Origin of the sequence: Paenibacillus sp. SAFN-054, from assembly GCF_051966755.1 — a bacterium.
In the GTDB taxonomy this organism is placed as follows: Bacteria; Bacillota; Bacilli; order Paenibacillales; family Paenibacillaceae; genus Paenibacillus_AQ.
On record NZ_JBQCKS010000001.1, the window covers coordinates 919,968 to 1,150,653 of the forward strand.

Below are 230,686 nucleotides of genomic sequence, written 5' to 3' on the forward strand. Positions count from 1 at the left end.
AGGAAACAGCACAGCTGTAGCGAAAGCTATACCAAGGTTTAACGTAAAGCAATATATCAATCGGAGAAGAAGGTGTAAATATATTGTCGGAGCACTTAAAGCTATGGTATGACAAGCCGGCTGCGTTGGAAAGCGAAGTTACGGAATCCACCTCGTGGAACCGCGCTCTTCCTGTTGGAAACGGAAGGCTGGGCGGTATGGTCTTCGGGAATTGGCCGGAGGATAGAATTCAGATGAATGAGGAGTCCATTTGGGCGGGCCCCCCTTTACCGGATCACATGCCTGGTGCGAAGGAAGCGATCAGACAAGCAAGGACGATGTTATTCGAGGGTAAGCACGAGGAAGCCGAGCATCTGATTCAGAACAAGGTGCTTTCTCCTCATACGGGACCGCGAAGCTATCAACCATTCGGCGATCTGTGGCTGCAATCCTTGACTTCGCCTGAAGGCGCCGGAAAACCGACAGAGTATCGGCGTGAGTTGGATCTGGATACGGCTATCACTTCGGTAACCTACCGTGAGCTGGGCATTCGCCATACACGCGAAATCTTTGCCAGTGCGGTCGATGATGTCTTGGTTATTCGCTGGAGCGCCGAAGCAGGCAATCCAATCCGTGCCGTCATCCGGCTGACGCGTGATACAGATGCCGTTACTTCCGTTATCGATAACGAAACTCTGCTCCTTGAGGGTCAGGCTGCGCATGGATCGGAGCATCTGGGGGTCAAATTTGTGGGGATGCTCAAAGCAGTTGCAGAGGGAGGAGTCTTGAAGCAAGTCGGGAATACGCTGGAAGCAACGGGAGCCGATTCACTTACACTGTATCTTGCTATCCGTACGGATTATCATTTCAAGAACCCCATGGAGCCGCTGAAGCATGACTTGACGAAATTATGCAAACAAGACCTCCTCGCTGCGATGGCCAAGCCATATGAATCATGCAAAGCGGATCACGTGGCTGAACATCAGCGTTTGTTCCGCCGGGTTGAGCTGGAACTTGGAGCAAATGACGAGGAGCCGGGCGTTCAAGAATCGTTACCGACGGACCAAAGGCTGTCCGCATTTCAAGAAGGGCGAAAAGATGCGGGGCTGGCTGCCCTATATTTTCAATACGGAAGGTATTTGCTGATTTCCTCCAGCCGTGCCGGTTGTATGCCAGCCAATTTGCAAGGGATATGGAATCCTCTTATGGAGGCTCCTTGGGACAGCGACTATCACCTGAACATTAATCTCCAAATGAACTATTGGCCTGCGCAGGTGAGCAATTTGGCTGAATGCCATCTTCCTTATTTCGATCTTTTGGAGGGACTGGTGGAACCGGGAAGAAAGACGGCCGACGAAGTGTATGGCTGCCGCGGTTTTGTCGCGCACTATACGACAGATGCATGGTTGTTTACAGCTCCGCTGGGGAGAATCAGCTATGGCATGTGGCCGATGGGAGCAGGCTGGTGCGTCCGCGATTTTATGGAATATTACCGTTTCACCGGTGATACCGCTTTTCTGACTGATCGTGCTTATCCGATCATGAAAGAGGCTGCTTTATTTTTCCTGGATTGGTTGACCCGGCATCCTGCGACCGGACAGTGGGTTTCAGGGCCTTCGTCTTCGCCGGAGAACATGTACTACACGCCTGAAGGGGCACAAATCGGACTGTGCATGGCACCTGCGATGGATCAGCAAATTATCCATGAGGTGTTTAACCATGTCATAGAAGCCGCATCCGTTCTGCAAATCGACGAAGACTTTGCTAAGGATGTCTCCGGCGTGCTGAAGAAGTTGGCACTTCCAGGCATTGGAATCGATGGAAGGCTGCTAGAGTGGTGTGATGAAGTCGAAGAGGTGGAGCCCGGACATCGCCACATCTCCCATTTATACGGACTGTATCCCGGATCGCAGTATACGCAAATGTCGGCACCGGACTACATGGCTGCCGCACAAAAGACGCTTGAATACCGTCTCTCACATGGCGGTGGGCATACAGGCTGGAGCCGGGCGTGGATCATCAACTTCTGGAGCCGGTTAAAAAATGCAGAGGAGGCACATAGCAATCTTGAAAGCTTACTGAAGCATTCAACGCTTCCCAATCTGTTCGACAACCACCCGCCATTTCAAATCGACGGAAATTTCGGGGGGACGGCAGGGATCGCCGAAATGCTGCTGCAAAGCCATACCGGCGTTCTGGAGCTGCTGCCTGCGCTTCCGTCAGCGTGGAGAAACGGACGGGTGAAGGGTCTGAGAGCACGCGGAGGTTTTGAGGTGGATCTGGAATGGAAGGATGGAGAACTGACAGGCTGCCGTATCCTGTCGCTTCTGGGCCATCCGTGCAGACTCGTGTACAGCGGTCATTCGACAGAATTCAATACGGCATCAGGAGAAGTGTACGAACCCTTCGCACGCGGAAAGTGCGTGATCTAAAACGGTATGCTGGAATCTGTTTCTGTGAAACAGGTTCCTTTTTGTCTTGGTCATGTTAAAGCCTATTTTGTTTACGAAATCTCAACGATAAAAGTGACTATGACAAAATCGATCCAGGTGATACAATAAGTGAGTCTTTTTTTCATAAAGCATTATGCGCAACCGGGGAGGAAATCAGCATCAATGAAACATGCGCCATTCATTGCCGTGGAAGGTCCGATCGGAGCCGGCAAAACAACGCTGTCTTCGATGCTTGCGGAGGAACTGGAGCTTCCGATCGTGAAAGAGATCGTGGAAGAGAATCCATTTATCGATAAGTTTTATCATAACATGGATGATTGGAGCTTTCAGCTTGAGATGTTTTTTCTCTGCAATCGTTACAAGCAGCTTAAAGAAACGGTAAGCGAGTATACGGAGAAAGGGAAGCCGGTCATCTCGGATTACCATATTTATAAAAATTTGATTTTCAGCGAACGCACGCTTAAAGGAACGGAGCGGGACAAATATCGCCAAATCTATCATGTCCTGACCGATGACCTGCCCAAGCCGAACATTATTCTATATATTCAGGCAGACCTCGATACTTTACTCAAAAGAATCGCCAAGCGGGGCCGTTCTTTTGAAGAAGGGATGGATCCGGGCTACCTGCAGCAGCTGATAGATGACTATGAAGATGCGATGTCTTCCCTTGAAGCACGCGAACCGGAGACTCGGATTGTGAGGATCGATGGCAATGCGGTCGATTTTGTCGAGAACAGAGAACATTATGAAGAGATTTCCTCTCGAATAAAGGAGCTTATGGAATGAATCAATATCATATTCCGGATGAGGCTGTCATTACCGTGGCAGGTACCGTCGGAGTGGGCAAATCCACGCTAACCGCCGCTTTGGCGCAGCAACTCGGTTTTAAAACTTCTTTGGAGCAGGTGGATCATAACCCGTATCTCGAGAAATTCTACCATGACTTTGAACGCTGGAGCTTTCATCTGCAAATCTATTTCCTGGCCGAGCGTTTCAAAGAGCAGAAGAAAATATTCGAACTCGGCGGGGGCTTTGTACAGGATCGTTCGATCTATGAGGATACGGGAATATTCGCGAAAATGCATGCGGACCAAGGCACGATGTCCAAAACCGACTTCGAGACGTATACGAGTCTGTTTGAGGCGATGGTCATGACGCCTTATTTTCCGCATCCGGATGTCCTGATCTACATCGAAGGCAGTCTGCCTTCCATTCTGAACCGGATTCAGATCAGGGGCCGGGAGATGGAGATCCAGACAGACGTGTCCTACTGGGAGCATATGCATGAACGGTATTCCGCATGGATTAACGAGTTCAATGCATGTCCGGTACTACGGTTGAATATCGATGAATACGATGTGCATGATCCGGCCTCCATGGACGACATTTTGAAGCGCGTTGGACAGATCATCACCCCTTCCACAGCAAAACTATAGCAACTTAGCGGGATACACGCCCTTGTGTATCCCGCTTTTTATGTGCGGAAAAATCGCATATTCCCTCCGGACGATTTCACTGACAGCATTCCGGGCCGGATGGTAACCCGGTTTCGAGGACAGCATAACAGGCGAAACTTTTGTACAGAGGAGCGGACTAAGATGCCATGAACAACATCAAATCCCACCCATTTGCAATCGGATTCCTCCTTATTGCAATCATGATCTGCATCATCGTACTCATGGTACACCTCGACAGCCGTCATCATGAAACGACAAATAAAGCTTCAAAGCCCATGAAGGTGAGCAGTGCAATGGAAACTAGGGACATGATCCGGGCAAGAAACGAACTGGACAACGTATTTCCATTTCATGAAAAGCCTTTGAAACAAAGAGCTTATTTCGGCAAAGGGAAAGGTTCTCATCTGATCGTCGTTCAGCTGGAATCATTTCAGAATTTCCTGATCAACGCTTCACTTCAAGGACAACCGGTCACACCGGTCATGAATCAATTATCGAAAGAGAGTTTATATTTTCCGCGAATATTCCAGCAGATCGGCATCGGAAATACGTCAGACGCCGAATTCCTAGTCAATACTTCCATATATCCGGTTGGTTCGAAGCCCATGTCCACCACATTCAGCAGCCGGATGGTCGCAAGTTTAGCCATGCGGATGCAGCAGGAAGGCTACAAGACCCGTACCTTTCATGTGAATGACGTCAGTTATTGGAATCGCGATGAAATGTATCCGGCTCTGGGCTTTCAAAAGTATTACGATCGTCCCTACTATCGCAACGAAACGTTCAGCCGCTTCGGCGCATCGGATGAGGAGCTGTTTCGGGTTGGGATGAACAAAATGAAGGCGATGGATGAGAGCGGAGAGCTCTTTTACAGCCAGTTTGTGACCGTATCCAGTCATTCGCCCTTCACCATTCCGGAACACAGCCGCACGCTCAAGCTTCCTTCGTCGCTCCGTGACCGAAGGCTTGGCCATTATTTGTCCTCTGTTCATTATGCGGATTACGCGCTCGGAACCTTGATCAGCAGTCTCAAAACATCCGGCTTGTGGGATCGCAGCGTATTCGTCGTATATGGTGATCACTTTGGTCTCCATCGAAAATATCATCAGCCGGAAGAGATCAGCCGGATTTTGAATGTACCCTATGATCCACAGATCAGCACGTTCAATGTACCTTTGATGATCCATCTTCCGCATCAGCATGAAGGCAGAATCATGGACCGGACCGGAGGACAGGTCGACCTGATGCCAACGATCATGAATATTATGGGTATTCGAAATCAGGCGGAAAGCACCATGTTCGGACATGATCTTCTCAACATTGAGCATAACATCATTGGAATACGCTACTACTCGCAGCCGGGCACCTTTGTCAACGACGAAGTGCTTTTTGTTCCGGGTGTAAAAGGTTTTGCGGATGGCATGGCCACATCTATCCGCACGCTGCAGCGCGTGGAGGATATCCGCAAGTATAAATTCGAATACGACTATATACTGCAGTGGATGAAACTGTCGGATCAATATGTTAAGAAGCTGCCTTCACGGAAGCCCGAAACATGAATAACTTTTTCGGGATAATCAATACTAAATGCCAAGGAATGTCTTTCCACCTGAGCAAAGGAGGTACATAAGATTGAATCCCATTGAACAAAATTTGCTTGTCGGGGCATTGGGCGGCGTGAATGAAATTGGTAAGAACATGTATTTCATACAATACGCCGATGATATCGTCGTCATCGACTGCGGTTCCAAATTTCCGGATGAAAGCTTGCCGGGCATTGATTTGATCGTTCCCGATATTGCCTATTTGCTCGAAAACAAGGATAAAGTCAGAGGGCTTATCGTGACGCACGGACATGAGGACCATATAGGAGGCATCCCATATTTCCTTAAGCAGCTGAACGTTCCGGTGTACGGATCAAAGCTTACCATCGGATTGATCAAGCTGAAGCTGAAGGAGCACGGACTGCTTCGGGATGCGAAGCTTCATTTGATTGATGCGGATTCCAGAATATCGGCCGGCGTGATCGAGGCTTCCTTCTTCACGACCATCCACAGCATTCCCGATTGCCTGGGCATTTGTTTTCAAACGCCGGAAGGCAGTGTGGTTCATACGGGGGATTTTAAATTCGATATGTCACCGGTCAAAGGACCCTTCCCGGACTTGCACCGCATGGCAGAGATCGGAATGCAGGGGGTCAAGGTGCTTATATCAGAGAGCACCAATGCGGAAAGACCAGGCTTCACACCGTCGGAGCGAGTCGTGGGGGAGCATATTTTTGACGCCTTTGCCGGTGCCAGGCAGCAGGTATTCATATCGACGTTCGCCTCCAATGTGAATCGTGTCCAGCAGATCATCGATGCGGCCATGGCGACGGGACGCAAGCTGGTCCTGCTCGGCCGAAGCATGGTCAATGTCGTGACGATGGCCAAGGAGCTCGGTTATTTGAATTTTCCGGATGATCTCTTGCTTGCTCCGGATGATACGGAGCGGTTTCCAGCTGAGAAAATCGCCGTACTATGTACTGGTAGCCAAGGTGAACCGATGGCTGCACTTTCGCGCTTGGCGAACTCCAAGCACCCCCACATTGAAATTCTGCCCGGGGATACGGTCATTATCGCCGCAGGCGCGATCCCCGGTAATGAACGCAATTTAGCGCAGGTCATCGATAATTTGTATGTGCTTGGGGCTCGGGTAATCTACGGTACAGGAGCTGCCACGGGTATGCATGTGTCCGGGCACGGGAGTCAGGAGGAGTTGAAGCTGATGCTGACGCTTATGAAGCCGGAATTCCTGATCCCCGTTCACGGAGAGTTTCGCATGCTGTATCAGCATCGCCAGCTTGCGGAATCGGTGGGGGTGCGCCCGGAAAATGTGTTTATCATTCAGAATGGCGATACGATCCGAATCGAAGAGGGCAGAGCTTCCCTCGGCCCGAAAGTGCCATCAGGAAATAGTCTGGTCGACGGTCTGATGATTGGGGATGTGGGCAATATCGTCCTGCGGGATCGCAGACAGCTGTCTTCAGACGGAATGCTCATAATCGTAACGACGCTCAGCAAGACGGAGAGGCACATGGTCGCATCCCCAGAAGTCATCTCCAGAGGCTTTGTGTTCGTCAAGAATTCCGATGAGCTGATGACTGAAATCCTCGATATCATTACCAAGACGATGAACGACTTGACCGAAGCCGAGACGACTCAATGGAGCCTGATCAAGCAGACGCTTAAGGATCACGTCGGGCAATTCGTGTACAGGCAAACCAAGAGAAGACCGATGATCCTTCCGATTATCATTGAGGTATAGTGCAGAACCAACCCAAAGAAACATAAACGGCTCGAATGCCGTTTATGTTTCTTTGGGTTATAAACTGAAATGCATATCTGAACGATCCGGCCTCATAACACGTCAGCCGTCAGGTCGAGCCATTCCATTTCGTGCTTCGTCAGCTTGATCAACGAGCCTTCGTCGCAGGAGCGAAGCTCTTCGGCGGATTGAGCTCCGATGAGTGCGCACGTTGGAAACGGTTGATTCAGAACATAGGCCAAGGCAATTTGGATGGCTGTTGCGCCTTTGGCTGCAGCCAGTTGTTTGGCCCGGTTCAGTCTTTCCCAGTTATCGTCATTATAGAAGACTCTCATCAGATCAGCGTTGTCACGGACTTCAGGAGTGAACCTGCCCGTAAAGAATCCTCTGGCTTGCGAGGACCAAGAGAACAAGGGGAATTGTTCCTGCTCATGCCAGTCGCAGGTTTCCGCATCCGCGGTTACGCAGCCAGCCCAGAAAGGTTCGTTCGGTTTGGCAAGGCTGAGGTTCGGGCTGCTGAACGCGAATCCGGTCAAGCCATGAGAGGCGGCATAGGCATTCGCTTCCTGAATCCGCTGCCAAGTCCAATTGGAAACACCGATCGCTCCGACCGTCCCTGACTTCACATATTCGTTCAGCGCTTCGATGACTTCACCGGCTGGCACGTTCGGATCATCGCGGTGCAGAGCGTAGAGATCGATGAAATCCGTCTGCAGCCTTTCCAGGCTTTGCATGAGGTCTTCACGGATGTGCCGCTCACTTACCCGGGGGCCATTCTGGTCATGATGCGCGCCTTTGGTCAGGATGACGAGCTGATCCCGGTTGTTTCTTTCCTTCATATAGCGGCCGATCACTTCCTCGCTCTGGCCTCCGCAGTAAATATGCGCCGAGTCGATGGAATTGCCGCCTATAGCCATAAAGGCATCCAAGTTGGCGGCAGCTTTATCATAAGAATCATGGTAAAAATAGTCAGAGCCCTTCATTAATCTGGACACAGGCTTCGTGAGCCCCGGAACCGTTATATACTCCATAAATCTATCCTCCTGACGGAATGTAATTAAAGGTTCACCCGTGCATGTTCCCGGGCGGATAACAGACAAGCATCAAGGACTTTCATATTCCGTATGGCATCCTCGGGAGAGAATCGAAGAGGAGCCTCGCCGCGGATGGCCTGAGCGAGTTGATCCGCTTGTTCGGTGTATGCGTTTACATCCCGCGCATGAATTTCTTTACGTTCGCCATTCGTGGTGATATAGAAATTGCCGCTGCCGGGCGATGGCGTGACGAAGGCGGATGGAACCTCAATGATACCCTCCGTGCCGAGTACTTCCAGCGGATTGCGGGAAGCAGCCCACATGCCGCAGTCAAACGAGAGGGATACGTCCCCAAACTCTACCAAACCCGAAGCCATCATGTCGACATCACCATGCTCCGGAGAGAAGAACGCATTGACCGTCACCGCTTGGGGTTCCCGGCCTAGAAGCAGTCTTGCCGCATTGATCGGATAACAGCCCACGTCATAGAGAGAGCCGCCGCCCCAATCCTTACGAAAACGCACATTGCCCGTGCTGCCGGAGCTGTTGAAGGTAAAGGCGCTGCGAATGCCTCGAATCTCGCCGATGGCGCCCGAATCGATCAAGTCCTTGATCGCGTCGTACCGCGGATGATATCGGTACATGAAAGCTTCCAGCAGATATACCCCGGCATGCTTTGCGGCTGCGGCCATTTCTTCCGCTTCTTCAGCCGTGAGCGCAAGCGGCTTTTCGCAGAGGATATGCTTGCCGGCCTCGGCCGCACGAATCGTCCATTCCTTGTGAAGATGATTCGGAAGCGGGATATAGACCACATCGATCGACGGATCTGCAAGCAGTGCCTCATAACTTCCATAAGCGTTTTCGATATTCAGTTCATCAGCTGTTTGTTTTGCTTTATCCCAATCCCTGCTCGCGATCGCCACAACCTCATTCCATTCGGACAGCTGGACTCCGGGAATGACGGATCTCTTGGCGATACTGGCGCAGCCGAGAACGCCCCATCTCAATTTACGGTTCATGCTCTTTACCAACTCCTCAGGTTCATTTATGATGATATTGCGATTATAAAAGATTAGTTTTGAAATTAAAATAATATTATTTTGCCACTCATTATAACAATATTGTCATTCAAGGAGTGCCCATGAAACGTCAAATCCATCTGCTCACACTGCCGCAAATGCCGTTTTTCTGTTTTCCCGAATCCGTCGGCATCTACCAGAACGACCCTGAACACAGCGTATCCCGCAAAGCAGGGGCCATGAACAATTTCAATATTCATTATGTTGCCGCAGGCAAGGGCTATGTGGAGACTGATCATGCTGTCCACGAGCTGCGCGCCGGAGAAGCCGTGCTTTATTTTCCCATGCAGCAGCAGAGGTATTACAGCAGCGAGGACGATCCGTGGGATGTGCGCTGGGTACACTTTTACGGAAGCGGGCTGCAGCATTATCTGGTGGAAAGAGGGCTGAATGCCAGCCTCCTGTGGACGATCCGGCAGAAGGAGATGTATGAAAAGGCTCATGAGGCGCTGCTGTCGGAAGCCGAAGCGAGCCGGATGCTGCATCCGATCCATCTGTCCACACTGACGTATGCATTATTAAGCGTGTTCGTCGAACAGGCAACGGCCTTGACGAATAATAAGCCGAGCTCTTCGAACAGCCGGATTTTGGAGCTACTCCCGATGATGCAGCAGGAAGCCGTCAAGCCTTTCAGCCTCGAGGAATGGTCCGATAGACTGGGTGTGAGCAGTTATTATTTCTGCAAGCTGTTTCGCAGCGTCACGGAAATGACCCCCATGGAGTTCATCACTCGCTGCCGGCTGCAGGCTGCCAAACAATGGCTTTTGGAACGCAAAGATACCAGCATCGGACAAATCGCCGAAGAAGCCGGATATCCCAGCGTCAGCTACTTTAACAAGCGTTTTATGGAGCATGAAGGGATGACGCCTACCGCCTACCGGCAGCTTTATGGCGTACACAGACATTGATCTGACCTTTACATAACAAAAAACGGCAGCAGCTGCCGTTTTCTAGTTTATTGCTCTGTATCTATATCTTAAGCTGCATGTGATACAGGTTCGCATACATCCCGCCGTGCTCCAGCAATTTGTCATGCGTTCCTTGTTCTAGGATGCCATTCTCCGTTAACACGATGATGCGATCTGCGTTTCTAACCGTGGATAATCGGTGGGCGATGACAATGGTAGTGCGGTTGTTTCTTAGCGCCTCAAGCGAATCCTGAACGGCTTTTTCGCTTTCGTTATCGAGTGAGCTGGTCGCTTCATCTAAAATGATAATGGGCGGATTTTTCAGGAAAACGCGCGCAATGCTCAGTCTTTGCTTCTGTCCGCCGGACAATTTAACGCCTCGTTGACCGATGTCCGTATCATATCCATCCGGCAGCCCCATGATGAAGTCGTGGGCATTGGCCATTTTGGCGGCTTCAATCATTTCTTCCCTCGTTGCATCGATTCTGCCATACCTGATATTATCCAGAACGCTGCCAGCGAACAAATATATCTCCTGCTGAACGATCCCGATCTGTTGCCTGAGCGAGCGTTGGCTTATATCCCGGATATCCGTTTCATCCAGCAGAATAGCTCCGTCCGTGACTTCATAAAATCGGGGAATAAGCGAGCATAAGGTGGTTTTACCCACGCCGGAAGGTCCGACCAGCGCTACATACTCTCCTTCCTGGATTTCGAGCGAGACGTTTCGCAGTACTTCGTCGCCACGTTCTTTATATTTAAAAGAAACATGTTTGAATTTGATATGTCCTTTGGCATGCATGAGCTCGATCGCATTTTTAGAGTCTTGTATATGGGGCTCGATTTCCAAAATCTCCATAAACCGATCAAAACCGGTGATTCCCTCCTGATAAAGCCTCGCAAAGTTCACCAGACGCTGAATGGGCTCAATCAGAATGCCGACACACAGGACAAAGGTGAGAAGATCCGCCAGTGCAAGGGAAGCATTCACAATGGCTGTTCCTCCAAAGACAATTACTGCGATCGTAATCAAATTCGTAAAGGCAGACATGCCCTCGGCAAAAAGGGTTTCGCTCTTATAGCCTTCCTTGCGGCTTTTCACGAACCGTTTGTTCGCTAACGCAAATTTATGAGCCTCGATTTGCTCGTTGTTAAATGATTTTACGACCCGGATTCCCGAAAGGGTATCCTCGACCTGGGCGTTGATGTCGCCAATCCGGTCCTTGCTTGTTCTTAATGCCGCATTCATTTTCCTATTGAAATAAAAGGCATGCAGCGCCATGAAAGGCAAGAAGAGAAACACGATGATCGCAAGCTTTACATTCATGCTGATCAAGATGACAAATGTGCCGGAGAATTTCAGTAATGCGATGACGATATCCTCCGGTCCATGATGATACAATTCGGTAAGCGACAGAATATCGTTCGTCGTCCGGGTCATTAACTGTCCGGTCTTCTGTTCGTCGTAGAACCCGAAGGGTAGCTTCATCAAATGATCGAACAACTCGCTTCTCATGTCGCTCTCCATCTTGGCTCCCATCACATGGCCCTTATAACCGATAAACATGTCACATAGAGTATGAACGATGACCAAGCCGAGCATAAATGCGCCTAACAGGTAAATTTGATTAAGAGCCTCCTCCGGGGGGCCGTCCAGCACGCGTAACGTGAGATAACGGACGCAAAGCGGAAGAATGAGGGTAATGGCCGAAACGATTACGGCACATGCCAAGTCCGTTATTAACAAGCCTAGATAAGGCTTATAATAGGACCAGAATTTTCGGGTTCGGGATTTCAAATCGTTGACCTCCATAAGGCTGGAGGGTTAGTGAATAAAGTCCCTCCGGCAAATTGTGATTTGGGCCGACTTTTTCGTTTTTCTCATCGCAAATCCTCCGTTTCCTAAGTAATCGTTACATAACCTTATATTACTGCATCTTCTAAACGATGATATATTTCTTATCGACACAAACGGGCTCCTTTTGATTTGCTTTTTTTCACCAAGGGTAATGAAAATAGGGGAGAGTTGTCCCACGAAACCCGAATAATTTGGGATGAATTGCAAACAAAGGAGCGGATACAGCATGAATAACAACATGAATAAGCTGCAAAACAAAGTCGCAGTCATCACGGGAGCCGGTTCAGGTATCGGTGAAGCCACCGCCATTCGAATGGCTGCCGAGGGCGCAAAGTGCTGCCTTATCGATAAGAACGAACAGACCGTAGCCAGCACTGGAGAGCACATTAAACAGGCCGGTGGCGAAGCCATTTGTTTCACCGCCGATATATCTAATGCGGAAGAACTCGCTACAGCCATAAAGGCTACAGTAGAGAAGTGGGGAAGCATCGACATCTTGTTCGCCAATGCAGGTATCCTGGGTACCATATCTCCGATCGAGTACTTCCCATCGGATGAATGGGCTGGAACCATTACCAACAACCTGGTGGGGACGTTCGAAACGGTCAAACAGGTTATTCCCCATATGAAAGAAAAAGGCGGTTCCATCGTGGTTACCAGCTCGGTCAGCGGCAATCGGCAAATTGCCCAGGCAGGGTTCACCGCATACAGCACGTCGAAAGCCGGCATCGCCGTGTTCGCGGAGATGGCTGCTCTCGAGCTTGCCCAATACAACATTCGCGTAAACGCCGTTTGCCCGGGTTTAATAGACACGAATATTTTCGATTCACAGAAGGAATCCGAGCATGTGAAGGAGATTAAATTCCCGTTCGAAATTCCTCAGAACGGCATTCCGCTGACGCATGGCGCAGGTAAGCCCGAACAGGTGGCAAACCTCGTGCTTTTCCTTGCCTCTGATGAAGCGAGCCATATCACAGGCACGAAGGTATTCATTGATGGGGCGGAAACGCTGATCAAGGGATAGCAGCAGATGAACAGACAAAGGACCGTCTCCGTGGGAGACGGTCCTTTGCTTGCATAAACTGCGATTAAGGACTGGAAATGCTTAATTGGGCAGCTTTCGGATCATAAGCAGCCGAGAATCCCATGTACTTCAATAAGGTTACAGGAATCATCGTGGCTCCGCTGACCCCGTATATCGGACTGAATAACATCTTTTTCTCACCATTGACTGTGACTTCAAATGGTTTTGAATCAAACGAAGCGACGGTATCTTTGTATCGGATGCTATATTTCTGGTGCCCGTCCAAGGAGACTGTAACTTCGAGCGATGCCCCAAGTTCCTTAACCATACTCTTCAGCGGCACGCTGACCAGGTTATCCTTTATTACTGCAGGGAAGGACGCAGGCATCAGCTTGCCATTCACGACCACCGTAACGGGAGTTTGAATCCGCTGCGGGACATATTCCATTCCATCGTCCGTATGACGGGGAACTCCAACCTGATTCCACGTATTGGCTCCCCAGCCCCAGACTTGACCGCTTGCATCGATTGCCAGACTGTGCGTATCACCTGCCGATATCGAGACTGCTTGCCGTATTCCTTTCACAATGCCTTCCTTGCCAGCCGGATTCTTCCCATATGTCCACACCTCCCCTTGTTCTGTCAGGAGAAGGGCGTAGCCATTCGCAGCTTTCACATTTTGGATCCGCAGCTTGGGGTAGATTTTAGCTGGTTTTCCGACTAGCTTAATAGACGGCGAGGACGGATCTATGGACCCTTTCCATGCAGTACCGGTTTGATCTATTCCATAGATCTTATACTGCGCGTCGGCGGAAATCTGCTTCATTGCTGGCAGGTTCCTGATCTGTGAGGGAACGGATACATTGAGTCCGTTGTCCGTCTGGCCAGCTGTGAATGCCCAGACGGCGCCGGATGTATCCAAGGCATAAACGATGCTTTCCGCAGTAACCAGATCAGTGATTTTGTGAAGCCCATTGATCTGTTGCGCTTTGCCGGATTCACCTGTTTCCGCATTTCGCATCCATGTCCACACCGTACCATCGGGCTTCAATGCGAAGCTGACATAATGGAGAGTATACACCCGTGAAATGCCGGATAGGGAGGTCAACTGACGCGGCGGCTGCGTTTGGGTGGAATTTCCGAAACTCTCGCCCCATTCCCATACGGTCCCGTCTTTCTTTAAGGCCAGCTGGTATCCGTAGCCGCTTGTCGCAATTGAAGTAATGCCTGACATTGAACTCAGCCGAACGGGAGCATTCATGCTGGATACCGAAGTTGTGTCCGGAATTCCCAGTTCGCCGAGCAGATTGCGTCCCCAAGTCCATACGGACCCGTCAGCTCGCAAGCCGACAGAATAATATGCACCGGCCAGTACTTGAGTAAAGGCAGTGTCTGCGATTTTGAAGCCGTTAGGAAGCACATTCGAAGCAGCAGAAGCAACATGTGGCGGCTGCGGCTGTCCCGCATTGGCGGTCTGAATCGATGCAGCATGCGTAAGGCTGATGAGCGCCGCCAGCGCAGTTACTGAGATGCTTTTTATGAATTTTGCAGATTGAAGACGATTTAACATGACATCCTCTCCTTAACTTCTAACCTATCTGAAACTTTTAACCTATAAGGGTCATAACGCCTCAAAGTAAAGAAAAGTTGCAAGAAAGATACCCCGGGGGAATTCTTTTGAGAATATAGTTAACATAATTAATATTATGTATCTCGAATTCTCTATTTTCAGATCCAGGAGATTACGGTTTTGTTTTTTTTCTTTTTTGTGAACACGTCACCGCTTGTCATATGGTACAATTTTCATGTTAAGGAAGCTTTACTGTCAGGATGAGATGCAAGAGCAAGAGGGTATGTTGACAGGTCTCATCGTTACTAAACGGCTTTAACAGGAGGGGAACGACACGACATTCAAAATGGAATTGATGGAGAGAGCGCAATGATTTGTAACGAATGCTGGAACTTATGTACAGATAGATCGTAAGAATATTTCAAAAAAGGAGTTACCTATACGAGTTTGATCTGCTGCTAACCGGCGGCTGCCGAGAATATAGAAGTCATATAAGCAAGCAAAGGGACTATGCAGAGGGGGCGCACCTTATTGAAATTGACGAAATACATAAAGTTTATCGGACTTATCGCAGCTGTGCTGATTGTGAACATCCTCGTACTCTCGCCCGGATTTATCGGTGTCAAGATCGGCGGTGGTCCATTACAGGCGGCTATCGGTATCACTTTGCTGGCTGCCAGCGCTTTGTCCCTCCTCTACGGAAGCTATGTCTGGCTGTTTAAGCCGCCCGTAGTGCGGCCCGTGAGAGAGATCAAAACGCATGAGGATTACGTGGAGGCGCTTCAGCGCTTCAAACACATGAGAACGCTTGAAGAAGACATCACCCTGGCGTTGGAACAGCTCGAACGACTGCGCAAGAAGAAAGCGACCTTGCTGGGTGTATTGAATCAGCGATTTGATCCCTCGGAGCTCAGCTTCAAGAAGTTCGATTCGGTCACCTATGAAGTGGAGAAGCTGTTTTACCTGAATGTCAGAAGCATTCTGAACAGACTCGGCGTCTTCGACGAATCGGAGTATAGAAACGTCATGAATCAGAAATCAAACAAATTCTCCAGTAAGCTTCAGCAGGAAAAATTCAACCTGTATAACGAGTACATATCTTTCATGAAAAGCTCTCTGGGAACCAACGAAGAAATATTGCTCAAGCTCGACAAGCTGCTGCTTGAAATATCCCGTTTGGATAGCTTCGAGCCGGGTGACATCGATCAAATGCCTTGCATGCAGGAAATCGATACGCTGATTAAGCAAACCAAATTATATAAACAGTGAGAGGTGCAATGAATGGCGAAAAAGAGCAGGTTTTTCATCATATCCGGACTGATTTTGGTTATCGTATTCGTTCTTGTTTATGTCGGAGTCAACCTGACTTCCAATCTCGGAAAGACCAAACCGCAGGTGACTGCGCAGGATGCCGCCAAGCGGCTGAATAAACTCTATTCGAACATTTCGGTTAGAACCGATACACCTGTAAAAGGCCAAATCGACCTGAATCCGGTGGATGTTGCCGAATCCCTTCCGGAAATCACCAAATTTCCGATCACCGTAGATAACACCACGGATAATTTCGTGGAAATATTCTCGTCTCCGGAGAAAGGCGGCACCGGAATCGACGGATGGCTGTCTGAGGTTGCCGGAGATTTTAACAAAGCCAACATCAGCGTGAACGGAAAACCGGCCTCAGTCAAAATCCGCAACATCGCTTCCGGAACAGGCGTGGACTACATTAAATCAGGCAAATACGTTCCCGACGCCATCACCCCTTCGAATGAGTTATGGGGAGAAATGATCAAAGCGGGAGGCGTCAAAACCACGCTCATATCGAAACGGCTCGTAGGAAACGTTCCGGGCATTGTTTTATCCAAGTCCAAATATGATGCTTTAGTGGAGAAATATGGTTCAGTCAACGTCAAAACGGTTACCGAAGCCATTGCGAACAATGAGTTTTCCATGGGATATACCGATCCGTTTGCCAGCTCGACAGGCCTCAATTTCCTTGTAACAGCACTAAACACCTTTGATAGCTCCAACATACTCGGTGAGAAAGCGGTTCAGGGCTTTGAGAAGTTCCAGGCTAACGTGCCTTTTACGGCATCGACCACCATTCAAATGCGCGATGCTGCCAAATCGGGAATGCTGGACGGGTTCGTATTGGAGTATCAAACCTACGCGAACGCGGCGGATCTGAAGGGCGGCTACGTGTTCACCCCGTTCGGCGCACGGCATGACAGCCCGTTATACGCATTAGGGAATCTGCCTGCGAACAAACAGGAAATTCTGAAGAAGTTCGCTGACTTCGTCGCTCAGGATAAGTACCAAAAAACTGCGCAGAACAATGGCTTCAACAGTCTGGAGGATTATAAATCGGAGCTTGCGAACGTCGACGGCAACACGCTGATCGCCGCACAAAAGCTGTGGAAAGAGAAGAAAAACGGCAATAAACCGATTGTCGCGGTGTTCGTAACGGACGTGTCCGGCAGCATGGCGGGCGAACCGCTGAACCGCCTGAAGGAGTCCTTGCTTAAAGGGCAGAAATATCTGGGCAAAGACAACAGTATCGGCCTCGTATCGTATTCAAGCGATGTCACTATTAATCTGCCGATAGCCAAGTATGACACGAATCAGCAATCCATGTTCGTCGGTGCGGTGAATAGTCTGCAGGCGACGGGCGGCACGGCGACATTCGACGGCATCGTTGTTGCGCTCAAAATGCTTCAGGAGGAGCTAGCGGCGAATCCGGCCAGCAAACCTATTATCTTTGTCCTCAGTGACGGCGAAACGAATGAAGGAAATACGCTCAAGGATATCAAGGGCTTGATCGAAGCCTATAAGGTTCCGATTTATACGATCGGTTACAATGCGAATATCAAGGCGCTCCAGAGCATCTCGAGCATCAATGAAGCGGCAAGCATTAACGCGGATACGGATGATGTTGTCTACAAAATCGGGAATTTGTTTAACGTTCAAATGTAATCCATGAATCACCCATAGCCATTTGATAATCATTCGAGGGGGAAGAATATGTCATTTTCCATGGAAGTCGCAAGCCCGGAAGAAATCAAAGCCGCAATCGAAGAGGAGGTTAAACCGGTACCCGAAGAGGTCGCCAAGCTTCAGGAGCTCGCAAATTCCAATGTTGCGGCGATTATGGATCTCGATATCGAGTCGCTGGAGAAGAGAAAAGAAATTCTTCAATCTATTGATGCTTTTGGATTAAATACAATGAAAATGTCCTCTGACAAAAACACGCTGCTTCAAGTATCTGTCGGCAAGCTTTCCAAGACGGGAGATGAGGGAGGGGATGTCGCCAAAGGATTGGCAGAACTGCATACGCAGCTTCGGGATCTGGATCCGAGTGTCGTCGATTTTGCCAAAACGGGCCTTCTCGGGAAGCTGTTTAATCCGCTGCGAGCGTATTTCCTCCGCTATGAAAAAGCGGACGGCGTGATCGCCGATATCGTGGTCTCGCTGGATAAAGGCAAACAAACACTGAAGAACGACAATACGACGCTCGAAATCGAGCAGCAGACGCTTCGCGATTTGACGAAAAAGCTGCAGAAAGAGATCGAACTCGGCACACTGATGGATCAATCGATTGAGACACAGATCGAAGCAGCCAAAGCACGCAGCGAAGATCCCGATAAAATCCGTTTCATCACCGAAGAAGTCCTGTTCCCGCTTCGGCAGCGCGTCATGGATCTGCAGCAGATGATGGTAGTCAACCAGCAGGGAATCATGGCCATTGAAGTGGTCATCAGAAACAATAAGGAACTGATCCGCGGGGTCGATCGGGCGAAGAACGTCACGGTTTCCGCGCTGAAAATCGCCGTTACGGTGGCCAGTGCCCTATACAATCAAAAGATTGTCTTGAAAAAAATTGAGCTTCTCAACCAAACGACGAATGAACTGATTGCCAGCACTTCAAGAATGCTGAAGAATCAAGGAGCTGAAATTCAGAAGCAGGCTCTAGAGGCAAGCGTTTCGGTCGATACGATGAAGCAGGCGTTCACAGACGTCCTGTCTGCACTGGACTCGATCAGCACTTACAAGCAGGAAGCGCTGCCCAAAATGCGGGATACCATCCATCAGTTCAGGGAAATGGCTGACAGCGGCGAGAAACAGATTCTGCGGCTGGAAAAGGGTCATAAATTGGGCTTGTGAGCTGGAATGGCTCGGATACAAAAAGCAAAGCCTCCACAGTTCCTTCGGGATGTGGAGGCTTTTGACTGTTTAACTGTCATTAAACTGATTTGACGTTCTGGATCAGAATGTGGCTGTGAGGTAAAGACGGCATGTCGCTAAAACTGAAGCTCAAATCCTGCTGCGGAACGTCATAACTCATTCGATTCGCCAGGTAATCAAGGCTTTCCTTCATGATCTCAATAGTGATCCATTCGCCAGCGCATCGATGCCCCGTCGAATGATCGCCCCCGCCTTGAGGGATAAAACCAAACGGAGTTCCTTTCCAGTCCTTGAATCGGTCCGGATTGAAAAGCTCAGGATTGTCCCAGAGCTCAGGGTGATGATTCGTACCGTAGAGATCCAGAATGGTTAGTGTTCCTTTTTCGAACGCGTAGCCGTTCCATACAAAATCCTTAACCGGACGAGCCGGCAAAATGGGGAAGAAGGGATAGAATCGGCGGACCTCCTGCACGAAATGTCCCAGTTGTTCTTCGCTTGCATCGGCCAGCTTCCTGCGTTCTTCCGGCTGCTGGATGACAGCTAACGCGGTGAACGCAATGTAAATGGCGACGGCAACGATCGGACGAATAATATTAATGATTTCTACCGCGGCGACTTCGGCATCCAAAAGCTCGCCTTGAAGGTTCTTGTGCCATGAGAATGAATAGAGGGCCGTATTTTCCGGTGGATTGATCTGTCCATTCCGGACGCTCTCGACGAGATCACCAATCCATTTTTCCGCTTTGTTCCGGGCGTTTTTGCCTTTCACGTAGGTGATTCCGAAGGAAGCGACCGATTCGACCATCGTCCCCAGCCATTTGGTCTTTTCATCGACTTCGTCCAGCGGCAGCGGAACGCCGGCCCATTCGCAGCCCACTCGGCATAAAATTTCCTTGGCCTCTTCATAAATTTCAATTTCTTTCTTTGTTTCGAAGCGGCCCACGGCAAGAGCCCACTGTTTGCGCGTAATTTCCCGCATGCGCTTCATTTCAGCCTCTGTCATGAGCGACATGAACATCGCTTTGCGGTGCCGATGCTCCTCGCCATCCAAAGTTTGCACGCCGGTTTCACCGAACAATGTTTTTAGTACATGTTTGGGGGCTGCTCCCTGTCTTATGAATTTATCCTCGTCGTAAAACAATTTGGCGGCCGCTTCTCCACGCATGCAAATCGCTCGCTCACCCAGCAGGCGTGTTTCGAATATATCCGATTGAAAGCCGATAGTTCGATTTGTAATATACAAGTAACCTTCTTTTAACATGTTCAGGCTATGATCCAAGCCTTCTTCCTTAGGAATAGGTATTGTCCCTTCCATATCCGCAAGCCTCCTTAAGATCGGTAAATCGTCATAGGAAATACATACCCATTCACCTGAAGGATGAACAAGGCCAAGGGTTTTCAGCAGGCAGATAAAGCAGCACCTATGGCTGCGTCAGGAATGGTATAAGACAGGAGGCTCCGGGTGGAACCGCCTGTCTTAGGAGTGCTTGATGCCTTATCCGGTAAATTCCTGCACCCATTCATTGTTATAGAAAGCAATGCCGATATGGGTGTAGCTCTTATTGAGAATGTTGGCTTTATGTCCCGGACTGTTCATCCAATCTTTCATGACTTGACTCGGTGAAGTTTGTCCTTTGGCGATATTTTCTCCGGCGGATTGATAGGTAATTCCAAATTCTTTCATCATGTCAAACGGAGATCCGTGGGTTGGCGAATTATGATCGAAATAATTGTTGTCATACATATCCTTCGCTTTGGCCATAGCCATTTTGGAAAGCTCGCCGTCCATGCTCAGCGCATTTAGGCCTGCTTTGGATCGTTCCTGATTGACGAGGTCCAGAACCTGCTGCGCGTACGCGGATGAATCCTTGGAAGCGTTCTGGCCGGTTTGCTCGTTCTGCTCCGTCTGAGCATTTCCACCGCCCATGTTCTGACCGGCACCTGTACCCTGGCCGGCTTGGCCCGTTTGACCACCATTCGCTGTTCCCCCAGCAGGTGCATTTCCTTCCGTGCCCCCTGCCGGCGATTGACCTGCCCGGTTGCCAACGGCTCCTTGGATCAAATCCAGCAGTTCGGATGGTAGGCCATCCTGCGTCCCTTTAGCGGTAAGCTTGCCCGTATTCCATGAAGACGAGGTGGAGGATGCCTGCGTGACAATTCTTGCCTGAGCAGGGGACTGCGAATGGGCTTGCGAATGCGATGAACCGGTTGGATGCATATGGGATGGGGAGGTCGTCCTTGTATTCGTGGAAATTCTGGCAGGTACATCGTTCGCTTGTTTGGTTGTAACGTTGTCGTTTGATGTGCAACCTGCAGCTAAAATCAGGGAAGCCAGCGCGAAATACTTCATGTTCATCATATATTGTTTTCTCCTCGGTCTATTCAAATTAGTGAAGCCACCAAGGTTTAATTTTTCCTCTGACCGGCCTCCTTATTCGAAAAACCGAAAGAAGGCATAAAAGGGAATGCCTAGGAGCATTTTGAACATTATTCTATTTCTTTAAGGTGTATATAAGTCATCATTTCTGATATGCCATTCATTTGCTTTCTCAACTGATCATCCAGCTTCTCAAGAGCCACTTTAAACGAGTGTTCAATCCTTGATATATCCTGAGTCTCTAGCGCTTCAAGCAACTGCTTCATGCTCTCGATGAAAAAGACGGTCTTTCGCAAACTGCTCAATACGATAATTTTTTTTAACTCCCGAGACGTAAAGACTCTATATCCATTATCAGGATTGCGCTTCGCGTGGATAAGTCCCTCTTTTTCCCAATGTCGAATAGCGGATGGGTTTACGCCAGCGATCACTGCAACATCCCCAATGCTCATGTCATCGTTGACCTGAATATTTCTGTACATGGAGAAATCCGTTTGGTGAATGAGACTCATGATCTCCTCGACTCGTTGCTTCTCGATTTGAAGGTTGTACTGCTGCAAATTAATTGTCCAAAGTGCTTGTTGAACATCACCTTTTTTCAATAAGTTCATGACATCGTAGGCAATAGGCAGTTCGAATCCTTGTATCAACGAACGTAAAGCCAAGAAAGCTTGAACATGGAGCTTCGTATAATATCTTCTATTACTGGTTGTCCGTGGAACTTCAGGCACCAAATTCAGGCTTTCATATCTTCGCAGGGTTGTGGTGCTGATATGAAGTCTATTAGCCATCTGTTTCGGCGTGTAGGTGTTATCCACCTTCAATACCTCCTTAAAGTCAAACTCTTAAGTACGGCAACAACATTATAAGAGACAATAGCAGCCCCCACAAGGAATTCCGGTTCATCAAACGAAATCTTGCATGAATGTTATATGATCGAATCAGGAATGAAAAAGGAGGAGGAACTTCATGCAAACGGATCTGGCTCTAACATACCGCAATCTAAAGGCCGGCGAATTCATTGAGTTTGGCATGTATCCAAATTCAGCAGACGGTCATAAAAAGGCGATACGATGGCGCGTTCTTCAAAATTCAGGTAGTGAGCTGTTTGTTTTGAGTGAATATATTGTGGACTGCAGGAGGTATCACGGCAAGCTCGCGGATTTGAAGTGGCGTGATTGCGTTGAAATCACATGGCTTGAATGCGATTTGCGCGAGTGGCTGAATGATGAATTCTATAACTCCGCATTCAACGAGATCGAAAAGCTGCTTATAAAGACGACCTGTTGTACAGATAACGGAGTGGACTGCCCGGATACGGAGGATAAGGTTTTTCTGCTTAGCGCTGCCGAGATCAAAAAGATATCTGAGTTTCACGGTTGGGATTGGAGGCGTGCTGTTGGAACCGATTTTGCTAAAAAGAAAAAGCCCGATGGATGCAGCCTATATGTATACGATAAAGCGAATAAAGATAACTACATTATCAGCGGCGGATACGAGCTCGGCTGTTCCTGGTGGTGGCTGCGAACCCAAGGCAACCTGCCTTCACGTGCTTCCTTTGTAGGTACCGGTTGCAGTATTCGCAGCTATGCGAACAACAGTATAGGCAGTTATGGGGTGCGTCCTGCTTTAAATATCCAGCTTTCATAACCAAGGTCTAAATTGTATCTGCCCCTTCGACAATAAAGGTTAAAGGTGAAGGATTTTGTTCAGTGTACAAGGAGGTAAGCCATGGATCATATGAACATGTATGAAGCTGCATTCAATCAGCGGCGATGGCCGCAAAGCACCCTAGCGGCGGGTCGTCGTCATACGGTTGGCCTTCAAGCGGATGGTACGGTGGTTGCGGTAGGTGACAATCCATGTGGTGAATGTGATGTAAGCGGCTGGCGCGATATCATTGCGGTTGCTGCCGGTAATGTGCATATGGCGACGAATACCGGTAAAGCTCATACCGTCGGCCTTAAGGCGGACGGTACGGTAGCGGCGGTGGGTTGGAATAAGCATGGGCAATGCAGCGTAAGCGGCTGGCGCGATATGGTTGCGGTAGCGGCCGGCTGGCGTCGTACCATAGGACTCAAATCCGATGGCACGGTGGTGGCTGCGGGTCGTCCTAACGAAGGCCAATGTAATGTAAGCGACTGGCAAAATATAAGAGCGATCGCGGCGGGAGACTGGCACACCCTAGGTGTTAAAACGGACGGCACGATGACCGCGGTCGGTAACAACAGGTACGGCCAATGCAATATGGACGATTGGCGGGACATCGTTGATGCCGCCGCGGGTTACCTCCATACCGTTGGCCTAAGAGCAAACGGCACGGTAGCGGCGGTGGGTTTGAACAAACGGGGTCAATGCGAAGTAAATAGCTGGCGCGATATGGTGGCAATCGTGGCAGGGAGTTATCATACCATCGGCCTCAAATCAGATGGCTCGGTAGCCGCCGCGGGGTGGAACGAGTATGGCCAGTGCAATATACACGATTGGCGGAATATAGTAGCGATCGCCGCAGGTTGTGTGCATACCATCGGATTAAAATCAGACGGCACGATAGTCGCGGTAGGTAATAATGAATATGGCCAATGCAACGTTAACGGCTGGCGCGGCATCCAATCCAACAGACTTTAAGTGACCTGCCGGCTCAGTAGGTTTAACCAAGTCAATCCTGGCTTAGCCTTTTTCTCCTGACTTTCAGCAGCTGCAGGACCAGAATCAGTAGAATGGGGAGGGAGAATGCAAGAGCAACCTCAATAAACAGCATCCGTCGCAACCATAGCTCGGCTTGGATAAAGTTTCTGGGAAGGAAACCGCCTGCAAACACGAGAAGAACGATGCTAAAGGCCAAATGGTTGAATGGAATGCGCGGGAACGTTTGCTTCAAAGTGGTTAGTGACGCAAAACAGAACATGGCAGTCGTTGTTAGCGTTGCAAACAGGTAAAAGACGAACACCAGGCTCGCGATCCGGTTGATGAATGACATTTCAATAAAATCCAGCAAATCGATCAACGGGTACAGCAGGGATTGGATTTGGTCAAAACTGAAAAATCCGAAAGCTGTAACAATGACGATGAGCTGTACGGTGCTGATCAGACCATGGCCGATGAGGACCCCTTTGAACAGCTTGCTTTCTTTTTGAACAAAAGGAAACAGAAACAAGCACAGCTCATATCCCACAAAGGTGATATAGACTTCCATCCAATTGTGAAAAGAATGGCCTTGTGCCGCATCCCGGAACCAATAAGTAGTAAAACGGACGCTCTCCCAATCCCGGAAATGATAAACGGTTAGAAACAGCGTCCAAATCGACATAAAGAAAAATATGGTGTTCGCTTTGCTGATGCTGTAAATATTTTTGATCAGGAGAAAAAATACCATAAAGCAAAACAACAGGAAGATATACATGATGTTTATGGTCTGAAAAGATATCAGCTGGAACACCAGAAAAAAATTTTTCCCGATAAACGCAGCCGTTGTGATCCAAAAAAGGGAGAGGATCAGATATAACGGGTTCAATATCCCCTTCGGAAATGCGGTTTCGAGGATTTGGAAGATAGAAGCTCCGTTGCCTTTCTGATATACAACCCGATACAGCAGAATATTAAACGCGGCAATCAGTGACAAAAAAATATAGCCGAGCCAGCCGTTCGTGCCGATGTTTTCGGCAACAAGCCGGGGCAGACTCAGCAAATTCACGGTGGTTTCGGTCATATAAATGAGCAGAGCAATATGAAAAGTGTTCAGTTTTTCTTTCATGATATACCCCGCTTAACTGGTTGGTTTCGAAAGTACAAGCAGAGGATATTGTTCCCAGTATGAATAGGAATATACGGAAACGATTCGGTGTGATAACATCGGATTAAGAGTCTGCCGGCCACCTTGCCGTCAAACCACAACTTTGATTGGGAGCAGATGATGGGAACACCTAACTCCGCTATTTTAACGCTTATCGTCACGGCAGGAGTGATTAACGTCCTCATGGGACTGTATTCGCTGTCCGGAAAATCCAAAGTGTCAATGGTAAAAGCCTTCTTCGTTTTCAGCATGCTGGCTGCGATCTACACGTTCGGTTCCGCTCTGGAGCATGCCAGCGATTCGCTGCAGCAAATTCGATTCTGGATCAAAATCGAGTATTTGGGCATGCCCTTCCTTCCGCCTTTAAACCTGCTGATTATTATGTCGTATCTCGGCATGGATCGCTATTTGAAGCGCGGCGTGCGCATCGCCCTGTTCTTTATCCCTGTTGTGACCCTCATACTTGTAATGTCCAACGAATGGCATCATCTGTACTACCGAGACATGATCGCCCGGCCCGGCGCTTCCACTTTGAAAGTGGATTTGGTTGCAGGACCTTGGTACATCATTCAGGGGGCATTTACATCGGCATGTATGTTTGGCGGCATTGTACTGCTGTTAATGCACTGGCGTAAAATGCCTTCCTACCGTTTTCAACTGGGTACGATGCTGATGGGGCTTATCTTGCCTTTGGCAGGGGATTTTCTTTACCTTGGCGGGCTGACTCCAGGCGGCATCGATCCGATTCCGATCATCATGACGGTCACCTCGGCGTTGTATCTGTGGGCAATTGCCTCCAAAGGCCTCTTTCATGTGGCGCCAATCGCGAGGGATAATCTCTTCGTAAGCATGCGTGACGGTGTGCTTGTGTTGGACCGTGATAACCGTTTGGTCGATTATAATCCTGCGGCGTCACATATGATTCCTGAACTCAGCACAAGCTCGATCGGTCAGCCGCTTCACCGCCTATGGCAGCTTCATACGGACGAGCCTATGATAGAATTGAGCCATCCGATGAGTCTGGATGAGCGCTTAGCCGATATTCAGGAAATACACTGGCGTGTAGGTAATAACAAATTGAATTACCAAATCCGTTCCTCCGTGATCCGCAAGCAGGGAGGACAAGAAGCCGGTAGGTTAATCGTACTGATTGATGTCACCGAACGGACGAGACTTCAGGAGGAGCTGCGTCAAATGGCTTACTTCGATGGTATGACGCGGATCTATAACCGTACGCATTTCATGAAGCTGAGCAGTCTGCTACTAGCCGAAGCAGCCGGGCGGCGGGTTCCAATGGCCATATTGCTGTTTGACATCGATCATTTCAAGCGGATCAATGACGTTTATGGTCATGATATTGGCGATCGAGCCTTGCTGCATATCGTAGGGATCTGTCAGCAAGCCCTGCGTCCGGCAGATTTATTCGCCCGATATGGCGGAGAGGAATTCGTCATTGCTTTGCCGGGAATGACGATGCAACAAGCAGTGGAAGTCGCGCAGCAGATCCGTGCCAAGCTATCGGAGCAGCCGATGGAGACGCCCCAGGGTTCACTTACGGTAACGGCAAGCTTCGGAGCGGCCGTGAGCGAGATAGTTACGCAAGACGTTATTGTAGAGTTTCCTGTTGAAGAGGCCATGCTGACAGCCCAAGAAACAGCAGCGGCCACAGATACGGATAGCTGGAACGGGGAGCTTCAGCGTCTGCTGAAGCTGGCAGATGATGCATTGTACGAAGCCAAGCGCGGGGGACGGGATACGGTCCGGACAGCTCAATAAAATCTCCAAAGCCTGATTGAACTCAGGCTTTTTGCATTTTTACATAGTAGCAAATTGCATTTGGATGAAATAAATCAATCGTTTTTACGGACATCCACGTCTTACTTATACATGGAATGATCTGAACAAACAACTTGGATGGGCTTCTTCCACAGGAACAGAGCCGGAAGAAGGAACGGTGAATGGTGATGATGGAAAACGTAATGAGCGAGATCAAAACAGCGCGTTCCGAGAGGGTGGACGAAGAAGCATTCATGAAACGTCTGTCGGATGAGCAGCGCAAGTGTTATTCAATTGCATACGGCTATTTGCGAAATGAAACCGATGCTTTGGAAGCCGTGCAGGAAGCGAGCTGCCGGGCCTGGTTGAAACGCAAAAAGCTGAAAGACGAGCGAGCTTTCACGCCTTGGCTGATCCGGATTACGATCAATTGCTGCATGGACGAGCTAAGGCGAAGGAAGCGGATGTTTCCGTCCGAGGAGCTGAAGGAAGAAGCGGCGCAGGAGATGAAGAGCAGTGAACGGATCGACTTGGAGCGGGCGATGGACCGTATGAAGCCGAAATATCGCCATGCCATCATGCTGAAATATTACCAGGACATGACGACCGTCGAAATCGCCAAAGTATTGAACAAGCCGGAAGGCACAATCAAAACGTGGCTGCGCGAAGGATTGAAGCAGCTCCGGAAATATCTTTGAGGATCGTGAGGCGAAAAGGTGGATGCTTGAAAAAGAAGAGCGCGTGATGATGCAGGATGCCGATGAAATAAAAAGAAATGCCGAATCGATACCTGAAATGAAATTGGCAGCAGCTGTACGGAGCGGAGTAACGATGGGGAGGAGACGCGAAATGAGGCGTGTCTATAAATATGGTGCAGTTGCAGCAGCGGCCGCTGCTGCAGCGGTTATCATCCTGTTCTCGACCGTGGGCTTACCCCTAAGGGATATCGAGGAGAAGACCATTCAAACCTCGAGCGAGAACAGCGTGACCGATTTCGAATCATACCGTCCGATTGGACAGAGAGATTCAGGATTTGCCGCGGCCATGGAGCAAGGGTTACTGAAGCCGATCAAGCAGGGCGTTGAGAAGAACGGCTACCGCGTGGACGTTGCTGGCGCCGTTTCGGACGGGCGGAAGGCTTTTATCATGTTCAGCGTGCAGAACCATACGAAGCATGTGTCCAGTCCCGTCGTGGACTCTTTGTATTTGGGTGACGTCGAAGCACCTTCTGCGAAAGCAGCGGCCATAAATGTGAGAAACAGTTCCGGCATCATGCCCGGAGAAACGGCTTACTATGTTTATGCCACGAACCTTTTGCCATCGGTTAAATATGGTAAGGATGCGAAGTTGAGCGTTAAAGTGTGGGACACCAAGTCGCAAGTGTATCAAAAGGGCTTGGACATTTCATTTCCGCTGGATACCGACGCATTGAAAGAAACGGAAAGGATCTATCATCCGGAGGAAGCCTTAACGGTGGACGGTCAGAAGATCAACGTGCGGCAAGTGCAATTTACGGCGCTTAATACGTATGTTGACCTGGAATATGATCAAGCCAACGACAAACAGATTTTCAAAGTGATCAGCCCCGTAATGATCGGGAAAAGCGGGGAACGCATCGAGAAGCTGTACTATCCGCAGAGCGTGTTGGATGATAACACGAGGGTCACACTGGTATATAAGAAAAGCCGCCTCGATCAGATGGATCAGACATCACTGAAAATATTCGGTATTGCTGCGGTGAACAAGGAACAACTAAAGGTTGTCGTTGATTTGAAGGAGAGAAAGATCGTGTCCGCACCGGATGCCAAGCTTCAAATTCTTCCGGAGAAGGAGGATCAGAATGAACTTTACTTTTATCGCTTGTACGAAAAGGCCCAAGCCGGGGAAGGCTTTGGCATGTGGCTGGCTCCGACCTACACGGATGCAAACGGGGAAAAGCATGACAGGAAGTCTCCGCAAAACGTCAGTCATGGAGGGACGACATATTCATCCCGTGACCATACCATGGAGGATGAAACAACCTATAATTTCGGTGACGGTGCCAGTCAATTGCCACAGCCGCTAACGATTGAGGTTAAACAATATTGGATGCCGATCATGGAAACGCAAAGCGTGGAATTGGCCTCAAAATCATGATTTGTGTCCCTTTACTCAGGGATAAATCTGGACTCAGCCTGATACAATCCTTGCTGTTGTCATACCCATACCAAACCGGATTCTCTTGGGGAATCCGGTTTAGTATGTTCACCCTCGAATTCAAGATAAATTTATTTATATTCCTTTACAGGAATATTCACTTTGTGGTATATTGGATTCAAGACAAGAAATGGAAGGAAGCCGGTTCACGAATGAATGCGAGCATATTTAGCGCCCTGGCTGAACCCAACCGATTCCACATCGTCGAGCTCCTGCGATTTAGTCCGTTAACCGTCGGTGAAATCAGCGACAAGATGGAGATCCGTCAGCCCCAAGCCTCCAAGCACTTGCGTGTGCTGCTGGATGCCGGGATCGTCGAAGTTCATGCAGAGGCGAATCGGCGGATTTATAGCCTGCGCCAAGAGCCTTTTCAGGAAATGGAAGATTGGCTGAAATCCGTAAGCCGCGCTTGGGAAGAAAGACTGGATCAACTGGATCAGTATTTGCAGGTACTTCAAGAGAAGCAGAAGAATGGCGACTCATCTAAATAATGGAGGTTCCCTAAATGGCTGAAGTACGTACACAGGATCGGGAAATTACTTTGAATCGGTTGTTGAAAGCTCCACGCGAGCTGGTCTGGGAGGCTTGGACGAAGCCCGAGCATTTGGTCCATTGGTGGGGGCCAAGAGGATTTACCATTACGCTGCAGCAATTTGATTTCCGGCCTGGAGGCCACTGGAATTTTACGATGCACGGTCCGGACGGAATGAATTTTCCGAACTTGATCACTTTTATCGAGATCAGCAAGCCTGAACGTCTCGTATACACGACCGGAGATGGTGAAGAAGACAGCCCGGGACAATTCCAGACAACGGTTACGTTTGAAGCTGACGGTGACTGCACGTCTCTGACGATGCGGATGCTGTTCGCAACCGCCGAAGAACGTGATTTCGTTGTGAAGGAATATGGGGCGATCGAAGGCGGGAATCAAACGCTCGACCAGCTGGAAGAAATGTTGGCTAAGTTGTAAGGCCGTCTCCATCCGATTGAAGAAGAAGCAGCTCTCCAGTGTGTTGCTCCCGTCAGCTAGAGGGATGCAGCCGCAGGTTGGCTGCTTTTTTGTGCCTTCTTGCCGGTATGGATGAAGAGCTTGTCCGTGCTCTACTAGGCTCGGTTCATTGCAAAATGTGTAGGAATGCCGTTTCCGCGTAATTTCATTTGAAATATATTAAAATATAAAAATGAGACCAGGATCTTTCCCAAACATGAAAAAAAGAGTATAATAGCCCATTGTGTCTGCATGGTTATGACATTATAGGCATATGGAAAGGATAGGCTTTTTACATGCTTATTCCTTGAAAAACGGAGATTTCCATGCGATGGACCCAGAATTGGGTGGCTTGGTATGTTTAGAGCCGTGCCTAAAATATTAAATAGTGATGGAGGGCATATACAAAATCTTCTAATTTACTGTAAAAATATAATTCGAGAGGGTAGGAGGAAGAAGCACGCATGAACAAACGATTTAGCATGAAAAATGGACCCATATTCTTGTTTAGCTTTATCCTGCTCCTGAAAGGCGCCGTAGCTTGGTTCGTCGTATTCAACGACGGCCCGAATTGGAGCATGGTATTTACGGAAATACCATTTTTCATCATCGTATTCAGTTTAATCGAATGGTTTGCTACGAAACGAAAAATATTGTATTACATGATCGCCAATCTGTGCATTACCGCAATCTATTTTTCCGTCCTGATGTATTACAAATATTACGGGGTAATCGCCACTTATCATGCCCTTCAGCAAGTCGATAAAGTCACCAAGGTCGGGGAAAGCACGTATTCGCTGATCACACCGTATTATTTGTTTATTTTCATAGACATCTTCTTTTTCCTGTTCTTCATGTTCCGTCCCAAATACATCGCCAAATGGAAGGAAAGAGGAGCGAGACGGATGAACCGGACGGCGCTGATCGTTATCACTGCCGTTTCGTTTGGACTATGCATCTTTAACATCTGGCCCAACCACGCAAGCATGAACGAGATCAAGAAGGCGGAAAGCATGGGAATTCTCAACTACGAAGTGTACACGCTGTTTGCGGATACCCGCGAGAAAGAGGAACTCATCGATTCCAAGGAAATTACGCAAGAAGCTGTTGATGAGCTAAAAGGCAATAAGGCACCGGTGACGCCGCAGTACTGGGCTGCTGACAAAGGCAAAAACCTCATCGTGGTGCAAATGGAGTCCTTCCAGAATTTCTTGATCGGTTTAACCCTGAACGGCCAGGAAATCACACCGAATTTGAATAAGCTGGTACAAGAAAACACGTACTTCAACAATTTTTATTCGAATGCAGGCCAAGGTACGACCTCAGATGCCGAATTTGTGGTCAACACATCTTTCTATGTGCCTAAAAACGAGCCCGCCACTTCATCCGATTATATGAAAAAAGCGCTGCCGAGCCTGCCGAGATTACTCAGTGCGAATGGTTACGACACGGCGACCTTTCACACCAACAGCGTGGATTTCTGGAACCGTAAGGATCTATATAAATCCATTGGCTTTGATAAGTATTATGACCAATCTTTCTATGGCGACAATGACCATATCGCTTTCGGTTCTTCGGATGAAGTGCTGTTTGCGAAGACGGTGCCGGAGCTATCCAGGATGGACGCAAAGGATAAGCCCTTTTATGCCATGGTTATTTCAATGAGCGCACACCATCCGTTCCGGATTCCTGAGGAAAAGTACAAAATGAAGCTCCCGGAAAGCTATGAGGGTACGCTGCTGGGTGACTATATACGGGCTCAAAATTATGCGGACTACGCGATGGGACAATTTTTGGAGGATCTAAAAACAAGCGGACTTTGGGATGACTCCCTCATCGTGTTCTACGGCGACCATCAGGGCGTTCCGATGTACACGCTTGGAAACAAGGAAAAGGATCTGATGGAAAAACTGATCGGCCATGAGTATGGCTACACCGACATGTTCAACATTCCATTCATTGTCCACTCTCCAAGCGGTAAGCTGCCTGGACGCATCGAACAGACCGGAGGTCATGTTGATATTCTGCCGACCGTTGCCAATCTGCTTGGCGTGTCGATGAACCATCAGCTTCATTTCGGGGAAGATTTGCTGAACCAGCATACGAATCTGATCCCGCTGCGACACTTCCTACCTACCGGTTCTTATCTGAATGACCATACGATGTATGTCACCGGGAAAGGCTATGAGGATGGAACCAATTACAGTATCAGCGACAACACGGTGACGCCGGACGGATCGACAGAGGCGCAGTTCATGGCTGCGCAGCGCCTGTTGAACCTGTCCAACAGTTATATCATGCAGCTGCCGGATCAGAAATAATAGAAGGATCACTCCGCCATCATCCTTGCGGGGTGATCCTTTTTTATACACGTGAAATTGAGCCGGGAAAGCAGCTTACAAAACTGTAAGGTTCGTGTAAGCCTGACAAATAGGAGATGAAGCCGATTCTTTATATACTGTGAGTATACTTTCAATTTGACAATCTGCAGGAAACCCATGAAATAAAGGGAGCGATTTTTTATGGAAAAGAAACAAAACATGCTTTTAAACATCATCCTCATTTTGTTCATCGTCTATTTTTCTTACCTGGCCTTTGGCAGACTGATCGGACATATAACAGGGGTAGGAGTACAGTTATTTGATTTTGCTTTCCGAGTACTCTCACATATCATGAGCTTTTTTGCTTTCTGACAAGATTGCTAAGCCTTATTCTGCATAACCATTCGTTCGTAACAAATCCCAGCCTGACCATAATATAATCATACAGTTGAAGCGTACGGCTCCGTTATTATAAGGGATGTAAGCGCTTTTCCAAACATGAACGCTGGGAGTGTGAGCATCCGTGAATAAAAGGTTCGTTGATTCGAAGATCGATTATGCCAAGCTGGTCTCTCAGGGAGATTTGCACTATGAGCACACGGTCAAACGAAGCGAAGGCGGCCTGCCGCTGGGAAACGGCAGAATGGGTAGCCTGCTGTGGACTTCGCCCTCCGCCTTGAAATTTCAGATCAATCGGGTGGATGTCTATGCAAACGGCAGAGATACGAACAGCTTCAATCAAAGGCATCTGGATTATGGCTATGCATGCGGGTTTGTCGATATCGATTTTGTCGACTTTGGTGATGATGTTTTCCTCGATGGCAGCATCCGGCAGCATTTAAGCCTTTTTGACGCAATAGCGGAAGTTTCAGGTTCCGGCATCTGTACACAAGCATTTGCCTCTGCTAACGAGGACGTATTCGCCATTAGGGTGCGGGACGAAAGGAAAGATCCCCAAACGGTTAATGTCAAATTGAAGATGATGAGACCCGCGGAGGTCGTAACGAAGAATCATTTGGCTATCTCCAGCCTGTTAAGTTATGACGGTATCATCGTTTTGAAGCAGGAGTTCCGGGAGGGGAACTATTACTGCGGATCGGCCGTTGCCATCGGGATATCCGGGCGCGAGTCTATGGCAAGGATGAACGATGAATTTGGGGGCAGACAACCCGTCGGGGAGTATAGAAAAACCCGGGTCATCGGCCAGCCGACCGAAACAGAGCTGCGTTTATGCGTGAAGCCGGGTCAGGGAGAATTCGACGTTTTCATTGGGAGCGCCTCCAGTTTTAATGAACAGGAAGATGTTGTGGAGGCAGCTATCCGCCAGGTTCAGCAAGCGGCCAAGACCGGTTTCGAAAAGGTGCTTCAGAATCACAAGTCATGGTGGAATGCATTCTGGGAGAAATCCTATATCAGATTAAGCAGTGAAGATAAGAGCGCCGAATTTGTGGAACGTCACTACACATATTACTTATATTTGATGGCGTCAAATTCAAGAGGAGGGGCATTCCCGCCGAACTTTGGCGGCATGCTGCTTAGTCCGCGCGGAGATCTTAGGCACTGGGGAGCCATGCATTGGTGGAACAACATGAGCTTGTATTATAACGCAGTCCTGCCAACCGGACATGTTGAATTGCTGCATCCTTATTTCGACATGTACTCATCCATGTACGATTCCTGCGCATTGGCAGCCCGTCAGCAGTGGGGAAGCCAAGGCATTTATATCCCCGAGGTCGTGTCTTTCGATGGCATGGATGCACTTCCAGGCGATATCGCTTCGGAAATGAGAGAGCTGTATCTAGCGCGTAAGCCGTGGGACCAGATGTCCGATCGGTTTCGGAATTTTGCGCAGTCGAAACGACCGCATGAGAGCCGCTGGAACTGGAAGTATACCGAGCGCTACGAGGATGGGCAATTGACGTATGTCGAACGGGGCTACGGTCCTTTTGGTTTCACCACGCACATGTTCGCTTCCCAGGTCGGCATCGCTTATCATTTCTGGTTGTACTACGAATATACGAAGGACGAGGCATGGCTGCGCGAACGGGCATACCCGATCCTGAAAGGCGTAGCCGAGTTTTTTCGCCACTTTCCTAACGTCCGACAAGATGAGGACGGAATGGTTCATATCTATCATACAACGAGCGATGAGAAGTATTACGACGGTATAGATACCATGGATTCCATGGCCGGTATGCATACGATCTTTCCAATTGCGCTGAAGGCATCGGCTATTTTGGGTGTAGACGAAGATTTACGATCGGCGTGGCAGGAGCTGTATGATCACCTCGCACCGCTCCCACGCAGCGATCACCCTGGCGCAGTGTTGAAGACCCGAGAGAACGAACCTCCCGTGTGGGTGGGCGCGCTGGGCCCCGTATTGGACGGCAGGAGCGGCATCAGCTTAAAGCCAGGTGCATTCGGCAGCTTGAGCACAATGGAGACGGCATACGGCGATAGGGATTTGTACGAAACGACGTTAGCTACGATCCGCTACCAGGAGAAGCTGCTTGACGGGGACTGGAGTAAGGCAGCCTCCGAAATGTCGAGTGCCGCCCGCGTCCTTGCCCATATGGGATTGGCCGAGCCTTTCAAGCAGGTAGTACTTGCGCAGCTGGAGTGTGTAAACGCAGAACGGGAATACTGCTATTTCGATGATACCGGGCGCGTTCCCTTTTTTGAGAATAGGCTTACCGTCCGGGAAGGAATCAACTGTATCAGCATCCAGCGGTTGGGCAATGCAGCTTCGGCGCTTCAGGCAGCACTCTGCCAAAGTCAGCCACCTGGCCCTGGAAAGACGCCGGTAATTACGGTTTTTGGTGCTTGTCCGGAGGATTGGGACGCGGAAATATCCTTATGGTGCCAAGGAGGTTTTGTTGTCACGTCTGCCATTCAGTCCGGTACGATTCCCTTCGTTCATATCCGTTCTGTCCTCGGAGGGATATGCAGCATCCGAAATCCTTGGGGAGAAAATGCAGTGATCCGGAAGCTGGCGGATGGCCGGGAAATCATCATGCAAGGTTCACTGCTGGAGTTCGAGCTGCAGAAAAATGAGGAAACGGAGCTTTACAGATCCCGCTAATACCAGAAGGGCGAAACCTTCGTTCGGTCTGTGTCCCGTTAACTCAATGCCGCCATCTTAAGCCGGAGCACGGGTCCTCAAAAAAAGGGTTTACCTCCGAATGTTTTTTATATATTATAAACGTAATAATCAAATGCGATGACGAGAAGAGTAGATAAATGAATTCTTTCACAGAGAGCTCCGGCAGCTGAAAAGGAGCAAAGAGCCGTTTATTGAATAAAGCCTCAGAGCAGCACATCGGAACCTCGGAAACAGAGGGATGTTGTGCCAGGAGCTCCTGTTACAGAGCTAGAGTATATGCATGATGATGCCGTACTCGAAGAGGCTGATATGGCGACATATCGGCGAATCCTGGGGTGGTACCACGAGTAGACAAATCTCGTCCCTGAGACTGCGGTCTTGGGGATGGGATTTTTTTGTTGTTTTCATGGAAATAACAAACACTCATGATAATGGTACACCGAACCGGATGATTGAAGTATGATATTAAAAAGAGGGTTTGCATAAGCCTGATCCGTGCAGCGGATGACAGCAAATGCAGGAAACATGATGCCACGATCGAAAGGAAATGAATGTCTAATGTCAGAAAAACTTAAAGTTGGTATTGTCGGAGGAACAGGAATGGTCGGTCAGCGCTTTGTTCAATTGCTGGATGAGCATCCCTGGTTTGAAGTGACAGCTATCGCGGCGAGCAGCAGTTCTGCAGGCAAAACGTATGAGGAATCCGTTCAGGGAAGATGGAAGATGTCTGGTCCCATTCCCGAACAAGTAAAGCATATCGTCGTTCAGGACGCCTCCAAAGTTGAAGAGGTTGCCGGTGATGTCGATTTTATTTTTTGCGCAGTCGATATGAAGAAGAATGAAATTCAGGCCTTGGAAGAGGCTTATGCTAAAACCGGTACGCCCGTTATCTCCAACAATTCAGCGCATCGCTGGACGCCTGACGTGCCGATGGTTATTCCGGAAATCAATCCGGGGCACATCGATGTCATTGCAGCGCAAAGAAAGCGGCTCGGTACCTCAACCGGCTTCATCGCGGTCAAGCCGAACTGCTCGATTCAGAGCTACGTACCGGCTTTGCATGCGCTGCTTGATTTCAAACCTACCCAAGTGGTCGCCTCGACGTACCAGGCGATCTCCGGCGCAGGCAAAAACTTCACGGATTGGCCGGATATGCTCGACAACGTGATTCCGTATATCGGAGGCGAGGAAGAGAAGAGCGAGCAGGAACCGCTTCGCATTTGGGGCAGCGTGGAGAACGGCGAGATTGTCAAAGCAAGCTCTCCCGTAATTACGACGCAGTGCATCCGGGTTCCGGTAACGGATGGACATTTGGCCACCGTCTTTGCTTCCTTCGAGAAGACACCTTCGAAAGAAGAAATTCTGGATCGCTGGCTGAAGTTCCAAGGACGTCCGCAGGAGCTGAACCTGCCAAGCGCGCCGAAGCAGTTTATTACGTACTTTGAAGAAGACAACAGACCGCAGACCAAGCTGGATCGCGACATTGAGCGCGGCATGGGCGTTTCCGTCGGAAGACTTCGTCAGGATTCCATATACGATTTTAAATTCGTCGGATTGTCTCATAACACGCTGCGCGGCGCGGCAGGCGGTGCCGTGCTGATCGCCGAGCTGCTGAAAGCTGAAGGCTATATCCAAGCCAAATAATCATATGATTCACGTCATGCGAGAGCTATTGAATTCGTTCATTGGCTCTCGTTTTGTATAAACGGGGAACGACAGAATGTCGCAATTTGGCAGGATAACTCGGATGCACATCGAATGATTTAGGGAGATGGTCTAAAATAAACCGGATGAGGAGAATGCAGAATGACCCGAATTGATTTGGAAATTCGTAACTCGGATAGGACGGTGCTGGCAGCAAGCTCGGATAAGGGACAGGCCCTTCTCGTTTATCGGCAAGCCTACTTGCCGGGAGACGAAATCGTTTTGAGAAGCGAGGATGCCGGCGTATTTATGGTGATTCAGCTTGATGATGCCATGGGGCCGGCCTTTGTTTATTTGAACGGCCACGAATACCGTTTCGTCATTCCTTTTGACGAGAAGAAGAAATCCTACTCGCCTAAATCCTTCAGCGGTGAATTGCATGCGCTTACAGCCCGATTGGCTGCCCAACATGAAACCGAAGGATATAAGAACGTGGCCCTGAATGTGTACGATCAGCATGAGAACAAAACTTGTTTTCCCCATGCCTTCGCGAACGTTGAAACCCGCGGTGAATCCGTATTTGCCGCTCGAAATGCGATCAATGGGAACAGCATCAATTTCTCCCATGGCAAATGGCCATTCGAATCCTGGGGGATTAATCAGAAGGAAGATGCTGAAATGACGGTCAACTTTGGAAGAGTTGTGGAGATTGACAAGATTGCGCTGACAATCCGGGCTGACTTTCCCCATGATAATTATTGGGAACGGGCAACGCTCGTCTTTTCTGATGGAACTACATACACCGCCGAACTGACGAAAACTCATCTGCAGCAAGTCATCGATTTGGAACCGCGCAAGGTGGAGTGGGTTACGCTGAAAGAGCTCATAAAATCGGATGATCCGTCCCCATTTCCCGCATTGGCCCAAATTGAAGTCTTTGGACGCGAAGCCTGAGATTAAGTGGGGCTATGATCGGAGACCGGCTAAGAACGTATATATTCAATTTACAGTCAGTGCGGGTAGTTCCGTACTGGCTTTCTTTTTCTAGCATGAATGTCCGTGAAATTGAAAATGCTTTATATGTAAGCCGGGCTTGTTTGTAATATATTTCTAATAGTAATCGATCTAATTGTATGATATAAATTTTCGGTATAGCAAAAATTTTGATTCATGCCATTACAGCCCAAACAGGCAGCAGCTGTTTAAGAAAGATTGTTAAATGGGTAACTTTCTTAAGACGTTGTTTAACAAGAGGAGGACCCTATGAAAACCGTACGAGCATTATTACTCACCCTATCTTTTCTGCTTCTCATAACGGGGATTCCCTATGTGACGGAGCCTGCTGGAGCAGCGCCATCCACGGGAAAAACGTATCAAATCGGAACGGATATTACGTTTGCTCCCTTTGAATTCCAGGATGTGGACGGCAAATTTGTAGGTATCGACATGGATATACTCGCAGCGATTGCGAAAGACCAAAACTTTAAGTATGAAATCAAGCCTCTCGGCTTCAACGCTGCCGTTCAGGCGTTAGAATCGCGTCAGGTGGACGGCGTTATTGCCGGCATGAGTATCACGGATGAGCGCAAGCAAAAATTCGATTTCTCGGATCCGTATTTTGATTCCGGCGTACTCATGGCTGTTAAGGCAGATAATACCGACATCCAAGGCTACGAGGACTTAAAAGGGAAAAAGGTAGCCGTAAAAACAGGTACCGAGGGTTATAGCTTTGCGGAGTCGATGGCATCCAAATACGGTTTTACCATCGTTCCCTTCGATGATTCTTCACAGATGTACGAAGACGTGAAGGCAGGAAATTCCGCCGCATGCTTTGACGATTACCCCGTGCTCGGCTATGTCATGAAGCAGGATAAGGGATTGAAACAGGTGACCGAGCCGACGAAAGGAGCTTCCTACGGATTCGCTGTGAACAAAGGGCAGAATCAGGAACTGCTTCAAAAATTCAATGCTGGCTTGGCCAACCTGAAAGCGAATGGCGAACTGCAAAAGATTAAGGATAATTACATTTCAAATGAAAATTCGAAACCTTTAAGCCGTGCCGAGCTAATCAAGCAGTCATTTCCGCCGCTCCTTAAAGGTCTGGGCAAAACGCTGGTTTATACAATCGTGTCCTTGTTTTTCGCTTTTATCCTAGGACTGATCTTTGGTTTTATGAAAGTGGGACGCAATAAGTGGCTGCGCGCCATCGCAACCGTATTCGTGGACCTGTTCCGCGGCATTCCGCTGATTGTACTCGCGTTCTTTATCTATTTTGGCATTCCGCAGGCGTTTGGCTTCAAAATGCCGCTGTTCGTCGCAGCGGTGCTGACGCTGAGTCTGAACGCTGGAGCTTACGTCACTGAGATCATCCGCGGGGGGATTGAATCGATTGACCGCGGTCAGATGGAGGCTGCAAGATCTCTCGGATTGCCTTACCGGAAATCGATGCTGAAGATTATCATACCGCAGGCAATTCGCATCATGATTCCGTCTTTCATCAATCAGCTTGTCATTACGCTGAAGGATACATCCATCCTGTCGGCCATCGGTTTGGTCGAGCTGACGCAATCGGGGAAAATCATTATCGCGAGAACATTCTCCTCGTTTGATATCTGGCTCATGGTTGCCATCATGTATCTGATCGTCATCACCATTCTGACTAAAATATCGAATCGCCTTGAAAGGAAGGTGCGTCATGGGTAAAATCTGGGTTGAAGGACTTAAAAAAAGCTTCGGTTCCAATGAGGTACTGAAGGGTATCGATATGCAAGTGAAGGAAGGCGAGGTTGTATGCGTCATCGGCCCGTCCGGCTCCGGCAAAAGCACATTTCTGCGCTGTCTGAATCGTCTGGAGGAAATTACAGCCGGCCATGTGGTGGTCGATGACCAGGACATCAACAATCCGAAAACGAACATTAACAAGGTACGCGAAAACATCGGCATGGTATTTCAGCACTTTAACCTTTTTCCTCATTTCAATGTACTGAAAAATATTATGTTCGCTCCGATGGAACTCGGCAAGCAGACCGAAGCACAGGCCCGCGAAACGGCGCTGCGTTTGCTGGAGCAGGTTGGGTTGTCGGATAAAGCCCAAGCCTTTCCAAGCCAGCTGTCGGGCGGGCAAAAGCAGCGCGTAGCCATCGCCCGGGCTCTGGCCATGAATCCGGACATCATGCTGTTCGATGAGCCTACTTCGGCGCTGGATCCGGAGATGGTCGGCGAAGTGCTCGGCGTTATGAACGACTTGGCGCGCGAGGGGATGACGATGGTTATCGTCACGCATGAAATGGGTTTTGCCCGGGAAGTAGCTGACCGTGTTATCTTCATGGATGGCGGTTACATCGTCGAAGAAGGCAGGCCGGAGGATGTGTTCGGCAGTCCGAAGCACGAGCGTACGATCAGCTTCCTGGAAAAGGTATTATAGATCCACGCCGCAATAACTTGGAAAGGTGCGCTTATGCGCACCTTTTTTTATATCAAGCGGTTGATGCTGCACGGAAAGTCATAAATGTATAAACCAATGAGTCAGATTTCTGCATTTCTATTCGATGGATTTTTTTGTACATTGAGGTTAACCGAGGTCTGTTGCACTTCGGTAATGAAAGGCTTGTAAGCGCTTCATCTCGCAGGACTCCTAACAAGAAGAGAGGTGGACTCATGCATGGGCACCGGTGACCCAAAAGCGAAAAAAACGAACGAAAAATACGAATAAGGGAGGATCATATATGCGCACAAAAACAAGATGGTTCATGGCATTCCTGATGCTTATCTTCGCCTTGCCTCTGACACCTGCCGCATCGGCAGATCCCGCTTCGCTCCGCAGGCCGGTATCCGATTCTAACCCCATGTTCATGCTCACGGTTGCAAATAACCAGCCTCAATCCACCGTTCAAAACATTTACAATTCTGTTCCCGATGATTTGAAACCATATGTCGTGTTAAGCCTCTACTATGAACCAATTACCGACAGCAACGCACGTGCCTGGATTAATGAGCAGCTTACTCTTTGCGACCAGCTGGGCGTGAAGGCGAATGCGCAGATCGGGAACGGTTGGACAGGGTCTTCGATCGATAAGGCCTTTGTGGAAAGCCTTTACCAGAACCATGCCTCATTCATCGGGCCTTTGTTTGCGGAGTTATACGGCACCAAATATGCCACGGTTGCGGACATGGTTAACCTTTCCGCTCAGTATGGAGGTTACGTCTTCAACGTGGAGTATACTAATGGCGGAAACGGCATGCTGTCTGCGCACTCCTCACCCGCCATGCTCTCTGCCATGAGGGCGCATCCCGACAATTACATTCCGATCGCCAAGCAAACGACGAACTCGAGATTCCACGAAACGGAAGCGATCGCAAACGGGCTATGGACCAGCGGCTTGTCAGGCAATTGGGGGGTCAATCCGGACACCTGGACCTGGTGGGAGACCGGAAGAGGGAAGCTGTTTGCGCCTGAGCCCGGACCCCGGGGAGCGAACGGTTACAAGGCTCTGACAACCTACCCTGAGGCTCAATTATCCGAAGTTATGCTGCAGTCCGCTCTCGCTGGTGCTACGGTATTCGCCAATTTCGAACATTACACGTACACGAGCTTCCATGACGGCGAGACGACGCCCAGCTTCGAAAAAGAAATCGTTCCAACCATGCGCGAAATCATCCATCAGCACCTGATCCCGACTCGCGAGGAGGTCAGGTCTAAAATCAAGGTGGCGTGGGTCAGCGATAACAATCAAATCAACGATAACTACTATTCCAATCTGTATGCCGACGGGACCAACAGGGATTGGCTCCGGACTTCCGGGAGATATTATATCGTTCCTTTATTGGTCGGAGGCACGAACGCAGCGGAAAGAAGCCATTTTCCGAATGTACTGAACACAAGCCAGTATAAGGCGCTGTTTCCAACAGAGGCTCATAAGCTGACTTACTTTAACGCCCTGTATCCGATGAATTCTCAAGGGGAAGCAACCGCCCAAAATTTTATGAACAGCAAATGGTTGGTCCAGAACAACCTCGAAAACACCAATCGGGTTCAGGACGTCGTTGTTTATCCCAAGGTAAACACCGTCAATGCAGTGAAAATGACGATGCCGCCCAATACTTATGCGGTTGTCAGCGAACAAGAAAACTCATTAAGCTTTCATGTCGGGAATTATAACGTGAAGAAAGATGCAATATGGTCACAGGGGAATTGGAGCAACGCCGACTTTCAAAATTGGGTTAAAACGGTCTATCAGGTCGCACCGGACGAGACTGACGTGAGAACGACCGTCATCGAGGTCGCCGGACATAACGGAGGCAGCAAACCTTCGATTGCCATCGAAGGCTACAACGGATACACCGCCTACACCTATACGGAAAACTGGAATGCTTCCACGCAAACCTATACGTTATCGATTATGCATAACGGCATTGTGAACGTTACCATTAACGCGGCGGGCAGCAACACGGATCATGGGGTGCCGAACGAGAACATTGCTTTGAACAAGCCTTCAACTGCCCAGTTTACGGCTACCGGTTACTCTGCTTCCGCAGCCAATGATGCGAATCCAACGAGCTTCTGGGACGGTGGAGACTACCCTAGTTGGTGGCAGGTTGACCTTCAAGCCGTGTATGACATTCACAATATACAATTACGGAATTATGACGACGGATCCAGATACTACCATTACAATCTTCAAGCAAGCGTTGACGGAACACACTGGGTTGAAGTCGCCTCCAAGATGAATAATAATGTGGCTTCCGCCGCTGGAGATTCTTATAGCGTTGGCATTTCAGCCCGGTATTTAAGGGTCAACATGCTGTATAATTCAGCGAATCACGGGGTTCACATTCGGGACTTTAAGGTGTTCGGATCGCTGAATAAGGGGCCTGTCAACAAAGCTGCGGGCAAACAACCGAGCACTTCGGCTTCTTTCACGAACGGCTCCCGGCTTACGGACGGAAACATTCAAACCGGCAGTTATATGGACAGCACGCCAAATGGCGGAACGCAATGGGTGCAGTTGGATTTGGGCGCCATGTATGGTCTAAGCAGCATCAAGCTATGGCATTATTACGGTGATTCCAGAGCTTATCATGACGTCATTGTACAGGTCTCGAATGATCCTCTGTTTACTTCGGGTGTGACAACTGTGTTCAACAACGACCAGAATAACAGCACCGGAAGGGGTGCCGGAACGGACAGCGAGTATGCAGAGACATCCGAAGGGAAGAGCATCGCGTTCGATCCGGTCTATGCAAGGTATGTCAGATTCTATAGCAGCGGAAACACGGTCAATGATAAAAACCATTATGTCGAAGCGGAAGTGTACGGCTACTGACACTTAACCCCAAGGTATCGTTACGTTTCACAACAGGCTTAAGCTGATTGAAGCTTAAGCCTGTTATTCATGAGATCAGCAAAAACAATGGTGAATAAAGTCGGCTTTCGAACGGAAATTCTTGAAAGAAGTGGGAATCATGACGATGGATAAGAACATGCTGATAAGCATTAAACAGTTTAAATTAACCGAACGGGAAACGGAAATCATGCAATACTGGATCAAAGATTATAGCTGCTATGAGATCGGAAGGAAGCTCGGCATCAGCCCGAATACTGTTAAATCACATCTGTCCAGAATCAACATGAAGATTCAGGTGAACTCAAAGGCGTCCCTTATTCTTAAAATGATGGAGGTCTCGTCAGCGCTTGATATGCCTTTTCCGCGAAAAGATGCCGATACCGGGTTGTCATGATCGATCCGGGTAGCTTCAATGATGCGAACCCACATTTTTGCATTGCGGCAAGCTTAGACCATTCATCACATATGTCTCACTTGAAGGAGCCACGCGGCAGCGTGGCTTTTTTGCTGTATTCGTGAACAGACATGGCTACGGTAATATGCCGTATGAAGCCAAGGGAGTCAGGAGATACTATCGCTGCACACTCTCATTAGGGAAGGAGGGAATATTTCCCGTGAAACCACATCCTCTTGCACCTCATGAATCGCTGGAATTACACGAAGCGCTGAACTTCAAGACGCTTTGTTTGGCCAAGTCCAAGCTGATGCAGGGAATCGTCTTTGATCAGGAATTGAAAGCTTTAATGCAAAAAGACGTTGAACAGAACACGCAGGCTATCGCAGACCTGCAGGCTATTTATGGCCGTGCGCCTTTTCATGCTCCCGTTCCTCCAAACAAGCCTACGCCAATCCTAAACTAATTGAAGGTGAACAACGATGAATCATGATTATTTGGATCCGATTAACTCGCTTAATATGCCAGAGATGGCGGACATGACTTTTGCAATGGATTTTTTGATTCGTGCCAAGGAGGGCGTACGGAATACGGCGATCGCGCTCACCGAAACGGTTTCCCATGATGCGCGGGTGCTGCTGCGGGCACAGCTGAAGCAAGGGATTGCCTTGCACCAGGAAATTACGGAGCTGATGATACGCAAAAAGTGGTTTCATCCGTATGAGCTGGATGAGCAATATCAGCTGGATCAATTATCTGCTAAAAACACGGCTATGATTGCTAACCTGAACTTATTTCCTGATGATACTTCCCGGAAGGGAATGTTCGACCGGACGCCAGATGAACATATTGGGGGACATCAAGCATGATGAAGGCCGTAACATACCAAGGGATCAAGAATATCGTCGTCAAGGATGTACCGGACCCCAAAATCGAAAAACCGGACGACATGATCATCCGCTTGACGAGTACCGCCATTTGCGGCTCCGATCTGCACTTGCTGCATGGAATGATACCCAACCTGCAGGAAGATTATGTTATCGGTCATGAACCGATGGGGATCGTCGAGGAAGTAGGCCCGGAAGTCACGAAGCTGAAGAAAGGCGATCGGGTCATCATCCCTTTCAACATCGCCTGCGGCGAATGCTTTTACTGTAAGAATCAATTGGAAAGCCAATGCGACAATTCGAATCAGAACGGCGATATGGGAGCCTTTTTCGGTTATTCAGGCACGACGGGTGGATATGCGGGCGGACAAGCGGAGTATCTGCGTGTACCCTTTGCGAACTTCACGCACTTCAAGATTCCCGAGAATAACGAGAACACGGACGAAAGTCTGTGCCTGATAGCGGATGCCATGACGACCGCGTTCTGGAGCGTCGATAATGCAGGTGTTAAAAAAGGGGACACAGTGATCGTTTTGGGATGTGGCCCGGTGGGACTGCTCGCACAAAAGTTTTGCTGGCTCAAGGGGGCAAGCCGGGTCATTGCTGTCGATTATGTCGATTATCGTCTTCAGCATGCCAAGCGTACCAACCATGTTGAAACCGTTAATTTCGAGCAGGAACCTAACGTGGGCAATCTTCTTAAAGAGATGACGAAGGGCGGAGCCGATGTAGTCATCGATGCGGTCGGAATGGACGGCAAAATGAGCGATCTGGAATTCCTCGCCAGCGGAATGAAGCTTCAAGGAGGAACGCTGAGCGCTCTCGTGATTGCATCCCAGGCGGTGCGTAAGGGAGGCACGATCCAGATTACGGGTGTATACGGCGGCCGGTATAACGGATTTCCTCTTGGAGACATCATGCAGCGCAATGTCAACATCCGATCCGGGCAAGCACCCGTCATCCACTACATGCCATACATGTATGAGCTGATTACAACAGGGAAGGTCGACCCGGGAGATATCATCACGCATGTGATTCCGCTTTCTGACGCGAAACGGGGATATGAGGTTTTCGATACGAAAACGGACCATTGCATTAAAGTCATTTTGAAGCCATAAGAGGCTTGTTCATAGGGGGTACAAGACATGAATCCGACTTCGTTTGCTTTACATGAAATACTAGAGGTACACGAGATCGCCGCCTTCAAAACGGTAGGCATGACCAAATCCAAAACGATGCAGTTGCTGGTCTCGGATCCAGAATTGAAGCAGATTCTGCAGCAGGATGCTGCATCGTCGGCCGCCCAGCTGCGGGAGCTTGGGACCATACTCTCCAAAAGAAAGGAGACGACGCAATGAATCCGATCATCGAAAGCCTTACCGGGATGAATGTATTGACGGATGAAATCATCGCCATGGATTTTCTGAACACAGCCAAGAGTGGCGTTCGCAATTACGCGATGGCGGTGACAGAGTGCGTCACGCCGGAAGTGAAGGCCGTGCTGGCCAATCAGTTGGAGCAAGCGATTGATACCCATGAGAGAATCGTCGATTATCTGATCGGAAAAGGCTTGTACCAGCCGCACAACCTGACTGCACAGATTCAGCTTGACTTGAAGAACATGGAAACTGCGCTGAACCTTCCATCCTAGCCTCCCTTCTGAAATCGCGAAACCAATGTGAGATGCAGGAAGCACCGTTCGGAGGAACGGTGTTTTTTTCATATCGAAATCGATTATAATAGAGAAGCATTTTGAACGAAATGGAGGAATCTAGATGTATCCAACCCAGCAGCAGCTAACAAATTACGCGGAGCTAGCCGTCAAAGTAGGCGTGAACGTCCAACCCGGACAGACTGTCGTGGTAATGGCACCGATTGCGGCCGCGGACCTTGTACGTCTCATTAGTCTGAAAGCATACGAAGCCGGTGCTCACAATGTCTATGTGGAATATAACGATGAGCAGCTGTCGAAAATCAAGTACCTGCATGCTCCGGAAGAAGTCATTTCCGAGTATCCGCAGTGGCGGGCAACCGCCATGGAGCAGTATGCTGAGAGCGGAGCGGCATTTATTCAGATTTATTCACCCGATCCGGATCTGCTCAATGATGTAGAGCCTTCCCGTGTTGCGACAGCCGCGAAAACGGCCGCCACCGCTTTGAACAAATACCGCAGCTATCTGATGGCCCACAAAAATGCCTGGACGTTGTTATCCTACGCCACGCCTGAATGGGCAAGCAAGGTATTTCCCGGTGAAGAGGGTGATGCCGCGCTGCAAAAACTGTGGGAGCGCATCATTGACGCTACACGGATCGATCATGACAACCCGGTATCGGCATGGGGAGTACATAATGCGAAACTCGGTGAGATGGTTCAATTTTTGAACGAGAAAAGCTACAAGCAGCTCCATTATGAAGCGACAGGGACGTCGCTGACGATAGATTTGCCGGATGGGCATATTTGGCTTGGAGGAGCCAAATATAATGCGAGCGGTGTCTTGTTTAACCCGAATATCCCGACGGAGGAAGTATATACGCTTCCGAGCAGGGACGGCGTTAACGGAACCGTCCGCAGCACGAAGCCATTGAATTATAATGGTGTGGTCATCAACCATTTTTCTTTGACCTTCAAAGACGGTAAAGTCATCGATTTCTCCGCCGAAGAAGGGGCCGAAGCGCTGCAGAAGCTGTTGGATACGGATGAAGGCGCGCGAAGATTAGGCGAGGTGGCGCTTGTTCCACACGATTCTCCGATTTCGAATTCGAACGTGACCTTTTACAATACGTTGTTCGATGAAAATGCCTCCTGCCATCTTGCACTAGGTCAAGCCTATCCGGTCAACCTTCAGGGAGGCAAAGATATGAAGGCGGAAGAACTGCTGGGCAAAGGCGCGAATCAGAGTTTGGTGCACGTCGATTTCATGATCGGTGCAGCCGATTTATCCATCGATGGCATTACACAGGACGGCCGCAAGGAAGCTATTTTCCGTAACGGAAACTGGGCGTTCTAGGATGTAAATATGATTTTCGCTCGCTTCGGCTTCAATTCAAGAAATCGCTCTTCAGCTGAAGAGCGATTTCTTGGCGTTTAACCGTGTTTATGAATTTGAGGAGATTTTTTTCGCCTAAGCTTATGTGTTGTATATAGAATGAACTGTAATTTTTGGCTCAATCTCAAAATCAGTGCTTGACTGTTAGCTTAACATCTGATGGCGGTTGCATTCAATGAGAATGCCTGCTTTATAGCGACTGCGATTTCGTTTGAAATAATGACGGCGCTGAAAAGCTTTAATGCGATTATAGCGACCTTCTACTATCGCGTTAGTCCAGCGGCACTGATGATAGTTCACGATCTCCTCTTTCCAATTACGCATCGTCTTGAGGGTGCTTCGAACGGCGGCGTGGTCAATTTGATCGCCTTGTTCACACCAACGCTCAAATCCCAGTTTGGCAACGCTAAAATTGGGCGAGCAGTCATACCAAGTAGTAAACGCTTCTTTCCATTCCCACACGCTTCGAAGAAGCGGAGAGTAGTTCAGCAGCACTTCCAAGCGCTTTCTACTTTCCTCACCAAGTGATTCTACTGACGGATTCAGCAAGCGATGACCGGCTTTCAGATAAGCCTTTGCCCGCGGCGACAGCGTACGCTGGACGCTTTTACGAACTTCCTGTACACTTTCGATCACATAACCGTGAACATGAAATCGATCTGCAATGCGAATCGCATTCGGAAAGCATTTATGCCTTCCCAGATGTCCGAAGATAACGGGTTATTTCGATTTGAGTTTTCTTTCTTCAAACACTTTTGCTGCAACGGTAAGTATCGTGTTTAATCCTGCCGGAAATCCCGCGTAGATGATCATTTGCATCATGCATTCGACGATCTCCACTTCGGTCCACCCTACATTTAACGCGCCGTTGATGTAAAATTTCAGCTGTTGCGTATTTCCCATGGCTGTAAGACCGGCCACGGTGGCAAGAAGGCGTGATTTCAAATCCAGACCGGGGCGGGAAAAAATTTGCCCATAGTTAAATTCTACGGCCAATCTTCCCAGATCCGGTGCTACGGAATCCTGAAAGCTGTCCACGATGGCCTTATAATTTTCACCATCGATTTTAGACAAAACTTCCATTCCTTTTTTGTAGTTTTCATCAACAAATGTCATGCTAAATCCATTCCTTTCTTCATGAACTTATCGTTTGCGGCTGTTCCCACCGTTTTTTGTTTCCCAGAGCAGCGCTCATCCCGGCCGCAATCATGACCATGCCGCAAATGCAAACCCCCGTCCAGTGCCACTGGGTCCATGCCCATACCCCTAAATAGGATCCCAATGCTCCCCCCAGGAAGGTGCAAACCATATACAGCCCGTTCAATCGGCTTCGCGCGGAAGCCGAGAGGCTGAAAATGTTGGCTTGACAGGCCACCTGATTCGCCTGTGTTCCGACCGTCAACAAAAAAGCGGCCAAGATCAAAGCCGGTAGCCAGTGTCCCGCTGTCACGGCGATCAGGAAGGAGATCATAGCCGCAAGCATACACATTTTGTTGGCGAAAGAAGCACCCTTTCTATCGATGACCCTTCCGATTATAGGTGTAGCGATCGCGCCACCGATTCCTACCAGACCGACCAGACCGACGACAGCGCTGCTATAAGAGTAAGGGGGCGCTTGCAACAGGAATCCTATTGTCGTAAAAAATACGCTAAAGGATCCAAAAATCATCCCTTGACTTAAACAAGAACGCCGAAGCACGTCTTCTTTCATAAATAGAGGCCCCAGGGAAAGAAGAAGTCTGCGATAAGGTAATGAGGCCGTTCCTTTGCTTACGGGAAAGCGGAGCCGAATCAGTAGGGCAAGCAGAAGCATGCATCCGAACGAAATCCAGTACATGCTTCTCCATCCCCACAAGCTATCCACCAAGCCGCTGACAAGTCTGGCTCCCAGTATGCCGCAGACCAGTCCGATGGCTACCGTCCCCAGCACTTTTCCGCGATTGCGTTCATCCGCCATCCCCGCGGCCAAAGGAACGATAATTTGCGGAATTACCGTGGTTAAGCCAAGACAGAAATTACTGACGATCAACCATGTAATCGAATCGGAGAGAGCCGCTGATACCAGTGACAGGCTTGCCACGCCCAGCAAGGTAAGAATCAGTCGGCGTCTTTCGAAAATGTCTCCCAGCGGTACGATCATAAGGTTCCCTAGGGCATAACCAACCTGGGTGAGTGTCGTCACGATCCCCGCCTCGGCTTCAGCCGCCCCGAATGTTCCGGCTATATCGACCAAAATGGTCTGGTTCAAATAGACGTTCGCTACGGCAAATCCGCAGGCTGCCGCCATAAGCGCAATCAGACCTTGCGTAAGCCCGGGTCTGACGTTACTTTGCAATACAATCACTCCTTTGTCTTCAAATTGGAGTTGCTACAGTTGTAAGATTAATGCAGATACAATACTATGAATAGAATCGTATTTATCATAGTATTAAAAGTAATGGTTTTAACGAAAGGAAGTTGATCATGAGCGATCAGGAAGAAAAACGCAGGGAGTTAGGAAAGTTTTTAAAATCGAGACGTTCCAGACTTACTCCTGAACAATTCGGATTGCCCGTAGGGCCGCGACGGAAAGTCCAAGGCCTGCGCAGAGAAGAGTTAGCGCAGATTGCAGGCATCGGTCTTACCTGGTATACATGGCTGGAGCAAGGAAAAAATATACAAGTTTCTACCCAGGTACTTGAATGTCTCGTAACGGTCATGCAGCTTAATGCTGAGGAGAGGAATCATCTGTACAAGCTAGCTCTCGGGCAGCTACCAGTAGAACAAACGGCTTCGATCGAGGAAAGCCTTATTCCGATCGTACAAAACTTCATGAATGAATATGAGAGATGTCCGGCTTATGTGACAGATCAGCGGTGGGATATATTACTTTGGAATAAAGCGGGCGAGCAGGTCTTTGGGAATTTTGAAAAGATGGATAAAAAAGAGAGAAACGCGATTTGGCGATGCTTTGCTTCGCCCGCTTACCGGAATCTAATTGAGGATTGGGAAAACCACGCAAAACGACTATTGGCTCAATTCCGGTCAACAAGCACTCCATTTGTAGGGGAAAACTGGTTTAAGGATCTGGTCGCGGAGTTAATGGTGATCAGTCCCGAATTCAGGCAATGGTGGCCGAGTTATGATATTTCGGGTACACCAATCGGCAAGAAAATGATCAATCATCCGCGTGTTGGAACAATGGTTATGGAACATATCACCTTTCGAGTTTACGACGCGCCCGAACTGAAGCTAACTGTTTATCGCCCTCTTGAAGAGAATGATACTGTGCAGAAAATGATCCGTTTACTGAAAGAATAGGAGGCTGCCGGCATTGGCCGGAGCCTCAACGTTTTTAAGCACTCAGGTTCAGCAAACTTGAGTGATTGTTCAACCGATTGTATCGGAAGAGCCTTCTGTAGCGTGTTGGGGTCTGACAAATTCGTAAACCTATACTAACGCAACATCACAGCGTTTTTTCGTCAAGCACTGATTTTGGCATTGAGCCTAATTTTTCTTGCTATTTCTTGATGTACGGGTGGTTTACTTAATTTAAAAATGATCTTTCTTTAGTTCAATCTATGTAGTTAACTTTTCATCAGCGGTTTGCGTTTTTATAGGTATAGCAACAAAAAGGGAAGGAAGTGTATTGGTTGAAGAAACGCGTTCTGATTCTGTTGTCCGCATGCATTGCATTATGCGTATCAAGCTTTGGTTCTACTGCAACAGCCGCATCGAAACGGACGGAATCCTATCACAAAAGAACGATTGATGCGAGCATCGTGGTTCCCCGGAGTGATGGTGCATTTCATGATGGCCTGCTTTTGGCAATGAAATCCGATGGGCAGCGTGTTTATTATCACGTCAATGGGCAAATTGCTTTTCAGCTTCCGGCCGAAGTGACGCCTGTTAGCGATTTCTCAGCACAAAGAGCGATCGTGAAAAACAACATCACGAACTTGATGGGATTCGTGAATACCAAGGGGGATTTGGTCACGCCACTTCAATACGAGGAAGCGGATTCCTTTTCCGAGGGTGTGGCGTATGTGAAATGCAATGGTGAGAAGTATCTTATCGATCGATTTGGAAGAAGCGTTCAACGCCTTCACCTGGATGTGCATTCGACCTATCAATTCAAAGACGGGTTGGCCACAGCCTATGATGCAACAACCGGGGAAGTAGGCTACATCAATAAAGCGGAACAGGTGATCATTCCTTTGAAGTACAGAGCAGGACGGGATTTCTCGGAAGGACTCGCTCTAATCGGCAGGGCAACATCGGTTATGTGAATGCTTCCGGAAAAATGGCAGTGCCACTGCAATACAAGTCCGGGGGCGATTTTAACGAGGGTTTGGCTCCGGTTCAGCATCATAACGGTCTATGGGGCTATATCAATACATCAGGGAAAGTCGTGATTCCGTTTCGGTACGCATCTGCTGATTCCTTCAGCGAAGGCTTGGCAGCAGTAGCCAATCGGGAGGGACACATAGGTTATATCAATTCCAAAGGAAAATGGATCATCCCCTATACGAGTTATAACCGGGGAACAGGCTTTAAGCATGGGTTCGCAGTTGTAGGTAAGGGGGATAACGCAACAGGCACATTCGGATACATCAATCGAGTGGGGCGGCTCGTGACCAAGCTGGAATACAGATCGGAATCCGTTCCCTTCAATGGCATGGATATAGCCGTTGCGTATAAAGTCGCCGGAATCGCCCATATCCTGACCCCCTAAAAAGACGGGAAGAAGGACAGCTAACTGACCACCTGGCACATAGGTTGGCTCAATATCGGCATAATATGAAAAGTGTGGAGATTAGCCATGCATTTGCAGGGTAATTATTTACCTACTATAATAAAGAAGGTATATAATCGTATGTACTTAACCAATCGGTTTTTGATATCGTTCGCAGGTTAAGCCTAACGTTACCATACATCAAGAATCTGACATCATAGGAGGTAAAGGTATGATTGGAATGACAGTAAACAGATCGGTTGAAGGTAATCCGCTAGAGGCACAAGAGGTAGACTTGCCGGTCCCTGCAGCAGGCGAACTGCTGATCCAGGTACATGCTGCCGCGGTCAACCGTACGGACATCGTCACGCGGCAAGGCCAGGTGAGTTATATGACGAATCCGGTGCTGGGCGTTGAAGTTGCGGGCACTGTCGTTGAAACGAAGGGTTCGTCATCCGGCTTTGCTGTCGGGGATCGTGTCATGGGGCTCGTGAACGGGGGCGGTTATGCGGAATATGCCGTTATGCCGGCTGACCGGGCCATGAAAGTGCCAGAATCGTTCAGCTTTGAAGAAGCAGCGGCGATTCCAGAGGTGTTCTTAACAGCATATCAAACGTTATTTTGGATCGGGAAGCTGCAAGAGAACGAAGCGGTGTTAATTCATGCGGGAGCAAGCGGCGTTGGAACGGCGGCCATTCAGCTGGCCAAAAAACTGCGGAATGCCAAAGTTATCGTAACCGCTGGAAGTCAGGCCAAGCTAGAGTTTTGTCAAAAACTCGGCGCGGACGTTCTCATCAATTACAAACAGCAAAATTTTGATGAAGAAGTTCTGAAAGCCACGGACGGCCGAGGGGCCGATGTCATTCTGGATTTCGTCGGCGCAGACTACTGGCATCAAAATCTGAATAGTATCGCCCAGTCCGGTCGTTGGGTTCTCATCGGTACTCTGGGAGGCAGCGTGATTGAGAAGGTGGACATGCTGCCGCTCATGCTCAAGATGGTTGAATTGACCGGCACGCTGCTGACGCCAAGAAAGGATGAATACAAAGCCCGTCTTACCGAGGATTTCTCTAGAGACGTCATGCCGTTTATGGAGAAGAGAGATATCCTGCCTATCGTCGATACCGTGTTTCCGCTCCTTCAAGTAGAGGAAGCGCACGCGCATATGATGAACAACCGCAATATCGGAAAAATCATTTTGCAGGTGCAGACCTAAAAGAAAACTGATCGACACAACTAGCTCTATGCAGCCGCTTGGATAAGCGGCTTTTTTTGCGTCTTTGCCTAGAGGAAATCTATCCATGTATTAGCACGTTCTGATACAGTTAAGGGGAATACACAGGGAGAGAGGAACTCAAATGACGAATGAGAGGTTGCTGCAGCTCGCAAGCGAATTTGGAATCAGTCAACCGAAGATCACTTTTTTGAGGCAAAACGAGAACATGACCTACAGAGTTGATGACGCTGACGGAGCATCTTATCTGATGCGCATTCATCAACCCGTCACAGATCATATGGCGGGCTTGCAGCACACCTACGAAGGCCTGCTGGGTGAACTGCATATGCTGGATGCGCTGGCTCGGGAAAACCAGCTTCGCGCCCAGCGGCCTGTGCGAAATCTGAACGGAGAATTCATTACGGTCACCCTGCTTGAAGGAAAGCAGCTGAATTGTTCCATGCTGACCTGGATAGAAGGAAGGGACCTTCAGCCCGAGGATTTAACGAATTCTGAGTTTGCCAAGTTTGGTGCTCAGTTGGCCGAACTTCACGATTTTTTGCGAAATTATCGGCATGAGAGTCTGGACAAGCGTCCCCAACAAGGGATCGAGTATAATGATGGAATGGTTAGCTCCATCAAGGATGGATACAGGCAAGGATTGTTCACTTCCTCGGATGTCACCGTCATCGAGAATACGATCCGCCGGATTAACTCCCGTCTGAATGACCTGGGGCAAACGAAGAAAACCTGGGGACCGATCCATGGCGATGTGGGGAAGGGGAATATCATTTTAACACCGGAACGTGAATTGTGCTTCATCGACTTCGGATTCTTCGGGCGGGGCTATTACCTGCTGGATATCGCGATGGGAGCTTGCATGCTTCCAAAGGAACATAGGGATGCTTTTTTAAAAGGGTATTACGGACATGCCGAACTGTCTGAGAGTGAAATGGCCTTGCTCGAAGGTTTCCTGTTGGTCGGAATCATTGGTTACTACGCTTTTCAAATGGGGAATGAATCGGTACATGACTGGATGCGGAACCGTATGCCGAAACTTTGCGCCGATTACTGCCTTCCGTATTTATCGGGCGAGCGGATATGGGACAAGGTTTGACGAACAAAAGGCACATTAGATCGCATTCTAATGTGCCTTTGGTTATGAATATGTCATGATTAAGGTTAATCAGGTCATATGTACCTCTCTTTTCAACCGAAGGAAGTCAGGACGCTTTGTTGTATCAAATCCCGAACCTCTTCTTTGTATGCGGCATGCTGCTGTGCCGTTATGTTTCCGCTTCGGAGGCGGTCATCCAGCTGCTTGATCAGTTGGGTTGTCTGCAGGTCGATAATTCCTGCCGTTTCCACGCCCTGTTCGACTGCGATCTCATGAAGGGATTTGCCTTCATATAAAGATTCATATAACTCTTCCTCGGATGCCTGGTTCAGGGCATCGAGCAGGGGGTCCTTTTCCTGTGCGTCGGTTGTAGACCACTTTGCCGCTGGGCTGGCTTTTATCAGGGAACCGCCAATCGCGGAGCTTCCGAAAGACATCACGACGACAATGGTGCCGACGATCATAATTCTTTTGATTCTCATCTTCATAAACCTCTTTTCTTCTATGGTGAGTACGTTTCCTGTATGATCGGGTGCGGAGTATGAGAGTTTAAGCCCACTCACATTGTATAGCTGAAATCTGAAAGATACCTTAAGCAGGCTTTAAGTTCTTATAAAACTCGGGCAGCCGGAAACGCAGCTTATTCGGAGGGCGTACTCATGTATATGTACGAAAGAACACATGGTTTGGTTCCAAAAACGAAATGGGCAAGCCTAATGGTACCGGCTTTTTCGGGGTTCTGTGCAGTAAAAGCCAGAGAATCTGTGATAAAATGGGTTTTATTAACCAAACATTGGTCAATTATTCCTATGAAAGAGGTGCTTGGCGTATGTCGAAAATTTTGAAGCGTGCAGAAGTGGATATCGAAACAACATGGAATTTGAAGGATATTTTTGAGACTACGGAGGCATGGGAAAAGGAATTAAATGCCGTTCAGCAGGATATCTCGTCTGTGACCCAATATGAAGGGAGACTCGGGGAAGGGTCGGATATGCTGCTTGCCTGCCTCCTTGCACAGGAAGAGCTGCAAGCCAGAATGAACCGGGTAGGCGCTTATGCGCATCTTCAACAATCCGGCGACAGCATCAGTCCGGAAAATCAGATGAACGCGTCGAAAGCCCGCGATCTTGCTTCTCGGGTCAGTTCCGCACTTTCATTTATTAAATCCGAAATCATGGAACTTGAAGATGGAATCATTGCAAAGTACATAAAGGAGCAGCCGGAGCTTCAGGCGTTCGAGCGCAGTCTGGAACTGCTTGCGCAAACCAAGCCGCACAGGCTGTCGGCAGAAACCGAAAAGGTTCTAGCATCCTTAGGCGAAGTACTGGATGCCCCATATCGTATCTACGAGCGCAGCAAGCTGGCAGACATGACATTCCCGCCAACCACGAACGGTCTAGGGGAAGAGGTGCCGGTATCGTTTGCGCTCTATGAGAACAAATACGTGGAATCTCCGGACACGCTCCTACGCCGCAATGCCTTTAAAGCCTTTAGTGGGACGCTGCATCAATATCGCAACACATTCGCAGAGACTTACGGAACGGAAGTGAAGCGCCAGGTCATCGAATCGCGGCTGCGCGGTTATGATTCCGTGACAGACATGTTATTGAAGCCGCAGCAGGTTACAAAGGAAATGTACCACAATGTTCTGGACATTCTCCAGGAAGAGCTTGCGCCTCATATACGCAAATATGCTGCGCTGAAGAAGCGGGTGCTCGGTCTGGACCGGATGACCTTTGCGGATCTCAAGGCTCCGCTTGATCCGGATTTCAGCCCGAGCATATCCTTTCAGGAAGCGGGGGACCTGATTAAGGAAGCCCTTACGGTTCTTGGACCGGAGTACGGAGAGATTGTGGATCGAGCATTCAAGGAACGCTGGGTGGATTATGCGGATAATGCGGGTAAACGGACCGGGGCATTCTGTATGGCGATTCCAGGCGTTCACTCGTATATCCTGATCAGCTGGGCTGATAGCATGCGCGGCGCTTTCACGCTAGCTCATGAAGTAGGGCATGCCGGGCATCTCATGCTGGCAAGCAAATACCAACGGCTAACGAATTACAGACCTTCATTATATTTTATCGAAGCGCCTTCCACGATGAACGAGCTGCTTCTTGCCGATCATTTGCTGGCTAAGTCAAGCGATCCTAGAATGCGGCGCTGGGTCATTTCCCAACTGCTTGGCACGTACTTTCACAACTACGTGACGCATCTGCTGGAAGGGGAACTTCAGCGGCAGGTTTATGATCTCGCCATGCAAAATGTGCCGATGACGGCAGTGAAATTGTGTGAGCTTAAAGGGAATATTCTATCCTCGTTCTGGGGGGAGGATGTCGATATTGATGAGGATGCGAAGCTGACCTGGATGCGCCAACCTCACTATTATATGAGTTTATATCCTTACTCGTATGCCGCTGGCCTTACCGCCTCGACGGCCGTTGCCAAGCTGATCCGTGACGAAGGGCAGTCCGCCGTGGACCGCTGGCTCGACGTATTGAAAGCCGGGGGATCCATGAGTCCGCTCGAGCTCATGAAGCTGGCGGGCGTTGACATGTCGCGGCCTGAACCGATCCGAAGCGCGGCCGCCTATGTAGGCGAGTTGATTGACGAGCTGGAAAGCTTGTATTAGGGTAGGTTTGCAAGCCGTAAATTGTATTCTACGAACGAGTCCTATGCTCCATGGACTCGTTTTTTTATATCTGTAGGTATTCTGAAGGAGTAACTTAATCCATCGTTTCGTGCTGCATAGGATAATACTTGAGGCTATGTCTGACGACACGGCAGCTAGAGGATAAAAATGAATAGGACAAGAGCATCTAAAATGTTGATTTGCGAAGAGGGCTAGTATTATTAGGGACCTATTCCTTACTCTAGTTCCTTGTATTCATGTAGAAACATGTAAAATTATGTTACTGTTTGAACAGAAATTGAAAACAACCGCATAGGCAAACCTGGGGAAACCCAGGGACGCAAAGCTATAGGGACTAAGGCTTCACAGCTAGGTTAGCCAGATGCCAAAAGGCGCAATTCGCTTTTTGAGGAATACGGGTGCATCGTTTTTGGGACCTTGTTTTGTCATGTGCCATGCGAGTGATTGTAGATGCTGCCTGTGGCAGATTTTCGATCCATGTTTTCGTTCGCACATCCCCATGGAAGAGAGGAAATAGAATGAAAAAAGCGGTTGTCATTGCAACATCGGCTGCATTGCTGGCGGGTATTCATGGAGGAATAGGCACCAGGCAGGCTGCGGCAGCAGAAATGCCGAAGGTACAGGCGCAAGCCCTGACGCAGGACGTCAGAAATGTACTCGCAGATCCGGTTCAAGCCGGTTCCCAGGCGCAAACGTCGGTGTTCGATCTATTCGGTAGTCCGAAACTTGAACCTTATAATCTCCAATTCAAAATGAATCCTTCGAACATCCAGACGATCACGAACAATGGTGGAAAGTACGCAAGCTCGGTCATTGGCAACGCCATTGACGGGGATATGAATACCCATTGGGAAACAGGAAAGCCCAACTCGGCGACCTTTACGAATGAGGTTGTTGTCCAGCTGAAGGAAACGGCCACCCTGGAACGGATCGTTTATGCCGCAAGACAGACAGGAGCGAAGGGGAAAGGTTTTGCCAAATCCTTCGAGATATACGGCTCAGCCTCGGATGACGGGAATGATTTCAACTTGGTCACAACGGGAGAATATCTCGGTTCAACAGGTGATGTTGTGGAGATAAAGTTCACCCCAACTGCCTTCAAACGTATCAAGTTCGTGTTCAAGAAAGCCAATGAGGACTGGGCTAGCGCTGCCGAATTTGGCTTCTACAAGGCCGATCCCGTCCGGGAAGCCATGAACAGCCTGTTCACGGACGGAACGATGAGCGAGGTGGCGCCGGCTTATCGCAGCGCCGAGCGACTGGAGGAGTTGGAGAAATCGGCCCAATCCCATCCGCTTTATGAGAGTGAATACAGTGCCTCCTTGCAGCTCGCTGAGTCCATCGTAAGTGGCCAAGCGAATTTGCAAGATTACATCGTGACGGCAGAACAGCGCGGTGATATGAAAAAGCATGCAAGCGAAAATTTGCGCATGGGCTTCGGGACCAACAATCAGCCGACTGGCTTTGCAGCCCTGCCGGGACAGACGGTGAACGTGTATGTCGATACTCAGGCCAAGGGCAAGATGCCTTCGCTGGTTTTCTCCCAGCAGGAAGGGTCCTGGAACAGTTGGGCAAGGGGTGTAGCGTTGCATCCGGGGAAGAACACGATCGTCGTTCCCGAAGCGCAAGCGAACAGCTCATATGCTCATACCGTGACGAAGGGCGGTCCCGTTTATATCGTCAATCCTTATACGCCCGCAGAACAAGGTCAGGCTCCGCGGATCCGATTCGAGGGGCTTCAGAGGATTCCGCTCATGACAAAGGATACCGATCCGGCTGCCTTCAAAGCTTTTGTCGCGGAATACAAGCAGAAGCTTGACGCAGACAAGGCAGCTCATCCGAACGTACAGGACCGGCAATTGATCGATGTGGCGGAAATGGTGAGCGATCATGTCATTTTTACGGGTACAGCGACGATTGCCTACAACCAGTACGTGACTCATGAAATCGATCCTCAAAGTACGCTGTCGGGGTATGATCTGTGGATGAGCCGCAACTTTACCTTTTACGGGATGGACGGACGCAGTCTCCGCCATGATCCGAAGCAGATCCGCGAGAACATCCGTCTGATGCAGCCTTACGGCTACATGTACGCAGCCGGCGATCATACCGGCATTCAGATGGATGCGGTGCCGCTTATGATGAGCGACTTCAAAAAGACCTATCCGGGCTGGGGACTGACGCATGAAATCGGGCACCGCATGGCGGTCGGGGAACGGGAATACGGCGAAATCACGAACAATATGCTGTCCATGCTGATGTCGGTTTCTTATCATTCCTTGGACAACCGCATTCCGTTTGAAAGCATGTATTCCTACGTCATTCAAGAAAATAAAGCGGTGATGGATCAGCGGTCGCTTTCCGAAAGACTCGGTACCTACTGGCAGCTTGAGCTCGCTCATCCGGGCTACTGGGCTGAGCTGAACAGCTTATACCGGGAACGCAGAGTTTCACTGGCAAACGGCGATAACTCGAAGCAGCAGTATTTGATCCAATTTTCGTCCGAAGTGCTCGGAATGGATTTGAGCAGCTTTTTCGCGCGGCACGGGTTCACCGTAAACCCGGAGACAAAGGCAGCCACATCCGTCTACCCGGCTTCGCCGAAGCTGTGGTATCTGAACAATGGTATCGTCGGATACGAAGGGAACGGGATTGAGGACGTGAACGCAGCAGTCACCCTGCAGACGGCGGTCAATGCGGCGAATAAAACCAATACGCTTCGGATGGGCGTTGACAAGGCTTATGCCAACGATCTTTTGGGCTATGAAATTTATCGGAACGGCGAGCTTATCGGCTTCACGGGAACGAATCAATTCGTGGATGCGAATGTTGATCCTTCCGTCAATTACACCTACAAAATCATTGCCTACGACAAAAAGCTGAAGGCGCTTAAGCCGGTGGAGGCAAAAGCATTCGCACCGAAGTTGTCCATAGAAGACCGGATTACCCTGAAGTTGAACCAACCGTTTGATCCGCGGAACTATGTCAAGGCAATTGAATATACGGGAAAGGACCTCACGGGTTCGGTCACCGTCAAAAACAATTCGGTGGATGTGACGCAAAAAGGCGAATATACAGTCACGTACGAAGTGAAAAGCGAAGGAACGACAGTCAGCCGGACGACCCATGTGAGCGTCGTCAGTGATTATGCTTATCTTTCCGACCTGCAAGCTGTCAAGGCAACTGTGGGGTGGAAGGAGCTGGTGAAAGACAAGGCTCCATCCGGCAGCGCCATCACCCTGCTGAGACAAGGACAACCCGCCGTTTACGCCAAGGGCTTGGGAACGCATGCCAACTCGGAAGTCACATATTCCATTGATGGTCTCGGTTATGACCAATTTGAAGCCTATATCGGCATTGATCAAGCAGTGAAGGACAGCAAGGCATCGGGTACGTTCGAGGTTTACGTGGACGGCATCAAACGTTGGGAAAGCGGCGTCATGCTCGCAGGCACCGACCATGCTTACGTGAATGTTCCAATCGCAGGAGCCAAAGAGCTGAAGCTAGTAACGACAGACGCGAACGAGAACGGAAATAGTTCCGACCATACCGTATGGGCGGACGCCAAGCTGACCAAGCAATCCAGCAAGCCCGTGCTGACGCTGCCCGAGAGTCGCAGCTTCGTGAAGCTCGGCGAAGCTTTTGACGCGATGAATGGCATTGCAGCCAAGGATGCCGAAGACGGCGACCTTACGACACAAGTCAAGGTGGAAGCGGATCGTTTGGATGTCGGCAAAACCGGCACGTACCAGGTCGTCTATTCGGTAACGGATCAAGACGGCAATACTGTAAGCGAAACCCGGGAAGTCGTCGTTTACAGCGCTTCGACCTATATCAGCGATCTGAATTGGAGCTCTGCCACCACGGATTACAATGTCGTGCGTAAGGATAAAGCAAGCTCCGGAGGAGCTTTGAAGCTCTTGGTCAACGGTGAAACCAAGGATTTCGCCAAAGGCATTGGCACGCACGCCAATTCCGAGATCGTCTATTCGCTCGCAGGTACAAGAGCGGAGTACTTCGAGGCTTATGTGGGCGTTGACCGAAATATTCCGGAACAGACCCATTCAAGCGTCATCTTCCGCATTCTGGCCGATGGACAGGAAGTATATAACAGTGGAATGATGAATTACGGCACTTCTGCCGAATTGGTCCGTATTCCGGTTGCGGGCGTTCAGGAGCTCCGACTTATCGCGGATAACGGCGGCAACGGCAACGCATCGGATCACGCCGATTTTGCGGATGCCAAGCTGCTCGTCCTGAACAGCTCCCCGTCACTCGTCATTCCGCCATCCGTGTCGACGGAGGTCGGGCAGGCGATCGATTTGAATGGTTCCTATTCGGCGATGGATGCAGAGGACGGGGATTTAACGGGCCAGGTACAAATCAGTGGGCTGGATCGCGTTGACTTTAACCGTAAAGGAGAATACCAGGTTACCTATACGGTAACGGACAGCGACGGGAATACGACAACAGAGGTCCGCAGCATTGCGGTCGTGGATATGGCCGATGCGAGGTACCTGACGGATCTGGACTGGACGTTTACGCAGAACAGCTACACGGCTCCGCGCAAGGATGTGTCCATCAGCGGAAACGCACTCCGCTTAACCGACGGCAATAACCGGGAAGTCCGTTATGACCGCGGGATCGGGGCTCATGCGAACTCGACCATCGTATACGGCCTCAGCGGCTTGCACGCGGCATACTTTACGTCCTACGTTGGCGTCGACCGCCAAATGTATGGCACCGTCGGGTCTATCCGCTTCGAGGTGTATGTGGATGGAGCGAAGAAGTACGACAGCGGAGTGATGAATTCGCGCGACCCGCAGAAATTCGCGAAGGTGGACATCAACGGAGCTCAGGAACTGAAGCTCGTCGTCACGGACGGGGGAAATGGTAATGGGTCGGACCATGGAACATGGGGTGATGCGAAGCTTCATCTGATTGGAGAGAGCGAGAGCGTTCTCGATACGAGTCTATTGGTTGCGGTGATAGAGGAGGCAAAGTCGGTCGCCGCGGGAGATTATACCCCGGAAAGCATCAAGGCTTTGCAGGTGAACGTGCAACAAGCGGAGCAGATGTTGGCAGGGAATGCGGCAACCCAGGAACAAATCCATGAGGCCGTTTCTTCCGTCAGACAGGCGATTCGAGGTCTCGTTGCCCAAGACCTTACGCAGCCGGTGGCTATCAAAGACGACTATTTAAAGAAATCCATTCAAAAAACGCTTGGCATTACGAACGAGCCGAAACTGGGCGATATGCTGAAACTGACGAAGCTCACATGCGATTCGGGCCGCGTGACTTCGCTGCAAGGCCTGGAAGCCGCTGTGCGTCTGCAATCCCTGGACATCCGCGGCAATGCCGTGACGGACTTTTCCATTCTGAGTGGATTGCCTGAATTGACGGATTTGTCGGCTGATCCTCAAATCGTAGAAGTCGGTGAGCTTCAAGGTCCGGTGGCCCGGATTGATAATCCGGTTGTTGGACGTGACGGCAATAAAGTCATACCGTTCGCCGCGGCGGCAGTCAGCAATCCGCTTAACAAGGACTTGACCCTGGATATAACGGAATGGGCCGAACATCCCGACACCTTCACGATCGACCTTTCACAGGAAGAGAAAGGGTACTACATGCTGACCCTTGCTTATAAGGTGGAGGGGAATCTTGTTCAGCTCATTTACATGGTAAATAATAAGTAGCATTCATTATGAAACAAACCCCCAATCAAGTGCGAAGCTCTTGATTGGGGGTTCTTTGGCTAAGGTTCAAATAAAGCTGAGTCTTATACAATCCGGTCATCCAAAGCGATCCTGTTATCGCTCTTCCATCCTGCTAACGAAAGACTCAACCTCGCGGTCTTCTCCATATATTTCGTTCAAGTGCTCTACATGAGCCATTCCCCAATCATTCATCGCCTGTAATACAGGGGTCATGCCCATGCCGTACTCGGTGATGGAATACTCCACTTTAGGCGGAATCTGCTGATATATTTCACGATGCACGATATCATGATACTCCAATTCCCTTAATTGTGAGGTGAGCATCTTTTTGGTGATGTCCGGAATCGCCTTTTGAAGCTCGCTGAACCGCATTGTTCCATTGGAAAAAAGCTGAAAAAGGATGACGGGTTTCCATTTACCGACCAAAATTTCAAGTGCTGTCTCGACCCTGCATTGGTTTGACATGTTTTATCCCCCTCTAGAACGTTGCCGTATGTAGCTATGGTATCTTTTTGTATACTATGTTTATTTGAAGTGCCTACTTCCGATACATGACCCTTGGGCATTATTATAGCTTTATAAATCGGTTGCTTACAAGGTGAACATTCAATCGAAGAATACCGCCGCTTGGCGCTTGGCTTTATTGGTGGCAATCGGACTCTTTTAAGTCCTTGAACAGAATGAGGAGGCTAGACGATGCTTGCACCCGTCTTTTTAGCACATGGTTCGCCGTTTACAATTTTTGAGAAGTCCGATTTCACGAAATTTTTAAACCGGTTCGGTCAGGCAAACCGCCCCAAAGCGATCGTGATTTTTTCGGCGCATTTCGAAAGTGACATCACCACGATTGCCGCTACCGATGACGTGCATGAAATGGTGTATGATTATTACGGCTTTCCAGATTCCTTCTATACGGTAAAATACCCCGCAAGGGGGTCCAAAAAGGTAGCCGCTCTTGTGGAAAAACGTTTAGCGGAACGGGGAATCCCTGTACAACAAAAATACAGAGGCTTGGATCACGGCGTATTTCCGATCATGATGCATGCTTATCCGGAAGCCGATATTCCTATCGTACCTGTATCGGTTAATCCCTTCTTACCTGCCATGCAGCAAATTTCCATCGGCCAAGCATTGCAGGGACTGGAGAATGAGGGTATACTCGTGATCGGCAGCGGCTTCGTGACCCATAATCTTCGCGCTTTTGACAGGGATAAGGATGCGGCGCCGCGCGAATGGGCTGTGCAGTTTACGAACTGGATTCGTGACAAAGTCACTGCCGGAGATATCGACTCTTTAAGCCGCTACGACGTCCTGGCCCCGCATGCAGACATAGCCGTACCGCGGCCGGAACATTTCGTGCCTTTGCTCATTGCGCTTGGCAGCGGCATGCCGGGACGTAACGCCGAGGTGTTGTTTGATACGATCGAGCACGGTTCGGGAAGCACGCTTAGCTTTCGGTTTTAAGTATGTGATACAACGATGTAAATCGAAAGGCGCCCATCGAAGGATGGACGCCTTTCTTGTATTTACTAGCCGCTCATTACATTCCTGATCGGCTGCGCATGAGTAGAGGATAGAAGAGAATACCGCTGACGATCAGCGCGATTCCAAGCAGGAATGTCTTCAAATCCGCGGTCCCCGCCACAATGACCCATAACGAGTAAATGGCTGCCACGACCGCGATGAATCCTTCGGTCACCCGTTCTTTCCTTATCGTGTAGGTCTCACCGGTCCAGATCAGTTTAAGCTGGTAGATCGATGCGATCAGATAAGGGACCAGGTAAGCAAGCGTAGCAATATAGATGATGAAATCAAACGCAGCCGAGATGGAGCCTGAGATCGTGGAGAATAGGAGAATTTGGCCGAGTGCGCTGGATATCCAAATGGATACCGTCGGCATGCCTTTGCTGTTCTCCTTGGCGAACGACTTCATGAATACGCCCAGCTTGGCCGCTTGAAACGGCACCTCCGAGCTAAGCAGTACCCATCCGATGGTGGAGCCGAGAAGACTGATCAATCCAAGCGCTGCAAGCAGCTTCCCGCCAACGGGTCCAAGTACGGCAGTAATGCCGTCCACGAGCGGATTTGCGGAAGCTGTCAGCTGTTCCTGCGTCAGCAGGCCCATGGTCAATATGCTGATACCGACGTATAGCACAAGCGATATCAGCAGCCCTGCGATCGTAGCGCGGCGAATATCCTGCTTGTTGCGGGCACGTGCGGCGAAGACCATAGCAGACTCCACGCCGATGAAAGCCCATAATGTTGCGACCGCTGCTCCGTTAATCTGGGACAAGAGCCCAAGCGTACGACCATCGTCATTGGAACGCGGAGCGAGGAAAGGGCCGATATTACTTTTATCAAACGCATAAAGAGCGATGATGATAAATAGTGCGAAGCCGATGACCTTGGTCGCTGTGGCGATGAAATTCAGGCGCCCCGCGCCACGCATGCCTTTCAGGCAGATCGCCTGCGTTCCCCATAACAGGATCGAGCACACGAGGAAGGTCAAGGCATTCCCTGCTTTAATCGTGAAGCTGCCGATGGTGAGCCATGATTTGTCGCTCGTCAGCACGGGGAAAAAGGTGGACAGGTAGCTGGCGAATGTGGTGATCACGGCCACAAAGCCGGCGATGTTGCCGACCCAGTAGCCCCATGTCGACATAAAACCGGCTAACAGGGAGCCATGTGAGCCTTCGCGAAACAGCTCCTTGGCGTAGATTTGAGGTCCGCCGCTTAATTCGGGCTTGCGAACGGCCAAGCTGCCGAATACGAGCGCAAGCGTTAGTACACCGAGTCCCGTGGCGGCCCAAGCTAGAATAACTCCTGCAGGGTTTGCCGCTTCTGACAATGTCCGAGGCAGCATGAAAATGCCCGAACCGACCATATTGCCGACCACCAGGGCGGTCAGAACCCAGAAGCCTAATTTATGACTGGTCATGTTGTAAAACTCCTTTTTAACAAAAATACATACGTATCCAGGTATGATCAAAAATGAAAGGACAGATATATATCATACACTTTCTTCTGGTAAAGCACCAGAGTATTTTTTTGAAATATGACGCGATTGCGGCTGCTGACTTAGAAAAATGCCTTTATTCGTACAACATTTAGGCGTTTCGTGTTTCTATTGTCAACCTGTAATAACTTTTTAGGTTTACAATAGTTGACGATCATTTTATAATGCTATTACGTTTAGCAGTCGACTCTATGCGTAAATTCATTCATTACATATTAACGGAGGAAAAATCTTGAAAACGAAATCCATGGTATTTGCCGCATTATTTGCTGCTTTCATCGGCGTGTTGGGGATGGTTCCACCCATTCCCCTCGGATTCATTCCGGTTCCGATTACGGCGCAAACTCTTGGCGTTATGCTTGCCGGATCCTTTTTAGGCAAAAAAACGGCTGGCCTAAGCCTGCTTTTATTCATCGTATTAGTTGCATTGGATATGCCGCTTCTTTCCGGAGGACGAGGCGGTCTTCCGGCACTGCTGGGACCATCCGCAGGATATATTCTCAGCTGGCCGGCGGCGGCGTTTTTGATTGGTTACATGACGGAAAAGGTATGGTCAAGATTGAAAGCCTGGAAGATCATCGCCATTAATATCGTGTTTGGGGTGCTGTTCGTAAGCATGATCGGAGCGCCAGTGATGGCATTGGTGACGCACACGTCGATTTTAGCCGGGCTGGCAGGAGCGGTGGCATTTTTGCCTGGAGATTGCTTGAAGGCTGTCATTGCCGCCGTTATCACGGTTCAATTGAAGTCCATCAGTCCCATTGAAGAAAAAACGTACCGTGCTTGAAAAAGGAATGTTGTAAAGGTGAGCGGGGGATGAAATATGAATATGGTATCACCAATTTTGATACATGCCGAACGGAATCCAGATCAAATCGCATTATCGGATAACCAGCGAAGCTTGAGCTATTCAGAACTGTCCACAAGAATCAAAAAGGTCGCCAGTGGACTTCAAAAACTCGGATTGAACCGTGACAACATTGCGATATGCGCCGACAATCGAACCGAGTTTGTCGAGGTCTTTCTGGGGGCTGTTTACGCGGGATGCGTTCCCGTTCCCCTGGACCTGAAGTGGAGCCTGGGAGAAATACAGACGGTTCTAGGGCATTGCCGACCCGGGTTGTTTTTTGCGGAAAAAGCGCTGCTTAAGGACCTGGATACGATGGGGCTACAGGTATATACATTTACGGATGAAAGCGAAGGTTCCTATGACCGCTGGCTGGATTTATTATTACCAGATGGAGAACTCGCAGAAACCAACGAGCTGCTGTTTATCGGCTTCACGTCTGGGACAACGGGAATGCCGAAAGGTTATTCACGTACCCACCGGTCCTGGATCCGGAGCTTTGAAGCGACCAGAGAAGCGTTTGGGCTTGTTGGCCTGGAGCATCATTGCGCGCCGGGACCGTTCGTCCATTCCTTATCCTTATTCGCCCTGATGCAAACCCTGTACGTCGGCGCGACGTTTCATGTCATGCGCCAGTTCGATGCCGGAGAGGTGCTGCGGCTATGCAGCAGATTTCCAGATATGGTCCTGTTTGTCGTGCCGACCATGATCGAAGCGTTAACGAGACAAGCCGCTGTCGGAAGCACCAAGATCGGTGCCTTGCTCAGCGGTGGAGGAACTTGGCCAGAAACTTCCAAGGAAACATGCATGAAGGTGTTTCCGCAAACGAAGCTGTATGAGTATTACGGCTCCTCGGAAGCAAGCTATATCGCCTTTATGGACATCGCCGAGCAGAAGCCGAAATCGGTGGGCAGACCCTTTCCTGGCGTCGAGGTATCGATTCGGGACGATCATTTTCACGAAGTGCCTGACGGCAACATTGGACAGCTCTACGTGCGCAGTGGAATGGTTTTTAGAGGCTATTACGGCATGCCTGACGAAACGGCCGACGTATTCCGCGACGGCTGGCTCAGGCTTGGGGACTATGCATTCATGGATCTGGAGGGATATTTGTATATCGCCGGTCGTGCGAAGAATATGATCGTATCCGGAGGAATGAACGTCTTTCCCGAAGAAGTGGAGTCCGTGCTGCTGCGATTACCCGAAATCAAGGAAGTCATGGTTTATGGAACTGCCGACGATTACTGGGGAGAAATCATCACGGCCGCTGTGCAGTGGAACGGCTGCACCAGCCTGTCCCAAGAGGAGATCAAGACGTTTTGTCGCCGGCATCTCGCGAGTTACAAAACTCCGAAGCAGCTCGTCACGGTAGATGAGTTCATCTATACGGGCAGCGGGAAAATAGCGCGCCAAGCAATGAGGGATATGTTGTCAGGAGGGCTAACATGAAAGAAGCCGTCATCGTCATGGCCAAGCGTACACCAATCGGCAGAATGGGCGGTGCGTTAAGCGAACTGGAACCCGAAGCCTTGCTAGCCCCCTTGATCCGGCGAATGATGACCGAAACAAGGTTGCCCGAAGATGCGATCGATGATGTCATCATCGGCAACGTTGTCGGACCTGGCGGAAATATCGCGAGAGTCTCCTTACTTGAAGCTGGACTGCCCGTATCTGTGCCCGGCGTGACGATCGACCGCCAATGCGGGTCCGGACTGGAGGCGATCAATATTGCGATGCGTTGCATTCAGAGCGGCGCCGGAGAGGTGTATCTTGCGGGGGGCGTGGAAAGTGCGAGTCGGGCGCCATGGAGAATGACCAAGCCTCGGACGCCGGCAGACATGCCCCGCCTGTATGCGCGGGCTCCGTTTACACCGAGCTCATACGGCGATCCCGACATGGGCATGGCTGCCGAGAACGTGGCCCGCGTTTATAACGTCTCCAGAGGGGAACAGGACCGTTATGCCTTGCTGAGCCATCGAAAGGCCGTCGCTGCACAGCGGTCCGGGAGGTTCACCGACGAGATCGTACCTCTCATGGCAGGCGGCCGATGGATCAAGCATGACGAGTGTCCGAGGGCAGACACGAGCCTGGAAAAGCTGCAGAGACTGTCTCCCGTATTCCTGAAGGAAGGCACCGTAACCGCAGGCAATGCTTGCCCGATTAACGACGGTGCGGCGCTTGTCCTCGTGATGTCGGACAGAAAATGCATCGAGCTTGGATTGAAGCCTCTTGTGCGGCTCGTCGATGCCCAGGCGGCAGGCGTGGACCCGCAGCTGTTGGGCACCGGTCCGGTCCCTGCCGTCCGCAAATTACTGAATCGTCGGGGGCTGTCGATCGACGATATCAACATCGCCGAGTTTAACGAAGCATTCGCTTCCCAGGTGCTGTCATCGCTTCAAGAGCTGGGACTGCCGGAGGACAAGGTCAATTTGGGGGGCGGCGCCTTGGCCCTCGGTCATCCTTACGGCGCATCCGGGGCGGTTCTGATGACGCGCTTATGCGCCGAGATGCGGCGAAGTCCTTATCGCCGGGGGGTAGCTACTCTTGGTATCGGAGGAGGCATCGGACTCGCGACGCTGGTGGAGGCAATCCGATGACGAGCCTGAGGAAGACGATCCAAATCACCTCGGCCTGGATATCAGAGTACGCAGGAAGCATTCATTCCCCTGCAACGACCGTCAATGGCCGCTTGGTCGCGCCTGCAACCATGCCCGTCATCTTCTGGCAAAGTTTGGACATTCCTTGGCTCAGAAATGCCGGTCCGCTGATCCTCGGCTCCCAAGCTTTTTCCTACGAAGCGCCGATTCTGGAAGGCATGACGCTGGACGTGAAATTATCGTTAATGAAGACGGAGAAGAAAGCCGGTAGTCAACGCACATTGACATTGTACACGCACACCCTGTCATGCGCGTATCGTGACCGGATCATCGTAACCGCGGAGACAGTAATCATCAAGATGGGGAGGCAGCATGATGATCATTCGCATTAAAGCAGAAGACGTTATTCAATACGCCAATGTATCACAGGATGAGGCACCGATTCATCGGGACGCCGAGGCGGCGGTTTTAGCGGGATTCGATCGCCCCATTGCACATGGCATGTACCTGATGGGATTGGCGCAATCCTTGTACCTGGCCAAGCATCACAATCAATGGGTGATTTGCTGCAGCATGAGATTCATCAAGCCGGTGTACGTCGATTCAGATGTTTCATTTCATTATGAAGTGCAAGGGGACCGGATTAAAGTAGATGTTATGACCGACGCGGGCATTAAGGCAGCGATCGGCGATTTTACGGTGAAGGAGGGATTTGAAGGATGAAAACAGCCTTGATTACGGGTGCGTCCAGAGGCATCGGGCGCAGCATTGCATTGCATCTTGCCTGCAGCGGATACCGGGTCATCGTGAACGGCACCCGCCAGACGCAGATCGATGAAGTCGTGGCTGAAATTATAGCGCGAGGAGGCGAGGCTGCCGGATACCTTGCGAACGTGGCCGATCCGCAGGAGGTCGCGGACATGTTCAGCACCACCTTCGATACATACGGTCCCATTCAAGCGTTAATTCATAACGCTGGCATCGTTCGGGACCGAAAGTGCGCGCGGATGACAGAGGCGGAATGGGAGGCTGTGATCGCTGTGCATCTGAACGGGGGATTTTACTGCATACAGCAAGCCTTGAACCATATGGCGGACGAAGGAGGAGATATGATATTGATGACATCGACCGCGGGTCTTACAGGCTCAACCGGACAGGTGAACTACAGCGCGGCCAAAGCGGGGCTTCTTGGCATGGTCTGGACGCTGGCCGAGGAGCTGCGGGGGAGGAGAGTCCGAGTCAACGCCATTGCGCCTGCCGCGTTGACCGATATGACGAGACCCGTAATCGAACATTTGAAGGACAAGCATGCTGCCCGGAACGAGCCACTGCCTGAGTTTTGGCAGATAGGCGAAGCGGACGACGTCGCCCGCTTCGTGGTACGGCTCTTGTCTCAGCCTGATCTGGAGCTTACGGGGGAGATATTCGGCATTAACGGGACGAAGGCGACACGTTGGAAGAAGCCTGAACCGGATTATTCCGAGGATGGGATCGAGCGCTTTTTTGCCGAGTGGAACAGGCGGAAGGGGAGGAATTAAATGCTGTCGCTGGATCATGTTTATTATGGTTACCGCAAGGGCTGTCCCGTAATCGACGATGTTAGCTTAACGATCCGGGAAGGAGAATTCGTGACGCTGGTCGGTCCCAACGGCTCGGGAAAATCCACGATAGCCAAGCTAATGAACGGGCTGCTGCTTCCAACCCGTGGGCAGGTTTGCTATACGGCTCCAAATCAAGGCGACAGTGATGATCCTGCAAGTATTCAGGCCTGGATCGGCTACGTTTTTCAAAACCCGGACGACCAGTTCATTACGACGACGGTATTCGACGAAGTCGTGTTCGGACTCGAAAATATCCGGCTGCCCAGAGAGGAGATGCGCGGGCGTGCCATGTCGGCGCTGCAAGCGGTAGGCATGGAAGCATTCACGGATGCCCGGCCGCATCAGCTGTCCGGAGGACAAAAGCAGCGCGTGGCAATTGCGTCGATCATTGCCATGCGCCCCAGCATGATCATCTTCGATGAAGCGACTTCCATGCTAGATCCGGAAGGAAGAACTCAAATGATGAAGATCATGCGGCGGCTGCACGGACAGGGGATGACCGTGGTGCATGTAACTCATCACATGGATGAGGTGCTGTCCGCTGAAAGGGTTCTTCTGCTTCATCAAGGAAAACTCGCTTACGATGGTGAACCCTTGCGTTTTTTTGAAGTGGTGGACGCGGCTGCTCACAAGCTCAAAGAGCCTTTTGCCGTCCGGTTGAGCCGGCAGCTTGGCCAAAACACCCCGTCGACGGCGGATTGGAAGGAGATGATTCGTTCGGCATGGCATACGAATTGAATCGCGTGCATGTGAATTTCGATGGACGACAGGTGCTCAAGGATATTAGCTGCCGCATAGAAGAAGGAAAATGGATCTCGATCATCGGACCCAGCGGAGCCGGGAAATCTACTTTCGCCAAAGCGCTAAAAGGTCTTATACCGGATGCGACAGGCGAATTTCGTGAGAATGGGCAGCCCGTTTCCCGCGATGGTAAAGGCAGGATCAAAGTTCGGCAAGATGTCGGTTTTGTGTTCCAGTATCCCGAGCATCAGATTTTTGAAACTAGCGTGTATCGAGAGCTTGCCTTCGCTTTGAAAATTCGGGGGCTGCCCGCGGATGAAATCCGGAAAGCGATCAAAGATATTCTGCCCCGGGTGGGTCTCGAAGCGGGCATTCTTGATAGCGCTCCATTCCAGCTGAGCGGAGGCCAAAAACGCCGCGTCGCCATCGCCGCGGTCTTGTTGACGGAGCCGCGCATGCTGATTATGGACGAGCCGACTGCAGGACTGGATCCATGGAGCCGAACGGAACTGTTAAATATGCTCAAGGCATGGCAGATTAAGAACCGCACGGTATTGTTTATATCGCATCAGATGGATGATGTTGCGGAATATTCGGATGAAGTGATGGTCTTCCATCAGGGGAGATTACTCGCGCACGACGATGTCATCGCGACATTCCTTGGTCCGGACGGTTCGCTCCAGGAGGCCGGCTTGCCTCTTCCAGAGCCGGTGCAGGCGCTGCGGTTTATGGAAGAACTGAGCGGAGTGCCTATTGCGGTAAAGAGCGTCCGGGAGAGGGACTTATTTGAAGGCGTTCGTTCCCTCCTGGAGTCAAGAAGTTTAGCATATGAAAGATAACCTGCTCATAGGTCAATATGTGGAGGCGAATTCCATCCTACATTCCCTGGACCCGCGGACGAAAATGATCAGCACGTTCGTGCTTATGCTGGGCTTATGGTCGGTCGATTCACTGGAAGTCTGCTCGTTGGCAGCGCTGTTCGTGTTGGCGATGTCCAAGATAGCCGGCATTTCGGTCCTTAAGATGGCGAGGGGATTAAAGCCGCTGACGCTCGTGCTGGCGTTTACGTTCCTGTATCATGCGATGGCCACCGATGGCACCGTTCTCGTAGCCTGGCATGCGATACGCATCACAATGGAGGGGTTATCTAGCGGCGCGCGCTACGTGTTACGGATCGTACTGCTCATCCTGCTGGGCTCCATGCTGACGCATACGACGAAACCGTTGACCCTGGCGCTGGGTTTAGAAAAGCTGATGTCCCCCTTGTCCAAACTGCACGTTCCCGTGGAGCAGTTCTCTCTCATGATCGTCATCGCGATCCGGTTCGTCCCGACGATTCAGGAAGAGATGGAACGCATGCTCTTAGCACAAAAGGCAAGAGGTTATGACATTTCGAGGATGAGCCTCTTGAAAAGGGCGTTCGCATACGTCCCTTTGCTGATTCCGCTGATATATAACGTCGTTCAGCGCGCCGATCAGCTGTCTTTAGCCATCGATGCGCGCGTTTACGGAAACGGGAAGGGAAGAACGTCATATAAACAGCTGAGTTTTCAGGGTAAAGATGCAGTCGCAGGAGGATTTACTGCTATGATTACAATCTTGTTATTCTGGTTCTAGAAAAGGGGGGGGATGATGTTGGATTGGACGACGCCTATAACGGAATTGCTGCGGATCCGATATCCAATTATTCAAGGGGGACTAGCTTATTTGGCCTATTCGGAGTTGGCGGTAGCGGTATCGAATGCCGGAGGATTAGGGCAAATCACGGCCATGAGTTTGCCGGATGCGGAAACGCTGCGCAGGGAAATCGAACGGGTTCGCGCGTGCACGGATCAGCCTTTCGGAATCAACTTCGCGATCGGCATGCATGGCGCGGACTACAACGACCGTTTGCGGGTCGCCATCGAGGAGAGAGTTCCGGCCGTCACCGTGACGGGCGGCAATCCTGTACCGTTACTGGAACAGCTGCGTAGGACGGACATCAAGACGCTTGTGCTCGTCGCATCGCGCAGGCAAGCACAGAAAGCTGAGCAACATGGGGCTTCTGCCGTTATTGTCGTCGGACAAGAAGGAGGCGGCCATCTGGGCCGGGATGATGTGGGCACGATGGTGCTCGTTCCCCAGGTGGCCGATGCCGTGAACATTCCTGTCGTGGCCTCCGGCGGCATCGGCGACGGGCGCGGCTGGATGGCGGCCCATGCTTTGGGCGCGGCTGGTATTGAAATGGGTACCCGCTTCATCGCTACCCGGGAATGTGTGCATGCGTCCGAAGCCTATCAGCGAGCCATCATCGAATGTTCGGAGTCGGATACGGCGATCATCAAACGTTCGATCGGTTATCCGGCGAGAGTGCTGCGCAGCGGATACATCGACAATCTGCTCAAGGTGGAACATGAAACGCCGACCTTTGAAGCGCTGAAAAATCTGATGAACGGCGAAGCTAACAGGCGCTTCATACATGACGGCGATTCCGAACGAGGCTTCGGTTTCGCGGGCCAATCCGCCGGCATGGTGGATGATGTTCCAACTGTAGCCGAATTGTTTCACCGGATGGTTGCGGAGGCGGAAGCAGTCCGAAACCGGTGGAGCTCATAGGTCGACCACAAATATCCCTCATTCCTGCATGTATTGGTTGTCCGGGGAATAGATTTAAAAAGTATACAAGGACAAGACAGTAGGGTGGAGATGCAGAGGATGGGAATGGTGAAACAAAGCTTTATACGGGGCACGTTCGTTTTGACCTTGTCGTCTTTTTTTACGAGGGGACTAGGATTCGTCAACGGAATTTTGATGGCGCGTTTTTTGGGAGCGGAAGGGGTCGGGCTGCTGATGATCGCTTCTCCGCTTCTTCCTTTGTTTATTACGCTGACGGAGCTGGGTTTGCCTGTCGCAATATCAAAATTGGTATCTGAAGCCGATGCCAAAGGCGACGAGCATCGGATCAAACGCATCCTTGCCGTATCCTTATCCATCACGGGGACGCTCAGCATTATATTGACCACAGCAGCACTCCTCGGCTCGAAGTGGATCGGTTCGATCGTGCTGGCCGACCAACGTGCTTATTACGCCATGGTGGCCATTACGCCAATCATTCCGATCATCGCCATGTCCGCGGTGTTGAAGGGATACTTCCGCGGCAAGCAGAACATGAACCCGCTCGCGCTGTCGGACATTATTGAGAATCTCGCGCAAATCGTTGTCATCATCGGCGTCGTCAACATCCTGCTGCCTTACGGCATCGCCTATGCGGCTGCCGGAGCGATGGCAGCTTCCGTGGTAGGGGAAGGTGTTGGACTGATTTACTTGTATTCCGTTTACAGATGGGCCAGGCGAACCAGGAACAGGGAGGCTCCTGCACCTGCTTCACAGGGACCGCGTTCCAAGGATCGGACGCTTCGTGACTTGCTCCGCATCGGTCTTCCAATGACGGGCAGCGGACTCATTCATTCGGTGTACCACGCGTTTCTTCCGCTGCTGGTTACGCGAAGTCTGGTACTGTTCGGCATCGGGACGGAGCTCGCCACCAAGCAGTTCGGCCTGCTTGCCGGTTACGCCGTTCCGCTGCTTTACCTTCCAGGTTTTTTTACGCAGTCCCTTTCAACGGCCTTGATTCCGGCCATCAGCGAAGCCAGCGTCGATAACGACAGCCGCCTGATGCACAGCCGTATGGATATGGCGATGAGAACGGCATTGATCGCCGGTTTGCCATGCACGATCCTGCTGTATTTATGGGCGGAACCGCTCACGACCGTTATTTATCATGCACCTGAAGCAGGCGTACTTCTCAAACTTCTGGCTCCTTTGTATTTCCTTCACTACTTCGAGGCGCCGCTGCGGGCGATACTGCTCGGCTTAGGAAGAGCTTCAACCGTGATGTGGAACCATATCATGACGAATATTTTTGAGCTGAGCATGATATTCGTGCTCGGTTCCAACCTGGGAATTCGAGGCGTCGCCATCGGGTATGGACTGGGCATTCTGCTGCTCGCCATGCTGAATTTCTATTCGGTTGCACGAACGATCGGCTTTTACTTCGACTTTCGGATCGTATTCAAGGCCGGTTTGGGGGCCGCGTTCATGACCATCAGCAGTTTGGCCGCCCACCGCTTTGTGCTTCGCATGGATTTCGGACAAAGCTACGCGCTGCTTGCGGCGCTGCTTGCCGCGCTTCTCGCCTATGCTGCAACGATGCAGCTCACGCACGCACTGCGAAGCGGGCCGAAAACGCCGACGATAACACCGGTTCCTTAATTTGCTTGAAGAATGGAAGTTGCAACGCATGGTGCTGAGATGCTTGCGACAATAAAACAGGCCGCGTATACCGCGGTCTTTTCCTATTTCGTGCGTAACGTTTCGGCTAATCACCAAAGGGGGAAGGATAGTTAAGGAAAAAACAATGTATTGAGGAGCGTGAACGCATGAAACATATTCAAGAGGATGGGCAGAGAATGGTCATGAAAGATGACGGACAGGAGGTCGCTGAAATCACCTGTAAGCTCCTGGACAGCGAAACCTTGGTTATTGATCATACTTTTGTGTCAGAGCAGTTTCGAGGCCAAAAGATCGGCGATGAGCTGGTACGGGCCGTCGTTGATAAGGCCCGCAATGAAGGCAAGCGAATCGTGCCTGCATGTTCATTCGCCTTGGCTCAATTCAAACGGCATAAAGAATACGCGGACGTCTGGCAGCAGGATTAGCGGGGCGAAAACGGGACGTCAAATAATGAAGACATTTATAAAGATATCGAGATATCGACTACTTGCGCGAGTTGATCGGATACCGCCCCAAGGACAATGCCGCGGACGTGTTGGCGGAGCAAGGTCTTGAGGCTAGCGATATTAAACATAAGAAGGCGAGTATTAAGGCGGACAGCGGGTGGGAAAATAGTCGATCCGCTGGTTCTGCTTGGCCTTTACTGACTGTTGTTCATCTCCCGATATTTACCTGGAGTCATGCCGACTTCGCGCTTGAATGAACGGATGAAGTTTTGCGGATTCGTAAAATTCAGATGCTGTGCGATTACATTGACGCTGTAATCGGTTTCGATGAGCATGATTTTTGCGGTATGAATACGTTTGGCTGTCACATAATCCGTAAAAGAAACGCCTTTTTCCTTCCGGAACACCTGGCTCAAATACGCTGGAGAATAATTCAGCTTTTTACCCAATGCATCCAAGGTCAGATCCGCGCCATCATTTTCAATCATGCAGTTAACCATTTCATCAGAAATCTTCTTATACTCCTGATCCGTTTTCTCCTCAATCAGCTTCAAGATCGGGTCGATCACCTTGTTGATGAACCAATCCTCAATTTCGGAAGCGGTTTGCATTTCGAGCAATTCCTTAGGCAATGATTGATCTTCCAGGATGGAGAGCGTATGCGTATTTTCAAAATGGTAAGGCTTCGTCAGCTCGCTGAGGAGCCGAATGAGGATGATCTGATAATCTGCGGGTGTTCCTTCCAGCTGAAACAAAGCATGTACGAAATCTTTAATCAATTCATGCGCTTTAGCGCTATCGTTCAACTTGATGGCATCCTGAAGCTGAGTAGACAGTATTTCCGGATAGCGGAATAAAGCTTGGTTGGATACCGGTTCGACGTCTTCAATGAAGAGCAGCGCGTTGTTTCCGAATTTAACACGGTACTTTAACGCCTCCAGTCCTTCGTGAAGGGCATTGGGGGCTAACGGCATTTCATGGAAGACTCGGCTGATGCCGACGCTGACCGAAAAATCAAGATATCTGCTGATGTTGGTTTTAACGGCTTCTCCCAGCTCCAGCAAAACCTTTTTATTGAGTTCCTTGGAATTGGGGTTCAAGGAAAGAAGACACGCAAGCGTTTGATTCACGACGACGGGGGAGAGACGAATCGTAAAGGGGATTGTTTCTTCCACGATATTGACGGCGGCGAACAATAATAAATCGCGGTCTGTCTCCGAGAATCGGGTACCCCCGAACGTGTCAATTTTAATCGCAAGGACGCTGTATTGCCGTGAATCCTCGAAAAAAGGATGGTTTAGCACGATTTTCTCGTGAATATCCTTGGTCAGAAGCTCCCCGTAAAATAACTTCAATACATAGTATTTATGCAGTTCTTTGCCCTGCAGCATCATTTGCTGCTTCATATTGGCAAGCGTCTTCGCAATAAAATCGATTTCATCCTTATGATAATGAACAGGCTTATCTTTGGTCAGAGTATTGTACAAATGATTGATGGGGGAGTACATTCGGAGCGAACCTTTATACGATAAAACAAGCATCAGTCCGATGACCCCAGCGACGGAAAGCAGCGTTGTCCAGAGTATGGAGCTATTGTCTTTCAACATCACGGACTTCGGAATCACCGACAGATAGGTCCAATGGGTATACGCGGAAGCATGATAAAAGACGTAAACGCTCTTTCCTTGCAGGTTGGCTTTAAAAAATTTACCCGTGTAATCGGTTGTCAGCTTCATATTCGACACCATCGATTCAAGGGGCTGATATTTCTCGCGGTCCTCGCTGTTCGATGCAATCACCTGGTTCTGTTGATTTACGATAAAAATATTGCCGAGATGCCTTGAATCTGTAATCCAGCGGTTCATCTGCTCGTAGTCGATCACCGAGAATACGAGACTGTTGGCATCAGTTACATAATGTGGATTAGCTTTGACGAGCAGAAGGCCATATGGAACTTGTGCATCCCGCATTTGAAGCGGGGAACGGCTGTTATGCTCCAGCAGCAAGGGTTCGGCAGCAAGTTGTTCTTTCATTTTTGTAAACGCATTCAATTCATTATTGCTTAATGGAGCAATTTTTTCCGGAGAGATGGCCCAGCGGTTCTTGGTGTTGATGAAGTACAGGCCCTGAATTCCGGGGATTCCTGCTGCAATATTTTCCATAGATTGATTGACCTCGCGAATCGTCTGAAATTCTTCGGGTTTTAACGGCATGCTGGACGCTTTGATGATCACAGGCGAGTTCGTCAATTGAGTCAAGGACTGGTCCATGATCCGAAGGTTCTCTTCAACGGTCGATTGCGTCTGTGCCAACAGCTGCTGCATGCTGTCCGTTACCTTGTCCAAGATATTCGAAGAGGCTGTGAAGTAAGAAAAGGTACCCAGAAAAATGACAGGCAAAGTAGACATGAGCAAAGTATATACAATTAGTCGCATTAAATATTTTGGCATATGCATAACAGTGATCCTCCAGTTATCCATGATCTGCTAGTTACCCGTTCGCTTTCTTCTCCACCTGCGAATCAGAGAAAGATCAACGTTGTCTCCGAGCTTCCTTCTTTTCGGATATGGAGACATTAACATTATAATCAAGCAATCCGCAAAACGAAATATGCCCCGCATCTAACCAGGCATCACATATCATCGTGATTATATCTATTGAAATGAGCATACCTGAAGGAGAAAAGCCCGTTATATCAAGGTTTTCCATTCATCTATCCACCGGATTATAGCATGTTGCTTCCGGGTCGCCTATGCTTTGGAAAATACATCAGAAGGGAAGTGGATACGAGATGAAGTCTTCCATGATCAACGGAGGCAGCACGAATGTTATATCATCAACAGCAAGGGACGCTCCGAAGAGAGGCCTTAAAAAGGAGATCCGGGCGCACTATTGGTTATACCTGATGGTTATACCCGGGGTCATCTATTTTCTAATTTTTAAATATTTGCCCATGTGGGGAATCACGCTGGCTTTCAAGGATTATCAGCCGTTTTTGGGATTTATGGACAGTCCCTGGGTCGGGCTGAAACATTTCGAACGATTTTTCGGCAATAACGATTTCATGGTTCTTTTTAAAAACACGTTGCTGATTTCCTTGTACAAGCTTGTATTTTCTTTTCCGGTTCCGATTATCTTGTCGCTCATGTTAAATGAAGTGCGGCTGCAGTGGTTCAAACGAAGCATCCAGACCATCATCTATATTCCTCATTTTCTGTCGTGGATCGTGATCGTAGGTATCACGTACGTCATCTTCACGACCGAAGGAGGCGCTGTGAATGATCTGCTCGGAGCTGCCGGCGCAGATCCGATCAATTTCCTTGGCAGCAAGGAATGGATTCGGACGATGCTTACCTCCCAAAGTATCTGGAAGGAAGCCGGATGGGGCACCATTCTCTACCTGGCGGCCATGAGTGGTATCAATCCTCAATTATATGAAGCTGCAAAAATGGATGGAGCAAGCCGGTTTCGCCAGATGTGGCACATCACCCTGCCTTCCATCCGCAGCACGATTGTCATTTTGTTCATTCTGCAATTGGGGCATTTCATGGATTTGGGCTTTGAGCAAATCTTCAATATGATCAACCCCGGCAACCGGGTTAACGCCGATGTGTTTGATACTTACGTATATGTCACAGGCATTACCCAGGGACAATTCAGCTACAGTACGGCCGTGGGACTGTTCAAATCGTTGGTGGGGCTCATTCTGGTCATCGCTGCGAATACAACTGCCCGTAAATTGGGCGAAGAAGGGATTTTTTAGAATGAGCGGTTTACCCATTCAATGGAAGAGAGGTGTTGGGGTTTGACTAGAAGCAGAACCTTCGGTGGATTGCTTTTCAATATTGTAAACGTTCTATTGCTGATTGCCGTCGCTCTGATCTGCATCTTTCCCTTTATCGAAATTGTGGGGGGATCATTCGCGACGAGCGAAGAGCTGCTCAGGAAGCGTTTTGTTATTATTCCGCAGACTTTTTCGCTAGAAGCGTACCGATTGATATTTTCCGATCCGACCATTCCCAAAAGCTTATTGGTTTCCGTCTTTATCACGGTCGCCGGTACATTGATTAACTTATTCTTTACGTCGATTACGGCCTTTGCCTTGTCGCGAAAAGAACTTAAGGGCAGAAGGATCATTATGCTTCTCATCGTTTTTACCATGCTGTTTGACGGCGGACTTATTCCGGGATACCTTGTCGTGAGGGAACTTCATATGCTGGATACCTATTGGGCAGTGCTGATCCCGGGAGCGATTTCGGCGTTCAATCTGATACTGATGCGTAATTTCTTTATTCAGCTGCCGGAGGAAATGTTCGATTCGGCGAGAATTGACGGCTGTAACGACTTGAGTATATTTTACCGTATTGCCCTTCCGCTATCGAAGGCGTCGCTTGCCACTTTTACGCTCTTTTATGCCGTAGGTCATTGGAATAATTTCTTCTCGGCTTTTCTGTATCTCAACAAACCGGATATGTGGCCGATTCAGTTGTGGCTCCGCAATATTATCGTACTTGCGACGTATGACTTTTCCGAATCGGGGGTTACGACCAGCGTTCCGTCCCAAAGCCTGCAAAATGCAACGATCGTAATTGCAACATTGCCGATATTAATCGTATACCCGTTTGTACAGAAGCATTTTGCCAAAGGTGTCATGCTGGGTTCGGTAAAGGGCTGAATGCTTCATGAGGGTCCATGCTGCCTGGTAATCATTAAAGAAAATTTGAATTGGGGGATTTCACTATGAAACGGAAAGTTAATAAAGCGACGTCTGCGGCAATGGTCTTGCTGCTGGCCTCATCGACAATGCTGGCAGCCTGCTCCGGAGGGAAGGAAGGAAATGCGGACCAGGCGGGAACGGCAGCTTCGGGAAGCGCGGCAGGCGGCAGCAAAGAACCCGTTAAAATTTCTACGATGCAGCCTTACTGGGGTGTACTGCCCAAAAAAGGCGATCCGCTTTTTACTGAAGTCGAAAAAATTATGAACGCAGACATCAAGCCTACCTTCGTTCAAGGCCCGAATATGATGGACAAAGTCAATGTTGCACTTGCGTCGGGAACCCTCCCGGATATTCTAGTCGTCTTTCAGGGCAATCAACCGTCGATCATTCAGGCGATTCGCGCCGGGGCATTCTGGGAAGTGGGCAAATACATTGATGAGTATCCGAATTTGAAAGCAAGCCGTGACAAAATCAGGGATACCAACATTTCGGTCGACGGGAAAATATGGGCGCTTTATGATCCGCAAACGATCGACCGCAGCGGCATTAACTTACGCCAGGATTGGCTGGATACATTAGGTATGAAACGACCAAAAACGCTGGATGAGCTGTATGAGGTCCTAAAGGCTTTCGCCAAAAACGATCCGGACGGCAACGGCAAAAATGATACCTATGGCATAGCAAGCATCGGTACAGGGCCAGTCGGATTCATTGCAGCCAAGTATGGCGCTCCCAACGGTTATAAAGTCGAAAACGGCAAATTCATTCCCGGCTTCACGACCGAAGAGTATCGTCAAGCGATGAAATATGTGCAGCGATTATATAATGAAGGCATCATGAATAAGGACTTCTCCTATGCCAAGCAAAATCAGACGGACGAGATGCTGGAGAAAGGAGTGGTCGGCGCCTATATAGGTAATGCAGACCGGACGGATATCTGGACCAAGCTGTTCAAGAATGTACCAAAGGCCAAAGTGACAACGTTCTCGGATTTGGAAGGTCCGAACTATCGTTATGCAAGCCTTGGCTATTGGAGTACACTTATGTTTCCGAAGAGCAGTATAAAAACGGAAGAGCGCTTAAAAGAAATTCTTGCTGCACTGGATCGGTTGGCTGCTCCTGATCACAAGGATTTTAGATTATATGGAATCGAGGGAACCGATTATAAGCTCGAAAACGGCAAGCGTACGGTCGTGAACAATGAGGCATCAGCCGAATTGGAGGCACTGAACGTATTTGCGCTGACACAGCCGGAAATCTCGACCGAGGACAAACCGGATTGGCAAGTCGAAATGGCAAACGTGGTCCAGGCAAACGGGGAAAGCAGCACGCTGCTCGGCAACCCTGCTTCAGGGCTCATCTCGCAGACCAATAACGAGAAGGGGAATGAACTGAATACGCTGATCAGCGATGCTACAACGAAATATATTATCGGCGAACTCGACGACAAAGGGTTCGATGCGGTCATTCAGAAATGGAGAACGACTGGCGGAGACCAGATGCTGAAGGAATATGAAGAAGAGTACGCTAAGCTTCATAAGTAAAAACCAGCTGATTACAGGGAGGCGCTCATCATGTTCAATATTATACCGGAACCGAAGCAGGTGGACGTTCACAGCGGTCTATTCAGCATCTCGGATCCTCTGCGCATCACTGCACCCGTATCCATGAAACCGCATATACTCGTTCTTGTCGAGCTTGTGCAAGAAAAATACCAAGTCCGGTTGCAGCCGAGATTCGGCGAGGAGATCCAAATGATTACGATGGCCAAAGTACAGTCGGACGCTCAGGATGTTATCGTGCCGCTGCACTTGGATACCGATGAATCATACCGGATCGAAGTGGCCCAAGAACAGATAACTGTAAGAGGAACAGATGCAGCAGGATTGTTTTACGGGCTTCAGACCTTGATCCAAATAATAGAAGACTATCGGGATATCCCGTGCTGCCGTATGACGGACTGGCCGGATATGAAAATCCGCGGGGTCCATTTCGACCTGAAAGGCGGCGTGCCGACGAAATCTTATTTATCTTCATTAATTAGCGAACTGGGAAGATTCAAAATCAATACGATCCTGGTCGAATATGAGGACAAATTCAAGTTCGAGAGCCATCCGCTGATCAGCCTGAGATCTGCTCTGAGCCGGCAAGACGTGCTTCATCTCCAGGAAGTCGCCAAGGATCATCATATCCAGATCATGCCTCTACTGCAGTCATTAGGTCACGCCGAATATATTTTACGCCATGAACAATATGCGAACCTGCGGGAAACGAGCGATTATTATCAGCAGATGTGTCCGTCCAATCCGGACTCGTTCAAGCTGTTTACGGAGCTCTTTCATGAACTGGCTGATCTGCACAAGGACAGTGTATATTTTCATATCGGAGGCGATGAAACGCATCAACTGGGGGAGTGCCCGGTATGTTCGGAAAAGTCCAAGGGAAGCAGCAAGTATGCCATGTACGCACAATACATGAAAAAAGTATGCAACTATGTCATTGATGCCGGCAGGATCCCGGTCATTTGGGACGATATGTTTACAAGGCATGCGCCCGAGCTGATTTCGGAAATGCCGAAAGAAACGGTATTTATGTACTGGAATTACCGTTTTACGCATGAATCGATGTCAACGGTCCAAAGTTTTAGCGGGAACGTGATCAGCGAACAATGGCTGCATAAATCGGTTCAGAATCTTCCCGACAGGGTTGACGCAGCATCAGCTTTATATGAGCAGCTGCCGCAGGAAGAAAAAGACTTTCTTGAAAAGTATGGTAACAGCACGGATTTTCCGGCTCAAATCAACAGCACGATCTTTCTGGAATTTCTTCAGGATCAGGGCTATGACGTTATGGGCGCGTCCGCAGCCCAGATGATGAGGGATACCATTCTGTCCGACCCGGAAAGGGCTATCCCTAATATTCAGGAATGGGCAAAGGCCGTAAAGAGACATCAATCGGTCGGCGTCATCTCGACGGGATGGACGCGGAACAACGGCATGGATCCGCTGAATGGGCTGATTGAGGGCATGAGATATGCTTTCATCGCATCAGGCGAGTATTATTGGTCGAGCGAAGGCGTGACAACGGAGGTATTTGACCGGAAATTCTGCAAACGCTTTTACGATCTCGAGGAATCTTTCCAGGCGCCTGCCGATTTGATGCCGACCGATGCGATCTGGCTCATACGCCATCAGGAACGCGTCCCTGTTGGAATGCCCCTGTCTGGATTGTTAGAACAGATGGCCGGCGCTGCCCGAAGGAACCAGCACAATTTGATGTATTACGGCTTCATGTCCAAGGTGTTCCAGATTCAAAAGAAGGTTGATAATCTCATGGCATCGATGGAAATATGGATGTATATGCGTGACAGGCAGCTGCTGCAAGAGCGAGTGGCGCTCAAGGCTCGCAAACATATCGACGCGATTGAGATGTTCATTCTTCAGGTCGAGGAGGAAGGGCATGAAATCCTTAGACCTCTCATCCACCCGGAAGAGCTCGACGATTGCCTGCATTGCTTGCTTTTCTGGCATAAAACGCGTATTCGAATCATGAAAGACTTGGTGAGCAGCATGGCCCTGCATTAACACGGTTTAGAACAACAGAAAGGGCCTTCAACGAAATGTTGGAGGCCCGTTGTATAGCGCACATATTCCATTCCTGATGTTCGATCCGGGAGGTATGTGCGGCTTCAGAAAAGGAAGTACCGTGAAGCAGGTGGTCGAACTGCGCGAAATAATGCCGACTTTTCTTGAAGCAGCCGGCGTCCCGATTCCGGATTCGGTTGACGGCTGCAGCCTGCTTCCGCTTTGCAGGGGGGACTCCGCCGCATGGCGCGATTATTTGCACGGTGAACATGCATACGGAGCTTTGTCCAATCATTATGTCACCGATGCAACCCACAAATATATCTGGTTCTCGCAATCGGGGGAAGAGCAGTTATTTCATCTGGAGACCGTTCCGCAAGAGCTTCATAATCTGGCTTCGGACGCTCAGCCTGAAGTGTTGTCCATCTGGCGCGATAGGCTCGTTGAAGAGCTGAAGAGGCGCGAGGAAGGTTATGTTAGCAACGCCCGATTGGTTGCGGGGCGCACACCAAAAGCATTCCTGAGCACAGCCGTTCCAGGCAGCAAGGCGCAATAACAAGAACAAGAAACAGGAGAACTAACGATGGAAAAACCAAACATACTGCTTATAACAACAGATCAGCAACATTGGAATACAATTGGGGCGCTGAATCCCGAGATTCATACGCCTAATCTGGATCGCCTGGTGCGGGAGGGAACGACCTTCACGAGGGCTTATTGCCCGAATCCTACATGTACGCCTTCCAGGGCGTCTATCATCACCGGTATGTATCCTAGCCAGCATGGAGCGTGGTCGCTCGGCACCAAACTGATGGAGAGCGTGCATACAGTCGGAGAAGACTTCGTGGAGCATGGTTACCGGACGGCGCTAGTCGGCAAAGCTCATTTTCAACCTTTAGGATCAACGCCGGAGTATTCTTCGCTTGAGACCCATTCTTTGCTTCAGGATCTGGATTTATGGAGAGCGTTTCATGGGCCTTTTTATGGTTTCGAACATATCGAAATCGCAAGAAACCATGGGCCGGAGCATCTTGTCGGGCAGCATTACGCAATCTGGATGGAGAAGCAGGGGCTGCATAACTGGAGGGAGTATTTCGCCGAACCTACAGGCAGCCTGCCGAAGGAAATCCGGGGAAGGTGGCAGATCCCTGAACAATATCATCAAAATGCTTGGATAGCGGGGGAAGTTAATCAATTGTTGCATGAATACAAGAACAATGACCAGAACTTTTTCCTCTGGGCCAGCTTTTTCGATCCTCACAATCCCTATGTCGCACCGGAACCGTGGGACCAGATGTACGATCCACAGTCTCTTCAGGTACCAAAAGCAAAAGAAGGGGAACATGCGCAGAATCCGCCTCATTTTGGTATGACACAGCAGCCGGAACCGGACTTTTCCTCGTACAGCGAGTCGGGGCAATTTCTTCACGGCTTCCGTTCCCATCTACAGAACGAAGAGCAGACGAAAAAAGACTGGGCCGTCTATTACGGAATGATCAGCCATCTAGACAAATATGTCGGCAAAATTCTCGATACCTTGGAAGAGCTCGGCCTCCGCGATCGTACGATCGTCCTGTTCACATCAGATCACGGGGATCTGTGCGGACATCATCAATTGAACAAAAAAGGGGCATTCCACTACGAGGATTTGATCCGGGTGCCGTTTATGGTTCGATATCCGGGGCACATTCCTGCGGGCGAAGTCAAAACGGATATGCAATCATTAGTGGATCTAGCCCCTACCTTCCTGAGCATGTGCGGAATCCCGGTTCCTGGAAGTATGACGGGGAAGGTTCAGAGCTCGGTTTGGCTAGGAAGCGACAACAAGGTAAGGGACCATGTCATTTGTGAAAATCATCATGAACCGACGACGATCCATTTGAAGACGTATGTGGAGCAAAGATACAAAATCACCGTGTACTTTGGCCAGCTTTACGGGGAAATGTACGATCTGGACCAGGATCCTGGTGAATTCGATAATCTCTGGCATAACCCGGCGTTTGCAACACTGAAGCAGGAACTCCTCCTGAAATTTCTCTGGGCCGAATTCGGAAAAGAAGCGATGCCCATGCCCCGTATTTCAGGAGCGTGAAGCGATGCTCCTGTGAAAGGAGGTGATGCTTATTGATAAGGTATCCGGTAATTAAGGATTCCGGGTGCGGTCAAAGTTTATGATCCAGGCAGTAACAAAAGAAAACCCATATAAGGAGGGATTAGTAGTGATGAAAATAGCAGCATCCAAAAGATTGCTCTGTGTATTGTGCATGAGTTTGCTCGGCATAGGCAGCCTGCCTTATAGCCTGCCTTATAGCCTGCCTTATAGCCTGCCTTATAGCCTGCCGGCAGCATATGCTGAAGAAACTGCGGACACGACGGCTGTTCCGACGATAACGGTTGATACGAATAACAAAGTAGGGGCGGTATCTCCTCAACTGTTTGGAGCAAACCATCGGTTCATGAAGAACGGGTATGGAATGTTTGACCCGGATACCAGCCAGGTACGTCCCGATTTCATGAACGCGTACAGCGATGTCAGCCTGCAAAATTTCCGCTACCCCGGCGGTGCAGGCAACCTGTTTTGGTGGCAGAGAGCCGTCGGGAACGGCAACGGCACCAACCCCGACAGCGGACTAGCCCAGGTGACGGGCACCATGCTCAATTTATATTCCGAGCCAGTCAACTTCAATCTGGATCAGGCACTGAAGTTTGCGGAAGATGCCGGCTCGTCGCTGAATTATATGTATAACATGGGAAACGGAAATCCGACGGATGCTGCTAACCTGGTGCATTATTTAAACGGAACGGATTCGAATAATCCCTATGTGGCGCTCCGGATCGCGAATGGACATGCGGATCCATACAATGTTAAATATTTTGAATTAGGAAATGAAATGTACTTGACTTATCAGCGACATTGGATGGCCGGCATTCCGGCGGGAACCAGTTATCAGAGCTACTACGTGAACGGGGGCAATGTTTCCTTCACGAAGCAGCCTGTAGTTCTGAATACGGACTGGTCTTCGCTGAAAAACTCCTACAAAAGCACCGGAGTTCCAGGGCAGGAAGTATACGCGGCCTATGGACCGGTCACTGAAAATACCGATACGGTATTCGTGAACGGAACGGCCTGGACGAGAGTCGATTCATTTGACGGTTCCGGGCCGACATCGCAAGTGTATAAAATGGATAATGCATCAGGCTTGATTACGTTCGGCGACGGAACTCACGGACAAGTCCCGCCGAGCGGGAACACCATAACCGTTTCGTACTCGGCGTATCACTACGGGTACAAGGATTTTATCACAGCCATGAAAGCGGTCGACCCGAGCATTACTGTCCTCAGCTGCCTCGATGACGCAGCCACCATAGCAGCCTTTGGTAACGCCGGAGTGCACTATGACGGAGTAGCCATGCATCCATACACACAATCCATGCCAGGAAACATGGAATTGAATGATTACTACGGATATTTGATGAAATCGGCGAACGGCAATATTTCCAGCGTATCCGGCATGTTGAACAAACTGCGTTCAGACCCATTATCACAAGGCGAAGTATATGTTTCGGAATATGGTCTGTTTATATCCACGACGCCGAAGGATAATCCTAATTTTGTCACCTCGCTGGGCAATGCGCTTTATCTAGGCAAAGAAGCTTTGAGTTTTATGCAAATGGGGCTGAAAGTGACCTCGAAGCACAGCCTTATTGAAGACTGGTCTGGCTCCAAGCCGCAGCAAGCATTGTTCGCCAATAACTTTGTCGAAGGCGCAGGCAGCAGCAACTTTACGCAGAGTGTATCCGCACAAATGTACAAAATACTTACCCATATGACCGGAACGAATCTTCTGGCTCATCCTGTCATCACCTCTATGCCTGCGTACACATATACCTACAATGCTCAAACCTACACGAACAATGCCTTAGACGTGGCTGCTACAACGACGGACGATGGCGATGTGTATTTGGTTGTCATCAATGAAGACCCGGAGAATGACTACACGACGAACGTGAATATGCAAAATTACACCCCGGATGCAAACGCAGCCGTATGGACGCTGGGGGAAAACAGCACGGTAGGGCAATACAACGTTGAAGGCGAGCCATTGAGTGTGACCGTGCAAACCTCCTCTGCGCTTATATCGGGGAGCTCGTTCAGCTATACCTTCCCGGCGCATACGATGACCGCGATTCACATGACAAGTAGCATTGTCCCAGACAGTAAAATAGATGATACCGAGGCAACCTATACCGGCAGAGGCTGGAGCGTCAAGAATGACACGAACAATTATGGCGGCAGCAGCCATATTACCAATCAAGCGGGAGATGAGGCAGCCTACACGTTTACGGGCACGGGAATCGCTTGGATCGGAGCCGTCGGGAGCGGCCGCGGCCAGGCCAATGTGTACATTGACGGGAAGTTGATTCAGAAGGTGGATGCCTATGCCCCAACCTATCAAGTGAGCCAAACCTTATTTCAGATTGTCGGGCTGCCAAGCGGCACGCATACGATCAAGATCGAGGAGCTGGGTACGAAACATCCATCCTCCAGCGGTTACTGGAATAACGTCGATGCGTTTGTCGTTAATCCCGTAGGGTTTACGAAAATAGACGATTCCGTGGTGACGTACACGGGTGGCTGGACAGTTCAAGGAAACAGCAGTGAATACGGCGGCAGCAGCCACGTAACCGCTGCCGCAGGAGAGGAGGCGACCTATACGTTCACAGGAACGGGGATTGAGTGGATCGGAGACGTCGGCAGCGGCCGCGGCAAGGCGGAAGTGTATATGGACGGAAACTTAGTACAGACCGTAAATGCTTATGCATCTACGTGGAAGGCCGGGCAGATATTGTTTTCGATATCCGGCCTGGCGAACGGCTCGCATACCCTCAAGATCAAGGAGCTGGGAACGAAGGATCCGTCCTCCAGCGGATATTGGAACAATATTGATGCGTTGATCGTGCTGTAGAGTACCTTATTTTAAACCTGCCGTGTCGGGATGACGCTGCAGGTTTTTTTGGTACGCACAATGATGTACCGATAAATTGACTAAAATAACCGACAATTCAACCAAACACATGCTCCGAGATTTTTTAAAATAAAGACAAACTGTCCACCTAAAGTTGTACCTTGTCATGGATTTTATCAGGTGCTCATTTAAATAAATAACATGGAGACATATGATGGATCGCAAAAACACGTACGGTGCGCAGGTAATCAGGGAAATTGAAGAATTAATCCGTTCAAGCTGCGAAGAAGACCACAGCTTAACGTCGTTAGGCGAACGATTCGGCTTCAATCCCGCCTACCTCGGCAGATTGTTTAAGACTGTTACAGGCACTGGCTTCAGCAGGTATGTAACCAACGTTCGGATTCAAAAAGCGACAAGCCTGCTCTACGAAACGGATATGAGCGTGAATGCGATCCGAGCCCATATCGGTTATTCCAGCAATCAGCACTTCAATAAAATGTTCAAAAAGCACCTTGGCCTTACGCCGGCCGAATATCGGCAGTACATCAGGGAGAGTGAATGTGAGGCTTCAGATCAAATGCCGGTACGCTAGCCGGATTGCGCCGGTTATATCAAAACCAGGAAACGGTAGCCTAATTGCACGGCAGCGTTTACAATATCAGTAATAAACATGTTATGGAAAGAGAGGTGAATCAATGGAAGGGTACCGCTGCATGAATCACCCGCAGGAGCCGGCCGTCGCTCAGTGCAGCCGCTGCGGCAAACCCGTGTGCGAATATTGCTACGACCCTCATACCGGGCGCTGCCGGGAACGCTGCGGCGTGATGAACCACGCCACCTCCCAGCCCGAGAAGCAAAGGAGCACGGCATGGACCATCGTCGTCTCCCTGCTTGCCATCATTGGCGGACTTGCGCTGCTGTTGATCACAATTTGCGGAGCCATGATTTTTTCCTACTAAAGAATGTGTTATTAAACGACAAGTAACAAGGAGTTGCATATGGAGTTTCCCGTATATTTGCATGTGGGTGCCTGGCGAATTCATCCGCATGTGCTGTTTGAATCCTTGGCTTATTTTATCGGCTTTCGGGTATACCTTTGGACCCGGCGGCCAAGCGGCATGTCCAAGTTGATGAGCCTGCAGATCCTGGCGGGTATCATTGCCGGCGCGGCCATCGGTGCCAAATTGCTGTTCTGGCTGGAGGATCCCGCAGCGACTTGGGAACAGCTAAGCCAATTCCACCTGCTGTGGGGCGGCAAAACGATAGTCGGAGGTCTATTGGGCGGCTTGATAGGCGTGGAACTGACGAAGCGCTGGGTCGGTTGGAAGCATTCAACTGGCGATGATTTCGTCTACCCGCTGATGATCGGACTCGGTTTGGGGCGGATCGGATGCTTTTTAACGGGTCTTGATGACCAGACGTATGGTACGCCGACGACCTGGATCACCGGGATCGATTTCGGCGACGGTCTCCTTCGGCATCCGACCCAGCTGTATGAGATGATGTTCTTAATCATGCTCGCGCTGCTATTGATACCGTTATACCGGCAAAGCCGTGGAACAAGCATGCAGGAAGGCTATGTATCCGGAAGAATGTTCCAATGGTTTATGGCCGGATACCTGTTGTTCCGCTTCGTCATCGAATGGATCAAGCCTACGCTGCATCCGTACTTTGGCCTTAACAATATTCAGCTCGCCTGCATCGCCGGTCTGATCTATTACGCGTGGCTGATTGGCGGCAAGGGTAGAATCGGCCGTTCAATCCCGCGCTCACACATTCCAAGCTGACGAAGGAGCGTTGCCGTATGCCTAACCGGCCTTATTTGTACCATGAACTAACGAACAGTATTTGCAGCACATGCTACCGTAAAGTCGAAGCGAAGATTATAGAGGAGAACGGCAGGATCTACATGGTCAAAAGATGCCTTGTGCACGGACCCGAAAAAGTGCTCATCTCCATGGAGGTCGATTATTATCATCAAACGCGGCGATTCATCAAGCCCTCCGAAATGCCGCTGCAATGGAATACGCCAATCCGGTATGGCTGCCCGTACGACTGCGGGCTATGTCCGGATCATGAGCAGCACAGCTGCCTCACGCTGCTGGAGATTACGGACCACTGCAATTTGCAGTGTCCGATCTGCTTCGCCGAATCGTCTCCACACCGCACGACGCACCGGTCGCTTGCGCAAATTGAATTCATGCTCGACCGGATCGTGGAGAACGAAGGGGAGCCGGACATCGTGCAGATCAGCGGCGGCGAGCCGACGACACATCCGGATTTCTTCGAAATCCTGGACCTGTGCAAAAGCCGTCCGATCAAGCACATCATGGTGAATACCAACGGCATCCGCATCGCGCAGGATAAGGAATTCGCGCGGCGGCTCGCCGAATACATGCCCGGTTTTGAAATCTATCTTCAGTTCGACAGCTTCGAGTCACATGTGTTAAAAGAACTGCGGGGCGCCGATCTTCGCCGGATTCGCCAGCAGGCCATCGAGCATCTGAACGAATTCAACATTTCGACGACCCTCGTGGTCACGTTGAAGAAGGGCCTGAACGACGGTGAGATCGGTGACATCATCCAGTATGGATTGCAGCAGAGAGCCGTGCGAGGGGTCACGATTCAGCCGATTCAGGCCGCTGGGCGTCTGGAGGGCTATGATCCGGCAACCGACCGTTTAACGGTCAGCGAAGTGCGGAGGATGATCATTGAGCAATCCGAGGTTTTTGAGGATGCGGATATTTTGCCGGTGCCTTGCCATCCGGATTGCTTGGCCATGGGGTATGCGCTCAAGCTGGGGGGAGAGGTCCTGCCGCTTACCCGGATGATAGACCCGGACATTCTTCTGGAGGGAGACAGCAATACCATTGTATTCGAACAGGATCCGGTTATCCGGGGCAAAATGTTCGAGCTGCTGTCCACGGGCCATTCGCCGGAGTCGTCGGCCCTCTCCCTGAAAAGCCTGCTGTGCTGCCTGCCGCTTGCCGCCGTGCCGGAGCAGATATCTTACGATAATGTATTTCGTGTCATTATCATGCAGTTTCTCGATGCACACAATTTTGATGTGCGCTCCGTCAAAAAGTCCTGCGTGCATATCGCCCATCCGGACGGGCGGATCATTCCTTTCGATACGTATAATCTGTTCTACAGGGATGACAAAGAAAAGCTGTTGGAAGAGCGGAAAGAAGAAATCGTAACGGCGTGGGATACCCAAAAAGAAGGCTTAATGCAATCATAAATCGATATAAAGGTTATCTTGTTGCCCCTCATGTTCCAGCATTGAAATGGCTGAGGGGCTGTTTGTAGGTTGAGGCGTCTAATTATTGTTTTCAGAACGCTCTGCACGGCGGTTTTTGATTTTAACGGTAATTATGAAGGCTTTATATTGAAATCATGACTTTTTCATGCTTATAATAGATCGATAAAACGAGAAAAAGGTGTCTATTACATGAGCATATTAAATGTAGAAAACTTAAGCCACGGTTTTGGCGACCGCGCCATTTTCAAGGACGTTTCATTCCGGCTTCTTAAAGGCGAACACATCGGATTGATCGGTGCCAACGGAGAAGGCAAGTCGACGTTCATGAACATCGTGACGAACAAGCTGCAGCCCGACGAGGGAAAAGTGGAATGGTCCAAGCGCGTTCGCGTCGGTTACCTGGATCAGCATGCGGTGCTGACGAAAGGCATGACGATTCAAGACGTGCTGCGGAGCGCGTTTCAGTACTTGTTCGATCTGGAACAGGAAATGAACGACATGTACAACAAAATGGGAGAGGTCTCCCCGGAAGAGCTCGATAAGCTGCTGGAGGAAGTCGGCACCATTCAGGATACGCTGACGAGCCAGGACTTCTATATGATCGATGCCAAAGTGCAGGAAACGGCCCGCGGCCTCGGCATTACCGACATCGGACTCGATCGCGACGTCAATGATCTGAGCGGCGGTCAACGTACCAAAATATTGCTCGCCAAGCTGCTGCTGGAAAAGCCGGATATCCTCCTGCTGGACGAGCCCACCAACTACTTGGACGAACAGCATATCGAATGGCTCAAGCGGTATTTGCAGGAGTATGAGAATGCCTTCATTCTGATCTCGCATGATATCCCTTTCCTGAACAGCGTTATCAACCTGATCTACCACATGGAGAACCAGAAGCTTACACGGTATGTGGGCGATTATGACCAATTTCAGCAGGTGTACGAAATGCGCAAGCAGCAGCTGGAATCGGCTTATAACCGTCAGCAGCAGGAAATCGCCGATCTTAAGGATTTCGTTGCCCGCAACAAAGCTAGCGTCGCTACGCGGAATATGGCCATGTCCAGACAGAAGAAGCTCGACAAGATGGATGTCATCGAGCTTGCGAAGGAAAAACCGAAACCGCAGTTTAACTTCAAGGATGCCAAAGCTTCGGGCAAAATGATTTTCGAAGCCAAGGATCTCGTGATCGGCTACGACAGTCCGCTCTCGCGCCCTTTGGATTTGCAGATGGAACGCGGTCAGAAAGTGGCCCTTGTTGGCGCGAACGGCATCGGGAAAACGACGCTGCTGCGCAGCATTTTGGGTGAAATTCCGGCTTTATCCGGTTCCGTGGAGCTCGGGTACAACCTGGAAATCGGGTACTTTGAGCAAGAAATGAAAGAGGGGAATTACAACACCTGCATCGAAGAAATTTGGGAAACCTTCCCTTCCTATACCCAGTTCGAGGTGCGCGCGGCGCTGGCCAAATGCGGACTCACCACCAAGCACATCGAGAGCAAAATTGCCGTACTGAGCGGCGGGGAAAAGGCCAAAGTCCGTTTGTGCAAGCTCATCAACCGGGAAACCAATCTGCTGGTCCTTGACGAGCCGACGAACCACTTGGACGTCGACGCGAAGGATGAACTCAAACGCGCCCTAAAGGCGTACAAAGGCAGCATCCTGATGATTTCGCACGAACCCGAATTTTATAACGATATTGCGACGCATGTATGGAACTGCGAATCCTGGACGACCAAAGTATTCTAAAAGTTCATCTCTATGGGATTAATAAACCAGACATCAAACACCCCCAAAACTGCTTCAGCGGATTTGGGGGTGTTTTTTAGTTTGAAGGGAGGTGGATACGGTGCTTCAGGTTGTATTATCCTTTAGAGGATTCCTCAATTTGCCTGGCAACCCGATCGCCAAGCTCCTTCGAAGCCTCGTGTAAATAACCGATCACAACACGCTGTGTCTCACGGGAGATGTTCTTCAGATCAGCAGAAAGGTTATCCACCAAATGATCCTGCTGTGCAGGAGACAGCGCATGATAGAACTGACCGGCTTGCGTAAAATCGTCCGGTTTGGAAAGGTCGCTCCTCTCAATTTGCCCTTCGACGGTTCTGCCGTTTCCGCTCGTAACCAGGGATGCCGGCGACCAATCCGCCTGATGATTCACGGGAATGCCTCGGAAGTCCGGCCCGAGCCGTCTGCGCTGCGAATCCCAGTAAATGTTGGAGCGGCCTTGAAGCATTTTATCGTCAGATAGTTCGGCCCCCTCCAATAAATTGGATGGCGAAAAGGCTATTTTCTCTACCTGTTCCATGTAGTTATCCGGATTCCGGTTCAGCACGAGCCGTCCCACGGGTTTCAGAGGATACTGCTGCTCATCCCATATCTTGGTGTCGTCGAGCGGGTCATACGGAAGATGGGCTGCATCATCCGGATTCATCAGCTGTACGTAAAGACCGTAGTCGGCAATTTTTCCGGCAGCGATGGTGTCATAAAGATCCTTGCCGGCGATATCCGGATTCTCGCACGCTAAACGTGCAGCTTCCTGTGCATTAAGATACTTCTCGCCTCCGAAAGGGATCCAGTGATATTTCACATAGGTGCGGACGCCCTGCGCATTTTTCCAGACATACGTATTCACGCTATGCCCCTTCATGTGACGCAGGCTTTTGACCGTGCCAACGTCGGAGTACAGCCAAACGAGAAAATGCGTGGACTCCGGTGCCCTGGCAACAAAGCTCCAGAACCGTTCCGGATCGATCAGGTTGTTTTTGGGCGAAGGGAGGAACGCTTTGATCGACTCCGGGAAGCGTATGGCATCGCGAACAGAAAATACGGGAATATGGTTGCATACTAGGTCAAACACACCTTCATCCGTGTAGAACTTTGTTGAGAACCCCCTGACGTTCCGGGATGTATCCGGCGTTCCTTTATTGCTGACGGCAAGTGAAAACCTTACGGTAACGGGAACCTGCTGACCGGGTGTCTGCAAGAAGCAAAGCTTGGTATATTCCGTCATCGGGTGTACGGTCTGAAAGTAACCGAAAGCGCCAAAGCCCTTCACGTGTACCGGCCTTTCCAGAATTTTAGTATGTACGAAGGTTTCCAGGGTCTCATGCAACATATTGTCCTGCTCAAGCACCGGGCCTCGTTTGCCGACCGTTTGCGAATGGAGCTCGGCAGGCATATCCTCAGACCACGGATGAGAAGAATGAACGTTCTGAGATGCCTTTTGATCCGGATCTGGCCTAAAGGGGGACACGTCCTTGCTGTGATTCGGGGATTCTGCCGTCTGTTTCTGTTCGAGGCTGTTTGTTGGAACCTGTGCATGCGGCTCCTGCTGTCTATAATCATCCATCGGCGAAATATGGGTTATGTTTCGGCTCGGAGGCAAGGCGCTGCTGCGAAGTGTTGAAGATTCCAACTGAAACCATCCATTTTTTTCGTCCATTACGACCCTCCATTTTCATATGCTCATACTCTCGGGTACTCTATTGTTTATGCGGGTTTCTGCCGCAAATATGACCCTGACGGCGCTCTTTTCATACAAAGATCGCTGTTTGGGCGGATGAAGCCAGCAATAATGGATATCCCCGGTTCCACCTCGCGAGGTCTCTAGGGAAAGAGTGATATGGATTAGATTTCATCTTATGCGCGCATTTATTGCATGAATAACATCCATTGTCATCATACTAGCAGAAGATCAGGCGATGTACCGAGCATTCCGAAACAATGTACAGCGTTCAACATCAAGAATGATAGACCACAATGATAAGCGAGTGATGATGTTTGAAATGGACAGCCATGGCTTGTCTTTTGTTCTCCCTGCTGCAGGACAACGATGACATACAAAATCCCGATAAACTTTCTGATAAACTTACGGTTACCCAAGAAGGTCAAGTGATATCAAGCCTCAAGCGGGAAGCACACACCCTGGACGTGTTTCCGCTGCTCGATATGAGCAAGTATGAAGCCTGGGTCAACGAATTGGACCGGAGAACTTATAAGGAAGCGGTTAATGCCCGCATCGGAAGCAATGGACAGATCGTACCCGGCCGGAACGGGTTCAAACTGAACCGCAAGGAGCTGCTGAAGCATTACTATGCTTATATTTACGGCAGCGGTCCGGCATTTTTCGAAGCGCCGATGTATCCCGTATATCCGAAGGTGGATACGGAACTTCTCGCATCGCTTCGAGCCAAACAAATCGGTTATTACGTCACTTATTATAATTCAAGCAACTCCGATCGTTCTCATAATATCGTTCTGTCCGCCAAGGCGATCGACAGCGCGGTTGTTTTCCCGGGTGAAACCTTCTCTTTTAACCGAGTCGTCGGCATACGAACAACGGGAAGAGGCTATAAGAGGGCTGCCGTCATCGTTCGCGGCGAATTGTCAGAGGGTGTGGGCGGTGGAATCTGCCAAGTATCCTCCACGCTGTTTAATGCGGCCGACCGGGCTGGCCTGAACATCGTTCAGCGCTATTCCCACAGCCGCCACGTACCATACGTTCCCCCGAGACGGGACGCGACCGTCAGCTGGGGCGGTCCGGATTTCGTGTTCAGCAATACATACAACCAGCCTGTTTTGATTCGCGCCTTTGCGGGTGGGGGCAGCGTGTCTGTCGCCATCTATTCTTCCGATGTCATCGAGTATCTGCCGAGAAAGGTGCCGAGCATTTCCTACCAGCTTCCGGAAGAAATCAGCGTAGTGCCTGCGGCTCCGAGCCCCGTTGGCGGAGAATAGTGTAAGCGGTTCGGATGAAGGTCGAATATTAAGCCTAAAAGTCACCGTAACGGGGCTTTTTAGGCTTTTTTAACGTTTCAGATTGTGGGCTAATCACGCCGTAACCAAGAACGCAAAGGATGGAACTGACCAAAAACGTTCGCCGAGTGCCCGTCAAGTCCGTTATAATGGTAGCAGCAAGCAAGGAAAGGATTTGCAATCATGAACAATTACATTGTCATAGGATCGGGCATACTGGGGGCTTCGACCGCTTATCAGCTGGCGAAATCAGGAGCGGATGTCTTAATTATCGACCGGAATGAACCGGGACAAGCGACGGATGCAGCAGCAGGCATCATCTGTCCCTGGCTGTCGCAGCGGCGCAATCAGGCGTGGTACCGGCTGGCAGCAGCAGGTGCTCGGTTTTATCCCGGGCTGATCCGAGAACTTGAACAAGAAGGCGAGACGGAAACGGGTTATGCCCGGGTCGGTGCCCTTAGTATTCATCACGACTTGGATAAAATAGAAAAAATGGCAGAACGTGCTTCGCTTAGAAAAGCTGATGCGCCGGAAATTGGAGATATTGTTCAGCTGAATGAGACGGAAACCGGTGAGTCATTTCCGATATTGGAAAATGGATATCATGCTGTAAAAATTAGCGGGGCTGCCCGTGTCGACGGACGCGCCCTGCGCGATGCGCTGCTGCGGTCAGCCGAGCGGCATGGTGCCCGAATCGTACATGGCGATGCTGCGCTGGAGTTTCATTCGAATCGCGTGACGGGAGCTCTGGTCGGCGGAACCCGCTACCCGGCTGACCAAACATTGGTATGTGCGGGAGCATGGGCTGGACAGCTGCTGAAGCCGCTGGGCATTCACTTTAACGTTCGTTATCAAAAAGCCCAGATCATGCACGTACAGATTCCTGGCGAACAAGAGACGGGAACCTGGCCTGTCATCATGCCGCCTTCTGACCAATACCTGCTCGCTTTCGATCATGGAAAGATCGTCATCGGAGCGACACACGATAATGATGTCGATGGGTATGATACCAGAATTACTCCGGGAGGTATGCAGGAAATTCTGAATAAAGGGCTGACATTGGCTCCAGCTCTTGCAAATAGCACGTTTCAGGAAGTTCGGGTCGGATTTCGTCCCTTTACTCCCGGTTTTCTGCCTGTGATCGGCACCGTACCGGGGTGGGAGGGACTTCTGGCTGCAAATGGACTTGGCGCTTCCGGGCTTACGATGGGGCCTTACATCGGCAGTCAGTTGGCCAAACTTGCCATGGAGTTACCGCCAGACATCGATCTTCAGGATTATGACATTCGGCAAGCGATGGAAAACGGTTAGCGCAACTAATCGTAATTCGGAAGCGTCTATTCATCATACACGTAAAAGGCAGCAGAGGTGGAACAGATGAATATAAAAATGATGACGATATTCGGTGCCGTACTTGGATCCATGCTCGTTTGGGCAGGAAGTGCGGCTGCGGAAAACCGGTTTACCGATCTTCAGCAGTCGAAATGGGCGGAAGACGGCATTAACTATATGGCTAAAAGAGGAACCGTTGCGGGATATGGCAATGGGAAGTTTATGCCTGAGAGATCTGTGACCAGAGCGCAAGCCGTGACTTTCATGGTGCGTGAGCTGTATCCGCAGCAGCTGCAGACAGCAGCGGAGGGGGCGAATTATAAGGATGTTCCGCGAACACATCCTTTTTACCGGGAGATCGCCATAGCCGAAAAGAATGGGCTTGCCAGCGGATTTCCTGACGGCACCTTCCATCCGGATGCTCCGCTCAGCCGCGCAGAGACAGCCGCATTTCTTAGCCGTGCATACTCGCTTGATGCAGGCAAGCAGCCCGTAAGCTTGAAGGATATCGAACAGCATTGGGCGGCAGCGCCGATTCTCATAATGGGCTCGAACCGTCTGATCGGCGGGTATACGGATGGTACCTTCAGGCCGGATCGATCGGTCACGCGGGCAGAATTTGCCGTATTTATGACTCGGGTGATCCGATTTGAACGTGCGGAAGCCATCCAGGCTCATGATTGGGACAAGCTGATGTCTTATATGACAGTCAGCGAGCAAGTCGGTCAAATGCTCATGCCTGATATCAGGCAATGGAATGGCCAAGCGACAACGACGGTCAACGAAGGATTGAAACGCAGCATCCACGATCTCGAATTGGGCGGACTTATTCTTTTTGATAAAAATATAATAAACGCACGGCAGGTCACGACGCTCACGCATGATATACAACTCGAAGCAGGCGACATTCCGCTGTTTCTTGGCATCGACCAAGAGGGAGGCGTTATTAAGCGAATTCCCGGCGGAACGAATTTGCCAGGTCAAATGGCGCTAGGCGCAGCCGGGGACTCATCAATGGCAGAAGCTGCCGGGAGACTGACCGGGGAGGAGCTGAAGGCGCTAGGCGTGCAAGTCAATTTTGCCCCGGTACTCGACATCAACAGCAATCCGGACAATCCAATCATCGGCATGCGCTCCTTTGGTTCGAATGCCGATTTGGTATCCCGTTTAGGCATCGCAACCATAAACGGACTGCGGCAATCAGGGGTCATAGCAGCAGTCAAGCATTTTCCAGGGCATGGAGACACGGCGGTAGATTCCCATCTGGGCATGCCGGTGCTTACGCATAACAGGGAGCGGCTTGATGCGGTGGAACTGAAACCGTTCCGGGCAGCTATTGATGATGGGGTTGATATGATGATGACCGCTCATATTGCTTTTCCGGCCGTGGATAATGAACACGTTATCTCGCTCAAGGACGGAAGCAGCGTGCCGCTTCCTGCCACGTTATCGAAGAAGGTGCTGACCGGACTGCTTCGGGGCGAACTGGGATACAAAGGGGTCATCGTTTCTGATGCGTTCACCATGAACGCGCTATCGGAGAACTTTGGGGAGAATAAGGCGGTGGAGCGTGCGGTTTCGGCTGGCGTAGATATCATCCTCATGCCGCAAGACTCGGCTGCCGCACATCAAACGCTGGTGAACGCGGTGAAAAGCGGGACGATTCCGATCGATACGATCCATACGTCGGTGAAGCGGATTCTGGAGCTTAAAGCAAAATATGGTTTGTTTGAACCTACTGAGAGCCTTGCGCAGAAATTAACCGTTCTTAACGGTATCATCGGATCGGTGGAGCATCGCAAGGTGGAGCGGGAAATCGCCGAGCGGGCGGTCTCATTATTGGCCGGCCGCGACGGGGAGCATCCGGATCAAATTCAACATGGCGACCGCGTTGTTATTGCCGCTACCGATGTGGAGCAGGCGAAGCAGCTTGAGAGGCAGCTGAAGCAAGCCGGAAGTGATCTATCATTAAAGACGGAGATAACCCTTATGGGACAAGGAACAACGAATAATGCACTTCAGGCGATCAGTAAGGCGGATTACGTCATCCTGGCCTCTTATCAGTTCCGGAACGTGGCCAGTCAGTTCGGGTGGGCGGATGTTCAAACCTTGATCGAAGCGTTGAATAAGCGAAATATGCGCTATGCGGTGTTATCGCTCGGTAACCCATATGAGCCGATCTATCTGCACAATATACATTCAGGTATTGCCGTCTATGGCAAACAGGAGCCGAATACCGAAGCAGGGATCAAGGTGCTGCTCGGTAAACTGAAAGCCGGAGGCGTGCTGCCGTTGACTGCGGATTCAAGCAAGGGCAGTGATCATTAAAGAAGGGCAAACTTTCCAAACATGGAATGTATACGAAGAATGCAAGCATAGCAATAAGCCTCTCCTTCAAGGAGAGGCTTTTGTATTCAGTTTGATGTGTTGTGCTGCTGAATCAGCGGCGATGGACGCGTACCGGAAGAGAAGTCAGCGTCTGTCCGGTTGCGGAAGGCGTCAGATGTTCTTCCAGCTTGAATCCTGGTACAGGCTCTATTCGTTCGAAGTGGTCCATGAAAAGCCCGAGCCCGACGTTAGCCTCCAGTCTTGCTAGCGGAGCACCGAGGCAGAAATGAGGGCCATTGCCGAAGGACAAATGTTTCTTGTTGTTCGGACGGTGAATATTCAGTGTAAAAGGATCCTTGAAAATGGCTTCATCCATATTGGCGGCACTCATCCATGCGACGACGACATCGCCTTCTTTCAATTTCACGCCAAGTACTTCGTTATCCTGCTTCACGGTACGATCCATTTTGGTAATATTGAAACGGTAGCGGAGCATTTCTTCCACTGCATTTGGAATCAGCTCACGGTTCGATTGGATTTCGTCGTAAAGCTGGTCGTTGTCATATAAGAAGGAATAGAAAGTGCAGGAAAGGAGATGACTTGTCGTTTCGATGCCGGCACCCAGAATGAACATCGTCATCCGGACAATTTCGTCATCCGTTAAACGCTCCCCATCTACCTCGGCTTGAATCAGATCGGAAATAATATCGTCGGTCAAATTTGCTCTTTTCGAAACGACATGAGGGAAGAGGTATTGATAGTACTCCTTGGCTGCCCGGCGCTTTAGCTCCTGAACATCGTCATTGTTTTCTTTGGTTAGCGGAAGGAAGAGGTGATCGACCCATTTTTTGAACAAGAACCGATCTTCGGGCGGTACGCCCAGCAATTCTGCTATGACGATGGTGGGCAGTGCGCTGGAGAAGCTTTTGACGATATCAATGACGGGCTCATCGCCCATATCCTGGATCAACTGACGAACGACTTCATGAATACGCGGTTCCCACAGCTTCAAACTTCTCGGCGTAAAAGCAGCGGACAGCAGACTGCGGCTCTTGCGGTGTTCCGGGGGGTCCGTACTCAAATTGACTCGGCCTGAATGCTGTCCTTCCTCATTGTCAGCACCGACGCTGATCGTCGTGCGCGCCCGCACATTGGAAAAGTACTCATAATCGCTTAACACGCGTTTGACATCCTCATAACGGAATACATTCCACGAATCCGTAGCTTCATTGTAGCTGATTGGCTCATGCTCCAAGTGATGCTTGTACCATTCATAAGGGCTGAATTCCTCAGCAGCTGAGCGAAACTGGGTGATTTCAGCTAAGGAGATGACTTCCTTTTGCATATACTTCACTCCCGTTTGTTGGATTGGTTGAATCTGGTTTATTGACAATATGTCAATCGTAACACATCCAAAAATGGGTGACCACATTCGAACGACCCATGCCGAAAGGTCTGAGCATGCGTTTCATTTCCATTTGTTAAAAGCCTTTTAGAGTCATGGGTAGATTGCGAATTATCACACTTGCTGCTGAAATAGGACGTCATCACGGGGATTGGGTATAGCGAAGTGAGCCGGTGTTCCTAATATGAATGAGAAGTAATCTGCCTGGTAAGCTGGGGGGGAACGGCCTCCCTTTAAGCGGAAGGCCGTATGCTGGAATTAATAGAACGACATTGGCAGCTTCAGGGATACTTCCGCTTTGTCCCTTTCCTGCAGCCCCCGGTCACTGAGAAACTGCTCGCGTAGCTCCTTTTTGCTATTTGCCAGAGCATATTTCACGCTAATATCGACGACGTTTTGCTGCGGCTTAAGTTCCGGAAAGTCATCCACCGAGAAAATGACAGCCTCAGCTTCGTATGGAGCCATCTGGCCATCTTCACAGTCAGAGCCGGTTTCTTGACCGCATGGATTCACGGTAAACGTTCTATGCTTCGGATTCTGTTTACGTATTTCCCCATTGATGCCGCCATCAATGTATCGAATGCTGATTTCTCTGCCTTTTTTCGTATTTTCGACCGCAGAAGTGATATATAGTTTGTTTGGAACGGCATTGTTTTTCTCATCTACCGCTCCTTTGACCAGAAAAGCGTATTGGTATCGGATGCTTATATGGTCTTCGATTTCCGAAATTTCGCTTAAAGGATGCGTAATTACCGACTTGGCTGACTTAATGTGTTCCACATCGAATAATGCCTTCAGGATGGCATCTGGATCCGATTCCTGAGGCACCGTTTGTTTACTGGAAGCACTGCACCCTCCGAGCAAGGCAGTCAGTGCAGCAAAAATGATCAAAAGCAGCCGTTTATTCACTTGGTTCATTTCCAGATGGAACCTCCTTGAAATTGTCTTATTTGTAAGTTTGGAATAATGAATATATCAAAAATTAAATTAATAGATTTTATGGCGAATGGCAAGTCATTAATAAAGTATAACCTTGAAAGTACGAAACGGAATCGGGTTCCTTACCGTATGTTAAACTGATCATGCTAGTTTTGTTGGCAGGGAGGACGTTAATTTATGGCTAAAAGGCAAATAAGGAGTACCCAATATATAAACCAGGGCAGGACAAAGTTCAAAAATGGAAAGCGAAAAAAGTCCCCACAAAAGAGCCGAGGCTCGCGAATCTGGTTCGGTTTGCTGAAGTTCCTCGGCTTCTTCGTGTTGGCAGGCCTGCTTTTGCTATTGTGGGAATCTGCAAGACTCTCTTTAGTCATATCGAACGCCCGTCCGATCGATCAGTTGAGAGCTGACACCACCGGGATCGTCAGGCTGGAAGGTGTGGCAGAGGGTATGACTCAAGTGACAGATGAAGGCAAGCTCCGGGATCGGTATGCGCTGCTTCAAAAAGAGAAATTTCAATGGCACTGCAGCAAAAGCGGCTGCGATTATCAGTGGGACGAAGACCTGAAACCGGATGTTCGGGGCAGCTTCATGCTGAATGGCGTGAACGTGCAGGCGGATTGGTTCCGTTTCTATGACGATTGGCTTCCGCTGGATACGACGACCGTCATTGCGGAACAAACACCCAACATTCACGAAGGCGGTTCATCCCGGCCGCTGCTCGTGGAAAGTCCGAAAAAAACGGCGTTCGGTTATTATGCCGTGAGCCCCGGGGAACAGGTTACAGTTATCGGCAGGGCTCATATGGGGCGTCTCGAGCCCATTGCCTATCCAGGCAAAGACGGGCAGAATGTGCTTCTGATCGGAACGAGCGTTGCGCGGATGCTGTCAGAGGAAAGAGAAAGGCAGATCGGATTCGGGATCGTTGCCGGCATTGTGTTCCTTGCACTGCTCCCGATCATGATTGGATGGATCCGCAAATACAGCAGGCTCTTGACGAAATAATACAATATAGTTATTATAGACACATTAAGTCCGTAATGAATATGCATTGTCCTGTAGATCACAGGGCAATGCATAGCTTGGATAAATAATAGATAATAAATATCTATTATATCTAAAATATGAATTGGAGGGATTTCATTGTTAAATTACGATTGTGCCATTGTCGGTGGAGGGCCGGCGGGATTAAATGCCGCATTGGTGCTTGGCAGAGCAAGGCGTGCCACTGCGCTGCTGGATAACAGCCGCCCGAGAAACGGCGTAACTCACGCTTCACATGGGTTTATTACCCGTGATGGTGTGAAACCGGCCGAATTCCGGCGCATTGCTTACGAAGAAGTGCTTCGTTATCCATCTGTCCATCATTGGCAGTCTGAGGTCACCGACATTCAACGGACGGATGGCGGCTTTAGCCTTCGAACGTTTGCCGGTGAGCAGCTGCATGCAAGCAAGCTGATTTTGGCCGCCGGTCTGAAGGAAGAGCTCCCCAATATCGAAGGTATTCGTGAATATTATGGTAAAAGCCTGTTCAACTGCCCGTTCTGCGACGGTTGGGAGCTGCGTGATCAACCGCTTGTCGTGATCTCGGATGTTCCAGCGATAATTCACAAGGTTAAGCTGCTGCTAAACTGGAGTCAGGATATTGTCGTCTGCACGAATGGCTCGAATATATTAAATAATGAAGAGCGGCAGCAGATGGCAGTTCGCGGAATTAAGGTTGTGGATACGCCCGTCACTGCCTTATCCGGATCAGACGGTCAGTTGGAACGGGTGCATTTTGAGGATGGAACGCATATCGAACGAAGTGGAGGGTTCATCGATCCGCTGCAAATACCGAATGCCTGCTTCCATGAAACGTTAGGATATGAAACCACCCCAAACGGAGGAATTGCTGCGGATGAAATGGGACGCACTACAGTTCCCGGTATTTTCGCGGCAGGCGATTCAGCCTATGTCATGCCTTCTCAGCTGGTTTTTGCCGCAGCATCAGGCAGTAAGGCGGCAATTGCGGTAATGGCCGAGCTGACGGAAGAGATCTGGCAGGCGAATGAATTAAAATAAAATATGCGCAAATGATTATTTTTTCGCGCTTCCGGAACAGGATTTTCCCTGTTTTTGGCGAATGGTTAATACACCTGACAACGCCGAAATGAAGTCCTTCGCTGCCGTTTCTATCGGTGGTGGCTGCAGAATTGCAACAATGATGACGGAGGGGATATCACTGCGATATCCCCTCCGGTATATCGGGATCTTTCGGATCATACCCTTACCCAAGAAAGCATACCTAGTGAGTCAAATAACTGTATCAAGGAGGGCGAGAAATTCATGAAAGAAGCGATCATGGATAGATTGCACAACTTTCTTCTCAGGGAGGACAATATTACGCTCCTCGGCAATCCGGCGAGCCTGGAAGAAATAGAAGATGCAGAGAAACGGTTGGCCGTACGCTTTCATGATGACTACGTACACTTTATTCAGACGTTCGGGGGAGCATACGCGGGTCTTGCGGTACACGCCTTTTCAAACGGCTCCAGCATCGGACGCGAAACGGTTATCGATCTTACGCTCAGATTCCGGGATCAGTACAAGGAACATGCTTTCGCAGAAGCGCTGCAGAGAAGCTATGTGATCTCGATGGACGGCTCAGGCGACCCGATTATCATTAATCCGGCAGGGGAGATCATCATTTTTCATCACGATACCGGTGAAATGAGGCTACTGGCAAGTTCCTTTGAAGCTTTGATTGAGGAAAATTTTTATGAATGGTAAGTACGAGGGTAATGAATAAGTCCGCAGACACTGCGGGCTTTTTTTTGTCTTTCAATTTATACATAACATCGCTTCTTCGGGGAAAGATAATAGAGTTCACGAAGGAGGTACGATGAGTTGGCACAAGAAAAACGTAATGCAAAAGAGAAAAAACTGAAATGGTGGCAGTTGTCGCTCCTCGGAGTCGCCTGCACGGTCGGTACAGGTTTTTTCCTAGGGTCTCATATCGCAATTCAAATCGGGGGTCCCTCGGCGGTCATCGCATATGCATTGGCGGCTTTCGGAGCTTATCTCGTCTATGACAAGCTATCCCAAATGACGGCCGAAGACCCTATGGAGGGTTCTTTTCGTTCGTATGCCAAAAAAGCTTTTGGAAGGTGGGCGGGATTCAGCAGCGGCTGGGTCTATTGGTCGTCGGAGCTCCTGATTATGGGCAGTCAGCTTACCGCTCTCGCCTTATTCTCGAGATTCTGGTTCCCTCAAATTCCCATGTGGTGTTTTGCCGCGGGGTACGGCGTTCTGGGTCTCATCATCATCCTGATCGGGACCAAGGGTTTTGAACGGATGGAGAGTATTTTCGCTGTAATGAAAATCGCCGCAATTTTCATGTTTCTGGTTATTGCCATTTTGGCGATCACAGGCGTCTTTAAGACAAGCTCTCATGGTCCTGCTTTTCCGAAGGACTGGATTCCCAACGGGTTTACCGGTTTTTGGGCGGCGCTCATCTTTGCCTTTTACGGTTATGGCGGGCTCGAGGCTCTCGGTTTGATGACGATGAGACTGAAAGAGCCGAAGGACGCGCCGAAAGCCGGGAAAGTGATGCTGCTGCTCCTCATGTCTATCTATGTGATCTCTATCGGATTGGCCTTGATACTTGAGCCTTGGAGATCATATATCGTAACGAAAAGTCCGTTCGTGGTGGCACTCGTGGATTATAAGCTGCCATTTGTTCCGCATTTGTTTAATGCGATACTGATCATTGCAGGTTTCTCAACGATGACTGCCTCTCTATTCGCCGTAACGACCATGATCGTAACCTTGGCCAGCGATGGGGACGCCCCTCCGTTTTTCACGAAAGGCAAGAAAAAAGAGGGCAAAAAGCCATTGCCAGCCATTGCGCTCACGGCAGCCGGGCTTGTCGCCTCGGTTGTAGTTGCGCTCCTGATGCCAAAGAGCGTCTATGAATACATTACAACAGCAGCAGGGATGATGCTTCTGTATAACTGGCTGTTCATTTTGCTGACGTCCGGAAAGCTGCTGAAGCTTACCGGTTGGGGGAAAGCCAAACGGTATATCGGGATGATTCTCATCAGTTTTACGCTTGTGGGAACCCTTTTTCATAAAATAAGCCGCCCGGGATTCTTCATCAGTCTAGGCTTCATAGTCGTGATCGGCTGCGTCACGCTGATTATGCGACACTTCTGGAATAAAGCGGACCGCGCAAAAAAGGATGAATCAGAATATGACTCGCATGCCAAAGCCGGTATAACCCGGATACGAGGTCGGGGTAAGGTCCGATAAACGTGAATGATGATTGAACCGCCTACAGCAGGCGGTTTTTTTGTCGTTTGTATATTTCAAGGCATAATGAGGCGCTTTTTTTACATAAAATGTACAGGCTCATTATAAGAAAGCGGGAGTGAACGCGATTGAATGTGAATTTGTTAATCAGCTACATTGTCCTGGGACTCACGTTGGCTGCTCCCATCGGGCCTGTCAATTCGGCCAGACTGGATAAAGGCATCAAGAACGGTTTTTGGCATGCTTGGATCGTTGGGGGCGGCTCGATGCTGGCCGATGCCACGTTCATGCTACTGATTTATTTGGGACTGGTTCAATTTCTCAATATTCCGATCGTGCAGATTTTTTTGTGGTTATTCGGTGGATTTGTCCTCATCTATTCGGGCATTGAAAGCGTCGTTAAGGTGAATAAAGTGGAATTATCTTCCGTAAGAAAGAAAAAAGATTCCTTATTAAGCTGCTTTTTGCTAGGTTTCTTCATGTCGATTACAAGCCCATTGTCCATATTGTTTTGGCTTGGCATTTACGGCTCCATCCTTGCAAAAACCGCCTCCGCTTTCGGTACAAGCCATCTGCTGCTGTACAGCAGTATGATCTTCCTTGGACTGGCGCTATGGGATTTGTGTGTAGCTGGATTAACGACAGGATTGCGGCGTTTCTTAAATCACAAAAGCCTCACGGCGATCTCGGCGATTTCCGGAATTTCACTCATTGGTTTCGGCGTCTATTTCGGATTTCAAGGCATCCAGGCGTTATTCACGTAATGGTAATGAGCGGGCGGCTGCCCAAATATGCCGCAGGATGGTGCGGACAATGCGACAGCATAGGCTAACAAACATACACTGTTCTCAGTCGGTTAGGTAGAAGTCTAACTTTCAAATCCACTGTGAAAGGACAGTACCCCATGCTGAGGTCCACTGTGATCCCGATTCAATACCAATCCATTCTGAATAAAATTCAGACCGCTGTTGCCATACAAAAAACCAAAACATATTTTCAAAACGGACTTGAGAACGCACTTTGTTTAACAAAAGTTTCTTCGCCGGTTTTATTAAAGGAAGGCACAGGCATCAACGACAATTTAAACGGGACAGAAAGAATCGTTTCCTTCGATGCCTTAGATATGGAAGAAGGGAGAGTCGAAATCGTCCAGTCGCTTGCCAAATGGAAAAGGTCAACACTTGCTCAATACGGATTTACTGCCGGGGAAGGCATATACACCGACATGAATGCGGTAAGACGAGACGAGACGATGGATAATTTGCATTCGATTTACGTCGATCAATGGGACTGGGAAAAGGTCATTTCCGAAGATATGCGAACCATCGAAACCTTGCAGAACGAGGTCCGTAAAATTTATGATGTGATCAGATCCACGGAGTCCTATTTGTCTGACATCTATCCGTCCTTGCAGCCGATTCTGCCGGAGCGAATTTTCTTTGTTACGGCCCAAGAGCTCGAAGACCAGTACCCAAGGTTATCCCCGAAAGATCGCGAGAATGAAATTGCGAGGAGACACGGCGCGGTGTTCATCATGCAAATCGGCGGACGAATGAATTCAGGACAAATTCACGACGGCCGTTCCCCGGACTATGACGATTGGACGTTAAACGGTGACATCCTGTTATGGTATCCTCTTCTTCAATGTGCTGTGGAAATATCGTCTATGGGCATCCGCGTGAATGCCGAATCGCTGTCCGATCAGCTTTTTGCCAGCAATAAGATGAATCGCTTGAATCTGGCTTTTCACCAGGCTGTGCTGCGAGGCGAGGTTCCTTCAACGATCGGAGGAGGAATCGGACAATCCCGGTTATGCATGTTTCTCTTGCGCAAAGCCCATATTGGGGAAGTACAGGTATCGGTATGGAACGAGAGGACCTTGAAGGAATGCGAAGAGGGGAACATACCGCTGCTATAAACTTCTAAGTCGAAACGAAGAATAACAAGTTATGCTAAGCCGCGTAAAATGCGGCTTCTTTGTGTTGGTGATCATAGTCGATGTGTTCGAATGCTTGCCGTCAGGACTAAAGAAACTCATTCGGTTGCATGTATTTCGATGAATTTCATAATGATGACAACCCTTGTCACTATTAACGATTAAACTAAAGTCAGATTTACAAGATGAATAATAAGAAAGGATGAACCAATCATGTATGTTACGGTTGCGGATTTTGTTACCGAATGGAAGAAGGAGGCTGTGTTGACCCAAAATGTGCTGGATGGCATCACAGACGATTCGCTTCAGCAGCAGGTGTATCCGGAAGGACGTACACTGGGCAGAATTGCGTGGCACTTCGTAACGAATATCCCCGAGTATTTGACTGAATTCGGGCTCGTGATCGATAAGGTGCAGCATTCGGAGGAGGTTCCTTCTGCGCAGAAGATTGCCGACACATTTCGATCCATCAGCGCCAAAGTAGCTGAAGCAATGGAGGAACAATGGTCTAATGAAGACCTGAAGACGGTACAGAACGCTTTTGGCAGACCCGAATCGAATGCAGCCATCTTGATGGGATTGATCAAGCACATCGTACATCATAGAGGACAGGTTACCGTGCTGATGCGCCAAGCAGGATTAGCCATTCCGGCGGTATATGGACCTTCCAAAGAAGGCTGGGTACAGATGGGATTCGACAAGCCGCCTCTATAGCAGCCCAGCAGGTTGTGCCGAAGTCATCTTCATAAAAAAACAAGGAGCGGCATGTCTGTAAGCTCCTTGTTTTTATTTTGCATTACAAGCTCTCGATAACAGGCCGGTCAAAAACGCGGGGAGAAGCCACTTCAGCGACACCACCATCCATCCTCCTTGGATGAGGCCGAGCAGCAAAAGCCTGTTCCCCGTCTGCCTGGCTGAGATCCCAATACTTGAATAACGATAAACATTTGCTTCCCGCCTATTGGCTGATATGGATTTTATCTATCCATGATCACTTCTATTTGAGGAAGCCGTCTTTAAAGATTTTCAACAAGTATTCAAGCGTTGTCGGGTCGCTATAAGTCGAAGCTTCTGTATCGATCTCGATCACATGGTTGTTTTTGACTGCCGGTATGTTTTTCCATGTGTCCGTCTGCATGAAGGAGTTGTCTCCCGTCGCACTTCGGCTCAGTACGATATAGTCGCCTGCATAATCGCTAATGACTTCCGGTGAGAGCGTATAATAGCCGGGGCCGAGGGCGTCTGTTTTAACCTTCTCCGGCATATTCAGACCCATGGCTTGATAGATAATCTCCGTACCGCGTGCCCACGCTTTACCGAACACGTAGAAGCTTTTGGAATCTGTCTCGAATACCGAAACTGTGGCGTTCTCGCCGATTTTCCCTTTGATCTCATAGCCGATGGCTTTTGCGCGCTGTGAGAAGTCGTCAACCCAGGTCTGGGCTTCCTTCTCCTTGTTCAGCAGTTTACCGATCTCGATCTGCTGCGCCAGATAATCTCGTTTTCCCCAAGTGTAAGCAACCGTCGGAGCGATCTTCTTCAGCTTATCCAGACTTTTGCTGGTTGCGTCGGCGATGATCAGATCCGGACCCAGCTCAATGATCTTCTCCAAGTTTTCGTCGGACACCACCGTTGCGTCTTTCAGTTTGTCAGTGAAGAGGGGGTTCTTGTTCGTCCATTCGTCGACTCCGACGATTTTGCCACCCAGCGAGAGCACGTTTGGCGCGTTCGTAAGCGCGATAATGCGCTGCGGATTAGAGGGTACTTCGACTGGACCGAATTCGGATGCATACGTCACTTTTGCTTCGGTTTCAGCTGAGCTTTGTTCACTTGTGCTGGCACTGGCTTGGGTAGAGGAGGCGAGATTTGATGCATTGTTGCCGCAAGCGGTAAAGATCATCATGGATAACATAAGAAGGAATGGCATAAGTCGTTTGCTGTTCATTTAGGGTCCCCTTTTTAATTGATATTGATTCTCAATCTCATTGTAAATTGAGAATATCAATATTCTCAGATGTTGTCAATCAAATCATACGGGGCTTTGAGGCTTTAACCTGGCGACATTCTTTTCCTTTCGATATAATGTTCGATATGACAGGCAGAAAAATGAAGGATCGTGTGAAAGGAGAGGGAAGAACTGGAGAACCGTATTATTGAATACTGCTCATTGAAAAAAGGAGCGACCAAGGATTATCCCTTTGGATCGGACCCCTTGGTGTTCAAAATCGCGGGCCGAATGTTCGCGCTTGTGTTTCAAGGCAAGGGGGAGGCCCCACTTTACATAAATCTCAAATGCGATCCCGTGATCGCTGCGAATTTGCGAGAGCAGCATGAGGCCATTCAGCCGGGTTATCATATGAACAAGCAGCACTGGAATACGGTGATGATTGACGGTTCTCTGTCACCGTCGGACATTTTGGCCATGATTGATCACTCTTACGAGTTGGTCGTCCAGAAGCTTCCTAAAAGCCTCAGACATACTCTCGCAGCCGTGAAATAAACTCCGCACGTTGAATGATCGAGATAGTAAAAAGCCTCTTGGCTTCGCCAAGGGGCTTTAACTGTTGCTGTATGGAGCATATGTTCCATATCCATTGTAAATTTTAGTCTATTTTGCACAGATACGTGTTTAAAAAATCATTCCTGAACTTGCCCTCCGGATCGCAGCGCAACAGGAGTTTGCGGAATTCAGGGAGACGTTCATACAGCGCTTGCACTTGAGAGGGTTGCATGGTGAACAGCTTGGCCCAATGAGGACGGGCCCCCAAGGGAGCGAGGCGTTCCTCGATCATCGGCAGTACTTGACGCACTTCGTTCCAGTAGGGCTTCCAGGTAAAATGGATCGCTACCGAATCCTGCATGTAACAAGGGCTCATCCAAAGTTCATCTTTCGCAATGTTACGCACTTCGGATACGTAGAGGAGAGGGGAAATATGCTCTTTCAACTGGGAGAGGCTGCTTAGTGCTTGATAAGCATACTGCCGAGGCACAAAGTACTCGCTCTGCAGCTCTTCTCCGAAGCTCGGAGTGAACTCCATCCGGAAGTGAGGAAGCCGTTCGAACGACGGTCCTGGAAGACCCATCTGTTCGCTGCAATTCTCCCCGGATAACCCGGTGATGGGATGAACATTCTCGGAAAAGCGAACCGCACCGAAGAAATCGGTTGTCATGCCGTTGGCGGTGCCGTCAATTGTACGATGCTTCAGCCAGACTTGGTTCACCGAGGATGTCTTCCAGTCCGTAAACAAGCTGACGCTGTAAGCAGCGGATACAATCTCCTCAAAATGTGCTTGCAGCTGTTCCATAGGCAAATTCGCATAAACAAATTGCCTCATTTCGTAAGCCGGAACAATACCCAGCGTCATCTTCGTCACTGCGCCGAGCCCGCCCAGCGATACGGCTGCTGCTTCTACACCTATTCCATTTTCCTGATCCCGCGAGAATGTCATCACGTCACCATCGGAGCGGATAATTTCCATGCCATGAACCGCGGCCGCCAAATTCGCGTTCCGCACGCCCGAACCGTGTGTTGCGGTAGCACAGGCACCGGCAACCGTAATATGGGGTAGCGAAGCCAAATTGTGCAACGCGTACCCTTTCTTGTCTAGATATCTGCACAGATCCCCATAACGGATACCGCCTTCAACGGTTACCCTTAACTTATCACGATCAAGCTCGATCACCCGGTTCAGCTTTTCCAGCGAAAGGTGCGTGCCAGAACTGTCCGCAATTCCATTGAAGGAATGGCGCGTGCCCAGTACCTTGATCTTTCGGCTCTCCGCTATGATCTCCCTGACTTGCTCCACCGTTTCAGGGATATATAGTTCCGAAGCATGGTATTCATAGTTGCCTGCCCAGTTGTGATTTGGATACATTGGTTCGCTCCTCCTTCGCTTCGCGATTCCTGTATCACCAATGATAGCAGGGACCAGGATCGTGTCTCAAGCCTGAATAATGTAAGACGATGGCAGGATCCATGCAATGCTGCTTTTTACATCTTGTTATCTCATATCAATTTCTGCTGGACCGTCTAAAGAACGAGGTGGTAAATCATACCAATGTAACAAGGAATTGTGATGTTTGTTGGATACAAATGGCAGGTTCGTCAATGGATAATGAGTGGAGTCCGAGATTTTAGGCGAATTCTCGCGATATTAATCATCGGTTATTGAGAGGAGAGGGCTTGTGGGTAGATTTTTATCGAAATTGCTGCATGGTTGCTTGGCCGCTTCCCTATTGATGTTTTTAGGTGTTGGATTGGATTCTGCTGCTGCGGATGGGACGCAGTCTGTTGTCGAATGGTCAAGAGATTACGGAAGCCGTTCTTCGGGGAAGAGCGTGATTTCAACTTCTGATGGAGGTTATTTGGCCACAGGGACTGTATACGAGGCGGAAAATCCCGAAGATTATCCGCTTCAAAAGGCCTATGTTGTGAAAGTGGATGCCGAAGGTCAGGTCGAATGGGAACAAAAGCTTGTTCATAAATATACGAGTCATACGGCATACCTGGCCAAGGAGACGAAAGACGGAGGTTATCTCGTCTTAGGATCATCAAGGTCTGATGGCGAACCGAAAGACGAGCTATACTTGATTCGATTGGATTCGTCAGGCAAGGTATTATGGGAAACGGTAAAGGAGGACCCCTCGATCGACAGTACCCCGGTATCCGCACTCGAAATGGATGACGGCAGCTTTATGATCGCCGGAAGAGGGATGGTTAGTTGGGTTGCCTATGAACGTGCTTATATTTTGAAAATCGATGCGAACGGCAATGAGCAATGGTATAACAAGTATTCATTTACCGGCAGCGACTTTTTCACCGATCTGATTCCCGCAACCGATGGCGGATATATTGCTATCGGGCACACGGGCATGGCCGAGTATGAATCCAAAGAATATGACGCGATGCTGGTTATGAAGCTCGACGATCAAGGCAAGGAAGTATGGTCGAAAGAGTTTGTCGATCCGCGAACCCAATGGACTGCCTATTCCATTGTGCCTTCGGAAGATGGCGGGTATGCAATTTTAAGCCGAAAAAGCAATAACGACAAAAGATCAGCATTACTCACCAAAATAAATCTTGAGGGACAGGTGCAGTGGGAAAAAACATATACAGACGGCGATAACTCCGAACTGTATACCCGTCTGGTCCGCACGAAGGATGGATATGCGATGCTCGGAGAACACACGACCACAAACAGTTTAAATGAGCGGAAATCGCAGTACGGCGTATTAAGAGTTAATACGAATGGTGGACTGATCAGCCGGGAGCTGTTTAAAGGTCCTCCGATCACAAGTGTCGGTAAAGCGGCGGAAACAGCGGACGGCGGATTTATTTTTCCGGGAACGGTCTTGCGGGGAGACATATATAAATTACAGCTTATGAAATTGTCTCCTCCGGGGGACCAAGCACCAGTCGAACGAGTACTGTCGGGCATTTCTTATAAGGATGCAGTAAAGAAAATGAAAGCAGGTAATACCGTCTCTACCGTGCTTCAAGCTGTGTACGCCGACGGAAGCAAGGAAGATCTGTCCAGTGCCGCAATGTATGCATCGGGTGATACCGCTATTGCAGAGGTCGACGCATTGGGCCGGATTACAGGGAAATCGCCAGGAGAAACGTATGCCGAAGCCACCTATGAAGGGTACACGGCAAGAATACGAGTTCAAGTCTTACCTGAGAATACAGACGAATTCGATCCGGTGAACGGAGAAGTCTTGTTTGATTCGTATGAATATTCGGTATTGGAAGGTACGATGATTGATTTGAAGGTCACATTATATGACTATAAAACGCATGAGACAACGGATATTACCAGGCTTGTGACGTTTACCAGCAATCATCCGGACATCGCAGAGGTGGACCAGGAAGGAAATCTGATTGGCCATAAACTGGGATCGACTCGAATTTATGCCTATTACAAAGGAAGCCGCCATTCAGCCGGTGTACAGGTTGTCCGTTCAGCGGCCCCGCAAGAGGTGACGGACGGAGCATCGCTTTCGAACTAGGTGCGACGGGAGCCGTTGTTTATGTCTCATATTCACGGTTCGCAGCCTGATTGCTGGTGCAATCTCGTCGAAGTGCATGATGCAGGTAAACCAGCTAATGTTACGGGATACTGTTAATGAAAAAGTCCGACTCGTCGGGCTTTTTCCTATAAGACGGTTAATATTTGATCTACGAAAACAGCTCGCATTCGGGTTATTAATTGAGACCTGCGCCTTTTGCCGCATTGCAGGAGAATGACTATAATACCCATATATTATGACAAACAAGCGAATACACTTACAGGAGGGATAGCTCTTAAAGCTTTTGTTCGATCGAAGTCGACTTTCGAAGGAGGCGACCGTCATGAATGTGATTTGGTCCATTCGAACCGGAGTTCGGGATTTCCTGGAGGCGATCTATCGGAATGGCCAAGCTTGGGTTGAAAAACATCCGTTTATAAAAACGGTATATGCGATATTTTCCTGGTTGTCGCTTATCATGTTTGTTGTCAGCTTGTTGTTCATGAAAGAATCACGTACCATGATGGTTCAGTATTTGTGGTCCTATTATGTGCTCCTGCAGTTTTGGGTGTTGTGCCGGAGCAAAACGTTGCCGTGGAAGCAGATCGTCTTATTCGTGCTTGCAGGCGTTTTCTTTGTTATACCGATCACGACCCTTACGGTTCAAGCGCTGCACGGGATATTCGGCGGAAGAACCTCGGACACTTGGTCTACTGCCGTCGCCACGCCTATTTTTGAAGAATTGTGGAAGCTCCTTCCGCTTGGCCTATTTCTGATGTTCTCACGGCGAGCTTCTGCTTTAAGCTTAATCGATTATACGCTTATCGGAGCGGCAACCGGGGTCGGATTCCAATTGATGGAGGAGCTTTCCAGAAGATGGTTGAATACAGGTGCTATCGCTGAGAAGTATGGCTACAGCGTTACGATGCTGGGCGGGGAAACGATTCATTGGGACGTTTTCGCGCTTTTCCCCGGGCGTTTCGAAGAAAGTTTTATTCCAACGATGATGTCCGTCAGTCATCCGGTACATACAGCCATGATTGCCCTTGCAATCGGTATAGCTTACCGGCTGCGGACTAAACTGACAAAATGGGTATATCTGTTCCCTGCTCTTTTACTTCTGTGGTCCATTCTGGATCACGCTGCGTATAACGGACAGTTTGAGCTACCGGGCTGGATTCTCAAGCTTCATGATTGGACGGGTAGCGGTTATCATACCCGGCCGGTTTTTTTGTTCATGCTAGCCGCTTCGCTTATTGCGGATTACTGGTCTCTGAACAAAATACGCCATCGGCTGCCATCGCTGCAAAACGAGTCCGTTCTCAACCCGTTTTCCGAGTTGTGGAATATGACGCGCTCATTATGTACGGACCGAAAAACATTCATATACTGGTTAAGTTTTTACCGTGAGCGCAGGGAGCTTGGATTCCAGCTTCTGTATGGAAACGTAGAAGCGTCAGAGCGGGAAGAGCCTGTACGTGCACGGGTGAAGGCTCTTCATAAGGCACTGACGGGGATGGCTCTTATTGTGTTATTGGCCGGTCTGCTTGCAGGCTTAGGGGCGCATACGAGCGGCGGGGAACCGGCTTGTTTTGCCTGCTTGTTCGATTCGCTGCAGAATTGGTGGGATCGTCTGGAGTGGTATGAACAAGGCGCGATTATACTGGGTGCTCTCGCTTTGTCGCTGCTGTTCGTCGGATTCTGGCCGGCTTTAGGCATTGCGCTGACAGGCGCAGGCATCGCAGGTGGCGGGCATGAAATAGCCGGATATATCCGCAATCCGAGGAAGCTGTTAACGCCCGAAAATGCGCTGGGTGTTGTTATCGGTATTGCATTAAGCCGCATCCCGTTCGGAAAAGCGCTTGCGTGGGCTGGCAAAAAAGGGCGCCACTACCTGCGCAAGCTTCTCGATAAGCTCGGTTCAAGGAAGCCGCATGTCCCGGAACATCCGAAACCCCCAGGGCTGTCCAAAGCCGAGTTAGACCAAATCAGGGAATCATCCCCGGACTACTATCAAGAGCTCATGGACAAATACGGGGAGCAAGGGAAGTATTTTCGGAGATCCCCAGAAGAGTTTGACAGTTTAGCCAAGGACCCGGCCAAAAACTTCAAGATCAATGAGAAATCCAAGATCGAGAGGCAAGCAGGCTTAGAACTCGAGGCACGGGGGGAACTGCCTGGGCCTATAGTCAGGGATCCCAGCCCTCCCGGAGCTGAATTCATTGATGCGAACGGCGTGAAATGGGACGTCAAAGGATGGCACTCGAAATATGCCCCTAAGGGTTATTCCCTGGAAAAAGCAATTTCAGACATTGAAGAATCGCTGTCGAAAGGTGAAAATGTAATTATCGACTCGACCAAAATGTTCCCTGAACATATTCAGGAAGTGCGCGAGGCCGTTCAAAAATTAGGCTTAAGCGATAAAATATTGTGGTGGCCATAAGAAAAATAAAGAAAGGAAGGATGGCATGGATAAGGAAAACCTATTTGTGATGCACAGCCAGTGGGTATCCTCCGATGGCGAATCGGGCGAAAAACTCGAAATTGAAAACACGGAAATGAACGGAATGAATGTTACCGGTACGGATTTGAGTGGTTTATTGATTGTCGAATCTTCCCTTAACAATTCCATCTTAACCCGGAACGACATGAGCGATGGCTATTTCCTGAGCACCTCGTTCGACCAGTCGGATCTCTCGGATAGCATATTGAGTAAAACCGTGTTTGACTTTGCGTCATTCAAGCATTCCCTGTTGAGAAAATGCATGGGTATCAAGGCATCATTCGAGGATGCGGATCTGAGCTATGCGGATTTATCCGGATCGGATTTGCGCCGAGCTTCGTTTCGGAGAGCGAATTTGAGTCAGGCTAACTTTTCAAACACGGATTTGGCAAGCGCCGTGCTGGAAGGAGCTCTTCTCTATGGGACCCGCTTTAAAGGCGCAAAGGGGTTAGATGAAGTGACGGCCCAGCATGTTTTTGTGGGAACAGAAGAAGAATCCATTCGCCTTGAAGGCGACGATATCCGGAAATGGCTGATGGAGCAAAGCTGTTGAACATCATATTAAAATTTCTTACTTAAACGATCGACCTTAATGTAGGGGGAGTTTCGTATGAAAAAATTGCCGACGATTCCGCTGGAAAGAAGACATTACGACCATTCAGCCTAGATGATGCCCAAGCCGTTCAAGCATTGGCAGGCGACAAGTACATTGCCGAAATGACACTAAACATCCCTCATCCGTACGAGGATGGCATAGCTGAACAGTGGATCCAAACGCATCAGGATCATTTTCGTGAAGGCCGTTCCATCGATTTGGCCATAGTACATACAGAAGAACAGTACTTGATCGGCGCAATCAGCATCGGACTGAACAAGTCTTTTGATCATGGGGAACTGGGATACTGGATCGGTAAAGCATACAAGAACAAAGGATATTGCACGGAAGCGGCCAGAGGCATCATGCACTATGCATTTGAGGAAATGAATTTACACCGAATCTATGCACGCCATCTCGGCAAGAATCCTGCATCAGGTAAAGTCATGGAGAAGCTCGGGATGAAATATGAAGGATTGCTGAGACAGCATATCCGGAAATGGGATGATTATGAAGATCTCGTGCACTATGGTCTATTGAAGGAAGAATATACTCCCGGTGCATGACGAAAGCGAGATACCAAGATTCCAGTATGATGTAGGTCCATCCGAAAATATGCATACTTCATCGAAACATTCCAGAAGTCGGCTGCATTCTTTTCAAGATAGAATGAAAAAAGGCTTTATGCCAAGAGGTATATCGAAAAGAGTGCGCTGAGAATGGAGGAACGATGATGGAGATGAACATATTTCATGCGCTATGGGGAATGGAAGGCAGCTATGCTGAGCTGCTGTTCCGGGCAGCAGAGGAAGGATATGCAGGCATTGAAGCTCCGCTGCCGCCGAAAGAGCAGGAATCCGAATTTAAAGAACTGCTGCAAGAGCATCGCTTGTCTTATATTGCGCAAGTCGTGACGAGTGGAGATCACGCGTCTTCGTTTGAATCACAGGTATTGCGGGCTGGAGCCTTTCACCCGCTGCTCATCGTATCGCACAGCGCTCAAGATTCGATGCCGTGGAAAGAGCAGCTTCGTTTTTTTGAGCACGCGTTGTCGGTGCAGCATTCCGTCGGCATACCGATCGGCCACGAAACGCATCGGTCACGGGCGATGTTCACGCCTTGGACGACTGCGGAGCTGCTGCAAGAACTGCCAGAATTACGCATAACCGCCGATTTCAGCCACTGGTGCTGTGTCACGGAATCCATGCTTGAACAGCACCAGGCGGAGCTCGAGCTAGCTTTCAAGCATACGATCCACATCCATGCAAGGGTTGGACATGCCCAGGGTCCGCAGGTGCCCCACCCGGCGGCACCGGAGTATGCATATGAGCTGGCGACATTCAAAGGGTGGTGGAGCCGGATTTTTAGAGAGAGGGAAAGGGAAGGCGCTGCATGTACCACGGTCACTCCGGAATATGGTCCGCCGGGTTACATGCCAACTTTGCCGTTCACCAGGCAGCCCGTATCGGGGCTCCGGGATGTGAATACGTGGATGGCAGAATGGCTTCGCCAGCAGTTTGGCTAATGCAAGCCGCCAATCCCCTTGCCATTGCACCTCTTCATATGGAGTTCATGAAATGAGATATGTTAAGATAAGAAATGGTGATCAGAATGAGTAAACATACAGATAAAACCAATGTGATGCGGATTCTCGACCAGAAGAAGATCCCCTATCAATTTCATACCTATGACAGTACGATGCTTAATGCCGTTGAAGTCGCGGATTCTCTTGGACACGACCATGAAGTGGTGTTTAAGACACTCGTCACCTCGGGTCGGACAAAAGAACATTATGTTTTTATGGTGCCGAGCGATAAGGAGCTTGATCTCAAAAAGGCAGCGAAGGCAGCCGGCGAAAAGTCCTTGGAAATGATCCCCCAAAAGGAACTGCTTCCTTTAACGGGCTATATTCATGGGGGTTGTTCACCTATCGGGATGAAAAAGCAGTTTAAAACTTTCGTCGATCATTCCGCGAATCACTATGAAACGATTTGTTTTTCCGGCGGACGGGTTGGATACCAGGTGCAGCTATCCCTCCGGGATTTACAAAAAGTCATACCCGTAATTCCAACCGATCTTACCAAGGCGTTGTAACGGCAGTCGAATCCTGGAAATATGCTGACCATCAAAAGGCAAGGAGCTTCATCTCCTTGTCTTTTTGATTTGCAATTTTTGATTGGGAAATATCATTTTGTTTATCTGTCAGGATCAAATGATTATATCCGTTCATTCCTTCAAGAATATGGTAAAGTGGATAAATAAGAACAATCAGCCGGAGCGCTTATGCATCATGATCCCGAACATGATTAGAAATTCATTTACCGAAAGGAAAATCAATATGAAGCTTGTTATTACGGGGGCTACTGGCCAACTAGGACGTCTCGTTCTACAACATTTACTTCACAAAATTCCGGCAAATCAGATTATTGCGGTGGTGCGTCATTTGGAGAAAGCCTCGGCACTTATGGATTCAGGAGTTGAAATCCGGCAGGGGGATTATAACGATCCAGAATCGCTCCGACATGCTCTCAAAGGAGGAACGAAACTGCTGTTTATCTCAAGTCCGGATTCCGACGATCCCCTGCGTGTCGTACAACATGCCAATGTCGTCAAAGCAGCGAGGGACGCGGATATCAAGCATATCGCTTATACCAGCTTTGCTTATGCCGAGGACAATCCATACGCTCTCGTCCACTTGGCTACCGAATATGCCATTCGCTCAACGCATATTCCGTATACCTTCTTACGTAATGGTGGATATTCAGAATTTTTTATCAATCCGACCCTCCAAAAAAGCGTCGAAACCGGATTAATCATAACCAATGCCAGGCATGGAAGAATCAATTCGGTTAGCCGCAGCGACCTAGCCCTTGCTGCCGCAATCGTCCTGACAGAGGATGGACATGAAAACCAGGCATATAACCTTGTATCAGGGCATCCATGGACCTTTGACGAGTTGGCCGAGGTTCTCTCCGAAGTATCCGGTATAAGCGTCATCCATCGCTCGGTTTCCTTCGAAGAAGAAATGGAAACGCTCATGCAAGCAGGCATGTCCGAACGACTGGCCCAAACGACGGCATTTGTCTACAAAACCGTTGCGGAAGGAACTATGGAGAAGACCGGTAACGATTTACGCAAGCTGATCGGATTTCAGACGCCTCTGAAAGAGCTGGTTGAAAAAGCTTTGAAAGGCTAATAAGGTATCAACGGAAACTGTACAATTATGCATGCAATGTATCTTATAAGGGAGACATGTCGCCAATAAAAATATCTAAAAAATAAGCAATTCAAAAGAAGTCAAGAAGCTTGTCTTGTGGTAAAATAAACGGGCTGATGCCAAAAACATAAAGAAATAACGGAAAATAGGAGGGAGAAATACATATGAATACTTCGGGTGCCGCTGCTGCTTCCCCATCGGTGGATGTCAGTAACGTGAAAAAGCTGCCCATTCTGGTCTCATTAATATTGGGAGCATTCTTCTCCATATTAAACGAGACGCTGCTCAATATCGCTTTTCCTGAGTTAATGGTTGAACTGAAAGTATCAGCCCCCACACTGCAGTGGCTCGCTACGGGCTATATGCTTGTCGTGGCTGTATTGGTTCCCGCTTCGGCGCTGCTCGTACAATGGTTTACGACGAGACAAATGTTCCTGGGTGCCATGATAATCTTCACGGTCGGGACGATCGTGTGCGCATTCGCCCCGGAATTCTCCGTTCTGCTGATCGGACGGTTGCTTCAGGCTGCTGGCAGCGGACTGATGCTCCCGGTCATGATGAATACCATCCTCATCCTGTATCCCCCGGAGAAAAGGGGAGCGGCAATGGGAACGATTGGACTCGTGATCATGTTCGCTCCTGCGATCGGGCCGACGCTTTCCGGCTTGATTCTGGATTCCTTGGAGTGGAGATGGCTGTTCTATCTCGTATTGCCTTTCGCGATTATCTCCATCGTTGTAGCCTCTATCTATCTAAAAAATGTTTCGCAGCCTACTAAACCTAAAGTGGATTTCCTCTCGATTATCCTGTCAACGATCGGATTCGGAGGTATCGTATACGGCTTCAGCAGCTCGGGTGAAGGCAAATGGTCGCATCCGGAAGTTTACGGTACCATTCTGATCGGAGCGGTCGCGCTTCTCTTGTTTACCATCCGTCAGCTTAAGCTGCGCGATCCGCTTATGGATTTAAGATCGTTTAAATTTCCAATGTTCACCTTGACGGCTCTTATGCTGATTATCATGATGATGACGTTGTTCTCTACCATGTCGCTGCTTCCATTCCTTTTCCAGGGAGCATTAGGAATGACCGTTTTTGCATCGGGCCTGCTGATGCTGCCGGGGAGCGTACTGAATGGACTGATTTCCCCGATTACCGGTAAATTGTTTGATAAGTTTGGTCCGCGTGCCTTGATTATTCCGGGAAATATATTTCTGGTCATCATTATGTGGTTCTTCACGCGCGTGACCGTCGAAACGTCCAAGGTGGAACTTTTGATTCTACACATTTGCATTATGATTGCCATTTCGATGATCATGATGCCTGCCCAAACGAACGGGATGAATCAGCTGCCTGCGCGTTACTATCCGCATGGTACAGCCATCCTGAACACCCTCCAGCAGGTAGCGGGGGCGATCGGCGTGGCGTTCTTCATCAGCGTGATGACTTCGGGCCAAAACAGCTTCCTGAAGGGATCATCTGATCCGGGTTCACCCGGGCAGCTCGCCCAGTCTATGGTAGCCGGTGTCCACAATGCCTTTATGATCGGATTCTTCTGCTCGATCGCTGCACTGGTTCTCGCCCTGTTCTTCAAACGGGTTAAAGGACCGGCCAAAGAGTAATCGATGCATGGGACTATTTCATAATAGATGTAAGATAAGAAGAGACTGTCGGGCCAGCCCGGCAGTCTCTTCTTTTTTTGGGCCCAACATTCCATATTAATTCCCCTATTGAGGTGCTCTCGAGCTTATGGGGGACATGCTGTAGAGATTATTTTGGCGGATTAGATAGATGTCCATTATTCGCTGTTCCTTTCAGCATATGATGACATCATGCGAAATTGCCGTAAAGGAGGAGGACCGCTTGAAGATTCGTAAGGCGATCATTCCGGCTGCAGGTTACGGAACGCGGTTTCTTCCAGCTACCAAAGCCATGCCGAAGGAAATGCTTCCGATTATCGATAAACCTACCATTCAATTTATTATCGAAGAGGCCGCTGGGTCCGGTATCGAAGAAATTCTCATCGTGACTGGCAAAGGAAAGAAGGTTATCGAGGATCATTTTGATTCAGCCTTGGAGCTCGAATATTACCTGGAGCAAAAAGGGAAGTTCGAGGAGCTGCACAAAGTAAGAGAGTTTACAGGCATGGTTGACATTCACTATATCCGCCAATCCGAGCGCAAAGGGCTCGGGCATGCCATCAGCGTCGGTCGGAAATTTATCGGAGATGAGCCATTTGCGGTTCTGCTGGGAGATACATTCTTTGAAGCAGAGCCCCCGGCATTAAAGCAGTTGATCAACGGATTTGATAGGCTTCACACCTCGATTGTAGGCGTGCAAACTGTTGCACCGAATTCGGTGTCCAGCTATGGGATCGTAGATGCCAAGCCGTTGATTGAATCGTTCTCATATGTAAACAAGCTGGTGGAGAAGCCCTCGGCTGAGTCGGCCCCTTCCCGGCTGGCCATGTTAGGCCGCTATATTTTAACGCCAGCAATCTTTGACATTCTGGAGCAGCAACCACCTGGTATCGGGGGAGAAATCCAGCTCACGGATGCTATAAACCAGCTGCTCGCAAAGGAAGCCGTGTACTCGTGTGAAATTAAGGGACGTTGGCATGACGTGGGTGATCCGCTGGGTTATGTCAAGGCCATTCTGGCCATGACGGGCCAACGCGAGAATCTGAAACACAATCTGCAAGACGAAGTCGCTGAGATCCTGGAAAAGCACAAAGATAACTCCAGTTCAGATACTTAACCATTCATCAAATCCTGAGCCGCAGTTTGCGGTAATTTCAGCGGTGTCCTCCAGTTGATTCTAGATTTCATATGTTCCAAATATTTGGGGAGAGGTGAAGGAACGAATGATTGAATTGGCATTGGCTTTTAATGATAAGGATGGAAGCTACACAGAGCATGCCGCCGTAGTTCTGACAACGGTGTTCCGGAATACGGGTTCTCCGGTGAACGTCCACATTCTGCATGACGAAACCCTCACCGAACTAAACCGGAACAGGCTTGCACAGCTGGTCACAGGATTTAATCATACGATTAACTTTTATCCGGTTGCCCTGCCTGTAGAAATGTCGGAAGCCCTGTTGGGTGTAAGTTCCATCGACAAATGGACAACTGGGAGCATGTACCGCTTACTGCTTCCGAGTGTCATTCAGTCGAACAAGGTGATATATCTGGATTGCGATGTTCTGGTGAATATGGATCTGAGAGAACTCTGGGATACAGAGCTGAATGGTTGTTATTTGGGCGCGATCCATGATCAAGGCATTATGGGTGTGGCTGACATCGTCAGAGCACATGGACTGAATCCGGATACGTATTTCAATTCCGGGGTCATCGTATTTGAGCTGAATAATATCCGCCAGTACATGAACTGGTATCCCGAAATGGTGAACTTCCTGCGTAACTTTCCCAGCACGCCGATGCCGGATCAAGATGTATTAAACCATGTATATGGGGGCAACTTCCTCCTGCTCGATGAGCGCTTCAATTCGTTCTACACCGGTGCTGATCAAGATCTGAATCAAAAAATAATCCATTTTGCCGGAGAGGTTAAATGCTGGGATCCACTTTCTCCAGGCTTTACCCTGTACCGCGAAAACCTCAATTATACACCATGGGGTACTCCTCAGACCAAAGCATTAAATAACAGAAATCGCAAAAGAAGGGTGGGCCGACAAGGACGCCACCTTCTGATGAAGCGAAGAACCCGGCGGCTTTCTCCTATCCATTCGGGTATCGCGAGCAGAAGCAGACGGCTGAAATGGAAGAAACCTACTAAAAGACTTCGATCGTTATCGAAGACTGGCACCCACCGTACGCATAGGGACCCTCGCAAAATCAGTGCTGTCCCTGTTCAGAAAAGGACATCATCCGTCCAGCTGCGGTTCAAGAATCGGCGAAATCCTGCTCCATATATTGTCAATAAATAAAATGTCTTAAGTTCTTGGGATCACGAATCCTGAGGGCTTTACATATTTAATATGTCACTTCTAGAGGATAACTCTACGATTCCAGCATTTCCCCCGGCTTCGGATGACGCCAACAGATGAAAACCAAACAGAATGCCATGACCGTCAGGATCATCCCGAGCCAGCGAAATCCCCCAAAGCTGAAATTTCCTCCCATGACAATCCCGATCAACAAGGAAGAGAGAATGGTCCCCAGGTATCTCGATGTATTAAACAAGCCGGATGCAACACCGATGATTTCCTTTGGAGAACTTTGGAATAAGGCTGCTTGCATCCCAACGTTATTTAATCCATTGCCAATACCGAATGCTGCTAATACCAAGCATATGCTGATGAGCGGCGAAGTCTGATTCAATGTCACGATCGATATCGATCCCAGCATCATCAGAATTGCAGACATTAACAAAGCTGGCCGTGGGCCCGATTTATCGATCCACCATCCTGCCAGTGGGGAAACAACCAGCGAGGACAAGCCCAGGCTTAGCATAAGAATCCCTGTTTGAAACTCGCTGACATGCCGTACCAACTGCAGGTAGGACGGAAGCCCAAAAAAGAGCGAGTAAAAAAGGATATTAACGAGCATGAATTGGATATTGACCCATGTCATCGCAGGATATTTGGCGAATGTGCGCACGGGAATGAAGGGTGACCGTGTCTTGAACTCATGTCGTACAAATGCCACAAGCAGCATGAGTCCGATCAAGGCTACCATGATATTGGCGAATGAGATCTGTCCCGATGATTTGGATGAGAGTAATCCAACGAGCAGTGCAATCAGACCTGCTGTGAAGAGAAGAATTCCCGACATATCAATCCAATCCAACCATTTACGAGGGGACCCGCCCGGTGCTCCGGGTGTTGAGGTATCGTCTTTAGGAATCGTCCTCCAAGCCAGTAAAAAGCTGACCACTGCAAACGGAATGTTAACGAGAAAGATCGCTTGCCAATCCCACCAATGGATCAACATCCCGCCAATAAAGGGCCCGATCGCTGCAGCTCCGGACAGAAATATGGACAAAACAGACAGCGCAGTCGCTTGTTTCTCCGTGATATGAACTCTTACAATGGCCATTCCAACGGCAACCATCATGCTAGTCCCGATTGATTGCACCACGCGACACACGATGAGCCATCCGAAGTTTGGTGACAGTGCAGCCCATAATGATGCAGTAAAGGCGACAACTAGCCCTGCAAGAAATATTTTACGGCGGCCGAATAGATCGCTGATCTTACCCATCACAGGTTGTGCGATCGCACTCGCGATGTAAAAAGAAAAAATAATCCAGGATACCGTTGTGAAATCGAGTTGGAACGCATGTTGTACTCTTGGAATCGCAATCGAAACCATTGAGGAGTTTAATGGGTTCAAAAGGATCCCAAGTCCGATCGAAATCATCAGCCACCAGCTGCGCGCTTTCATTATTGATTCCCCCCCAGCATATTCTTGATTTCATCGTACTTGAATTCATTTATTCATTCCAACACATTTCATGTTATCATTTCATGTACTGGAAGGAATGAAAGGAGAGTGGGATCATGGAACTTCTTCAACTGCAATATTTTATTGCTGTAGCCCGTTTGGAGCATGTAACCGAAGCAGCGCGAAGTCTGCATGTGACTCAATCTTCGCTTAGCAAAACGATTCAACGTTTGGAAGAGGATTTGGGAGTCCCTTTATTCGATCGGACAGGAAGGAAGCTGCGATTGAATGATTTCGGTAATCGGTTTCTTCGACGTGCGGAAAAGGCGTTATTTGAATTGGAGCAGGGGAAGCAGGAGCTTCGTGATTTATCCAGCCCGGAACAGGGCACCCTCGAACTGGCCGTGACCACCGCAAGCACGTTACCCGGCATTCTCCGCGAGTTCAGGAAAAAGCGTCCCCATATCCATTTTCATGTGCAAATGCGATCGGTGGAGGAAATGGTTACGCTTCTCTATCGAGGCGAGGTTGATTTCTGCCTGTCCTCACCTCCAATACAAGGGGATGATCTGGAATGTCAAATGGTATTCATCGATCCGATTCTTGTTGCGGTTCCCAAAGGGCATCGGCTGGCAGACCGGAGCTCCGTATCTCTGACAGAACTGAGGGATGAATGGTTTGTCGGTGTAAGAAGAGGCTATGGCACCCGCGACGTGGTGGACTCGATCTGCAAATCGGTTGGGTTTGAACCTCAATATGTGTATGAGGGAGATGAACCAGCAAGACTAAGCACGCTTGTGGAAGCTGGAATCGGCATTGCCTTCATGCCAAGCACGGCAAGAAATGCACGTGAACATATTACATATCTTCAAATTGAGGATCATGAGCTGGTGCGCGAAATCGCCTTAATATGGCACAAGAGCAGGTACATTTCGCAGTCGGCTTTGGAATTTCGTGAGGTTGTTGCCGCATATTTCGAGTCGATATCCAGTCAGACATTTTAAATACATAAAGCAGCGGCAGGCTAGAAGTTGTTCTTAAGTTATCGCTGTTTTTTAGCATCAAATGAACTTTTTAGGCTTTTGCGATCTCTTATCTTTGCAAAGGGGGGAGAACATGAATGTAAAGCGTCTTGTCAAACAAGCCCAAAAAGGCAACAAGGAAGCTTTATTGCAGCTCATTCTAGCCGATCAGGACGCTTATTATCGACTGGCTTATAAGTATATGGGAAACGAGCATGATGCCATGGACGCCATGGAAGATATGATCGTTACGCTTTATGAGAAGCTGGATCAATTGCACAAAGGCGAAGCCTTCTACAGCTGGAGCAAAACAATCCTGGTCAATCGCTGCAAAACGCTGCTCCGGAAAAAGGAGAGGTTTCTTCCGCTGGAAAACGAGGGGAACGATTCACTTGCCGGTTTAACAGATAAGAATCCATACCGCGAGGCCGAATCGGAAATGGACATGCAGGAGCTGTTGTCCCATCTGAATGAGCAGCAGCGTGAAGCGCTCGAACTTCGTTATATCTACGACCTTCCTTATCAGGCGATTGCGGATATGGCTGGTGTGCCGGTCGGCACCATCAAATCAAGAATTTCACAAGGTCTTCGTAAACTGAAAGCCAGGATTGGAGGTGATCGTTATGACAACGATCGAAGAGAGGTTAAAGGAGCACAAGCAAGCCTTGAATAGGATACAAGCTCCGGCCGAACTTGAAGGTAGACTTCGTGATGCCCTTGAGCATGTTCCCGAACGGAAAATAACAGTGAATAAAGGAGTGATATGGATAGCGGCAATCGCTGCAGCCTTATTTCTAATCGTTGGAACCTATCAGTATCCTGCGCTGGCTTATTACGGAGGTAAGCTTCTGAACAGTTCGGAGCTGAATTCACTCAGCTTTGCCGAGATGGCGGAGCATGGATACGGACAAACGATCAATAAGAGCAAAACGCTACCGGATGGCACCGTCATCACGATTAACGGAATTATTTCCGATGAAAATGCACTGTCGCTGTATTACATGGTTGACCGGAAGGAGGGAGTGTTTGATAAGAATGGTTCTTTCCGTTATTACCCTGACAATATTCAGGGATTTTTAACGAATTCAATGATGAAAAGTGGAGGAGGCAACCACAGTAAAGACGAGACTCACTTTGAGGGGGTAGTGCAATATGATCCGGTGAGCCCGTTTTCCAGAACCTTAACCGTTTCGTTCTATACCTTTCTGGATAACGGCAAACGAGCCTCCTATCCGATTCAGTTCAAGTATGAAGCCAATAAGGCCATGAAAAGCATCATCAAGCAAAAGATAGCGAAATCCGTTCCGGTAGATCAGGGTAGGATCTATTATGACTCGATTACAGCTTCGCCAACCTCTACGATCGTGAAAGGACATTATGAAATGGAGGAAGTCCCGAGGTTTAGTGCTGAAACCACGCTTCATGTCAATGGAGCAGAACTGAAAGCATCGATGATGCGAGGGGACTCCAGCTCAGGGAAGTATGGGTTTGAATTGGTATATGATGTGCTGCCGACCGATAAGATTGAGAGTGTTGAATTGGTGCTCGACAGCTTCATTGGATATCAAAAACTGGATACGCCGATTTCTCTTGCCGCACCATCAGACAAGTCCATCAAAATCGGCAATGAAAAGCTATGGATTCGCAGCGTCACCAAAACCGATAAGGGATACGACATCGTGCTTGCGAGAAAACAATTTACGATCTTGAGGAAAGACAATTTATCGGTTCAGGCTGGCGGCAACATCGTTCCTGTTTCTTCGATTTCCACGGCACGCCCCTGGGATTTGAAGAATGGCAACATCCTTTGGGAGCAGACGTATTCGTTTAACACAAAGGATAAACCCGATTTTCTTCTGTTGGACAGTTTCGAATATATCAAATCCTATAAGAAGACTGTCCCTATCCCAATAGAAACTAAAAAATAGCTTCTTACTGTCTATAATAGAGTCCGCCTCGGTCTAGACATGTTGAAAAGGAATGATCGTGAAAGAGCCGGGCAAAGAATTTGCCGCGGCTCTTCGGTTTCTAGTAAAGACGTTCTTCCCCGGTTATGGGGTTTTTAAAAGCCGAACGAACATCGCTGCTGCCGAGTTCCTCGGCTAATTCGGTATCTTTTTCCTTGGAATCCTTGACGTCATTCGGTTTGGCAGTCTGATTCCTTTGCGGCTGAAAGGAGTTCTTGTCCTGTTTCATCTGCTATTGCACCTCCAAGATCGGAATATTCTCGTTTAGGATGCAACGTTCTCCCTGCGACTATGCACGAGGGATGGGTGAAGGAGGATCTACATCTGAAAGGTAAAACAAATAATTTGGTTTTATTTGTTATAATCAGATGGAACATTATCGAATGACTTTACCTAGTCATCAAATTGCGAGGTGTCGGTATGCAGGATTCATTATTCGACCGCATAAAAGGCGGCATATACGGCGTGGCCGTGGGCGACGCGCTTGGCGGAACGACGGAATTTATGAGCACGGGAGAAATCAAAGCGCAATACGGTTATCTGAAGAAGATCATCGGTGGCGGTGTATGGCAGCTCGAACCCGGAGAAGTGACTGACGATACGATGATGACGCTCTGTGTGGCGGAAGGCATACTGGAGAATCCGGCCGAGCCGGTGGAAGCTATCGGGCGCCATTTCCTGGAGTGGTACCGGTCGCGGCCGAAGGATATCGGCAATATTATCCGCCATGTGTTTGGCAAATATGAAGGTGACTGGTTCGAATCCGCTTTTGTGGCTCACATGGATCTGGGCCAAAGCGGCGGGAATGGTTCATTGATGCGGTGCCTTCCTGCAGCGCTCGCCTACAAGGAACCGGATGAGATCGAGCGGGTTACGACCTTGCAGTCCAGAATGACGCATTATGATCCAAGCTGCGCTGAAGCTTGTGTGATCTATAATCGCATCGCTTTTCGGCTGCTGCAAGGAGAGAAGCTAAGGGATGCCATCCGAAGTGAAGTTGCGGGCAGCCAATACGAAGTTCTCACGGATGCTGAACCTGACTGTCCGCCAAGCGGATACGTCGTGCATACATTCCGGTGGGTGCTGCATATTCTGTTTCACGCTTCCGACTTTAGCGGGGTGGTGCAGCACGCGGCTAATCTAGGCAACGATTCGGACACGATCGGAGCCATCGCGGGCGGATTAGCGGGAATTCACTACGGGTATGAAGGGATTCCTGCTGAATATGCGGACTCGATTCTCATTCGGGCCAGACTCGATCGGGTGATTGCACAGCTGTATGCATTAAGGACCGCCTATTCATGAATGAACAAGGGCCAGGAATGACAACCTAAAGAGGTGGTATATATCTCAATTTCCCAGAGGAGGATATCTGTTATGACTCACCAGAAAAGAAGGAAAGAAGCTGCCTGGAAGTCGCGTAAGCAGGAACAGCATCCCCATGGTAAAATCAAGTCGCTTAAGGAATTGTCAGGCGAGTAGGCTTGGAGAGCATACTACTGAATAAAGGCTGCCCGGGTAATGCCGGCAGTCTTCTTTCTTGCATTCGTGTTTGAATTCTCTTGGGGATAGGTTAAATGGAATACGATATATCTTTATCCGGATTCTATCATTATCAGATGCTGAACAAGGAGGGCTGTGTAAATGACAGAGACCTTCGTATCCACCAATAGCACATGCACAGCACAATGCCGGACCGTCGTTTGCTTTATAGCGGGCGTATTGACGTACAGGAATAATTTCGAAGCCGCTGCCAGCGAGATTGTCAAAAGATACCCCGACGCAAAAGTCGTTATAATGTTTCCCTATGGGATGGCAGACGGTTTGACGGGTTCCTCGTTAATCCGTTTACTGACGCGGCAGCTGACACAAGTCGGGTATGACCTGACGCACGAAAAGTCCAGGCGGGTCATAAACGTATCACATAGCCTCCGCGAGCATGGGGAAGGTGCGGATCAGCTCATTCTAATTGGCCATAGTGCAGGCGGCGTGATCGCTTATCGGGCGGGGCTGTATTTAGAGAAGCAATTCGGCTTGCAGCCAGCTCAGGTTGTCGCGGTAGGATGTCCCAAGTTTCATATCAAAGATATTCCTTACAACAACAGATTTACATATATCACCGGTCAGAATCCGGACAGAATCACTCAAATCGGCAGCTGGCGCCGGCCGGGCTCCAGAGTGTATCGCGGAAGGCCGGGTCGCGAAATAACCATGGAATTCAATCCCGTCCATCAGGGATGGCGATTCCATGCCTCTTATTTTCTGAAATCTGCCTGGACGGATTCGAACCAGGTATTCCACACCAATTCGGAAGACCTGATCGCCAAAATTTATGAACTGCATCCGGGAAACCGTTAATCATTTCTAGATCTCATTCCAAGTTCCGTCCAGTTTCTTTGGATAAAGGAATCTTGACCCCGTGCAAAGGATATGCTAAGTTGTGAACATACTTAAGTAGAACGTGAAGGGAGGGATAAAGCGATGTCGGATTTGGAGGTAGTGGATGTTCAAGTGAACCTGTCATCTCAGCGTTGGTTCGGCATGGTTCACTTCATTAACTTTCAGTTACCGGAACTTTATCCCTCTGTATATGTATCAACCTAGCGAATTTGGAGGCAATCGCTTGGTTTATTTCCTATACGGACGGGTTCATGTGAGCGCCGAGAGGCACCGGTTAGACTGGTGCTTCTCGGCGTTTTCTTGGCTTCCGGGTAACGGGCGGACTTTTATGGGTCCCGCTGATACATTACAGGAGGTCGATTAAATGTCACAGATTCAAGTTTCAAACCTAACCTTTGCCTATGAGGGTACTTACGACAACATTTTCGAGAACGTCAATTTTCAGATCGATACCGATTGGAAATTAGGTTTTACCGGCCGGAACGGCAGAGGAAAAACGACTTTTCTGCGTCTGATGCAGGGACAACTGGAATACAGCGGAAGCATATTCGCGAGTGTCGAATTCGAATATTTCCCTTACGAGGTTCAGCATAAGGAGTACCTGACGATAGACGTAGTTGCGGAGGTCTATCCGGATTATCTTCATTGGCAGCTGGTTCGTGAGCTTAACTGGCTGAAGCTGTCCGAAGATGTTCTGTACCGCCCCTTTGACACGTTATCGAACGGTGAGCAGACGAAAGTGCTGCTGGCGGCATTATTCATGAAAGATAACCGTTTTTTGCTGATCGACGAACCGACGAATCATCTCGATATGCATGCGAGAAAGCTGGTCGCCGAATACCTCAATCGAAAGAGCGGCTTTATTCTGATTTCACACGACCGCGCTTTTCTGGATCGCTGCGTTGATCATATACTGTCCATTAACAAAACCAACATCGAAATTCAAAAGGGGAATTTCTCGACATGGTGGGAGAACAAAGAGCGGCAGGACCAATTCGAATTGGCGCAGAATGAAAAATTGAAACGGGATGTTCAACGTTTATCGGAATCAGCCAAACGAACCAGCGGGTGGTCGCATGAAGTTGAAAGCACCAAGAATGGGACAAGAAATTCCGGATCCAAGGTCGACAAAGGCTATATTGGTCATAAAGCAGCCAAAATGATGAAACGCTCGAAGGTGATCGAACAGCGCCAGCAATCCGCCATTGAAGAGAAAAACAAGCTCCTGAAGAATATCGAGACTGCGGAAAGCCTCCAAATTTCCCCGCTTCCTTTTCACAAGGAGTGCCTCGCCGAACTGGATCAGGTTGCGATTTCATACGGGACGGAACCGGTTTGCAGAGGCGTGTCCTTCGAGATTAAACCAGGGGAGCGTATTGCACTATCGGGAGCGAACGGTTCAGGCAAATCCAGCATTATGAAACTGATTTGCGGTGAAGATATCCCATACAGAGGTAGATTCCATAAGGACGCCCAGTTGAAAATATCTTATGTATCCCAGGATACATCCCATCTGCGCGGTGATTTGTCCGAATATGCCAAAAGCCACGGAGTGGATGAAAGCCTGTTTAAGTCGATATTGCGGAAGCTCGATTTTTCAAGGCTTCAATTCGAGAAGGACATTTCGACTTATAGCGGCGGCCAAAAGAAGAAAGTATTGATCGCAAGGAGCCTCAGCGAAAGAGCCCACTTGTACGTATGGGACGAACCGCTAAATTTTGTGGATGTCATATCCCGCATGCAAATTGAAGAGCTGCTGCTGCAATACGCGCCAACGCTTCTGTTCGTAGAGCATGACAGCGAATTTGTGAGCCATGTGGCTACCAAGGTGATTGAGTTATCCAATCTGTAATCCTGTATAAATCTTGTCCATCTTAGGGGCCCTGGCTTTGACAGTGGTTTCGGAAAATGAGAAAATATGGACTTGCAGATGCGCGAGGGGACAACAGTCCCATACCAGATATAAATTAACCAAATTATTGTGGAGGCATATCTAATGAATCAGCGTTTTCGTATAACCAGATCGATGCAGGAAACAAATCCGGAGCCAACCCTTTCTTTGGAAGAGTGCAAGCAATATTTTTCATCCAAATCCGAGTTTGCGTATTCACAGGTTCTTACGGTCAAAGGTCCCGAAAGCACCATGTCCATCGAAGGGGATTTTTTTATATGGAAGCATGGTGGTAACGAATATCCTTTCCGGCTTTATATGGGGGACTTGTATGTCGCGATTTCGAATGAAGCTATCGTACCCCAAATGATTGAAATCGCCACGGATTTGCGGGCGGATGTTGTTGAAGGATAAAGCATGAAAAGGCCAAGTGAATAGGCTGTAGAGTAACATATGGTAAAAGACTGCGTGGAGTACAATCCCGGCAGTCTTCTTTTTTGGACATCTTGATTATTCGAAAAAGGATATGGGCATAAGAGGTGAACATGGAATGAAAAGCGTGGAGGAAATGACTGTCAACAGCAGAGTTGCGATCTGCTTAGCCTACGTTGAGCGAACGCTGGATTATCTCGAAGGAGAATTTCGAGACGGAACATATGATCAGGCATTCGGGAAATTTCGCATGATCCTGCGATTGGGTCATGAGTGGCTGACAGGAAGCCATGTGGATTGGGATGAGATCTACCGGATGTGCAACGATGATGAAGAAGAATATGGATGCTTTGATTTTATCGCGAATGCCGAGGTGACGGAGCGCTACGAAGCGGCTTCGATCATGCTGATTTGGGGCATTTACTACTTTATGTATCAATGTGCTCACCGATCGAATGAGCGATATTTCCCTCAAGATCTTTGGGACGGATCCCTTCCTGAAGATGAAGAGATCAAGATGATTGATTCTCTGCATCATGATGCAGCCGAATACCTGTCGCCAGAGGTTTGTGATGAGCTGCGCCGGTTCGAGATAAAGCACAGAGGTTGAAACTGCTTTACATCATGATTACTTACGGTCGAGTTCCTTGATATGATATACTGTTTATATAATAAACACTTTTTTTGCTGGCCGCGTTTGAACGAAGGAGGAAATGAGATGAGTCATAACGATTTAACGCCGGAAGAGGTTGCCAAAATCCTGCCCGCAGGCGCCGCGCTTGGCTGGGGACTGGCGAAACCGCCGCAGCGAGGCCCCAAGCGCGAGATGAGCATCGATCTAATCGTGGAAAAGGCGATCGAGATCGCGGACAAGGACGGTCTTTCCTCCGTCTCGATGAACCGAATTGCGTCGGAGCTCGGCTTTACGGCCATGTCGCTCTACAGGTACATACCCAGCAAGGATGATCTGCTGATCCTGATGCAGGATGCAGCCTGTAATATTCCTATGCCCGCCGAAAGACCTCCCGAGGAGTGGCGGGAAAGCATGCGCGAATATGTCTTGGGCACGGTCGACGTTTTTCGTAAGCATGCGTGGTATGGCGACATCCCGATTTTAGGAATCCCGATTTTGCCAAACAATCTGCGCATCGTGGATTGGGCACTGCGAGGACTGCGAGACATGCCTTTGAACCATTATGAGAAAATGTCGATCGTACTTCTATTGAGCAGTTATGCCCGCATGTATGGGATGCTTCAGAGGGACTTGGACCGCGCCGTTCAAGCGGGCTCCAGCGAGGAAGAGTTCAGCGGGCTCAATTATACGGCGGCGCTTCGGCATTTAATCAAGCCGGATCAATATCCGGATTTATATCCGCTTGTCATGTCCGGCGCCTATACCGGCGAGAACGAAGACGTCAACACTGTTGGCAGTGATTTGGATTTCGGTCTGGAGCGCATTTTGGACGGAATCGAGCAATTTTTACATCAGAAGAGAATTAAAGGCTCCAAGGCATGATAAATAATCAATAAAGGCTACTTCCCGGTATTCACCGGGGAGTAGCCTTTTCTACTGCTTAAGCATTAGACGGTGCAGTCACGCCGCTGTCCGTTTGCTTGTCGCGGAGCAATATGACCGTGAGGATCGCGGCCAGAACCAGGATAACGCCAGCGACGAGACAGGTAGTATGCATGGAGGTCACAAAAGCTTCCCGGGATGCGTTCATCACCTTGGAAGCCGCTTCCGGCGTCAATTGGCTTGCGGCGCTCGAAGCTCCGGCAATGGTCTGCTCGGCAGCATGAGCCGCTTCCAGTGATAATCCCTTGGGAAGAAGGGGGGAAACCGCGTACCGATATACCGCTGCAAGCACGCATCCCAGCAGAGCGATGCCGAACGAGCCGCCAAGCTCGCTGGAGGTTTCGATTAAGCCTCCGACGGCTCCTGCACGGTCAACGGGAGCGACGCCCACCACGTAATCCGTAACCAGAGTCATGACGGAAACGATACCCGCTGCGATCAACCCGGCTCCCAAGAGCACGACGATGAGCGGTGAAAAGCCCCCCAGACGAACCTGCGTCAGCACCATGAATCCCAATGCAGCGAGCACCAGGCCCGCTGTCATTATGCGCGGTCTGCCGTGGGTTTGTGACAGCTTTGCTGCAATCGGTGCCGCGGCGCCTACGGCTACGGAAGGCAGCACACTCCACAGGGACGCGATGAAAGGAGAATATCCAAGCACCGACTGAAGGAACTGGGTATTCACCAGCGAGCTTGCCATCAGCGTAAACATCGCGATGAAATTAACAAGGATCGAACCGCCGATACGCCGCTCCATGAGCGAGCGCATATCGAGCAATGGGTTAGGGATGCGGAGTTGCCGGCGCACAAACAAGGCTCCCGACAACGTTCCTGCAACAAGGATGACGAACGGAAGCAATGCCCAACCATCTTCGGCGAGCGTCTTCACGCCATAGGTAAGAGGAAGGACTGAAGTCAGAACCAGGATGGAGCTAAGCACATCGATCGGGCTTCGCGTTCCGCTGCGTGATTCGGGCAGAAGGAAAGGAGCGACAAGGAGCAGAAGCAGCATCGCCGGGACATTGATGAGGAATACCGACCCCCAGGAGAAGGATTCGAGAAGAAGACCGCCGATGATGGGACCGAGAGTCACACCGCCTGCCATTACGGCGCTCCAAATCGACATGGCTTTCGTGCGCTGCGCCGGATCTTGAAACATAACGCGAATGAGGGCAAGGGAAGACGGCATTAAGGTTGATCCTGCGATGCCCAGTATTCCCCGAGCGACAATCAAGGCCTCGGCCGTTTGGGCGTATGCCGCGAACAGAGAACATAGGGCGAATCCGACTGAGCCGATGATCATCAGGCGCTTGCGGCCAATCCGATCGCCGATCGCTCCCATCGTCAACAGCATACCGGCTAGAATGAAGCCGTAGACGTCGAAAATCCATAATTGCTGCGTGGCATTCGGCTTGAGGTCCGCTGCAATATCGGGAGCGGCGAAGAACAGGACAGCGACGTCCATCGATACAAACATTAACGGCAGACATAAAATGCTAAGCGCGATCCATTCTTTGTGTCCTGCACGTTTTGCCGCTTGCGGCGGGTTAACCTTCTTCATGGAACCATCTCCTTACTGTATATTATATAAACAGTTATTTTAATAAACAGTATATGTTATATACAATAAATGGTCAACATTAAATTTGGTTTTTTCCTCCTGAAATTGAATGAAAACACAAATACCTCCTTCCGTAAGTGGAAGAAGGCATTTGTAGCCGCTATCAACGGCATCCGCAGGTATGCAGCGCTTAGCCAAGTCCAGTGGATGTCTCTGGTGAACAGCGCAGCTCCTGGATATCCAACATGGGCGGCCGGCCATACATACGGGCATATTCCCGGCTGAATTGGGATGGGCTCTCGTAGCCTACACGGAAAGCAGCGTCGGAAGCTGGCAACGTTTCCGTTAGCATTAAGCGCCGCGCTTCTTGTAAACGCACCGTCTTCTGGTATTGGATCGGACTCATCGCAGTAACGCGTTTGAAATGTTTGTGAAATGCCGACGTGCTCATGTTAACCGTCTTTGCAAGATCCTCGACCACGAGCGGATGATCATATTGGCGGTTAATCCATTGAATGGCTTGAGCGATATTATGCGCATGGCTGCCAATGACCGCGAATTGATGGATCAAGGCACCTTGTTTGCATTGAAGTACATGATACAGAATTTCGCGGATAACGAGCGGCGCAAGAACGGGCACGTCTTCCGGAACATCCAGCAGCTGCAAAAGCCGCACAATCGCTTCGAGCAGGGGGAGCGTTGTTTGGTTCACCGTAATGCCTCGACTGCCTTCCTCTGGGGCGGCAGGAGGATGCGTCATCATTTTTACGATATCCAGAATGACATCGGCTTCGAAGCTAAGTTTGAGGCTTAGATACGGACAATCAGGCGAAGCCTCGATAATTCTGCCGGCGATCGGCAATTCGACAGAGGTCACCAGATAATTTGCAGGGTCGTAGCGGTAGATTTCGTCGGCCAGCGTGGCAGTTTTTGCTCCTTGTGCCACGACGCATATGGAGGGCTGGTACACGGATTCCAAAGGTTCTGAGCATTCTGTGGCATGCATTAGCCTCAAAGAAGGCACTGATGTCGGATGCGTGCCGGGCGAAGGAGCATGGTGACGTATTAATTCCGACAATTGCTTCATAACTTGTTCTGTACGCAGGGATTCGTTCATATTCATATTCCTTTCGGGAAAATGGGGATGTCGTACAAATTATCTTTATCATAGCTTTACCGAAGAGAATTAGGCAAGGATCGAAGAGTTCTATTCTAACGCCCAACAACCCGCATTCCTTATAATCAAATTATAAATTCACAGGGACGTTTCGGGAAACCATTCGACCTGAAAAACAGTGAAGGAGTGCATGAGAATGAGTTGGATTGGAAAAGTTGCTATCGTCACGGGGGCTTCACGAGGAATCGGCCGGGAAATCGCTATCGAATTGGCACGATCCGGCGTGAAGGTGGTCGTCAATTTTTCATCGAATAAGGGGCATGCGGAGGAAGTCGTCAAAACGATCGAGCAATCCGGCGGTGAAGCGGCTGCCATTGGAGCTGACGTAAGCAAAGTAAGTGAAGTTGAAGCGCTGTTCACGAAGACGCTCGAGCGATTTGGACGATTGGACATCCTGGTCAATAATGCCGGAATAATGGAAACCAAAGCGATCGCCGACGTAAGCGAGGAGATGTTCGATCGTCATTTTGCTGTCAATGTAAAAGGTACGTATTTCGCTTGCCAGCAGGCGATGAAGCATATGGAACAGGGTGGAACCATCGTAAACTTTTCAACGTCCGTCTCTGGCGCAATGCTCCCGGCATATAGCGTCTATGCCGCAACGAAAGGGGCAGTCGAACAACTGACAAGACAATTGGCTAAGGAATTTGCATCCAAGGGCATCATTATTAATTGCATCGCTCCCGGGCAAGTGTCAACCGAGTTGTTCTTGAACGGCAAATCAGAGGATTTGATTGACTCCTATCGCCGTATGAACGCTTTCGGAAGACTGGGCGAACCAGAGGACATCGCGAATGCTGTTGCGCTGCTCGTCAGTGACAAAGCCCGCTGGATAACGGGACAAACGATCCGCGTGAATGGCGGGTTCAACTGACGTCTGCCCCGTCAAACGGTTTTCGATCGCCTAGGATGGTATAAGAGTGGAGTTTCATAGTGGAACAAAGAGAATGGAGACAGCCAATCATCGGTTGTCTCATTTTGCCGTTGGAGGACAGCAATCATCACCGATCATACGTTGCCCTCATGCGGCGGGTGGATATATCCAACATCATACCGATTTTGATAAAATGGAGTTATCCGAACAAGAGGGAGTGAATCGAAGTGGATCACAAAGCAAAGAAAATATTAATGCAGACATTTTGGAGCTCGAACGGCTGGAAAAGCAGTCCAGCTCCCTTCGCGGGGGAAGAGTTTGAGTACGCGAAAAGTCAGGGAGTCATGTTCGATCCGCTCACGATTCAGCATGATGAGCTGATCCGGAGACTGTACGAGCTGCATCAGCGCATACCGAGGAAACGGATTGCAGCCGCATTTTTGCAAAGCCTGTCTACACGCAAGGTACATATTCGCAGCGCGTTGTCGAGTTGGGCGTTAACGAACGGCATGCAGCTGCATACCTATGGTCAGCTAAGCATCACGAGTCCGTGTTATAGCCGCTGTGGTGACTGCGAGCATCACAAGCTGCAGTCCGATCGTGACTATGTTCAATCAGAGCTGAACGTGTTGAACTTCGAACGCATGAAATGGGGCGGAGTACGGCTTAATGAGCTGCTCTACTGTTGGCTTGACCTTGAATTGTTTAGCCGGGAGGAGGATGCCATCGTGGACGTGCAGGATGTCGTTATTCTTCAAAATATGCTGCAAGCGGTCGAAGCTTGTGCAGAACAGGACGGTCCGCGCAAGCTGGAGAAGCGCTGGAAGGATCTCCTGCCTTCAAGCAAGCATGAGCGGGACGTGATCATGGAGATATGGGGATACGCAGGGATTCTGACAGCAAAGGATACACCACGCACGCGGCGGGGTGGAAACGATGATTTCAACTCGATGGCTTTGTGGCAGGGGAGCGACGGATACTCCCGGGAAGCAGTGGAGTTCTACTTTGGGGATTTTTTGTAAAGCCCTGCCTATAGATATATTCGTTCATGGAATTCAGTGTTTCCATGAAAGCTGCTTCTACGTCTAACGGCTACCCTAAAGGAGATGTCAATGACCAATGAACAGGGCACGTGTACGTTATGAGAAATTCAGTCAAAAAGATATTGCGATGGCAAGAGAAATGCTAAGTGAAGACATCGAAGGCGGGGAAGAGATCCTTCAAGTGCTTATCCAAGAACCGGGATTATTTAGAGCCGCGTTTGCTGGGGGTAAGCTGGTTGCGCTAGCCCAAGTAAATGAGCCCGTACCCCAATCTTATTTGAATATCTTTGTAAGTCCGCAGTTTCGCAGGCAAGGCATCGGTTCTGCCATGGTACGACATTTTGAAACTGAGCTGCTGGCGGGCGGAACCGAGAAAATCAGGAGTTCCCATCGCGCCGGCCATCCTTCATCCAATTCATTTGCGCGTAAACTCGGATACGATCCATACTTTTTATCGGCTTCCATGCAGCGAACCGGGGATCCGTTTCCACTGGAAGTGCTTCCTGTGAGGCGGTACACGGACGAAGACTATCCTGCAAGCCAGTCTCTGTATGCCAGAGCATTTCATGACATGCGGGTCCGTGTCGGGAGTTTTCCGGATTCCGTGATTGCTGAGCCAAGCGAAAAAGAGAGAATATCCTGGTCTGCGGATGCAGATACCCGCTTTGTTTATGAATTCAAGGGGGAGGTTGTCGCCTATAGCCATCTGTCTGGTAATGTACTCAGCAGCATTTCAGTCCATCCAGATTTTCAGGGGCTTGGGATCGGAAGAAAGTTTGTTATGTATTTATGTAATGAAATCTATAGGCGCGGCTTCTCAAAAGTTGAACTTAGCTGCGTTGTCGGCAATGATGCCAGGAAATTATACGACAGCCTTGGCTTTACGGAAAAGTACGTTACGCAATATATACGGAAAACGCTATAAAGTCTATTGCATGACCGAAGCATGATTGCCAGAAAGAAAGTAAATCTTTCCCCGTTGGGCGAGTTTAATTTCTTCATAATAATCGGATATCAAAAAGTTCGCAGGGATTGGGCAGCAGCTTAGCGAATATGGTTCCCTAATATGGAACTTAATTCTAAATAAAAGATCGGAAGGATGTTGCTCCTTATGATTGAATCGAATCAGGAATATATCGTGATCTCCGCTGCCAGGGAAAACAATCTTCAAAACGTATCCCTGCGCATTCCCAAGCGGAAGATTACGATTTTTACCGGGGTATCGGGATCGGGTAAGTCATCGATCGTCTTTGATACGATTGCCGCTGAGTCCACCCGCTTATTGAATGAAAACTTCAGCATGTTTGTCCGCACGTTCCTTCCCAAATATCCGCAGCCGGATGCGGATGCGATTGAGAACCTGAGCATGGCTGTTATCGTGGATCAGAAGCGTTTGGGAGGCGGCTCCCATTCCACGATGGGCACGATTACCGATATTTCTCCGATCCTCCGTCTACTCTTTTCCCGATTGGGACAGCCCTATGTTGGAGGAGCGAACATGTTCTCTTTTAATGATCCACAGGGCATGTGTCCGGAGTGCAACGGTATCGGTCGCAGCTTATGCGTCGACATGAGCAAAGCGGTAGACATGTCCAAGTCGCTTAATGAAGGAGCCATTATGCTGCCGGGCTACTCGGTGAACGGCTGGGAATGGAACATGCTTGTACAATCCGGATCCTTTGATCCGGACCGTAAGCTCTGCGATTATTCAACTGAAGACTTGGATCTGCTCCTATATGGCAAGGCCCGGAAGGTGAAGATGGATTTTGCCGGGAAAGCAACGAATATTACTGTTGAGGGCGTCATTGAGAAATTCAACAACAAATACATCAAACAGGACGTGAAGACGAAGTCCGAACGCACGCAGCAATCTGTTGCGCCGTACATATCCGAGGGGCCCTGCACAAGCTGTCACGGCGCGAGACTTAGTCAGGCCGCGCTTGGCTGCCGAATCAATGGACATAACATAGCGGAACTGTCTTCGATGGAAGTCGGAACACTGATCCGGGCCATCCATGAAATTGACGATGCCGCGGCTGCGCCGATGGTAAAGTCGCTGACGGAGCGGCTGCAGCATCTGGTGGACATCGGGCTAGACTATTTGACGCTGGATCGTGAAACAGATACGCTGTCCGGCGGCGAATCTCAGCGCGTCAAAATGGTCAAGCACCTCAGCGGCAGTCTGGTCGATGTCACTTACATCTTTGATGAGCCGAGTGTTGGCTTGCATCCTCGGGACGTACACCGGTTAAATGAATTACTTCAAAAACTCCGCGACAAGGGCAACACCGTGCTTGTCGTCGAACATGATCCCGATGTAATCAAGGTGGCGGATCATATCGTGGACGTAGGCCCTTATGCCGGCAGCCGCGGTGGAACCATCGTATATGAAGGAACTTTCCCAGGCCTGCTGGAATCAGGGACATTGACAGGCACTCATATGAAGCGCCCTCTGCAGCTAAAGAGTGACTGCAGGCAGCCTTCCGGTAAACTATCCATCAAGAATGCTAATCTGCATAATCTGCAGAACGTGAGCGTGGACATTCCAACCGGCGTACTGACAGTCGTTACCGGAGTAGCTGGCTCGGGCAAGAGCACGCTCATTAATGACGTATTTCTTAGCCAGCATCCGGATGCGATTGTCATCGACCAATCAGCGATAGGGGTGTCGACGCGTTCGAATCCCGCGACCTACACGGGCATAATGGACGATGTACGCAAGGCATTTGCTTCCGCGAACAAAGTGAGCCCGGGCTTGTTCAGCTTCAACTCCAAGGGAGCTTGCGAGAATTGCCAAGGTCTTGGCGTTGTTTATACGGATCTTTCGTTTCTGGAAAGCGTGAAGCTGCCTTGCGAAGAATGCGGAGGCAGGCGTTTCAAGGAAGAGGTGCTCGCATACAAGTTGAACGGCAAGTCGATTGCCGAAGTGCTGGAAATGACAGTCGAGCAGGCACTGGATTTTTTCCGGATCAAAGAGGTTGGGCGCAAGCTTCAGGCCATGAGCGATGTCGGACTGAATTATATTACGCTGGGCCAGCCGCTGAGTACGCTCTCGGGCGGAGAATGCCAGCGCATCAAGCTGGCAAGCGAGCTTCATAAGAAGGGCAGTATCTACGTGATGGACGAGCCGACGACCGGTCTGCATATGTCGGATATCGGCCACCTTTTGAAGATCATGAATCGACTCGTGGATACAGGGAATACGGTGATCATCATCGAGCACAATCTCGAGGTGATCAGCCAAGCCGATTGGATCATCGATATGGGACCCGACGGGGGCAGCAAAGGCGGCGAGGTCGTTTTCGAGGGAACACCCCGGCAGATCATCCAAGCAGAACAATCGATCACCGGAAGCTATTTGAAGTAAGCATCAATGCCTTTTCATGGGGGAAATCTATTTACTCATCATAGATTGAATTGAAAGTGAGGGCGGCTCAAACGTCATGAAGGCGGAGCGCCCTCATTTTTATGTCTTTCTTCTGGGTTTCTTGTCCTAATCAATCAATGCCTAAAGCAACAAGCAGTCCTCCCTGCTGAACCTATAAAGTCCTGATGGCCGGATTTAATCAATTATACCCACGAAATCATCGAGGTCGGGTGAATGACGCCAAGAATTTATAGACGAAAAGAATCATTTTTCCGGGAAATTCGGCTAAATGGGTGTACGTCTGCAGGCTGCTTATAATACGATCAGACAAAGTCTTGTGTTCATTATCATGATTGAGTCGATTGTGTTCGGCATATGGAGGGATTCACAATGAAATTATTAAAAATGATAGTGGTTATATTGGGATGCATCAGTTTGCTGGGCATGGGATGCTCCGATCAGAAGGAGCAGGAGGAAGGAAAAGAGGTTGCTCTCGGTGATGCTGTGCAAAAAGGCAGCGATATCCGCATTCCGCACAACGAGCGGCTGCTCTTTTCTACCGATAAGAAATGGATCGAGGAAGAAGGTCATCAATCGGATCTCATCCGTCTGCAATGGACAGCGGAAAGGGCCAAGCCGGCCATCGTCTGGGTCGATGAGACAGGCAAGGATAAGACAGCGATTATTTCCCATGACAAGGCAAACAATCCGAAGCAGCACGACCATAAGCATCTCTCGTTCGAAACGACAATGTCACCGACAGGTCCCGACGCGAACCAGTTGTTTACCCGGTTTGAAATTCCCTTTGATACGGATATAAGCGAAATTCGTACCCATTCATCCAACTTCAATGTCATGAGCGGAATCTTGCGGGTCGCAGGGGAAAATGAGACGAACCGGGATATCCAGTTCAGTGCGGCAGGCAAGGATAATAAGACGACTCCCCGATGGGCTGTCCGAGCGGACAGCACCAAGGAAGCCGGCGAGAATACGGGATCCGATCTGCAGTTTGTTCGTTACAGCGATAACGGCGAAGTGGTCGATTCACCGCTTACCATACAACGCAGCGAAGGGAATGTCGGCATTGGAACGACGGACCCAGACACTAAGCTGGACATAAACGGGGATAAGCTGCGTATCCGCAACAAGTATACACCCGCTTCATCGCATGCGGTCTGCAGCCAGGGTCAGATGGCTTGGGACGATCAATATGTATATGTTTGTGTCGCCCAAAACAGCTGGAAGAGAACGGAAATGTCGTCTTGGTAAAAAATTAAGCTTGCATTCATTATTTGAAAAAAGACCAGTATGAATATTCGTAAACAATTTGCCGGATTGAATCAGAAATTCGATTATCTCAATTGAAAAGGAGTGCTGACATGGCTAAATACACACGGGTGGATAAGGACTCATGCATCGCTTGCGGGCAATGCGGGGAAATAGCACCAACCCTTTTCGACTATGATGAGGCTGGATTCGCGGAGGTTATCTATCAGGGTGATGGGAATAAGGGGGAGACGGCTATTGAGGACGAGTCTCTCTTGAATGATTTGATAGATGCGCAAGAAGGATGTCCGACCGGTGCGGTTCAAGTGCGGGACATCCCTTTCTCCCAAAGCATCAATTACTAGGACTCGCTTGGATGACTTCATCCCTTAAAATTGGCGATGGGCAAACCGGTAAGGTGCCCACCTAATTAAGCCGAGTCCTATCTCGGCTTATATTGCCTTATATATACCATTATGCTAAAATACTGACTGAACGTTCGGTATACTCAATGTATTGGAGTGACGTTATGAATCAGAAGCAGCTTCAGAGCGAGCAGACCAAGAAGAAGATTGCGGCTGCGGCTCGCGCGCTTTTTGTCCAGAGGGGTTATAAAGCGACTTCGATCGAAGAGATCGTGAGCGTAACCGGAAGCAGTAAAGGCAATATCTATTACCACTTCAAGAGCAAAGAGGGCCTGTTTCTTTATTTAATAGAAGAATGGGACCGTGAGTGGGAATTGAATTGGGAACAAAGTGAGCATTTGTATACAACCACACGCGAGAAGCTTTATGCCGTGGCCGAACAGCTTGCGACCGATGACTTGAATCATCCGCTTACGAAGGCTGCCGATGAGTTCTTCCATAATGAGGAGAAGACTTCTGAGGTGGAGACCAGAATGGCCGAGATGAACGGCAAGCATTTGGCGTTTAATCAAAAGCTGCTGCAGCAAGGAATTGATAGCGGTGAGTTTAAGCCTGGGGATGCAGAACGCCTTGCTGTCGTATTGGAAGCCATCTTTTTCGGTGCAAACCAGCTATCGAGAAGCTTGGCGCCTGAAAAGACGATCGCGCTTTATCGGGATGCTGTCACTGTATTTTTAAACGGCGTCGCGGAACAATAAGGAGAATCTTACGGCTGCAATCCGCTTACGTTATTCCGGAACACAATACATAACGAATGTTCAGTATTAATGCAGAAATTCATGGAGGCTTTTTTGTATGTCGCTGCTGCTTAGAAACCGGGGAGCAATTCTGCTTCTCATGCTTAACAACTTCATTATTTTCACGGGAATCGGTCTCATTATACCGATCATGCCCAGTTACATGAACCTGCTTCATATTAACGGAAGCATTCTCGGACTGCTGGTTGCGGCTTTTTCGATCACCCAGCTCGTATTCTCGCCGATCGCCGGACGTCTTTCCGATTCAATCGGGCGCAAAAAAGTCATTCTGGCCGGATTGCTGCTCTTCGCCGCATCGGAATGGATGTTTGGCGCTGCAAGCACGCTTCCGTTGCTGTTTCTCGCCAGAATGCTGGGAGGAGTGAGCGCCGCTCTCGTCATGCCTGCCGTTATGGCTTACACGGCTGACGTCACGAGTGAAGAAGAACGCGGCAAAGGGATGGGATACATTAATGCAGCCATTACCACGGGCTTTATCATCGGACCGGGAATCGGAGGGTATCTGGCCGAATACGGCATCCGGGTTCCTTTCTACGCTGCAGCTGTCGGCGGCTTGCTTGCGCTGGCAGTTTCCGCGCTGTTCTTGCGTGAAGTGAATAGGGAGGGGAAAGATCGCAAGGAAGAGGGAGCATCACGATCCGCTCAAACCGGACTGCTGGGTCAGCTAGCTGCTTCATACCGGGCGCCTTATTTTATCAGTTTGATTGTCGTGTTCATCGCTTCCTTCGGTCTGGCGAATTATGAAACGGTGTTTGGACTGTTTGTCGATCACAAATTCGGCTTCACCCCAAAAGATATCGCCTTCATCATTACATTCGGTTCGATCAGCGGGGCTGTTGTGCAGGTCACCATTTTCGGCTGGATTATTAATCGTTTCGGGGAGAAGAGGATCATTACCGTCAGTATCCTGGTGTCTGTCCTCTTTATTATACTTACACTGTTTGTACACACGTTTTGGCTCATGTTTGCAGTTTCTTTTGTCTTGTTTCTTGCAATGGACATCCTGCGCCCTGCCATCGGGACCCAAATGTCCAAATTCGCTAACGAGGAGCAGGGCTATGTTGCGGGTCTGAATTCAGCCTTCACCAGCCTTGGAAACATCATTGGTCCGATTATTGCAGGAGCATTGTTTGATTTGAATTTGAATACTCCGTATGTGATGGCGAGCGTCGTATTGATGGTTGGATTCTTCATTTCCTTCAAGTCCAAAGAAACCCAATACGAGCTGGATACCAAGTCGCTGCGATAACGATTTTTCGTGGATATCATAGCCCAGCCTGTGCTATAACGATTAACCCTCCAGACCGCTGCCGGTTTGGAGGGTTTTTCATAAGTAGTGTTGAACTCACAAGAAACACGAGGCTTTTAAAATGTTCCAAGTACAGCGAATAAAATCGGATAGGTTAACCATAATAAGACAGCCTATTTTATTCCAAACGTACAAAGGGAGCAGATAAATGTGAAAAATAAATGGTTGCTGGCGCTGCCTTTAACCTTGGCGCTTTTTTTTAGCATGACGCAGGCAGTCGTTTTCGGACAAGCAAAAGGAAGCGAGAAGAAAGCCCCGGTTTGCCTAAGCCCCCAAATGGTGCAGTTGAAAGTCGATATGCAGAAGGTCTGGATTGACCATACGATCTGGACGAGAAGCTATATTGTCAGCGCGATATCCAACCGTCCGGATCAGCAGGATGTACTGGACCGCCTTTTACGGAATCAGCAGGACATAGGTAACGTTATTAAACCCTATTACGGCGAAGCAGCAGGCAACAAGCTGGCTGATCTTCTCAGAGAGCATATTCTGATCGCAGGAAAGATTGTCGCTGCGGCTAAAGCGGGGAATCAGGCTGATGTGGAGAAGCTGGATGCGGACTGGCACAGAAACGCTGACGATATCGCCCAATTTTTGAGCTCAGCGAATCCGAATTGGCAGTTTAAAGTGCTGCAGGACATGCTGTATGAACACCTTCAGCTGATTAAGGAAATCGTTCTGGACTGTCTTAAAGGAGATTGGAAGGCCGATATTGCGGCTACCGATAAAAATGAAATCCATATGATTCATTTGGCCGACATCCTGACGGAAGGCATCATCAAACAGTTTCCGGAGAAGTTTTAAAGAGAACGCTGCGGAAAAGCGAAACCGAGGAGAGCTTTTATGGTTGCCTAAAGAGGCAGCGGTAAAAGCTCTTTATTGTGCCCCTTCAACCTCTAACTCCCTGTTACCCATCATAAAACACCCTGGATTGAAGCACATCCAAGGCTCTTTCGATGTCCTCCAATTGTTCTGCGGAAGCATCCTTGATTCGTTCCAAAAATCGCCCGCCGATGCGTTGAAACGCTGCGTTCATCATGGTCTGGCCAGCTTCGGTGAGCCGGATCAACTGCTTGCGCCGGTCTTCGGCGACACTGAATTTTTCGCACAGATGTTTCTCGGTCAGCTTCTTCATCTCGCGGCTCGTATTCGGCATGGAAATATGCTTACAGTCGCTGATTTGACTGAGGGTAACGGGTTGACTGACGGCGATATACTCCAGAATGCTGTATTGAACGGGTGTAATGTCATCCGGTTTGATATCCTTGGTTAATTCATGGGTCACTTCGTGCACGGCTGTCGTAAAAGTCACGAACTTTTGAAATAGCGCTTCTTCCTCCATTGCGATCACCTCTTATTGACACAATAACAAACTAATTATCAAACTACAATTATTAATGGATAATTATCAATTGACAACTAAAAGATAATCATGCTACCATTTTGTTATCAAATGATAATTAACGAGGTGGAGCCATGAACGTGTTGGTGATTTATACGCATCCGAATCATCGAAGCCTAAGTTATTCATTTTTGCAGAAGGTCATCGAGGGAAGCCGTAAGAACGCCCATATCAAGGAAGTTCAGGTGCTTGATTTATATGAAGAGAGGTTCGATCCGGTATTGGTCTTTAACGATAACAAACGGAGAAGGGATATGCATGTCGATCCCAAGCTGGAGAAATACCGCCAGCAGATCCTTTGGGCGGACAAATTAGTATTCGTCTATCCGATTTGGTGGGGAAGACCTCCCGCGATGCTCCTCGGGTATATCGACCAGATGTTTGCCTCGAATTTCGCCTACCGGGATCTTGGAAAGCTTCTGCCGGAAGGACTTTTGAAAGGCAAAACTGCGGTTTGCATCTCCTCCATGAAAGGGCCGGCACTGTATCCTTTGTACTGGTTGGGTAATGCACATAAAATTCTGATGAGGAAAGCACTGCTTCAATATGTAGGCATCCGCAAAGTGAAGTTTTTTGAATTCGGAAGCATGGAGAGCCCGAAAGGCAGGCACGGACAGAAATTGAATAGGGTGCAGCGCTATTTTAGCGCTATAACCCAATAACCTGTAACGAATAAAACAAGGGCTGCTCCTGGCGAGCAATCCTTGTTTGGCTATATGACGGAAAACACCAATGTGTTTGGAGACACTGCTCGGGTTAGCGTGATTAATCTTTTACCGGGTGAAGGTTACTTCGAAGGGATCACCTGTATGTCCACCGATAAAAGAGGCAGTTCCATGAATTCGCTGTACCTCGCTGCGGCTGTAATCAGTTCCTCGGTCCGATCATCATGTGCAGCAAACAACTCCAATAACATGTCGAGCCCTTTGGCTTTGGCCTTGCGTTTCCATATGCCCGCTACCTGTCCGTCAATGACAATACTCGGCATGAACACGCCATTGCCGCCGGGAACGATATACTTGGCGTGCTCCTTACATAGTACATCGGAACGGTCTTTATAACCGAGCAGGTACTCATCGAATCCCGCAAGCAAATAGACGCTCGGTCGGAATTCAGAGAAGCGAGCGGCTGACGAATGGTACCAAAACTCCCGCTGATCAATCATCGCGGACTCGAGCTGACTTTTCGCCAACCGCAATCCCAGACGGGCATCCGAAAGCGTCAACCCGGTCCACCAGGCGAAATCTTGGACGGTAGCGGGGCCATGCCCGGCGTAATATCGCTCGGTTAACTGCAGCAGCACTTCCTCCCGGGATGCATCGTGCGCAGGCGTTACCCATTCGTCCAACAGGACGAATGTCTGCTGCTTTCCTTCCCGTGGTCCCAGACAGATTAATCCTGTCTGCGCCATATGCCACAGCAGGTGATATCCCCGCTGACCCGTCGTACGGATTCCTGCTTCCTCGAGCAGCTGCATGGCGTCTTGGCGCGTAATCCTTTGGTGTCCATGCAGAGCAGTAGACATCAGTTTTATGCTCTGTTCGATGATTTCCTTCGTTAGTTCCAACTGTTCGAGTCTGCGCTTGTCGCCCGCCAAAATACGCGGAGTCAACAAGTGCAGCATCGTCCTTACGGATTCCGGTGGCACCGCGTGAATCGTCCCGCGCATGGGCCATGTCAGCACGATTTCGCGCTCTGCGATGCTGCGTTCAACATCCGATACACTGGCATGCTGCATGCGCGAGCCGATCGCCCAGAGCACCTGATGATAATCCTGAGCCTGCATGGCCCCGAGATGACGCACGACCTCATCCGGTTTCCCGCACCTGTTGCCTGTAATCCGCTGATTATGCATTCGTTGATAACCGATTTCCGATCTGTTCACGGTGATCCTCCTAGATATTCCGTCTTATTCTGTAGCAGCCGAAGCGATGAACGTTTCTTTATTTTACGGATTTTTATGATCTGTTTCAACATAAGCAACATACCATCCAAAATCCATATCCGGCAGCCAGGATCCTGAGATGGACCACTTTTTTGGAATCCGAACATATTGATTTCGTACCTAGTCCTAAAGGTTTAACAGCAGACATTCTTGGTTGGAAAGTACTAATGGAAAGTCAGCAGACGAATGTCTATTTTACGGACCTCCGGCTGATGTGCGGGATATCTTGATCATGTTAGGGTAAAGAGTGGAGAAGGCAGCAATTGTAAAGGAAAGCATCAATTTAGCATCGAATTCGCCTTCGCATCACGTAAAATGACCAAATTACGATTATGGTCACTTGGTCTTGGGAAGTGTTTCACCTCGCACAGACAAAAGGACAAAGACATCAAAGGGAACATGGAGGGAGAAATTATGTCACCAACAAAACAGATACCTCAACCGAAAACATACGGGCCACTTGGTAATCTACCGCTGCTGGATTCCGCGGCTCCGATTCAATCGCTTGTGAAGATCGCCTCGGAAATCGGGCCGATTTTTCAGTTTCAGTATCCGGGAGGGCGCAGTGAATTGTATGTCTCCGGTCATGAATACGTTAAGGACGCTTGTGACGAGAAGCGATTTGACAAACGAGTATGGGCGCCGCTTCAGAATGTCCGTTCTTTCGCAGGTGACGGATTGTTTACCAGCGCTACGCATGAGCCAAATTGGAAAAAAGCCCATAACATACTTCTCTCCAGCTTCAGCCAGCGCGCAATGCAAGGCTATCACACGAAAATGGTTGATATCGCAATGCAGCTCATCCAGAAATGGGATCGACTCAATCCGGATGATACCGTTGACGTTCCCGCCGACATGACGCGACTTACGCTGGATACCATCGGTCTGTGCGGTTTTAATTACCGGTTCAACAGCTTCTACCGTGAGGACAATCATCCGTTTATCAACAGCATGGTACGGGCGCTTGATGAAGGCATGAACCAGCTTCATCGTCTGGGCATTCAAGACATGTTTATGATCAAAAAGAAACGGCAGTTTCAGGAGGACATCCATTCCATGTTCTCTCTTGTGGATGAGCTCATTCAAGAACGTAAGAGGTATGGTGGGGAAGAAGGTGATCTGCTTGGGCATATGCTGGAAGGTGTCGATCCTGATACTGGCGAACGTCTGGACCACGAGAACATCCGGTATCAGATGATCACGTTTCTTATCGCGGGGCATGAGACAACGAGCGGATTGCTTTCCTTTGCCATTTATTATCTGATGAAGAATCCGGATGCTCTGCGTAAGGTGGTCAACGAAGTGGACCGTGTAATGCAAGATCCCGTTCCGACCTACAACCAGGTGAGGGAGCTCAAATATGTCCGCATGGTCCTCAGCGAATCGCTTCGGCTATGGCCGACAGCACCTGCCTTCTCGTTATATGCAAAAGAGGATACGGCGATTGGCGGTATCTACCCGATGAGTAAGGGAGACAGTGTGACGGTCCTGATTCCTGGACTACATAGGGACACCCGTGTCTGGGGAGACGACGTAGAAGCATTCAGACCGGAGCGCTTCGAGGATCCAAGCGAGATACCGCATGATGCGTACAAACCGTTCGGTAACGGGCAGCGCGCTTGCATCGGGCAGCAATTTGCGCTGCAGGAGGCAACCCTGGTGCTTGGGTTGGTTCTCAAGTATTTTGAATTCGTAGATGATCAGAATTATGAGCTGAAGGTTAAAGAGACACTCACTTTGAAACCGGATGGGTTCCGCATTAAAGTTCGAAGCCGTCACAACGGATCCGCTCTCCTGATTCCAGGAGGACGTAAACCGGCTTCACCGGATTCGGAGAAGCAGGAAACTGCCAAGCTTGATCTTTCTCCCGTCAATGCCCATCGCACGCCACTGCTTGCTTTGTATGGTTCAAATTTGGGAACGGCAGAGGGAATAGCCAGAGAAGTTGCGGATGCAGCCAAATACCAAGGATTCGACAGCCAGGTAGGCGCATTGGACGACTATGTCGGAAAGCTTCCGAAGGAAGGAGTCGTTGTGATTGTTTCTGCCTCTTACAATGGTCAGCCGCCTACTAATGCCAAATCTTTTATGGAGTGGCTGGAAGTTGTGCAGGAATCTGAAATCCAGGGTGTGCGATATGCGGTATTCGGCTGCGGTGACCATAACTGGGCAAGCACATATCAGCGCATTCCCCGCTTGATTGACGAGAAGCTTGCGATGAAAGGGGCACAGCGCTTGCTTCCACGCGGCGAAAGTGATGCGAGTGGCGATTTTGAGCGGGAAGTGGATGAGTGGACGGAACACTTATGGCCGGATCTGATGCAGGCAATTGGACTACCGGCTACGACAAGAAGTGAACCGAAGCAGGGTAACTTGTCCGTTAAATTCGTACGGGGGGTAGCCGCAGTTCCGCTATCCGAGACCTATCACGCGGTGAGTGGACGCATTGTTCATAGCCGCAATCTGCAGCATGAGAATAGCGGAAGAATTACGCAGCATATTGAGGTTTCGCTGCCTCCGGGAACGGATTATTGCGAAGGAGATCATCTGGGAGTGCTGCCGGTGAATCGGGCAACGCTGGTTGAACGAGTACTGCGAAGATTTAACCTGGACGAGGACGTCCACCTTATCCTATCTGCTAAAGGTAGAAGCGGTGCTCATTTGCCGGCAGGCGTTCCTGTCCGTCTGGACGATCTGCTGTCTCGCAGCGTAGAATTGCAGGAGCCGGCCACAAGGGCGCAAATTCGGGAGATGGCCGCTTTTACGGTATGCCCGCCGCATGTCAAAGAGCTTCAAAATCTGCTAGTAGAAGAGAACTATAAGGAAGAAATACGGGCGAAACGGATCACCATGCTCGACCTGCTTGAACAATATGAAGCTTGCGAGCTGCCGTTTGAGCGGTTTCTTGAGCTTCTGCCACCCCTGAAGCCGAGATATTACTCGATTTCAAGCTCACCTAAAATAAGCCGTAATATGGCAAGCATCACCGTCAGCGTCGTCATGGAGTCTGCCTGGAGCGGCAAAGGACAATATTATGGAGTGGCATCCAACTACCTGGCTAATGCGGAGACAGGGACTGAAGTATTGATGTTTATCCGTTCTGCCGAATCGGGTTTTGCACTGCCGGAGGATCCGGTAACGCCTATCATCATGATCGGACCGGGAACGGGTGTGGCTCCGTTCAGAGGATTTATCCAGGCGCGACGAGCGCTTCGGGAGGCAGGCGAAGCGCTGGGTGCCGCGCATCTTTACTTCGGCTGCCGGAACCCTGAGCACGACTACCTTTATCGTGAGGAGTTTGAGCAGGCGGAGCGCGAAGGATTGGTGACCTTGCATACGGCCTTTTCTAGGGTAGATGGTGTGGAGAAGTGCTACGTTCAGCATTTGATGCAACAAGACGGAGCATTGCTGCTGTCACTGCTTGAGGCAGGTGCGAAATTATATATTTGCGGCGACGGTTCCAGGATGGCCCCAGAGGTGGAGCAAACTTTAATCCGTTCCTATTGTGGCCGTTATGGCGTGAACGGAGAAGATGCTGCTTCGTGGTTGTCCGGCTTGGAGTCGTCAGGACAATACGCCAAAGACGTCTGGGCCGGATGATAATCATTTGGAAAGTAACATGCCCTATCCAAATTCCTGTTCAGCAAGATGGCTTACCAATCTAGCGAGGTGTGGTTTTCTATGTTGATCATTTCATATCACGGGTCGTAATGTCAGCTTCCTATGTTATAATTAAAATGGTTTTATTTGTAAATATAGGGAGGAACATGAATGAAAGATCGAAATCATTCCGCTGGAATGCCTTTGCATCGGACAGAGGCGAGAAGCTTAAGATCAGGAGGATCCGTTGCCAAAAAATGGCTGGCAGGCACCATCGGACTAAGTCTTCTGCAAATGCCTTTACTGGTGTCTGCGGCGCCGAGCACAGCGCCTGTTGTGACGGAATCTAAGACGCAGTCTTCTCAAGGCAGCGGCTCCGCTGCAACGAAGGGCCTTAACCCGGCTGATGCCAAAATTACGAAAGAGCAAGCAGAAGCACGAGCAAGATCTCTATTTCCCATTTTGAAGGAGGCCAGGCTGGTCAGGGTGGATTACGGGCAGCAGAATGTTTTTCCTGCCAATAACAAAAAGATCTGGGTGCTGAATTGGTCTATTGAAAAGGGGAACGGTTCTTCCGGGTTCAGTACCGATGTCGACGCCCTGACGGGTGATATACTTAGTTTTTATTATCCTTATATGGTTCCGCAAGATGATACGAACACGGCCTATTATCCTCCGGCAGTTTCCAAACAGGCAGCAGAAAAGATTGCCCAAGCTTTTATTGCCAAAGCAGCACCCTCCATTAAGGCAGGTACGATGAAACCTTTCACCAACTTCATTTATCCGTCGAACCAAACCTTGTTTGGACCGGTTCTGTATACCTTCTCGTATTCGATCGATGTCAATGGAATTCCGTCCGACAATGAGTACGTGAGCCTTGATGTAGACGGAAACGGCAATGTTATCCGCTTTTCCAGAAATACTTATCAAGGGATTTATCCGTCAGCCAAGGCAGCCATCAGCAAAGAGGAAGCAGAGAAGCAGCTTAAGCAGGGCTTGTCCGCGAAACTCGCTTACATACCGGCCACCTCGCTCTATAGCGCATCCACCCATCGGGAATGGAAACTCGGCTACATTCCAGACAGGGTTGTAGAGCCCTTCGATGCAAACGCCGGTAAGCGGATTGATACCATATATGGAACAGTAATCGATGCCGCCGGTCAAGCGGTTAGCTACTCCCCATTAACGCCTTCCAAAAAGATGTTTACGCGGCATGCGGGAGGCGAGATGACAGCGGACGAAGCGCTTCAGCGCGTGAAAGAGATCGCTCCGGGATCGGAATACCAACTTCAATCCCATCTGGGGAATGGCTCGTACGGCTTCAAGCAGGTGTGGAATCTGGACTGGAACAAGAGAAATTCAGGGGCGTTTCCGGGTGATAACAAACATGCAACCGTGGACGCCGAGTCGGGGCAGCTGCTCAGTTATTATGACTATTATAGAAGCGAAACGAACACCACTTCTGCTCCTGTGATAACGGAAAACCAGGCGAAATCCAAAGCCGTCGAGTTGGTGCTCGCACACTATCCGAATGCGGCCAATGTTTTGAAGCTGTCTAACGTCCATTCTTCAAATGCGGCATCATCGAAGAGCGTCTATCAATTTGTATTCCAGCGCTTTTATAAGGAATTGCCCATTAACGGAAGCGTGGTGAACGTGTCTATTGATGGAAGCGGCAAGCTCCTTCGTTATGATGCGGAAAGCTATCTGTCAGAAGCAGATTTCAAATCCATGGATGGATTAAAAGCCGCAGTCACTCCAGAAGAAGCCCAAAAGCGTATGCTGGAGGAAATCAGCGTGGAGCTAAGATATATAAGCAGCGGCGGCTACACCGTTGATTCCACCTATGTGGAGCCTACCGTTCGGCTGGCATATGTGCCAACGCTTCATGAGGACAGGAACATAGGGTATATCAACGGAGTCACAGGCAAATCAGAGACAATAAACATGCTGCCTAGCCCAAACCGGGGACAAAGCACTGCGCTTCCTTCCGATGCAGTGAATCACGCGGCAAGCAAGGATTTGGCAACGCTGCTTGAATACCGCGTTTTATCTCCAATGGAAGACGGTTTGCTACATCCCGATTCGACACTGACCTTGGGAGAATGGATTCAGATGATGGCAAATGGGGTTAGCCCGGATCAAGGTTATAGCGGTGGCTCCACGCAGAAGATCTATTCCGATGTACCTTTGGACAGTCCGCTCGCAAGTGCACTTCAATTGTTCTCGGGTAAGGGATGGCTTGGCGATACGAAATCGTCCGAACTTCACCCGGAACAGCAGCTGACCCGTGAAGCGGTAGCGGGCAGCCTGGCCACAGCTCTCCATTACGACCGTTTGTCCAAGTTTCTCCAGCAGGATGCGCAGGTATTGTCTCTCTCTGACGCAAATGCCATCCAGAACAAAGGAGCCGTTGCGCTCATGCTGAAATTTGGCCTGATGGAAGCAGCAGGGGGCAAGTTCGACCCGGCAAAGCCGGTCACACGTGCAGAAGCGGCGACGATTTTGGTGCGGCTGGCGCATCTGCAAGGAAAAGTGGACACGCCTCTAAACCAGTGAGCATGTGACTGTTCTTAACACCATGGTCAGGAACTATATACAACAAAGAGGAGCGGCTGCCGCAGCAGTCGCTCCTCTTGGCCTATAAGCTGCTGAATACAATGTTACGCAGCTTCCGTGTAATTGACATTGTGCCTGCATCTTTTTTCTGGGTCATAAACAGGATTGACAAATCATCTTGAGGACTGTTGCAGAAGTAAGCCCCAAGCCAGCCGTCCCAGCCGTATTCACCCTGACTGCCAATGAATCCCGCCTTACCGGGATGGGTCATGATGCGCATTTGGTTGCCGTAGCTATGGCCGCGTAACGAATGCCACGTATCGAAGCCTTTTTGCTGCCAGTCGGTCAATGCAGGAGAAGTCAGATAATGAACGGTTCTCGGATTCAGCAGTCGCACGCCGTTTAGGCTGCCTTGATTCATCAGCATCGTCGTAAATTTGGCGGCATCGTCAATCGTGGAAGCAAGGCCTGCCCCGCCGGACTCAAATGCCGGTTCCAGGTCCATTTGATGACCGATACCCAGATGGTTTTCCGCGTACAGCTTCAGGCCGCCTTCGCCATCAACCTGATAGGTTTTCGCGAGGCGTGGTCTCTTTGTCTCAGGGAGCGAGAAGCCTGTATCTTTCATTTCGAGCGGTTCGAATATTTCCTTTTGTAAAAATTGCCCGTACCGCATGCCGCTGACCGCTTCCACAATCGCGCCAAGAACATCCGCCGACGATCCATATTGCCAGGACGATCCCGGCTCAAACGAAAGAGGGCCTTGGCCGAGGCGATTTGCGAACTCCATGGTGCTCATGGGGTTATCACCATACAATCGGGTGCCCAATTCCCGGAACAATGCTTCGGTGTGCTGTCCGGCTTGATCGGTTCCGCCATAGGTCAATCCGGATGTCATATTCAGCAAATCATGAATGTTAACTTCCCGGCCAGCCGGCACCAGTTCTCCATTTCTCTCGACCTGCTGCTGATGGAAACCCGGTATGTACCGGCTGACCGGATCAAACAAATCGATTTCACCGCGTTCCAATAACATCATGACAGCCGTGGCGGTAATCGGCTTAGTCATGGAATACAAACGGAATATCGAATCTCTTGCTATTGGGCGTTCCGACTCGATGTCTGCCAAGCCGCCTTCATGGTAAAAAACCTCGTTGCCGTTCTTGATTACCATGAAATTTGCTCCGGCAATCTCTTTGTTATCAATGCTTGCTTGTAGCGTTTTTTTCAATTGATTGGTTATGCTTGACTCCAACATGTCTGTTCATGACTCCTTCACGAATAAGTTCATTTTCATCGAAACGGGTGTTGATCGTCCCCTATCTTCCATTGAATTAAAGTTCATTCAACTGCATCATAGAAAATATTAAGCGCTTTCGGGTCGATTGTATAGTACCACATCGCATAAATCATGAAGGTATGAAAAGACGGTCAGCTGCTCATGTTATGAATGGAGGTGAACGTCATGTCTGGAAGAAACAACAAGCCAAAGAACGACGGACCTGCCTCTTCTCCAGGACGGCTGGATCAATTCGGTGAGAAGCTGACAGAAGTGGAAGCAAATCAACCGGTGAATTCAGCTAAAAACAGCGGTAAGAGATCCTAAAGTGGAGAGTTTTTGAAGAAAAACGGCAGCCTGAACGCGGCAGCCGTTTTTTTCCTTGTAACCATAGTGGGGATAGTGGGGATGTAAGCTTGCCAAGAAAAGCGGAACAACCAAAAAAGAACCTTGGCGATTAGGCCAGGTTCTTAAGTATTGCACATAAAAAGATACAATGATATAATCAGATCACATCTGAACTTTGTTATGAAGACATAATTTATCCATCTTATATTTTTAGTTTACCATGCTGAGAAATCCTTGTCAAATATTTTTTTTGAAATTAGTGGTTAGGAGAGATGTTGAATGAGTTCATTGGTTCTTGATTTTCACGAAATCGAAAAAACTCAGCTCTTTCTCGTTGGCGGTAAAGGGTTGAATTTAGGACGGCTATCGAAAATGGAAGACATAGAGGTACCTGGAGGATTTTGCGTCACAACCGTGGGATTTCAACAAGCCATCGAACAAAATGAAACATACCAAGCGTTGCTCCATCGACTAACCATGCTGAAAGCTGAAGATCGAGGTCAAATGAGTGAAATCAGCAAAGAGATTCGGCACATCATTATGGAGACAGAAATTCCTGCTGCGGTTGTGAAAGCAGTGACTCAATATATTTCCCAGTCCGGTGAGGAGCATGCTTATGCCGTGCGTTCGAGTGCGACTGCCGAGGATTTGCCTCATGCTTCATTTGCGGGGCAACAAGACACTTATTTAAATATTATCGGCGTCGATGCCATCTTGCGACATATCAGCAAATGCTGGGCTTCCTTGTTTACCGATCGCGCGGTCATCTACCGTATCCAGAATGGATTTGACCACCGTCAGGTGTATTTATCGGTCATCGTCCAAAGGATGGTTTTCCCGCAGGCTTCAGGAATTTTATTCACCGCCGATCCGATGACTTCTAACCGGAAATTGCTCTCTATCGATGCGGGTTTTGGACTTGGAGAAGCTCTGGTCTCCGGCTTGGTATCTGCCGATGCTTATAAAGTCCGGGAAGAGGAGATCGTAGAGAAGAAGATCGCAACCAAGACGTTGGCTATCTATGGAAAGAAGGAAGGCGGAACAGAGACAACGCAGATCGATCCGGACCAGCAAAAGGCTCAAACGTTGACTGACCAGCAAATTTTACGGCTAGCACGCATCGGAAGACAGATCGAAGCTTATTTTGGCTGCCCGCAAGATATTGAATGGTGTTTGGCTGATGATATATTTTATATTGTCCAGAGTCGGCCGATTACTACGTTATATCCGATCCCTGAAGCGGTTGATCATGACGATCACGTCTATCTATCTGTTGGTCATCAACAAATGATGACGGATCCCATCAAACCACTGGGGTTGTCTTTTTACCTGTTAATTACACCTGCACCTATGCATAAAGCCGGTGGAAGGTTGTTTGTAGATGTTGGACCCAGACTGACTACTTCTGGCGGCCGGGAAGCTTTGTTAAATATGGTGGAATCCGATCCGCTCACGCATAGCGCACTTAAGACCATTGTAGAGCGGGATTTTATCACATTGTCACCCCAGGATGAGGCAGCACCGACTCCGGGCAAAAGGAATACAGAGATGCCGGCGCCATTCGAGAACGATCCAACAATCGTTACGGAGCTGATGAAGCGTAGCCAAACATCAATCGAAGAGTTAAAACATAATATCCAAGCCAAATCAGGAGCGGTATTGTTGGACTTCATTCTGGAAGATATCCAGCAATTAAGAAAGATCTTATTCGACCCGCAAAGTACAGCTGTTTTTATGACTGCTATGAATGCGACGTCATGGATCAATGAACATATGTACGCGTGGTTGGGCGAAAAAAATGCAGCCGATACGCTCTCGCAATCTGTGCCCAACAATATTACTTCGGAAATGGGCCTCGCGCTGCTCGATGTCGCGGACGTTATCCGTCCTTATCCGGAAATCGTTGACTATTTGCAGCAGGCAAAAAATGATGACTTTTTGGATGAACTGCTTCAATTTGAGGGAGGGCAGCAAACCCGAGATGCGATCTTGGATTATCTGGGCAAATACGGAATGAGATGTACCGGAGAAATCGATATCACGAGAACGCGATGGAGCGAAAGACCAATCTCCCTTGTTCCGCTGATTCTGGGCAATATCAAACACAGTGAGCCAAATGCCGGCAAACGTAAATTTGAGCAAGGGCGCCAGGAAGCTTGGGAAAAAGAGCGTGAGTTAATCGATCGATTGAAGCAATTACCGGATGGTGAACAAAAAGCCAAAGAAACCAAACGAATGATCGGGCTCATTCGGAATTTCATCGGGTATAGAGAGTATCCCAAATACGGATATATCAGCCGCTACTTCGTTTATAAGCAGGCTTTAATGAAAGAAGCGGAACAACTCGTTCATGCTGGCGTGATCCATGACAAAGAAGATATATACTATCTCACTTTCGAAGAACTTCACGACGTCGTACGAACCAACAAACTGGATGATCAGATCATCAGCACACGGAAAGAGGAGTACAAATTCTACGAAAAACTAACTCCCCCGCGTGTCATCACGTCTGAGGGTGAAATCTTCTCAGGCATGTACACACGTGAACATTTGCCGTCTGATGCGATTGTTGGCCTGCCTGTTTCTTCCGGAGTGATCGAAGGAAGAGCACGTGTCATTTTGAACATGGAACACGCCGATCTGGAAGATGGAGATATATTAGTGACCTCCTTTACGGACCCTGGCTGGACGCCATTGTTTGTATCTATTAAAGGTCTGGTTACTGAAGTTGGCGGACTGATGACACATGGTGCCGTGATCGCGCGTGAGTATGGCTTGCCGGCAGTTGTCGGCGTGGAGAAGGCTACAAAGAGGATAAAAGACGGGCAGCGGATTCGCTTGAATGGAACGGAAGGGTACATTGAAATATTGTGAGGTCGTATGCAGTCATTTAAGGTGACCAAAACACGGCAGTATATTCAAAAGGATGATTCAGACTCACGCAGTGCAGTGGATCTGAATCATCCGGTTACATATTATGTGATATCGAATAGGGGCTATTCAACCGTTCCTTTATTTGCTTCCGCCTCAATGGTTTTTTTCATGACCTCAGCACCACGGTGTATTCGTGCTTGAATTTCATCTGCAAGATGTTCCGGCAGGAAATCGGTGATCCAAACGAGCTTCGTACCGTTATTGTCATGGGGGAAGACTTGGAAAGAGGCATGATGATGCAGCAGCGGCATGCGTCCCTCTTTTACTGCATAAGCGAGTCTCCGTTCATTCTCATCCATGGAAACGATCACTTCGCGAGTGATTCCTCCATTCGGTAACAGAAGTGTTCGTTCATAACCATGTATAATCGTGTTTTCGGTATAACCGGGAACCAGGCGTTGATGGACGGCGCCTACATCGCTGACTGCATCCCAAACCTGCTCAGGCGAGGCATGAATTATAATTTCCTTGTAAATCGTTGGCACAAAGATCACGCTCCTCGTCCGTATTATATGTACCTTGAAGTTCTTGGTCAACCATATACAGCTTTGAATAACGGAGACACTATGCAGGAAGGAGAGGAGCACTTCATACCAGTCCATAAGGGAGGGGAAATATGTTTATCATTCTACAAATTCTGTTAGCCATCGTGTTTCTCATGACAGGCTTTATGAAGCTTTCCGGAAGCAAGGTGGAAACTGAAATTTTCGAAAATCTGAAATTGCCTCCATGGTTAAAAGTCTTCACAGGCATCATACAGCTTCTCGCAGGCGTAGGACTCATCGTCGGAATATGGGTCTATGTTCTAACTTTCTGGGTGTCCCTAGGGATCGCTATCATGATGTTTGGCGCCATGTTGTCACACGTTCGAGCCAAGGATCCAGTGAAAATATGGATGATACCGTTTATCTTGATGATAATATCCATCATAATGGTATGGCATAATACGCCATATTTTTAAGGTGCTGGATGGTGATCACCCTCCTCGAAGTCATCGAGTCTTATACGGACATCAGCCAAGTCCATACGATTGTCATAAGGTTTAACCGATACAGCCTAAGGAGTGTAAACGCGTAACCTTTCTTGTAAATGGTGCAAGAGCTCTTTCGGCATTTCCCTGACCTTGATATCCCCGCCCAGGAATAGCAGCCAGTTAGTTATTTCGAGCAGTTCTTCGGATTTATTGACGTCGATAAACATTTTTAGCATGGCCGTGGTTTGGTATGGATTCGTATAGGATATGGATACGTTTAACGGATGGTATTTTCTGAATTGGGCGATCGCCTTTGGACCCAGATCAAGAACGAGGTTATTGAATTCGTCCTGCTTGCGGAGCTGTTCCAGAATCTTCTTCTTGTTCACTCTTTTTTTGGCAGGGTAAGCCTCTACATCGATGAGATCATCTACCGGGATAATCATTCTTTTCTCTTCCACGAGATCAAAGCCTTCGATCAGCCATACGCTCTTCTCACGATAAAGATGAAGGAGATACACGGGATACGATTTGATCTCCTGTTCCTCCTGAATTGAAACCAATACATAGCTGTCCAGAAGCAGAATCTGGATGAGTTTCTCTAATCGCGGATGAGGGAGGTCGGAAAGGTCAAGCAGGTCCGGGTTATTGGGGTTGGTCCCTTCAAACAGCAGAATTTGATTTAACAGAACAAGGTCATCCTGCTGGTTTTGCGAGATGAGGCCGAGTAATTTTTCGGCCAAAGACTGACGGCTCTTAAGGTAAGGGAGCTGCTGGTTTCTCGTAGCCATAAAGGCGATAAAAAGAGCCTTAATCTCGTTATCGGTAAAGCGGACCGTGGGCAGGATCGAGTTGTTCATGACAAAATAACCCCCATCCCTGCCAACTTCGGCAACAAGCGGCATCCCCATGCCTTCAATTTCCCGGATATCACGAATTGCCGTGGAACGGGAGATGTTAAACTCCCTCATGATTTCAGAAATCGTAAAGTGGGCGCGGTTGTTGATATAGCGCATGATGATATTGATACGTTCAACTTTTTTCATCAGAGCCCCCTAAACAGGTTCAACTTTTGACATGATTTAACGTTATTATAAACCTATCAGATGAAAAGACAAATCATTTGATCAATTCAAATAAAAGGAAGGTATTGAATATGACAACCTATACGTTGGAAGAAAAAGAAAGCTTTATCGTTTTGGGCATTGGAACAGAGCTGAAAAGCGACTACACGGATTATGCTGGCATCAACAAGGAGAAATCCGAATTCTGGTCGTCCGTCGAGCAGGACGGAAGGCTGAATACGCTTAAATCCATCGCTCAGAACGACTACATATTTGCAGTGAACGAAGCGGTCAACAACAAGATGATGTACTACGCCGGCGTTATGACGGAAGCAACGCTACCGGAAGCATCACGAATGATCCAATTCCCTAAAGGGGAGTACCTTGTTGTAAAAGGGGAAGCATCGACGTCGGATGAGCTCAGCAACCAGCTCGCCGGCATTGCCTTCGGTCAAGCCCTTCCGGAAGCACAAGACATCGCCTATGTCGGCGGGCCGAACGCCACGGTCGAAATGGGGGAGCGCGACGGTCTCGTATTCGGTGAAATGTGGATTCCCGTGGTTAGGAAGTAAGTTTTGCTCGAAGTGTGCTCTAAGTCGTAATGCTCACAAAACTTAGCGCATGCTTCCGAAGTAAGTTTTGCTCGAAGTGTGCTCTAAGTCGTAATGCTCACAAAACTTTTAGGAGGAATAGGAATGTCCTACATCGTTGATTTTAAGAATGTCTCTACGGTTGGTTTGGAGTCTTCGCCGGTGGCCGAAGCGCTGGCCGGTTTGCGCGCGAATGAAGCCCGTTACTTTATGAACAAATACAAGCATGAGTTCACGGTCGTACCCGCCAGTGAAAGTCAGGAGATCCTTGATGATGTGAACCGTATTTTAAAAGAGGAGCGAGATATCGAGTTTGCAGCCAAGCCTTTGGAGACTTCCCGCTTTCAAGTGGAAAATATCCAGTTTACCTACGTCTTTTATGAAGACGGCCTTGGACTGAATGTCATGTATACAGTGGATGACCCAAAGAAGCGGGCTGTTGGCTTTAAACTATCGGAGGGGATGGAAGTTCCCCAGGAGCTGGAAGGGAAGTTTAAGTTTGCCCGGCAAAAGTCTAAATTGGCCGGTACGATCCGCGGCTCGTTTTTCGTCATAAAAAAAGAATATTAAGAGCGCCGAAATTCGGCGTAGCGATCAATAAAAAAAGAGCCGCATAACGCCGCAGCTCTTTTTTATTTTCCCTATATAAAGCGTTCCCAGACGGATGAAGGAAATGTTGCTGTTTGTGTGCATACGGGAAAGGTTTCGGAATTTGAATATGAAATGATTTAATCGAACAAGTCTCCAAACATGTCCATGACACTCTTTTTCTTCTTTTTGTGAGGGGAATGGCCATGGTGTGGGTACTGCTGCTGCGATGGATCATAATGCCCTGAAGGCTGATAATCCTTCTTCGTTCCATACTTGCCGGGGGAATCGCCATAATACCATTCGTTGTAATCCTGGCGGACCTCCCGGACGTCCTGCATCAGCTTGTCCAATTCACCCCGATCCAGCCAAACGCCTTTACATGTAGGGCAAATGTCGATCAGAATGCCGTTTTTCTCCACTTCTTTCATGCGAGAGCCTTCACAAACCGGACAATTCATACGTCTCCTCCTTTGATCGCAATGTCACCGGTAATACGGTGTAGATGAACCTGTGGTTTCTTTTTTTGGTGCTAGAAGGTCTATGTAGTTTAATGGATGAATACAGGACATAATAACTCTGCACATGTAAATATGTAAAGGAGTGATCATATTGGATAAAGAGATGAATTACGGAAGTGATTATAAATTTATTCCGGCAACTTCGATAGATAGTGGCACTGGAATGGAGGTGCTGCCCGATTTATTTTGCTATACGGTCCAGATTGTAAACTTCTGTTTAGTGGGGGAGCCAGATACCCGTGATTTTGTCCTGGTCGATGCAGGGATGCCGAAGTCAGCCGATGAAATTATATCCGTTACCGAAGAACGATTTGGCGCCAACTGTCGTCCTCAAGCGATTATACTGACTCATGGGCATTTTGATCATGTCGGAGGGTTAATAGAACTGATCAAGCATTGGGAAGTTCCCGTCTATGCTCATCCATTAGAGATGCCTTTTCTGACTGGCCAAAAAAGCTATCCGGAGCCCGATCCAACGGTCGAAGGGGGGATGGTAGCAAAAATGTCCCGTCTGTTCCCTAATGAACCGATCTCCTTGGGAAATAACGTACAAACCTTACCTTCGGATGGAACGGTACCTCATATGCCGGATTTCAGATGGATTCATACACCTGGGCATGCACCGGGCCACATATCGTTATTTCGCGAGAAAGATCGGGCGTTAATCGCCGGAGATGCATTCGTGACGGTAAAACAGGAGTACCTTTACAAAGTTATCACGCAAGAACAAGAAATCAGCGGTCCGCCTCGCTACCTGACAACGGATTGGAAGGCTGCCAAAGAATCGGTCATGAAATTAGAGGCGCTTCATCCTTCAGTTGCCATAACAGGACATGGGGTGCCAATGTCGGGTGAATTGTTAACCACAAGTCTGAAAAAATTAGTAAATGAATTTAACCGGATTGCAGTACCGGATTACGGAAAATATGTGAATTAAGAGATTGTAAACACCGGTTAAGTGAGCATCACGCTGAAGAATGCTGCAAAAGATCGAGTCTTAGCGGCATTCTTCCACTCCCAATTAAAGACTTCTTTCCGAGCAAAGCCCCCACTTGTTTAGCCATGGTTTCCGGCGGGTAGGGCATCCCGTTTAGATTCCACCATTCAATGACCCCTACATAAGCATTGCCTGCATACTGCAACATAACGTTTTCGGATAAACCCGCATTCTTTCCGCTCACTTGGTTTGGTCAAAATCCCCTCTGAATCCTTCCATAAAAGACGCAGTAAGCCGGGTTATAAAAGATGAAGGAGCCTCCATGATTTTATCCAATTGATCATATTTGTCTTGGAAATAAAGATAATGGTTGATTTCGCGAAGGGTTTGTTAATGTCAGCCTGTAACTTAGGAACTACCTTTAGTGCAGCAGCCGGGGGATTTTTCATGTCTGAAATAGGTATTGAATACGATGTTTTCGTAGGATTTCTATCCTTATTATTAAGTTTAGGGGCTATCTTACTTAGAGGATATTTATATGCACCTGCCCGATCAACAATCTAAACATCGGGGACCTGCAAATTCAGGGAATGATAAAGGAGGTAATACAATGATTACGGTTCATGCACGTGCAACATTCAGTCCAGAAGGTCCGTTCAAATTAACTACGATAGAGCGCAGGGAGCTTGAACCGGATGATGTCCTCATTGAAATTAAATACGCGGGAATTTGCCACTCTGACATTCATACAGCGCGCGGCGAATGGGGACCTGTGAACTATCCGCTCGTTCCCGGGCATGAAATTGCCGGCATCGTCACCCAGGTTGGAGCCCATGTTACGAAGTTTAACGTTGGTGATCGAGTAGGGGTGGGCTGCATGGTTGACTCATGCAGAGAATGCGATAACTGCCGACAAGGGGAGGAGCAATATTGCCTGAATGGAAATACAGGCACCTATGCAGCCATCGACAAGTACGGCCAATATACGCAGGGCGGCTATTCCACCCATATCGTCGTAACCGAAGACTTCGTGGTTCGCATCCCGGATGGCATGGAACTGGACGCCGCCGCTCCTCTATTGTGTGCGGGCATCACGACCTATTCTCCGCTTCGTCACTGGGGAGCCGCTCCTGGCAAGAAGGTAGCTGTGGTTGGACTTGGCGGACTCGGGCACATGGCCGTGAAGCTGGCACACGCGATGGGTGCGGAGGTGACGGTCTTATCCCAATCACTGAAAAAGAAAGAAGACGGTTTAAAGCTTGGTGCCCACCATTATTATGCAACAAGCGATCCAGCGACGTTTGAGCAGCTCGCTGGTTCGTTCGACCTCATCGTGAACACCGTGAGCGCGAAAATTGATATCGGTGCTTACCTGTCACTGCTGGCGCTGGACGGTACGCTTGTCAATGTCGGTGCGCCACCGGAGCCATTGTCAGTGAACGTATTCTCGCTGATCGGTCATCGCCGGTCGTTCGCCGGATCGAACATCGGTGGAATTCGAGAGACGCAGGAAATGCTGGATTTCTGCGCCGAGCACCAAATTGCTCCTGAAATCGAAGTGATTTCCGCCAAGCAAATTGATGAAGCCTGGGAGCGTGTACTCGCTTCCGATGTCCGGTATCGTTTTGTAATCGATATCAGTACAATGGATAGCGAATAGCGGTATCGAGCACATCTCAATATAGATAAAGAAGCCACTCCATTCTTACTGAACGGAGTGGCATTTTTATGTGAGATAGATATAAATCCATCAGTCGCACATGCCACGAGTAGATCTTTAGAGAAGTTTGACAAGTATGATGGGGCCGCAAATGAAACAAGATAGGTCCTATTAAGGATTCTCGTAGTTGCTTAACGGCATCCCTACATATTCCCGGAAGGAACGGACCCGCTCTGCCTCGAACGAGAAGACGATTGTAAGCTCATTGCAAAATGGCCGTCCATTTAACACCCCTTCCGAGCGAAAGACAACCATTCCGTGGTTTTCGTCTTCAAGCATCATAAGCGGAGTTAACTGCATCTGAAATAAGGAGCGCTCGAACCTGATTAAATCCTCGAACCTCTCTATGCCTTGCTGTTCATGATCCCAGCCCTGTAGCGGAAGTGGAACGGAGAAGTGGAAATCTTCCGTAACCAGCTTAAGAAAATCCCCGGTATTTCCTTTTTCTAAAGCCAGTTTAAATGCATCAAAGACTACGCTTGTTCTGCGAGTGATTGTGCCTTCGGATTGCTGCATCACAATTTCCTCCTCGTTATGATTTATAATCCTTCTCGTCTCAAACTTGGGTAAGTGCGATAGAACCCTTTAATTGGCTTGAAATCGTACCCAGATGAATGGCTTCATGTATGATAGCGAAATTAAACAACTCGCCGGCGGTGGTGAATTGAAAAGGACCCATATCATATGGAGTAGAAAGCTTCTCAACAAGCATTTCAGTTGTCAGCTCAGTCATTCTGTTCAGCTGCGCAGCAAGGAGTTCGAGCATCTCATCCTTTGCAGGAGGTGCAGAGCTCCATTCTGAAGGCTTGGTGCCGGAGTTAAACAACGTCTCATACGAATCGGGTATGGCCGCTGGAGAGCCGAAGCTTAAGGTGGAATACCGGTCCATCCAGTAAATGATATGGCCGACATTCCAACGAATGGTATTGTTAAAGCCTGCAATCTGAACATCGAACAAATCCTCTGGGACAGCCTGCACCTGCTGCTGCATGACTTGACGCAAAACCTTTGCCGTGTTGATAATCATTTCTGACATGTTCACATCCTCCTTTGTTATAAGCACCGCCTGATATGTTCCCAGTATAGGTTTAATGTAATCGGCCATCAATGCAGTGGGCATTATCGGAACGTTAAGTATAGGTTAACGAACTTGGATTGACATGATATGGAAAGGCGAGAGACAATAATGCTATAACACGCGTCACTCATGCTATGGAAAGCAGGTGCGAACATTGGAGTTAAAACAAATACAGTATTTTATGGCGATTTGTGATGAACTGCACTTCGCGAGAGCAGCTGAAAAAATGGGCGTCAGTGCGCCGAACATCAGCCAGCAGATCAGGAAATTGGAAGAGGAGTTAGGGGTTTTGTTGTTCGACCGGGTGGGGAAAACGATTGTCCTGACAGAAGCTGGGGCGATTCTTCAAGAACACAGTGCAGCCGCCTTTCAGCATCTGCAGCAAGCGAGCCACGCCATTGCGGATCTAAAGCAGATGCAGGGAGGATCCTTATCCATCGGCGTTTTGCCCGGTGATGCAGACCTCATGTTTAACTCCTTGCTCCTGGAATTCCACCAGACTTATCCCGCCATCTCATTGTTCCTCCTGGAAACCATGAAAGTCACAGAACAAGTATGTGACCGAAGCATCGATGTCGGCGTGACGATCGGGCCTGTGAATGATGAACGGCTTACATCGATCCCCCTGTTTCACGAGGAATTCTCGTTAGCTGTAAGTAAGAATGATCCTTTATCCGCGGAGAATTATATCTCCTTGAACAGGCTGCAGGACTTGAAAATGGTCACGTTTCCACCCGAGCATCAGTGCCGCAAGCTGATCGACCGATTTTGCATGAACAAAGGGTTTAAAGTACAGCCGCATATGGTGACAACAACGTTATCTTCTCTTCTCCAGATGGTACAGAGCGGAGTAGGTGCCTGTGTTCTGCCGCGCCTTCTATTGGATAATCTTCAGAATTCAGACATCAAAGTCGTCCACCTGCGGAATCCCACACCATCTCAGGATATTTGTCTGATATACCGCAGTGACAGATATGTTGGATACGCCATGCGCACTTTTATCAAGACATTGAGAGCTTACATCGAGACTGCTATCCAACAATCCAAGACTTCATAGATGAGAGCAACATCCCTTCTTATTTACACAAATCATCGCTATTTCTCAGGCAGCATATCGGCAGAAATTACAATGAACGTGGTTTGAAAACGGCTGGTTCGTTTAATACTATTGACAGATGGACCATAGACAGAAAGGAGGAGAAATCATGATGAAATTAATTGCCAAGCTGCTTGTCCATGCCGTTGTGATTACCGCACTACTGGTCGCACTATCGAATGCATCTATTGGGGCTGCGCTGATTGGTGCCTTGATTATCGGCATCGTTTCGTACCTCCTTGGTGATCTGCTGATTTTGCCGCGTACCAATAACATGGTTGCAACCCTTAGCGATGCCATATTGGTATATGCCATGCTATGGATTGTCAGCAGCTTCGCCAGTTGGACGCTGTCCTATGTGGATATGCTCATTATCGCGGTCGTTGCCGGCGTATTCGAGTTTTTCTATCATATCTGGCTGCTCAACGACCATGAACCCGTAAGACGACAACAGGCACGGTAAGAACAGGTTGATGATTAAAAGAAAGGCTCTTCTTAATTAAAAGAAGAGCCTTTTGTTATGCTGTTTATTCCTTTCAGCTTATCAGCATTTCCTCAGCGCCCAGAAGAGTACTTCAAGTCTCTTGGCGTAGGTAACGATCGAAGGAGGATCGGCAAGATCAAATCCATGGTAATTCGTCATCATATTCGTATCCACCTCAAGCTCCGCTTCCTGCAGCGGCCACGGGAGGTGGTGAATGTCTCCGACCAGGATCTCTCCCCCCGGACTTAACGTATACAAGCAGTAGCGCTCCGTTAGCCAATGTATCAGCGTTCCGGGCTGAGCATGAACTACCTGATGGCTTACCGGTCTATAGGTCCCTTTAAATATCACATCATCGGCATGGTGATGCGGGCGAACACTTACATAACGAAACGTCTCTTGATCCCCGTACCGGATCGACATCCGGGCATGATGGTACGGCAGGTGAGCGAATGTGCGCGCGCCTGCTACAGCTAGTGGGCTGGAGGCCTCCAGATTCAAAAAGAAAATCCCCGGTTTACCGTTCCGGGTTACATACGTACGGACGTTAAACTCTAAAAAATCGCCGACAAAGGGGAGGGGAGGTACGCCTCGGACACGGAGGGGTTTCAATCGAAACGGGATCAAGCTAATCCAAGGTCTGCCTTCCCAAAGCTCGAGATCCAAGCCGCGTGGTATAAGCGGGAGCAGATCATCGGTATTTACCGGCCAATGGGCGCACAACAAATCATTCCATCCCTGTTTCATCAGCCAGGGTCCTTTCGGAAGCGGGAAGGGCCGATGCTGCGTATAAGACAATATTTCTTTCGGATTCATATCTAATTGCTCCTCTCTAGCCCTTAGTGATCATGATGGTTATTATTACCCTCTTTTAAAGAAACGCTATGAAGCTGCTGTATGTAAGGTGCGAATGAGCGATTTAGACTGTATTCGACTTCTAATTTCAAAATTGATTAACTTTCTTAGGGAATGGGTAATAATCGAAGCGAGACTTACAAATCATGTCAATTTATACTATGCGAAGGAAAGGTGACACCATGAGAGGAGATCTTTTCATTATTGGGGGAAAAGAGGATAAGGAAGGGGACAAAGTCATCCTGCGTCAGTTTACCGACATTGCCGGAGGCAAGAAAGCATGTATTGGCATTTTAACCACGGCAACGCAGTTCCCCCAAGAGTTGGGCGAGGAATATCAAGAGATTTTCGAAACGCTTGGCTGCAAGGAAACGATCCTTTTTCATCTCGACAATCGTGAGTCTGCTGAAGATAAGGTTTTAATAGAAGATATCCGCCGATGCACCGGCTTGTTTATTACCGGCGGGGATCAGGTGCGCTTAACCAGCATCTTGGGCGGAACTGTTTTTTATGAAGAGATCCGAAATCGCTGGAACCATGACGGTATGGTAATTGGGGGAACGAGCGCTGGTGCAGCCGTGATGAGCTGCCACATGATTATGTCTGCTCTGGAGACGGAAGAGGAGTATATCGTGGAGATGGGAGCGGGTTTCTGCTTAATCGAAGACGTGATCATTGATCAGCATTTCTCCCAGAGAGCAAGATTTGGCAGATTAATGACAGCGATTGCTCATAATCCGCAAATCATGGGGATTGGCATCGATGAGAACACGGCCATCTGGGTGCAGGAGGAAGGGGCACACTTCGTCGTGATCGGAGAGAATCTGGTTACGGTATTCGACGGCAAAAAACTTGATTACGTGGATACGACGAACCACGGAAGCAATCAAAATATAACGGTTTCAGGCGTACGGCTTCATTCGCTCGCAGCCGGTTACATGTTTGATTTGAAGCATCGGGAACTGATGATGGATACATCCAAGGAGGAGCAGCGCCATGAAGGTGAATAAAATCAAATACTTATCGGGACCGAATCTCTATAGTCTGAAGCCGACCATGTGGGTCGAACTGGATATCGGGGAGCTTGAAAACCAACCTTCCAATGAAATACCCGGCTTTGCCGAACAACTCATATCCATCATCCCCAGCCTGCAAACGCATACATGCTCGCGGGGCTATGCAGGCGGCTTTGTAGAACGGATGCATGAAGGAACTTGGATGGGGCACATCATTGAGCATATCACGCTTGAACTGCAATCTCTGGCAGGAATTCGCGTTAAACGCGGCAAGACGATCACGGGCGAAGAACCAGGCATTTATTATGTTACGTTTGATTATAAGGAAAAGGAATCCGGCTTATATGCCTTCGAATCGGCAATTGAGATCGTCAACCGCATTCTTGCGGGACAGACCGGCTTTTCAGCTGATGCTTATGTTGCCCGGACGGCAGAACTTTACTATGCCAACAAACTGGGTCCGAGCACGGAAGCTATCTATATGCCTGTGTTGAAAGACGGATCCCGGTGGAGCAGGTTGGCAGTGACAGCACGCTGAGACTGGGAACCGGACGCCTTCAAAAGAGCGTGCAGGCAACGATCACCAGCCAGACCTCATATCTGGCTGTGGAGGACAGCTGTGATAAGGAAAAAACGAAGCTTTTATTGGAAAAAGCCGGATTATCTGTTCCCAAGGGTACGGTGATTCATCGCCGCGAACAACTGCACGAGGCTGCGCAGGAAATCGGCTTCCCACTTGTCATTAAACCGTTGAACGGTCGGCAGGGGCAAGCCGTGCTTACAAACTTGCAAACTCTGCCACAGCTTGAACAAGCATATGATTTTGCGGTATCCGAATTTCCTGAGTATACGGAATTCATCATTGAACGGTATTGCAAAGGGAATGACTACCGGTTTACGGTCGTTGGCGGCCGCTTGGCAGCTGCAAGTCTGCGTCAGCCTCCATATGTTACAGGTGACGGCACTTCTACTCTGAGAGAACTGATCGAACGGGAAAATACGAACCCGCTCCGTGGATCTGGACATGAAAAGCCTATGAGTGAGATTCCGCTCGAACAAGCAATATGCTATCTGGGGAAATCATCCATTCGATTAGAGGACATCCCCGCAGCGGGCGAACGGGTTCGCTTGATGGGCAGCGCGAATTTATCGACGGGAGGCTCTGCCGAAGACGTGACGGAATGGGTCCACCCTTCTTATGCGAAGCTCGCCGTGGAAGCTGCTCAAGCCATCGGACTGGATATCGCCGGTGTAGACATCATAAGCGAGGATGTGAGCAAGCCGCTAAGTGAAAGCTGTGCTTGTATCCTTGAAGTGAATGCCGCTCCAGGCATCCGCATGCATCACTATCCATCCCGAGGTACAAGCCGGGACGTGGGCGGTGCAATCGTTGATTACCTGTTTAAATCGAGGGAAGAAGCAGCCGTTCCATTGGTTGCCGTCACAGGAACCAACGGTAAAACCACAACCGTCCGCTTAACGGCTCACCTTCTTCGTACGCAAGGCAAAACGGTTGGCATGACCTGCTCAGACGGTGTCTGGGTCGGAGAACGATGCATTGACGAAGGAGACTGCAGCGGACCGGCGAGTGCGCGGAAGGTTCTAGCCAGCAAAGAGGTAGAGGCTGCTGTTCTGGAAACGGCTAGAGGCGGCATGATGCGTGAAGGACTGGCATTTCGCTGGTGCGATGTCGGAATCGTGACGAACGTTACGGAGGATCATTTGGGTCAAGACGGTCTCGAAACGCTAGAAGATTTGCGAAAGCTGAAACGAACGATCCCTGAAGTAGTTATCCCAGGAGGAACATGCATTTTGAATGCTGATGATGAGGGCTGCGTCGCCATGGAGGAATATACGGATGGACGCGTCGTATACTTCTCAATGAAAGATAACCATCCTGTTATCGAGAAGAGTGTACGATCGGGCGGCGAGGCTTGGTATCTGTCCGATGGCTGGATCATGTATGCGAGCAGCCAAGGGACGGTGCGTTTCGCCCGTGCAGCTGATATCCCGATTACAATCAACGGATTGGCCAAGCACAATATCGCGAACTGCATGGCAGCCTTGGCAGCAGCGCGTGCGCTGGGACAAAGTCTGAACGAGCTTCGTGAAGGTGTAATGACCTTCATGCCGTCGGCTGAACAAAGCCGCGGGCGCTTTAATATGGAATATATGGATGAACGCATTCTTATCGCAGATTATGCCCATAACCCTGCCGGCCTGACAGCCATTTTCGAGGCTGTGAATTCCATGCCGAAGCGGCGTTTGATTACTGTCGCATCAGCTCCTGGTGACCGGACGGACCGCTCCATCCGGGAAATGGGAAGCATTATTGGACAGCATACCGACCTGTTTATCCTTAAAGAAGACGATGATCGGCGTGGACGGCCAGAACTGGAAGCAATGCGTCTGCTGGAGGAGGGAGCTCTTGCTTCAGGAATGGCGCATAGCAGAATGATAAAAGCTGAAAGCGAGAAGGAATCCTATCGAATGGCGTGGGAAATGTCTGCCCCTGGAGATATGATCCTCATGTTGTATGACCAATACAACTATATTGAAGAGCTGCTGTATTTGCTGAATCGTAAGCTTCAGAACCAGGGCATATCTGATCAAGGCACTCAGGATACGGGACAAAATTCATTGTATCAGGAAGAAGCATTATATCCTTTGCATCGCGAAACAGCCGCGAGCAGCACGGATCATCACAGGCACAAACACGATACACGTGAGTTTCTTCCATATCCTTATCAAACCGTCGAGTCTTTGCAGAGAATCTCGAACGAGATGAGGGGGCTGCGGCATGAGTAATATCCTGATAAACGTAATCCGCGGTTTATATGTGGAATCCACGCATCTAGGTTCCGCGGTTGTCGTTCATGCAGACGGGAACGTCCTGTATGAAGCCGGAGATCCGCTGCTCCAAATATATACGCGGTCATGCATCAAACCTGTCCAGGCTTTGCCGATGATGCTGTCAGGAACCGCGGATCAGTTATCTTTATCACCAAGAGAGCTTGCGGTGTGCTGCGCCTCGCATAACGGCGAGAAGATGCATACCGAGGCCGTTCAAAGCATGCTGGATAAGGCGGGTTTAACGACAGATCACCTGAATTGCGGCGTTCATCCGCAATATAGCGTAGAAGCATACGAAGAGCTTTTAAGCCAAGGGGAGAAACCCGGGACTATACACAATAATTGCTCCGGCAAGCATGCCGGCATGCTGCTTGAAGCGAAGCACGGAGGCTATGATCTGGAAGGATATACCGATATTGATCATCCGCTTCAGCGTTCGGTTCTGGAAAAGCTCGCCGAGCTATCCGGCTTAGGTACTAACGAAATCCCCGCGGGTCAAGATGGCTGTGGATTGCCGACCTATCTGCTGCCGCTGGAACGGCTTGCTTATGTATATGCCCGACTGGGCAAACCCGAAGATCTGGGAGAGGGTATGGCATCCGCCATTCAACGGTTAACGGATGCGATGGTAGACTATCCGGAAATGGTCGGAGGGACGGGAGAATTTGATACGATCCTCATGCAGCAAACGCGCGGAAAAGTCATCGGAAAGATAGGTGCCGAAGGCGTGTATTGCATGGCTATTCCGGAGCGCGGTTTGGGCGTTGCTCTAAAAATTCATGACGGCAACCGACGCGCGGCGTATCCAGCGGCGATGGAAATTCTGCAGCAGCTGCAGATACTCCATCCTGAAGAAATGGAACAACTATCCGGTTTCCACAAACCGGTGCAAAAAAACCATAGAGGCGAAGAAGTCGGAAGCATTGAACCGGATTTCTGCCTGACCAAGGTACAGCGTCCTTTAATGAAGGAATACAATCGATTCTAAGTGGATGGATTCATAACCGCTCTGTTGAACATTTTGTTCAAAGAGCGGTTTTTTTGCGGAGCTGTGATCGACTGAATAAGAGAAAACGCGGCAACGCCACTGGATGGCTGCCACGTTTCCTTAAGTATGGTGTATTCTTGTTATGAATTTGAAACCAGACGATCAAGGAATCGATCGGCGTCACGATTGAACTTCCAGACGACCCCGAATGGATCAACCAGCATGCCGAAGCAGGAAGACCAGGGCATTTCCGATAAAGGCATGATAACATAACCACCTACAGACAAATTAGAAAAGTAATTTTCCATTGCCTGTTTATCGTCAATCACGATACTAATGAGTATATTGTTGCCCTGAACGAACTCACCGGTTACTGGCTTCATCGAAGGCAGAATATCCGACAACATGATTTTTCCACCGGCGAATTCCAGTGATGACTCCATAATCATATTCAACTCATGATCCGCCATCGGATGGTTCGGATCTTGTGGTAAATCTTTAAATTTCACTTTCTTGACTTGACTTGCATTTAGGGCTTTAGCATAAAACCCAATGGCCTCCTCCGCATTTCCATCAAAGTTTACATATGCAATCACTGACATAAATAAAAACCTCCTTCTTGTAATATCTGAAGTATAAGCGGTAATAGGTGACAGCATGATTGTCACCTATTGTAGCCTTGTGATATATTTTTCATGGATTATTAGAAGGCTCCACTTATTCCCTGGATGGTTTGATCATTGTCAGGAGGACCGCATGAACAAAATTGAAAGATTGATATCGATCGTCATGATCTTGCTCCAAAAGAATGTCGTGTCAGCGACTGAATTTGCTCAAACATTCAATGTGTCCAAAAGAACCATTTTACGAGATATGGAAACGCTCGGTTTGTCTAATATACCGATTTATGCTATCCATGGGGTTAATGGAGGATTCGGCATTATGGATGAATATAAAATAGACAAACGACTTTTAAGCAGCAAGGATGTAGAGAATATCTTAGCTGCCCTCGGCGGATTGGGACAAATTCTGTTTACCGGCGAAGTTGAACTGACTCTTAAAAAAATGGAATCGATGATCGGAACAAGAGCCAGGAAAGATTCCATTCGAATGTCTTTTTATGATTGGCACGGGCGTTCTGAAATGGTTGAAATCTTAAAAACTTGTCAGGAAGCCATCGTGCAGGGAAGATTACTTTCCTTCGATTATCTGGATCGCAGTGGAGTGAAGACGAATCGAATGGTCGAGCCATACCAGCTTCATTTTAATGAACAGAGTTGGTATTTGAAGGGATTTTGTTTACATCGCATGGAGTATCGGACCTTTAAATTGTCCAGAACGGATCATCTACGCATCGATAGACAATCCTTTGTCCCCAGAGATTTTAGGGCTGAACACAAACAAACGGCCGAACGGCCTGGTCAACCGAAATCAGTTACAATTAAAGCCCGGATCGCTCACAGCATCAAAGACCATTTTATCGAAAGATATGGCCAGAAAAGCATTGAAGCTTTCAACTCAGATTACTTCATAGCTACGATCGATGTGCCGCAAAATCATTTCGGGTTTCAGTTTTTGGCTGGTTTTGGAGCGGATTTGGTCATCATAGAGCCTCAAGCTTATGTTGATGATTACCGGAGGTTTCTTAACGCCATGATAACCCAATATATGTAAAAGAAAGTGCGGGTAGCAGGTTTTCACTCTTAAAAAGACAGCTCCAACGCATGCAGTCAAAGCCGTCAGCCGCCGGTAACTTCGGTCGACTGACAGCTTACACAGACCTTTTCTAATACCGGTGTCTTTTACAAGGTCTGCAAGGTCTGCATGGCTTGCAATGACGAGGAACGTGGTGACAGGGAAGTTCATGGCAGCTGCCATGTTGCTTTTTCTTACAAACTTTTTCTATAACGGGATCGAATCGAACCGTAATATATTTTTTGGATACTTCCGTTTTGACAAAACATTTCTTGAAAGACCCTGGGATGCAGCAATCATGCCTGTTTCTTCTTCTCATGGGGCACCAACTTTCTAATTGGATTGTCATTTCAAAATCAATATATGAATGGGGTAAAGGGACGGGAAGTTCGTTTGCCTACGGAATGCAAAAAGAATTGATACCCGCTAGGCACGAGACTTGTGACAGCGTCATAGAGCCTTTTTTGAATATAGTAGGACAACGCGCACTCGCTAACATGCAAGGCATCATATCATGTAACATCTATATAGATGGAACCATTTCCGGAATGGAAATCGACTTGAGGAGGGATTAATCAATGCTTAAAAGCACTGAAAGAATTCTGCACGCAAAGCTTGGCCATACGTTACGTACCAATCGCTGCAAAAGCGCCATAAAACGCACAACCGAAAGAGTGCTGGGACAACGTGTTCAAGTACGAGAGTTTTCAGGAAAACAAAAATACTATATTTATACACCGGATTCCATCATTATCGTCCTGGTCTTAGTGATTATTGTCGTTCCCCGGAATTGCCCTCCAAGTAAACAGGAATGTTGCTGCTGTTAGATTTGTAATCGATGTGCCGGGGTCCTCCTCTTTGCATGATTTCAAATGAAAAAGCCTGCGATGTGCTAAACAAGCACTTTGCAGGCTTTTTTGGTTTGCTTCAGAGAGGCATCCTAAACAGTGTCATTTTTTGAAATGATTCAAAGTTATGATAAATCCATCAAGCAACAAGGTAATTGCCAGACAAAGCAAACAATTTGAGGAGGAAAACAGATGAATAAAATGGTCGGGTTGGAAGCAGCAAAAAAAGTAAAAACGAGGCCTCAAGCGAGAGTGGTAGCTTACTGGTCAGTCACATTATTTTTGGCGGCAGCTCTGGTGTTAAGTGGGATCGGGCAATTAATGAAACTGGGAGGGAACATCGAGTTAGTGACGAATCTGGGCTACCCCTTATACATTATGACTATTTTGGGGATCTGGAAAATACTTGGAGTCATCGCTATCGTCGTTCCAGGCTTTCCAAGGCTTAAAGAGTGGGCACACGCGGGTATCTTCTTTCTAATGACGGGCGCAGCATTATCTCATGGATTAGCCGACGACTTTGGAGATTATGGATTTAATCTCATCCTCCCGCTTTTATATGCCGCACTGAATATCTCCTCCTGGGCATTACGGCCAAAGAACCGCAAGCTTTAAAAGAAAAACCCCCTTCTCCCACGCCATAGGATTTCTCATCCTGGAAGTGACTATGGGGGAGAAGGGGGTATGAAATAGGAACCTGTTGAGGTATGACACGATCGCCCTAATCGCAAAAAGGAGGATTTACTATGATTATCCTATCCGTTATTTTACAAAGTTTTCTGCTCGTAACCATGACTTTTGCCGGCAGCAGCAAGCTGGCTGGAGGGAAAAATTTCGTTGAAATGTTCGAGTCGCTTAAGCTGCCCCAATGGTTTCGAGTGGTTACCGGAATCGTTCAATTGGCGGGCGCTGTCGGGCTTCTCCTTGGATACTGGCATCTGGAGGCTGCCACTTGGGCAGGAATTTGGATCGGCATCACGATGATAGTAGCCTGCCTCTTACATCTAAGAATCAAGCATCCTTTCAGTCAATGGATGCCGTCCATCATCATAACACTGATTGCAGCTGCTCTGGTACTCGTGAATCAATTCGTATAATCGACGAAGAACGCTTTACTGATCATTAGCCCAGGAATGCAATGGAACGCTTCACTTTCTTTGCAAATGCAATGGGATCATCGATGGACTCCCAGTGAACATACATCAAGCGGGGATTCTCAAACAGCCAGTGATTGTGGACGGCCGTTACCTTAATACCGTTTTTGCGGAGGTTTGTCAGCAATCGATTGACCTGACCTTGGAAGAGAGCCGTTTCTCCCAAACAGAGTGCACGGCCTGAGCTGTTCAGGGACTCAAATGAGAATAATTGATACCGGATCAAGGGCGAAGTGGTACGTCTTCCTAAGATAGATGCATTAATTCTTCGATTTCTGGAGACAAAACAGACCGGGCCCTTTGTAATTTCATGCTCCGTTCCGCCTAAAATCGTTGAGAATTCGTTACACAATTTTCTAAAGCGGGGACTTACTTTAACTTGCTCCATACGAAACCATCCTCTCATATGATGATATAAATCAAAGGTTGACGTGCTGGCGGCGGCATTATCCTAAGAATTTAATGGATTCTTTTGTTTTTCTTGCAAATGCAACGGGATTGTCAATAGATTCCCAATGCATATACATTAGGCGAGGTTGTTCTTTCAGCCAGTGATTATGAACCGCCGTTACTTTAATCCCGCGTTTACGCAGATTCGACATCAACCGATTAACCTGGTTTTGATGGACGGCCGTCTCTCCCAGACATAGCGCGCGGCCCGACTTATCCAGTGATTCGAATGAAAACATTTGCATTTGAACCAAAGGGGAGCGCGTTCTTTTACCCAGGATGGTCTCTCTTAAATTGGTCATGCGCGTGACGAAGCAAACCGGACCTGCTTCGATTTCCGATTCGCCTCCGAGTATTTTTCCAAATTGCATACAAAGCTTTTTGAATTGCGGGCTCGCTTTTACTTGTTCAGCCATTCGTAGTCCTCCTCTTAATCAAGTTCCTGGTATTCTATGATGACAAGAGAGACTTGTATTGGACCGATATCTTTTAAATGAGAAAATAGGTTAGCTTGAAATTATCGAATAAATCTCACCGAAAACCAAGTGATCCTGTAGTATAATGAAATCACTTGAAGCTGTAGGGGGATCAAATTCTATGTTTGGCACCGAGATCAGCATTATGGATTCTTTAACGGAGCAAAACATCGAGCTCTTCTTGGAGCGCTTCCGCTCACTGGGACCGCTGCCTGGCGTACTGCTAACCTTTATGAAATCATTTGTTCCACCACTGCCTACCCTGGTGATCGTCGGCGCCAACGCTGCCATCTATGGCTTGTGGCTTGGGTTTTTATATTCGTGGATCGGCCTCGTAACGGGCAGCTTGCTAACGTTCTGGCTGATTCGCAAAGCTTCGGACACACCTTTTATTCAGCGCTGGGCGGTTAAGCCCAAAGTGCGTAAGGCCATGGTATGGGCGCAGAGAAACGGATTTAGCTTTGTATTCCTGTTAAGCATGCTCCCGATCGGACCGTTCGTCGTTATTAACATGGCCGCGGGGTTGACGCGAATGAGGGCGGGATCCTTTGCGGCAGCCGTAGCTCTAGGCAAAGGAGTCATGGTATTCTGCGTATCCTATATCGGAACGCATCTGTCCGATTTTATCGAGCAGCCTGCCAAGTTTATCGGTGTGGCCTTGTTTATTGCAGCATCCTTATGGTTAAATCAGAGATTACAGGCATACTTTACGTCCGCGGCGGCTGTGGCACCCGAGCCCGCAGATACTATGGAGTAGCGGTGAAAACCTGGAATTAGAGTGTACGCTTAAATGACAAAGAGCCGCAGATATGCGGCTCTTTGTCGTTCCAATTTAGAACATACTATTTACGAATATTGAAGCCAAGAAAAGCTTTTGAGTTGAAATCGAACACGGCTGTCAATGGTCCCAGCAGCTCGTCTTGGTCTGTGTTGTACGTAATCGTTACAACATTACCGTTTGCAGCCTGAACGTCTTCGAGCCGTTTCTTCTGCTCGGCAGAGTGGGCTAATACGCTAACCTCTTTAGAGGATACGATGTGAACAGCAGCTTCATCTTGTTTCGTCGTAATATGGGAAATTTGTGCGCTCACTTGCGCCCATGCCAGATTGCGGTATTCCTGCGCTGCCTCTGGCGTCATTTTCAGTCCGCCAGTCACAGGCTCTTGTGCCTGAACAACCAGCAGGAACACGGGACTTTGAGGAGGAAGGCTCTTCGTCTCGATTGGACCATAATAGGCTTTTACTTTCGTACCGGTCTTCAGGTCCTCCCAATTCACGGGCTCGCCTTGGGATGTCATCACGCGTGTTTCCTTGCCGGCGTTCAGTATCAACGCGTCGCCTAATTGAACTTGCCAGCCGTCATCCGTGTGTTTCACGGATTTGATTGTATCTTCTTTAACCACACGATTCGCGTGAACGTTAATGCCTACAGCATGCGCCTGGCCTGGATAGCTCATGGCCATGGCGGGTCCGAACTCGGCATCGATTTGCGTACCGGCTTTCAAGTCGGCAGGGGAAAGAGTCTTGCCGTCTAGACTTTGAATAGTCGTCGTTTTGTCTACATTCAAAATAACCCAGGTGCTTCCAAGCAATTCAATCCGGTAGTTCCCGTTTTCTTGAGCCTGGACGCTTACGACCACCCCGGAGGCACGCATCAGGTCGGCCGTTTCGTCAAGCTCGATTTCCTTATTCTCTTTATCGTAATTCAGAGTATATCCCAGCTGTGTGGCAGCATCGCGCACCCGGATATAGGCCTCCCCATTGATATAAACAGGATTAAGCTGGCTGTCTTGTCCATTCACTATAACTTTTACTTCTTTTTGTAAGTATCCCGTAACCTTTTCTACTAAATCTTCAGCTCCGACCACGGCCGTTGTGCCGAGTGCCCCAGCCAAAGTTAACAATACGGTCAGTTTCTTTTTCATGCAAAAATCTCCTTCCGATTCTGAGATTGAATGAGCGTCAATGACGTTGACAATCCATCAGACGGAAGTTTCTTCGAATAGGTTGCAGATGTCGAAAGATCGTGAGGATAAGAGGAATGTGGGAGGTCACCGTTTTCTTGCTTTAATGACAAATGTTACAGGAAGCATCTTCGCTTTTTGGGCAAAATCGCTGTTATTGTCCCGCGTCATGTCCTCATCGGATTCCTCAATCATTTGTTCAATGACAAATCCCGCTTTTGCCAGCGCATTCACATAGGTAGATAGTTTACGGTCCGATAAGGATAGGGTACTTTCACCAAGGGATACCGAATACCATGATTCATCAAAGTAACATTTTTTAAAAATAAGCGAATGATCATCAGCAGCAACACATTTGTGTATAGGATGAGACCAACTGAAAATAAATACGCCGTCTTTTTTGAGATAAGAAGCGATTCGGCGAAACGTCCCCTCAAGATCCGTGGTCCAGCCTATGGCATAAACCGAATAGACGAAGTCAAAGTAATTCTCCGGTATGCCGCATTCATCTTCCATGGGGGAACAGATCAATGTTGCTGAAAGACCGCAAGACGTCAAATGTTGTTCGGTCTTCTCGAGTTGTTTCTCTGATATATCGATCCCCCAAAGCTCGGATGCCTGACGCTCCCCCAGATATTGCAAGGATTCACCGCTTCCGCAGCCGATTTCCAGCACCCTTTGTCCAGAGACATCGCCAAAAAGCTGGCATTTTTCTTCAGACACGAATGTTCCATACAAAGGAAGCGAGGTTGCCCCTAAGATTTCATTTCCTTTCGTATCCCAAAAGCTGCTGTTGGTAGTATGTATAGAATTCTTGTCCATCTCGACCGTGACGGCGACGCCAACCTCGCCTGCACCTATAATGTTCGTTCTATTCGAATGATTGTCCATGCAGATTCCCTCCAAAATATTAGGCTAAGATAAGCTCAAGATAATGTACCATTAAATTACAAGCTTTTCTACCTAAAATATCCCATTTCGCTACTATGATCAAACGTCATCGCAACCGATGAAGGGGTGCTGGTCCAAATCATGCATAAAACAGCATCAAAGGAAAAAGCCGTACAATGGGTATTAAGCGACATCGGAGTTACATCAGAGAATGTCATGGTATTCTGTTTTCCTACAAAAGGCTTATCAGCCTGTGACTCCCGATGACTTGAAACTAACGACGCAACCCTTCAATTTAACCAAGCCGATTATTTCGGACGGCCACATGGAGCATGCGTTACTGCGCGAGATCGGTAAGGATCCCGTATGGCTGGAAAATGAAATACGGCCGCATGTAATAAAAAACGTCATTTTAGCGACAGTGGATCGTAAGCTATCTGTACAGGTGCATGCGATTCGGGAACCAAAGACCCTCTAACGAGCGTTAAAAGCAAAGGACTTGAAGGCATAGGTCGATGAGATAAATATATAGCCACCAAGTATTGGGTTGCTCACCAATCCCGGCAACAACATAGGGGAGGTCAGCCAGCAAGTTCCGGTGACCTCCCCATACATTCAGGCAAGTAGATATTATGTCATGTGCGAATGACCGACGAGTTCTAATGCTACCACATCACCCGCAAATCCACGCAGACTAACCGTCTACGCGAAGCGAAAGCAAATGTTTCAGGTTATCATCTATAAATTGATTATCTACACTGTTAAGACCGCGGCCCGCAAAATGGCCCCAGTTCGACTGGATCGGATGAAATGCTGCATTTGGCATAAGCTTCGCTTCATATTCATTATCGTCCGCCGGGCAGAAGAGATCCGTGCTTCCCGGCATGATGCAGGCCCGTGCTTGAATGCTCTTAAGCGCCTTTTCGAAATCTCCGTTATAATCGGGGTTTGCACTGATATCTGCATGCTGACCCGTCGATAACATGGCCAGGACGTTGTGCGGATCCATCTGCATAAAACTGTTTTCCCAAACGGAAACCATAAATTCTGCCAATGAGTCAAATCCAAGCTCCCGATAAAGTTCCTCTCTGTAAAACGCCGGCGATACGCCCCATCCCGCATAGACTCGGCCAACGGCGCGCATGTCTTCAGAAGTCAACTGGTCCAGTTTGCTTGAATCGAACCGAACTGCAGCCATGAGCGGAGCTTTCATTCCTTCCAGGACGACATATGTCTGTGGCCAAGTCTTGGCTACACCCGCGAAAGGCGCGATTCGCTCCACCATGTCCGGATAACTCGCCCCCCATTGAAATGCTTGTATGCCTCCCATAGACCATCCAACCACGAGTGCGATCTTTTGAATGCCGAATCTTTCGGTCACCAAACGATGCTGGAACGTAACGTTATCATAGATGGTTACCTGCGGAAAGTTAGCCTTGTCGAAAGGGGGCGGCGTATTCGTCGGAGAGGAGGATAATCCGTTGCCCAGCAGATTAGGAACGATAATGAAGTATTTATCCGGATCCAGGGCTAACCCTTTTTTAATCAACCACTCATTTTGCATATGCTGATCGCCAAAAGCGGTTGGATAGACGATGACATTATCTTTCTTTTCGTTCAATCTTCCATAAGTCTTATAGGCAAGAAAAGCGCTCGGTAGTGTCACTCCTGACTGAAAGGTTACGTCACCCAAATCAAAAATCTCGTAATCCATCGAAGATTGCTCCTTTCAAAATGAAAACATGTATTTAGAATGTAATTCTTGTTCATAGTATAGGCCTGTGGTACTCTCAATAAAAGTGAATAGAATTCATGATAGAATTCAATAAAATTGAAAGTAATGGGGGCGAGTTGATGGAATTGCGCCAACTGAACACGTTCCGCACCGTTGCATCCACCTTGAATTTCAGTCGGGCCGCGGAAGTGCTAAACTACGTTCCCTCCAACGTCACGATGCAAATCAAAGCATTGGAGGAAGAGCTGGATGTACGACTCTTTGACCGTTTGGGCAAGCAGCTCGTTCTCACAACGGCGGGCAAGAGCTTTTTAACCCATGTTCAAGATGTTCTCAATAAATTGGATGAAGCACGCAGCGTTGTTCATGACAATGAAATTCTTAGCGGGACCTTAACGATCAGTGCCAACGAGGTTATTTGTGTTTACCGGCTTCCGACTGCCTTTAAACGATTTCGTGCACAGTATCCGGGAGTACGTCTCATTTTCCGATCGGTTCCGAATCAAGAGCTCAAGCAAACGTTATTTGACGGATCCTCAGATATCGTCTTTATGCTGGATGAACCCATTCATTCGAGCAGACTTGCTGTGGAACCGATGCAGGAAGAAACGTTCCGATTGTTCGCCGCTCCAGACCATCCGCTGGCCAAACAAACCGTGCTGGAGCTTGAAGATTTTCAAGGACAAGTGTTTCTGACGAATGAAAAAGGTTGTCCCTATCGAACCATGTTTGACCGTTCTTTTGAAAAAGAGGGGATTGATCTAATTACTTATTTAGAGTTTCAAAGTGCCGAAGCCATTAAACAATGTGCAATTTCGGGAATTGGTATTGCCTTTCTTCCCGAAATCGTAGCTGATGCCGAAGTTGAACGAGGCGAACTGGTTGCTCTTCCTTGGCAAATCCCGGATTTACACGTCTTTACACAGATGGTATGGCACAAAGATAAGTGGCTTTCCCCAATCATGTTATCTTTCATTGAAGCAGCAAGGGAGGCTCTTGCTGGGAGCATGCCGATAGATGTGAAAGAATAAGAGGAGGGGTGCCCTCTCTGCGGAAGTGGTACAGGTATTCTTCGAGAAGAATACCTGTACCACACCCTTACCCATAGTCCTTCACCTCGCATAGATCTCTATCCCCTTTTCCCATTTAGCAGATTAGGTCATCACCATGATTAGCCCCAATAGCGAATATGCTTGAAGATTATCATTAATATATATTGACGTGTATATATACAATGGTGTATATTCGTGACATGAACACATCAGTTATGCAATTAACGTTACTTACTCTTGCTGAGCCCAATCGATTCAACATCGTTGAACTGCTAAAAAAAGGTCCGAAGTCGGTAGGGGAAATCGTCCAGGCCTTGGGAATCAGCCAGCCGCATGTATCCCGTCATCTGCGTATTTTAAGTGAGGCCGGGCTGGTCCGCTCCCGAAGCAAGGCGCAGCAGCGGATTTACAGCCTGGAAGCCGGACCGTTTCAGGAGCTGGATGAGTGGTTTGATTCATTCAGTATTCTGTGGGAAGAGCGTCTCGACAATTTCGAGGAGTATATGCTGGACTATAAGAGAAAGGAGGAACGATAGCAGATATGTAGGGCAGTGTCACGAGCTGCTCTTAAATAACGTAACGCATCTTACCAGAGATAGGATTCAATGATTATGATCTGAAAAGGATGGATGCAGATGAGAAAAAAAACAATCATTCGTAAAAACCATGAGCGGAGAGAACTCACCGTCGAACGTACCGTTGCCATGGCTGCGAAGCTAGCATGGGAAGGCTGGACTGAGCCCAAACATATTACACAATGGTGGGGTCCTAAAAACTGGACAACAACCGTATATGAAATGGAAGTGCGGCCCGGCGGCGTCTGGCGGTACAGTCTGAAATCCGATGACGACAGCGGTGAAGAAGCCTTCTGCAAGGCCGTATATGAAGAGGTCGAAGTTCCTCGCAAGTTGGTTTATACGGATTCTTTTGCGGACAGGGATTGGAATATCGTTGCGGATAGTGAAATGTTTACGACCGTCCTGTTCGAAGAAGGAACAGGGGGAACTCGGATAAGCATCGTGACCCGATTCGCTACCATCGAACAATTGGATCAGGCTGAAGCCTTGGGAATGATCGAAGGATTCACGGATGCGTATGATCGATTGGAAGAATACGTCGAAAAGTTAATGGGAGGTCATATGGAAACGGTGATTTCAAAAGACGGAACGCAAATTGCTTATATCAAGCAAGGGAGCGGTCCTGCGCTAATACTGGTTTCATCGGCAGCTGCAGACCATCAGGATGCTGAACGTTTGGCTAAGCAATTATCCGCTCATTACACCGTCTTCAACTACGATCGTCGGGGACGGGGTCGCAGTACGGATATAGCACCTTATGCCGTGGAGAGAGAAGTGGAAGATATCGGGGCTCTCATTGAAATCGCCGGTGGGCAAGCCAGCCTGTTCGGAAGTTCGTCTGGAGCCGTGTTGGCGCTTGAAGCGGCAAATGTGCTTGGGGATCGCGTTGCAAAGCTCTATTTATTTGAACCACCGTTCATAATCAATGACAGCCGGAAGCCAGTACCAGCAGACTATGTACTACAATTGAATTCACTGACTGAAGCCGGTAAAAAATCTGAAGCCGTCGAATATTTTGCAGCCGAGGCTTTGGGCATTCCGGGTGAATTTATCGACTACATGAAAGTGGATCCATCATGGAATAAAATGGAGGATTTATCACACACGCTTGCGTATGACGGTCTAATTATGGGATCTACGCAATCAGGCAAGCCCCTGCCAACAAACAGATGGGTAGTGAACATTCCTACGCTGATCATGGCCGGGGGAAACAGCGAGGTTGTATTTCGTGAAGCAGCCCAAGCTCTTGGTAAACTTCTGCCTAAAGCTACGATTCATACGCTAGCAGGTCAAGACCATTCAGCAGTAATTATGGCGCCCGAAGTTCTTGCGAAGACCGTCGCAGATTTCGATCTGTAATCAGAATTTCACACAAGGAGTTGACAGGTAAATCAGAAATAGGAGGGATAGGGAATGGCTAAGCCGCTGGTTGAAGCAAAACCTGTAACGGCGACAGCTTCCAGATTTGCGGTGATATCGGTCTTTTCCGGGATATTGTTCATTTTAATCCTTTGTATTCTTCATATTCTGGAGCCCGAGTTTGATCCAACCTGGCGTTTGATCAGCGAGTATGCGCTTGGTAACGTCGGCTGGTTGATGCACTTGTCTTTTGCAATGCTGGCTGTTGCTCAAATCAGTGTCGCAGTCACGATTTTCCCGCAAATTCGTACCATCACAGGATACATAGGACTTGTTATACTTGGAATCAGTGCTATTGGTGTCATCATCGCGGCTATCTTCGTCACAGATCCTGTTACGGTCAATCCGGATAATGCAACGTTCAGCGGCAAGATGCATTCCATCGGTGCTATGCTTGACTATACGCCAGTTGCCGCTTTTTTGATAAGTATATCGCTATCTCAAGTCGACACTTGGAGACCGATGAGACGTCTACTTATGATAAGTTCAGTAATTTCAATTGTTGCCATGCTCTTGTTTGTACTCCAAATCCCCCAAGACGGACTATTTGGACCCGATATTCGAGCAGGTTTGTACGGACGATTCTTAATCGTTGTCGACGTTGCTTGGTTGCTGTTCGTCGGAATTCATGCTGCTAAGATGAGATCCTTCCAGAGGAAATAGAAGATCAGACGTAAAATCATTCACTTTAAAGCTGCAGGAATGCGGCTTTTTGTCTTTTGACGAAATGAGTACAGGGGATGGTAATTCTTGAAGAGGGGCAGCAATAGGTTGATCCGGAAAAATAATAACGACATAAATAATGTTATGTAAACTATTATCTCTGAAAAAGTACAGCTTACCTTTCGAGCGTCGATCAAATAGGGATAGAGCAGATGGCACGCTCATTGATTTGAAGTATGGTAAGAAAAAAGCACCTCACGAGGGTGCTTGATCTGACACGGAGTTATAGCATACGTGCCGTAAGGAACGATTCCGTTCATTGTAAGTGTATATGATTACAATAATAGCTCCATGGCTGCGCGCTCTTTATCCGCAATCTCGAGCAACAGCTTAGACGCCTGCACGAGCTCTTGATGATTACCTGTTCTTCCTGCATGGTCGATAGAAGTAGAGACGTTGACCCACATGGGAGCGATCTCTGTAAACATACGGTGGGCTTGTTCGATCTTCGGATCCTCCAGCCGGTCAGCGCATTCTCGCAAGTAATCCCTATACAGATTCCGGAATAAAGCGCCGCCGGTTCCCGCCCGCTCCATTAGCGTCGCCGTAAGACATAAATCATGTTCGACATTGTTGCTGCGAGAAGGCCATTTCAATATTTCATGGCTCATTTTAACAATGCCTTTATTTCCAATATTCTGAATGGGCGGGTTCAAGTAGTCTTGTGCGTTCATGGTCAAGGATTCGCGTAGAGCAGGAGCAAGAGGAGGTAAATCGCCTGTTGGCTCGATCGTAAAGGAACGATTCCGGGAGCTCATGGGTCCCTTGGCATTTCTGGCAGCGGCCAAGCTTATCAAACGCGTCTTCACAAGTCCACCCTGTTGTCTGGTATCCGCCATGTAGGCGTATTCGTCATCCATACCGTAAATTACCGCATAGTGACCGGCGAAGTGAACTTTGTTCGTAAAATAATCCAAGTAATACGAATCTAATTTAAGCCCAACCGGGATGCCTTGTTCAATGGCACTACGGACGTTCTGCCATGCCTTATGGACGGATGAGGTTTCTTGGTATCTGACGTTCAAGCCGATTCGTTCCGCGAGATGATCGGTTAGTATATCCGGTTTTACTCTTCCGCCGATAAAGGGGAAGTCCATGCCCTTCGAATCCCAATAAATGAAACCAAGCCCTTGCCCGAGTCCGAACAACATCGGCTCAGACAAGCGGAGACCCGCATGTTGCATTAAATTGCCTATGGCGGTTGTTTCGCAATGATCGCCTGGATAAGGAATGAAATCATCAATACAATTGACCATGTTTACTCCTCCAACAATTCATGTATTAAACGGCTAACGAACACTTGCTCGCTTTCGATCAGGCTGAATGGATGCAAGAATAACGCTCTTACGTTCAGCGGCAAGCTATGCCCGCCTTGTGATTCATACTTCTGTTTTATTTTTAATGAGGTTTGTCCAAGAAAATCCATTCGTTTCCGCAATGCAGTGATGGCCTCTTCCTTCCCGATAAGTGGCAAAGCAGCCAAACCGAGATCGAAGCGGTTGTCGCGTTCCCGGGTAGACGACAGACTATCGATAATTTCATTTTTCAGCTTATGTATACCTGCTTCGGTGAGGGCAAACCGGGTCGGCGTGGGTCCTTTACCGGATTTCTCGTCGGATGTCTCCCGTACGATCCATCCTTTATCACTAAGTTTCTTCAATCCTGCATATATCGAAGTTGTACCGATATTCGCCCATTCTTTGTAACCTCGCTGCTCGACTAACTTCATCATATCGTATCCGGAAGCTTGATGGTGCTCTGCAATCATTTGCAGGAGCATGAATTCGACATTCGATATTGTATGCATGGAGAGCCTCCTTATCTTTAGTATTACATAGGTGAAATATAACATAGGTGAAATAATAATTCAATAAGAGGTTACCGCATTAAAGACCAAATCATCCGTTTCAGGTTGAAACTGGGGCTAATGACGACAGTAAGTAATTCAGGATTGCTTATGCTAAGGGAAAGAAAAACCGCATAATCCGGCTACTTTCAAAGGCTTAGCTGATATTTTTGTAGCGAGAAAGCGGGAGGGATCAAGAGCTAGAATATGCGCATAAAACTATGCTAAAATAAGTACACCAAATCCATATTTTGCGCACTTTCGGTTTTGAGCGATTTAAAAAGGGGAGCTGGACAACTCTATATGAATAAATTCGACATCGAAGAAGTATACGAAGAACCGATCCGGGCTTTTACCATATGGATGAAGCAGTCAGGCTATACGGAAGCCACAAGAAAAGAATATATGAGAGAAGTTTATGATTATTTATGCTCGCTGGACCAGCTGCCGGTTCAACAGGCCGGGAAATTGCATGTCGTCAGCTTTTTGGTATCCAAACAGGAATCGGCGGGAGAGAAGACGAGAAACCGAACGTTATCCGCCATCCGATCCTTTTATGGGTCATTGATCGACTTTGAACTCGCTACGAGAAATCCCGCTTTGGAGGTCAAAAAATCGAAGACGGAAAAAAACAAGATGCCGGTCTATTTGGAAGAACAGCATTTGAAGACCGTCCTTCATTATGTGCAGGGGCGTTACCGAAATCGAAATCTGGCCGTATTTTTGTTGATGGGATATTGCGGATTGCGTGTTGGTGAGGTCCATCGCCTGAATCTATCGCATTTTAAGAAGGAGAAGGGGACGCTTGAAGTGTTGGGCAAAGGGCGGAAATGGAATGAGATCCCCCTGCCGGATATGGTTGTGGAATACCTGACCAAGGTGGAAGAGGAACGGATTCATCCTTCCAGCTCGCGGGAAGAAGCATTTTTCGTGTCACAGAAAGGAAAAAGACTATCCATCCGTCAGATCCAGAAGATTGCTGCGCAGGTCTTCGATGCTTATAAGCAGGATCATCCGCAGATGACAGACTTGAAACTGTCCTGCCATAAGCTGCGGCATTCCTTTGCGACGATGCTGCTGAATAATCATGTCGATATCCGGGTCGTTAAAGAGCTGCTGGGTCATGCTTCCATCGAAACGACTATGATTTATACGCATATCAACGATGAGCAGAAACGCAGCGCCATGAAGACAATCGATTTGCCGATGATTTGAGAAGCGTAACGGCCATGAAGATGCTGGTGGATTCTATAACAAATCTGTAGTTTGCCGTCAATGAAGATATGATAAAGGTTGCAGACATGAATTAGATAAAAAGAACAAGCCGAAAATGGCTTGTTCTTTTATTATTTCGATTTATTTTCCTGATTCAGCATATTCTTGAATTCTCTTTCCAATCTGATCCCGAACCTTTTGGAATACAGCCCATTTTTCTTCATCTGTACCTTGAGCTTTAGCAGGATCGTCAAAACCCCAATGTTCACGTTTCACGCTCGACGGTGTCACAGGACACTTGTCAGCTGCATCGCCGCAAAGCGTAATTACTAAATTAGCATTGTTAAGGATCTCCAGATCAATGATATCAGAGGTTTGTTTAGAAATATCAATTCCCACCTCATTCATCGCTTTTACAGCATGCGGATTGAGACCATGAGCCTCGATACCAGCGCTAAACACATTCCAACTTTCACCTAAATATTTTTTTGCCCAAGCTTCAGCCATTTGACTGCGACAAGAATTTCCTGTGCACAAAAAATATATCGTATTCTTTTCCATAATCGTCCCCTTATTTTCTGAAGTTATAGTAATTCTAGCCAAAGGTAAAGGCCTAACAACGTAATCAAGAGAGTAGGTATAGTTAGAATGATACCGGTTTTAAAATACGTAGCCCAAGAGATCTTGACTCCTTTTGTAGATAGCACATGAAGCCAAAGTAATGTAGCAAGAGAACCAATCGGAGTAATCTTTGGGCCTAAATCTGAACCGATTACATTGGCATACGCTAGCGCCTTTCTCATTGCCTCGGTTGTTTGTGTTGATTGGATTGCTAAGGCATCAATCATGACAGTCGGCATGTTATTCATTAATGATGAAAGAGTTGCAGATAAAAAGCCCATCGATATTGTAGCTACGAACAACCCTTGATTAGCTGCTGATTGTATGACATGAGCTAAAAGGTCCGTTAATCCCGCATTTCGTAGTCCATAAACAACCACGTACATGCCGATTGAGAAAAAGACAATAGCCCATGGGGCGCCCTTCACTATGTCCCTTGTAGGAACCATTGGACTTCTTCTTGCCATAAGCAGAAAGAAAATGGCTATAAGTCCAGCAACGAGGGATACCGGTATGCTCATAAACTCACTAACAAAGTATCCAATTAATAGGATAGCCAGTACGATCCATGATAGACTGAACATTTTAGAGTCCTTAATTGCATCTGCAGGGGTCTTTAGATCCGCAGAGTCAAACTTCTTAGGAATACTTTTTCGAAAGAACAAGTACAAAACCAGTATACTGGCTCCTAAAGCGAATAAATCCGGGATAATCATATGACTAGCGTACTCCGAGAAGGAAATATCGAAAAAGTCTGCAGATACGATGTTTACAAGGTTGCTAACAACCAAAGGTAAGGAAGTGGTGTCTGCAATAAACCCACTGGCGATTATAAAAGGGAACACTTTCTTCTCATCGAATCTGAGCGCCCGAACCATTGCAAGGACAATCGGGGTGAGAATCAACGCAGCACCGTCGTTGGCGAAGAAAGCAGCTACAACAGCTCCTAAAAGTGATACGTAAACAAACATTCGTGTGCCATTGCCACGAGCAGCTCTTGCCATATGCAATGCAGCCCACTCAAAGAATCCGATGCTATCCAAAATGAGGGAAATGAGAATAATTGAAACAAAGGCTAGTGTTGCATTCCATACGATTTGTGTAACATCCCATACGTCTTGAAAATTTACGACGCCAACGAGTAGTGCCAGGACGGCACCACCACAGGCAGACCAACCAATAGACAAACCTCTTGGCTGCCAGATTACCAGAATTAATGTGACCACAAAAATGACACAAGCAAGTGCAGCAGTTACCATTTTGACCTCCATGTAATGAAATAACGCATTGTAACATTCGCAAATCATTATATAACTATATACTTATATGATCAATAAAAAGAAATAACTTATTTACAAACCATGGTTTTTTTCAATGAAGTGAGTAAATTACAAGAAATCAATTGCATTTTGCAAATGATGAGTGTATAAATAAAGCATGAGGTGAACAATATGGAAAGCACTCGTGAACTATTTCAAATCATGACACGTCGTTTTGGTTTACTGAACAAAAACTGCTGTACAGTGGGTGGAAATGATATCACTCCGGTTCAAAGTCATATTCTTTTTGAAGTAGACCGTCAGCATCATCCATCCATTCAACAAATAGCGGAAACTCTGGGGACTGATATTACAACATTCAGCAGGCAAGTGCAGTCTTTAATCAAAATGAACTTAATTAAAAAAACGCCCGATCCAACGGATCGTAGGGTGTCCACGCTCGCTTTGACGGTTGAAGGGAAGTACGTTGCGACAACCATAGATCATCAGATGAACGATTATTTTGAAGAGGTCTTTTCTTATATGACGCAGTTTGAAAAAGATACAATTCTCCGGTCAATCAAACTCATGAATGAGGCCATGGCGAAATCTGATCATTGTTGCAAACCGATATTAGGGTAATTTTTTATTCTCATATACTTGCATATTACAAATATTTTTCCGCCTGCTTGTGTTACAGACTCAGCAGTTGTTTTTGAGTCTTTAAAACATATAACCTTCAAGGAAGGAGGTGCTGCTCCACATGTATGATCATTTTTATGTTCATGAATTTCTAATGAAAGCCCGAGAACAAGATATACAAAAAACAGCCAGAGAAGCTTGGAAATGGTCTGATGATAATCCAGCATCCAAAGGATATCGTTTACTCATTTCTTCAAGAAAGAAAAAACAAGTTCCATGTTGCCCACAACCCCTTCGGGCCTGTTGTTAGTTGAATCTATATCATAATAATAGGAGTGTTCTTCGATGACAAAATTAACAAATGATGAAATTCGCCAAAATGTAAGAAATCGGTATAAAGAAATAGCCAAAACTAAAACTGAACTTAACACTTCATGTTGCGATACAAATAATGAGCAAGTTGGCTGCTGCAGCACACCTACAGACTTTAATGATATTTCCAGTAAGCTAGGTTACTCAAAAGAAGAGTTGAATTCGGTTCCTGAAGGTGCAAACCTTGGGCTGGGTTGCGGTAACCCTCAAGCGATTGCTTCTTTAAAAGCCGGTGAAGTGGTACTTGATCTTGGAAGTGGAGGTGGATTTGACTGCTTTCTGGCATCAAGACAGGTAGGCGACACAGGTAAAGTGATCGGCGTAGACATGACTCCTGAGATGGTCAGCCGTGCACGCAATAATGCGTTAAAAGGAAGCTTTACAAACACCGACTTTCGTTTGGGAGAGATTGAGCATCTTCCAGTTGCGGATAACAGTGTGGATGTTATTATATCGAACTGTGTAGTTAACCTTTCTCCAGATAAGCAGCAGGTGTTCCATGATGCATTCCGTGTTCTTAAAAGTCAGGGGCGAATAGCGATTTCAGATATTGTTACTACAGCGGATCTTCCACCGGAAATAAAAAATGATCTGGATGAATTCTATTCCGCCTGCATTTCTGGTGCATCCTCTATTAGCGAAATTGAATCCATGCTTCAAAAGAGTGGATTTACCAATATCAGTGTAGAACCAAAGGATGAATCCAAAGCGTTTATTAAGGATTGGGTCCAGGGATCAAATATTGAGGATTACATTGCTTCGGCAGTAATCCAAGCAACCAAACCTCTTATCTAACCGAAATGATCCTTTTATCAACGGGGTAATGAAGCATCGGGTTACAAGAATCTTCGATAGTCGTGGCAGAACAAGTCGGGATATTGCTGGATCGAAACCTGAAGATGCAATAAGGTTGCTAGGTGTTTTATGTAATTCAGGCAAGACGAACAGAAGAAATAAGCTTAGAAGTCCGCATATATAGCGGGCTTTTTGATTACATAAGCGCAGGTCCGCCTTTTCTAAAAAAAAATCCGAACGATATCCTTCATGATGACCAATATATACTGTAGGCCCGAAGGAGAGGAGGTGGCAGATGAACCATCCACCGGAATATGAAGCGCTTATTGCGCTTACGCTGGGCGGGAGCCGTGATGCGTTTGGCGATTTATATGAAGCAACCATTCAGGACGTGTATCGAACGGTTTATTTCCTTGTCCGTGAGCCGTCGGATGCAGAGGATGTCATTCAAGAGATTTATATTCAAGTATACCGGTCTCTTGAAAAGTTTGACGTGAACAGGCCGTTCCGGCCCTGGCTCATGGGAGTGGTCATGCGGCAAATTCAGTCTTACCGAAGAAAAAGCTGGGCACATGTACGAAAGATTAAAAAAGCGGAGCAGCGTGAACAAGCCTTGGTATACGATTTCTCGAGCGAGGTGGCCGACAAACTATCGAATCAATTGCTGCTTGCCTGCGTGGATCGTCTTCCTTATAAGCTGAAGCAAGTCGTAATTCTTCATTATTTGAACGATTACACGCAGGAAGAGATTGCAGCCGCACTAGGAATTCCTCTCGGAACGGTCAAATCCAGGATCCATGCAGCTCTCCAAAAGATGCGCGGAAAACAGAACATGAACATACGGGCGATCGGAAAGGTGGAGGAACTACATGAGTTTCGATGAAAGGCTGAAAACAGCTTTGAAGGAAGAAACCAAGGAATGGAACGCACCAGCAGAACTCAAAGGAAAAATACTTAATCAAATCGCACACCATCAAGGAGGAAGACGAGTGAAAACATGGGTCGTGACTTGTATCGTGGCTGCTGCCTTGCTCATCCCGACAGGCGCATTCGCCGGTTATAGCTACTTATCTGATGCCATGTATGGTTCGCAGCGCAATGTCGCAGCGTTTGGAGTCACTCCAGAGCGATATGATGATCTGGAGGCCAAGCTGCAGGCCGCCAGACAAAACCTCAGTGAGGAGGAATTCACAAAATTCATGTCCTTGCTTAAAGAGTTGGGAAGCTTTCATATGAAAATGGCCGATGCCAATGGAAAATTTAATATTGAGAAATTGAGCGCAGAAGAGCAGCACAACTATAAAAGGTTAACAACAGAGCTGGAACCTATTTTTGATCAATTAAAGGATGTCCAGCCAACGAAGCGAATAGCAAAGCCTTTATACAGCTCTGCATTCTGGAAAGAACAGCTGGATAAAGCAAGGCAAACACTCAGCCAAGAAGAGTTTGATGCGTATCAACAATTAATGAATGAATTGAAAGCTTATGACGAGAAAACGCTTGATCCGGATGGAAGTGTTCATATCGATCGGCTATCAAAGGAAGATCTAGCGAATATAGAGCAAGTGGTGCAGCAGTTGCAGCCCTATTTAAAGAAGCTGGGGATTCTCATTAAATAGCATTCAGACTTACAAGTACAAGAATGGTATATCTAAAAGCCGCATTGCAGCGGCTTTTTTGGTTTGCTTTTCCGTCCATTATCCACTGCATAGAATGAACTCCTGTTTGTTCTGTCATTTCTACCCTCGTGACAAAGCGTTCAAAGATTCTTTCTATGGATGAATCTATATAACCAAATGGATAAGAGAACATAGTATGTATTTAGAATTCATCATTAAGGAGGGGGATCATGGAAGGCGGAAGTAAACTGAAAATATGGGTCATGACCAATGAGTTTGAACCCCAAATTATTGGAGGACTCGGAATCGTCGCAACCCAGCTCACGAGAATGATGAGCACACTTGGCGCAAAAATAACGGTTTTGTGCACCGGGAATTCGGATCGTATGACGATATCAAATGTTAATAGCCATTTGCGCATTATCAGATTCCCCAAAAATTCGGGATACTTTAACCAAGCTAAAAGGTCCTTTAGAGCCGAAGCCATCATTAAGGGAGCACTCGATAAGGGATTAGGCAGGCCTGATCTTATTCACGTGCATAGCACGGAATTTGCGGAGACTGCCAAGCTAGCAGGCGGCCGATTTCATCTTCCGATTGTCTACACCTGTCATTCAGTGGTATCGCAAGGCAGTTCTTCACCTCATGGTAGAAATCAGACCACACTGATACGTATCGCTAATCGCGTCATTGTACCAAGCCGCTGGCAGGCCCAAGAAACAAAAAGGCGTTACCCGTGGATAAATGGACATAAAATGGTGGTTATCCCCCACGGCATTGCTCCTGTCTCCAAAGGTTCAACCAAAGGAGCTTCTCACCAATTACTTTATGTAGGAAGATTGATTTCATCCAAAGGGGTTGAGCCCTTAATTAAAGCTGTTGGCCTGTTAGCTCGGGAAAACAGCAGGGTCCAATTGACCATTGTCGGAAGCGGCAGTGCCAGTTATAGGAACAAGCTTCGCACCTTGGCCAAGCAAGCCGGAGCCGAAAGGCGAATTCGTTGGGCCGAAAAAGCCTCTAACAAAAAAGTACAGCAGATGTACCGTTCTTATGGAGCCGTCGTGAATCCTAGCAAAACGGAATCGTTCTGCTTGGTCGCACTGGAAGCGATGGCAAACGGGGTTCCGCTGATTTCCACAACATCTGGTGGCATGAAGGAATTTGTCACTCCTCGCAACGCCCAGATCATACATGCGGTTGACAGCGCCCATATTGCCCGGGCTATCAAGGAATTTTGGAATAACCCGGGGCAATCCAGAAAGCGAGTTAAGAATGCACGGGCTACTGCCGCCCAATACAAATGGCCTGTCATTGCTGGAAAATACCTTTCTTTATTCGCGCACTTGAAGCAGGGGAGGGCATAACATGAGTGAATACGCTGCGGCCCATGTTAACGAGATTGTGAAACAGTTCGGGATCAAGGCAAGATCACAAAAACGTATTCGTGGAGGCATATATCGAATTACAGCTTCAGACGGTCGGAAATTCAGCTTAAAGCGCATGCCTAAGCAGATTTCACAGATCAGATGGATGGATCGAATGTTAATCCACGTCCAGCGCAATGGTCCGCACCTTGCTTGGAGGAATCCACAAACACCGGAGGGTAGAAAGCCTTATGCCATTTCGCAAAAGGGAGAGATTTTCGTACTGACGCCTTGGATTTCTGGGAGGGAACCTTCACCGAGGTCGAAAGCGGATATGCGGGCATGCGGCATGACATTAGCGAGATTCCATAAAGCAGGTCAAACCGCGCTTAGAAAGGGAATATCCCACAGTGAGATCGGGACGTGGTATTCCACACTGCATACGCGGCAGCAATTTATTCAAAGCCAGATTGCAAAAGCAAAAATGAATAGGTTTAGTCTGCCTATAAATCGATTCATCCAGCGGCATGGACCGGAATTTCTGCGTTATGCAAACCAAGCGAAAGGATTACTGCGCAGCAGCGGATATGATTCATACCGACAAAGTCCAAGGCTCAACGGCGTCTTGTGTCATGGGGACGGAGGACCGAGTAATTTTATTCTGAATAATAAAGGGACGCACCTGATTGACTTCGAAACATTGCATGTTGATTTACGTGCCTATGACTTATATCGGGTTATTTATAATTCCTGCAAAGACTTCGGGTGGAATTTTTCGATCGCAAAAGCCATTTTGGATGGTTATCGAGAAGTAGCCAGCCTGAACAAAACGGATTATAAGCTTATGCGTGTCTGGCTGCGCTTTCCGTTGTCAACGTATTTTGTGCTTGGTCCCTCTAACAGATTTCCTTTTACAGAGAAACGGCTGCATTGGGCACTCGATAGTGAACGGAGAATCAGCACATTTCTGCAAAAGCTGGATAAGTATGCAGCGAATCATGGGTAACCTATACCGACTGAATTTTACACCTTATCGGGCTGCGCCACATACGTACCCTTCGTTCTCTTGCTAAAAGGGAATGGAGGGTTTTTTATGCACCAATATGACCATGCTGCTCACGGTATTTGAAACAATTCTCTAGAGGATTTTTCGGTGCGAGCACGTGACCAGGTTCCATGGAAAAGGTTGACGCGGCCACTACACAGCTGATGAGGGAATGCGATGCGGTGCGATGCGATATAAATTACTTTTTTTCATACGATGCCTTTATAATGGAAATAGATACGAATATTAAATGTTCCGTCGCTAAGGAAATGCTAATGCATAGCTGTGGGACGGAGTAAAGACAACGGAGTTGGAGGCTAGATACAATGAATATTTTAATTGATCCTTACACGGAAGAAAAACTGGCGGAAAGTTTGGCAGGAGGCCCTGGCTTCTTCAAGCTGTTTTATGATACGGAGGATTGCGGATGCAACGGGGTGCTGGCTATCAAGATTGTTGAACAGCCGCTGGATACCGATATTCAGGTTCCAGTAAACAAGTTTACATTCCTGATCGACAAACAGCAGGAAAGCTTGTTCGACCTTGTGTTGAAGCTGGAAGCAGACCGCACCTATCCGTCATTCAAGGTGACGAGCGACTCGGCATTGTACAGTTCGAATGTCAGAATCAAAGACGCGAGGGACATCTGACTCCAGGAATGCAAGACGACAAGAATTATATACTTAACAGCAGCAAATTTAATAAAGACAAGGAAGTCACTCATGCGAAAATGGCTAGTATGCTTTATAACTACTATTCTAAGTTTATCTGCATTTGCCCCTGCGATCTATGCTTCAGGAATCCAAGTATCCGTATCCGTGGATGGGCGAGAAGTCCAATTCCCGGATGAGCACCCCTACGTCGATCAGAGATCCAACCTTACCATGGTCCCCCTTGCTTTTGTATCCGACAAGCTCGGAGCAATGACGAAATGGGACCAAGCACGACAACAAATCACCATCTCGCTTCAACATGACATCATTACTTTGGTCATTGGTCAAAATCATGCAATGGTAAATGGTCAAAGAGTGGACTTTGAAGGGGCAGCGGTGCTCAAAAACGGTCGCACGATGGTTCCGCTGCGTTTTATTAGTGAAGCCTTGCATGCCACTCTGGATTGGCAGCCCACTCGGAATGAGGCGAGCATCATGACTTCCGTTGCCCGTGTATCCAAAGGGACCTGGATATGGGACAGCAACATCCTGAAACAGGATCAGGATCAAATCATTCATTTCGCAAAAATAAACGGTGTGACCTCTGTTTACCTGCAAGTGGATACAGATCTAGATCCAGCCGTATATGAGGGTTTTATACGTAAAACGAAGAGCGAAGGAATTCAAGTCGAAGCACTTGAGGGACGTCCGGAATGGGCCAATCGATCCAGACAGGGGGATATTCAGAAATTTATCGCATGGGTAAAAGCCTATAATTCCTCTGTTTCCGCGGAAGCATGCTTTACGGGATTGCATTTGGATATTGAGCCTTATGCGCTAAAGGAATGGACGAAGGACAATCGAGCTATTCTTGAAAGCTGGATGGACAATTTGCGATTAATCGAACAAGAAACCAGGGGGAGCGGTCTGAAAATGACGTTAGACGTTCCGTTCTGGCTGAACTCGATTAAGGTACCGGGTAAGAATTACACGATGAGCGCTTGGATGCTGGAGAAGTTCGATTGCCTCGTCATTATGAATTATCGGAACCAGGCGTTAGGCAGTGATGGAATGGTGGAAAATGCACAAGCAATACTGAGAGAAGCCACTACGCTGAAGAAGAAAGTGGTCGTTGCTGTAGAAACGGTCAAAAGCAGCGAGGGTCCACAGGTCTCGTTCTATTCCATGAGCAGCGAAAGGATGGAGAAAGAACTGCAGTCCGCCCATAATGAGTTGGCACACTATGCAAGCTATGCAGGCTTCGCCATCCACGATTTAAAAAGCTGGCAGGTAATGAAATAGAAGCTTGGTAAAAAGAATTCACCTCAAGAAGCGGCAGCCGATCGGCTGCCTTACTTCACGTTGACGATATGCCGTGATGGAGATCCTTCAAATACCATGCGTCCATTGCCGAATGTTCAGAACCTGGCAGTGGTTCGTTTAATAGCGTGAATCCATACTTTTCGTATAACCGACAAGCAGCTGTTAATTCGTGCGTTGTTTCTAAATAACACTTTGCATAGTGCGCTGAAGCAAAAGACAAGGCTGTTTCCATGAGCTTCTTACCGAGTCCTAAACCTTGTGCTCTGGGACTTAAGTACAGCTTCTGCAATTCGCACACATCCTGATGCTCGTTAAACGGAGCAATACCGACCCCGCCAACCACTTCTGCTTCCATTTCCACCACCCAGTAGCTCGCATGTTGTAAATGATTGTAATAATGATGAAGGTCGTTAAGCTGAGGATCAAAATAAGCTGTACCAGGAATCGCCAATCCAAGCGACTGCAGTGAATCCTGTATGATTTTTTTAACTTTCGGGTTGTCTTCTTTTTTCATTTTGCGAATGATCATGTTGGTTCTCCTTCGATTAGGTCTGAATGAAAGCTTATGATATGCCATCTCTTGAATGTTGACGTGGTCCGCATCAGAGATACAGCTATGGTAATATCAAACTTGTACGAATGTCAAAATTACTACGATAAGCCGCACTTTATTGACTGTTTTTCGCTTCGATGATTGACTTGGAATGAAGTGCTATCGTAAAATTTCACTATGGTAATTTTAGGTAATTCACTTTCAATAGACGTAAGGGGATGATGTATTCATGATTCATCAGCGCGAATGTCCGATCGAGACACTCATTCATGTGTTAGGCGGCAAATGGAAGCCCATGATTTTATGGCATTTGATCGAATCTCATCAGCGATTTAACGATTTGGAGAAGCTTATCCCTGACGTATCACAAAAAATGCTGGCCCAGCATCTCCGGGATTTGGAACGGGAAGGCATCGTCAATCGAACGGTTTTCCCGACCGTCCCTCCAAAAGTTGAATATTCGCTCAGCGAATACGGCCGGACCTTGATTCCTGTCGCCGAAGTTATGTGTGCTTGGGGAGACAATCACAACAAGCGGAAGTACGAGGAGTCAGCTTCATAAAGCGGGTTCATTTCACATGTACAAACGAATACAATCATCTCACATGAAAAGCTGCCACGGGGAATCCGGGCAGCTTTTGTCATGCTTACTTTTAAGTAAGTACCCTACTTTAAAGTGCGTTCTTAACAACCTTTTGCAACGATGTTAAGCTTGAGCTACCAAATATTAGGGGACATTCAAGAGGAGGAAATAACAATGAAAATTATTGTTTTTGGTGCGACGGGGAATACAGGGAAAAGAGTGCTGGAGCAAGGGATAGAGATGGGGCATGAAATGACTGCGTTTGTACGGAACGCTGAGAAGCTCTACGCTCAACTCGGCGAACATTCCGATAAGCATGTGAAGGTAATCGCGGACGATATGATGGATCCGGTCCGCGTCGGTGAGGCGCTCGCAGGGCAAGACGCCGCTATTGTGGCAGCCGGCCACGCGGGCCAGGGAGAAGAATTTGTTCGTATGGTCGATAACATTATAACCCAGTGCGAGGCGGAGCCTCGATTCGCCGGGCGGGTATGGGTCATGGGAGGAGCCGGTCTGCTGGATATTCCTTATACGGATCTCATTGGCAACAATTTACCCGGCTTCCCGCCGGAGTATAGCAATCACAACCGGAATCTCGACAGGCTGCAGCGGACTCAGCTGGATTGGTCCATCATGTGTCCGGGAACCATGACGGAGTCAAGAGATTACGCAGATTCTGCACATCTGCACGTAACAACGGATATATTGCCTGTTCCGGTGCCGGAGGTAATCAAGGAATACTCGGAGGCTGAGATTGCCGGTTACTTGTTCAGTCGATTCCACGAGCTGAATGTTGCTTATGACGATGTCGCATCATGGATGCTTAACCATCTTGAGCTCGGAGGGGTGTTCAATAGAAAAAGGGTCGGTATCGCTTATCAAAACGATTTGAAGGCGCGCTGAGAAGAAGGGAGAGAATGAGGTCATGGGTTTGTATGGATTCCTGCTCTTACTGCATATTTTAGCTTCGATCGCCATTATCGGCCCGACTTTCGTGATGCCCATCATGCGAAGATCTGCCAGAACCGTAGGCCAGCTGAACTTTGTATTTGGGATAACGACTAAGATTGCCATTATGCCTAAACTTGGCGGAGTCTTCCTTGTCGTCACCGGGATATGGATTATGATTATAGCCAAGTTGGGATTAACCCAAATGTGGCTGAATATATCGATTCTGTTATCGCTGATCATGGTCGTGATCATCGACGGATGGATGGAGCCGCGCATGAAGAAGCTCAAGAAAACCTTAGCTGAGAATTCAGACAAGGATGAAGAGATTCCCGCCGATTTTGGCCTGCAGTTGCAGAAGATTGTCCCCCTCGAGACGGCAGCCCAGCTGCTGATGATTGCCATATTGGTGCTGATGGTCATTAAGCCGTAGACAAATGACGCCGCGTTTATCGCGGCTTTTTTTATTGAACATAACATTTTATCATGAATTTCGGAGCTCGAACTCACGTCTGTATTGCGCCGGGCTGACGCCGGCAAATTGCTTGAATACGGTTGAAAAATGACTGGAGCTGCTATACCCCAGCACATAAGAAATTTCCGATATATTCATGCTCGTGGTTTCTAAATACTTTTTTCCCATTTCGGATTTTACCCCTTGAAAATATCGGTTAGGCGAACTGCCGAGCTCCTTTTTAAAAATATAGAATAACGTCCGCAGCGGAATGTTTAAATATTCGGCGAGCGATTGAACCGAAAAATTCGATAAGTTTTCCTTCATATAATCCAGGCTTTTATTAACCACCTTGAGATTAAAGCTCTTCACGTTGCTTCCAAGCGTATCGGCAAGAATAGAATAGAAAAGGTAGAAGTACGCAGAAGCCAGCTGCTGCCGGTTTTCTTTGAGACTTAAGAGAATCCGATCGCATAAATTAAAATACTCGATCCTGAACGGTGTATGGTATAGGCAGTTCGGAATCAGTAAAAACGGCTCCGTCTTAAATTCAAAAAGCCAGAAATTCCATCGGTCACCGGAGCATTGATAGGCGAGAGATTTGGCGGCGTTCGTAAAAATTACGCTGTTGGATCGCACGATAAACTCTTTTCCATCGACCTGTATGCTGCCTTCACCATCGAGGGTGTAGAACAATATGTATTTGTTACTCTCGATAATCCGATGATTAATGTCATAATCAGGCAAGGTATACAGCTTATAAACGGTTTTTACGCTTAATGGGTACGTCTTGATCCAGTCGTTCAACGAGTAAAAGTCGAAATACATAGGTTCATACTCCTCTCATTTATTTGGAGGGATGTATGGCTCGAAGTCGGCCCTCGCGATTACTATAGCACTCTTTTACCGCTGAACCTGTCGATTCCTCGCGATGAGCGGAATGCTTGCAGCGGCAGGATCGATTCCAGCTTTCTTGTTCCTATGAACCGGTGATTTCTATCTGAGGAAGCGTTGCATTATTGTGATTTTGTTGCTGAAACATTGATTTACAGAACCATGCAATGCCCATAACATACATAGATATAAATGATCAGTTGATGGGGAAGAAAGGAGGTTTGCCGCTCTTCAGGCACGACTACTTTAATCGAAGAATGGAGAGTTCATGATGCCTCGCAAAAGTCGGTTCTTATCCAAGCAGGGAGTTCCGATATGGACCCTCTTGGGAATCACGTTTGCTTTAGCGAGTACCGTTGTTCTGGTTGGTTTCTATCATATTTCGGGGGAGGAATCGCATCCCGGCATGACCAATCAGATCCTCTCTTACACGGGTTATAGCCGGGTAATTGAACAAGAGGAATATGATTTTTTCCGCCAGTTGGCGAGACGGGAAAGCGGAGTAAACGGTAATTTATTGAACCAAAAGACGGAGGAACTCATCGAAACAGCCAGTGCACAGTTCTACCTCGGCAATAAGCTGGGACTGTATGGGCCCTATTCTTTTGCACAGCTGCAGGAGCAGATGAAGCAGGAGAATGCCAAGAGAAGGTTGGACAAGGAGATGGGAAAAGCGATCTTCGGACCGGAACAATTCGACATCTTCAGTTATTATCAATACGTGTCCAGCAATCTGGAGCTGAAGATGATTGACTACCTAGCTTCGCATGCCGATGAAACCTTGGTAAGACAAGCCAATTCCTACTTTGAAGAGAATCTCGAATTATATAAGCGTCCCGAACAGATTGTTTATACCTTGACCGAGCAGGGGAAAACGGATGAACATACGATCGACGGGTATCAGTTGAATTCCCTGAGCAATGCCGATTCGAAACTGGCCGACATCCTAAGAACAGGGGAGGCGGGTCAGGAATTCTCTTACTCCTTCGGCGAGATCTTGAGACGCGGTAAAATTGTAAGTATCAAGAAGAATAGGACAGATTTTGAGGAGAAGAAAACAGCAATAATTAGCGATTATCTGAAAAGCGGATACTATCATGAACTGCTTCTAGAGATCGGGAACCATAATCCCGTAGTCTATGACGGGCAACGATAGATATCGGGCTTTTTTTGTTTGCGAGGAAAGAGTTTTCAACATTTTTGATATTAACGGAAAGGTCGGAAGCGAATGAATAAGAGAATGACATTCGGTTTATTTAAACAAAGCCTGGCCATGTTCCTTGTTCTTACACTGATTGTCTCGTTGACTCCCATGAATCTGGTCAAGGCTGCATCCTCCGTTACTTTGGAGGAAGTAAATCTGCTCAAGAATCCAGGCTTCGAGGATGCTGATCTGATTCCAAACGACGGCTCCGTAAAAGACCTTTATAACCATTGGTATGCATACCGCGGTCCCGTAAAGGTAACGGGCACTGCATCCGCTCATTCTGGTAATTATGCTGTCAAAAGCGGCACCGCTGGCGGTTCATTAGAGCAAGATGTGAGCGGACTGCAGCCAGGTCTGACCTATGAGTACTCCGTGTGGGTGAAGGCGGATGATGCAGCCAAGGGCTCGATGCGGCTTGGGGTTAAAAATTTCGGCAGCAGTCAGCTTACCGTGAAGGCGACCAACAACGAATGGACGCAGTATTCGATACAGTTCACGCCTGTCGGTACGGATCGTGCGCGTTTGTTCGCGTGGCTTGAATCCAACCAGGCCGGAAACAACTTTTATGTCGATGACGCCAAGCTGACTGTGAAGAGCGATCTGAAGCAGGTAAAGGTTTCGAATGGATATCTGATAGCTGTGTTTCAGACGGGTTCAACTGCCCCCTCGATGAACGATTTCGGGGTATCCTATATATCTTCGCTGAATCCAAACGCGACCATACCGCTTCAGATGACCGGATCAACCGTAAGCGAAGATAACACCCAGCTAACCATGTTGTTCGAACCCATCAAGGCACAGCCCGCAGACCAAACGATTACGATGTTCGTGACGTATAAAACGAATACGAGTCTGACCCTTGATTTCCCGATCGCCGCTTCCGGGGAAGAGACCGTGAATGCAAAAATAAAAAAATTGAATGCAGCGAACGGGACCCTTACCGCCGTATTCGATCAAAAGCCCTCTGTGGCTCCTTCGGCTTCTGATTTCAATTTTGAATACAAAATAGATGACAGCGAATTCAGAGCTTTGAACACAAGGGATTTCGCTTACGATAGCAGTAGCCTTGAGGCAACCTTTGCCTTCGACCGGCTGCCATCCAAGCCGGCCAGTCAGGTGATTACGGTTGAGGCCATTTACCGGGGAAAGAGAACGCCTGCGAATTTTACGATCCGTCCATCGGAAGGCGCTACCTATTATGTCGCGAATTCGGGTTCCGATAATCAAGATGGAATGAGCCCTGAAACCGCCTTTAAAACCATCGACAAACTAAACACGATACAATTTATGCCGGGCGATCATATTTATTTTAAGACGGGTGACGTATTTAAAGGGGCCTTCAAGCCGAAAGGCTCCGGCAAAGAGGGTTATCCCATTGTAGTAGCCAGTTATGGAGATAAGAATGCTCCCAGTCCCGTTCTCCAGCCAAGTGACCAGAACTGGTCAGCCATGCTGATGAGTGCGGAGTTCAGCAGGACGGTTACCGTGAATAACGGGATCTCGTTCTATAACCAATCTTATTGGGAAGTACGGGATCTGGAATTATCCGGGCCCAGCAATGGTCCCGATTCGGAAGTCTACCGCAGAGGGATCAACATTACGGGAGAAGATGCTGGCGATCTGAATCATTTTTATTTTGATAATCTTGTCATTCATGGATTCCATGGCCCGGACACGAATCAGGGAAAATCGTCCGGGGGCATTATGATGGAGGTTCAGGCCAAGCCGAATACACCGGCATCCGAACATGTTCCGACGTCCATCAACGACATTCGGATCACGAACAGCGAGCTTTACAATTTGGGCCGCTCAGGCGTCAACTTTGTTTCGGTGTGGGCTCGCAGGGCGGAGACGACGGATACGAAATGGGGCCCTTATCCAAGCAACCATGCACCCGGAAGAGCGGGATACGCTTGGAAACCATATCAAGATTTTTATATGGCGAACAATCTCGTTCATGACATCGATGGCGACGGTGCGATAATAGACAACAATAAGGATGCCGTTATCGAAAATAACCTGGTGTATCGCGCGGCTTCCAGCGGTTCTTATGCCGTCGGCCTGTTCAACTGGAATTCGGACAACACGACCTTCCAATTTAACGAGGTATACGACACGAAGCGTGCCGGCGACGGGCAGGGTATTGAAATCGATGCGCTGAATGATGGAACACTGGTGCAATACAACTATGTACATGACAACGCGGGCGGTACATTCATGTGGTGCAATACATCCGGTCTTTACGGGTTCAATGGCATATACCGCTATAACATCAGCCAGAATGACGATACCGAGCATGGGGTGGTCGATTGGCGACCAGGCACCTTTGGTGCGATGGCCTACAATAACACCGTATATATGAAAGCGGATGGATACAAGAAATTCATGTACGGCAGCGGCGGTAGCTCAGATGCTAAATTCTACAACAATATTTTTTATTATCCCGGGGCTACCCCGCATGAAGCGGCAGATTTCAGCGAACGCAATATTGATTGGAAAAACAACCTGTTCTATAACTTCAAGAACACGCCTTCGAATGATAGCGGCGTGATAAAGGCGGATCCCATGTTCGTAGACCCCGGTATGGGCAGAACAGGGTCCGGCAAACCGCTCGGTGCTTCCAGTCTGGCAGGATACCACCTGAAGCCTGGATCCCCAGCGATCAATGCCGGAAAACCAATAAAGGATAACGGAGAAAGAGATTATTTTGGGAATCCGGTGAAAGGGACCCCAGATGTGGGTGCATACGAATCGAGTACCTTCTCTTTCCAAGTCGACTCCCCTGTATATGCGGTAGATCAAAAGCTCAAGACGATTTCGATTCGCGATAGTGAACTGCTCACCGTAGATGCAGTTCTCTCTAACCTCGTCTACGATGAAGGAGTCCACCTGAAGGTATACCGAGGTTCCGAAGAGCTCACTGGGTCGGAGGAAATTGATACGCGTGATATCTTAAAGCTTGAGCATGAAGGCGCGGAATTGAGTTACACCTTCTCAGTCATTCATGATCCGGACCTTCTGGCGCTGACTTCCAAAGTCTATACGGTGGATCTAGCCCGCAAGACCATCGGCATACCGCAAGATCAGGCCATAACGGTAGATAAGCTTCTAGGGAATCTCGTTTACAGCCCTGGAGTCTCCGTTCGTGTGTTTCATGGATCTAAGGAGATTAGCGGTGCCGATACCGTCGCTGTCGGCGATCTGATGAAACTTGCTAAAGGGACTTATCAAGCGGTTTATGTCATTTCAGTGCCTCATCAAGCAGGCTCTTCCGAACGGGATATTCCCGTAGTGCAGTATACGGCATCGGCAGGCAGCGTGGAACCTGGCGGCGGCGCGAATGAAGGGCCAGCCCGACTCGTACTGGACAACAATGCAACTACGATCTGGCATTCTTTGTGGAAGGGCGACAGCCGGGAGAACCTCTACATCACGCTCACCTTATCCGATAAGCCCTACATGGTTGACGGGCTGCGCTATTTGCCTCGTTCAGGCGGGGGCACGAATGGTATCATCCAGCAATATCAACTGCAGTACAGCACAAACGGTACCGATTTCATTGATATACCCCGTGGTACAGGTGATTGGGGCGTAACCGGCTGGCAGGATGTTCAATTCGCTCCGGTTGCCGCAAAGGCCATCCGTCTTTACGGAGTTCAAACCCTCAGCTCCGAAAGCGGTAAAATATTTGCGTCTGCCGCGGAAATTCGTCTCACGGGTTATGAGAAAACAGGCGGGGATACAGCACCTCCAGGCGCACCTACCGGTCTTACAATAGATGACAACAGCATCACGCAAAACTCGGCCATCGTTCGCTGGACGGCGCCTGAAACAGATGATGTCATCGGCTATTATGTATACGTCAATGACGGAAACCGGGATCAGATCCATTATGTCAGCGGGGCAGGTATCACTTTCGCATCAATTCAAAATTTGATGGCAGGTACGCAGTACACGGTGACGGTCACAGCAGTCGATCGGACCGGCAACGAGTCTGCGAAAAGCGCTTCGGCAAGCATCGTCATTTCGGACTTGAAGCCACCGTCAGCACCTTCGGACCTCGCGGTTTCTGAGGTAACGGATACGACGGCTACCTTGATTTGGAAGGCATCCACGGGCGAGGCAGACATAACAGGTTATGAGGTTTACAAAATTGACACCCTGCTTGAGACAGTAGATGGCACGAGATATAAGCTGACGGGCCTGACAGCTAAAACCAGCTATCCCATTAAAGTCAGAGCCATCGACGCTCAAGGCCATAAATCCAGTTTCAGCTCCATTGTCGTAACCACGAAAGACGCAACGGCGCCAGGGACGAATCCTGTAGCGGTATTATCATCTGAGAGCAGCGTTCCATCCGGCAAGGAATTTGCCGTCCAGATGGGAATCAACCAAGTGAAGCGGAAGATCTACGCACTCGATATTCGGATGGAATACAACGCTGATTTATTGGAATTCGTTACCGCCAAGTCAGCGAAGGAGGGCGTCTCTCTTGTTGAAATTGCCAAGGAAACTCCAGGCAAGCTGAGATTCATCATGGCAAGCACCGGAGAGGCCAATGCGATTGCTTCGGATGTTCAGCTGCTCGAGCTGAACTTTAAAGCCAAGGCCGTTGAGAAGCCGGTGACCACATCGATATCCTTGTTGGACATCATATTGGGTGATGATCAGGGGGAAGAAACCAAGGCTGTCTCGTCCTCCATCGACGTGGAGATTACACCAGAAACAATGCCTCCAGTCATTCCGGGAGATGTGAACCATGACGGTAAGGTAAGTATTGGAGATCTTGCCATGATCGCAGCTCATTACGGCAAAACTTCCGAAAGTGCGGATTGGAAACAGATCCAACACATGGACGTGAATCAGGATGGCAAGATTGATATCTTGGATCTTGGATATGTTGCCCGTAAAATGGTCGAATAAGACCTGTATAATAGTTTATAGTATCGTATAGAAAACAGCCCTTATCCCGCTTGGGGTAAGGGCTGTTTGACGAGCAAAGGTGAATTATAGAGGAGGCACCCGCTTGGGTGCCTTTGGGTTTTATATTTTAGAAGATCCTTACTACTGCACCGGAGCCGAGATCATCGCTTTCAGGATGTCTTCCGGAAGCTTGTCCATGCCCCAGAACACGGCAGTATAATAAATATCGTTCTGCTTCCATATGTAATATGGAAGTTTTATATTTTCGTCGGATAATAAGTATACATGATTCTTATCATCATAAGTCCAAATTTCGACGCCGTCTAACTCCATTGTCCGGATGAGCGAGAGACGGGACGCATCGAAAAGCGGTTCATTGCTCTGATAAAGTGAGACAGAGGAACCATTCGGTGTATGATAAGTCGTCGTCCAATAAGTCGTCCATAGAGCGTCCGTCGCTTGTCTGAACCCATACCGGGTATTATGGTCGCCGGCTCTAAGCAGTATCGAACCACTCAGTTTAAGCCCGGGTAATTCCTGAGGGATTTTCACCTTAAAACCGAGAGTATTCTTCGCCGCAATCAAATCCTTCTCATCGTACATAGGAAATGAGTTTCCGGCTCCGTCGTAGCGGACATGCTGTACTTCCTTCGGTATAACAAAAGATTGCACCATTTTCGTAATATCTTCCTGCGACATATGCTCACCATAATAATTGATCGCGTACCATATGCTGCCATCCTGCCAGTAGAAGCTTTTGCCCGTTTCCGGTCTTTTCTTGTAACTTCTCATCTCCGTGAACAAAGTGCCTTGGACTTTGCCGATCGTCACGGCTTCCTGTCGGTACTCTAGCGTCTTATTCGGATTCGGGGGAATCTGAGAGTAAGGTGCACCCCACAATTCACCGTTTTCTATCAAATTGCCGGTGCCCTTTGAAGCTTTGACTTCAATTCTTTGATCATTTTTTTCGCCAAAATGAGATACAAAAGAGACGGATACTCCATCGATAATAGGATCAGTATCTTTGATGTTGGTGACATTCTTAAAATATATAATACTTTCCAATTGATACCCATCAGGTAGATAGTCAGGTACTTTATAGTCATATTTCGGAAAATCGAGGGCCCGATCGAGACTATGAAACCATCTGAATCTGTCATTGTATACAGGATACAGATTCGAACCTGTGTTTACTGATTGGGTATTCGTGCTCAATATATTATCCTTCGTTAGGGTACTCTTACCGGCATCCTGCGCTTTGGTGAGCACGATGACGCTGAGGACAATAACCAAAAGAATAGCAGCGAGGGATAGCTTGTACGATCCTTTTTTAAACTTGGCGATCATCATCATTCTCCGTTTCGCTTCATATTTGTTGTCCCCAAAATGCGACAGGTCGATCCGAGGAGAGGATTTCCGGGAAATGGAACGCGTTAGCATGAGTAAGGTCATGCCGTAGGACTTAGCTTCACATTCGCCCAGCAATTCAAGAACACTCGCGTCACAGGCCACCTCCTGGTCGGCTTTCATCTTTCTTACGGAGTACCATATCCATGGGTTAAACCAATGCATGCCTAAGGAAAGAATCCACAAGAAGTTAAACCATAAGTCCTTACGCTTGTAGTGCATCAGCTCGTGCATAAGAATATGTCTTAGTTGACTGGGAACGGCAATCGTAATGATATCTTCGGGCAAATAAATCTTTGGTTTCCATAGTCCATGTAGGCAAGGGCTAAGGAGATGGCTTGTTTCATAAGCGTTTATACGTTTTTTGATGTTAAGGCTCCGTTTGCAATCTTCAAGAATGGTGAGGACTTCAGCATTTTCGATCTTGAAGGCGTTGCCTACTTTTTGTCTGAATATCATTGTGCTAAACAGGTAATATCCGCCCAAGCATAAAAAACCTCCAAGCCATACCAATGAGCCAATCGATAGCCAAATCGGTCCATCTGTGTTCCTTGGGATGTGCTCTTGTGAAGAAAGTGATACAACGGATGATACCGCATCGTTCGCACGGTTTAGGGTGAATTCGGGGAGCTGTTTTGGTACATCCGTATTAGGGTATGGAACGTTCGCATTGGATCCGGCCTTCGTAGAAGGATTGTGCTGCTCATTGATCTGATTTGAGTTCATCGGTTGCAACATATGCGGCAGCGCATTAAACACGCTTATCGGACTTTGCGGAGAAACGGGAACCAGCAGCTTAATCAACACAAGAAACCACAATATATGTAAGATCCTCGGTTTAAAGTAACTTTGAAAAAGCTTCCGTATCAATAGAAATAAAATCAGGATTACCGTCGAAGCTACGGAGGCAGTGAGTACAAGAGAGAAGAGGTATTCCAGGTACCTCATGACTTTTTCTTCTTTTCCAGAATTTGTTGGAGCTCCTCAATATCTTTTTCCGAAAGGGTCTCTTCTTCGAGAAATTTCGCGCATAACATCCCTACAGCTCCTTTATAAACCCGATTTAGGAATGAATGATTCTCGGCTTTTAAATAGTCATCATGCGAAATCATGGGATAGTAGAGGTAGTTCCGGCCTGATTTTTCGAAGCGAATCGCATTTTTCTTGTGAAGCCGGTTCAGGAAGGTTTTTATTGTCTGGTCTGACCATTTCATTTGATTCGTTAATTCAGAAATGATCTCGTTGGCAGACAAAGGCTCTTTTTGCCAGAGGAGCTTCATCACTTCGCTTTCAGCCTCAGTAATATGTATGGATTCAGGCATCGTATTCACCTTCTTGAAGTTTATTGTTTACATCTGTAAACGATATTTAAAGTTTACATGTGTAAACGTAACGTGTCAATCCTTTGTTGGAAGCAATACCGGTAAGTTTCAAAAAAATGATATAGTTTAATCAGTCACAGAATCATTCTGGAAAGGGAGGATCACACCTTGATAACATACGAAATTCCTGAAATTTTGAAAAAGCATGAAAGCATAATAAAAAAGACTTTCCGATACAGTAATGAGATCCGTTTAAAACGTGAAGAAACGAAACCCTGGGAGAGTAAATTAGGCGGATGTCCGTATCTGAGAAATATAAATGAGTATCCACTGGATGAGGATGGAAGGCCCATGTTGTTTTTAGCGCAAATCAACCTCACAGACCTTGATAAACTGGATGAATTGCCCGGCAGTGGGCTTCTGCAATTTTATGTTGCAAATGATGATATGTTTGGGCTGGAGAGCCCTATTTTAGTCCGATATATTGATCCTGTTGAAGAGAATGAAGAGCACCTAGTAGAGAAGCACCCTTATGAAAATGAAGACTACATGGAGAATCTTCCTTTTTCACATAGCGGAAAAATGTATTTTGAAACAAGGGAAATGCCCATGTCTTCCTCCTTAGATGTATTTCAGGAGACTTTTATGCATGAGCTTACGGAAGCGGAATATGAGAAACTGAGTGACGATTGTTACAGCAGTGATAGCAGAATTGGCGGCTATCCATATTTTGTTCAGAATGACTATCTCGGTTTTGATCATGATGATTTTCTTCTGCTGCAGCTGGATATCGAAGATGAATGCGGTATTATGTTTGGCGATGCCGGAAACTGTGTTTTTTCCATACCGAAGGATGCTCTTAAAAATAGGGATTTTTCCAAAGCAGTGTATGATTGGCAATGTTGTTAGTGAGAAGGGATTGGTATATAAAGTGACGTAAGTCTACAAGAACATAAACGCGTATAAGCCGCATTGCTGCGGCTTTTTTGCGCCTAAAATTGTTTACAGGTATTCGCAAAGAAAATCCGTGAATTTCGCCTTGGAATCCTTGCCAGTCGCATATAATCCAATGATTACACCCGTAAACCCGCCAGCCACTTCAGAGGATAGGTACTTGGTTTGGGCTTCCCCTAACACGAACTCTTGGCCCTGGGATTGCATCGAGAATATGTAGCGTTCATGGTGTGCGTGAATGATCAGTTTAGCTTCATGGGACGATGTCAGGGGAAGGGCTTTTTGTATGGATCGAATGCTTCCAATGTTCAGCCTCTCGATAACCTCAATACCAGATTCACGATGGGAAATTGCCAGATCGTAGTGATGATTTTCGTCCATATACAGGGTAATTCCGGCTTCGCCAAACGTTGATAACGAGACATTGCAGGTAATTGTGGCCAGGAAATCTTTTTGCCTCAATCCAATCAACGTGGGGGAGTCGGCTTGATCCAGTGTTATTTCTGTTCCCTTTAGAGTCAAGCGGTTGCTTTGGAATTCATAATTTTCAATATGAGGATGACGAAGATAACACCAATCGATGCTTAAATTTGTATTCTCAAAAATGAATGTCCTTTTTTCAACTTGCGTCATGCCTGAAGGTAGGCGGTCCGTTTCAAATGCTTTTCTCGTTGTGCCATTGTCTCCAGCCGTAAACCAGCCATCTTCATGAAAGGTAACGGGTGCGAGAAAGACTTCTCTTCCAAGATGATGATAAGGGCTCCATTGTCCCATTTGTCTGAAGCCGAGATGGACAATCCACCCGTTTCCGTTATCGTCTTCGATCAGATCCCCATGGCCGATTCCTTGAATTTCATACCCTCCAAGATTTCGATTCGTTAATACCGGATTATGAGGATATGCCTGAAAAGGGCCTTGTAAGGACCGGCTCCGTGCGTAAGTGATCATATGCCCATATTCCGTTCCACCCTCTGCCGCCATAAGGTAATACCAGCCATGGATATGATACATGTGTGGACTCTCCAAATAACGTCCGCCGGTTCCTTGCCAAAGGGGAAGGGAAGGGGTTAACTTCTCGCCCGTTACAATATCAATCTCACATTGAAGGATAACTCCGCGTCCTTGTTCATCCGTTCCATTGCTCATGAAATAGGTGCGATTTCCTTCGAAAAACAGGTCAGGATCAATTCCGCCTTGATCTATAAACAGGGGTTCAGACCATTCGCCGTAAATATCATCTGTCCACACAATGAAATTCTGTCGTGTCGTGTCGTTTGTAGTTGTTAGATAAAAGCGTCCGTTATGGTGGCGGAGCGTTGGTGCAAAAACCCCGCCTGAACTGTTAATTTGGTCAAGTTTAATTTGACTTTGTCGGGTTAGCGCGTGACCAATCTGTACCCAATTCACCAGGTCTTTACTCTCAAACAGCGGCACGCCAGGAAAATATTGAAATGAACTACAAGCCATGTAATACGAATCGTCTGCTTTACATACACTGGGATCGGGATAACATCCTCTGATGATCGGATTATGATATTTCATACGAACCTCCGAAAACGTTTTAGACACATACTAAATCAATTTTTATAAAAAGACAATAGAATAGCATTTACTGCTCGCATGCAGGAGCTGGCACAAATCGGAATTCAACGGGAGAGAGATCACATCCCATCGAAGTTCAAAACTGGCGATGACAAGACAGGGCTTGGAGGAAATGAAGCGTGATATCCTTTTTTCGGCTTCTTTTACCTCCTTTTCAGCTGTTTTCTCCATTGTGCCGGGCTTATTCCGTAGGCCTTTTTGAATACTCGGCCAAAATAATGGACGCTATGGAATCTCGTTTGTTCCACGATCTTTTTGATAGGCATTTCACTGCCGGACAAGTAGCTGACCGCTGCATTCAGCCGTAAATGCCGCAAATATTCGAATGGGGTTATCCCTTTTTGTCTCTTAAACACACGAATAAGATAGGAGGGATTCAAATGTACCAATTGGGCAAGGGTTTCCAGCGTTATATCCTCTTTGTAGCGCCAGTCCATATATTCGATGACCATATCAATTGCATCTTGTTCATTCAGTTTTTTCTGTTCCGCTGCACTGAACGAAGGCTTGGTGATATCGTTCAATAAATGCGAGATTAGCTGAAGGGACTTCTCGATTTCCAGCAGGCAAACCTGCTCAAGATTAGCTTTGGATTGAGCACCTTCAGCTGTGAGTAGATGATAGGCCGTATCAAGCGCTTTAAGAATCAAATCAGCCAAAAGCGTTTTGGAATAAAAATCATTTCTCTGCTGCAGTCTGTTCCACCGATCCATATGCTCGTCTTGAAACGGGCTTTCATCATTTAGTAGAAGCTCCCAAAAACGATATTTGGACTCTGCAGAAATACTTTCGATTTCATGGGGTGTTGAAGGTGTCAGAATGAATACCGCAGGTGCTTCAGCTATACATGAATGGCCCCTCCAATGGAAGAATACTTTTCCTTCCGTAATATATAAAACTTCAGCATAGTGCAGATGGGCTCCGCCGCTGTAGTCCTCAGCTCCGCGGACAAGTGTCCCTGAACCATATGTACGTATTTGCAAGCTGTACCCTCCCTCTGTTACAAAGTCGATAAAGTGCAATTGTTCATAGATATTATCGTAAATAAATAAGATCTAATCATCATTCAACCATAGCAATCTGGTATACCAGGTGCAAATACTCTTCTACAGTCCTATTGTACACTCGAGTGAGTAATCCCTGAAATGAAAATGTTCAGAAGGGCGGAGAATGATGATGAAGGCGCTGCAAATTATCGGGAAAAATCAATATGAGATTGTTGACATTGAATTGGCTCCATTGTTAGAGGATCAGGTGACCGTACAAATTGAAATGGTATCGACTTGTCCCAGGTGGGATATGAACATGATGGCAGGCAGGGATATGTTCGATCCTTCCGTTCAGCCCGATTATCCGCTCCCCCCAGGCTTTCCAGGACATGAAATGACCGGTACGATTGTGGCTGTCGGGTCTGGCATTAAAGAATTAAAGGTGGGGGATCGTGTTGCCTCGCTGGAACATTTGGCGGGTCAAGGCGCCTACGCAGAGTATTTGAATTACAGAGAAGACGAGCTGATCAAGCTGCCGGATGAAATCACTTGGAAGCAGGCCGCTTCCTTTGAGCTGTTAAAATGCGTGCTGATCGGGTTGCTTCAATTCGGCAATATCCAGGGCAAATCGATGCTGGTATCCGGATTGGGACCGGCAGGTATACTTGCCTTGCAGGCTGCAAGATTGCTTGGTGCGGAGCGCGTCGTAGCAATCGATATCTATACGGACCGCATCGCTTATGTGAACAGCCTTGGCATTGGCCTAGCGAAGCATACTAGCGAGTTAGGTGAAGAACGGTTTGATCTAGGATACGACTGTGTGGGCGCAGCGGCATCCGTTCAGCAGCTGCTGGAGCGAATCGATAGCCATCTCGTCATTTTTGGGGTATTAAAAGGCGTTGTCCATTATGGAGAGCATCTCTGGCTCAAGGGCATCAAGCTTGAATCATACAAGTATCGCAAGTTTGGCCAGGAGGACCAGGCCTTGCTGCTGGATCTTGTGGCAAATAAGGGACTTAATACAGCGTGTCTTCAAACCCATCACGTTCCGCTACATCATTATGAGGACACGATCGCGCTCCTGAATACGCAGGCAGCCATTAAAGTGTATTCCTATCCCAAAACGGACTTTACAGTGTAGGTCGAAGGAGGATATTCATGAAAGCAGAAGCTGTGGTGTTCACTGATGTCAGACAGGTTTGTTATATGGAGGTAAGGGTGCCCGAGCTAGGTCCCGAGGATGTATGCATAGATCTGGATTATTCGTGGATCAGTTGCGGCACTGAATCTTCCTTCCTGTACGGAGAACGAATCCGCGGTGAACAGGTGTCGAGACCGGGAGATGTGCTCCCATTCCCGCAGGTTGCGGGTTATCAGAAGGTCGGAATCGTACGTAGCATAGGGGAACGGGTTCAAGATTTGAAGGTTGGTGATCACGTATTTGCTTCCATTAGTCACATCGAGGGGATGCATTTCCCGACGGGCGGTCATATCAATCCCTCCATCACTCATCACAGCCAGGTATGGAAGCTGCCGGACAATGTCGATACGCTTGCTTACAGCGGGCTTGTGCTTACGCAGGTCGGCTATAACTGCGGAATACGGCCTGAGATTTCCGAAGGTGATACAGCGGTCGTGATCGGTGATGGATTGGTTGGTCAATGGGCGGCCCAGACGCTGGCTCATCGCGGCGCTAAGGTAACGGTTCTCGGCAGGCATCAAGAGCGAATGGAGCTGCTGCCTGCGGGTATCTCTTCGCTTAATTTAATGGAGAGTTCTGTTGAGGATTGGCTTGGGAATCGCTCGGACATCGCTGTAGTCGTTGACTCCGTTGGTGCTATGGATACCTTTTGGAAGCTTAAACGGGCAATGAAACATAATAGTCACTTGGTTTCCGCAGGCTTTTTGGGCAGCAGTGGAATGGTGGATATCCAAGAGCTAAGAGCTCAAGAGATTACGCTTCATTGCCCTTCCGGCTGGACCAAGGACAGAATGGATGACACACTGGCAGCTGTTCATGAAGGGTGGCTTCAGACGCTGCCGCTGATTACCCACCGATTCCTTGCGCATCAGGCAGAGGAAGCCTGGCAGTTAATTATGGATAAGGAGGAGCCTTTCCTTGGCATTATTTTGGATTGGGGATCAGCGTCGTCGTAACAAGCAATGTCCAACACCAATAGTGCTGCTGCAGGGAAGCTTTCAGCATCCTTTACTCCAGGCTGTTTGAATACCCGCCGGATATCATTTTTAAGCGCCGCTGGCAAAATCGAAAGAAAGGAGAAGGGATGGTAAGCGCGGAAGTAGAAGTTTTAAAGCAATTAATCGGCAGTACAGGAGGAGCGGCATAGTCATGTCTAAGGCTAAATGGATTTGGAAGTCGGAAAAGGGCGCGGCCGATACAAACGCCTTCGCTTATTTACGCAAGGAATTTCAGCTTCAAGGCGAAGTGGAGTCTGCAGCTGTCAGAGTGACGGCGCATAATTTCTTTCAATTGTTTGTCAATGGCAGCAAAGTCGGGGGCTATGGCTCCCCCGTACCTTCGGATCCGCAAAAATCGAAATATACGCTTCATTATGAGGTAGCTCATCTCCTGCATGAAGGCGCGAATTGTGTGGCTTCGGTTACTCACTATCTTGGCGGGGACGGACAGAACTATGTCAATGGCGTTCCGGGCTTTTGGCTGGAGCTTCATATTCGTTATCGCGGAGGAGGCCGAGACGAGATTGTTACGGACGGTTCGTGGCAGGCGCTGATTAAAACGCCTCATCTTGATGGTACACCTTACCAGCAGAATCGCCGAATATCTGCAATAGAGGACTATGATGGCCGGCTTTATGATCCGGCGTGGCTTCAGTCCGATTATCCCGCTGAACTGACTCATGACGTCTGCATATCTGAGGCCGAGCACTTGGGATGGGAGCTTAGAATGCAGCAGGTTCCGGAGGGTGAAGTGGAGGAGTTCATCACACCCCAGCTGGTGGGTGAGTCAGAAGCGGGAGTATATGTGTTCGATGCAGGCAAAATCATATCGGGATTTCCGCAGCTCCGTATGCCTGGTATCCCCAATGCCACCATTATGCTGCGGTATTCAGAGCAGCTGGATGATCACGGAAGGGTAATGCATAACGTATGTAATGAAACCTCGGATCATTACTATGACAAGTATACGATGCGCGGCGACGAGTGGGAGCAGTGGAGTCCCGATTTTTCCTACAAAGCATTTCGGTATATTGAAATAACGGGTTATCCAGGGGAAATGGATTCGACCTACTTGACACTATACAGCGCTCATACAGCAATGGAATACATCGGCTCGTTTCGCTCCTCAAGCGAGCTTTTGAATCGAATTTATGATGCTTGCATCCAAACACAAAAAAACAATGTACTTGGTCAAATCGTCGATTGCCCTCATAGAGAGCAGGCACAGTATCTGGCAGATGCGGATCTGCAGGCGGAGACGCTGATATACAACTTCCGGGCATTCGGCATGCTGGAGAAGGTATTATCGGATTTTACGGATGCACAGAAGGAGGACGGTACATTTCCTTTCGTATTTCCATCGAATGTGGAATGCCCTGATTTCTCTATTACCATCCCAGAGTGGGATTTGCATTTCTGTATTTTGCTATGGAAACTCTATTACTATCAGGGGAGCTCCACGGTTATTGAACGATATCTCCCTGTCGCAATTAGAATGCTTGACGCTTACTGCAGCCGGATTGACGAACGGGGTCTGCTTCCCTTAGGCGAAGGCTGGCACATCAGTGATTGGCCGTATCCGCAAGTGGAACATAAGGGCAGCTACTTAGCTGTACAAAATATGAAGCTTTATGATGCGCTTGTAAAATCGGCGAGGATGGCAGCGGTGATTGGCTTGGAACAGGAGTGCAGCCGATTGAATGCAATTGCGATATCTTTGAAAGATGCTATTATAGCCGAATTCTATAACGATACCTTGGGACGCTTTGAAGATAGCTCGGAATCAGAACGCAGCAGCCAAGGGGTCAATGTATTGGGCATACAGTTTGGCCTGATCGATGGCTCTGCCCGCGATTCGCTGCTTACTGCGGTGGCAGATGAAGAATGGACGTGCAGTACCTTGCTTTCCTTGAATCTTATGCAGGTGCTGTTCGAGAATGGCTATGCGGAATCCGCTTATCGGATATTAAGCAATGAAGAGTTTCCTGGCTGGGGATATATGATATCCCAAGGATACCAAACCGTGTGGGAGGGCTTCGATGACATCGAATCCCACTGCCATGCATGGAACGGGTATCCGGCGAGGCTGATGGCCGAATACATGGTCGGAATTCGGGCGCTTGCTCCAGGATTTGAGAATACGGCTATCCAACCCTATTTGCCTGACGACTTAACCTGGGCTGAGGCTGCTGTAGCAACCCCATATGGAGTTATTACAGCAGGCTGGCACAAAGGTGAACAGAGCTTGAAGCTGAGCTGCTCGATTCCTCCTGGTATCGCTTGTGTCATTGTCATTCCAGAACAAGCCAATGGAGCCATAACGATTGAACAGGATAGAGAAAGGATTCAGGTACTGAGCCATACCCCGAGCGTAGAGCTGGAGGCGGGTGAGTATGTGCTGAGGATCGAGTGGATTTAACACCTATGGACTGCCTGCTTTCAAGCTGGTTCCAATCCAGAGAAAACGTTGGCCTACAAAACGAAATGTTAACGGAGTGGGGACCGTAATCTCTAGGATAATTGTGATGCATTTGACATTTACAAGCAGGAATTTATAAAAATTACAGGGAATTATTTAGAATATAAATCGGAATCCGTTTTAAAGGAGCAAGCAAAGTGCGGATTATTTATGTTCTCATGTTTCTGTCGTTGTGGTCGCTCGGGCTGTTCATATTATTCAACAGGACGAGATCCAATATTTGGATTGGATTGACCATTCTGCTTGGAGGCTCTGCCAGCTATGCGTTCAGCATGCATTTATCAATCATTCCATTCATTGGCCATGCCTGGATGCCCGTATTGCTCAGTGAAGCGCTCTATATTTCAACGGTTATCGGAATGAATGTCTACTACTTTATCCTTCCCTTTGTATTCTGTATGGGCGGTTTATGGCTGAACGATAACATGTCATACCGCTGGAAATGGATCTGGTCGGCAGCGCTCTGTCCGGGAATGGGGGTGCTGTTGGCCGATCATTTGATACATGGTTCGTGGAATATATTCGAACTGAGCCGGTTTCGCTGGTGGGATGGACTATATATCGCGATCGGGTGCTTTTTTTATTTACTAGCCTATTTCAGCGATAGGAACGGCTTGGGCAGGCGGGCGCACCGGAGACCACTGTTGTTTCCCCTGGTGATGATATGGGCATTCATGTCCGATTTCGTGGGCTTTAATTATCTGGAGCTCGGCTGGTGGGCGTTCGATCTGAGGAGCAACGGAATGTGGCATGCCAATTTTATCGTTATCCTCGGCACGGTGGCTATCGTGCTTCTGTTTACGATCCGCAACGGCTTCCTCGGTATCAAGCTGAGGATCGAACGGCAGCGGATCGACCATTCCATCCGCACATTAACGATGGGCGTATCCATCCTGAATCATTCCATCAAAAATGAAATTCAAAAGATTGATTACCTGGCCGAAAAAAGCCGGACCCTGCTGTCGTCAGGTCAACCAGAAAGAGCCATGCAAACGATCGGCCAGGTGCATGGGCTAACGGCCCATCTGCTGCATATGGTGAACCGGATTAAGGACAAAGCTGAGGATGTTGTGCTGGACGAAAGTGAAACCGACGTACGCGAGCTTGTAGATTCGGTCGCCGTTTCCGCGAGATCACTGATGGAGGAGAAATCTGTTTCGCTCTTGATTAGCTACGGAGCGGAGGGAAGGCTCACTTGCGATGCTGTGCATATCAGAGAGACGCTGTCCAACCTGATCCGAAACGCAATTGATGCGATGAAGCCTGAAGCAGGAAACGGAGGCTATGTGGAACTGTATACATCGACGAACCGGCGCGAATTCCGGATTGCAGTCCGGGATAACGGATCGGGAATTCCTCCAGAGCATTTGAGCAGGATTTTCGAGCCATTCTTTACAACGAAAAAAAATGCATTGAACTACGGCTTAGGACTCTCCTACTGCAGCAGTGTCATGTCCAAGCATGGAGGAAAGCTGTCCGTACCGGAGAGCGTTCCCGGACAAGGAACGACGATTATGCTGCATTTCCCGAAAAGAAAATTCAAGCCGGCATCTGTTCAGTCGTTGACCCTGCCCAGGGAGCAGCGCCGGCTCGATCCCCTTAATCCGTCTTAAAGTTGGTCAGCTTGTTTTTGATGCTGCGCAGCTGGGTCTTGATCGTGTTGGTCGATTTGTGCAAGCGCTCGGAAATTTCTCGTTTGCTTAGTCCATCCTTACGCAGCTCGAATACCTCCCGCTCGGTCGGAGACAAATCCATGAGCTGAACCTCGTTCCGCATCGCCTTAGCCGCATCGGGATGGATCGAAGACCGTCCGCTGTGCGCCTCGCGAACCGCATGCAAGATATCCTGATAACTAGACTTATTAATATAGTTTACAGCTCCAAGCCGGAACGAATTCATGATGATTTCGGTTTCCGTCAGGGAGGTCAGCATAATGATTTTTACGGACTGGCTCCGTTCTTGACGGAGAATTTGTTCCGCAGCGTCGAGTCCATCCAGATTGTTCCCCGTCAGGTTAATATCCATCAAAATGACGTCAAGCTCCTGGCTTAAAGCGATCTCGATCGCTTCTTCCTTTGTCGCGGCAACGCCGGACACCACAATATCGGACTCATCTGATAAATCCGCTCGGATATGATCCCTCCAGAAGGAGTCGTCCTCCACAAGCATGACCCGAATTTGCTCCATCCATAATAACCCCCATGATAGATCCAGATGTTTGTTACAGATGCTTCCAATTAACCCTAGTATATCAATGAATCCGACAAAATGGTAGGATGAACGACTTTCACCCCCAGGTGAAAAAAGTTCATCCTGTTCCGCGTTGCCGTCCCGGCCTATAATCCGAAATGCAGCCGAAACAACGGGGCTGATATAGAGCGAACGGAAGTGGGGGGATTGAATTTCGAACTACTTGAGTTGTCTTAATGCCAAGTTTTTTTGATTGGTTCGAAGGAGTGATTTTCTGATGTCTATTGCCGTCGAAGTCGGCAAATTAGCAGAACTTATTGCGGGGAAATTTTCCGGAACGAAGATTTACCGTTTCCAGGGACCGGACATTCCCGGGGCTGAAGATTGTGTAATTGAGCTCAGACAGGAGACGCGCAGGGGAGATTCGCGCACTCATACGATCGCGGAAAGGCAGTACGCGATCATCTATTATGCCGAACAGGTGGAGACCGCGATCATCACTTTGGAAGCCCTTAGCCGCTATGTCATGAACGAGAGGCCGGAAGCGGCGAGCGTCGGCTCAGAAGCTGCAGGAGCGATTCAGGTTGAATCGTTCGCGATCTCCGCTCCGGAGAAAATCGAGGACGGATTACTGAAATGCACGGGTCTCCTATTGGTCCGCTCCCGGGAATCAATAGCTCTTCCGCACTACGAAAAGATCAACAAGGTGGAAATACGTACGACCATAAATTGAAGGGTGGCATGAACAAATGGGTGGAACATGGGATTCGGTCAGCTTGCCGGTTCGTCCGGGGCTGTACATTCGCTTTGAAGAAGCGGCAGCAGCGCAAATCAAAGGCGGCTCCCGCGGAACGGTGGCCTTGCCGCTGATGACCTACAAAAATGCGGCAGATGCCAAAAAGTTTTTTACGATTGAAAAGGTGAAGGAAGCCGCCGATTTATTCGGGGAGGCGAATATCGATCCGATTCGACTGATTCTTCTTGGCGGCGCCAAGGAAGTACTCGTGTATACGGTTCCTGCTCCGGTACCGGCCGAGGGCAAAGAAGCGGCTGTCGATTATACAGGAATTCGGGATGCGTTCAGTTCCCGGCACTTTAATGTTTTTGTGTTCCCGGGCGAGATCCCGGCGGCTGAGCTGAAGGCTACCTCCAAATGGTGCGCGGACAACCGGGACGACGAGGGCAAACATTTTATTACCGTGATCGGCGGATCCGCCACAGACGATCAGAATCCGGAAACGGGGAATACGCGCAGCGTAAACGTTAAGGATGACTATGTTGTCAATTTGATCACGGGCGTGGAGATGGACGGAAAAACCTACAGCTCGGCAAGCTACGCGCCTTACGTTGCCGGACTGATCGCGGGAACGGGGATTAATAAATCAATTACTTACACGCAGGTTTATGCCGGAGATGTGGTGAAGCGGCTGCGGAACACCGAAATCAACGCGGCTCTCGGGAAAGGCTCCTTGGTCCTGGTGCATGACGGCGAAAAAGTCAAAATCGAACAGGGTCTAGTCACGAGCGGAAAAAAAATTCGGGCGATGCGGGCGCGCCAAGCCATCTCTACGGATATTGCCAAAGCGGCCGCGGATTCCTACATCGGAAGACTCGATAACAACGCGGACGGTCAAGCGGCCTTGATCTCCGCGGTGAAAGCTTACCTGGAACGGCTTCAGCTGAACAACGTTGTGACGGATATCGCCGTTACGCTGGATCCGGACCGGAAATCGGAAGGGGATCGGGTGTACTTACTGATCGCTTTCACGGAAATCGACAGCATGGAGCGGATTTTCCTCACGATCAGAGTGTAGTTCGTTCATCATTATTCAATTCATTAGGAGGGGTTAACATGCTGGATTCAACCCGCGTTATTAACGGGACATACGGATATGTGTACTACGACGGCAGATGGCTGACGAACATCAAATCGGCGGAAGCCAATGTGGAAATTACGAAAGAGGAGATCAAGCGGTCCGGAACGCGCTGGACGGCCCACAAAGTGACCGGTCTCAGCGGCTCAGGCACCATTACGGGATATAAAGTCACTTCCGAATTCGTCGAATTGATCGGCCAAATCGCCGACGACGCCCATGGGACGTTTACGACCGAACTCATCCTGAAGCTTGAGGACCCTGAATCCTACGGAGCTTACAGAGTGCGCCTGAAAGGCGTGACATTCGATAAAATTCCGCTGATGCATTTCGAGGTCGGCTCGATCGTGGAAGAGGAGCTTCCGTTTAACTTTACCGGGTATGAGCTGATGGATAAACTCGTCGCCGAGTGATTCAGACTTGTCGCATGCGGGAGAAACCCGGCCGGAAATGATTTGACATTCAGCCTGTCCGGGTTCTGCCCTTTCTTTATTAAGAAAAAAGGAAACGATCCATGAAGGAGATGAAATTAAAATGGCAGTGACAGAGAACAGACAAAGCAGCGTTCTTCAGGCACTCTTGAGCGCGGACAGCAAACCGACGAAGGATATTCCGATGAGACGATTGGGGGTTGACTTTCAAATTCAGGCCCTCGACGGGAAAACGATCAACCGGATTCAGGAACAGTGCACGCACTACACGGGAAAAGGCGCGAAACGCGAAAAGGTGATGGACGAGGAGCAGTTTGGCGCATTGGTCATTCAAAAAGCATGCCTGATTCCCGACTGGTCAGCCAAAGAGTTAATCGAAAAATACGGGACTCCGACCGAAGCGATCTTAGGTTTGCTTCTTGCGGGGGAAATCGCTAAGCTGTCTGCCGAAATTTTGGAAATCAGCGGTTTCGATAGCGACGAAGACGACATAAAAAACTGATCAAGGCGGGCGGTGAGGCCTTTCTGGTGCATTTGATTTTCCAGCGGCATCATATACCTCCGGATAAAGTATACAACAAAGATGAAAACGTGAAGCGGTTTATGTATGCCTCCATGATGCTGCAGCTGGAAGAGGAGGAGAAGATGCGCAAGGAACAGGAGAGGGCCGCCCGCAGGTTGAGGTCTTAAGTGAGGCCGCAGGGGGTGAATGGCAATGGATATAAGTTCCAGCCTCGCGGAGTTGGAGAAGCTGTCCAACCGCATCAAGAAAGCGAAAACGGATCTTGCGAAGCTGACCAATGGAACGGTACGGACGATCGGGATGGAGCTGGCATTTAAAGTCACCAGTAAAAAATCGATTAAAAAGTATTTTGACAATCAGGCCGCAGAGGTCCGCAAAGAATCGCAGAGGGCGGCTCGTCAAGCGGCAGAGCAGGCCAAAGCGGTCGAAGCGGCAGCGGAAAAAGCAACCATAGCCTATCTCAGCCAGAGCAAGAGCAAAAAAGCGAAGCAATCACTCAGAAAAATCCTCACGGCCAAAGAAAACCGGGAAAAGGCCGCGGAATCGGCAAGAGCGGCAAAGGTGGCGGCGCTTCAAACAGAGCTTGCCCGGAAACAAGCAGAGGCACAAGCCGGCCCCAAAAGCATCCGAAGGCGAATCCGGGAGAAGTTTAATGAGCCGAGCAATAAAGCCGCAGCCTTGTACAAAAGGATTCGGCATCCGCTGGGGAACTTCGGAAGCCAGCCGATTCAATCGTGGTGGCTGAAGCCGAAGGCACCAGCCAAGGCGGGGGGCACGGCGGGGCAAACCGCGAAAGCGGCGGATGCGGCGACAAGTCCGAGGGATACCATCGCAAGTGCGTTCAGTACAGCCGGAAACTGGCTCAGCTCGGTCAAGGATCAGTCTTTGGAAGCAGCCAAAACATTCGATGCGGCTTTTGTCGTATTGCGTTCCGCTTCGGGAGTATCCCGGAAAGAAATGGACGGTCTGCTCGCATCCTTCAGAACGGTTGGCGGTCAAGTTCCCCAAAGCTTAAGTGAAGTCGCGAAAGCAATGGGAACGTTAAGACGCGACACCTCATTGACGGGAACCGATCTGGAGAAATTGACCACACTGCTGTTGACATCCTCCAGGCTGACCGGATCGGATAGCGCGGTTGCCGCAGAATCGGTAGCCAGAGCCATGACGGAATGGGGGTACGCCGCCAAGGACGGCGAAAAGATGCTGGAACAATTTTTTGCCGCAAGCCGGTCCGGTAAGGTAAACATGGGCGACCTGATGAAGCGGATGGCCAATTTCAGCACACCGATGAAGCAGATGGGACTGGATTTTGAGCAGTCCATGGTGCTGTTGGCCAAATGGCAGAAAGAAGGCATTAACCCGATTGAAGACGCACTGAAGAAAAAGCTGCCGGACGGCGGTTTCGGCAAGATTGCGGATGACATCCGAAAGGCTGCTACCACGGCGGATGCAGCCAAAATCGCTTTGGAAAACTTCGGTCCTCTGGTCGGGGGCGAACTGGTCACCGCGCTGCGGGGAGGGCAGGTGGAGTTCAATGGGATGCTCGGCGCGATGAAGGGGTCCCAAGACGGAATTATGGCCCATTCACAGGCTTTGCAGAGCTTCGGCGACCGCTTCGA

General features: G+C 48.6%; 202 protein-coding genes, 2 pseudogenes, 1 riboswitch and 1 other annotated feature (1 of these 206 running past the window's edge). Of the genes and pseudogenes, 153 read left to right on the plus strand and 51 right to left on the minus strand.

The genetic code is table 11. The features are described 5' to 3' along the window. The first annotated feature begins 83 nt into the window (after positions 1-83). From ACTHPM_RS04390 to ACTHPM_RS04410, 5 genes are all read left to right on the plus strand, one after another. Positions 84-2,411 carry a glycoside hydrolase family 95 protein gene (locus ACTHPM_RS04390; protein ID WP_440393953.1) on the plus strand — a complete coding sequence of 776 codons (2,328 nt, stop codon included), beginning with the start codon at positions 84-86 and terminating at the stop codon, positions 2,409-2,411. A gap of 183 nt (positions 2,412-2,594) precedes the next feature. Beyond that, positions 2,595-3,218, plus strand: a complete 624-nt coding sequence (locus ACTHPM_RS04395; RefSeq protein WP_440393954.1) for a deoxynucleoside kinase — start codon at positions 2,595-2,597, stop codon at positions 3,216-3,218. Continuing rightward, complete coding sequence (locus ACTHPM_RS04400) at positions 3,215-3,868, plus strand: deoxynucleoside kinase (protein ID WP_440393955.1); 654 nt, start codon at positions 3,215-3,217, stop codon at positions 3,866-3,868. Before ACTHPM_RS04395 ends, ACTHPM_RS04400 begins: the two co-directional genes overlap by 4 nt. A gap of 314 nt (positions 3,869-4,182) precedes the next feature. Beyond that, positions 4,183-5,448: an LTA synthase family protein gene (locus ACTHPM_RS04405; protein WP_440393956.1), complete on the plus strand. Its 1,266-nt coding sequence runs from the start codon at positions 4,183-4,185 to the stop codon at positions 5,446-5,448. Positions 5,449-5,521: 73 nt separating this feature from the next. Further along, positions 5,522-7,195 (plus strand): ribonuclease J, encoded by a 1,674-nt coding sequence (locus ACTHPM_RS04410; protein WP_440393957.1) that lies wholly within the window; start codon positions 5,522-5,524, stop codon positions 7,193-7,195. A gap of 92 nt (positions 7,196-7,287) precedes the next feature. On the opposite strand, the gene ACTHPM_RS04415 is transcribed toward ACTHPM_RS04410, so the two are convergent. Together ACTHPM_RS04415 and ACTHPM_RS04420 are read right to left on the minus strand one after the other, a co-directional pair. Further along, complete coding sequence (locus ACTHPM_RS04415) at positions 7,288-8,226, minus strand: aldo/keto reductase (RefSeq protein WP_440393958.1); 939 nt, start codon at positions 8,224-8,226, stop codon at positions 7,288-7,290. 26 nt (positions 8,227-8,252) lie between these two features. Next, a complete protein-coding gene (locus tag ACTHPM_RS04420; protein WP_440393960.1) occupies positions 8,253-9,248 on the minus strand; it encodes a Gfo/Idh/MocA family protein in 996 nt (331 codons plus the stop codon). A 122-nt stretch (positions 9,249-9,370) separates the two neighbouring features. Here ACTHPM_RS04420 and ACTHPM_RS04425 point away from each other — a divergent pair, with 122 nt between their 5' ends. Then, positions 9,371-10,216, plus strand: coding sequence for an AraC family transcriptional regulator (locus tag ACTHPM_RS04425; RefSeq protein ID WP_440393961.1), 846 nt, complete (start codon positions 9,371-9,373; stop codon positions 10,214-10,216). A gap of 61 nt (positions 10,217-10,277) precedes the next feature. Here the strand turns inward: ACTHPM_RS04425 and ACTHPM_RS04430 are convergent, their stop codons facing one another. Then, positions 10,278-12,014 (minus strand): ABC transporter ATP-binding protein, encoded by a 1,737-nt coding sequence (locus tag ACTHPM_RS04430; RefSeq protein ID WP_440393962.1) that lies wholly within the window; start codon positions 12,012-12,014, stop codon positions 10,278-10,280. A gap of 286 nt (positions 12,015-12,300) precedes the next feature. Here ACTHPM_RS04430 and ACTHPM_RS04435 point away from each other — a divergent pair, with 286 nt between their 5' ends. After that, the gene (locus ACTHPM_RS04435) at positions 12,301-13,098 is read left to right on the plus strand and encodes an SDR family oxidoreductase (RefSeq protein WP_440393963.1); all 798 of its coding nucleotides are present in this window, start codon (positions 12,301-12,303) and stop codon (positions 13,096-13,098) included. A 64-nt stretch (positions 13,099-13,162) separates the two neighbouring features. On the opposite strand, the gene ACTHPM_RS04440 is transcribed toward ACTHPM_RS04435, so the two are convergent. Continuing rightward, on the minus strand, positions 13,163-14,668 hold the full coding sequence (locus ACTHPM_RS04440) for a stalk domain-containing protein (protein WP_440393964.1): 1,506 nt from the start codon (positions 14,666-14,668) through the stop codon (positions 13,163-13,165). A 531-nt stretch (positions 14,669-15,199) separates the two neighbouring features. Between ACTHPM_RS04440 and ACTHPM_RS04445 the strand changes: the two genes are divergently transcribed. The 3 genes from ACTHPM_RS04445 to ACTHPM_RS04455 are packed head-to-tail and all read left to right on the plus strand — an operon-like array spanning position 15,200 to position 18,826. Next, positions 15,200-15,937, plus strand: a complete 738-nt coding sequence (locus tag ACTHPM_RS04445; protein ID WP_440393965.1) for a hypothetical protein — start codon at positions 15,200-15,202, stop codon at positions 15,935-15,937. Between the two features lie 12 nt (positions 15,938-15,949). Beyond that, on the plus strand, positions 15,950-17,638 hold the full coding sequence (locus ACTHPM_RS04450) for a VWA domain-containing protein (RefSeq protein WP_440393966.1): 1,689 nt from the start codon (positions 15,950-15,952) through the stop codon (positions 17,636-17,638). A 48-nt stretch (positions 17,639-17,686) separates the two neighbouring features. Continuing rightward, complete coding sequence (locus ACTHPM_RS04455) at positions 17,687-18,826, plus strand: toxic anion resistance protein (protein ID WP_440393967.1); 1,140 nt, start codon at positions 17,687-17,689, stop codon at positions 18,824-18,826. Between the two features lie 79 nt (positions 18,827-18,905). Here the strand turns inward: ACTHPM_RS04455 and ACTHPM_RS04460 are convergent, their stop codons facing one another. The 3 genes from ACTHPM_RS04460 to ACTHPM_RS04470 form a co-directional block, all read right to left on the minus strand. After that, positions 18,906-20,162 (minus strand): cytochrome P450, encoded by a 1,257-nt coding sequence (locus tag ACTHPM_RS04460; protein ID WP_440393968.1) that lies wholly within the window; start codon positions 20,160-20,162, stop codon positions 18,906-18,908. A 180-nt stretch (positions 20,163-20,342) separates the two neighbouring features. Continuing rightward, complete coding sequence (locus ACTHPM_RS04465) at positions 20,343-21,206, minus strand: CAP domain-containing protein (protein ID WP_440393969.1); 864 nt, start codon at positions 21,204-21,206, stop codon at positions 20,343-20,345. A gap of 128 nt (positions 21,207-21,334) precedes the next feature. Further along, on the minus strand, positions 21,335-22,042 hold the full coding sequence (locus ACTHPM_RS04470; RefSeq protein WP_440393970.1) for a MerR family DNA-binding transcriptional regulator: 708 nt from the start codon (positions 22,040-22,042) through the stop codon (positions 21,335-21,337). Between the two features lie 151 nt (positions 22,043-22,193). Here ACTHPM_RS04470 and ACTHPM_RS04475 point away from each other — a divergent pair, with 151 nt between their 5' ends. Together ACTHPM_RS04475 and ACTHPM_RS04480 are read left to right on the plus strand one after the other, a co-directional pair. Next, complete coding sequence (locus ACTHPM_RS04475) at positions 22,194-22,874, plus strand: DUF6273 domain-containing protein (protein ID WP_440393971.1); 681 nt, start codon at positions 22,194-22,196, stop codon at positions 22,872-22,874. 81 nt (positions 22,875-22,955) lie between these two features. Next, the gene (locus ACTHPM_RS04480; RefSeq protein ID WP_440393972.1) at positions 22,956-23,852 is read left to right on the plus strand and encodes an RCC1 domain-containing protein; all 897 of its coding nucleotides are present in this window, start codon (positions 22,956-22,958) and stop codon (positions 23,850-23,852) included. Between the two features lie 31 nt (positions 23,853-23,883). Here the strand turns inward: ACTHPM_RS04480 and ACTHPM_RS04485 are convergent, their stop codons facing one another. Beyond that, positions 23,884-24,978: a GerAB/ArcD/ProY family transporter gene (locus ACTHPM_RS04485; protein WP_440393973.1), complete on the minus strand. Its 1,095-nt coding sequence runs from the start codon at positions 24,976-24,978 to the stop codon at positions 23,884-23,886. Positions 24,979-25,137: 159 nt separating this feature from the next. On the opposite strand from ACTHPM_RS04485, the gene ACTHPM_RS04490 reads away from it, so the two are divergent. From ACTHPM_RS04490 to ACTHPM_RS04580, 19 genes are all read left to right on the plus strand, one after another. Beyond that, entirely contained in the window at positions 25,138-26,793 is a 1,656-nt protein-coding gene (locus ACTHPM_RS04490; RefSeq protein ID WP_440393974.1) for a histidine kinase N-terminal 7TM domain-containing diguanylate cyclase, read from the plus strand. Between the two features lie 188 nt (positions 26,794-26,981). Further along, positions 26,982-27,491, plus strand: coding sequence for an RNA polymerase sigma factor (locus ACTHPM_RS04495; protein ID WP_440393975.1), 510 nt, complete (start codon positions 26,982-26,984; stop codon positions 27,489-27,491). 22 nt (positions 27,492-27,513) lie between these two features. Then, complete coding sequence (locus tag ACTHPM_RS04500) at positions 27,514-28,929, plus strand: hypothetical protein (protein ID WP_440393976.1); 1,416 nt, start codon at positions 27,514-27,516, stop codon at positions 28,927-28,929. A gap of 212 nt (positions 28,930-29,141) precedes the next feature. Continuing rightward, positions 29,142-29,480 carry an ArsR/SmtB family transcription factor gene (locus ACTHPM_RS04505; protein ID WP_440393977.1) on the plus strand — a complete coding sequence of 113 codons (339 nt, stop codon included), beginning with the start codon at positions 29,142-29,144 and terminating at the stop codon, positions 29,478-29,480. Positions 29,481-29,494: 14 nt separating this feature from the next. Continuing rightward, entirely contained in the window at positions 29,495-29,959 is a 465-nt protein-coding gene (locus ACTHPM_RS04510) for an SRPBCC family protein (protein ID WP_440393978.1), read from the plus strand. Positions 29,960-30,441: 482 nt separating this feature from the next. After that, on the plus strand, positions 30,442-32,298 hold the full coding sequence (locus ACTHPM_RS04515) for an LTA synthase family protein (RefSeq protein WP_440393979.1): 1,857 nt from the start codon (positions 30,442-30,444) through the stop codon (positions 32,296-32,298). 523 nt (positions 32,299-32,821) lie between these two features. After that, positions 32,822-35,380: a glycosyl hydrolase family 95 catalytic domain-containing protein gene (locus tag ACTHPM_RS04520; RefSeq protein ID WP_440393981.1), complete on the plus strand. Its 2,559-nt coding sequence runs from the start codon at positions 32,822-32,824 to the stop codon at positions 35,378-35,380. A 129-nt stretch (positions 35,381-35,509) separates the two neighbouring features. Then, positions 35,510-35,770 (plus strand) — a binding site (T-box leader). A gap of 189 nt (positions 35,771-35,959) precedes the next feature. After that, positions 35,960-37,045 (plus strand): aspartate-semialdehyde dehydrogenase, encoded by a 1,086-nt coding sequence (gene asd, locus ACTHPM_RS04525; RefSeq protein WP_440393982.1) that lies wholly within the window; start codon positions 35,960-35,962, stop codon positions 37,043-37,045. A gap of 162 nt (positions 37,046-37,207) precedes the next feature. Continuing rightward, the gene (locus ACTHPM_RS04530) at positions 37,208-37,999 is read left to right on the plus strand and encodes a carbohydrate-binding protein (RefSeq protein WP_440393983.1); all 792 of its coding nucleotides are present in this window, start codon (positions 37,208-37,210) and stop codon (positions 37,997-37,999) included. A 309-nt stretch (positions 38,000-38,308) separates the two neighbouring features. Beyond that, positions 38,309-39,748: an amino acid ABC transporter substrate-binding protein/permease gene (locus ACTHPM_RS04535; protein ID WP_440393984.1), complete on the plus strand. Its 1,440-nt coding sequence runs from the start codon at positions 38,309-38,311 to the stop codon at positions 39,746-39,748. Continuing rightward, complete coding sequence (locus ACTHPM_RS04540) at positions 39,741-40,469, plus strand: amino acid ABC transporter ATP-binding protein (protein WP_440393986.1); 729 nt, start codon at positions 39,741-39,743, stop codon at positions 40,467-40,469. Before ACTHPM_RS04535 ends, ACTHPM_RS04540 begins: the two co-directional genes overlap by 8 nt. Before the next feature lie 301 nt (positions 40,470-40,770). Beyond that, the gene (locus tag ACTHPM_RS04545) at positions 40,771-43,368 is read left to right on the plus strand and encodes a glycoside hydrolase family 98 domain-containing protein (RefSeq protein ID WP_440393987.1); all 2,598 of its coding nucleotides are present in this window, start codon (positions 40,771-40,773) and stop codon (positions 43,366-43,368) included. A 157-nt stretch (positions 43,369-43,525) separates the two neighbouring features. Beyond that, positions 43,526-43,783, plus strand: coding sequence for a helix-turn-helix transcriptional regulator (locus ACTHPM_RS04550; protein WP_440421443.1), 258 nt, complete (start codon positions 43,526-43,528; stop codon positions 43,781-43,783). A gap of 220 nt (positions 43,784-44,003) precedes the next feature. Beyond that, positions 44,004-44,249 (plus strand): spore gernimation protein GerQ, encoded by a 246-nt coding sequence (locus ACTHPM_RS04555; RefSeq protein WP_440393989.1) that lies wholly within the window; start codon positions 44,004-44,006, stop codon positions 44,247-44,249. Between the two features lie 16 nt (positions 44,250-44,265). Continuing rightward, positions 44,266-44,652: a spore coat protein gene (locus ACTHPM_RS04560; RefSeq protein WP_440393990.1), complete on the plus strand. Its 387-nt coding sequence runs from the start codon at positions 44,266-44,268 to the stop codon at positions 44,650-44,652. Then, a complete protein-coding gene (locus tag ACTHPM_RS04565; protein WP_440395352.1) occupies positions 44,652-45,788 on the plus strand; it encodes a zinc-dependent alcohol dehydrogenase in 1,137 nt (378 codons plus the stop codon). Before ACTHPM_RS04560 ends, ACTHPM_RS04565 begins: the two co-directional genes overlap by 1 nt. A 27-nt stretch (positions 45,789-45,815) precedes the next feature. Further along, positions 45,816-46,028 (plus strand): hypothetical protein, encoded by a 213-nt coding sequence (locus tag ACTHPM_RS04570; RefSeq protein WP_440393991.1) that lies wholly within the window; start codon positions 45,816-45,818, stop codon positions 46,026-46,028. Then, positions 46,025-46,321, plus strand: a complete 297-nt coding sequence (locus ACTHPM_RS04575; RefSeq protein ID WP_440393992.1) for a spore coat protein — start codon at positions 46,025-46,027, stop codon at positions 46,319-46,321. Before ACTHPM_RS04570 ends, ACTHPM_RS04575 begins: the two co-directional genes overlap by 4 nt. A 124-nt stretch (positions 46,322-46,445) precedes the next feature. Then, positions 46,446-47,678 carry an aminopeptidase gene (locus ACTHPM_RS04580; protein ID WP_440393993.1) on the plus strand — a complete coding sequence of 411 codons (1,233 nt, stop codon included), beginning with the start codon at positions 46,446-46,448 and terminating at the stop codon, positions 47,676-47,678. Between the two features lie 183 nt (positions 47,679-47,861). Here ACTHPM_RS04580 and ACTHPM_RS04585 read toward each other — a convergent pair. The 3 genes and pseudogenes from ACTHPM_RS04585 to ACTHPM_RS04595 all read right to left on the minus strand — a co-directional run. Then, positions 47,862-48,407: pseudogene (locus tag ACTHPM_RS04585) on the minus strand (ISL3 family transposase); the annotation flags it as partial. Positions 48,408-48,437: 30 nt separating this feature from the next. Further along, a complete protein-coding gene (locus ACTHPM_RS04590) occupies positions 48,438-48,833 on the minus strand; it encodes a carboxymuconolactone decarboxylase family protein (RefSeq protein WP_440393995.1) in 396 nt (131 codons plus the stop codon). A 19-nt stretch (positions 48,834-48,852) separates the two neighbouring features. Further along, on the minus strand, positions 48,853-50,058 hold the full coding sequence (locus tag ACTHPM_RS04595; protein WP_440395353.1) for an MFS transporter: 1,206 nt from the start codon (positions 50,056-50,058) through the stop codon (positions 48,853-48,855). 122 nt (positions 50,059-50,180) lie between these two features. Here ACTHPM_RS04595 and ACTHPM_RS04600 point away from each other — a divergent pair, with 122 nt between their 5' ends. The 5 genes from ACTHPM_RS04600 (at position 50,181) to ACTHPM_RS04620 (ending at position 54,764) form a co-directional block, all read left to right on the plus strand. Next, on the plus strand, positions 50,181-51,017 hold the full coding sequence (locus ACTHPM_RS04600) for a helix-turn-helix transcriptional regulator (RefSeq protein ID WP_440393997.1): 837 nt from the start codon (positions 50,181-50,183) through the stop codon (positions 51,015-51,017). A gap of 332 nt (positions 51,018-51,349) precedes the next feature. After that, on the plus strand, positions 51,350-51,985 hold the full coding sequence (locus ACTHPM_RS04605) for a WG repeat-containing protein (protein ID WP_440393999.1): 636 nt from the start codon (positions 51,350-51,352) through the stop codon (positions 51,983-51,985). 14 nt (positions 51,986-51,999) lie between these two features. Next, positions 52,000-52,431, plus strand: coding sequence for a WG repeat-containing protein (locus ACTHPM_RS04610; protein WP_440394001.1), 432 nt, complete (start codon positions 52,000-52,002; stop codon positions 52,429-52,431). 232 nt (positions 52,432-52,663) lie between these two features. Beyond that, entirely contained in the window at positions 52,664-53,647 is a 984-nt protein-coding gene (locus ACTHPM_RS04615) for an NAD(P)H-quinone oxidoreductase (protein ID WP_440394003.1), read from the plus strand. Between the two features lie 142 nt (positions 53,648-53,789). After that, positions 53,790-54,764: a phosphotransferase enzyme family protein gene (locus tag ACTHPM_RS04620; RefSeq protein ID WP_440394005.1), complete on the plus strand. Its 975-nt coding sequence runs from the start codon at positions 53,790-53,792 to the stop codon at positions 54,762-54,764. 92 nt (positions 54,765-54,856) lie between these two features. Here ACTHPM_RS04620 and ACTHPM_RS04625 read toward each other — a convergent pair whose 3' ends face one another. Beyond that, positions 54,857-55,246, minus strand: coding sequence for a hypothetical protein (locus ACTHPM_RS04625; protein WP_440394007.1), 390 nt, complete (start codon positions 55,244-55,246; stop codon positions 54,857-54,859). Between the two features lie 347 nt (positions 55,247-55,593). Here ACTHPM_RS04625 and pepF point away from each other — a divergent pair, with 347 nt between their 5' ends. Both pepF and ACTHPM_RS04635 read left to right on the plus strand, forming a co-directional pair. Beyond that, positions 55,594-57,393: an oligoendopeptidase F gene (gene pepF / locus ACTHPM_RS04630; RefSeq protein WP_440394009.1), complete on the plus strand. Its 1,800-nt coding sequence runs from the start codon at positions 55,594-55,596 to the stop codon at positions 57,391-57,393. 305 nt (positions 57,394-57,698) lie between these two features. Then, positions 57,699-57,783: riboswitch (cyclic di-GMP riboswitch) on the plus strand. A 149-nt stretch (positions 57,784-57,932) separates the two neighbouring features. Continuing rightward, entirely contained in the window at positions 57,933-63,110 is a 5,178-nt protein-coding gene (locus ACTHPM_RS04635) for an NPCBM/NEW2 domain-containing protein (protein WP_440394011.1), read from the plus strand. A 114-nt stretch (positions 63,111-63,224) separates the two neighbouring features. On the opposite strand, the gene ACTHPM_RS04640 is transcribed toward ACTHPM_RS04635, so the two are convergent. After that, positions 63,225-63,596 carry a winged helix-turn-helix transcriptional regulator gene (locus ACTHPM_RS04640; protein ID WP_440394013.1) on the minus strand — a complete coding sequence of 124 codons (372 nt, stop codon included), beginning with the start codon at positions 63,594-63,596 and terminating at the stop codon, positions 63,225-63,227. 231 nt (positions 63,597-63,827) lie between these two features. Here ACTHPM_RS04640 and ACTHPM_RS04645 point away from each other — a divergent pair, with 231 nt between their 5' ends. Further along, positions 63,828-64,595, plus strand: a complete 768-nt coding sequence (locus ACTHPM_RS04645; protein ID WP_440394015.1) for a DODA-type extradiol aromatic ring-opening family dioxygenase — start codon at positions 63,828-63,830, stop codon at positions 64,593-64,595. A gap of 76 nt (positions 64,596-64,671) precedes the next feature. On the opposite strand, the gene ACTHPM_RS04650 is transcribed toward ACTHPM_RS04645, so the two are convergent. Next, positions 64,672-66,069 (minus strand): amino acid permease, encoded by a 1,398-nt coding sequence (locus ACTHPM_RS04650; protein ID WP_440394017.1) that lies wholly within the window; start codon positions 66,067-66,069, stop codon positions 64,672-64,674. Between the two features lie 310 nt (positions 66,070-66,379). Between ACTHPM_RS04650 and ACTHPM_RS04655 the strand changes: the two genes are divergently transcribed. The 12 genes from ACTHPM_RS04655 to ACTHPM_RS04710 all read left to right on the plus strand — a co-directional run bounded on the left by ACTHPM_RS04655 (position 66,380) and on the right by ACTHPM_RS04710 (position 76,630). After that, positions 66,380-66,934 (plus strand): biotin transporter BioY, encoded by a 555-nt coding sequence (locus tag ACTHPM_RS04655; RefSeq protein ID WP_440394019.1) that lies wholly within the window; start codon positions 66,380-66,382, stop codon positions 66,932-66,934. 42 nt (positions 66,935-66,976) lie between these two features. Then, the gene (locus ACTHPM_RS04660; protein ID WP_440394021.1) at positions 66,977-68,443 is read left to right on the plus strand and encodes a class I adenylate-forming enzyme family protein; all 1,467 of its coding nucleotides are present in this window, start codon (positions 66,977-66,979) and stop codon (positions 68,441-68,443) included. Further along, complete coding sequence (locus ACTHPM_RS04665; protein ID WP_440394023.1) at positions 68,440-69,591, plus strand: thiolase family protein; 1,152 nt, start codon at positions 68,440-68,442, stop codon at positions 69,589-69,591. Before ACTHPM_RS04660 ends, ACTHPM_RS04665 begins: the two co-directional genes overlap by 4 nt. Next, the gene (locus tag ACTHPM_RS04670) at positions 69,588-69,983 is read left to right on the plus strand and encodes an FAS1-like dehydratase domain-containing protein (RefSeq protein WP_440394025.1); all 396 of its coding nucleotides are present in this window, start codon (positions 69,588-69,590) and stop codon (positions 69,981-69,983) included. The genes ACTHPM_RS04665 and ACTHPM_RS04670 overlap by 4 nt, the downstream gene beginning before the upstream one ends. Next, on the plus strand, positions 69,967-70,314 hold the full coding sequence (locus tag ACTHPM_RS04675; protein WP_440394027.1) for a MaoC family dehydratase: 348 nt from the start codon (positions 69,967-69,969) through the stop codon (positions 70,312-70,314). Before ACTHPM_RS04670 ends, ACTHPM_RS04675 begins: the two co-directional genes overlap by 17 nt. Continuing rightward, complete coding sequence (locus tag ACTHPM_RS04680; RefSeq protein WP_440394029.1) at positions 70,311-71,129, plus strand: SDR family NAD(P)-dependent oxidoreductase; 819 nt, start codon at positions 70,311-70,313, stop codon at positions 71,127-71,129. Before ACTHPM_RS04675 ends, ACTHPM_RS04680 begins: the two co-directional genes overlap by 4 nt. After that, complete coding sequence (locus ACTHPM_RS04685; protein WP_440394030.1) at positions 71,130-71,930, plus strand: ATP-binding cassette domain-containing protein; 801 nt, start codon at positions 71,130-71,132, stop codon at positions 71,928-71,930. Then, entirely contained in the window at positions 71,915-72,772 is an 858-nt protein-coding gene (locus tag ACTHPM_RS04690; RefSeq protein ID WP_440394031.1) for an ATP-binding cassette domain-containing protein, read from the plus strand. Before ACTHPM_RS04685 ends, ACTHPM_RS04690 begins: the two co-directional genes overlap by 16 nt. After that, positions 72,762-73,550 (plus strand): energy-coupling factor transporter transmembrane component T family protein, encoded by a 789-nt coding sequence (locus tag ACTHPM_RS04695; RefSeq protein ID WP_440394032.1) that lies wholly within the window; start codon positions 72,762-72,764, stop codon positions 73,548-73,550. Before ACTHPM_RS04690 ends, ACTHPM_RS04695 begins: the two co-directional genes overlap by 11 nt. 15 nt (positions 73,551-73,565) lie before the next feature. Then, positions 73,566-74,528 carry an NAD(P)H-dependent flavin oxidoreductase gene (locus tag ACTHPM_RS04700; RefSeq protein ID WP_440394033.1) on the plus strand — a complete coding sequence of 321 codons (963 nt, stop codon included), beginning with the start codon at positions 73,566-73,568 and terminating at the stop codon, positions 74,526-74,528. Between the two features lie 99 nt (positions 74,529-74,627). Continuing rightward, the gene (gene spoVB, locus ACTHPM_RS04705; protein ID WP_440421444.1) at positions 74,628-76,184 is read left to right on the plus strand and encodes a stage V sporulation protein B; all 1,557 of its coding nucleotides are present in this window, start codon (positions 74,628-74,630) and stop codon (positions 76,182-76,184) included. A 149-nt stretch (positions 76,185-76,333) separates the two neighbouring features. Further along, the gene (locus ACTHPM_RS04710) at positions 76,334-76,630 is read left to right on the plus strand and encodes a GNAT family N-acetyltransferase (protein WP_440395354.1); all 297 of its coding nucleotides are present in this window, start codon (positions 76,334-76,336) and stop codon (positions 76,628-76,630) included. 215 nt (positions 76,631-76,845) lie between these two features. Here the strand turns inward: ACTHPM_RS04710 and ACTHPM_RS04715 are convergent, their stop codons facing one another. Continuing rightward, positions 76,846-79,059, minus strand: a complete 2,214-nt coding sequence (locus ACTHPM_RS04715) for an AraC family transcriptional regulator (protein ID WP_440394035.1) — start codon at positions 79,057-79,059, stop codon at positions 76,846-76,848. Positions 79,060-79,442: 383 nt separating this feature from the next. Between ACTHPM_RS04715 and ACTHPM_RS04720 the strand changes: the two genes are divergently transcribed. The 12 genes from ACTHPM_RS04720 (at position 79,443) to ACTHPM_RS04775 (ending at position 94,930) form a co-directional block, all read left to right on the plus strand. Next, complete coding sequence (locus ACTHPM_RS04720; protein ID WP_440394036.1) at positions 79,443-80,414, plus strand: ABC transporter permease; 972 nt, start codon at positions 79,443-79,445, stop codon at positions 80,412-80,414. A gap of 42 nt (positions 80,415-80,456) precedes the next feature. After that, positions 80,457-81,326: a carbohydrate ABC transporter permease gene (locus ACTHPM_RS04725; RefSeq protein ID WP_440394037.1), complete on the plus strand. Its 870-nt coding sequence runs from the start codon at positions 80,457-80,459 to the stop codon at positions 81,324-81,326. Between the two features lie 65 nt (positions 81,327-81,391). Continuing rightward, positions 81,392-82,912, plus strand: a complete 1,521-nt coding sequence (locus ACTHPM_RS04730; RefSeq protein WP_440394038.1) for an extracellular solute-binding protein — start codon at positions 81,392-81,394, stop codon at positions 82,910-82,912. Between the two features lie 30 nt (positions 82,913-82,942). Then, positions 82,943-84,952, plus strand: coding sequence for a family 20 glycosylhydrolase (locus ACTHPM_RS04735; RefSeq protein WP_440394039.1), 2,010 nt, complete (start codon positions 82,943-82,945; stop codon positions 84,950-84,952). 49 nt (positions 84,953-85,001) lie between these two features. Then, entirely contained in the window at positions 85,002-85,508 is a 507-nt protein-coding gene (locus tag ACTHPM_RS04740) for a sulfatase/phosphatase domain-containing protein (RefSeq protein ID WP_440394040.1), read from the plus strand. A gap of 27 nt (positions 85,509-85,535) precedes the next feature. Continuing rightward, a complete protein-coding gene (locus tag ACTHPM_RS04745; RefSeq protein WP_440394041.1) occupies positions 85,536-87,044 on the plus strand; it encodes a sulfatase family protein in 1,509 nt (502 codons plus the stop codon). Between the two features lie 127 nt (positions 87,045-87,171). Continuing rightward, positions 87,172-89,919 (plus strand): hypothetical protein, encoded by a 2,748-nt coding sequence (locus ACTHPM_RS04750; protein ID WP_440394042.1) that lies wholly within the window; start codon positions 87,172-87,174, stop codon positions 89,917-89,919. A 214-nt stretch (positions 89,920-90,133) separates the two neighbouring features. Continuing rightward, positions 90,134-90,514, plus strand: a complete 381-nt coding sequence (locus tag ACTHPM_RS04755; RefSeq protein ID WP_440394043.1) for a helix-turn-helix domain-containing protein — start codon at positions 90,134-90,136, stop codon at positions 90,512-90,514. Between the two features lie 103 nt (positions 90,515-90,617). Further along, positions 90,618-90,881: a B-box zinc finger protein gene (locus ACTHPM_RS04760; RefSeq protein WP_440421445.1), complete on the plus strand. Its 264-nt coding sequence runs from the start codon at positions 90,618-90,620 to the stop codon at positions 90,879-90,881. A 39-nt stretch (positions 90,882-90,920) separates the two neighbouring features. After that, positions 90,921-91,709 (plus strand): prolipoprotein diacylglyceryl transferase, encoded by a 789-nt coding sequence (locus ACTHPM_RS04765; RefSeq protein WP_440394045.1) that lies wholly within the window; start codon positions 90,921-90,923, stop codon positions 91,707-91,709. A gap of 17 nt (positions 91,710-91,726) precedes the next feature. Next, on the plus strand, positions 91,727-93,163 hold the full coding sequence (locus ACTHPM_RS04770) for a radical SAM protein (protein ID WP_440394046.1): 1,437 nt from the start codon (positions 91,727-91,729) through the stop codon (positions 93,161-93,163). 210 nt (positions 93,164-93,373) lie between these two features. Next, a complete protein-coding gene (locus tag ACTHPM_RS04775) occupies positions 93,374-94,930 on the plus strand; it encodes an ABC-F family ATP-binding cassette domain-containing protein (protein WP_440394047.1) in 1,557 nt (518 codons plus the stop codon). A gap of 115 nt (positions 94,931-95,045) precedes the next feature. On the opposite strand, the gene ACTHPM_RS04780 is transcribed toward ACTHPM_RS04775, so the two are convergent. Next, a complete protein-coding gene (locus ACTHPM_RS04780) occupies positions 95,046-96,362 on the minus strand; it encodes a catalase (protein ID WP_440395355.1) in 1,317 nt (438 codons plus the stop codon). Positions 96,363-96,979: 617 nt separating this feature from the next. Here ACTHPM_RS04780 and ACTHPM_RS04785 point away from each other — a divergent pair. The 3 genes from ACTHPM_RS04785 (at position 96,980) to ACTHPM_RS04795 (ending at position 101,599) form a co-directional block, all read left to right on the plus strand. Beyond that, positions 96,980-97,921 carry a VanW family protein gene (locus ACTHPM_RS04785; RefSeq protein WP_440394048.1) on the plus strand — a complete coding sequence of 314 codons (942 nt, stop codon included), beginning with the start codon at positions 96,980-96,982 and terminating at the stop codon, positions 97,919-97,921. Between the two features lie 201 nt (positions 97,922-98,122). Continuing rightward, positions 98,123-99,250 carry an NAD(P)/FAD-dependent oxidoreductase gene (locus ACTHPM_RS04790; RefSeq protein WP_440394049.1) on the plus strand — a complete coding sequence of 376 codons (1,128 nt, stop codon included), beginning with the start codon at positions 98,123-98,125 and terminating at the stop codon, positions 99,248-99,250. 78 nt (positions 99,251-99,328) lie between these two features. Beyond that, positions 99,329-101,599 (plus strand): glycoside hydrolase family 3 N-terminal domain-containing protein, encoded by a 2,271-nt coding sequence (locus ACTHPM_RS04795; RefSeq protein WP_440421447.1) that lies wholly within the window; start codon positions 99,329-99,331, stop codon positions 101,597-101,599. Between the two features lie 112 nt (positions 101,600-101,711). Here ACTHPM_RS04795 and ACTHPM_RS04800 read toward each other — a convergent pair whose 3' ends face one another. Continuing rightward, a complete protein-coding gene (locus tag ACTHPM_RS04800; protein WP_440394051.1) occupies positions 101,712-102,944 on the minus strand; it encodes a cytochrome P450 in 1,233 nt (410 codons plus the stop codon). A 318-nt stretch (positions 102,945-103,262) separates the two neighbouring features. Further along, entirely contained in the window at positions 103,263-103,922 is a 660-nt protein-coding gene (locus tag ACTHPM_RS04805; RefSeq protein WP_440394052.1) for a hypothetical protein, read from the minus strand. A gap of 357 nt (positions 103,923-104,279) precedes the next feature. On the opposite strand from ACTHPM_RS04805, the gene ACTHPM_RS04810 reads away from it, so the two are divergent. The 7 genes from ACTHPM_RS04810 (at position 104,280) to ACTHPM_RS04840 (ending at position 110,886) form a co-directional block, all read left to right on the plus strand. Next, entirely contained in the window at positions 104,280-104,948 is a 669-nt protein-coding gene (locus tag ACTHPM_RS04810; RefSeq protein ID WP_440394053.1) for a hypothetical protein, read from the plus strand. 138 nt (positions 104,949-105,086) lie between these two features. Continuing rightward, positions 105,087-106,007 (plus strand): NAD(P)/FAD-dependent oxidoreductase, encoded by a 921-nt coding sequence (locus ACTHPM_RS04815; protein ID WP_440394054.1) that lies wholly within the window; start codon positions 105,087-105,089, stop codon positions 106,005-106,007. Positions 106,008-106,271: 264 nt separating this feature from the next. Continuing rightward, positions 106,272-106,715 carry an SMI1/KNR4 family protein gene (locus ACTHPM_RS04820; protein ID WP_440394055.1) on the plus strand — a complete coding sequence of 148 codons (444 nt, stop codon included), beginning with the start codon at positions 106,272-106,274 and terminating at the stop codon, positions 106,713-106,715. Positions 106,716-106,832: 117 nt separating this feature from the next. Then, positions 106,833-108,236, plus strand: a complete 1,404-nt coding sequence (locus ACTHPM_RS04825; RefSeq protein ID WP_440394056.1) for an amino acid permease — start codon at positions 106,833-106,835, stop codon at positions 108,234-108,236. A 128-nt stretch (positions 108,237-108,364) separates the two neighbouring features. Then, positions 108,365-109,000: a LysE family transporter gene (locus tag ACTHPM_RS04830; RefSeq protein WP_440394057.1), complete on the plus strand. Its 636-nt coding sequence runs from the start codon at positions 108,365-108,367 to the stop codon at positions 108,998-109,000. A gap of 140 nt (positions 109,001-109,140) precedes the next feature. After that, the gene (asnA, locus tag ACTHPM_RS04835) at positions 109,141-110,154 is read left to right on the plus strand and encodes an aspartate--ammonia ligase (RefSeq protein WP_440394058.1); all 1,014 of its coding nucleotides are present in this window, start codon (positions 109,141-109,143) and stop codon (positions 110,152-110,154) included. Positions 110,155-110,385: 231 nt separating this feature from the next. Continuing rightward, positions 110,386-110,886, plus strand: coding sequence for a DinB family protein (locus ACTHPM_RS04840; protein ID WP_440394059.1), 501 nt, complete (start codon positions 110,386-110,388; stop codon positions 110,884-110,886). Between the two features lie 283 nt (positions 110,887-111,169). Here ACTHPM_RS04840 and ACTHPM_RS04845 read toward each other — a convergent pair whose 3' ends face one another. Next, complete coding sequence (locus tag ACTHPM_RS04845) at positions 111,170-112,084, minus strand: iron-hydroxamate ABC transporter substrate-binding protein (RefSeq protein ID WP_440394060.1); 915 nt, start codon at positions 112,082-112,084, stop codon at positions 111,170-111,172. 225 nt (positions 112,085-112,309) lie between these two features. On the opposite strand from ACTHPM_RS04845, the gene ACTHPM_RS04850 reads away from it, so the two are divergent. After that, positions 112,310-112,672: an MmcQ/YjbR family DNA-binding protein gene (locus ACTHPM_RS04850; protein WP_440395356.1), complete on the plus strand. Its 363-nt coding sequence runs from the start codon at positions 112,310-112,312 to the stop codon at positions 112,670-112,672. 103 nt (positions 112,673-112,775) lie between these two features. Here the strand turns inward: ACTHPM_RS04850 and ACTHPM_RS04855 are convergent, their stop codons facing one another. After that, complete coding sequence (locus ACTHPM_RS04855) at positions 112,776-114,047, minus strand: FAD-binding protein (protein WP_440394061.1); 1,272 nt, start codon at positions 114,045-114,047, stop codon at positions 112,776-112,778. A 310-nt stretch (positions 114,048-114,357) separates the two neighbouring features. Between ACTHPM_RS04855 and ACTHPM_RS04860 the strand changes: the two genes are divergently transcribed. The 10 genes from ACTHPM_RS04860 to ACTHPM_RS04905 all read left to right on the plus strand — a co-directional run bounded on the left by ACTHPM_RS04860 (position 114,358) and on the right by ACTHPM_RS04905 (position 126,439). Next, on the plus strand, positions 114,358-116,181 hold the full coding sequence (locus ACTHPM_RS04860; protein WP_440421449.1) for a hypothetical protein: 1,824 nt from the start codon (positions 114,358-114,360) through the stop codon (positions 116,179-116,181). A 343-nt stretch (positions 116,182-116,524) separates the two neighbouring features. After that, positions 116,525-118,624, plus strand: coding sequence for a PrsW family intramembrane metalloprotease (locus ACTHPM_RS04865; protein ID WP_440394063.1), 2,100 nt, complete (start codon positions 116,525-116,527; stop codon positions 118,622-118,624). A gap of 25 nt (positions 118,625-118,649) precedes the next feature. Next, positions 118,650-119,237 (plus strand): pentapeptide repeat-containing protein, encoded by a 588-nt coding sequence (locus ACTHPM_RS04870; protein ID WP_440394064.1) that lies wholly within the window; start codon positions 118,650-118,652, stop codon positions 119,235-119,237. Between the two features lie 137 nt (positions 119,238-119,374). Next, positions 119,375-119,845 (plus strand): GNAT family N-acetyltransferase, encoded by a 471-nt coding sequence (locus tag ACTHPM_RS04875; protein ID WP_440394065.1) that lies wholly within the window; start codon positions 119,375-119,377, stop codon positions 119,843-119,845. A gap of 167 nt (positions 119,846-120,012) precedes the next feature. Then, on the plus strand, positions 120,013-120,804 hold the full coding sequence (locus ACTHPM_RS04880; RefSeq protein ID WP_440394066.1) for a sugar phosphate isomerase/epimerase family protein: 792 nt from the start codon (positions 120,013-120,015) through the stop codon (positions 120,802-120,804). A gap of 86 nt (positions 120,805-120,890) precedes the next feature. Next, entirely contained in the window at positions 120,891-121,373 is a 483-nt protein-coding gene (ybaK, locus tag ACTHPM_RS04885; RefSeq protein WP_440395357.1) for a Cys-tRNA(Pro) deacylase, read from the plus strand. A gap of 244 nt (positions 121,374-121,617) precedes the next feature. Continuing rightward, a complete protein-coding gene (locus ACTHPM_RS04890; RefSeq protein ID WP_440395358.1) occupies positions 121,618-122,475 on the plus strand; it encodes an SDR family oxidoreductase in 858 nt (285 codons plus the stop codon). 185 nt (positions 122,476-122,660) lie between these two features. Then, positions 122,661-124,115, plus strand: coding sequence for an MDR family MFS transporter (locus ACTHPM_RS04895; protein WP_440394067.1), 1,455 nt, complete (start codon positions 122,661-122,663; stop codon positions 124,113-124,115). Positions 124,116-124,356: 241 nt separating this feature from the next. Beyond that, positions 124,357-125,250 carry a UTP--glucose-1-phosphate uridylyltransferase GalU gene (gene galU, locus ACTHPM_RS04900; RefSeq protein WP_440394068.1) on the plus strand — a complete coding sequence of 298 codons (894 nt, stop codon included), beginning with the start codon at positions 124,357-124,359 and terminating at the stop codon, positions 125,248-125,250. Positions 125,251-125,356: 106 nt separating this feature from the next. After that, positions 125,357-126,439, plus strand: a complete 1,083-nt coding sequence (locus ACTHPM_RS04905) for a glycosyltransferase family 8 protein (protein ID WP_440394069.1) — start codon at positions 125,357-125,359, stop codon at positions 126,437-126,439. A gap of 73 nt (positions 126,440-126,512) precedes the next feature. Here the strand turns inward: ACTHPM_RS04905 and ACTHPM_RS04910 are convergent, their stop codons facing one another. Continuing rightward, complete coding sequence (locus ACTHPM_RS04910) at positions 126,513-127,898, minus strand: MFS transporter (protein WP_440394070.1); 1,386 nt, start codon at positions 127,896-127,898, stop codon at positions 126,513-126,515. A gap of 116 nt (positions 127,899-128,014) precedes the next feature. Between ACTHPM_RS04910 and ACTHPM_RS04915 the strand changes: the two genes are divergently transcribed. The 3 genes from ACTHPM_RS04915 to ACTHPM_RS04925 all read left to right on the plus strand — a co-directional run bounded on the left by ACTHPM_RS04915 (position 128,015) and on the right by ACTHPM_RS04925 (position 130,848). Continuing rightward, entirely contained in the window at positions 128,015-128,902 is an 888-nt protein-coding gene (locus ACTHPM_RS04915; protein WP_440394071.1) for a LysR family transcriptional regulator, read from the plus strand. 112 nt (positions 128,903-129,014) lie between these two features. Next, positions 129,015-129,593: an RNA polymerase sigma factor gene (locus ACTHPM_RS04920; protein WP_440394072.1), complete on the plus strand. Its 579-nt coding sequence runs from the start codon at positions 129,015-129,017 to the stop codon at positions 129,591-129,593. Next, positions 129,544-130,848: a DUF4179 domain-containing protein gene (locus tag ACTHPM_RS04925; protein ID WP_440394073.1), complete on the plus strand. Its 1,305-nt coding sequence runs from the start codon at positions 129,544-129,546 to the stop codon at positions 130,846-130,848. Before ACTHPM_RS04920 ends, ACTHPM_RS04925 begins: the two co-directional genes overlap by 50 nt. Positions 130,849-130,948: 100 nt before the next feature. On the opposite strand, the gene ACTHPM_RS04930 is transcribed toward ACTHPM_RS04925, so the two are convergent. Beyond that, positions 130,949-131,116: a hypothetical protein gene (locus ACTHPM_RS04930; RefSeq protein WP_440394074.1), complete on the minus strand. Its 168-nt coding sequence runs from the start codon at positions 131,114-131,116 to the stop codon at positions 130,949-130,951. Between the two features lie 191 nt (positions 131,117-131,307). On the opposite strand from ACTHPM_RS04930, the gene ACTHPM_RS04935 reads away from it, so the two are divergent. From ACTHPM_RS04935 to ACTHPM_RS04965, 7 genes are all read left to right on the plus strand, one after another. Then, positions 131,308-132,192 (plus strand): ADP-ribosylglycohydrolase family protein, encoded by an 885-nt coding sequence (locus ACTHPM_RS04935; RefSeq protein ID WP_440394075.1) that lies wholly within the window; start codon positions 131,308-131,310, stop codon positions 132,190-132,192. Positions 132,193-132,264: 72 nt separating this feature from the next. After that, positions 132,265-132,369 carry a DUF6254 family protein gene (locus tag ACTHPM_RS04940; RefSeq protein WP_440394076.1) on the plus strand — a complete coding sequence of 35 codons (105 nt, stop codon included), beginning with the start codon at positions 132,265-132,267 and terminating at the stop codon, positions 132,367-132,369. Between the two features lie 162 nt (positions 132,370-132,531). Then, positions 132,532-133,245 (plus strand): thioesterase domain-containing protein, encoded by a 714-nt coding sequence (locus ACTHPM_RS04945; protein ID WP_440394077.1) that lies wholly within the window; start codon positions 132,532-132,534, stop codon positions 133,243-133,245. Positions 133,246-133,651: 406 nt separating this feature from the next. Further along, on the plus strand, positions 133,652-135,139 hold the full coding sequence (locus tag ACTHPM_RS04950) for an Lsa family ABC-F type ribosomal protection protein (protein WP_440394078.1): 1,488 nt from the start codon (positions 133,652-133,654) through the stop codon (positions 135,137-135,139). Between the two features lie 144 nt (positions 135,140-135,283). Continuing rightward, positions 135,284-135,592 carry a hypothetical protein gene (locus tag ACTHPM_RS04955; protein ID WP_440394079.1) on the plus strand — a complete coding sequence of 103 codons (309 nt, stop codon included), beginning with the start codon at positions 135,284-135,286 and terminating at the stop codon, positions 135,590-135,592. A gap of 136 nt (positions 135,593-135,728) precedes the next feature. Beyond that, a complete protein-coding gene (locus ACTHPM_RS04960) occupies positions 135,729-136,220 on the plus strand; it encodes an Imm6 family immunity protein (protein WP_440394080.1) in 492 nt (163 codons plus the stop codon). 108 nt (positions 136,221-136,328) lie between these two features. Beyond that, positions 136,329-137,126 (plus strand): TetR/AcrR family transcriptional regulator, encoded by a 798-nt coding sequence (locus ACTHPM_RS04965; RefSeq protein WP_440394081.1) that lies wholly within the window; start codon positions 136,329-136,331, stop codon positions 137,124-137,126. 58 nt (positions 137,127-137,184) lie between these two features. Here the strand turns inward: ACTHPM_RS04965 and ACTHPM_RS04970 are convergent, their stop codons facing one another. Together ACTHPM_RS04970 and ACTHPM_RS04975 are read right to left on the minus strand one after the other, a co-directional pair. Continuing rightward, a complete protein-coding gene (locus ACTHPM_RS04970; RefSeq protein ID WP_440394082.1) occupies positions 137,185-138,747 on the minus strand; it encodes an MFS transporter in 1,563 nt (520 codons plus the stop codon). Between the two features lie 190 nt (positions 138,748-138,937). Then, the gene (locus ACTHPM_RS04975; protein WP_440394083.1) at positions 138,938-139,870 is read right to left on the minus strand and encodes an AraC family transcriptional regulator N-terminal domain-containing protein; all 933 of its coding nucleotides are present in this window, start codon (positions 139,868-139,870) and stop codon (positions 138,938-138,940) included. Between the two features lie 190 nt (positions 139,871-140,060). Here ACTHPM_RS04975 and ACTHPM_RS04980 point away from each other — a divergent pair, with 190 nt between their 5' ends. From ACTHPM_RS04980 to ACTHPM_RS05020, 9 genes are all read left to right on the plus strand, one after another. Further along, complete coding sequence (locus ACTHPM_RS04980; protein WP_440394084.1) at positions 140,061-140,798, plus strand: SDR family oxidoreductase; 738 nt, start codon at positions 140,061-140,063, stop codon at positions 140,796-140,798. Between the two features lie 227 nt (positions 140,799-141,025). After that, entirely contained in the window at positions 141,026-141,820 is a 795-nt protein-coding gene (locus ACTHPM_RS04985) for a hypothetical protein (RefSeq protein WP_440394085.1), read from the plus strand. Between the two features lie 97 nt (positions 141,821-141,917). Next, positions 141,918-142,766: a GNAT family N-acetyltransferase gene (locus ACTHPM_RS04990; RefSeq protein ID WP_440394086.1), complete on the plus strand. Its 849-nt coding sequence runs from the start codon at positions 141,918-141,920 to the stop codon at positions 142,764-142,766. Positions 142,767-142,952: 186 nt separating this feature from the next. Further along, on the plus strand, positions 142,953-145,208 hold the full coding sequence (locus ACTHPM_RS04995) for an ATP-binding cassette domain-containing protein (protein ID WP_440394087.1): 2,256 nt from the start codon (positions 142,953-142,955) through the stop codon (positions 145,206-145,208). Between the two features lie 390 nt (positions 145,209-145,598). After that, complete coding sequence (locus tag ACTHPM_RS05000; protein WP_440394088.1) at positions 145,599-146,477, plus strand: hypothetical protein; 879 nt, start codon at positions 145,599-145,601, stop codon at positions 146,475-146,477. Positions 146,478-146,587: 110 nt separating this feature from the next. After that, the gene (locus ACTHPM_RS05005; RefSeq protein ID WP_440394089.1) at positions 146,588-146,839 is read left to right on the plus strand and encodes a ferredoxin; all 252 of its coding nucleotides are present in this window, start codon (positions 146,588-146,590) and stop codon (positions 146,837-146,839) included. Between the two features lie 164 nt (positions 146,840-147,003). Next, positions 147,004-147,597, plus strand: coding sequence for a TetR/AcrR family transcriptional regulator (locus ACTHPM_RS05010; protein ID WP_440394090.1), 594 nt, complete (start codon positions 147,004-147,006; stop codon positions 147,595-147,597). Positions 147,598-147,694: 97 nt separating this feature from the next. Next, the gene (locus tag ACTHPM_RS05015) at positions 147,695-148,906 is read left to right on the plus strand and encodes an MFS transporter (RefSeq protein ID WP_440394091.1); all 1,212 of its coding nucleotides are present in this window, start codon (positions 147,695-147,697) and stop codon (positions 148,904-148,906) included. A gap of 210 nt (positions 148,907-149,116) precedes the next feature. Next, entirely contained in the window at positions 149,117-149,770 is a 654-nt protein-coding gene (locus ACTHPM_RS05020) for a glycosyltransferase (RefSeq protein WP_440394092.1), read from the plus strand. Positions 149,771-149,873: 103 nt separating this feature from the next. Here ACTHPM_RS05020 and ACTHPM_RS05025 read toward each other — a convergent pair whose 3' ends face one another. After that, complete coding sequence (locus ACTHPM_RS05025) at positions 149,874-150,308, minus strand: MarR family winged helix-turn-helix transcriptional regulator (protein ID WP_440394093.1); 435 nt, start codon at positions 150,306-150,308, stop codon at positions 149,874-149,876. 134 nt (positions 150,309-150,442) lie between these two features. Here ACTHPM_RS05025 and ACTHPM_RS05030 point away from each other — a divergent pair, with 134 nt between their 5' ends. Next, positions 150,443-151,030, plus strand: coding sequence for an NAD(P)H-dependent oxidoreductase (locus tag ACTHPM_RS05030; RefSeq protein ID WP_440394094.1), 588 nt, complete (start codon positions 150,443-150,445; stop codon positions 151,028-151,030). A 125-nt stretch (positions 151,031-151,155) separates the two neighbouring features. On the opposite strand, the gene ACTHPM_RS05035 is transcribed toward ACTHPM_RS05030, so the two are convergent. Beyond that, positions 151,156-152,253 carry a winged helix DNA-binding domain-containing protein gene (locus ACTHPM_RS05035; RefSeq protein ID WP_440394095.1) on the minus strand — a complete coding sequence of 366 codons (1,098 nt, stop codon included), beginning with the start codon at positions 152,251-152,253 and terminating at the stop codon, positions 151,156-151,158. A 474-nt stretch (positions 152,254-152,727) separates the two neighbouring features. On the opposite strand from ACTHPM_RS05035, the gene ACTHPM_RS05040 reads away from it, so the two are divergent. Continuing rightward, positions 152,728-155,913 (plus strand): bifunctional cytochrome P450/NADPH--P450 reductase, encoded by a 3,186-nt coding sequence (locus ACTHPM_RS05040; RefSeq protein ID WP_440394096.1) that lies wholly within the window; start codon positions 152,728-152,730, stop codon positions 155,911-155,913. Positions 155,914-156,084: 171 nt separating this feature from the next. Further along, positions 156,085-158,472 carry a YcdB/YcdC domain-containing protein gene (locus ACTHPM_RS05045; RefSeq protein ID WP_440394097.1) on the plus strand — a complete coding sequence of 796 codons (2,388 nt, stop codon included), beginning with the start codon at positions 156,085-156,087 and terminating at the stop codon, positions 158,470-158,472. Between the two features lie 82 nt (positions 158,473-158,554). Here ACTHPM_RS05045 and ACTHPM_RS05050 read toward each other — a convergent pair whose 3' ends face one another. Beyond that, positions 158,555-159,730 (minus strand): serine hydrolase domain-containing protein, encoded by a 1,176-nt coding sequence (locus tag ACTHPM_RS05050; RefSeq protein ID WP_440394098.1) that lies wholly within the window; start codon positions 159,728-159,730, stop codon positions 158,555-158,557. A 207-nt stretch (positions 159,731-159,937) separates the two neighbouring features. Between ACTHPM_RS05050 and ACTHPM_RS05055 the strand changes: the two genes are divergently transcribed. Both ACTHPM_RS05055 and ppsA read left to right on the plus strand, forming a co-directional pair. After that, positions 159,938-160,078: a hypothetical protein gene (locus ACTHPM_RS05055; protein ID WP_440394099.1), complete on the plus strand. Its 141-nt coding sequence runs from the start codon at positions 159,938-159,940 to the stop codon at positions 160,076-160,078. Between the two features lie 300 nt (positions 160,079-160,378). Then, complete coding sequence (gene ppsA, locus ACTHPM_RS05060; RefSeq protein ID WP_440394100.1) at positions 160,379-162,973, plus strand: phosphoenolpyruvate synthase; 2,595 nt, start codon at positions 160,379-160,381, stop codon at positions 162,971-162,973. 122 nt (positions 162,974-163,095) lie between these two features. Here the strand turns inward: ppsA and ACTHPM_RS05065 are convergent, their stop codons facing one another. After that, complete coding sequence (locus tag ACTHPM_RS05065) at positions 163,096-163,635, minus strand: SRPBCC family protein (RefSeq protein WP_440421451.1); 540 nt, start codon at positions 163,633-163,635, stop codon at positions 163,096-163,098. A gap of 14 nt (positions 163,636-163,649) precedes the next feature. Between ACTHPM_RS05065 and ACTHPM_RS05070 the strand changes: the two genes are divergently transcribed. Beyond that, the gene (locus ACTHPM_RS05070) at positions 163,650-163,994 is read left to right on the plus strand and encodes a DoxX family protein (RefSeq protein WP_440394102.1); all 345 of its coding nucleotides are present in this window, start codon (positions 163,650-163,652) and stop codon (positions 163,992-163,994) included. Positions 163,995-164,089: 95 nt separating this feature from the next. On the opposite strand, the gene ACTHPM_RS05075 is transcribed toward ACTHPM_RS05070, so the two are convergent. Continuing rightward, complete coding sequence (locus tag ACTHPM_RS05075) at positions 164,090-165,052, minus strand: helix-turn-helix transcriptional regulator (protein ID WP_440394103.1); 963 nt, start codon at positions 165,050-165,052, stop codon at positions 164,090-164,092. A gap of 110 nt (positions 165,053-165,162) precedes the next feature. On the opposite strand from ACTHPM_RS05075, the gene ACTHPM_RS05080 reads away from it, so the two are divergent. Together ACTHPM_RS05080 and ACTHPM_RS05085 are read left to right on the plus strand one after the other, a co-directional pair. Next, complete coding sequence (locus ACTHPM_RS05080) at positions 165,163-165,642, plus strand: GyrI-like domain-containing protein (protein ID WP_440394104.1); 480 nt, start codon at positions 165,163-165,165, stop codon at positions 165,640-165,642. Positions 165,643-165,765: 123 nt separating this feature from the next. Beyond that, positions 165,766-166,230, plus strand: coding sequence for a phage tail protein (locus tag ACTHPM_RS05085; RefSeq protein ID WP_440394105.1), 465 nt, complete (start codon positions 165,766-165,768; stop codon positions 166,228-166,230). A gap of 158 nt (positions 166,231-166,388) precedes the next feature. On the opposite strand, the gene ACTHPM_RS05090 is transcribed toward ACTHPM_RS05085, so the two are convergent. Continuing rightward, entirely contained in the window at positions 166,389-166,709 is a 321-nt protein-coding gene (locus ACTHPM_RS05090) for a zf-TFIIB domain-containing protein (RefSeq protein ID WP_440394106.1), read from the minus strand. Positions 166,710-166,860: 151 nt separating this feature from the next. On the opposite strand from ACTHPM_RS05090, the gene ACTHPM_RS05095 reads away from it, so the two are divergent. Then, a complete protein-coding gene (locus ACTHPM_RS05095) occupies positions 166,861-167,706 on the plus strand; it encodes an MBL fold metallo-hydrolase (RefSeq protein WP_440394107.1) in 846 nt (281 codons plus the stop codon). Positions 167,707-167,806: 100 nt separating this feature from the next. Here the strand turns inward: ACTHPM_RS05095 and ACTHPM_RS05100 are convergent. Continuing rightward, positions 167,807-168,072, minus strand: a pseudogene (locus tag ACTHPM_RS05100) (TetR-like C-terminal domain-containing protein); the annotation flags it as partial. A 244-nt stretch (positions 168,073-168,316) separates the two neighbouring features. Here ACTHPM_RS05100 and ACTHPM_RS05105 point away from each other — a divergent pair. Continuing rightward, a complete protein-coding gene (locus ACTHPM_RS05105) occupies positions 168,317-169,366 on the plus strand; it encodes an NAD(P)-dependent alcohol dehydrogenase (RefSeq protein ID WP_440394108.1) in 1,050 nt (349 codons plus the stop codon). Between the two features lie 171 nt (positions 169,367-169,537). Here ACTHPM_RS05105 and ACTHPM_RS05110 read toward each other — a convergent pair whose 3' ends face one another. Next, entirely contained in the window at positions 169,538-169,942 is a 405-nt protein-coding gene (locus ACTHPM_RS05110) for a nuclear transport factor 2 family protein (RefSeq protein ID WP_440394109.1), read from the minus strand. A 40-nt stretch (positions 169,943-169,982) separates the two neighbouring features. Continuing rightward, positions 169,983-170,462 carry a DinB family protein gene (locus tag ACTHPM_RS05115; protein WP_440394110.1) on the minus strand — a complete coding sequence of 160 codons (480 nt, stop codon included), beginning with the start codon at positions 170,460-170,462 and terminating at the stop codon, positions 169,983-169,985. Positions 170,463-170,658: 196 nt separating this feature from the next. On the opposite strand from ACTHPM_RS05115, the gene ACTHPM_RS05120 reads away from it, so the two are divergent. Together ACTHPM_RS05120 and ACTHPM_RS05125 are read left to right on the plus strand one after the other, a co-directional pair. Beyond that, positions 170,659-171,561, plus strand: a complete 903-nt coding sequence (locus ACTHPM_RS05120; RefSeq protein ID WP_440394111.1) for a LysR family transcriptional regulator — start codon at positions 170,659-170,661, stop codon at positions 171,559-171,561. Positions 171,562-171,709: 148 nt separating this feature from the next. Further along, entirely contained in the window at positions 171,710-172,063 is a 354-nt protein-coding gene (locus ACTHPM_RS05125; RefSeq protein ID WP_440394112.1) for a DUF2512 family protein, read from the plus strand. A gap of 81 nt (positions 172,064-172,144) precedes the next feature. Here ACTHPM_RS05125 and ACTHPM_RS05130 read toward each other — a convergent pair whose 3' ends face one another. Next, positions 172,145-172,900, minus strand: a complete 756-nt coding sequence (locus tag ACTHPM_RS05130) for a YqjF family protein (RefSeq protein ID WP_440394113.1) — start codon at positions 172,898-172,900, stop codon at positions 172,145-172,147. 221 nt (positions 172,901-173,121) lie between these two features. Here ACTHPM_RS05130 and ACTHPM_RS05135 point away from each other — a divergent pair, with 221 nt between their 5' ends. Genes ACTHPM_RS05135 through ACTHPM_RS05150 form a run of 4 tightly spaced genes read left to right on the plus strand, consistent with a single transcriptional unit; the run spans position 173,122 to position 177,796 of the window. After that, entirely contained in the window at positions 173,122-173,949 is an 828-nt protein-coding gene (locus ACTHPM_RS05135) for a cyanophycinase (RefSeq protein ID WP_440394114.1), read from the plus strand. Further along, entirely contained in the window at positions 173,936-174,493 is a 558-nt protein-coding gene (locus ACTHPM_RS05140) for a cyanophycin synthetase family protein (protein ID WP_440394115.1), read from the plus strand. The genes ACTHPM_RS05135 and ACTHPM_RS05140 overlap by 14 nt, the downstream gene beginning before the upstream one ends. Further along, complete coding sequence (gene cphA, locus ACTHPM_RS05145; protein ID WP_440394116.1) at positions 174,463-176,763, plus strand: cyanophycin synthetase; 2,301 nt, start codon at positions 174,463-174,465, stop codon at positions 176,761-176,763. The genes ACTHPM_RS05140 and cphA overlap by 31 nt, the downstream gene beginning before the upstream one ends. Further along, positions 176,756-177,796, plus strand: coding sequence for an asparaginase (locus ACTHPM_RS05150; RefSeq protein ID WP_440394117.1), 1,041 nt, complete (start codon positions 176,756-176,758; stop codon positions 177,794-177,796). The genes cphA and ACTHPM_RS05150 overlap by 8 nt, the downstream gene beginning before the upstream one ends. 140 nt (positions 177,797-177,936) lie before the next feature. Here ACTHPM_RS05150 and ACTHPM_RS05155 read toward each other — a convergent pair whose 3' ends face one another. Then, entirely contained in the window at positions 177,937-178,398 is a 462-nt protein-coding gene (locus tag ACTHPM_RS05155) for a VOC family protein (protein WP_440394118.1), read from the minus strand. A 154-nt stretch (positions 178,399-178,552) separates the two neighbouring features. Between ACTHPM_RS05155 and ACTHPM_RS05160 the strand changes: the two genes are divergently transcribed. The 3 genes from ACTHPM_RS05160 to ACTHPM_RS05170 all read left to right on the plus strand — a co-directional run bounded on the left by ACTHPM_RS05160 (position 178,553) and on the right by ACTHPM_RS05170 (position 181,436). Next, positions 178,553-179,470: a helix-turn-helix transcriptional regulator gene (locus tag ACTHPM_RS05160; RefSeq protein ID WP_440394119.1), complete on the plus strand. Its 918-nt coding sequence runs from the start codon at positions 178,553-178,555 to the stop codon at positions 179,468-179,470. 1,070 nt (positions 179,471-180,540) lie between these two features. Continuing rightward, positions 180,541-180,954 carry a DoxX family protein gene (locus tag ACTHPM_RS05165; protein ID WP_440395359.1) on the plus strand — a complete coding sequence of 138 codons (414 nt, stop codon included), beginning with the start codon at positions 180,541-180,543 and terminating at the stop codon, positions 180,952-180,954. 131 nt (positions 180,955-181,085) lie between these two features. Next, on the plus strand, positions 181,086-181,436 hold the full coding sequence (locus ACTHPM_RS05170) for a DoxX family protein (protein WP_440394121.1): 351 nt from the start codon (positions 181,086-181,088) through the stop codon (positions 181,434-181,436). Positions 181,437-181,461: 25 nt separating this feature from the next. Here ACTHPM_RS05170 and ACTHPM_RS05175 read toward each other — a convergent pair whose 3' ends face one another. Then, positions 181,462-181,881 (minus strand): DUF1259 domain-containing protein, encoded by a 420-nt coding sequence (locus ACTHPM_RS05175; RefSeq protein WP_440394122.1) that lies wholly within the window; start codon positions 181,879-181,881, stop codon positions 181,462-181,464. Positions 181,882-181,939: 58 nt separating this feature from the next. Beyond that, positions 181,940-182,359: a DUF1259 domain-containing protein gene (locus ACTHPM_RS05180; protein ID WP_440394123.1), complete on the minus strand. Its 420-nt coding sequence runs from the start codon at positions 182,357-182,359 to the stop codon at positions 181,940-181,942. Positions 182,360-182,540: 181 nt separating this feature from the next. On the opposite strand from ACTHPM_RS05180, the gene ACTHPM_RS05185 reads away from it, so the two are divergent. Beyond that, complete coding sequence (locus ACTHPM_RS05185) at positions 182,541-183,176, plus strand: TVP38/TMEM64 family protein (protein WP_440394124.1); 636 nt, start codon at positions 182,541-182,543, stop codon at positions 183,174-183,176. Between the two features lie 85 nt (positions 183,177-183,261). Here ACTHPM_RS05185 and ACTHPM_RS05190 read toward each other — a convergent pair whose 3' ends face one another. Then, positions 183,262-184,344, minus strand: a complete 1,083-nt coding sequence (locus tag ACTHPM_RS05190) for a hypothetical protein (RefSeq protein WP_440394125.1) — start codon at positions 184,342-184,344, stop codon at positions 183,262-183,264. Positions 184,345-184,470: 126 nt separating this feature from the next. Beyond that, the gene (locus ACTHPM_RS05195) at positions 184,471-185,274 is read right to left on the minus strand and encodes a class I SAM-dependent methyltransferase (RefSeq protein ID WP_440394126.1); all 804 of its coding nucleotides are present in this window, start codon (positions 185,272-185,274) and stop codon (positions 184,471-184,473) included. Positions 185,275-185,485: 211 nt separating this feature from the next. Between ACTHPM_RS05195 and ACTHPM_RS05200 the strand changes: the two genes are divergently transcribed. Continuing rightward, the gene (locus ACTHPM_RS05200; RefSeq protein WP_440394127.1) at positions 185,486-185,752 is read left to right on the plus strand and encodes a YetF domain-containing protein; all 267 of its coding nucleotides are present in this window, start codon (positions 185,486-185,488) and stop codon (positions 185,750-185,752) included. A 216-nt stretch (positions 185,753-185,968) separates the two neighbouring features. Here the strand turns inward: ACTHPM_RS05200 and ACTHPM_RS05205 are convergent, their stop codons facing one another. After that, complete coding sequence (locus tag ACTHPM_RS05205) at positions 185,969-186,988, minus strand: alpha/beta fold hydrolase (protein ID WP_440394128.1); 1,020 nt, start codon at positions 186,986-186,988, stop codon at positions 185,969-185,971. A gap of 140 nt (positions 186,989-187,128) precedes the next feature. Between ACTHPM_RS05205 and ACTHPM_RS05210 the strand changes: the two genes are divergently transcribed. From ACTHPM_RS05210 to ACTHPM_RS05225, 4 genes are all read left to right on the plus strand, one after another. Then, positions 187,129-188,040, plus strand: a complete 912-nt coding sequence (locus ACTHPM_RS05210; RefSeq protein WP_440394129.1) for a LysR family transcriptional regulator — start codon at positions 187,129-187,131, stop codon at positions 188,038-188,040. Positions 188,041-188,261: 221 nt separating this feature from the next. After that, on the plus strand, positions 188,262-188,597 hold the full coding sequence (locus tag ACTHPM_RS05215) for an ArsR/SmtB family transcription factor (protein WP_440394130.1): 336 nt from the start codon (positions 188,262-188,264) through the stop codon (positions 188,595-188,597). Positions 188,598-188,696: 99 nt separating this feature from the next. Continuing rightward, complete coding sequence (locus ACTHPM_RS05220) at positions 188,697-189,998, plus strand: alpha/beta fold hydrolase (RefSeq protein ID WP_440394131.1); 1,302 nt, start codon at positions 188,697-188,699, stop codon at positions 189,996-189,998. A 54-nt stretch (positions 189,999-190,052) separates the two neighbouring features. Beyond that, entirely contained in the window at positions 190,053-190,721 is a 669-nt protein-coding gene (locus tag ACTHPM_RS05225) for a DUF998 domain-containing protein (protein ID WP_440394132.1), read from the plus strand. A 335-nt stretch (positions 190,722-191,056) separates the two neighbouring features. Here ACTHPM_RS05225 and ACTHPM_RS05230 read toward each other — a convergent pair whose 3' ends face one another. Then, entirely contained in the window at positions 191,057-192,037 is a 981-nt protein-coding gene (locus tag ACTHPM_RS05230) for a BtrH N-terminal domain-containing protein (protein WP_440394133.1), read from the minus strand. A gap of 2 nt (positions 192,038-192,039) precedes the next feature. Beyond that, a complete protein-coding gene (locus ACTHPM_RS05235) occupies positions 192,040-192,588 on the minus strand; it encodes a PadR family transcriptional regulator (protein ID WP_440394134.1) in 549 nt (182 codons plus the stop codon). Between the two features lie 342 nt (positions 192,589-192,930). Between ACTHPM_RS05235 and ACTHPM_RS05240 the strand changes: the two genes are divergently transcribed. Beyond that, the gene (locus tag ACTHPM_RS05240) at positions 192,931-193,842 is read left to right on the plus strand and encodes a tyrosine-type recombinase/integrase (protein WP_440394135.1); all 912 of its coding nucleotides are present in this window, start codon (positions 192,931-192,933) and stop codon (positions 193,840-193,842) included. A 141-nt stretch (positions 193,843-193,983) separates the two neighbouring features. On the opposite strand, the gene arsC is transcribed toward ACTHPM_RS05240, so the two are convergent. Both arsC and ACTHPM_RS05250 read right to left on the minus strand, forming a co-directional pair. Further along, the gene (arsC, locus tag ACTHPM_RS05245; RefSeq protein ID WP_440394136.1) at positions 193,984-194,403 is read right to left on the minus strand and encodes an arsenate reductase (thioredoxin); all 420 of its coding nucleotides are present in this window, start codon (positions 194,401-194,403) and stop codon (positions 193,984-193,986) included. Positions 194,404-194,426: 23 nt separating this feature from the next. Beyond that, positions 194,427-195,722 (minus strand): arsenic transporter, encoded by a 1,296-nt coding sequence (locus ACTHPM_RS05250; protein ID WP_440395360.1) that lies wholly within the window; start codon positions 195,720-195,722, stop codon positions 194,427-194,429. Positions 195,723-195,914: 192 nt separating this feature from the next. On the opposite strand from ACTHPM_RS05250, the gene ACTHPM_RS05255 reads away from it, so the two are divergent. The 9 genes from ACTHPM_RS05255 to ACTHPM_RS05295 all read left to right on the plus strand — a co-directional run bounded on the left by ACTHPM_RS05255 (position 195,915) and on the right by ACTHPM_RS05295 (position 203,514). Next, entirely contained in the window at positions 195,915-196,364 is a 450-nt protein-coding gene (locus ACTHPM_RS05255) for a MarR family winged helix-turn-helix transcriptional regulator (protein WP_440394137.1), read from the plus strand. A gap of 121 nt (positions 196,365-196,485) precedes the next feature. Next, positions 196,486-196,674: a hypothetical protein gene (locus ACTHPM_RS05260; RefSeq protein ID WP_440421453.1), complete on the plus strand. Its 189-nt coding sequence runs from the start codon at positions 196,486-196,488 to the stop codon at positions 196,672-196,674. A gap of 35 nt (positions 196,675-196,709) precedes the next feature. Further along, on the plus strand, positions 196,710-197,531 hold the full coding sequence (locus ACTHPM_RS05265) for an arsenite methyltransferase (protein ID WP_440394139.1): 822 nt from the start codon (positions 196,710-196,712) through the stop codon (positions 197,529-197,531). Between the two features lie 295 nt (positions 197,532-197,826). Further along, a complete protein-coding gene (locus tag ACTHPM_RS05270; protein ID WP_440394140.1) occupies positions 197,827-198,414 on the plus strand; it encodes a sigma-70 family RNA polymerase sigma factor in 588 nt (195 codons plus the stop codon). Then, entirely contained in the window at positions 198,401-199,150 is a 750-nt protein-coding gene (locus ACTHPM_RS05275) for a DUF3600 domain-containing protein (protein WP_440394141.1), read from the plus strand. Before ACTHPM_RS05270 ends, ACTHPM_RS05275 begins: the two co-directional genes overlap by 14 nt. Positions 199,151-199,380: 230 nt before the next feature. Beyond that, on the plus strand, positions 199,381-200,514 hold the full coding sequence (locus ACTHPM_RS05280) for a glycosyltransferase family 4 protein (protein WP_440394142.1): 1,134 nt from the start codon (positions 199,381-199,383) through the stop codon (positions 200,512-200,514). A 1-nt stretch (position 200,515) separates the two neighbouring features. Then, the gene (locus ACTHPM_RS05285; protein WP_440394143.1) at positions 200,516-201,520 is read left to right on the plus strand and encodes a phosphotransferase; all 1,005 of its coding nucleotides are present in this window, start codon (positions 200,516-200,518) and stop codon (positions 201,518-201,520) included. 365 nt (positions 201,521-201,885) lie between these two features. Beyond that, the gene (locus ACTHPM_RS05290; RefSeq protein ID WP_440394144.1) at positions 201,886-202,209 is read left to right on the plus strand and encodes an iron-sulfur cluster biosynthesis family protein; all 324 of its coding nucleotides are present in this window, start codon (positions 201,886-201,888) and stop codon (positions 202,207-202,209) included. Positions 202,210-202,281: 72 nt separating this feature from the next. Beyond that, the gene (locus tag ACTHPM_RS05295; RefSeq protein ID WP_440394145.1) at positions 202,282-203,514 is read left to right on the plus strand and encodes a copper amine oxidase N-terminal domain-containing protein; all 1,233 of its coding nucleotides are present in this window, start codon (positions 202,282-202,284) and stop codon (positions 203,512-203,514) included. Between the two features lie 55 nt (positions 203,515-203,569). Here the strand turns inward: ACTHPM_RS05295 and ACTHPM_RS05300 are convergent, their stop codons facing one another. After that, positions 203,570-204,064, minus strand: a complete 495-nt coding sequence (locus ACTHPM_RS05300; protein WP_440394146.1) for a GNAT family N-acetyltransferase — start codon at positions 204,062-204,064, stop codon at positions 203,570-203,572. A 253-nt stretch (positions 204,065-204,317) separates the two neighbouring features. Between ACTHPM_RS05300 and ACTHPM_RS05305 the strand changes: the two genes are divergently transcribed. The 3 genes from ACTHPM_RS05305 to ACTHPM_RS05315 all read left to right on the plus strand — a co-directional run bounded on the left by ACTHPM_RS05305 (position 204,318) and on the right by ACTHPM_RS05315 (position 206,052). Further along, the gene (locus ACTHPM_RS05305) at positions 204,318-204,650 is read left to right on the plus strand and encodes a winged helix-turn-helix transcriptional regulator (protein ID WP_440394147.1); all 333 of its coding nucleotides are present in this window, start codon (positions 204,318-204,320) and stop codon (positions 204,648-204,650) included. A 195-nt stretch (positions 204,651-204,845) separates the two neighbouring features. Continuing rightward, positions 204,846-205,574: an NAD(P)-dependent oxidoreductase gene (locus ACTHPM_RS05310; protein ID WP_440394148.1), complete on the plus strand. Its 729-nt coding sequence runs from the start codon at positions 204,846-204,848 to the stop codon at positions 205,572-205,574. 22 nt (positions 205,575-205,596) lie between these two features. Then, positions 205,597-206,052, plus strand: coding sequence for a DUF2269 family protein (locus ACTHPM_RS05315; RefSeq protein WP_440394149.1), 456 nt, complete (start codon positions 205,597-205,599; stop codon positions 206,050-206,052). Positions 206,053-206,103: 51 nt separating this feature from the next. Here ACTHPM_RS05315 and ACTHPM_RS05320 read toward each other — a convergent pair whose 3' ends face one another. After that, positions 206,104-206,901 (minus strand): helix-turn-helix domain-containing protein, encoded by a 798-nt coding sequence (locus ACTHPM_RS05320; RefSeq protein WP_440394150.1) that lies wholly within the window; start codon positions 206,899-206,901, stop codon positions 206,104-206,106. 337 nt (positions 206,902-207,238) lie between these two features. Here ACTHPM_RS05320 and ACTHPM_RS05325 point away from each other — a divergent pair, with 337 nt between their 5' ends. Together ACTHPM_RS05325 and ACTHPM_RS05330 are read left to right on the plus strand one after the other, a co-directional pair. Next, positions 207,239-208,123 carry a hypothetical protein gene (locus ACTHPM_RS05325; RefSeq protein WP_440394151.1) on the plus strand — a complete coding sequence of 295 codons (885 nt, stop codon included), beginning with the start codon at positions 207,239-207,241 and terminating at the stop codon, positions 208,121-208,123. An 84-nt stretch (positions 208,124-208,207) separates the two neighbouring features. Beyond that, positions 208,208-213,097 carry a fibronectin type III domain-containing protein gene (locus ACTHPM_RS05330; protein WP_440394152.1) on the plus strand — a complete coding sequence of 1,630 codons (4,890 nt, stop codon included), beginning with the start codon at positions 208,208-208,210 and terminating at the stop codon, positions 213,095-213,097. 141 nt (positions 213,098-213,238) lie between these two features. On the opposite strand, the gene ACTHPM_RS05335 is transcribed toward ACTHPM_RS05330, so the two are convergent. Together ACTHPM_RS05335 and ACTHPM_RS05340 are read right to left on the minus strand one after the other, a co-directional pair. Beyond that, positions 213,239-215,452 carry a M56 family metallopeptidase gene (locus ACTHPM_RS05335; RefSeq protein ID WP_440394153.1) on the minus strand — a complete coding sequence of 738 codons (2,214 nt, stop codon included), beginning with the start codon at positions 215,450-215,452 and terminating at the stop codon, positions 213,239-213,241. Continuing rightward, on the minus strand, positions 215,449-215,826 hold the full coding sequence (locus ACTHPM_RS05340) for a BlaI/MecI/CopY family transcriptional regulator (RefSeq protein ID WP_440394154.1): 378 nt from the start codon (positions 215,824-215,826) through the stop codon (positions 215,449-215,451). Before ACTHPM_RS05340 ends, ACTHPM_RS05335 begins: the two co-directional genes overlap by 4 nt. Positions 215,827-215,994: 168 nt before the next feature. On the opposite strand from ACTHPM_RS05340, the gene ACTHPM_RS05345 reads away from it, so the two are divergent. Beyond that, complete coding sequence (locus tag ACTHPM_RS05345) at positions 215,995-216,735, plus strand: YwqG family protein (RefSeq protein ID WP_440394155.1); 741 nt, start codon at positions 215,995-215,997, stop codon at positions 216,733-216,735. A 93-nt stretch (positions 216,736-216,828) separates the two neighbouring features. Here ACTHPM_RS05345 and ACTHPM_RS05350 read toward each other — a convergent pair whose 3' ends face one another. Further along, complete coding sequence (locus tag ACTHPM_RS05350) at positions 216,829-218,322, minus strand: glycoside hydrolase family 43 protein (protein ID WP_440394156.1); 1,494 nt, start codon at positions 218,320-218,322, stop codon at positions 216,829-216,831. 203 nt (positions 218,323-218,525) lie between these two features. After that, positions 218,526-219,365: a helix-turn-helix transcriptional regulator gene (locus ACTHPM_RS05355; RefSeq protein ID WP_440394157.1), complete on the minus strand. Its 840-nt coding sequence runs from the start codon at positions 219,363-219,365 to the stop codon at positions 218,526-218,528. Between the two features lie 187 nt (positions 219,366-219,552). Here ACTHPM_RS05355 and ACTHPM_RS05360 point away from each other — a divergent pair, with 187 nt between their 5' ends. From ACTHPM_RS05360 to ACTHPM_RS05375, 4 genes are all read left to right on the plus strand, one after another. Next, positions 219,553-220,512 (plus strand): zinc-dependent alcohol dehydrogenase, encoded by a 960-nt coding sequence (locus ACTHPM_RS05360; protein ID WP_440394158.1) that lies wholly within the window; start codon positions 219,553-219,555, stop codon positions 220,510-220,512. A gap of 17 nt (positions 220,513-220,529) precedes the next feature. Then, positions 220,530-221,528, plus strand: coding sequence for a hypothetical protein (locus ACTHPM_RS05365; protein WP_440394159.1), 999 nt, complete (start codon positions 220,530-220,532; stop codon positions 221,526-221,528). Between the two features lie 193 nt (positions 221,529-221,721). Continuing rightward, positions 221,722-223,989 (plus strand): family 78 glycoside hydrolase catalytic domain, encoded by a 2,268-nt coding sequence (locus ACTHPM_RS05370; RefSeq protein WP_440394160.1) that lies wholly within the window; start codon positions 221,722-221,724, stop codon positions 223,987-223,989. A 218-nt stretch (positions 223,990-224,207) separates the two neighbouring features. Then, positions 224,208-225,662: a sensor histidine kinase gene (locus ACTHPM_RS05375; protein WP_440421455.1), complete on the plus strand. Its 1,455-nt coding sequence runs from the start codon at positions 224,208-224,210 to the stop codon at positions 225,660-225,662. Here ACTHPM_RS05375 and ACTHPM_RS05380 read toward each other — a convergent pair. Further along, positions 225,649-226,236: a response regulator gene (locus ACTHPM_RS05380; protein ID WP_440394162.1), complete on the minus strand. Its 588-nt coding sequence runs from the start codon at positions 226,234-226,236 to the stop codon at positions 225,649-225,651. The genes ACTHPM_RS05375 and ACTHPM_RS05380 overlap by 14 nt on opposite strands. A gap of 280 nt (positions 226,237-226,516) precedes the next feature. On the opposite strand from ACTHPM_RS05380, the gene ACTHPM_RS05385 reads away from it, so the two are divergent. From ACTHPM_RS05385 to ACTHPM_RS05405, 5 genes are all read left to right on the plus strand, one after another. Continuing rightward, entirely contained in the window at positions 226,517-226,972 is a 456-nt protein-coding gene (locus ACTHPM_RS05385; RefSeq protein WP_440394163.1) for a hypothetical protein, read from the plus strand. A 16-nt stretch (positions 226,973-226,988) separates the two neighbouring features. Next, a complete protein-coding gene (locus ACTHPM_RS05390; protein ID WP_440394164.1) occupies positions 226,989-228,053 on the plus strand; it encodes a phage tail sheath subtilisin-like domain-containing protein in 1,065 nt (354 codons plus the stop codon). A 38-nt stretch (positions 228,054-228,091) separates the two neighbouring features. Beyond that, positions 228,092-228,526, plus strand: coding sequence for a phage tail tube protein (locus ACTHPM_RS05395; RefSeq protein WP_440394165.1), 435 nt, complete (start codon positions 228,092-228,094; stop codon positions 228,524-228,526). Positions 228,527-228,653: 127 nt separating this feature from the next. After that, entirely contained in the window at positions 228,654-229,046 is a 393-nt protein-coding gene (locus ACTHPM_RS05400; RefSeq protein ID WP_440421457.1) for a phage tail assembly chaperone, read from the plus strand. Positions 229,047-229,259: 213 nt separating this feature from the next. Further along, positions 229,260-230,686, plus strand: partial view of a phage tail tape measure protein gene (locus ACTHPM_RS05405; protein WP_440394168.1) — the 5' portion only. It continues 769 nt past the right edge of the window; only the first 1,427 of its 2,196 coding nucleotides appear in the window; its start codon is at positions 229,260-229,262; its stop codon lies off the right edge, out of view.

Excerpts from the sequence above, each read along its gene's own strand:
- ACTHPM_RS04395 (WP_440393954.1), top strand. The coding sequence starts at position 2,595 with ATGAAACATGCGCCATTCATTGCCGTGGAAGGTCCGATCGGAGCCGGC.
- ACTHPM_RS04400 (WP_440393955.1), top strand. The coding sequence starts at position 3,215 with ATGAATCAATATCATATTCCGGATGAGGCTGTCATTACCGTGGCAGGT.
- ACTHPM_RS04405 (WP_440393956.1), top strand. The coding sequence starts at position 4,183 with ATGGAAACTAGGGACATGATCCGGGCAAGAAACGAACTGGACAACGTA.
- ACTHPM_RS04415 (WP_440393958.1), bottom strand. The coding sequence starts at position 8,226 with ATGGAGTATATAACGGTTCCGGGGCTCACGAAGCCTGTGTCCAGATTA.
- ACTHPM_RS04420 (WP_440393960.1), bottom strand. The coding sequence starts at position 9,248 with ATGAACCGTAAATTGAGATGGGGCGTTCTCGGCTGCGCCAGTATCGCC.
- ACTHPM_RS04425 (WP_440393961.1), top strand. The coding sequence starts at position 9,371 with ATGAAACGTCAAATCCATCTGCTCACACTGCCGCAAATGCCGTTTTTC.
- ACTHPM_RS04435 (WP_440393963.1), top strand. The coding sequence starts at position 12,301 with ATGAATAACAACATGAATAAGCTGCAAAACAAAGTCGCAGTCATCACG.
- ACTHPM_RS04440 (WP_440393964.1), bottom strand. The coding sequence starts at position 14,668 with ATGTTAAATCGTCTTCAATCTGCAAAATTCATAAAAAGCATCTCAGTA.
- ACTHPM_RS04450 (WP_440393966.1), top strand. The coding sequence starts at position 15,950 with ATGGCGAAAAAGAGCAGGTTTTTCATCATATCCGGACTGATTTTGGTT.
- ACTHPM_RS04455 (WP_440393967.1), top strand. The coding sequence starts at position 17,687 with ATGTCATTTTCCATGGAAGTCGCAAGCCCGGAAGAAATCAAAGCCGCA.
- ACTHPM_RS04460 (WP_440393968.1), bottom strand. The coding sequence starts at position 20,162 with ATGGAAGGGACAATACCTATTCCTAAGGAAGAAGGCTTGGATCATAGC.
- ACTHPM_RS04465 (WP_440393969.1), bottom strand. The coding sequence starts at position 21,206 with ATGATGAACATGAAGTATTTCGCGCTGGCTTCCCTGATTTTAGCTGCA.
- ACTHPM_RS04475 (WP_440393971.1), top strand. The coding sequence starts at position 22,194 with ATGCAAACGGATCTGGCTCTAACATACCGCAATCTAAAGGCCGGCGAA.
- ACTHPM_RS04480 (WP_440393972.1), top strand. The coding sequence starts at position 22,956 with ATGGATCATATGAACATGTATGAAGCTGCATTCAATCAGCGGCGATGG.
- ACTHPM_RS04485 (WP_440393973.1), bottom strand. The coding sequence starts at position 24,978 with ATGAAAGAAAAACTGAACACTTTTCATATTGCTCTGCTCATTTATATG.
- ACTHPM_RS04490 (WP_440393974.1), top strand. The coding sequence starts at position 25,138 with ATGGGAACACCTAACTCCGCTATTTTAACGCTTATCGTCACGGCAGGA.
- ACTHPM_RS04495 (WP_440393975.1), top strand. The coding sequence starts at position 26,982 with ATGATGGAAAACGTAATGAGCGAGATCAAAACAGCGCGTTCCGAGAGG.
- ACTHPM_RS04500 (WP_440393976.1), top strand. The coding sequence starts at position 27,514 with ATGCTTGAAAAAGAAGAGCGCGTGATGATGCAGGATGCCGATGAAATA.
- ACTHPM_RS04505 (WP_440393977.1), top strand. The coding sequence starts at position 29,142 with ATGAATGCGAGCATATTTAGCGCCCTGGCTGAACCCAACCGATTCCAC.
- ACTHPM_RS04510 (WP_440393978.1), top strand. The coding sequence starts at position 29,495 with ATGGCTGAAGTACGTACACAGGATCGGGAAATTACTTTGAATCGGTTG.
- ACTHPM_RS04515 (WP_440393979.1), top strand. The coding sequence starts at position 30,442 with ATGAACAAACGATTTAGCATGAAAAATGGACCCATATTCTTGTTTAGC.
- asd (WP_440393982.1), top strand. The coding sequence starts at position 35,960 with ATGTCAGAAAAACTTAAAGTTGGTATTGTCGGAGGAACAGGAATGGTC.
- ACTHPM_RS04530 (WP_440393983.1), top strand. The coding sequence starts at position 37,208 with ATGACCCGAATTGATTTGGAAATTCGTAACTCGGATAGGACGGTGCTG.
- ACTHPM_RS04535 (WP_440393984.1), top strand. The coding sequence starts at position 38,309 with ATGAAAACCGTACGAGCATTATTACTCACCCTATCTTTTCTGCTTCTC.
- ACTHPM_RS04540 (WP_440393986.1), top strand. The coding sequence starts at position 39,741 with ATGGGTAAAATCTGGGTTGAAGGACTTAAAAAAAGCTTCGGTTCCAAT.
- ACTHPM_RS04545 (WP_440393987.1), top strand. The coding sequence starts at position 40,771 with ATGCGCACAAAAACAAGATGGTTCATGGCATTCCTGATGCTTATCTTC.
- ACTHPM_RS04550 (WP_440421443.1), top strand. The coding sequence starts at position 43,526 with ATGCTGATAAGCATTAAACAGTTTAAATTAACCGAACGGGAAACGGAA.
- ACTHPM_RS04560 (WP_440393990.1), top strand. The coding sequence starts at position 44,266 with ATGAATCATGATTATTTGGATCCGATTAACTCGCTTAATATGCCAGAG.
- ACTHPM_RS04565 (WP_440395352.1), top strand. The coding sequence starts at position 44,652 with ATGAAGGCCGTAACATACCAAGGGATCAAGAATATCGTCGTCAAGGAT.
- ACTHPM_RS04570 (WP_440393991.1), top strand. The coding sequence starts at position 45,816 with ATGAATCCGACTTCGTTTGCTTTACATGAAATACTAGAGGTACACGAG.
- ACTHPM_RS04575 (WP_440393992.1), top strand. The coding sequence starts at position 46,025 with ATGAATCCGATCATCGAAAGCCTTACCGGGATGAATGTATTGACGGAT.
- ACTHPM_RS04580 (WP_440393993.1), top strand. The coding sequence starts at position 46,446 with ATGTATCCAACCCAGCAGCAGCTAACAAATTACGCGGAGCTAGCCGTC.
- ACTHPM_RS04590 (WP_440393995.1), bottom strand. The coding sequence starts at position 48,833 with ATGACATTTGTTGATGAAAACTACAAAAAAGGAATGGAAGTTTTGTCT.
- ACTHPM_RS04600 (WP_440393997.1), top strand. The coding sequence starts at position 50,181 with ATGAGCGATCAGGAAGAAAAACGCAGGGAGTTAGGAAAGTTTTTAAAA.
- ACTHPM_RS04610 (WP_440394001.1), top strand. The coding sequence starts at position 52,000 with ATGGCAGTGCCACTGCAATACAAGTCCGGGGGCGATTTTAACGAGGGT.
- ACTHPM_RS04615 (WP_440394003.1), top strand. The coding sequence starts at position 52,664 with ATGATTGGAATGACAGTAAACAGATCGGTTGAAGGTAATCCGCTAGAG.
- ACTHPM_RS04620 (WP_440394005.1), top strand. The coding sequence starts at position 53,790 with ATGACGAATGAGAGGTTGCTGCAGCTCGCAAGCGAATTTGGAATCAGT.
- ACTHPM_RS04625 (WP_440394007.1), bottom strand. The coding sequence starts at position 55,246 with ATGAGAATCAAAAGAATTATGATCGTCGGCACCATTGTCGTCGTGATG.
- pepF (WP_440394009.1), top strand. The coding sequence starts at position 55,594 with ATGTCGAAAATTTTGAAGCGTGCAGAAGTGGATATCGAAACAACATGG.
- ACTHPM_RS04635 (WP_440394011.1), top strand. The coding sequence starts at position 57,933 with ATGAAAAAAGCGGTTGTCATTGCAACATCGGCTGCATTGCTGGCGGGT.
- ACTHPM_RS04640 (WP_440394013.1), bottom strand. The coding sequence starts at position 63,596 with ATGTCAAACCAATGCAGGGTCGAGACAGCACTTGAAATTTTGGTCGGT.
- ACTHPM_RS04645 (WP_440394015.1), top strand. The coding sequence starts at position 63,828 with ATGCTTGCACCCGTCTTTTTAGCACATGGTTCGCCGTTTACAATTTTT.
- ACTHPM_RS04650 (WP_440394017.1), bottom strand. The coding sequence starts at position 66,069 with ATGACCAGTCATAAATTAGGCTTCTGGGTTCTGACCGCCCTGGTGGTC.
- ACTHPM_RS04660 (WP_440394021.1), top strand. The coding sequence starts at position 66,977 with ATGGTATCACCAATTTTGATACATGCCGAACGGAATCCAGATCAAATC.
- ACTHPM_RS04665 (WP_440394023.1), top strand. The coding sequence starts at position 68,440 with ATGAAAGAAGCCGTCATCGTCATGGCCAAGCGTACACCAATCGGCAGA.
- ACTHPM_RS04670 (WP_440394025.1), top strand. The coding sequence starts at position 69,588 with ATGACGAGCCTGAGGAAGACGATCCAAATCACCTCGGCCTGGATATCA.
- ACTHPM_RS04675 (WP_440394027.1), top strand. The coding sequence starts at position 69,967 with ATGATCATTCGCATTAAAGCAGAAGACGTTATTCAATACGCCAATGTA.
- ACTHPM_RS04680 (WP_440394029.1), top strand. The coding sequence starts at position 70,311 with ATGAAAACAGCCTTGATTACGGGTGCGTCCAGAGGCATCGGGCGCAGC.
- ACTHPM_RS04685 (WP_440394030.1), top strand. The coding sequence starts at position 71,130 with ATGCTGTCGCTGGATCATGTTTATTATGGTTACCGCAAGGGCTGTCCC.
- ACTHPM_RS04690 (WP_440394031.1), top strand. The coding sequence starts at position 71,915 with ATGGCATACGAATTGAATCGCGTGCATGTGAATTTCGATGGACGACAG.
- ACTHPM_RS04695 (WP_440394032.1), top strand. The coding sequence starts at position 72,762 with ATGAAAGATAACCTGCTCATAGGTCAATATGTGGAGGCGAATTCCATC.
- ACTHPM_RS04700 (WP_440394033.1), top strand. The coding sequence starts at position 73,566 with ATGTTGGATTGGACGACGCCTATAACGGAATTGCTGCGGATCCGATAT.
- spoVB (WP_440421444.1), top strand. The coding sequence starts at position 74,628 with ATGGGAATGGTGAAACAAAGCTTTATACGGGGCACGTTCGTTTTGACC.
- ACTHPM_RS04715 (WP_440394035.1), bottom strand. The coding sequence starts at position 79,059 with ATGTCTACTTTGCCTGTCATTTTTCTGGGTACCTTTTCTTACTTCACA.
- ACTHPM_RS04720 (WP_440394036.1), top strand. The coding sequence starts at position 79,443 with ATGAAGTCTTCCATGATCAACGGAGGCAGCACGAATGTTATATCATCA.
- ACTHPM_RS04730 (WP_440394038.1), top strand. The coding sequence starts at position 81,392 with ATGAAACGGAAAGTTAATAAAGCGACGTCTGCGGCAATGGTCTTGCTG.
- ACTHPM_RS04735 (WP_440394039.1), top strand. The coding sequence starts at position 82,943 with ATGTTCAATATTATACCGGAACCGAAGCAGGTGGACGTTCACAGCGGT.
- ACTHPM_RS04745 (WP_440394041.1), top strand. The coding sequence starts at position 85,536 with ATGGAAAAACCAAACATACTGCTTATAACAACAGATCAGCAACATTGG.
- ACTHPM_RS04755 (WP_440394043.1), top strand. The coding sequence starts at position 90,134 with ATGGATCGCAAAAACACGTACGGTGCGCAGGTAATCAGGGAAATTGAA.
- ACTHPM_RS04760 (WP_440421445.1), top strand. The coding sequence starts at position 90,618 with ATGGAAGGGTACCGCTGCATGAATCACCCGCAGGAGCCGGCCGTCGCT.
- ACTHPM_RS04765 (WP_440394045.1), top strand. The coding sequence starts at position 90,921 with ATGGAGTTTCCCGTATATTTGCATGTGGGTGCCTGGCGAATTCATCCG.
- ACTHPM_RS04770 (WP_440394046.1), top strand. The coding sequence starts at position 91,727 with ATGCCTAACCGGCCTTATTTGTACCATGAACTAACGAACAGTATTTGC.
- ACTHPM_RS04775 (WP_440394047.1), top strand. The coding sequence starts at position 93,374 with ATGAGCATATTAAATGTAGAAAACTTAAGCCACGGTTTTGGCGACCGC.
- ACTHPM_RS04780 (WP_440395355.1), bottom strand. The coding sequence starts at position 96,362 with ATGCCTGCCGAGCTCCATTCGCAAACGGTCGGCAAACGAGGCCCGGTG.
- ACTHPM_RS04785 (WP_440394048.1), top strand. The coding sequence starts at position 96,980 with ATGGCTTGTCTTTTGTTCTCCCTGCTGCAGGACAACGATGACATACAA.
- ACTHPM_RS04790 (WP_440394049.1), top strand. The coding sequence starts at position 98,123 with ATGAACAATTACATTGTCATAGGATCGGGCATACTGGGGGCTTCGACC.
- ACTHPM_RS04795 (WP_440421447.1), top strand. The coding sequence starts at position 99,329 with ATGATGACGATATTCGGTGCCGTACTTGGATCCATGCTCGTTTGGGCA.
- ACTHPM_RS04800 (WP_440394051.1), bottom strand. The coding sequence starts at position 102,944 with ATGCAAAAGGAAGTCATCTCCTTAGCTGAAATCACCCAGTTTCGCTCA.
- ACTHPM_RS04805 (WP_440394052.1), bottom strand. The coding sequence starts at position 103,922 with ATGAACCAAGTGAATAAACGGCTGCTTTTGATCATTTTTGCTGCACTG.
- ACTHPM_RS04820 (WP_440394055.1), top strand. The coding sequence starts at position 106,272 with ATGAAAGAAGCGATCATGGATAGATTGCACAACTTTCTTCTCAGGGAG.
- asnA (WP_440394058.1), top strand. The coding sequence starts at position 109,141 with ATGCTGAGGTCCACTGTGATCCCGATTCAATACCAATCCATTCTGAAT.
- ACTHPM_RS04840 (WP_440394059.1), top strand. The coding sequence starts at position 110,386 with ATGTATGTTACGGTTGCGGATTTTGTTACCGAATGGAAGAAGGAGGCT.
- ACTHPM_RS04845 (WP_440394060.1), bottom strand. The coding sequence starts at position 112,084 with ATGTTATCCATGATGATCTTTACCGCTTGCGGCAACAATGCATCAAAT.
- ACTHPM_RS04855 (WP_440394061.1), bottom strand. The coding sequence starts at position 114,047 with ATGTATCCAAATCACAACTGGGCAGGCAACTATGAATACCATGCTTCG.
- ACTHPM_RS04865 (WP_440394063.1), top strand. The coding sequence starts at position 116,525 with ATGAATGTGATTTGGTCCATTCGAACCGGAGTTCGGGATTTCCTGGAG.
- ACTHPM_RS04870 (WP_440394064.1), top strand. The coding sequence starts at position 118,650 with ATGGATAAGGAAAACCTATTTGTGATGCACAGCCAGTGGGTATCCTCC.
- ACTHPM_RS04880 (WP_440394066.1), top strand. The coding sequence starts at position 120,013 with ATGGAGATGAACATATTTCATGCGCTATGGGGAATGGAAGGCAGCTAT.
- ybaK (WP_440395357.1), top strand. The coding sequence starts at position 120,891 with ATGAGTAAACATACAGATAAAACCAATGTGATGCGGATTCTCGACCAG.
- ACTHPM_RS04890 (WP_440395358.1), top strand. The coding sequence starts at position 121,618 with ATGAAGCTTGTTATTACGGGGGCTACTGGCCAACTAGGACGTCTCGTT.
- ACTHPM_RS04895 (WP_440394067.1), top strand. The coding sequence starts at position 122,661 with ATGAATACTTCGGGTGCCGCTGCTGCTTCCCCATCGGTGGATGTCAGT.
- ACTHPM_RS04905 (WP_440394069.1), top strand. The coding sequence starts at position 125,357 with ATGATTGAATTGGCATTGGCTTTTAATGATAAGGATGGAAGCTACACA.
- ACTHPM_RS04910 (WP_440394070.1), bottom strand. The coding sequence starts at position 127,898 with ATGAAAGCGCGCAGCTGGTGGCTGATGATTTCGATCGGACTTGGGATC.
- ACTHPM_RS04915 (WP_440394071.1), top strand. The coding sequence starts at position 128,015 with ATGGAACTTCTTCAACTGCAATATTTTATTGCTGTAGCCCGTTTGGAG.
- ACTHPM_RS04920 (WP_440394072.1), top strand. The coding sequence starts at position 129,015 with ATGAATGTAAAGCGTCTTGTCAAACAAGCCCAAAAAGGCAACAAGGAA.
- ACTHPM_RS04925 (WP_440394073.1), top strand. The coding sequence starts at position 129,544 with ATGACAACGATCGAAGAGAGGTTAAAGGAGCACAAGCAAGCCTTGAAT.
- ACTHPM_RS04930 (WP_440394074.1), bottom strand. The coding sequence starts at position 131,116 with ATGAAACAGGACAAGAACTCCTTTCAGCCGCAAAGGAATCAGACTGCC.
- ACTHPM_RS04935 (WP_440394075.1), top strand. The coding sequence starts at position 131,308 with ATGCAGGATTCATTATTCGACCGCATAAAAGGCGGCATATACGGCGTG.
- ACTHPM_RS04940 (WP_440394076.1), top strand. The coding sequence starts at position 132,265 with ATGACTCACCAGAAAAGAAGGAAAGAAGCTGCCTGGAAGTCGCGTAAG.
- ACTHPM_RS04945 (WP_440394077.1), top strand. The coding sequence starts at position 132,532 with ATGACAGAGACCTTCGTATCCACCAATAGCACATGCACAGCACAATGC.
- ACTHPM_RS04950 (WP_440394078.1), top strand. The coding sequence starts at position 133,652 with ATGTCACAGATTCAAGTTTCAAACCTAACCTTTGCCTATGAGGGTACT.
- ACTHPM_RS04955 (WP_440394079.1), top strand. The coding sequence starts at position 135,284 with ATGAATCAGCGTTTTCGTATAACCAGATCGATGCAGGAAACAAATCCG.
- ACTHPM_RS04960 (WP_440394080.1), top strand. The coding sequence starts at position 135,729 with ATGAAAAGCGTGGAGGAAATGACTGTCAACAGCAGAGTTGCGATCTGC.
- ACTHPM_RS04965 (WP_440394081.1), top strand. The coding sequence starts at position 136,329 with ATGAGTCATAACGATTTAACGCCGGAAGAGGTTGCCAAAATCCTGCCC.
- ACTHPM_RS04970 (WP_440394082.1), bottom strand. The coding sequence starts at position 138,747 with ATGAAGAAGGTTAACCCGCCGCAAGCGGCAAAACGTGCAGGACACAAA.
- ACTHPM_RS04975 (WP_440394083.1), bottom strand. The coding sequence starts at position 139,870 with ATGAATATGAACGAATCCCTGCGTACAGAACAAGTTATGAAGCAATTG.
- ACTHPM_RS04980 (WP_440394084.1), top strand. The coding sequence starts at position 140,061 with ATGAGTTGGATTGGAAAAGTTGCTATCGTCACGGGGGCTTCACGAGGA.
- ACTHPM_RS04990 (WP_440394086.1), top strand. The coding sequence starts at position 141,918 with ATGAACAGGGCACGTGTACGTTATGAGAAATTCAGTCAAAAAGATATT.
- ACTHPM_RS04995 (WP_440394087.1), top strand. The coding sequence starts at position 142,953 with ATGATTGAATCGAATCAGGAATATATCGTGATCTCCGCTGCCAGGGAA.
- ACTHPM_RS05000 (WP_440394088.1), top strand. The coding sequence starts at position 145,599 with ATGAAATTATTAAAAATGATAGTGGTTATATTGGGATGCATCAGTTTG.
- ACTHPM_RS05005 (WP_440394089.1), top strand. The coding sequence starts at position 146,588 with ATGGCTAAATACACACGGGTGGATAAGGACTCATGCATCGCTTGCGGG.
- ACTHPM_RS05010 (WP_440394090.1), top strand. The coding sequence starts at position 147,004 with ATGAATCAGAAGCAGCTTCAGAGCGAGCAGACCAAGAAGAAGATTGCG.
- ACTHPM_RS05015 (WP_440394091.1), top strand. The coding sequence starts at position 147,695 with ATGTCGCTGCTGCTTAGAAACCGGGGAGCAATTCTGCTTCTCATGCTT.
- ACTHPM_RS05025 (WP_440394093.1), bottom strand. The coding sequence starts at position 150,308 with ATGGAGGAAGAAGCGCTATTTCAAAAGTTCGTGACTTTTACGACAGCC.
- ACTHPM_RS05030 (WP_440394094.1), top strand. The coding sequence starts at position 150,443 with ATGAACGTGTTGGTGATTTATACGCATCCGAATCATCGAAGCCTAAGT.
- ACTHPM_RS05040 (WP_440394096.1), top strand. The coding sequence starts at position 152,728 with ATGTCACCAACAAAACAGATACCTCAACCGAAAACATACGGGCCACTT.
- ACTHPM_RS05045 (WP_440394097.1), top strand. The coding sequence starts at position 156,085 with ATGAAAGATCGAAATCATTCCGCTGGAATGCCTTTGCATCGGACAGAG.
- ACTHPM_RS05050 (WP_440394098.1), bottom strand. The coding sequence starts at position 159,730 with ATGTTGGAGTCAAGCATAACCAATCAATTGAAAAAAACGCTACAAGCA.
- ACTHPM_RS05055 (WP_440394099.1), top strand. The coding sequence starts at position 159,938 with ATGTCTGGAAGAAACAACAAGCCAAAGAACGACGGACCTGCCTCTTCT.
- ppsA (WP_440394100.1), top strand. The coding sequence starts at position 160,379 with ATGAGTTCATTGGTTCTTGATTTTCACGAAATCGAAAAAACTCAGCTC.
- ACTHPM_RS05065 (WP_440421451.1), bottom strand. The coding sequence starts at position 163,635 with ATGGACTGGTATGAAGTGCTCCTCTCCTTCCTGCATAGTGTCTCCGTT.
- ACTHPM_RS05070 (WP_440394102.1), top strand. The coding sequence starts at position 163,650 with ATGTTTATCATTCTACAAATTCTGTTAGCCATCGTGTTTCTCATGACA.
- ACTHPM_RS05075 (WP_440394103.1), bottom strand. The coding sequence starts at position 165,052 with ATGAAAAAAGTTGAACGTATCAATATCATCATGCGCTATATCAACAAC.
- ACTHPM_RS05080 (WP_440394104.1), top strand. The coding sequence starts at position 165,163 with ATGACAACCTATACGTTGGAAGAAAAAGAAAGCTTTATCGTTTTGGGC.
- ACTHPM_RS05085 (WP_440394105.1), top strand. The coding sequence starts at position 165,766 with ATGTCCTACATCGTTGATTTTAAGAATGTCTCTACGGTTGGTTTGGAG.
- ACTHPM_RS05090 (WP_440394106.1), bottom strand. The coding sequence starts at position 166,709 with ATGAATTGTCCGGTTTGTGAAGGCTCTCGCATGAAAGAAGTGGAGAAA.
- ACTHPM_RS05105 (WP_440394108.1), top strand. The coding sequence starts at position 168,317 with ATGATTACGGTTCATGCACGTGCAACATTCAGTCCAGAAGGTCCGTTC.
- ACTHPM_RS05110 (WP_440394109.1), bottom strand. The coding sequence starts at position 169,942 with ATGCAGCAATCCGAAGGCACAATCACTCGCAGAACAAGCGTAGTCTTT.
- ACTHPM_RS05115 (WP_440394110.1), bottom strand. The coding sequence starts at position 170,462 with ATGTCAGAAATGATTATCAACACGGCAAAGGTTTTGCGTCAAGTCATG.
- ACTHPM_RS05125 (WP_440394112.1), top strand. The coding sequence starts at position 171,710 with ATGATGAAATTAATTGCCAAGCTGCTTGTCCATGCCGTTGTGATTACC.
- ACTHPM_RS05130 (WP_440394113.1), bottom strand. The coding sequence starts at position 172,900 with ATGAATCCGAAAGAAATATTGTCTTATACGCAGCATCGGCCCTTCCCG.
- ACTHPM_RS05135 (WP_440394114.1), top strand. The coding sequence starts at position 173,122 with ATGAGAGGAGATCTTTTCATTATTGGGGGAAAAGAGGATAAGGAAGGG.
- ACTHPM_RS05140 (WP_440394115.1), top strand. The coding sequence starts at position 173,936 with ATGAAGGTGAATAAAATCAAATACTTATCGGGACCGAATCTCTATAGT.
- ACTHPM_RS05150 (WP_440394117.1), top strand. The coding sequence starts at position 176,756 with ATGAGTAATATCCTGATAAACGTAATCCGCGGTTTATATGTGGAATCC.
- ACTHPM_RS05155 (WP_440394118.1), bottom strand. The coding sequence starts at position 178,398 with ATGTCAGTGATTGCATATGTAAACTTTGATGGAAATGCGGAGGAGGCC.
- ACTHPM_RS05160 (WP_440394119.1), top strand. The coding sequence starts at position 178,553 with ATGAACAAAATTGAAAGATTGATATCGATCGTCATGATCTTGCTCCAA.
- ACTHPM_RS05165 (WP_440395359.1), top strand. The coding sequence starts at position 180,541 with ATGGTCGGGTTGGAAGCAGCAAAAAAAGTAAAAACGAGGCCTCAAGCG.
- ACTHPM_RS05170 (WP_440394121.1), top strand. The coding sequence starts at position 181,086 with ATGATTATCCTATCCGTTATTTTACAAAGTTTTCTGCTCGTAACCATG.
- ACTHPM_RS05175 (WP_440394122.1), bottom strand. The coding sequence starts at position 181,881 with ATGGAGCAAGTTAAAGTAAGTCCCCGCTTTAGAAAATTGTGTAACGAA.
- ACTHPM_RS05180 (WP_440394123.1), bottom strand. The coding sequence starts at position 182,359 with ATGGCTGAACAAGTAAAAGCGAGCCCGCAATTCAAAAAGCTTTGTATG.
- ACTHPM_RS05185 (WP_440394124.1), top strand. The coding sequence starts at position 182,541 with ATGTTTGGCACCGAGATCAGCATTATGGATTCTTTAACGGAGCAAAAC.
- ACTHPM_RS05190 (WP_440394125.1), bottom strand. The coding sequence starts at position 184,344 with ATGAAAAAGAAACTGACCGTATTGTTAACTTTGGCTGGGGCACTCGGC.
- ACTHPM_RS05195 (WP_440394126.1), bottom strand. The coding sequence starts at position 185,274 with ATGGACAATCATTCGAATAGAACGAACATTATAGGTGCAGGCGAGGTT.
- ACTHPM_RS05200 (WP_440394127.1), top strand. The coding sequence starts at position 185,486 with ATGTCATGGTATTCTGTTTTCCTACAAAAGGCTTATCAGCCTGTGACT.
- ACTHPM_RS05205 (WP_440394128.1), bottom strand. The coding sequence starts at position 186,988 with ATGGATTACGAGATTTTTGATTTGGGTGACGTAACCTTTCAGTCAGGA.
- ACTHPM_RS05210 (WP_440394129.1), top strand. The coding sequence starts at position 187,129 with ATGGAATTGCGCCAACTGAACACGTTCCGCACCGTTGCATCCACCTTG.
- ACTHPM_RS05215 (WP_440394130.1), top strand. The coding sequence starts at position 188,262 with ATGAACACATCAGTTATGCAATTAACGTTACTTACTCTTGCTGAGCCC.
- ACTHPM_RS05220 (WP_440394131.1), top strand. The coding sequence starts at position 188,697 with ATGAGAAAAAAAACAATCATTCGTAAAAACCATGAGCGGAGAGAACTC.
- ACTHPM_RS05225 (WP_440394132.1), top strand. The coding sequence starts at position 190,053 with ATGGCTAAGCCGCTGGTTGAAGCAAAACCTGTAACGGCGACAGCTTCC.
- ACTHPM_RS05230 (WP_440394133.1), bottom strand. The coding sequence starts at position 192,037 with ATGGTCAATTGTATTGATGATTTCATTCCTTATCCAGGCGATCATTGC.
- ACTHPM_RS05235 (WP_440394134.1), bottom strand. The coding sequence starts at position 192,588 with ATGCATACAATATCGAATGTCGAATTCATGCTCCTGCAAATGATTGCA.
- ACTHPM_RS05240 (WP_440394135.1), top strand. The coding sequence starts at position 192,931 with ATGAATAAATTCGACATCGAAGAAGTATACGAAGAACCGATCCGGGCT.
- arsC (WP_440394136.1), bottom strand. The coding sequence starts at position 194,403 with ATGGAAAAGAATACGATATATTTTTTGTGCACAGGAAATTCTTGTCGC.
- ACTHPM_RS05250 (WP_440395360.1), bottom strand. The coding sequence starts at position 195,722 with ATGGTAACTGCTGCACTTGCTTGTGTCATTTTTGTGGTCACATTAATT.
- ACTHPM_RS05255 (WP_440394137.1), top strand. The coding sequence starts at position 195,915 with ATGGAAAGCACTCGTGAACTATTTCAAATCATGACACGTCGTTTTGGT.
- ACTHPM_RS05260 (WP_440421453.1), top strand. The coding sequence starts at position 196,486 with ATGTATGATCATTTTTATGTTCATGAATTTCTAATGAAAGCCCGAGAA.
- ACTHPM_RS05265 (WP_440394139.1), top strand. The coding sequence starts at position 196,710 with ATGACAAAATTAACAAATGATGAAATTCGCCAAAATGTAAGAAATCGG.
- ACTHPM_RS05270 (WP_440394140.1), top strand. The coding sequence starts at position 197,827 with ATGAACCATCCACCGGAATATGAAGCGCTTATTGCGCTTACGCTGGGC.
- ACTHPM_RS05275 (WP_440394141.1), top strand. The coding sequence starts at position 198,401 with ATGAGTTTCGATGAAAGGCTGAAAACAGCTTTGAAGGAAGAAACCAAG.
- ACTHPM_RS05280 (WP_440394142.1), top strand. The coding sequence starts at position 199,381 with ATGGAAGGCGGAAGTAAACTGAAAATATGGGTCATGACCAATGAGTTT.
- ACTHPM_RS05285 (WP_440394143.1), top strand. The coding sequence starts at position 200,516 with ATGAGTGAATACGCTGCGGCCCATGTTAACGAGATTGTGAAACAGTTC.
- ACTHPM_RS05290 (WP_440394144.1), top strand. The coding sequence starts at position 201,886 with ATGAATATTTTAATTGATCCTTACACGGAAGAAAAACTGGCGGAAAGT.
- ACTHPM_RS05295 (WP_440394145.1), top strand. The coding sequence starts at position 202,282 with ATGCGAAAATGGCTAGTATGCTTTATAACTACTATTCTAAGTTTATCT.
- ACTHPM_RS05300 (WP_440394146.1), bottom strand. The coding sequence starts at position 204,064 with ATGATCATTCGCAAAATGAAAAAAGAAGACAACCCGAAAGTTAAAAAA.
- ACTHPM_RS05305 (WP_440394147.1), top strand. The coding sequence starts at position 204,318 with ATGATTCATCAGCGCGAATGTCCGATCGAGACACTCATTCATGTGTTA.
- ACTHPM_RS05310 (WP_440394148.1), top strand. The coding sequence starts at position 204,846 with ATGAAAATTATTGTTTTTGGTGCGACGGGGAATACAGGGAAAAGAGTG.
- ACTHPM_RS05315 (WP_440394149.1), top strand. The coding sequence starts at position 205,597 with ATGGGTTTGTATGGATTCCTGCTCTTACTGCATATTTTAGCTTCGATC.
- ACTHPM_RS05320 (WP_440394150.1), bottom strand. The coding sequence starts at position 206,901 with ATGTATTTCGACTTTTACTCGTTGAACGACTGGATCAAGACGTACCCA.
- ACTHPM_RS05325 (WP_440394151.1), top strand. The coding sequence starts at position 207,239 with ATGCCTCGCAAAAGTCGGTTCTTATCCAAGCAGGGAGTTCCGATATGG.
- ACTHPM_RS05330 (WP_440394152.1), top strand. The coding sequence starts at position 208,208 with ATGACATTCGGTTTATTTAAACAAAGCCTGGCCATGTTCCTTGTTCTT.
- ACTHPM_RS05335 (WP_440394153.1), bottom strand. The coding sequence starts at position 215,452 with ATGAGGTACCTGGAATACCTCTTCTCTCTTGTACTCACTGCCTCCGTA.
- ACTHPM_RS05340 (WP_440394154.1), bottom strand. The coding sequence starts at position 215,826 with ATGCCTGAATCCATACATATTACTGAGGCTGAAAGCGAAGTGATGAAG.
- ACTHPM_RS05350 (WP_440394156.1), bottom strand. The coding sequence starts at position 218,322 with ATGAAATATCATAATCCGATCATCAGAGGATGTTATCCCGATCCCAGT.
- ACTHPM_RS05360 (WP_440394158.1), top strand. The coding sequence starts at position 219,553 with ATGATGATGAAGGCGCTGCAAATTATCGGGAAAAATCAATATGAGATT.
- ACTHPM_RS05365 (WP_440394159.1), top strand. The coding sequence starts at position 220,530 with ATGAAAGCAGAAGCTGTGGTGTTCACTGATGTCAGACAGGTTTGTTAT.
- ACTHPM_RS05370 (WP_440394160.1), top strand. The coding sequence starts at position 221,722 with ATGTCTAAGGCTAAATGGATTTGGAAGTCGGAAAAGGGCGCGGCCGAT.
- ACTHPM_RS05375 (WP_440421455.1), top strand. The coding sequence starts at position 224,208 with ATGTTTCTGTCGTTGTGGTCGCTCGGGCTGTTCATATTATTCAACAGG.
- ACTHPM_RS05380 (WP_440394162.1), bottom strand. The coding sequence starts at position 226,236 with ATGGAGCAAATTCGGGTCATGCTTGTGGAGGACGACTCCTTCTGGAGG.
- ACTHPM_RS05385 (WP_440394163.1), top strand. The coding sequence starts at position 226,517 with ATGTCTATTGCCGTCGAAGTCGGCAAATTAGCAGAACTTATTGCGGGG.
- ACTHPM_RS05390 (WP_440394164.1), top strand. The coding sequence starts at position 226,989 with ATGGGTGGAACATGGGATTCGGTCAGCTTGCCGGTTCGTCCGGGGCTG.
- ACTHPM_RS05395 (WP_440394165.1), top strand. The coding sequence starts at position 228,092 with ATGCTGGATTCAACCCGCGTTATTAACGGGACATACGGATATGTGTAC.